Genomic DNA, 230686 nt, shown 5'->3' with positions numbered 1-230686 from the left:
GCTCGCCCGCGAGCCGGATGTCCGGGAGGGTGTCCGCGATGGCCTGGAAGATCAGCCGGATCTCCAGCTCCGCCAGGCTCTTGCCGAGGCAGAAGTGCGGTCCGCCACCGCCGAAGCCCAGATGGGGGTTGGGGTCGCGGGTGATGTCGAAGCCTTCGGGGCGGTCGAAGACCTCGGGGTCGTTGTTGGCGGAGGAGTAGAAGACACCGACCCGCGCGCCCGCCTCGATGCGCTGTCCGCCCAGTTCGGTGTCCTGGGTGGTGGTGCGCTGGAAGGACATCACGGGGGTGGCCCAGCGCACGATCTCGTCGGCGGCGGTGGCGGGGCGCTCGGCCTTGAACAGCTCCCACTGGTCGGGGTGGGTGAGGAAGGCGTGCATTCCGTGGCTGATGGCGTTGCGGGTGGTCTCGTTGCCGGCGACGGCGAGCAGCAGCACGAAGAAGCCGAACTCGTCCGAGCCCAGATTGCCCTCGTCCTCGGCGGCCACCAGCCGGCTGACGATGTCCTTGGCCGGGCACGCCTTGCGGTCGGCGGCGAGGTTCATGGCGTACGAGATCAGCTCCATGGCCGACTCGGCGCCGATCTCCTCGGTGATGGCCAGTTCCGGATCGTCGTACGCGACCATCTTGTTGGACCAGTCGAAGATCTTGGACCGGTCCTGCTGGGGGACGCCGATCAGCTCGGCGATCGCCTGCAGCGGCAGTTCGCAGGCGACATCGGTGACGAAGTCCCCGCTGCCGCTCTCCCGGGCCCCTGCCACAATGCGTTCCGCGCGGTCGCGCAGGGCGTCCTCGAGGGCGCGGATGGCGCGCGGGGTGAAGCCGCGCTGCACGATCTGGCGGACCCGGGTGTGCTCGGGCGGGTCCATATTGAGCATGATCAGCTTCTGGACGTCGATCTGGTCCCGCTGGATGTGCTCGTTGAAGCGGATGATGGCGGTGTTGGCGCGGGAGGAGAAGATCTCCGGCCGGGTGGAGACCTCCTTGACGTCGGTATGGCGGGTGACGGCCCAGTAGCCGTCGTCGCCGAAGCCGGCGATGCCGTGGGGCTGGGGGATCCAGCACACCGGGGCGGTCTGCCGCAGCCGGGCGAGCTCCGGGAGTGGCACGCGGTGCTGATGGAGGTCGGGGTCGGTGAGGTCAAAGCCTTCGGGGAGCGCTGGACAGGACATGGCCACTCCAGAGATCTGACGGGAGATCTGACGGCCTATCAGAAGTGTCCGCAACGTAGTAACGGGTTCTACAAGTCGCAAGAGAGAACGCGGCCATTGTTTCGGGGGATCGGCGCCGCCCCTGGTCCGCTCAACCCCTGCACAACCCTTGCGCCGCCGGGCCGGGCCTCAGCAGACTGAGCTGAAGAACTAGAACGCGTACTAGTTCTGGCGCGGGCGCTGCCGGGAGCCCCGCGGATGCGATGAGAGGACGAGACAGCCATGGCCGCGGAACCCGTCATCGTCGAAGCCGTACGCACCCCCATTGGCAAGCGCGGAGGCGCGCTCGCCAACCTCCACCCCGCCTATCTGCTCGGCGAGACCTACCGCGAACTCCTCGCCCGTACCGGCATTCAGCCCGACTGCGTCGAGCAGATCGTCGGCGGTACGGTCACCCACGCGGGGGAGCAGTCGATGAACCCCGCGCGCACCGCCTGGCTGACGATGGGCCTGCCGTACGAGACCGCGGCGACGACCGTGGACTGCCAGTGCGGCTCGTCGCAGCAAGCCAACCATATGGTGGCCAACATGATCGCCACCGGTGTCATCGACATCGGCATCGGCTGCGGGGTCGAGGCCATGTCGCGGGTGCCGCTGGGCAGCGGCTCCAAACACGGACCGGGCAAACCGTTCCCGGAGGAGTGGAACGTCGATCTGCCCAACCAGTTCCAGGCGGCCGAGCGGATCGCCCGCCACCGCGGCCTGACCCGCGAGAACGTGGACGCCCTCGGGCTCATCTCCCAGGAACGGGCGGCGCGGGCCTGGGCGGAGGAACGGTTCAAGCGCGAGACCTTCGCGGTGCAGGTGCCCACGACGGAGGAGGAGCAGACGTCCGGAGAGGGCATGTGGCGGGCGGTCGACCGGGACGAGGGGCTGCGCGACACCAGCATGGAGGCGCTGAGCGGACTCAAGCCCATCATGCCGACCGCCGTGCACACCGCGGGCAACTCCTCCCAGATCTCCGACGGCGCGTGTGCGGTGCTGTGGGCCTCCAAGCGCATGGCCCGGGCACTGAAGCTGCGCCCGCGCGCCCGCATCGTGGCCCAGGCCCTGGTCGGCACCGATCCGCACTTCCATCTGGACGGGCCGATCGACGCGACGAAGGCGGTGCTCGGCAAGGCCGGGATGACGCTGAAGGACATCGACCTGGTCGAGATCAACGAGGCGTTCGCCTCGGTGGTGCTGTCCTGGGCACGGGTCTTCGGACAGGACCTGGCGAAGGTGAACGTGAACGGCGGCGCGATTGCCTTGGGGCATCCGGTGGGGGCCACGGGGGCGCGGCTGATCACGACGGCGCTGCATGAACTGGAGCGCGCGGACAAGGAATTCGCGCTGATCACGATGTGCGCGGGTGGGGCGCTGGCCACGGGGACGATTATTCAGCGGTTGTAGGGCTGGGGCGGTGGGGCTGTGGGGGCGTCGGGTCCCCGGAGGCCGCCGGGGCCTTGGATGTGGTCGGGTCCCCGGAGGCCGCCGGGGCCTTGGGCGTGGCCGGTTCCTCCGGGGCGGCTGGTTCTTCCGGGGTGGCCGGTTCCTCCGGGGTGGCGGGGGCCTCGAAGGTGGCCGGGGCTTCGAAGGTGGCCGGGGCTTCGAAGGCCGCGCGGCGGGTCGCTCGGCGCAGGGCCTTGAGGATGGCGCCGCCGAGGGTGAGGGTGAGCAGCATCGTGACCACGGCGCGCGGCAGATCCCAGCCCAGCGAGGTGGCCAGGCAGTACGCCACGAAGCGGGCGAGGTTGTCGCCGAGCGGATCGCCGGGGACGTAGGAGATCCCCGAGGCCATGCCCTGCATCAGGGTCCAGCCCTGCAGGTTCATGGCCGTTCCGTAGGCCACGGACGCCACCGCCCCGTACCCGGCGAGCAGCAGCGACTCCGCCCGGCCGCGCAGCCGGGCGGCGCCCGGCAGCAGTCCCGCGCCCATCGCCACCCAGCCCATGGCCAGCATCTGGAACGGCATCCACGGCCCCACGCCACCGGTGAGCAGCGCGGACGCGAACATCGACACCGCGCCGAGGACGAAGCCGAAACCGGGGCCCAGCACCCGCCCCGACAGCACCATCAGAAAGAACATCGGCTCGATCCCGGCCGTCCCCGCGCCCAGCGGGCGCAAAGCCGCCCCCGCCGCCGCCAGGACCCCGAGCATCGCGATGGCCTTGGCGTCCAGACCGGTGTCCGCGATGGTCGCCACGACCACGGCCAGCAGGAGCGGAAGCAGCGCGGCGAACAGCCAGGGCGCGTCGGCGGCATGGGTGGTGATCCCGGAGTCGCCCGGTGCGAACAGCGGCCAGCCGAAGGCGACGACACCGATCGCGGAGACGAGGGCGAGCGCCGCCACGGAGCGGGGGCCGAGGCGTACGGCCCGGATGCGGCCGTTGGAGGTCGGGGTCGGCTTCGTGTCGTGCGTCCCGGTCGGCTTCGTGTTGTGCGTCTCGGTCGGCTCGGCGCCGTGCGTCTCGGTCGGCTCTGTGCCGTATGCCGTGGTCGGTTGTGCGCCGTACACCGTGGTCGGCTTCGTGCCGTATGCCTCGGTCGGCTGGGTGTCGTACGCGGCGGTCGGCTCGGTGTCGTACGCGGCGGTCGGCTCGGTGCCGTACCCAGGGGTCGGCTGGGTGTCGTACGCCTCGGCCCGGCGTGGCTCGCCGCTCAGGGGGCGCTGCCCGCTCACGGTGTTCCCTCCAGTGCCTCGCGCACCTGTGGCACCGTCAGCCACGGCAGCGGCGCCAGGACCTTGGCCACCTGCGGGGCGAACGCGGGGGAGGACACCACCACCTCCGCCGTAGGCCCGTCCGCGACCACCTCGCCCTCGGCCAGGATGACGACGCGGTGGGCGAGTTCGGCCGCCAGCTCCACATCGTGGGTGGCCAGAACGATCGCATGGCCGTCCGCCGCCAGCCCCCGCACCACCTCCACCAGCCGCGCCTTCGCCGCGTAGTCGAGCCCGCGCGTCGGCTCGTCGAGCAGCAGCAGGGGCGGACGGGCGGTGAGGATGACGGCCAGGGCCAGCGCGAGTCGCTGTCCTTCCGACAGATCGCGGGGATGGGCGGCGTCCGCCACCTCCGGCAGCAGGCGGCCGACCAGCTCACGGCAGGTGCCGGGCGCCGCGCCCGCGTCCTGGTCGGCCGCCGCGCATTCGGCGGCGACCGTGTCCGCGTAGAGCAGATCGCGTGGCTCCTGCGGTACGAGGCCCACCTGGCGCAGCAGTTCGGCGGGGCGGGTGCGATGCGGTACGACCCGGCCCGGGCCGACCCGTACCGACCCCGAGGTGGGTTCGTGCAGCCCGACCAGGCCGGCCAGAAGCGTGGACTTGCCCGCCCCGTTGCGTCCCATCAGCGCCACCGTCTCGCCCGGCCGCACCGACAGGTCCACTCCGCGCAGCGCCTCGACCCGGCCATGGCGCACGGACAGCCGCGCCACCTCGCCCACCGGCGCGCCCGGCGGCGGATCGGCCACCGTCCGCGGGGTGAGCGACGCCAGCCGCTCCCGCAGCGGCCCCGCCTTGCGGCGCGCGTCCCGTACGGACAGCGGCATCGGCGACGGCCACCCGGCGAGTCCGCCCAGCGCCACCACGGGCGGCTGGACGGGCGACAGCGGCAGCAGCTCGGCCGGTGGCCCGGCCAGCGGGGCGGCGCCGGGGGAGGGCAGCAGGATCATCTGGTCCGCGTACTGCACCACCCGCTCCAGGCGGTGCTCGGCCATCAGCACGGTGGTGCCCAGGTCGTGCACGAGCCGCTGGAGGACCGCCAGCACCTCCTCGGCCGCGGCCGGGTCGAGCGCGGAGGTCGGTTCGTCGAGGACGAGGACACGGGGGTGGGTGGTGAGCACCGAGCCGATCGCCACGCGCTGCCGCTGCCCACCGGAGAGCGTGGCGATGGGACGGTCACGCAACTCGGCGAGGCCCAGCAGATCGAGGGTCTCCTCGACCCGGCGGCGCATGGTGTCCGGCGCGATGCCGAGGGACTCCATGCCGTAGGCCAGCTCGTCCTCGACGGTGTCGGTGACGAAGTGCGCGAGCGGGTCCTGGCCCACGGTGCCGACGACGTCGGCCAGTTCACGGGGCTTGTGGGTACGGGTGTCCCGGCCCGCGACGGTGACGCGGCCGCGCAGGGTGCCACCGGTGAAATGCGGTACGAGACCGGAGACGGCACCCAGGAGTGTCGACTTACCGACCCCGGACGGGCCGACAAGCAGACACAGCTCCCCCTCGGGGACGGTCAGCTCCACCCCGGAGAGGGCAGGCCGCGCCGCCCCGTCGTACTGGACCGACACCTGCTCGAACCGAATCACGGGCTGGCCTCCTCGGGCCCCGCCCCGGCTCGCTCGTCCTCTCGCTCGCCGGGCGGGGTTTGTGCGGTGGGGGTGGGGTGGTTTTCGGGGGCCGGGTGCGGATCCGCTGTCGCGTCGCCGGGCCCTGGGTATGGCTCGGTGCCGGGGTACGGGGGTTTGGGGCGTCGCCGGTCCCGGGCTTGGGCGGGCTTGGTGGGGACGTCGTCCGGCGGGGTCGGTTCGCGGCTCGTGGCTGGGGGCGGTTCCGTGGCCGCGTCGTCGGGCTGCGGGTGCCGCTCGGCTGCGGGCTGGGTGTGGGGGCCGGGGAGGTCCGGTCGCGTTCGGTCCCGGGCTCGGGCCGGGTTGGTGGGGGCGTCGTCCGGCGGGGTCGGTTCGCGGCTCGTGTCCGGGGTCGGTTCCGTGGCCGCGTCGTCGGGCCGCTGGTGCCGCCCGGCTGCGGGCCGGGTACCGGTGCCCAGGGGTTCGGGGCGTCCCCGGTCCCGGGCTTGGGGCGGTCCGGTGGGGGCCTCGTCCGGCGGGGCCGGATCGCTGGCCCGTGTCGGGGCCGGGGCGGCGAAGGCCGGGAGCAGGCCCAGGAGTACGGCCGCCGCAGGCCACAGTGGCAGGGTCGGGGCGGTGAGCGGGACGACGGATGGCTGGAGGGCCCCCGGGGCGTACGAGGCGGCCCGGATCATCAGTGCCGCGACCGCCGCACCCGATCCCGCCACCAGCCACGCCCGGACGCCCCAGCGGTCCGGGCGGTAGCGGCTGCGCACCGAGCGGCGGCCGCCCAGCCACAGTCCGCCGAGCGCGGCGGCGAGACCCGCGAGCAGCAGTGGCAGACCGTAGCCCGCGCCCTCGGCCGCGAGCAGGCCGTACGTACCGCAGCAGACGCCGAGCAGCCCACCCAGCGTCAGCGCGGTGGTGGTGCGGGCGACAGCGGGCGGGACCTTCGCGGTACGGCCGTAGCCGCGCGCGTCCATCGCCGCCGCCAGGGCCACCGACCGTTCCAACGCGCCCTCCAGCACCGGCAGTCCGACCTGCAGCAGCGCCTTCACCCCGCGGTCTGGGCGGCCGCGCAGCCGACGGGCGGAGCGCAGCCGCTGGACGTCCGCCACCAGATGCGGTGCGAAGGTCATCGCCACCACGACCGCCACCCCGGCCTCGTACAGCGCGCCGGGCAGCGACTTGAGCAGCCGCGCCGGGCTGGCCAGCGCGTTCGCGGCGCCGACGCAGATCAGCAGGGTGGCCAGCCGCAGCCCGTCGTACAGCGCGAACACCAGCCCCTCGGCCGACACCCGGCCGCCGATGCGTACCCCCTGCGCCCAGTGGGGCAGCGGGACTTCGGGGAGCGTGAAGAGCACCTGCGTCCCGGGGATCGGCGAACCGAAGAAGACCGCGAAGAACAGCCGGATGGCCAGCACCACGAGGCCCAGCTTGAGGAACGCGGTGTACGAGCGGGCCCACGGGGCGTCCGTGCGGCGTACGGCCACCACGTAGCCCGCGACCGCGATGAGCAGCCCCAGCAGCAGCGGGTTGGTGGTCCGGGACGCGGCCGTGGCCAGCCCGAGCGCCCACAGCCACCAGGCCCCCGCGTGCAGCGCGCTTCCGCTGCGCGGGGCACTGCCGCGCGGGGCCCCGGCGCGCGGCCGGGTGCGGAACCGGGTGCGGAACCGGGTGCGGAACCCGATGCGGGGGTGGCGGCGCGGACGCCGGGCGGCGGCGTCGGGAGTGGCACGCGGTGGCATGGCGGTCATCCGCGCGCTCATCCGCGACGGCGGCGCGCCTGCCACACCGCCGCGGCGCCGAGCAGGACCACGGCGGCGAGCCCGCCGATCAGCTCGGCGGAGGGGCCACCTGAGCCGCCGCCGCCGCCGCTGTCGCTCGCCTCGCCGCCGTCGCCCTTGGGGGCGGCGTGGACGTTCCCGGAGGTGGTCACCTTGTCTCCGCAGCCCGACTCCGGATATCCGGCGATGGCGCAGAGCAGCGCGGCGGAGTTGTAGCGCAACGGCTTCGCGACCGCGGCGAGCGCCTCCCCGGCGGTCGCGTCCTCGCCGACCTGTGCGCACTCCGTACGGGGCGCGGGCGGCGTCCGGTGGTCGGGCGCGTCGGCGGCGGTGCCGAAGTCGAGGACCACCGCGACCCGTTTGGTGCCGCCCTTGGCCGGGGTGTCGGCGCAGACGGCGGTGAAACCGGCCGTGCCGCGCGGCCGGGTGGCGTCGGCGGAGTCCTCGCTGACCGCGAACCGGAAACCGATCACGTCACCATCACCGGGCCGCGCCGACGAGGGCCCCTGAACGGCATAGGTCCAGCCCCCGCCGCCCCCGCCCCGCTGCCAGAACGACCAGTAGCGATACCCGTCGGCAGCCTGCGCGGGCGCCGCGCCGAACATCGCGAACAGGACGAGAACGGGCAACAGCAGGGCGACGACGGGCAACAGCAGCCGGGCGGCGCGGGTGCGCGAGGCGAAGGGCGCGTGCGTGCGTGGCGTCGAGGCCGCGTAGGCGCACCGGACCCGCCCCGCGCCGGTGCGCGGGGCCGAAGCCGCGTGCGTGCGTATGGTCGAGGCCGCGTAGGCGCGCGGGGCCCAGGCCACGCGGCCGCGTAGGACCCGAGCCGCGCGCCTGCACGGCACCCATGCCGCGTACAGGGCCCGAGCCGGGCGGCTGCACAGGGCCCATGCCGCGTACGCGTACCGCACCCAAGCCGCGCGAGCGCGCCGCGCCCAAGCCGCGTCGGTGCGCGGGGCCGAGGCCGCCTGGGTGTGCGGGGCCGAGGCCGTGTGCGTGTGCGGGGGCGACTTCACGTCCGTGCGCAAGCTCAAAGCTGCCGCCTCTTTCGGCCGCTGAGGAGGAAGCCGATGCCCACGCCCGCGATCGCGCAGACTCCGACGGTCCACCAGACGCCGCCGACCCCGTCGTCGTCGTTCTTCTTCTCGCTCTTCTCGGTCTTGCCGTCCGACTCCGCGCCCGGGGCCGCCGCCTCGGGCTTCGGGCCGGTGGCGTTCAGTTGCTGTACGAGGTCCGTGCCGCCGAAGTCGCGCGGGTTGGCGCCGGCCGCGTGGGCCGCGAGGATCAGCTTGGCGAGTGCGCCCGGGTCGCCCTTGGCCCAGGCCGCCGCGCCGCTGTCCTTGCCCTGCAGCCACTGCAGCGGCTTGCCCGCGGTCGCGCTGTGCTCCCCGGCGGCGAGTGCCACCACCGCGTCGGCGGTGCTGCCGAAGTCGGGCTGGTCCTTGGCGCCGGGCATCGCGGACTTCAGGTGCATATCGGTGTCGGACATGACACGGAACAGATGGGCCAGCGCGGCCTCGGCGGCGTCCTTCGGCGTACCGGCCCCGTCTGCCTCGTTGGCTTTCCCGTCCGCGCACCGCAGCGGCTTCGGGGCGGCGCCGCGGTCCTTGCCGACCGTCTCGAAGACGAAGCCCTTGCCCTGGGCGGCCAGCGCGGCGCTCGCCGTGGCCAGTTCATTGGCGACGGGCTTGCCCTTGTCCGCGGTGTACGCGAACGCCCCGCGCTCCTCCGCCTTCGCCGAGCAGCCGAGCTGCAGTCCGAGCAGCGCGTCGTACGGGCTCTTGCCGCCCTTGGCGTTCAGCTTCGCCGGGTCCTGACCCGTGGCGGCGAGGGCGCCGATGGCCGCCGAGGTGGAGTTGGCGTCGCTCGGTCCGCCCGGGTTCATGCCCCAGCCTCCGTCCTCGTTCTGGTGGCTCTTCAGCCAGCCGATGCCCTTCTCCACGGTGTCGGCGCGGCCGCCCACCGATGCCAGCGCCTGGATCGCCGCCGCCGTCGCGTCGGTGAACTCGCCCTTCTTCGGGTCGCACGCCTTCGAGGTGTCCGCGCGATACGCCGCGAAGCCGCCGTCCGCGCAGCTCTGCCCGGTCAGCCAGTCGATGGCCGACTTCGCCGGGGCGACGCCCACCGCGTCCTGGGCGAGCAGCGCCAGCGACTGCCGCCACACCCCGTCGAACTTCGGGTCCTTGGCGCCGTAGAGCCCCTCGGGACGCCCGGCCGGGCTGTCATCGGCGACAGCGGCAGGCGCGGCGGCCGCGCCCAGAGCGCCGCACAGAGCGGCGCACAGGGCGGCGCCCAGGGCGGCGCGCAGGGGAAGAGCCGCCACGCTGCGGCGAGTGTTCATGGCTGTGGTGCCTCTCGGTCGGTGGACGGGCGCACGCAGCCGCGCACGGCCGTCCATCCGCGCGCGGAACGCTCCGCGACACGTCCGGCACCCGGCTCAGCTCAGCTCCGCATACCTCGACGGTGCCGCCACCGGTTATCCGGCAGCGGGAGCCTGCGTCGTCGCGCCCGCCCGGGTGTTCCGGCTCGTACGCCCCGCGGGGCGCGCTCACGGTTGCGGGTCAGCGCCGGAATCGCACCGGCTTCCCCCGATCGGACGCGTATGAAGTTTACGGACAGCTTATCCGCCGACTTATCGGGCGACCTCGGCCGCCCTCCGTCGCCCTCAGCCCCCACGGACGGGGGGCCGGACGAGCGTGAGACAGCGCGTCGTGGTGCCGTCGTCCTCCTCGATGTCGCGGCGGTGCGCGAAGCCGAGCCGGGTGAGCAGGGCCAGCGACGCGTCGTTGGCCGCCGTGACCGTGGCGTGCACCGCGCTCAGGCCGAGCGCGTCGAAGCCGTGGCCGACGACCGCCTCGGCCAGCTCCGTCCCCAGACCGCGCCCCCACACCTCCGGCGCCAGCGCGTAGACGATCTCGTGGCCGCCGGTGACCTCGGTCGGCTTGATCTCGGCGTGGCCGACGTACCGGCCGTCCTCGCGGACGGCCCAGACGTCGAACAGCCGCCGGGCGTAGACGTTGGTGAAGATCCGCCCGAACAGCGCCCGGTCCTCCGCCTCCGGAGCGGGCTTCCCGTCCCCCATCCAGCGGGACACCCGGCGGTCCTGGAACAGCGCTACGAAGGCGTCCTCGTCCTCGGGCCGGTACGGCTCGAGCAGCAGGCGCGCGGTGCGCAGCGTCGCGGTCATGCGCCGCGACGCTACGCGGCCGGGCACCACCCGGCAATCCGATGACGCGGAGGGCCGGGGGATAGCGCGCTCTCCGCTACCCGCGGCGCCACCACTGGGCCAGGGACTTCCACCAGCGGCGGCGGGCCTCGTGCTCGGAGCCGGATTGCGGCGCCGTGGCGGTGGACGTCGTGGCGCTGGAATCCGTGTCGTCCGCCGACGGCGCGGTCCCGGCGGGACCGTCGTGCGACGAGGTCTCCCCGGCCTGCCCGGTGTTCTTCCCGGCGACCGGCGGCGTGCTGCCCACCGCTCCCGCGCCGGTCGCCGTCGCCGCGGCGACCATCTCGGCCAGCGCCTCATCGGACTTGGCGGCCGTCCGCGGGTAGCGCACCGGCAGCGCGGCCAGGGCCCGGTGGAAGGGGCCGGGCCGCCACTCCAACTCCTCAGCGGGCACGGCCAGTTCGAGATCGGGGAGCCGGTCGAGGAGCTTCTCGATGGCGACGGCGGCGATGACCTGGGCCGGGTCCTTCGCGGGGCAGGTGTGCGGGCCCGCGCTCCACGCCAGATGTGCCCGGTTGCCGCGCCGGTTCGACAGCAGATACGGGTCGTTGTTGGCGGCGGCGAGGCTGATGACGACGGGCTCGCCCTTGGGCAGCCGGTGTCCGTCGACCGTCACGTCATGGCGCGGGTAGTGGATGCAGAAGTTGGCCAGCGGCGGGTCCTTCCACAGCACCTCGTTGAGCGCGTCCTCGATCAGCATGGTGCCGCCCGCGAGAGCGCCCGCGAACCGTTCGTCGGACAGCAGGAGCAGCAGCCCGTTGCAGATGAGGTTCTGCTGGGGCTGGGTGCCCGCGCCGACGAGGACGACGATCTGGTGGACCAGCTCTTCGTCGGTCAGCTCGGAGGGGTGGGCGATCAGCCAGGACGTCATGTCCGGACCCGGAGTGGCCCGCTTGAGGGCGATGAGCTCGAAGAGGGTCTCCGCGAGGAGCACATTGGCCTGCTCGGAGTCCTCGGTGATCTCGAAGAGCGCCGAGAGCGCCCTGACGAGCTTGTCGCTCAGTTCGGGCGGGCAGCCGAAGAGCTGTTGGAAGACGAGCAGGGGAAGCCGGGCGGAGTACTCCTTGAGCAGGTCCGCCTCGCCCTTGGGGCCGAAGAGGTCGATGAGGAAGTCGGCGCTGCGCTCCACGTAGCGGCGCAGCGCGTGGATGTCCAGCCGGTCGAGGGTGTCGGAGATCGCCGCGCGCAGCCGGTGATGTGCCTCGCCGTCGCTGCACAGCGCGTTCGGCCGGTACATCATCATCGGTACGACGGGGTTGTCCAGGGGGATGGTGCCGTCGGCGAGAGCCTGCCAGTGGCGCGCGTCCTTGGAGAACGTCTCGGGGCTGCGCAGGATGTCCAGCGCGGTCTGATAGCTGGTGACGAGCGAGACGGGGACGCCGGGCGACAGTTCCACGGGCGCGATATGCCCGTGATCCCGCAGCCGTGCGTAGGTGGCGGCCGGGTCGGCGGCGAACTCGGGGCCGTGCAGCGACTCCAGCCGTTCTCCGGCCGGGGCCCGACCGGAGTGTGCGGGGCAGCCCGGGGGCGGTGTCGGACCGGCTGCCGGATCGGGTATCGGGGCGGAATCCGGACCTGCCGCCGGGGCGGAATCCGGGCCCGGTGTCGCGCCGGAATCCGGACCGGGCGTCGGCCCGGAATCCGGGCCTGGAGTGGGGGCGGAATCGCGGGTGGGGCTCGTCACGCATGCTCCTGCTGATACGGGGGTGAGTGCGCCGGAGCGGGTAAGGCTAGCTTCCGGTCAGGGCGACCCGCACCCCCCATCCGTCACTCAAATCGCTTGGTACATCACGGGATCGCTACCCGGCACCGCTTCCGCCCTGCCCAGCTTCACCAGCCGCCGCAGATGCGCCTCGGCCTCCGAGACCGCGATATTGCGGGAGCCGTAGGGGATCTGCTCCCAGGGGCGGTTCCACTCCATGGATTCGGCGAGCTGCCACGGGGTGAGCGGGGTGGTGAGCAGGGCCCGCAGTCCGGTCAGCCGCTCATCGTGGTGGTTCAGCAGCGCGCGCACGCGGGCGGGGGCGTCGGTGAAGGCGTACTGATGGGCGGGGAGCACCTCGGCCGGGGCGAGGGCGGCGACGCGTTCGAGGGAGTCGAGGTAGTCGCCGAGGGGGTCGATGACGGTCGTGTCGTCGGGGTCCTCGTAGAGCCCGATATGGGGGGTGATCCCGGGCAGCAGATGGTCACCGGAGAAGAGGCGGCCATGGCCGGGCATGCCCTCGCCGGCCGCCGGGTGGGCCTCTTCGAGGTGGAGGCAGACATGGCCGGGGGTGTGGCCGGGGGTCCAGACGGCGCGCAGCCGGCGGCCGGGCAGATCGAGAAGTTCACCGGGGACGATCTCGCGGTCGGGGAGGGCGGCCCGCTGCCCGGGAAGGCCCGTGCGGCCGGCCGCGCGGCCGGCGCGCAGCGGGGCCAGATGCTCCTCGGGCGCCCCGGCCGCGCTGAGCTTCTCCTCCAGGTAGACGAGCCAGCGGGAGGGCTCGGCCTCGCGGGTGCGCCGGACGACCTGGGCGTCGGCGGCGTGCATCGCGATCCACGCCCCGGACGCCTCCCGCACCTGGCCGGACAGCCCGTGGTGGTCGGGGTGGTGATGGGTGACGAGGACACCGTGGACCTCAGAGACGGAGGTGCCGCAGGCGGCGAGCCCGGCGGTGAGGGTGTCCCAGGCCGTGGGGTCGTCCCAGCCGGTGTCGATCAGGACCGGGCCGCGGTCGGTGTCGAGAAGGTGGACCAAGGTGTGGCCGAGCGGATTGTCGGGGATCGGGACCGGGATGCTCCACACTCCGCCGCCGTGCTCGGTCACCCGCGTCACCTGCGCCATCGGCTCCCCCTCTCCTCGACACAAGCATTGCCCACTATAGCTGGAACTGGTATCAGTTCTGATGCAGCGTCAGATATTGGCGGCCCCGGGTTCGGGCGAGCTGTTCGGCCCCGGATCGGGCGAGCCAGTGGCGGTCCCGCGATCGGGCGAGCTGTCGGCGGCCCCGAGAGCGGGCCGGCTGTCGGCGGCCCCGGGCGCGGGCCAGCCGGACGTACCCCTCAGTCATCGGCCGGAGGCAAACGATGGGCGATCTCATCGAGCACGGGCAGCTCTTCATCGGCGGCACGCTGACCGACCCGGCGGGCAAGGACACCATCGAGGTCGTCTCGCCCCACACCGAGGAGGTCATCGGCCGGGTGCCACATGCCGCGCGCGGCGATGTGGACCGGGCGGTCGCGGCGGCGCGGACGGCGTTCGACGAGGGCCCCTGGCCCCGGATGAGCGTGGCCGAGCGGATCGCGGTGGTCACCCGGATCAAGGACGCCATCGCCGTACGCCATGAGGAGATCGCCCGGGTCATCAGCGCGCAGAACGGCTCCCCGTACTCCTGGAGCGTCCTCGCCCAGGCGCTCGGCGCGATGATGGTGTGGGACGCGGCCATCACCGTGGCCCGCGACTTCGGCTACGAGGAGCGGCGGGCCGGGGTGCTCGGCCCGCTGCTGGTGCGGCGGGAGCCGGTCGGGGTGGTCGCGGCCGTGGTGCCGTGGAACGTGCCGCAGTTCGTGGCCGCCGCGAAGCTGGCGCCCGCGCTGCTCGCGGGGTGCTCGGTGGTCCTCAAACCGTCCCCCGAGACGCCGCTGGACTCCTACATCCTGGCGGAGATCGCGGCCGAGGCGGGGCTGCCCGAGGGGGCGCTGTCGATCCTTCCGGCCGACCGCGAGATCAGCGAGTATCTGGTCGGCCACCCGGGCGTGGACAAGGTGTCGTTCACCGGGTCGGTCGCGGCCGGCAAGCGGGTGATGGAGGTCGCCTCGCGCCATCTCACCCGGGTCACACTGGAGTTGGGCGGCAAGTCGGCCGCGGTGATCCTGCCGGACGCGGACCTGGAGGCGGCCGTCGCCGGGATCGTGCCCAACGCCTGGATGAACAACGGCCAGGCATGTGTGGCCCAGACCCGGATCCTCGCCCCGCGTAGCCACTACGACGAGATCGCCGAACGCTTCGCGGCCGCCGCCTCCGCCCTGGTCGTCGGCGACCCGCTGGATCCGGCCACCCAGGTCGGGCCGCTGGTGGCGCGGCGGCAGCAGAAGCGGTCGCTGGACTACATCGCACTGGGGCAGCGGGAGGGCGCCAAGGTGCTGACGGGCGGCGGCCGTCCCAAGGCCCTGGACACCGGCTGGTACGTGGAGCCCACGCTCTTCGGCGATGTCGGCAACGGCATGCGGATCGCCCGTGAGGAGATCTTCGGCCCGGTGATCTGTCTGCTGCCGTACGGGGACGAGGAGGAGGCGGCCCGGATCGCCGATGACTCCGACTACGGGCTGTCCGGCTCCGTCTGGACGGCGGACGTCGGGCACGGCATCGACTTCGCGCGGCGCATCCGCACCGGCACCTACTCGGTCAACACCTTCAGCCTCGACATGCTCGGGCCGTTCGGCGGCTACAAGAACTCCGGTCTGGGCCGGGAGTTCGGCCCGGAGGGGTTCTCCGCGTATCTGGAGCACAAGATGATCCACCTGCCCCAGGGCTGGGACGGGGAGACGCACTGATGGGGGACCGCTGGCGGATCGAGGTGGACCGGGGCGTGTGCATCGGCTCGGGGATGTGCGTGAGCACCGCGCCGGGCGGCTTCCGGCTCGACGGGGCGCGGCAGTCGCATCCCGTCGAGCCGGAGGCCGATGCTTCCGAGGCGGTGCTCGCGGCGGCCGAGGGCTGCCCGGTCGAGGCAATTGCCCTGCGCCTGTCGGACACCGGTGAACAGGTCTTTCCCCCTGACGAGTAGCGGCTCCCCCAGCCGCCGTCGGCAGAGGTCAGACCCAGCCCTCGCACTGGGATATCCGTATGGCGTCCACGCGGTTGCGCGCCCCGGTCTTCCGGGTGATCGCGGCCAGGTAGTTGCGGATCGTCCCGGTGGACAGATGGAGCGTACGGGCGATCTCCGGGATGGAGGCGCCGTCGGCGGCCAGCGACAGCACGCCCAGCTCGCGCTCGGTCAGCGGGATCTTGGCCGCCTGGAGGAAGCCGTAGCCCAGCGCGTCGTCGACATAGCGCTCCTTCCGTGCCACCCGCCGGATGGCCTCGATCAGCCGCTGCGGCGGGGCGTCCTTGTCGACGTATCCCAGTGCCCGGGCCTCATGGGCGCGGCGCAGTGGGCCCGGCCGCTCCGAGTTGACCAGCACCAGAAGCCCGCAGTCCCCGCCCTCCCCAGAGGCGGAGGCGACGAACTTCCCCCACTCGCCCTTGCGTGCCGCCTTGTCGGCCGCTGGGCTGTCCGTGTCCACCACGCACACCTGCGGCTCCAAAGAACGGGCTCTGCTACGCGCGTCACGCCAGGCACACGCGGCTGCCTCGATGTCTGGTTCGGCCCCTATCACCGATGCCAGGGCCGATCTCAAGAGCCCTGACTCGTGTACCAGAAGTAACCTGATCACGAACTTCTCCACCCCCCACGATGCGTTCTCTCGTCGCGCGCCGTTGTCGCTCTGTCGCGCGCCGTTCATGAATACCGGGATTGGGCAGAGCGCGAACGCGGAATTTGAGCCAAGAGGGGGCGCAAGGGCGCACAAACCAAGTCCAGAAGCTCGAAGGGGCGCAAGAAGTGGCCCATGCGCCCCTGTTGTACGGTACGCCGCTCGGCTATCGGACGACCCGGCCCGGTACGCCGCCCGGCTGTCGGACGACCCGGCCGTGTACGCCGCCCGGCTACCCGGCCGGGGCGGGCGCCGTGAGGTCGATCAGACGGCAGACCGTCTCGATGTCGATCTTGACCTGGGCGATCGAGGCGCGCCCCGAAAGCCAGGTGATCAGCGCCGAATGCCAGGTGTGCTCGATGACGCGGACCGCGGAGAGCTGCTCGGGCGTCGGGGAGTCGTCCAGGCCCATGGCGTCCAGGATGATCGCGGTGGTGAGCCGGGAGACCGTGTCCACCTCCGGGCTGACCGACCGGTCGGCGAAGGTGAGGGCGCGCACCATCGCGTCGGCCAGATGGGGTTCGCGCTGCAGGGCGCGGAAGGCGCGCATCAGGGTCTGGGCGACGCGGGCGGCCGGCTCCTCCTCGGTCGGCGGCCGCTTGCGCAGCGTCTCGTGCATATGCTGCAACTGGTCCTGCATCGTGGCGACCAGCAGATGGACCTTGGAGGGGAAGTAGCGGTAGAGGGTGCCGAGCGCCACCCCGGAGTTCTCCGCGACCTCGCGCATCTGGACCGCGTCGAAGCCGCCTCGGCTGGCCAACCGGGCGCTGGCGTGCAGGATGCGCCGGCGGCGCGCTTCCTGTCGCTCGGTCAGCCGCAGGGCGGCTGGCTTGACTTCTGCGGTCATTTGTCCCACTTCGAATGTGTTGCGTGTGCGGGTCGGCAGCAGGCGGACATCGTGCATGATGGCAGGACCGGACCGGGCCTGCGAGTCACTGGAACTCGTTCTAGGCTAGCGCGGGTCCTCCCCGAAGCGCCCGTGTCCGCGCAGTTGGGGCAGGTTGCTGTCGCGGCAGTTGGGGCGGGCTGTCGCCGCGCGGCGCTCGCGGGCGGGTCGGCCGGTGGCCCGCCCGGTGCACACGCCCATTGCCAACGTCTCCCCGGCGTCCTGGCTACCGAGTGGTAGGGATCACCTGCCCCGGCCCTGGAGCGGCCACCCGGGGCAGGTATCTTCGTGACTCCTCAGGGGATGCGCCAGTGGAACTTGTTCTAGATAAACGGAAGCGGATACGCTCCCGCTGAACTGCACCAAGGAGGGGGCGCGAGTGACCGCAGAGGCCGCGCAGGAGACCGGGGCCGACCCGCTTCGAGCAGCGCCCCCCACCGCCCCCGACGAACGGCCGCTGCGCATCGCCCTGCTCAGCTACAAGGGGAATCCATTCTGCGGGGGCCAGGGCGTCTATGTGCGCCATCTCTCCCGGGAGCTGGCCCGGCTCGGCCACACCGTCGAGGTCATCGGCGCCCAGCCGTATCCGGTGCTGGACGCCGGGGAGGGCGTCACCCTCACCGAGCTGCCCAGCCTCGACCTCTACCGCCAGCCCGACCCGTTCCGTACGCCCCGGCGCGAGGAGTACCGGGACTGGGTCGACGCCCTGGAGGTCTCCACCATGTGGACCGGCGGCTTCCCCGAGCCGCTCACCTTCAGCCTCCGCGCCCGCCGCCATCTCGCCGCGCGCCCCGGCCAGTTCGACGTCGTCCACGACAACCAGACCCTGGGATACGGGCTGCTGGGCCTGGAGCGGCTCGGCTTCCCGCTGGTGACCACCATCCACCACCCCATCACCGTCGACCGGCAGCTCGAGCTGGAGGCCGCCGACGGCTGGAAGCGCCGGTTCTCCGTGCGCCGCTGGTACGGCTTCACCCGGATGCAGAAGCGGGTGGCCCGGCGGCTGCCCTCGGTGCTCACCGTCTCCGGCTCCTCCTGCCGGGAGATCGTGGAGGACCTCGGGGTGCGGCCGGACCGGATCCACGTGGTGCACATCGGCGCGGACACCGGGCTGTTCTCGCCCGACCCCGCCGTCCCCGTGACCCCCGGGCGCATCGTCACCACATCGAGCGCGGATGTGCCGCTCAAGGGCCTGGTGTATCTGATCGAGGCGCTCGCCAAGGTCCGCGCCGAGAACCCCGAGGCCCATCTGGTCGTCGTCGGCAAGCGGCCGCAGGAGGGACCGGTGGCCACCACCATGGCGCGCCACGGACTCGAGGACGCCGTCGAGTTCGTCAAGGGCATCAGCGACGCCGAACTGGTGGACCTGGTGCGCGGCGCCCAGATCGCCTGTGTGCCCTCGCTGTACGAGGGGTTCTCGCTGCCCGCCGCCGAGGCCATGGCCACCGGCACCCCGCTGGTCGCCACCACCGGCGGCGCGATCCCCGAGGTCGCCGGACCCGACGGCGAGACCTGCCTGGCCGTACCGCCCGGCGACGCCGACGCCCTCGCCGCGGCCCTGATCCGGCTGCTGGGCGACGCCGACCTCAGACGGCGGCTCGGCGCCGCGGGCCGTGAACGGGTGCTGCGCCGCTTCACCTGGGAACAGGCCGCCCGCGGCACCGTCGAGCAGTACCGCCGGGCCATCGGCGTATCCGCGCCGGCCGCCCGCCGCTGAGCCCCGCCCCCGCCCCGCCCCCTGCCCCCTCCCGCCCCACGAACCCGCCGGACGAAAGCAGATCCCCGTGCTGACCGTCGATTTCTCCCGCTTCCCCCTCGCCGCCGGCGATCGCGTCCTCGACCTCGGCTGCGGCGCCGGCCGGCACGCCTTCGAGTGCTACCGGCGCGGCGCCCAGGTCGTCGCGCTCGACCAGAACGGCGAGGAGATACGCGAGGTCGCCAAGTGGTTCGCCGCCATGAAGGAGGCCGGTGAGGCCCCGGCGGGCGCCACGGCCACCGCCATGGAGGGCGACGCCCTCGCCCTGCCCTTCCCCGACGACAGCTTCGACGTGGTCATCATCTCCGAGGTGATGGAGCACATACCCGACGACAAGGGCGTGCTCGCCGAGATGGTGCGGGTGCTCAAGGCCGGCGGCCGGATCGCCGTCACCGTGCCGCGCTACGGCCCCGAGAAGGTCTGCTGGGCGCTGTCGGACGCCTACCACGAGGTCGAGGGCGGCCATATCCGCATCTACCGCGCCGATGAGCTGCTGGAGAAGATGCGCGAGGCCGGGCTGCGGCCGTACGGCACCCATCACGCCCACGCGCTGCACAGCCCGTACTGGTGGCTCAAGTGCGCGTTCGGGGTCGACAAGGACGGTGATGAGGCGCCGCTGCCGGTGCGCGCGTACCACAAGCTGCTGGTGTGGGACATCATGAAGAAGCCGCTGGCCACCCGGGTCGCCGAGCGCGCGCTGAACCCGATCGTCGGCAAGAGCTTCGTGGCCTACGCGACCAAGCCCCACACCCCGCGTGAGGACCAGGCGTGACGGCGCTCGGACCGCGCCCCGGCCCCCGCACCGAACGGCTCGCGCTGCCCGGCGTGCTCAGCCCCGAGCAGGTGCTGCACACGGTCGAGTCCATCGCCGCCGTCCAGCACGCGGACGGCGCCATACCGTGGTTCCGCGGCCACCACCTCGACCCCTGGGACCACATCGAGGCCGCGATGGCGCTGGACGCGGCGGGCGAGCACGAGCGCGCCACGGCCGCCTACCGCTGGCTGGTCCGGCACCAGAACCCCGACGGCTCCTGGTACGCGGCCTACCCCGACACCCCGGACGGCGTGGCCGCCGCCGACCCCACCGACCGCGGCCGGGAGAGCAACTTCTGCGCCTACGTCGCGGTCGGCGCCTGGCACCACTACCTCTCCACCGGCGACGACGCCTTCCTCGACGGCATCTGGCCCACCGTCTTCGCCGCCGTCGAGTTCGTCCTCGGGATGCAGCAGAGCGGCGGCCAGATCGGCTGGCGGCGCGCCGCCGACGGCACCATCGACCCCGACGCCCTGCTGACCGGCTCCTCCTCCGTCTACCAGGCGCTGCGCTGCGCCCTGGCCATCGCGGAGCACCGCGAGGAGCCCCAGCCCGACTGGGAGCTGTCGGCGGGGCTGCTCGGCCACGCCATCCGCCACCACCCCGAGCGGTTCCTCGACAAGCACCGCTACTCGATGGACTGGTACTACCCGGTCCTCGGCGGCGCCCTGACCGGCGCCGCCGCCAAGGAACGCATCGAGGAGGGCTGGGACCGCTTCGTGGTCCCGGGGCTCGGGGTGCGCTGCGTCTCGCCCAACCCCTGGGTCACCGGTGGCGAGAGCTGTGAACTGGCGCTCGCGCTCTGGGCGATGGGGGAGTCCGACCACGCGGTGGACATCCTGCGCTGGATCCAGTCACCGCTGCGGGCCGAGGACGGGATGTACTGGACGGGCTACGTCTTCGAGGACGACGCGGTCTGGCCGGAGGAGCGCACCACCTGGACCGCCGGGTCGCTGCTGCTCGCCGTGGCGGCGCTGGGCGGCGACGAGGCGACCACGGCCGTCTTCGGCGGCGAGGGCCTGCCGCGCGGCCTGGACTCGGACTGCTGCGGCTAGGTCGTGGCCGGGCGTTCGTCCGTAGGGACTCACCGGCGAGCGTTCGCGTCCTGGCCAACGGCGCCGTCGGCTCGGCGGCGGAACGGCCCGGGGCGTCGCCCCGGGCCGTCTTGTTGCTCAGGTCCCCGAGATCCCTTGAGATCTCTTCAGGTCCCCCAGAACCCCTCAGAACCCCTCGGGGACGGATCCGTCCTGGTCGATGACGTTGTCGCCGGGGCCGCCGTCGATGTCGTCCTGGTCGGGGCCGCCGAAGAGGTAGTCGTTGCCCGGTCCGCCCTTGATGGTGTCGTGGCCCTCTTCACCGTAGATCGAGTCATCGTTGCCGGCGCCGTCGAGGTAGTCGTCGCCGGGGCCGCCGTAGATCTCGTTGGCCACGTCATCGCCGATGACGGTGTCGTCGCCGTCCCCGGCCCACACCGCGAACGAGTCGGTGATGGTGTCGTTGCCGGCGTTGCCGTTCGCGTTCGTGGTGTTGCTGATGGTGTCGTCGCCGTCGCCGCCCACCGCGACGGAAGCGCCGTTGATGGTGTCGTCCCCGGCCCCGCCGTAGACGCTCACATCGCCGCCGGAGATCTTGATGCTGTCATTTCCGTCGCCGAGTTCGACGGTGCCCTGGTCGCCGCCGTGGTCCGGGTCGGGGACGGGCACGGTGCAGGTCACATACGTCAGGTCGGTGGCGGTGGGGTGGGTGCAGTCGGTGCCGGCGGTGATCTCGACAACGTCGTCGACGCCGAAGGTCAGCGTGGTGTCGGTCGCGCTGACCCGCTTGATGGTGAGCTTGTTGGTCTGGCCGTCGGCCGCCGTGTAGGCCATCCGTCCGTCGGCGGCGGTCACGGTGGCCGGCGACGCGGCCGAGGACACCGGCGACGACGACGCGGGCGAGGTGGCGGCCTGGGCGTTCCAGGCGAAGAGTCCGGTGCTGGCCGCGACGGCCAGTAAGGCGGCGACGCCGACCGGGCGGACGCGGCGGGAACGCGGGCCAAGGGTGGACACGAAAGACTTCCGTGGGGAGTGGATCTGATTTCCGATCACCCGTTTCGACGTGGAAAATCCACGCGGGGTTGTGCCATTCCCCTGCCCTCTTCACCGATCTTTTCGAATTCCCATTTCGCGTTCAGCCGTACGACACCGGGAATTTCCCTCGCGTTGTCGGAATGTGCGTTCTACGAGCGGGAATACCACACTCTGAGCGGCCTCGTCCCAGGCCAGCGATATCCGTTGTTTTCGCGGCCGTTATTACGGCGATCCCCAGACGGTTGACGGCGGTTCAGGGCACCCTCCAGCGGAGCGCTTACGGGGTGTCCGGCGGGTTGCTCCCCTCCCCGCCCCTTCCCGCATATCGGTGCTGTGGGAAGGGGCGAGGAGGGGAACAGCCCCGCCGGACAGCGCGCCCCGCCGGACCAGTGCCTAGCCCCGCCGGAGCCGCCCGGCGATGGCATGGCCGATGAAGAGGTACACCACGGCCGGCAGGCCGTAGTTGAGGACGGTCCGGAGCCAGTCCGTGTCCATGGTGAACAGGTCATGGGACCAGCTCGCGAGCCAGCTCGCCGCGTCATGGACCACCGTGACGAGGTCGTTGGCGCGGTTGGCGTCGAGAAGGGCGAACAGAATCCAGAGGCCGAGGATGACGGCCATGACGTCCGCGACGACCGCCACGACGGTCGCCGCCTGGTTGCTTCCGTGGCGATAACTTCGTGACATGCCTCACGTGTTGCCCGACTCCGCAGAGCCAAACTACGGCGTGGCCGCACACCCGTACGACGCGCTCAGCCCGCCAGCTCCGCCAGCACCCGCAGCGTCTGCGGATCCGGCGCCAGCGCCAGCAGATCCGTGATCGGGCCCTTGCGCCACAACTCCAGCCGCTCCGCGATCCGTTCACGCGGCCCGACCAGCGAGATCTCGTCGGCGAAGGCGTCCGGCACCGCGTCGATCGCCTCCGCGCGCCGGCCCGCCAGGAACAGCTCCTGCACGCGGCGCGCCTCGGCCTCGTAGCCGAAGCGGGCCATCAGATCGGCGTGGAAATTGCGGGCCGCGTGGCCCATACCGCCGATGTAGAAGCCGAGCATCGCCTTCACCGGCTTCAGCCCCTCTGCCACATCGGTGCACACCCGCACCTGTGTCATCGGCGCCACCATGAAGCCGTCCCGGGCGTCGGCCAGCGTCTCCTGATAGAGCTCCGTCCGCGACGGCGACCAGTACAGCGGCAGCCAGCCGTCCGCGATGCGCACGGTCTGCGCGATGTTCTTCGGCCCCTCCGCCCCGAGCAGCACCGGCAGATCGGCGCGGAGCGGATGGACGATGGGCTTCAGCGGTTTGCCGAGACCGGTGGCGTCCGGACCGGCGTACGGATGCGGGTGGTAGCGCCCGTCGAGCCGCACCGGCGCCGCACGGCCCAGCACCTGCCGGATGACCTCGACATACTCACGGGTCGCCGTCAGCGGGCTCTTGGGGAACGGGCGTCCGTACCAGCCCTCGACCACCTGCGGTCCGGACAGCCCCAGGCCCAGCATCATCCGGCCGCCGGAGAGATGGTCCAGGGTGAGCGCCTGCATCGCGGTGGCGGTGGGCGTGCGGGCGGCCATCTGCGCGACCGCCGTGCCCAGCGCGATCCGGGTGGTGTGCGCGGCGAGCCAGGTGAGCGGGGTGAAGGCGTCCGAGCCCCAGGACTCGGCGGTCCACACCGAGTGGTAGCCCAGCCGCTCCGCCTCCTGGGCGAGTTCCAGATGGCGGGGGTCGGGGCCACGGCCCCAGTAGCCGAGCGCCAGACCGAGCCGCATGGAGGCCCCCTCGTTCCGCCGGACAGGGTGGAGCGGCGACTGACGGCAGGTCAGCCGCACCGGCCGGACTGTACGGGCCGGGGGCGCACATGGCAACGGCCCCTCGCCCGAGCGTTACGGGCGAGGGGCCGATGGCCGCGTAGGCGACGCGCGCGGGCGCGTCTACGGAACGCGTGCGGGCGCGTCTACGGAACGCGCGCGGCGGGTGTCAGCCGCGCTGGATCCCCGTGGTGTCCTGCAGCACACCGCGACGGCCGTCCTGCGTCTGGGCGACCAGCGCCTGACCGCGCTGCTCCACCGCGAGGTACCAGGTGCCGGGGGCCAGTTCGGCGATGGTGCTCGACGAACCGTCCTCCGCGTACAGCGGGCGGGCCACCGGCACCGCGAACCAGAACGGGGCGAAGTCCCCGCCGCCCGAGGGCGCCGGAGCCGGGCCCGGCTGGCCGCCGAAGGACTGGCCGGGCTGCGGCTGCCCCGGCTGCCCCGGCTGCGGCTGACCGGGCTGGGCGCCGTACGGCGCGGGCGCGCCGGGCTGGGCACCGCCCGGGTAGCCGTACCCCGGCTGCGGGCCCTGGGCACCGTACGGGGCCGGGGCCGGGCCGGAGGCGTTCACCAGCGGGGCCTTCAGGGCCGGGATGCGCTGGGTGAGCAGCGCGACCGCCGCCATCGCCAGCGTGCCGATCAGGCCGAGGATCTGTCCGACGCCCTTGTCGACCCCCTCCGGGCCACCGATGATCGTCCACAGCGAGCTCCAGGCCGCGAAGACCGCGAGCGCCGTGCCCCACTGGTCGAGCGAGAGCCCGAAGAGGTTGCGGCCCGCGGGCTGGAAACGAGCGGAGACGATGAGCACCGCGGCGATCACACCGGCAAGGAAGATCGACGGCAGTACGGGGAAGAAGTCGGACTTCCATCCGTTCTCACCGGCGTCCTTGCAGAAGCTGCTGCTGCCGCAGTCGATGGTGTAGAAGTCGAGGAAGGAGGCGATGAACAGCAGCACCGCTGCTCCGATCACCACGCCGTCGCCTCGAGTGAGCGAGCGGATGTTCAACGTGAGGTCCTTTGTCGGGTTCGTCTTAACGTAGCGCTGCCGCCAGGCGCGTGGCGCGAAGGCGTCGGGGGTGGGCCCCATCGTACGGGTGAATCGCCCTGCGGAGACCGGGGGTGTCCCATCGGTATCCCGCTCGTGACCTCCCGTTCGGTTGTGGGAGCGCTACTCGTTCAAGAAGTCCGTAATGCCCTGTGCGACACCGTCCGCCGCCCGCTCGCGCCAGGCCGCGTCGGTCAGTTCGGCGGTGTCCCGGGAGTCGCGCATATTGCCGCACTCGATGAACACCTTGGGGACGGTGGAGAGGTTGAGCCCGCCCAGATCGCCCCGTACGTTCAGCCCGCTGCCGTCGCCGATGTACTGCGCGGGCTCGCTGCCGGTGGCCTTCGCGAACCGGCTGCGCAGTCGCTCGCCGAGCCGGCGGGAGGGGGCGGTGATGGCGGAGGTGTCCGCGCCCCCGCCCCGTACGGACTTGGGCAGGATCACATGGAAACCGCGCTCCCCGGCGGCCGCGCCGTCCGCGTGCACGGAGACCACGGCGTCGGCGTGGGCCTTGTTCCCGATCTCCGCGCGCTCGTCCACACACGGCCCGTACGGCCGGTCGCCGTCCTGGGTGAACCGCACCGTGGCGCCGCGCGCTTCGAGCAGGGTGCGGGCCCGGCGCGCCACATCGAGGGTGAAGGACGCCTCGGCGTAGCCGGAGTTGGTGGCCGTGCCCGTGGTGTCGCACTCCTTCTCGTCGGTGCCGATGTCCACGAGCCGGGCTATCTGCGAGGGGTGGTCGCGGTTGTGCGGATTGTGGCCGGGGTCGATGACCACGACCTTGCCCTCGAGGGGCTTTCCGGACGGCCCCCCGGACCGCTTTCCGGACGCGTTTCCGGACGGGGTCGGCGGTGAGGGCACGGCGGGCACGCCGGACGACGGGGGCGACGGAGAGGACGTCGAGGAGGTCGTGGGCGCGCCCACCCCGTCCGCGCCGTCGTCCTTCGCATCTCCCAGCGAACTCCACAGCAGCCAGCCGGCGAAGCAGGCGGGTATCAGCGCCGCCAGAACGATGGCGAGGGTGCCGCCGCGGCGACCGGGCTCAGGAGGAAAGCTGCCGTTGGACACGCGGGCGATGGTAGTCGTGCCGCCGCCGTACCTCAGGCGCGGGACGACGACGGCCGCGCCTTCCGGTTCTCCCCGGGGCGTGGGGCGGGTTCGCCACGGATGCCCTCCGGCGCGAGGACGGGGAGGCCGGGCCGCCCCGTCCGGGGTGCCGTCGCGCGCCACCCCGGGGCGCGGCGGCTGCCGGGCCTTCCAGCAGGGCCCGGGGGCGGCGGCGCGGCGAGCTGCGGCGTACGAAGCGGACGCCCTCAGGCGCGAGGGCGGAGAGGCGTCGTCCGCCAACTGCCGCCGGGCCGGGCACCCCGGTCGCGCGCTCGGGCGGGGTATACGACGAGGCGGGCGCAGAAAGCCTAGGCAGGCGGGGCGGTCGCGGTGCGGCGCAGTACGCGCAGCGAGCGGGTCGCGGAGACCTCGGCGAACGCGCCGGAGGCGAGCGCGCGACGGTAGATCCGGTATGGCGCCTGGCCACCATCGGCCGGGTCCGGGAAGACGTCGTGGATCACCAGCAGCCCACCCGCCGCGACATGCGGCGCCCAGCCCTCGTAGTCGGCGCTCGCGTGCTCGTCGGTGTGCCCGCCGTCGATGAACACCAGCCCGACCGGCCGCCCCCACACCGCCGCTACCCGCGGCGACCGCCCGACCACCGCGATGACATGGTCCTCCAGGCCCGCCTGGTGGAGGGTGCGCCGGAAGACGGGCAGCGTGTCCATCCGCCCCACCTCGGGGTCGACCACCTCCGGGTCGTGGTACTCCCACCCCGGCTGCTGCTCCTCGGAGCCCCGGTGGTGGTCCACGGTCACGACGACCGTCCCCGCCGCGCGGGCGGCGTCGGCCAGCAGAATGGTGGAGCGCCCGCAGTACGTGCCGACTTCGAGCAGCGGCAGCCCCGGCGCCGCAACCTCAGCGGCCGCGGCATACAGCGCCAGCCCCTCGTCCAGCGGCATGAACCCCTTCGCCCCCTCGAAGGCGTCGAGCACGGTGCGATCGGGAACCGCGGACGCGGCGGCGGCGGCAGCAGACTGAGTCACCGGCCCATCCTCCCGCACCCCCTCCCCAGCAGGGCGGGGAGGGGTCGGTGTGCGGCGCTCACAGCCAGCCGTTCTGGCGGGCGGCGCGGACGGCTTCCATGCGGTTGCGGGTCTGGGTCTTGCCGATGGCCGAGGAGAGGTAGTTGCGCACGGTGGCGGGGGACAGGTGGACCTTGGCCGCGATGTCCGCGACCGTCGCCCCGTCCACCGCCGCCGAGAGCACATCGCGCTCGCGCTGGGTCAGCGGGTTGGGGCCCGCGCTGAGGGCGGCGGCGGCCAGGCCCGGGTCGATGACGCGTTCACCGGCCAGGACCCGGCGGATCGCCACGGCCAGCTCCTCGACCGGGCCGTCCTTGACCAGGAACCCGGCCGCGCCCGCCTCCATCGCGCGGCGCAGATAGCCGGGGCGGCCGAAGGTGGTGAGGATCAGCACCTGGCACTCCGGCAGCGCCTCGCGCAGCGCGGCGGCGGCGTCCAGACCGCTGCGGCCGGGGAGTTCGATGTCCAGCAGCGCCACATCGGGCCGGGTCTCCAGGGCCCGGGGCACGATCTCGTCGCCGTTCCCGAGCTGCGCGACGATCTCGAAGTCCTCCTCCAGCCCGAGCAGCAGGGCGAGCGCGCCCCGCATCATCCCCTGGTCCTCGGCCAGCAGGAGCTTGATCAGGCCCTTCGCGCCCTTCGCGTCGTTCACGCCCTGTGCACCCTGCGCGCCCTGCGGGTCGCTCACACCGTCCGCGTCGTTCACGCCGTCCGGGCCTCCTTGACCTCGGGCTCCATCGGATCCTCCATGTCCACCGGCAGTTCGGCGACGAGCCGGAAGCCACGGCGCCCGCCGGGGCCGGACTCCAGCGAGCCGCCCGCCGCGGACAGGCGCTCGGCCAGGCCCTTGAGCCCCGTACCGCCGATCGCGCCGTCTGCCGCTCCGCCGTCTGCCGCTCCACCGCCCGCCGCTCCGCCGCCCGCCGTGCTCGTCGCGCTCGTACCGGTGGCAGGGGAGCCTACGCCGCCCCCGTCGTCCGTGATCTCCAGCCGTACCCGGTCCATGCCGCCGCGGACCTCGATCTCGCACCGGGCCGCCCCGCTGTGCCGCACCACATTGGTGACGCCCTCGCGGACCACCCACCCCAGCAGCGCCTCGGTCTGCGGGGCCAGTGGCGGCCCGGAGCGGCGGACGGCGGCCTCGATACCGGCGGCGTCCAGCGCCGAGTGGGCCCGGTCCAGCTCGGTGGCCAGGCTGCCCTCGCGATAGCCGCTGACGGCCTCGCGGATCTCGGTGAGCGCCTGCCGTCCGACCGCCTCGATGTCCGCGGCCTGCCCCAGCGCGGCCTCCAGGTCCTTCGGGGCGAGCCGGCGCACCGCCTCCGCCTTGACCACGACGACCGACATGGTGTGGCCCAGCAGATCGTGCAGATCGCGGGAGAACCGCAGCCGCTCCTTCTCCACCGCCGTACGGGCCAGCTCCTGGCGGGTGGCGCGGAGCTGGGCGACGGTCTCGAAGAGCGACAGGATGGCCGCCGTCACCAGGCCGGACAGGATCGTCCCGTACGAGACGGTGAGCGAGTCCGAGGCGCCGCCGCGGATCCCGGCGATGATCCCGGCGGAGCCGGACAGGACGAGGATGACCGGTCCCAGCAGCCGCCTCCCCCCGCGCAGCACGATCCCGGAGGCCAGTGACAGCAGCGGGAAGCACAGCAGCCAGTCCCCGGCGTAGCCGACACCCAGCGCGTAGGTGACCACCGCCAGCCCGGCGAGCGCCAGAATCGGGGTCCGGGTGTGGCGGCGGCGCTCGTCCAGGCTGGTGTAGACAGCGGTCACGTAGAGCGCGACGAAGGCCGCCGCCCCGGCGCCGCCGAGCCAGGGCAGGGGGGTCTTCCCCTTGAAGAGCGCCTGCACATCCCCCGAGAGCATGAAGAGCCACGGCAGGAAGGCGCGGCGGCCCGGCGGCTTGAGGCGCTCGATATGCGCGGCGGTGGCAAACATGCGTCTGACCTTACGGAAGCCCCTATGAGCTGGGCAGATGCGGATGTCGGGGGATGGCCGTGACATTTGTCCCGGGGCCTTCGTCACCCCGGACAGCGGTCATCCGAAGGTCATGCGACGGCGGTCCGAATGTCTGTCTGATGGGCCGTCAGCACTCTTCCCCCTTCGGAGCGATTGGGCTATACAGGGTGCCATCGGCTAGAACGCGTTCTACATATCCATGCGAGCGACGCGACCCGGCCGACCAGCGACGACCCCGGCACGGCCGACGGTGCGGACGGGCGGGCCGGGGTCTTCGGACCGTGGCCGAGCGAGCGGACCAAGGAGTGCTGTCGCCCTATGCCCATCGATGCCGCCAAGGCCATCTCGGCCGAACCCCGCAGCACCGCTCTCACCTGGGGGCACAAGGACATCCAGCTCTACCACCTGGGCATCGGCGCAGGTATCCCCGCCACCGACCCCGAAGAGCTCCGCTACACCCTGGAGAGCAGGCTCCACGTGCTCCCCAGCTTCGCGACCGTCGCGGGCGGCGGTATGGCGGTCGCCGGGGGCATGAGCGCACCCGGGATCGACGTCGACCTCGCCGCCGTGCTGCACGGCGGCCAGACCGTCCAACTCCACCGGCCGATCCCGGTCAGCGGGGACGCCACCCAGACCTCGCAGGTCGCCGCGGTATACGACAAGGGCAAGGCAGCCGTCATCGTGCTGCGCTCCGACGTCGCCGACGCGGACGGCCCGCTGTGGACCTGCGACACCCGGATCTTCGCCCGGGGGGAGGGCGGCTTCGGCGGCGAGCGCGGCCCCTCCGACCGCGTGGAGCCGCCCGCCCGGGAGCCGGACCACACCGTGGAGCGGGCCATCCGCGAGGACCAGGCGCTGCTCTACCGGCTCTCCGGGGACTGGAACCCGCTTCACGCCGATCCCGCGTTCGCCGAGGTCGCGGGGTTCGACAGGCCCATCCTGCACGGGCTGTGCTCGTACGGAATGGTGCTCAAGGCGGTCGTGGACACGGCGCTGGACGGGGACGTCGCCCGGGTGCGCTCGTACACCACCCGCTTCGCCGGGGTGGTCTACCCGGGCGAGACCTTGCGCGTGCGGATGTGGCGGGACGAGGGGCGCGTCCAGGTGACGGCGACCGCCGTCGAGCGGGACGACGCGCCGGTTCTCACCGACACCGTCGTCGACCACGTTTGATCCGGCTCGAGCGGGCCCGATCCGGCGTGCGCAGCGTTCCGGCTCGAGCGGGCTCGATCCAGCGTGAACGGGCTCGATCCGGCGTGAACAGGCTCGATCCGGCTTGAGCCAGCGTGATCCCAGTGTGATCCCCAAGGAGGCGTCGTGCGCGCGGCCGTACTGCATGAGACGGGACAGGACAAGCTCGAAGTCCTCGACGACATCGAGGCGGTGGGCTTCGGCCCCGGGAAGGTCCGGCTGCGGCTGAGGGCCACCGGGCTGTGCCACTCCGACCTCTCCGCGATGGCCGGGGTGCTGCCGCAGCCCGCGCCGTTCATCCCCGGCCACGAGGGCGCGGGCGAGGTCCTCGACGTGGGCGACGGGGTGACCGGGCTGAGCGCCGGGGACCGGGTGCTGGTGTGCTGGCTGCCCGCGTGCGGCGACTGTCCGGCCTGCCGACGCGGTCAGACCGAGCTGTGCCTGGCCGGGTTCATGAACGCCGGAACCCCCAACTTCCGCCGCTCCGGCGGCAGTCCGCAGGAGCTCTTCGGCATGTCCGGGACCGGCACCTTCGCCGAGCAGATCGTCCTCCCCGCCGCGTGTGCCGTGCCGATCCCCGACGACGTCCCGTACGACATCGCGGCCCTCATCGGCTGCGGGGTGACCACCGGGCTCGGGGCCGTCTTCAACACCGCCCGGGTGGAGGCCGGTTCGTCGGTCGCGGTCATCGGCTGCGGCGGGGTGGGCATCAGCGTCATCCAGGGGGCCAGGGCGTCGGGCGCCGCGCAGATCGTCGCCGTCGACCCGGTGGAGTCGCGGCGCGAGGCCGCGCTGCGCTTCGGGGCCACCGAGGCGGTGGCGCCGGACGGCCTCGACACCGCCAAGAACAGTGTCACGGCGGGCGAGGGCTTCGACTACGTCTTCGAGGTCGTGGGCCGCTCCGCCACCGCCCGCCGGGCCTACGAGATCACCCGGCGCGGCGGCACGCTGTGCGTGGTCGGGGCCGGGGCGCTCGACGACTTCCTGCAGTTCAACATGTTCGAGCTGTTCTTCGACGAGAAGCGCATCCTGCCCTCGCTCTACGGCGGCGGCGATGTGCTCCGCTCCTACCGGCGCACCATCGACCTGTGGCGGGCGGGCCGGATCGACCTCGAAGGACTGATCACCCACCGGGTGCGGCTCGGCGAGATCAACGACGCGATCGGCCAGATGCGGACCGGGGAGGCACTGCGCACATGCATCGAGATCTGACGGGCCCCCTGGAGGGGAGTCCACCGACCAGCAGTCCACTGACCAGCAGTCCACTGACCGGGAACCCGCCGGCCGGGAGCCCGCTGGCAGGGAAGACCGCGATCGTCACCGGCGCCGGGCGCGGCCTCGGCCGCGCCGAGGCCCTGGAACTGGCCCGGCTGGGCGCGAATGTCGTCGTCAACGACTACGGACAGCGCGGACGCGACGGCTCGGGCGAGGCATCGGCCGGCCCCGCCGAGCAGGTCGCCGAGGAGATCCGCGCGGCCGGCGGCCGGGCCACGGCCCACGCGGGCGATGTGGCCGACTTCGCGCAGGCGGGCGAGCTGGTCCAGCTCGCGATCGACACCTACGGCGCGCTGGACATCCTGGTCAACAACGCGGGCATCCTGCGCGACCGGATGGTCTTCTCGATGAGTGAGAACGAGTGGGACTCGGTGATCCGGGTCCATCTCAAGGGCCACTTCAACACCATCCGCTTCGCCGCCGCGCACTGGCGCGAGCGGTCCAAGGCGGCGGACGGCGGCCCGGTCCACGGCCGGATCATCAACACCTCCTCGGAGGCGTTCCTCGCCGGTTCGCCGGGCCAGCCGAACTACGCGGCGGCGAAGGGCGGCATCGTCGGGCTGACCACCTCCACGGCGGTGGCGCTCGCCAAGTACGGGGTGACGGCCAACGTCATCTGTCCGCGCGCCCGCACCCGGATGACCGAGGACGTCTTCGCGGACTTCGAGGTTCCGGAGGACGGCCGGCTCGACGCCCTCGCCCCCGAACACGCGGCCCCGCTGGTCGGCTATCTCGCCTCACCGGCCGCGGCGAAGGTGAACGGCCAGGTGTTCGTGGTGCACGGCGGCATGGTGGCGATCCTGGAGCGGCCGAAGGTGGCGGCGAAGCTGGACGCCAAGGAGGACGCCTTCGGCTTCGAGGAGCTGGACGCGGTGCTGACGCCGTACTTCGCGGAGCGGGGCGCGGAGAGCTTCGCGGCGGTGGAGGTGCTGGGCCTCAAGCGGGGGTGACGGGGGCCCGAGGTGGGGGCCGGGCCGGGGTCCTGGGGCCTGGAGGCCCAGGCCGGGGGCGTCCCACGATCGCCGGACGGGCTGGACTTCCGCGGGAAATCCAGCCCGTCCCGCGATCGGAAACGCGCCCCGGAGGGCCAGGCCGCCCCGTGCAGGACGATCCTGAGGTGTGTCAGGACGAGCCTGAGGTTCTCACGACGATCCTGAGAAGCTCAGATCCTCAAGAATCTCAGGCGGCGTTCTCATTCGGACGTCGGTGGCGGCCGTTGGCCGGTGCCTGGGACTCCTCGGACGCGGCCTGCCCCCGGTGCTTGCCCTGAGAGCCATCGGCCTGGGCAGCGGCGTCCCGCGGGCGCGCCTGGGTCGTGTCGATGTGGGTTTCGGACATGGTGGGTACGTCACCCCGTCAGATCGCTTTGTACTGTGCGAAGGGGGCCGACCACGATGTCGCACACCCTTCCATGCGCATCGCCCGGGGCGCCCCGCGCGTGACGGTACGCCGGGACGCGCAGCCCCCGGCCGAGTCTAACCACGGCGGTGATCCCGGACCCAGCGGGGTGGCCGGGGCTCCGGGGGCCGGGCGAGCGGGGCCTGCTGCAGCGGTACGGGCCGCAGCGCGGGACCCGTACCGGAGCCGGGATCGGAGTCCGGCTCGGGCCCCATCTCCTGCTCGACCCCGGCCCATGAACCGGTCCCGCCCCACGGCTCGACACCCGATCCGCCCTCGGACTCCGGCATCCGTACCGGCACCGACTCCCGCACCGGCATCGGCGACCGCTCCCGCACCGGAACCGGCACCGGCTCGGGTGCGGGTGTCCGCGACGGTGCCAGTCCGGCCGTTCGCGAGGGTCTCAGCTCAGGCGTCGGTCCGGCCGTTCTCGACGGTCTCAGCTCCGGTGCCGGTCCAGGTGGCCGCAGCGGCGTCAGCCCAGGCGTTCGCGCGGGATCCGAGCCGCCGGGGCCGCCGACCCGGGCCCACGGTGTGATCCGGGTCGCGATCTCGGCCGCGGGGGACGTTGTCCGTGGTGTCTGTACGTCCCGCGCCCCGGCCGGACCCGGACCCGGCCCCGGGTGCTCCTCGGCCACCCGGCCGGAGGGCTCGGACAACACCCGTGTCACCCGCGCGATCCGCCGCGCTCCCGTCGCCTCGTCCGGTCGCCACGACCCCGCCGCGTCGCCCCGTGGCCACGCTCCCGTCGCGCTGTCTGTTCGCCACGACCCCGCCGCGTCGCCCCGTGGCCACGCTCCCGTCGCGCTGTCTGTTCGCCACGACCCCGTCGCCTCGTCCCGTGGCCACGCTCCCGTCGCGCTGTCCGGTGGCCACGTTTCCGTCGCGCTGTCTGTTCGCCATGACCCCGTCGAGTCGTCCGGTCGCCACGGCGACTCCGGCGCCCCGGACGGTTCCGCCGCGCGCGGGGCGCTCAGGGCACCGCCCGAGGTGCCGATCGCGGCACCCGCCGCGCCCACCCCGCCCGAGGCGCCGCCCGAGCCACCGCCCGACGCACCACTCGGCCCACCCGACCCCTCCGGAACCTCCGCCACCCACGCCGCACCCGCTCCGCCCGCCGCCGGTACCCAAGAACCCCCCGACAGCCTCGACGCCGCCGCCCCCGGCACCCCCGACGGCCGCACCCGGGCCACCCCGCAAGGCACTTGCGGGGTCGCGTACGGCAGCCGCAGCTCGCCGTCCCGGGTCCACAGACCCGCGCCCGGAAGCCAGCCCTCCGGTGCGGGGAACTCGCGTAGCCGCCGCTCGGCCGGGCGCCATACGCCCACCCACGGCCGTCCGGCCCCGCCCCGTCCGTCGACGCGGAAGGCCACCGCGCACGCCTCCGGCGTCAGCACCTGCCCCGGCTGCACCGCGAACGGCGTGGCCTCCGACCACCCCGCGGGCCGCAGACAGTCCGGGAACCGCACCGGCCGGGTGCTGCCCAGCACCCCCCACCCCAGCCGCTCCTCCCCGGGCGCGTCGGACCGTACGAGCAGCAGACCGCTGTCGGGGTCGGCGAGCAGCAGCCGGTCGTCGCTGCGCTCGGTGATCTGCAGCAGCGGGCTGGTCTCACCGCCGCGCCGCAGATCGACCACCACGGTCTTCGTCCGGCCGTCGAGTTCGCGGTCGAGCGCCAGCAGCCGGCCCGTACGGTCCAGCCAACTGCCGCCCGTACAGCGGCCGGGCACCTCGGCCAGATGCTGGGGGACGAGGACGCCGCCCCCGGCCACCAGCCAGACGGAGGTGGACCGCGGCCCGCGCCCCAGCGCGAACGCGCACAGGCCGCCGGGTGCGGGCGGCAGCAGCGAGACCTCGGCGCGGTCGATGCCGCCGAGCGAGCGCTCGCCGGTGCCGGGGCCGGCCGGGTAGAGCAGCGAGAAGGCGTGGTGCCCGGCCACCCGGCGGTGGATGAGCACCTGCCCGTCGGCCAGGGGCAGCAGTTCGCAGTCCGGCTCCTCGGGCTGGGCGGCGGGCAGCGGCACGGCGTAGGGCTCCGGGCCGTCCAGCGTCCAGCGCTCGGGGTACCAGCAGCACGCCTCCTCGCTGAGCGCGAGCCGCGCGCCGTACGAGCGGTCCGAGGCGATGGTGAAACCCCCTCGTGGCCGGTCGCCGACGCCCCCGGTGAGGGCGGTGTCGAAGGCACAGGCAGTCATCGGTCAGTCACCTCCGGCCACTGAACGTAGTTTTCGCACTCCCTGCCGAAGGCCGTAATGGGTGCGCTCCACCCGTAAGTGTGGCTCTTGCCCGATTCGCCTGAGAGGTCGGGGGTGAATGTGCTGTAAGCGACGGGAGGATCGTCTGTGATTAAAGTAAGGCACACCTAAGTGCGATTGGCGCGCCCGTGAGAACGGCGCGCCCCTGCGATCCCAGGAGCTCCGTCATGTCCCTGCGCGTCCGCGGCAGTGCCGTCCTCGCCCTCGCCCTGACCGGGGCGCTGTCCCTCGCCGCCTGCGGATCGTCGGACGACGGGGACGGCGCCAAGCGCAACGGCGGGGGCGGCAAGTCCGTCGCCCAGGGCGGCAAGGACTTCGGCTCGGCGGCCGAGCAGACCGCGAAGATGGGCACGGACGCGGGGCCCGGCGCGTTCCCCCGCACCATCACCCACGCGATGGGCAAGACCGAGATTCAGAGCAAGCCGAAGCGGGTCGTGGTGCTCGACGTCGGCGAGCTGGACAACGTCGTCTCGCTGGGGCTGAAGCCGGTCGGCTACGCCCCCTCCGAGGGCGACCAGGCCATACCCGACTACCTCAAGAAGGACGCCGGGAACCCGAAGAACGTCGGCACCATCAACAACCTCAACCTCGAGGCCATCAACGCCCTCCACCCCGATCTGATCCTCGGCAGCAAGCTGCGCGCCGAGCCGCTCTACGACGAGCTGAAGCAGATCGCCCCGACCGTCTTCGCCATCCGCCCCGGCTTCACCTGGAAGGAGAACTACCTCCTCAACGCCGCGGCGCTGGACCGGACCGCCGACGCCCAGCGCGCACTCGACGCGTACGAGCGGAAGGCGAAGAAGCTCGGCGAGGACATCGGCCCCGACAAGCCGACCATCACCATGCTCCGCTTCATGCCGCAGGCCACCCGGCTCTACGCCAAGGCGTCCTTCATCGGCACCATCCTCGAGGACGTCGGCCTGCCGCGCCCGAAGAACCAGCGGATCAACGACCTCGCCGCCGAGATCGGCCCGGAGCGGATCGGCGACGCCGACGCCGACTGGATCTTCACCGGTGTCTACGGCGACCCCAAGGCCACCAAGCGCGACCAGGCGCAGTCCAACCCGCTGTGGAAGAAGCTGAAGGCGGTCAAGGCGGGCCGGGCCGAGAACGTCGACGAGGAGACCTGGTATCTGGGCCTCGGCGTCACCGCCGCGGACCGGGTCCTCGACGACCTCCGCGGCTACCTCGTCCACGGATGAGCGTGTCCGCTCGGGAACTCGCGGTGCCGCCCGGGAGCGAGCCCCGCTCCCGGGCGGCGTCGAGCGGGGTGAGCATGACGTCCAGAACGTGCCGGGCAGGCTCGGCGGAGGGCCGGTGCGGGCGGCCCTCCGCCGACGCCCGCGCCAGGTCGGCCAAGCCCGTTGTCCCGGGCGGAGCCCGCGTGGCGACCGTCGTCGCGCTGCGTGAAGGCTGGGGCAGGGCTCAGCCGTGATCCGGGAGGTAGCCTTGCCCCGTGCCCGCACTCAACGACGTCATCGCCGCACTCGACGCCCTCTGGCCGCCCGAGCGGGCGGAGCAGTGGGACGCCGTCGGCACGGTGTGCGGTGACCCCGAGGCCGAGGTCACCCGCGTGCTGTTCGCCGTCGACCCGGTCCAGGAGGTGGCCGACGAGGCGGTGGACCTCGGCGCCGATCTGCTGATCACTCACCATCCGCTCTATCTGCGGGGGACGACCACGGTCGCCGCCTCCAGCTTCAAGGGCCGGGTGGTGCACACGCTGATCAAGAGCGACATCGCCCTCCACGTGGCGCACACCAACGCCGACACCGCCGACCCCGGCGTCTCCGACGCCCTCGCCGGCGCGCTCGACCTGCGGATCGTCGGCCCGCTGGTGCCCGACGCCACCGACCCCGAGGGCCGCCGCGGTCTGGGCCGGGTCTGCGAGCTCGACCGCCCCGAGACGCTGCGGGAGTTCACCGAGCGCGCCGCCGCCCGGCTGCCCGCCACCGCGCAGGGCATCCGCGCCGCGGGCGACCCGGACCGTACGATCCGCCGGGTCGCCGTCAGCGGCGGCTCCGGCGACAGCCTCTTCGACGCGGTGCGCGCGGCCGGGGTCGACGCGTTCCTCACCGCCGATCTGCGCCACCACCCGTCCTCGGAGGCACGGGAGCACAGCGATCTCGCCCTGGTGGACGCCGCGCACTGGGCCACCGAATGGCCCTGGACCGAACAGGCCGCGGCGCAGTTGGACGAGATCTCCGACCGGCACGGCTGGGGCCTGCGTACGCATGTCTCCCGTATCGTCACCGATCCCTGGACGGCCCACGCCACGGCCCCCGCCGTCCGCGCGGCCGCTCCGTCCTTCTCCGCATGACCCCGCGCCGCTCGAACGCCCGCTCGCCGTTTCCGCCCCTCGACCCGTTGACCCGTTTGACCTCGTTTTCCGTTCCACTCGACTCCCCTGGAGCCCCACGCTGAATGCCGCGCCCGCCGATCAGATCCGCCTCCTCGACGTCCAGGCGCTCGACGTCCGGCTGTCGCAACTCGCGCACAAGCGCAGGACGCTGCCCGAGCACGCCGAGATCGAGACGCTGAACGCCGATCACATCCAGCTCCGCGACCTGCTCATCGCCGCGCAGACCGAGGAGAGCGACACCACCCGCGAGCAGACCAAGGCGGAGCAGGACGTGGACCAGGTGCGCCAGCGCGCCGCCCGCGACCAGAAGCGCCTGGACTCCGGTGCCGTCACCTCGCCGAAGGATCTGGAGAACCTCCAGCACGAGATCGTCTCCCTCGCCAAGCGCCAGGGCAACCTGGAGGACGTCGTCCTGGAGGTCATGGAGCGCCGGGAGTCCGTCCAGGAGCGGATCGCCGAGCTGACCGAGCGGGTGGAGTCCCTCCAGTCCAAGATCGGCGACGCCCAGACGCGCCGGGACGCGGCGGCCGAGGGGATCGACGCCGAGATCGCGACCGCCACCAAGGAGCGCGAGGTGATCGCCGGGACCATCCCCGCCGATCTGCTGAAGCTCTACGACAAGCTGCGCGGGCAGCAGGGCGGTGTCGGCGCGGCCCGGCTCTACCAGCGGAGCTGTGACGGCTGCCGCCAGGAGCTCGCCATCACCGAGCTCAACGAGGTGCGCTCGGCGGCCCCCGACACGGTGCTGCGCTGCGAGAACTGCCGCCGAATCCTGATCCGTACGCCCGAGTCGGGGCTGTAGGGCGATGGCGCGGCGCTTCGTCGTCGAGGCGGACGGCGGGTCCCGGGGCAACCCGGGGCCGGCCGGTTACGGCGCGGTCGTGCTCGACGCGGAGACCGGTGAGCCGCTCGCCGAGGTGGCCGAGTACATCGGCACGGCGACCAACAACGTCGCCGAGTACAAGGGCCTGATCGCCGGGTTGCGGGCGGCGTACGCCCTGGATCCGGAGGCCGAGGTCCGGGTGCGGATGGACTCCAAGCTGGTCATCGAGCAGATGTCCGGCCGCTGGAAGATCAAGCACCCCGATATGCGGCCGCTCGCAGCCGAGGCCAAGGCGATCATGCCGCCCGGTCAGTTGGCGTACGAGTGGATCCCGCGGGAGAAGAACAAGCACGCGGACCGGCTCGCCAACGAGGCGATGGACGCGGGCAAGCGGGGCGAGCAGTGGCAGCCGAAGGTGCCGCCCGGCGGCACACTGGCGGCGGGCGCGCCGGAGGCCGCGGCCCCCGCCGACGACGCCCTCGCCGAGCCCGCCGCCACCGGCGCCCCGGCGGTGGGCTGGGGCTCGGCGGATCTGGGCACCCCCGCCACGTTCGTCCTGCTCCGGCACGGGGAGACCCCGCTCACCCCCGAGAAGCGCTTCTCCGGCAGCGGCGGCACCGACCCCGGACTCTCCGACGTGGGCCGCCACCAGGCCGAGCGGGTGGCCGCGGCGCTCGCCGCACGCGGCACCATCCAGGCCATCGTCACCTCACCGCTGCGCCGCTGCCGGGAGACCGCCGACGCGGTGGCCCGACGCCTGGGCCTGGACGTCCGCGTCGAGGAGGGGCTGCGGGAGACGGACTTCGGCGCATGGGAGGGCCTGACCTTCGCGGAGGTCAAGGAGCGCTACCCGGACGACCTGGAGGCATGGCTGGCCTCCAGCAAGGTGGCCCCCACCGGCGGCGGCGAGAGCTTCGCGGCGGTCACGCGCAGGGTCGCGCTCTCCCGCGACAAGCTGATCGCCCGTTACACGGGCCGTACGGTGCTGCTGGTCACCCATGTCACACCGATCAAAACCCTGGTCCGACTGGCCCTGGGCGCCCCGCCGGAGGCCCTGTTCCGCATGGAGCTCTCGGCGGCGTCGCTGTCGGCGGTGGCGTACTACGCGGACGGGAACGCGTCGTTGAGGCTGCTGAACGAGACGGCGCATCTGCGGTAGGGGCGCGGCGCATCTGCGGTGGGGGCGCCGACCGCAGCGGCTGTGGCTCCCGGGGGCACCGCAGCGGCTGTGGCTCCCGGGGGCACCCCGGGAGCCACACCCGAAGGTCACCCCCGCAGTGCCGCCGCCTCCCGGGCCAGGGACTCGACGCGCCCCCAGTCGCCCCCCGCCAGCGCGTCCGAGGGCAGCATCCAAGTGCCGCCCACGCAGCCGACGTTGGCGAGGGCCAGGTACTCGGGGGCGTTCGAGGCGTTGACACCGCCGGTCGGGCAGAAACGGGCCTGGGGGAGTGGCGAGGCGAGCGCCTTCAGATACGGCATGCCCCCGGCCGCCTCCGCCGGGAAGAACTTCATCTCCTCGACCCCGCGCTCCAGCAGCGCCACGACCTCCGAGGTGGTCGAGACCCCCGGCAGATACGGCAGACCGGACGCGTCCAGCGCGCCCAGCAGCCGGTCCGTCCAGCCGGGCGTGACCAGGAAGCGCGAGCCGGCGGCGACGGCCGTCTCCACCTGCTCCGGGCTCAGGACGGTCCCGGCGCCGACGATCGCGTCCGGGACCTCATCGGCGATCGCCCGGATCGCGTCCGCGGCGGCGGGCGTCCGGAAGGTCACCTCGATCACCGGCAGTCCGCCCGCCACCAGCGCACGGGCCAGCGGGACCGCCTGGGCCGCGTCCTGGACGATGACCACGGGGATGACGGGGGCGAGGTCGAGCAGCGAGGATTCCGGGGAACCGGGGGAGGGCGCGGTGCTAGTCACGGCGCCCATCCTGCCCAGGTGCGGCGCACTGCGCAATGGCAGTTGCGCATGCCGCAACGCCAACGCCGCCGGGGCGGCTCCCGGGCGCTACAGCTCACAACGCCGTCGGGGTGGCTCGCCGGTACTGCAGCCCGGAAGGCGGTCGGGGTGGCTCCCCGGCACTACAGCTCGGAACGCCGCCGGGCGGCTCCCGGGCCCTACAGCTCGGAACACCACCGGTGCGGTTCCCGGGCCCTACAGCTCGGTCACCACCACATCCAGCCCCCACGCCTGCCCCGCCCGCTCCGGCGGCGCGGCCTCGACCACGTACCCCAGCCCCCGCAACGCCTCCACCAGCTCACCCGGTCCGCTCGGCGCGACCCCGGCGGTCAGCAGGTCCCGCACCATCCGGCCCTTCGTCGCCTTGTTGAAGTGGCTGACGACGGACCGCTTCTCGACCCGGTTCACGATCTTCGACTGGAGCACCCGCACCGTCGCCGTACGCTCGGCGAGCGCCCCCTTGGGCTTCCACGCCGCCGCGTACGCCGCCGACCTGAGGTCCAGCACCAGCCCCCCGCGCCCGGCGGCCTGCGGGATCACCTCGGCCATCGCGGTCCGGTTCCGCCAGTACGTGCCCAGCGCGCCGAGCCCCGGCAGCTTCACCCCCATCGAGCAGCGGTAGGAGGGGATACGGTCGCCGATCCGCACCGCGCCCCAGAGCCCGGAGAACACCAGCAGCGACCGGCCCGCCCGGCGCCGGGCGGCGGTGGGGAGGGTGGCCAGGCCGAGGGCGTCGTACAGCACCCCGGTGTAGATCTCCCCGGCGGGCCGGGTCCCGGCCTCCCGCAGCGCCGCGTTCTTCGCGACCTCGCCACGCAGTCCCTCACTCAGCCCCAGCACCTCGGCGGCCTTCGTCTCGTCGCCCGAGCACAGCGACACCAGCTCGTCCAGGACCTCCGCCCGCGCCTCGCCCAGTTCGGGCAGCGACAGCGCTCCCAGGTCCAGCGGGGAGCGCGAGCCTCCCGTGGCCTTTCCCTCGGACGGCGGCAGCAGGACGAGCACGGCGGATCTCCTCGAACGGTTCGTTGGCGGCAGGGCGCGGGGCGGACCCTAAGAACCAAGCCCACCCCGCCCGTAGCCTACGACCTCCCGCCAACGCAGCCAGACCGTCGTATACGCGGGCACCCGGTCCCCGACCCGGCCACCGACCCCGACTCCGACCCCGTCCTCGCCGTCGACCGGACCGCTGGCCGGCACCACCTCCAGGCCCTCCGGCAGCGGCACCGGGCCCGCCGAGAGATTGCTCAGGCTGTGCCGGCCGGCGCAGCGCCGGAAGTGCAGCACCCCCCGGCGAGGGCCGGAGGGTGCGGGCCGGGGGCCGAATCAGTGCTCCCGGCCCCGCTCCTGCTCCTCCTCGACCGGGGGCTTCGGAACGTCCCGCAGATACTGAGACTGCCCCGGTCTGCCGCCCCGCCGGGCCTGCTCCCCGCGCTGCCCGGGGCTGTGCCCCAGATCCGAGTCCGGGGGCACCCGCACGGACCGGGCCACCTCCTCGCGGTTCTGGTACTCCTCCGGCGGAATACCGCGCAGCGCCTTGACGACCCCCTCCGGGGCATCCGCGCGCCGCGCCGCGTCCAGTAGTTCGTCCTTGCCCGCGGGGAAATCGACATCCCGCACGGCGTCGAGCACCTTGTTCACATCCGTGTCGCTCATGGGCCCTCCTCGCAACCGCCTCGAACCGTCCGCAGGACGGCCCCCGGGTGCCCGGGGGGACATCGGGGAAACCGCCTGGAACCGGGCAAAGAGGGGCGGAACAACAAGATCAACGACTTGTCGGCGACCCGGAGGCCGCCGACAACCGGCAGCACGTCACGGTCCCCTCCGATAAGCCACTCGACCTGCCCGGGCCGTTCTCCTTCGCATGGGAGACGGCCGACTTCCTCTGAGCCGTCCGGCCGCCTCGCCAGGTATCATGGTCATCACGGCGGACGAGCCGGCCGGGCGGTCGCGTCGGGGTCTTCGGGCCCCGCCGAGGAACGTCCGGGCTCCACACGGCAAGGTGGTGGGTAACGCCCACCCGGGGTGACCCGCGGGACAGTGCCACAGAAAACAGACCGCCGGGGGCTTCGGCCCCCGGTAAGGGTGAAACGGTGGTGTAAGAGACCACCAGCGTCCGAGGTGACTCGGACGGCTTGGTAAACCCCACCTGGAGCAAGGTCAAGAGGAGCCGCCACACGGCGGCTCTGCGCGGACGATCGAGGGCTGCCCGCCCGAGTCCGCGGGTAGACCGCACGAGACCGGCGGCAACGCCGGTCCTAGATGGATGGCCGCCTCCCCGGGGTCCGCAAGGCCCCCGGGAGACAGAACCCGGCGTACAGGCCGACTCGTCCGCCACCACCCACCTGACCTGGGCATACGCCCCGGCCGGGCGCGCCGACTGTACGGCGGCCCGCCCTTGCTCCTCCAGGGTGAAGGCGTCGCGGGCGAAGCTGCTTCGTTTGCGTAGCCCCCCATGGCAGGGAAGCGACTCACGCCGGGGCGCTGACAACTCTCCTGTTTCCGCGGAAGATCTGGCTGGAGTCAAGGCCTCTGAGGTGCCGCTTGCGGAGAGTTGCGAACCACCTATGGTGAGATAGGCATCCAGGTCGCAGAGTTTGCTCCCCGCACCCGCGGGGACTCCTGCCCCTGCAAACCAGCCAAGACGATCAGCCCGCCCAACCGCTCCCCGTGCCTGCGGGGATGGTTTCTTCGGTGCTCGTTGGGTGCGGGTGTCAGTGGCCGGGTGGGCTGCTCGACCGGGTCGGGGATTGGGGAGGGCAGGCTCTTCCACAGTGGCTCGGGCCACCTCGGGATGGCACGGCGCGCCTGTGACGTGAGGTGCTTCACGGAAGCGGGGGACGTAGCGAGGGGCGGGGCTGGGTACGCGCCCGCGTGATCACCGCTTGAGATACCGAGCTGATCGGTACCTATAGGGCGAAAGCACCGTTGGAGAGGAGGCGACATGTCGTCGAAGCGACGTCGCAAGAAGAAGGCCCGTCGTAAGAACGGAGCCAACCACGGCAGCCGTCCCCAGTCCTGATCATCCTGATCTGAGGCGCTCTGCCTGGTGACACCGACGGGGCTCCCCGAGCACGTGGCGCCAACGCGCCCGGGCAAGGGGAGCCCCGTCGTCAGTGCGGCCGGGGCACGTCGGTACGGCGTCCTGAGCTACCGGCTTCCGCAGAGTGCCGTCCGGACGGCGGCCCGCATGTCGTCGTCCTGTGGGTCCGAACCGCCCGGGTCGACGTTCACCATGACCTCGCCTGCCTGCCCTCGACCGTGGCGCCGCCCATCGTCTCGTACCCGAGCACGTCGCCGGTGTGCCCTGCGGAGAGGCCCCGCAGGGCAGGGGCCTGCTCTCCAGGCCGAGGCCGTACGCCCGGCCGTCCGGGTTGCCGGTCGGGCGGGTGTTCATCATCTGCCGCAGTTGGGCCGGGCGCAGCAGCCTGCCGCGTACGAGGGCGGCCAGGAACCGGTTGCGATCGGTGCCGCTGGAGATCATGCTGCCGCTCGGGCCCGCGACCGAGGAGTTGATCTCGGTGATGTCCATGAGCGGGGTGTCCTCGCCGGGCCGCACATAGCCGCGCGGGTGCGGTCCGGCCAGCCACCCGGGCCGCCCTGGGGACAGCCCCACCCCGGGCACGTCAGACCAGTTCGAGCAGGGCGTTGGTGAATTCCTCCGTGGTGGCCGTGCCGCCCAGGTCCGGGGTGCGGACGGCGGTCTTCGCCAGGACGGTCGCGATGGCGTCACGGTGCCGTCGGGACGTCCTGCTTCCGCCCGGCCGTCTGCTCGGCCGGCTCGGCGGCCCCGCGCGTCTCCCGGGCCAGTGCCACCGTGACCACGGTGAGCGCGCTCATCAGGGCGATGAAGACGACCACGCCCGTGACGCTGTGGTCGAACCAGAGCAGCAGGGCGGACGCGAGCAGGGGGGCGAGGCCGCCGGTGAGGACGGTGCCGATGTTGTTGGCGATGCCGACCGCGCTGAACCGGACCGTGGTGTCGAAGAGTTCGGCGAAGAAGGCGGGCTGGGAGCCGAGGACGGCGGACTGACCGATGCCCAGGGTGATGAAGAGCGCGAGCCAGATGCCCCAGGTGTGGCCGCCGTCGATCACCGCGAAGAACGGCCAGGCGGCGGCCAGCAGCACCAGGGCTCCGCCGATCGAGACCGGGCGCCGGCCGATGCGGTCGGAGAGCGCGCCGAAGGCCGGCACCGTCACCAGCTTCACCGCCGCGACCAGCGATATGCCGCTGAGGAGTGCGCTGGTCGACATCCCGCGGTCCTCGGCGTAGGTGACCGAGAAGGTGCCGAAGACGTAGTAGCCCGCGTTCTCGGCGGCGCCCGCGCCGATCACGATGAGCATCTCCTTGGGGTAGCGGCGCCAGGCGGCGACGCAGCGGCTCTCGGCGATCCGCTGCCGCAGCGGGCGCGGCGCCGTCGCGGCGGCGGGGCCTTCCTGCTGGCCCTGCTGCACCTGCTGGAACTCGGCGGTTTCCGGCAGTGAGCGGCGCACCCAGAGGCCGAAGAAGGTCAGCCCCGCGCTGAGCAGGAAGGGAATCCGCCAGCCCCAGTCGAGGAAGGCGTCCTCGGACAGCAGCCCGGTGGTGAGCGCGAAGGCGCCGGTGGACAGGAGGGTGCCGGTGCCGGTGCCGATCGCGGGCAGTGAGGTGAGCAGACCGCGCCACTTGGGCGGTGCGTTCTCGAAGAGGATGATCAGCGCTCCGGTCTTCTCGCCGCCCGCGGCGAAGCCCTGGACGAAGCGGAGCAGGGTCAGGAGCACCGGCGCGGCGACGCCGATCTGTGCATGGGTCGGCAGCAGTCCGATGGCCGTGGTGGCGAGCCCCATCATCAGCAGGGTGGCCACCAGTACGCCCTTACGGCCCTGGGTGTCGCCCCGCTCCCCGAAGTAGGCGCCGCCCAGGGGCCGGGCGAGGAAGCCGATGGCGAAGGTGCCGTAGGCGAGGACCGTGCCGACCAGTGGATCGCTGTCCGGGAAGTAGACCTTGTTGAAGACCAGGGCGGCCGCGGTTCCGTAGAGGGCGAAGTCGTACCACTCCACCGTGGTGCCGAAGACGGCGGCGAGGGCGACTCTGGGCTGGAAGACCGGCCTTCTGGTGGCGGAACTGCCGGTTTGCGTCATGGGGGACTCCCTTGTCACCGTGGATCGAGTGCCACTGTGTGGTTCGCTTGTGCCGCTTGATGGTTCGGTGATGTTATGGAGGCACACACCCCATGGCAAGGGGTCACGCCCTGATTCGCGCTGGAGGTCAGCCCTTGAGCACGCCCGCCCCCGCCGCCCCACCACCCCTGCTCGACGGCATCCGGGTCCTGGATCTGACCAATGTCCTCGCCGGGCCGTTCGCCGGATATCAGCTCGCCCTGCACGGCGCCGACGTCCTCAAGGTCGAGATGCCGGGGGCCGGGGACCTGGCACGCCAACTCGGCGCCGACCGGCAATTGAGCGAGGATCTGCTGGGCGCGTCGTTCCTCGCCCAGAACGCCGGCAAGCGTTCGCTGACCCTGAACCTCAAGGAGGAGAAGGGGCGCGAGGCCCTGCTGCGCGCGGTGCGGGAGTCCGACGTCCTCCTCGAGAACTTCCGCCCCGGGGTGATGGACCGCCTGGGCGTCGGCCGGGAGGTCCTCATGCGGGAGAACCCGCGGCTGGTCTACTGCGCCGTCTCCGGCTTCGGCCAGACCGGACCGCTGCGCGCCCGGCCCGCCTACGACCAGATCGTGCAGGGCCTCTCCGGCATGATGAGCGTGACCGGCACCCCCGAGGTCAGCCCGCTGCGGGCCGGGTTCCCGGTCGCCGACACCCTGGGCGGCATGGCCGCCGCCTTCGCCGTGGCGGCGGCGCTGGTGCGCCGGGAGCGCACCGGGAGCGGCGCGTATCTGGACGTCTCCATGCTGGAGGCCGCGCTCACCGCGATGGGCTGGGTGACCTCCAACTATCTGATCACCGGCCGCCCGCCGCGGCCCATGGGCAACGAGAACTTCACCGCCGCGCCGTCGGGGACGTTCCGTACCGCGGACGGATTTCTCAACATCGCCGCCAACCGCCAGCAGCAGTTCGCCACCCTGTGCCGGCTCATCGGCCGTGCGGAACTGCTGGCGGACGAGCGGTTCGCGCACCCCGCGGACCGCAAGGCCCACCGCGACGAGCTGCGCGCCGAGATCGAGAAGGGGCTGGCCGAGCGGACCGCCGGGGAGTGGGAGGAGATCCTCGCCGACGCCGGGGTGCCGGCCGCGCGGGTGCTGTCCGTACCCGACGCGCTGGGCCTGGAGCAGCTCGCGGAGCGGGACTTCGTCCGCACGCTGCCCTTCCCGGACGGGCGCGAGCGCGATCTGCGCGTCCTGGGCAGCCCGTTCCGGGTCGACGGCGAACCGGCGGCCGCCACCGCCCCGCCACCGCTGCTGGGCCAGCACACCGAACAGGTCCTGGCCGAACTCGGCTACACCCCGGAGGAGATCGACGCGATGAAGGAGCGTGGTGCGATATGACCCGCCGGTCCGCAGACGAGGAGGCCGCGACGGCTCCGCGGGACGTCACGACTCCCCAGGACGTCATGGATCCGCGCGAGGTCACCGACTGGTGGTCCACCGCTGTCAGCCGCATCCGGCCGGGCGAGATCCTGCTGCGTGGCTACCCGGTCGAGCAGTTGATCGGCCAGATGTCCTTCGCCGAGACCATCTGGCTGATGCTGCGCGGTGAGCTGCCCACCCGGACCCAGGGCCGGTTGCTGGAGGCCGCGCTCGTCGCCGCCGTCGACCACGGACCCCAGGCCCCGTCGATCGCCGCCGCCCGGATGGCGGCCACCTGCGGCGTGGGCCTGAACAACGCGGTGGCCACCGGCGTGAACCTTCTGGGGGACGTCCACGGCGGGGCCGGTCAGCAGTGCATGCGGGTGCTGGCCGGGCTGGAGCGGGCCGTGGCCGAGGGGGCGGACGTCGATGGCGCCGCGAAGGACCTGGTGGCGGAGTACCGTGCCACGGGCTCCCATGTGCCCGGATTCGGCCACCGGTTCCACCCGTACGACCCGCGCCGCACCCCCCTGCTCGACCTGGTGGGTGCGGCGGTGGCGGACGGCGAGGCGCCGGGCTGGGCGCTGCGCGCCGGGACGGCCCTGGAGCGGGCGCTGGCGGAGGGCCGCAGCCGTCCCGTGCCGATGAACATCGACGGCGCCACCGCCATCGTCTACAGCGAACTCGGCTTTCCGCCCGAGCTCGGACGCGGGCTGTTCGTGCTCTCCCGCAGCGTCGGCATCCTCTCCCACGCCTGGGAGGAGAAGTCCGGTGGGGCCAGGATCAAGGGCCCCATTCCCCGGCGGCTGCTGCCCTCCTACGAGGGCCCGGCCCCCCGGGACCTCATCCGGCCGGAGAGCGAGAAGAGCCCAGGGAGCCCAGGGAGCCCAGGGAGCCCAGGCAACACAGGGCGCGCGGAGGGCGCGTGAACGTCAGCCGCTCTCGCCGAGGAACCGCAGCTCCGACAGCCGCCTCGCGGCCTCGGTCAGCGCCGGGCGGAACGACTCGACGCGCTCCTCGGTGAAGCGGCTGGTGGGGCCGCCGAGGCCCACCGCGGCGACGACCTGCCCGGCCGCGTCGGTGACGGGGGCGGCCACGGCGGACACCCCGTCCGCGCGCTCACCGTGGCTGACCGCCCAGCCCCGCCGCGCGGCGAGGCGCGCCCGTTCGGTCAGGGCGGAGGTGAAGTCGGGGTCGCGCCCGGCCGCCGAGGCCGCCCGGCTCAGGGTCCGGGGCGAGCCGCCGATGAGCAGGACATGCCCGGAGGCACCGGCCCACAGGGGCATCTCCTCGCCGATGCGCACCACATGGCGGAGCTGCTGGGTGCCCTCGTGCTGGGCCACGCATACCCGGGAGGCCCCCTGGCGGATGTAGATCCGTGAGGACTCGCCGCCGGACCGGACCGAGAGGACGCGCAGACACTCCACCGCCTCCGGGGGCAGCCGCCAGGCGTCCTGCGCGAGCGCCGCCCAGCGCAGCAGCCCCGCGCCGGGGGTGAGCCGGCCGTCCCCCCGGCTCCACAGCAGCCCGCGCTGCTCAAGGGTGGCCACCAGCCGGACCACGGTGGACTTGGCCAGTCCGGTGGCGTCGGTCAACTCCCGTACGCTGCGGGAGCGGTGGGACTCGTCGAACAGGGCGAGCAGATCCAGTGCGCGCAGTACACTCCGTACTCCCTCGCCGCCCTCTCCGGCTGCCGTCCCCATCGCCCGTCCTCCTCGCCGCACCGCGCATAAAACCGTCTAACGGTGCGACAGTACCACCAGGTGGTTCATGCTAGGTCGGGATGACGGTGACCAGGTCGGCGGGCATCCGGGCCCGCAGATCGTCCCACTCGCCCTCGCTGATATGGCGCTGCAGGGTCTCCAGGACGGTGTGGACGAGCTGCTCGGTGTCGCCCTGGATCGAGTACGGGAAGTCGTGCCGGATCCGCCGGTAGAACTCCTCGCTGTGCATTTTCACCGGCGTCTGCGCGGGTCGCCACCCCTCGTAGTAGATGCCGCGCACCAGCATCGGGAGCTGTGCGCCGAACTGGACGGCCTCGTCCACCGTCAGCCGGTCCCGCAACTGGTGCAGGACCGCGCGCAGGGCGGCGTAGGACTGCTTGCGGCGTTCCTTGGGCCAGCCGTACGCGTCCTCGATCTCCCTCAGGAGCCGGTTGGTCTTGTCGACCGTCGTGTCGAAGGAGGCAAAGCCTGTGGCAACCATGGTGTTCGTCCTCCGGTCGGGGGTCAGGTGGAGCGGCTGCGCGGATGACGCGGACGCGCAGGTGAAGCGGACACGTGCGGACCACCGCCCGGCGCGGCGGACCGGCCGGACGGGGCTGGAGCGGCGCCGCTCGGGTGGGTGGGCCCGGCGCCGGTGCGGGCGAGGCGGTCATGGACGTGGTGGATGGCCATCGCCCCTTCGCCGGCCGCCGAGGCCACGCGCTTGACCGAGCCGCTGCGCACATCACCGGCGGCGAAGACCCCCGGCAGCGTGGTCTCCAGGCCCAGACAGCCACGGCCGGGGCCCTCCCGGACGCCGTGGGCCGCCCGGGCCGCCTCGGCCTCGTCGCCGGTGAGCACGAAACCCCCGTCGTCCAGGGCCAGGACGCCGGTGAGCCAGTCGGTGCACGGCTTGGCCCCGATGAAGACGAACAGGGCGCAGGCGTCCAGGGTGCGGCGCTCCCCGGTGCGGCGGTGCTCCACCACGATCGTCCGCAGCGCGTCCTCGCCGCGCACCTCGCGGAGCTCGCTGTCCAGCAGCACGCTCACCCGCGGATGGCGCTCGATCTGGTCGACCAGATAGCGGGACATCCGGGCGCCCAGATACGAGCCCCTGATCAGCAGGTGCACCCGGGGCACCCATTCGGCGAGGAAGAGCGACGCCTGGCCCGCGGAGTTGCCGCCGCCGACCACGGCGACGGGGGCCGCGCCGCACTGCCGCGCCTCGTAGACGGTGGCCGCGTAGTAGACGCTCGTCCGCTCCAGCCGCTCCATGCCGGGGACGTCCAGTCGGCGGTAATGGGCGCCGGTGGCCAGGACGACGGTACGGCAGAGCGTTTCGCTGCCGTCGGCGAAGGTGACGCGGTAGTGGCCGTGGCCCGGTTCGAGGGAGGTCGCCTCCGCCGGGATCCGTATCTGCGTCCCGAATTTGCGCGCCTGGAGCATGCCCCGCTCGGCGAGTTCCAAGCCGGGGATCCCGGCCGGGAAGCCGAAGTAGTTCTCGATCAGGGACGTGGTGCCCGCCTGGCCGCCCGGGGCCACCGTGTCCACGACCGTGGTGGTCAGCCCGTCGGAGGAGCCGTAGACGGCGGCGGCGATCCCGGCCGGGCCGGAGCCGACGACCAGCAGATCGCAGTGGCTGTGGGCGGCCATCGGTGGGGAGAGGCCGATGAGCTGGGCCAGTTCGGCGTTGCCGGGGTTGCGCAGCACATGGTGTTCGCGCCAGATGATGATCGGGGTGTCCTCCGGGCTGACCGAGAGGCGGCGCAGCAGCGCCTCGGCCTCCTGGTCCGCCTCCAGGTCGATCCAGCGGTGCGGCAGCCGGTTGCGGGCCGCGAACTCGCGCAGCCGCCGGGTGTCGGGCGAGTAGCGCGAGCCGAGGATGCGGAAGCCGGCGCCGGCCCCGACCAACTGGGCGCGGCGGCCCAGATAGGCGCGGAGGACGAGGTTGCCGAGGCAGGGGTCACGGGCCAGCAGCGCCCGCAGCCGATCCACCGGGAGGGCCAGCACCTCCCCGGCCTCCTGGGCGTGGGCGGTGTAGAAGGCCACCTGCCCCTGGAGCAGACCCAGTTCGCCGAGGAAGCGCCCCGGGCCGTGCACCCTCAGGAGCTGCTCGTCCGGGGTGCCGCGGTGCGCGGTGATCGCGACCGAGCCGCTGAGGACGACGAAGAAGTCCGGGGGCGGGCCGCCGTCATGGATCAGCACCTGACCGGGCACCACGGGCCGGCGGGTGCCGTGCCCGGAGAGGTAGGCGATCTGCTCGTCCGTGAGCCGCGGATACGCGCCGTAAATATCCGGGGTCTCGTCCGGTATGGCTTCCTCCGGAACGGCGCCCGGTATGGCTTCCTCCGGTACGTCGTCCGGTACGGCTTCCTCCGGTGCGGCGCCGCGGGACCGGTCCTCGTCCGTCATCACATCAGGCCATGGCCTCGTGGGCGTAGCACCACCGCCAGGTCTCGCCCGGTTCCAGGGGCTCGACGATGGGGTGCTGGTCGGCGTACGCGTGCGCACGGGCGTGCTTGAGCGGCGAGGAGTCGCAGCACCCGACGTGTCCGCAGGTCAGACAGAGCCGCAGATGGACCCAGGGGGACCCCAGGCGCAGACACTCCTCGCACCCCTCGGGGCTGCGCGGGGTGACCGGACGCACCATCGCCAGGTGCGGATCGGGCTCGATGGCCATGGCGTTCATCCTTTCTGGCGGTCGCGGCTCCTCGTCACGCTCGACACCCGCTCGACCCACGAACGCAGGGCTTCGCCTTGTCCAGGATGAGCAGGGTCGGCACGGCCTGCACCTCGGACCGCTGGGGGCAGGCATGGACGGTCCGGTTCGGCATGGTTCTCACGCGGCCTTTCCGAGTCCTGCGGTCTCGGGTTGTGGTTCGTAGGTGACGACGAGTTCGCCGTGTTGGGCGTCGACTTTGACGGTGGCGCCTTCGTCGATGTCGCCGCGGAGCAGGGCGCGGCCGATGAGGGTTTCCACTTCGTGGGAGATGAAGCGGCGTAGTGGGCGGGCTCCGTAGACGGGGTCGTAGCCTTCGTGGGCGATGACCTGGCGGCCGGCGGGGGTGAGTTCGACGGCGATGAGGCGTTCGGCCAGGCGTTTGCGCAGTTCGTCGAGTTGGAGTTCCACGATGCGTTCGATCTGGGGTTCGCCCAGGGGTTTGAACAGAACGATGTCATCGACCCGGTTGAGGAATTCGGGGCGGAAGTGGCCGCGCAGTTCGCTCATCACCAGGCCCCGGGCGTCCGGCTTGAGCTCGCCGTCGGTGGTGACGCCGTCCAGGAGGTGCATCGAGCCGATGTTGGAGGTCATGATGATCACGGTGTTGCGGAAGTCGACCAGCCGTCCCTGGGCGTCGGTGATCCGGCCGTCGTCCAGGACCTGCAGCAGGGTGTTGAAGACATCGGTGTGGGCCTTCTCGATCTCGTCGAAGAGGACGACCGAGTACGGTTTGCGCCGCACCGCCTCGGTGAGCTGGCCGCCCTCCTCGTAGCCGATGTATCCGGGCGGGGCGCCGACCAGGCGGCTGACGGTGTGCCGTTCCTGGTATTCGCTCATGTCCAGGCGGATCATGTTCTCCTCGGTGTCGAAGAGGGCTGCGGCCAGTGCCTTGGCCAGCTCGGTCTTCCCGACGCCGGTGGGGCCGAGGAAGATGAACGAGCCGATCGGGCGGCGTGGGTCGCGGATGCCCGAGCGGGCCCGGATGATGGCGTCGGAGACCAGCTTGACGGCCTCGTCCTGGCCGATGACGCGCTCCTGGAGGATCTCGTCCAGGCGCAGCAGTTTCTCCCGTTCGCCTTCCTGCAGGCGGGAGACGGGGATGCCGGTCCAGGCGGAGACGATGTCGGAGATCTCCTCCTCGGTGACCACCTCGCGCAGCAGCCGGTGCGCGCCCTGTTTGGCGGCCAGTTGTTCCTCCTCGGCGGCCAGTTTGCGCTGAAGCTCCTGGAGTCTGCCGTAGCGGAGTTCGGCGGCGCGGTTGAGGTCGTAGGCGCGTTCGGCCTCCTCGGCCTCGCGGCGGACCTCTTCCAGCTCCCGGCGCAGGTCCTGGACCCGGCGGATGGACTGCCGTTCGGCCTCCCACTGGGCGTGTTTGGCATCCGCCTCGGCCCGCAGATCCGCCAGTTCCCGGCGCAGTTCCTCCAGGCGCTGGGCGCTGGCGGGGTCGCTCTCCTTGGAGAGCGCGGCTTCCTCGATCTCCAGCCGGGTGACCCGGCGGGTGATCTCATCCAGTTCGGCGGGCATGGAGTCGATCTCGGTCCGCAGTCTGGCGCATGCCTCATCGACCAGGTCGATGGCCTTGTCGGGCAGGAACCGGTCGCTGATGTAGCGGTGACTGAGGGTGGCGGCGGAGACCAGGGCGGTGTCCTGGATCTTGACGCCGTGGAAGACCTCGAGACGCTCACGCAGGCCCCGCAGGATGGAGATGGTGTCCTCCACACTCGGCTCGTCCACCAGCACCATCTGGAAGCGGCGTTCCAGCGCGGCGTCCTTCTCGATGTGTTTGCGGTACTCGTCCAGGGTGGTGGCGCCGATCATGTGCAGCTCGCCGCGGGCCAGCATCGGCTTGAGCATGTTCCCGGCGTCCATGGCACCCTCGGCGGCCCCGGCGCCGACCACGGTGTGCAGCTCGTCCACGAACAGCAGGATCCGGCCCTGGGCGGAGTTGACCTCGGTGAGCACGGCCTTGAGCCGCTCCTCGAACTCCCCGCGGTACTTCGCGCCGGCCACCAGGGAGCCCATGTCCAGGGCGAAGATCGTCTTGTCCCGCAGCCCCTCGGGGACGTCACCGCGCACGATACGCTGCGCCAGGCCCTCGACGATGGCGGTCTTGCCGACGCCGGGATCGCCGATGAGCACCGGATTGTTCTTCGTCTTGCGGCTGAGGATCTGCGTCACCCGGCGGATCTCCGCATCCCGGCCGATCACCGGGTCCAGCTTGCCCGAACGGGCCTCCAGCACCAGATCCCGCCCGTACTTCTCCAGCGCCTCATACGCCACCTCCGGATTGGCGGACGTCACCCGCTGACTGCCGCGGACCCGGGTCAGAGCACCCAGGAACGCCTCCTTGGTGACGCCGTGCTCCCCCAGCACCCGCCCGGCCGCGGTAGCCGAACCCTCCTCGGCGAGGGCGAGCACCAGGTGCTCCACCGACACGTACTCATCCTTCAGCCGCCGCGCCTCCTGTTCGGCGGTATCCAGCAGTTGGGACAGCCGCTGGGTGACGAAGACCTGCCCCGGCGTGGCTCCGGGGCCGGTGACCTTGGGTTTACGGGCCACCTCCGTCTCCAGCATGGTGCGCACCGCCTCCGGATCGGCGCCCAACTGGCCGATCAGCCGGGGCACCAGCCCCTCGGGCTGGTCCAGGAGAGCCAGCAGCAGATGCTCGCCGTCGACCTCGCTATGGCCGTACCGCTGAGCCCTGGTCTGCGCGTCCTGGAGGGCTTCCTGGGACTTCTGGGTGAGGCGGTTCATGTCCATGACGGTTCTCCACTCCTCACGCCACTACGGCGCAGTGCGGCTTCCAGCAGATCGATACGGTCGAGCAGATCCAGCACCAGACCGATGGAGGCGTAATTCAGGCAGAGCCCCGAACGCAGCCGCTCCACACGGCCCACCGCCGCCGGAGCACCAGGAGCGAACACCAGCCGCCCCGCCGCATCACGCTCCGCCTCCACCAGGCCGAGGACGACAAAACGCCGGATCAGCTCGGGATGGAGCCCGGTACGAGTAGCCACCGTCTCCAGGGAGAGCCTGGGCGCGGGCACCAGGTCGTAATGAACCGACGTCACGGGCGCATACCGGGCCGCCGTGACCATCCCGGGTGTGTGCGTGCTCATCGCTCACTCCCGCGTGTGTGCGTGCTCCCAGGTGTGGGAGTGCTCCCGGGGGTGGGAGTGCTCCCGGGTGTGTGCGTGCTCCCGGGTGTGTGCGTGCTCCCGGGGGTGGGGGTGCTCCCGGGGGTGGGGTGCTCCCGGGGGTGGGGGTGCTCCCGGGGGTGGGCGTGCTCCCGGGTGTGGGGGTGCGCCCGGGGGTGGCCGTGACGGTCCCTCGTGCGTGGGGGCTCATTGCTCGCTCCTGGGGTCGAAGGAGGAGGTGCGGCCGAGTTCCTCGAACAGTTCGCGCTCGCGGTCGCTGAGGCTGGGCGGCACCATGATGCGGATCTCCGCGAACAGATCACCGTCGGGTCCGCGCGGGTTGGGCATGCCCTCACCGCGCAGCCGCAGCCGGCGTCCGCTGGAGGACCCGGGCGGGACCGTCACCTTGGCGGTACCGCCGGGCGTGGGCACCGGGACGGTCGCGCCCAGCGCGGCCTCCCACGGCGCGACCGGGAGCGTCACATGAATGTTCCGGCCCTCCAGCCGGAACCGCGGATGCGGCTGGATCCGCACCCGCAGATACAGATCCCCCGCCGGCGCGTCACCCGTGCCCCGCCCGCCCTGCCCGGCCAGCCGGATCCGCTGCCCATCGACCACACCCGCCGGGACATCCACCTCGAACGTGCGCTGCCCCGACGGCCCGGCCAGGGTCACGACACGGTGACCACCATGGAAGGCGTCCTCCACGGTGAGCGGCAGCTCCGCCTCCTGATCGGCCCCCGGAATATCCACCCGCCCCCCACCCCCGCCCGGGCCCGCACCACCGCCGAAGAACGCGCCGAACAGATCCTCGAAATCCACACCCCCGCCCCCGGCGTCCTCCCCGAAACCACGCGTGAACCGCACCCGCCCCCCGTCCCCGGCAGTCGTCCACCCACGGAAACCACCACCACCGGCACCAGCACCGGCGCCGGCGCCGACACGCTCCTCCCAGTCCTCCGGGATCTTGCGCCAGTCATCACCGAACCGGTCATAACGAGCCCGCGTCTTGGGGTCGGAGAGCACGCTGTAGGCGTCGTTGAGCTCCTTGAACCGCTCCTCCGCGTCCGGATCCTTGTTCACAACGGGGTGAAGGCGACGGGCCCGGGTGCGGAACGCCTGCTGGATCTCATCCTGGCTCGCACCCCGTGAGACACCGAGCACCTCGTAGTAATCCCGTGCCATCGCCGTCTCACTCCCGCTTCGCCACGGCCACCGCCACCGGCCTGAGCTGGTTGCCGGGATCCCCGTAGCCCGGCCGCAGGACCTGGACCACCGTGCCCGGCTCGGCCTCGGGGTCCTCGACCACACCGACCACCTCATGCCGGGCCGGATCGAACGCCTCCCCCGTCTCGCCCCGCCGCTCGTAACCCAACTGGGCCAGAGTGTTCACGGCCTGATCACGGACGGCCCTGACACCCTCCACGATCGAACCCGGGTCCGACTCGGCATGGGACAGAGCGAGTTCCAGATTGTCGATGACGGGCAACAGGGCCGCCGCCGTACGGGCCCGCTCCGCCGCCCGCTCCCGCTCCACCTCCCTGACATGACGCTTACGCAGATTCTCCACATCCGCCAGAGCCCGCCGCCAGCGGTCCTCCAACTCCGCCAGCGCGCCAGCCTGCTCACCAGACGCCGTGTCGGACGCGGTGCCGGCGGGGCCGCCGGCCGCATCCGGACCCAGGCCCTCCCCGCCCGTCCCACGCGCCTCCACGCCACCCGGCGCAGGCAGGCCCTGCTCCTGCTCCTGTCCTGGCTCCGGCTCGGTCACGGCACCCTCCGGCACCGGTTCGGGCTGCTGCGGTTGAGTGGACATAAGCGGCCTCTCCCTCAGCCTTCCTCTGGGCCTACCGGCCGTACCGGTCAGCCCTTGTCGAACTCGGCGTCGATGACATCCTCATCGTCCCCACCCCCGGCCCCGGCCCCGGCTCCGGTGTCCTGAGCACCCCCCGCCCCGGCCCCACCGGCACCCGCGCCCGCATCGGCGCCGGCGGTCTCGTGGGAGGCCAGGCCCGCGTAGACCTGCTGGAGCTCGGAGATCAGCGGCCTGGTCCGGTCGACACCGGCCTCGTTCCTGACCGCCTCCCGGGCATCGTTGACCAGCATCTCGGCACGCGACCGCTCATGCGAGGGCGCCGCGTCACCCAGCTCGGAAAGACGCTTCTCGACCTGGTAGGCGATGGCGTCCAGCTCGTTGCGTGCGTCCACGGCCTCGCGCAGCGCCTGGTCCTCGCCCCGGTTGCGCTCGGCCTCCTGGACCATGCGCTCGATCTCACCGCGGTCCAGGTTGCCGGTCTCGGTGATCTGGATGGACTGCTCCTTGCCGGTGTCCTGGTCGCGCGCGGTGACACTCAAGATGCCATTCGCATCGATATCGAAGGTCACCTCGACCTGCGGCTCGCCGCGTGGCGCCGGACGGATACCAGTGAGCTGGAAACGCCCGAGCACCCGGTTGTCAGCAGCCCGCTCACGCTCCCCCTGCAGGATCACGATGTCCACGGCCTGCTGATTGTCCTCAGCCGTGGAGAACGTCTCCGTACGCCGCACCGGAATCGTGGTGTTCCGCTCAATGATCTTCGTCATCACACCACCACGGGTCTCCACACCCAGCGACAGCGGCGTCACATCCAGCAGCAGCACATCCTTGACCTCGCCCTTGAGCACCCCCGCCTGGATCGCGGCACCCAGGGCCACGACCTCGTCGGGGTTGACGCTCATATTGGGCTCCTTGCCCCCCGTCAGCCGCCGCACCAGAGCCTGCACCGCCGGAATCCGCGTCGACCCACCGACCAGGATCACCTCGTCGATATCGCTCTCACCGGCCTTCGCATCACCCATGGCCTGCTGCACCGGCCCCAGACACCGCTCCACCAGATCGCTGGTGATCTGCTCGAACGTCGACCGCATCACCGTCTCGGTCAGATGCTTCGGCCCAGAGGCATCCGCCGTGATGAACGGCAGACTCACCTGCGTCTGCGTCACCGAACTCAGCTCGGTCTTGGCCTTCTCCGCAGCCTCGAACAACCGCTGCAGCGCCTGCGGATCCTGACGCAGATCAATGCCGTTCTCCTGCTGGAACTTATCCGCCAGATAATCCACCAGCCGCCGGTCGAAATCATCACCCCCCAGATGACTGTCACCCGCGGTGGAACGCACCTCCACCACCCCGTCCCCGACATCCAGGACCGACACATCGAAGGTGCCGCCACCCAGATCGAAGACCAGAACCGTCTCATGACCCTTCTTGTCCAGCCCGTAGGCCAGGGCAGCCGCGGTCGGCTCGTTGATGATCCGCAAAACCTTCAGCCCGGCGATCTCACCGGCATCCTTGGTCGCACTGCGCTGGGCATCGTTGAAATACGCCGGCACCGTGATGACCGCCTCGGTCACCCGCTCGCCCAACTGCTTCCCCGCGTCATCCGCCAGCTTGCGCAGCACCTGCGCACTGATCTCCTCCGGCGAATACAGCTTCTCACGCACCTTGAACCGGGCCAGGCCCTGCTCGTCCGGCACGACGTCATAAGCCACCGCCCGCGCCTCGGCGGACACCTCGTCGTAGTGCCGGCCGATGAACCGCTTGGCCGAGTAGATGGTGCCCTTCGGATTGAGAATCGCCTGGCGCCGGGCCAACTGCCCCACCAGCCGTTCACCGGTATCAGTGAACGCCACCACCGACGGTGTGGTACGGCTCCCCTCGGCGTTCGCAACGACCGAGGACTCACCACCCTCCCACACGGCGATCACCGAGTTGGTGGTGCCCAGATCGATTCCGACTGCCTTGGCCATGGCAACTCCTTCCCAGGCGGCCGCCAGCCACAATCAGCGCCCGGCCGACCGCGGGAGCGGGATCGGTTAACGAGCCTCTACCACAAAGGGTGACAAACCGGGCCATGAACGGTCCAGCGATCCGGGGACGAATATCCACCCCCCGAGTGCACCCACAGGACGAAGACCCGGGCCCGCCGCAGATGGGGCGCCGTGCTGTTGGCGTCGGAGACCTCGCAGATGAGGCCGCGGTCGCGGATCAGCCGCAGCCGGATGCGAGCCGTTCGCCGCTCTCCAGCACCTCCCGCATGGCCCGCTCGACCCGCTCGCTCTCCCCGCGGCCCACCAGCTCCGTCAGCCGCAGCCCGCGCATCTGGTCCTCGCTGCGGGCGGTGGCGGCCTGCATATCGGCGTTGGCCCGCGCCAGCCGCAGCTCGGTGTCGAAGAGCGCCAGGACGCACGGACACTGGGCGAACGCGCGGTCCACCGGTGCGCCAGGCTCCTGGGAGCGCGGCTCGTGCGAGGGCGGCTCGTGCGAGAGCGGCTCCCGGGGGAGCGGCTCATCGGGGAGCGGCGTCCGGGGCGCGGCCGAGACCAGCAGCCGGCCCGCGGATCCGTCGCCCACCGGGCCGCGCTGGGCCAGCAGCTCGACCTCCACCCGATGGCCGTCCCGGTGGCACAGCGCGGCCCGTCCGCTCCACCGGGGCTCGTCCGCCAGGCACGGCCCGGCGCCGCTCGCGGCGTCCCCGAGCGTCTTCTCCGCGCGCAGCTCGCCCGCCGACCGCCCTACGACGTCCTCGGCGCGATAGCCCAGCAGCCGCCAAGCGCCCTCGCTCCACCCGGTCACCACGCCGTGGCCGTCGACCGTGGCCGTGGCCAGGCCGGGGGCGCCGGGCGGGGGGTTCGGCCGGATGCGGCGGGTGGCGGGGTCGGGGGGCGTCATCGGATATCGCCTCGACGGCTCAGGGATCCGGGGGCTGCCACTCGATCATCAAAATCGTGGCGTCGTCGCTGAGTTGGCTGTGCCCGTGGTCGAGGATGGCGTGGATGAGCAGCCGGAGCACCTCGGGGGCGTTCTCCCCGGCGGCTGTCGAGCGGATGATGTGGTCGGCGAAGCGCTCCAGGCCGAACTGCTCACCGCCCTCGTCGCGCGACTCCACGACCCCGTCGGTGTACAACAGGATCCGGTCGCCGGGCTCCAGGGCCGTCTCATGGATCCGGCGGGGCGCCGCCGACAGCCGCGGGGGCAGCCCCAGCGGCGGTTCGGAGGCGCGCTCCAGCTCCTTGTCCAGCAGCCGCTGGCGACGGATGACCAGCGGGGTCGGGTGGCCGCAGTTGGACCAGCGCAGCGCCCCGCTCGGCATGTGCAGCCGGAGGAAGACGCCCGTGCAGAACTGGTCCGGAAGCCATTTGGCCAGCGCCTCGTCCACGGTGGTGACCAGCTCCGCCAGATCGGCGCCGGTGCGCCGGGCGTTGCGGCTGCCCGCCATCGCCACGGAGGTGGTCAGCCCGGAGGCCAGATCGTGGCCCATGGCGTCGAGGATCGTGGCGTGCAGGACGTCCTCGGTGAACGAATGGTCGAAGGCATCGCCGCCCAGCTCGTACGCGGGCTCCAGAACGGCCGTCGAGATCACCCGGCCGGTGCCGATCGAACGCGGCGGGAGGAAGGCCCGCACCATCTCGGTGGGCAGCTCCATGGACCGGGTCCGGGTGCGCCGCGCGATGGTGTCGATGGAGGTGCGCTTGGACGTGATGACCAGGGAGAGGAGCGAGGCCAGCGTCCGGCAGCGCCAGAGCGTGAGCCCGTCCAGGGATTCCATCCGCAACTGCAGCACCCCCAGCCGCTCCGCGCCGTTCATCAGCGGCAGCCAGACGTCGAGCCCGCCCTCGCCGTCCTCCTTGATTCGCACGGTGCTGGTCCGGTAGGCGAATCCGGCCAGGGAGTCGTCGAGGTCCAGGTGCGGCATGTCCTCTTCGAGGGGTATCAGCAGCCGCTGCTGGATGTCGATCAGGTACACGACCGCACGGCCCATGTGCATGGCCGCGGTGTAGCGGTCCAGGGCTCCCGGGAGTTCCGCGGGTGATGCCTCGTGGGACGCCCGGAGCAGCTCGTCCAGCGACTGCTCAGCGGTCTCGGCCGAGGTCGACACACTCGCGTCCACCATGCGGTCCACCTTACGGCGGCGGGCCGCCAGGCGCCGTGACGATCACGGGGGCGTGGGCACCGGCTCCCGCGCTGCCTCTCGCGCCGACTCCCGTACGGGTTCCCGCGCCGGTTCCCGCACGGGTTCCCGGGGGACGGTGGCGGGCTCGCGCAGGATCTCATCGGGTGCGCGGCTCTCTGGTACGGCTGCCCCGCGTGCGGTGGCCCGCCGTACGGTCGCGGCGGCCTCCCGTACGGCCACGGCGTCCCCGCGCACGTCCGCGCTCGTCTGGGGAGCCCGGGAGAGGAGGACCACCCCGCGGGCCGCCGCCGCCGCACCCGCGGCGGCCAGGGCCCAGCCCGCCGGGCCACCCCGGAAGCGCTCGTCCAGCAGGACGATCCCGATGGCGGCCGCCGCCACCGGGTTGGCGAGGGTCAGGGTGGCGAGGGGTGCGCCGAGGCCGCTGCCGTAGGCGCTCTGGGCCAGCAGCAGACCGCTCACCGCGAAGACCGCGACCAGGACGGCCACGATCACGGTCCGCCAGGACACCAGGGCCGCCCCGGGCGCGTGGGAGTCGGCGAGCGCGACGGTGAGGGTCTGGGTGAGCGCCGAGGCGACGCCCGAGGCGACCCCGGACGCGGTGGCGTACCGCAGACCCCGGCCCGATGTCCCGCGGCCGGTGCGCCCCGGCCGGACGCACAGCGCGATGAACACCAGGACGACGCCCGCGAGCCCGACCGCCTGCGGCAGGCTGAGCATGTCGCGCGGGGTCTCCCCGGCGGTGACCGGCAGCAGGGCGCCGAGGCCGAGCAGTGCGAGGGCCACGCCCCGCCACTCGTTCCGGGCCACCCGCCGCCCCGCGAGCCGCGCGCCCAGCGGGACGGCCGCGACCAGGGTCAGCGCGCCGAGCGGCTGGACCAGGGTGAGCGGTCCGTACCGCAGGGCGGCCACATGCAGCAGGGCACCGGTGGAGTTGAGGCCGACCGCACCCCACCAGGCGCCGCGCAGCAGCAGTCCCGGCATACGGCCCGGCCGCCCGCCGGCGGCCAGCCGCTCCTGAGCCACCGCGGCGGTCGCGTAGGCGACGGCCGAGGCGAGCGCGAGCGCGACGGCTATGACGGTCGGGTTCATCCACCGTGCCTTCCTCTGGGCGCCCATCTGCCTGGCGCCATCGGCACACAAACGTATCGATACGAGAGTGTACCGGTTCGGATCCGTATCGGTACATGGCTGTATCGGTACGCGGGTGTGTCGGTACACTGTGTGGTCGGGGGCCGGAGTCCGGTGACCGAGGAGGAGAGCCATGGCGACGCAAGGCCCGGAGACGGCCGCGCCGCAGCGCCGTTCCAAGATCAGCCCCGAGCGGGAGCAGGAGTTCTACCAGGCGGTCCTCGATCTGCTCCAGGAGGGCGGCTACGAGGCCCTCACCATCGAGGCCGTCGCCGCCCGCACCCGCGCCAGCCGCTCCACCCTCTACCGGCAGTGGTGCAGCAAGCCCCAGCTCGTCGTCGCCGCGCTGCGCTCGTGCAAGCGCCCCTTCGCGCTGGAGGGCATCGACACCGGCTCCCTCGCGGGCGATCTGCGCGCCGTCGCGGCGGCGGTGGGGGAGGCGGGCGAGGTGTGCGGCGGTGACACGGCGCTGGTGTACGCCGTTGGGCACGCCGCGCTGCAGGACCCCGATCTGCTGCAGGCGCTGCGCGCCGCACTCATCGAGCACGAGGTGAAGACGATCCAGGCGATGGTCCGCCGGGGCGTGGAGCGCGGCGAGGTGGCCGCGGACAACCCCGCCGTCGAGTTCGTCCCCACCCAGTTGATCGGCGCGATGCGGGTCCGCCATCTGCTGGAGGGCCGGTTCGCCGACCGCGACTATCTGACGCGCTTCCTCGAGGCGTCGGTCTTCCCCGCCCTCGGGCTGGCCCCGTAGGGCCACCGGTCACGCCACCGGGCGCTGTCAGCCCGTCAGCCCGTCAGATCACGGGCGGGCGGCCCAGTTTGGTCATCTGCCATACCGTGCGCCAGCGCATCGGGCGGCGCTTGCCGCAGGAGGTGCGCAGCCCCTCCAGGAAGCCGCCGGCCCAGGCCCGCAGCCCCGGCAGGGAGCGGGTGCGGGCGAGCGTGAGCAGCGTCCAGGTGCCGAGGTAGAGCGGGATCAGCGGCAGCGGCAGGTGGCGGCGGGCCAGCCAGACCCGGTTGCGGGCGGTCATCCGGTGGTAGACGGCGTGCCGGGCGGGGGAGGTCCTGGGGTGCTGGAGCAGCAGCTCGGGGGCGTAGACGACCTTCCAGCGCGCGTCGAGCGCCCGCCAGGCGAGGTCGGTCTCCTCATGGGTGAAGAAGAACGCGTCCGGCCAGCCGCCGGTCTGCTCCAGCATCGCCACCGACAGGGCGTGGCCGCCGCCGAGGAAGGTGGTCACCTCGCCGCCGCGCAGCGGATCGGAGGTGCGCAGCCGGGGTACGTGGCGGCGCTGGGTCTCGCCCGTCTCGTCGGCGATGCGGAAGCTCACGATGCCCAGGCGCGGGTCATCGGCGTACAGATCGCGCACCCTGCGGAAGACGTCGGCGTCCACCAGCAGCCCGTCGTCGTCGAGGTCGATGACGACGTCCACGTCGCCGAAGTCGCGCAGTCGCCGCCAGGCGACGTTACGGCCGCCCGAGACGCCGAGGTTCTCCTCCAGCTCGACCGCGGTCACCTCGGCGGGGAACTCCGGGAGCGGGGAGCCGTTGCCGACGACCACGATGCGAGCCGGGGGCACGTCCTGCTTGGCGACCGACTCCAGCAGGGCGGCCACCTCTCTGGGCCGGTTGCCCATGGTCAGGACGGCGATACCCAGGCGTGGTTCGGAGGCGGCGGCGGACACGATGGGACTCCAGAGCTCGGGTGCGATGCCCGCGATCGTATCCGTTCACCCGGAAGGACACTTCCGTACGGCTGATGTTCATCAAGGGCCGAGCGGCCGACATCAAAGAGCGAGCGGAACAAAAAGACCGAGCAGAACAGAAAGGCAGAACAAGAAGGCAGAGCAAGAAGACCGGGCGGAACGATCAGCCGTCGAGCGCGGCGAGGGCCTTCTTGGCCGCGCTGATGGCGCCCTTACGGATCGCATCGCCGTCGGCGGCCTTGTGGCTCTCGAAGTCGCCGCCGTTGTAGGTCACGGTGATCGTGGCGTTGTCCTGGTGGACGGTCACCACGGCCTCGCCTATGCCCTGGTCGTCGTCCTTGGTGGTCTTCTCGGTCACCGACGCGTCGTCGCCGAGGCCGGGCACCGCGCTGCCGCCCTCGCTCCCGCTCTTCTTCCCGGCGGTGCTCTTGACGTCGTAGGCGATGTCCAGCCAGCGGTACTCGAAGTCGTTCAGAGCGTGCCAGGAGCAGCCCGTGCGGCGGCCCAGGTCGCTGGACTTCAGCTCGTTCCCGGCCGCTTTGGTGCCCGGCACCAAGTCCTTGATCATCGACTCGGGGAGGGTGGTGCACGCCTCCGCGGGCGGCTTGGCGTAGCGCGGCGCGGCGGCGCCGGTGGCCGGGGCCGAGGTCTGCGGGGAGGGGCCCGCCGGGGTGGCGTCCGCGTCCGAGCCGTCCGACGTCGTCATGGCCACCCCCGCGGCGGCGAGGACGGCGACGGGCAGCAGACGGGCGACCAAGGTGAGCGGCAGAGAACGCACGGCGGTCTCTCTTCGTTCGGATGGCGGTCGTGGGGCGGTGGTGAAAGGTGGGGCGCGGTGGGAAACGACCCTGCCATATGGAGCGGGCGTCGAACAGCCCCGGGGGTGGGAGAGGGTGCCGGTCCGGGGGTGGGGAGCGGGTGCGTCGGCGGTGGCGTCGGAGCCGCTGTGCCGATGGAGTGAATTGCCCGCATCCTCACATTATCTCCACAATTGGAGGGTTATCTAGGAGGGTGACGAACCCTCATCCGTCAGCCGCGGCCGATGTACGGCATCGCCGTCGCCATGACCGTCGCGAACTGCACGTTGGCCTCCAGCGGCAGCGACGCCATATGCCGGACCGTACGCGCCACGTCCGCGACGTCCATCACGGGCTCGACCGCCGCCTCCCCGTTCGCCTGCGGTACACCGGCGGACATCCGCTCGGTCATCTCGGTCGCCGCGTTGCCGATGTCGATCTGCCCGCAGGCGATGCGGTACCGCCGCCCGTCCAGCGACAGCGACTTGGTGAGCCCCGTGATGGCGTGCTTGGTGGCGGTGTACGCCACGCTGTCCGGCCTGGGTGCATGCGCCGAGATGGAGCCGTTGTTGATGATCCGCCCGCCTTGTGGCTCCTGATCACGCATCAACCGGAACGCCGCCTGGGCGCACAGGAACGCGCCCGTCAGGTTGGTGTCCACGACCGACCGCCAGTCCTCGTAGGCCAGGTCCGCCAGGGCCACACCGCGCGGGCCGAAGCTCCCCGCGTTGTTGAACAGCAGATCGAGCCGTCCGAACCGCTCCCGCACCGCCGCGAAGAGCGCCTCCACCCGCTCCGGTCCGGCCACATCCGTCGGCACCACGGGGGCCGGGGGGCCGCCACCGGCCAGCCGCGCCGTCTCGGCCAGGGCCTCCTCGCGGCGCCCCGCCAGCACCACCGACCAGCCCGCCTCCAGGAGTTCGAGCGCCACCGCCCGGCCGACCCCGGAGCCCGCGCCCGTCACCACCGCCACTTTCGACACCACCGACACACGACCGTCGCTCATGGCGCCGCAGCGTACGCCACGTCAGTTCGCCGTGTGGACAAGTCGATTCGCCGCAATGGTCCCTTCCGGCAACGGACCTCACCCAGCGGTCATATCGATGTCGGGTGCACGCAAGCGGCCGTCCGTCCCCCGACACTGCAATTCCTCTGACGCCACGAGCCAGGGGAGAGCACATGGCACATGACTCGCACCAGCAGGCCATACGGGACGCTGCCGCACGTCTGGGCCGCCGCCGCTTCCTCACCGTCACCGGGGCCGCCGCCGCGCTCGCGTTCACCACCAATCTGCCCAGCGCCCACGCCGCGCAGGTGTCTCCGCGCGCGCTCGCCGACAACCCCTTCACCCTCGGCGTGGCCTCCGGCGACCCGCTGCCCGGCGCGGTCGTGCTGTGGACCAGGCTGGCGCCCCGCCCGTACGAGCCCGGCAACGGGCTGCCCGAAGAGGGCACCGTCAAGGTCGACTGGGAGATCGCCCGCGACGAGAAGTTCCAGCGCGTCGCCCGCCGGGGGACCACCTCCGCGCACGCCGAGTTCAACTACACGGTGCACGTGGACGCGGCCGGGCTCGAGCCGGACCGCGTCTACTGGTACCGCTTCCGGGCCGGGAACTGGACCAGCCCGGTGGGCCGCACCCGCACCACCCCCGGCGTGGGCGCCAAGGTCCGGGACGTGCGGTTCGGCCTGGTGTCCTGCCAGGCGTACCACGACGGCTACTTCACCGCCTACCGCCACCTGGCGGACGAGGACCTGGACGCCGTCTTCCACGTGGGCGACTACCAGTACGAGTACGCGGTCAACGCGGTGGGCGGCGCCCGGAAGTACACCGACCGCACCCTCCCCGCGGTGTTCAACGCCGAGACGATGACCCTCGAGGATTACCGGCTGCGCTACGCGCTCTACAAGTCCGACGAGGACCTCCAGGCCGCCCACGCCGCCTTCCCCTGGTTCGTCACCTGGGACGACCACGAGACCGAGAACAACTACGCGGACGACATCGACGAGAACGGCGGCCCCTCGGACGAGTTCCTGATCCGCCGGGCCGCCGCCTACCGGGCGTACTGGGAGAACATGCCGCTGCGGATGCCGCAGCAGCCGGACGGCGCCGACATGCGGCTCTACCGCCGCTTCCACTACGGCAAGCTGGCCCAGTTCGACATCCTCGACACCCGGCAGTACCGCTCCAACCAGGCGTACGGCGACGGCTGGCAGTACCCCGGCCCGGAGTCCGAGGACCCCGCGCGCACCCTCACCGGCAGCGCCCAGGAGCGCTGGCTGCTGAGCGGCTTCCAGAGCTCCACCGCCACCTGGAACGTGCTGCCGCAGCAGGTCACCTTCTCCCAGCGGAAGAACACCACGGCCGCGCGCTCCCAGCTCTCCATGGACTCCTGGGACGGCTACCCCGCCTCCCGGGAGCGGATCCTGGCCGGTGTCGAGCAGGCGGGCCTGGAGAACTTCGTGGTGCTCACCGGCGATGTGCACGTGCACTACGCCTTCGACATCAAGAAGGACTTCGACGACCCGGGCTCCCGGACCCTGGGCGTGGAGTTCGTCGGCACATCCGTCAGCAGCGGCAAGGACGGCGCCGACAAGCCCGACAACTGGGCCACCTACATGGCCGCCAACCCGCATATGAAGTTCTACAACGGCCGGCGCGGCTATGTGACGGTCTCGCTGGACGAGGAGCGGGCACAGGCCGACTACAAGACCGTCTCCGCGGTCACCACCCCGGACGCGCCGCTCACCACGGCGGCGTCGTTCGTCAGCGAGGCCGGGAACCCCGGCCTGAAGCAGGTCTGACGAACGGGCGGGGCCCGGCGCGCACCCCAGGCGCCGGGTCCGCCCGGTTCAGCCCCTCGTACCGCGTTCTCACACCTCGTCACCCCATGCCCTCGTCCTCACCGGGATACCGCACCCCGAGCCGCTCCCGCGCCGCGTCCAGGGTCCGCATCACCGCCAGCGTGCCGTCCAGCGGCACCAGCGGGGACTCCGTCTCGCCCGCGCGCAGGCAGCGCATCACCTCCGCCGCCTCCCGCTGGTAGGAGCGCAGCCCGTCCACCGCCGTGATCTCCTGCGGATCCCGGCCGGGCCGGTGCAGCACGAAGCGCTCGGGGTGGAAGAAGCCGCGCGGGAACTCGATCCGCCCCGCCGTGCCCGTCACCGCTGCCGTCATCGGCGTATCCGCGGTGATCGAGCAGGAGAGCAGCGCCACCGCCCCGCTGTCCCAGCCCAGTGCCAGGCCCGTGTTCACATCGACGCCCTCGGGGGAGAGCTGTCCCACCGCCCGCACCTCGTCCGGCTCGCCGAGCAGCAACTGCGCGAAGGACACCGGATAGACGCCGAGGTCCAGCAGGGCGCCGCCGCCCAGCGCCGGATCGCGCAGCCGGTGGTCCGGGTCGATCGGGCCGGGCAGCCCGAAGTCCGCGTGGACCGCCCGGACCTCGCCGATCGCCCCGTCGTGGACCAGCTCGGTCATTCGGCGGACGACCGGATCGCAGTACGTCCACATCGCCTCCATCAGGAAGCGGCCCCGGGCCCGGGCGAGGTCCACCAGCTCCTCGGCCTGCCGGACATTGAGCGTGAACGGCTTCTCGCACAGCACCGCCCGCCCCGCCTCCAGACACAGTCCGGCCGCCTCCCGATGGGCCGAGTGCGGGGTGGCGACATAGATCACATCGATGTCGTCATCGGCGGCCAGCTCCGCCCAGCCGCCGTAGGCGCGGGATATCCCGAACCGCTCCGCGAAATGCTTGGCCGACTCCGGCCGGCGCGAGCCGACCGCGATGACCTGCGCGTCCGCCATCTCCAACAGATCCGTGGTGAACGAGGCGGCGATCGCACCGGTCGCCAGAATCCCCCACCGCACGGCCCTTGCCCCGCTTGTCCCGGCCATCCCGACCCCGTTCCCCCCTGTCCACAGGAGTTCGACCCCATTCGAATTGCTGAGAGCATAGAGACGCATCAACGACTCATGGAAGGTACGCATGCAGCAGCCCGGCCAACCGGCCGCCGCTCCCACCCGGGCCGACCGGCCCGGAACCTCGTCCCCCGACACCTCCCGCACCTCCGCTGCCGCCCTTCCCGGGCTCACCGCGCAGCGCCGTACGAGCCTCCTCGTCACCCTGATCCTCGGCGGGCTCACCGCACTCCCGCCGCTGTCCATGGACATGTACCTCCCGGCCCTGCCGGAGGTCACCGACGGGTTCCACAGCTCGGCCGCCACCGCCCAGCTCACCCTCACCGCCTGTCTGCTGGGCATGGCGCTCGGCCAGCTCGCCGTCGGCCCGATGAGCGACCGGTGGGGGCGCCGCCGTCCGCTGCTCATCGGCATGGTGATCTACGTCATCGCCACCGCCATCTGCGCCTTCGCCCCCACCGCCGGGCTGCTCATCGGCTTCCGGCTGCTCCAGGGCCTCGCGGGCGCCGCCGGCATCGTGATCGCCCGCGCCGTGGTCCGGGACCTCTACGACGGCATCGCGATGGCCCGCTTCTTCTCCACCCTGATGCTGATATCGGGGGTGGCGCCCATCGTGGCCCCGCTCATCGGCGGCCAGCTCCTGCGCTTCACCGACTGGCGCGGCGTCTTCGCGGTGCTCACCGTGATCGGCACCCTGCTCACCCTGGTGGTCTGGCGGTGGCTGGGGGAGACGCTGCCGCCCGAGCGGCGCCAGGACGGAGGGCTCGGCCAGACCCTGCGCACCATGCGCGGGCTGCTCGCCGACCGCGTCTTCACCGGCTACATGCTCGCGGGCAGCTTCGCCTTCGCGGCGCTCTTCGCCTATGTCGCCGGGTCGTCCTTCATCGTCCAGGAGATCTACGGCGCCTCACCGCAGACCTTCAGCCTGCTCTTCGGGCTGAACTCGATCGGCCTGATCGCCACCGGCCAGCTCAACGGCCGGGTGCTGGTCGGCCGGGTCAGCATGGACAAGGTGCTGCTGGTCGGGCTGGTCGTGATCACCGTCGCGGCGGCCGTGCTGCTCGTGCTGGCCTCCGGGGTCTTCGGGAAGGCCGGTCTCGTCCCGGTGGCGGGGAGCCTGTTCGTGCTGATGTCCGCGATGGGCCTGGCCATGCCGAACACCAACGCCCAGGCCCTGAACCGCACCCCGCACGCCGCCGGTTCCGCCTCCGCGCTGCTCGGCACCTCCACCTTCCTGCTGGGCGCCGTCGCCTCCCCGCTGGTGGGGATCGCGGGGGAGACCACGGCGGTGCCGATGGCCGTCGTCCAACTCGTCTGCGCGCTCGCGGCCATTGCCTGCTTCATGGGACTCTGCCGTCCGTGGCAGCGACGTACAAAGCAGAGCGTGACCGTGGTCTGACCCGGCTGCTGGAGATCGTCAGGGCGCTTCCCGAAGGGGAGCGCCCTTGGTGTTCGGGGGTGGCACTGGCCGCCGGGACCACATCGGGCCCGCTGGCCGAGGAGTCCTTCGGCTGGGCGGTGCGCTACACGGCGTACGACGAGCGGGCCGACCGGGGCGTGGAGCTGCCGCGCGAGCGGTGGGCGCCGGTGCGCCGCGACACCCTCTTCGACCTCGCCTCGCTCACCAAGCTGTGCACCACGATCGTGGCGCTGCGGGCCGTGGAGCGCGGGCTGATCACGCTGGACGGGCGGGTCGCCGCGTACGCCCCGGAGTGCACGGCCGCCGCAGAGCACGGCATCACGGTGCGGCACCTGCTCACCCACACCTCGGGGCTGATTCCGGAACTCCCGCTGTACGAGGAGGACGGGGTGGAGCGGCGGCTGGCCCGGCTCGCGGCCGAGCCGCCGGTCACCCCGCCCGGCACCGCCCGCCGCTACTCCGACCTCAACTTCCTGCTGCTGCAGCGGGTGCTGGAGCGGACCGCGGGGCGTGGGCTGGACCGGCTCGTCCAGGAGACGGTCACCGGCCCGCTGGGCATGGCCGACACCCGCTTCAACCCTCCCGCCTCCTGGCTGCCCCGGATCGCGGCCACCGAGGACCAGCGACGGCCCTGGGGCAAGGTGGACCGGGGGATGCTGCGAGGCGTCGTGCACGACGAGAACGCGTGGGCGCTGGGCGGGGTCGCGGGCCATGCCGGGATCTTCTCGACCGCCGGGGACCTGGCGGTGCTGTGCCGGGCGCTGCTGGCCGGTGGCGGGCGCATGCTGTCGCCGGAGTCCACCGAGCTGATGCTGACCGCGCCGGGGCTGGGCTTCGAGGTCGACCAGCCGTGGTTCATGGGCGAGTTGGCGGGGGGCGGCGCCGCGGGGCACACCGGGTTCACCGGGACGAGCCTGGTCGTGGACCGGGCCCGCGGGGTCTATCTGGTGCTGCTCGCCACGACCGTGCATCCGCGGCGCCGCTCTGGGGACAGTGGGCCCCGGGCGGCGGCGGGGACGGCGCTGGCGCGGGCGGTGGGGTGAGAGGGCCCGGGGTCGCTGGGGTTCACGGGCTCCTGGGGTTCACGGGTTCCTGGTCTTCCCGGGCCGTGCGGCGTCTTACGGGGTGTCCGGCGGATCTGTCCCCTCCCCGCCCCTTCCCGCAGCATCGATTTGCGGCTCCGCCGCGTGGGGCGGGGCTCCGCCCCCTCGACCCCCGCCGGGGCTCCGCCCCGGACCCCGCTCCTCAAACGCCGGAGGGGCTTGATTGCGTTACCGGCCGGAGGGGCTGGATTCCTCCGGCGGCCAGACGTCGCCCCAGGACACATCGCGGGCGGCCCGGTACAGCGGCCCCTGACGCTTGGTCACCGTGGTGCGGCCCAGCCCCGCCTCCGGGGCGCACAGGTCCAGCAGCACCTGGCCCTTGCGGATCTGCGGGCGGCGCACCACCCGTGCCCCGGCGGGCGCGGCGTCGAACCGTACGGCCGCGACATAGCTGAACTTCTCGTCCTCGTAGGGCAGCGAGCCGCCCTTGACCTGCCGGTGGAGGGAGGAGCGGCGGACTCGGGTGGCGAAGTGGCACCAGTCGGTGCCGGGCTCGATCGGGCAGGCCGCGCCGTGCGGGCAGGGGGCGACGATGCGCAGCCCGGCCGCCAGCAGCCGGTCCCGCGCCTCGCGGATCCGCAGATAGCCGTCCGGGGTGCCCGGTTCGATCAGCACCACGGCCTGGGCCGCGCGTGCCGCCTCGGCCACCACGGCCTTCCGGTCGGCCTCGGTCAGCTCGCCCAGCACATAACTGACGGTGACCAGGTCGGTCCCGTCCGGCAGTGCGAGCCCGTCGCCGATGGCCCGGCGCTGCCAGCGGGCGGTGCGCAGCGCCTCGGAGGGCGCCTGCCCGGCCAGCTCGCGGCCGAGGGCCAGCGCGGGCTCGGCCCAGTCCAGGACGGTGGTGGTGTGCCCGTCGCGCGGCCAGGTGGCGGCCACCGCCCAGCTCGCCGCGCCCGTACCGCCGCCGATGTCGATATGCGTGGCCGGGGCCCAGGCGGGCGTGCGGGCGCGGAAGGCGGCGAGGGCGGCGCGCGCGGCCTCGAAGGTCGCGGGCATCCGGTACGCGGCGTAGGCGGCGACGTCGGAGCGGTCGCGCAGCACCGGCGCGTCGGTCGGGGTGCGCCCCCGGTAGTGGCCGATCAGCCGATCGACCGCCTGGGCCGCCTGGCGGGGCGGCAGACCGTCGAGCAGGCCGGCGAGCGCGGTCTGCGGGGTCTCGTCGGTAAGGGCGGCGTCGGGGGCGTGCATTCGGCGGATTCTACCGGCGGGAAGGGGCCACCCCCGCCGCTCGGGCGGGGGGCGGGCAAGGGCCGGGCCACGCCCGCCGCCCAGGGCCGGGCCACGCCCGCCGCCCAGGGCCGGGGGCCACGCCCGCCGCCCAGGGCCGGGGGCCACGCCCGCCGCCCAGGGCCGGGGGCCTCTCGCGGGGTCCGTTGCCCAGGAGGGGGCTCCTCGCCGCCTGAGCCGGGTACCTCTCGCGCGGTCCGCTGTCCCCGGGGCCACCCTTGTCGCCCGGGCCGGGCCGCTGGTCGGCCCCGTTCACCCACCGCCGTCGGCTGTCGCTCACCTTCCGCTGGGCGCCCGCGGCGTTCGTACGGGCGTGGAGACCAGCAGGGCCGGTGCGTCCGTGATGATGCCGTCGCACCCCAGCCGCAGCATCCGGTCCCGCTGCGCCGGGGTGTCCACGGTGTGCGCCCAGACCCGCGGTATCCCGGAGGCGACGGCCCGCCGCACATCCTTATCGCGCGCCCGGTAGTCGACGTCCAGCAGGTCGACGACCCCGCGCCAGTCGCGCGGGGTGTCGGTGCGCATCTGCCGGGCGGACCGCCATAGCTGGGTCGTCAGCCCCTTACGGTGCGCCTCGCGGGCCACCTCGGGGCGGTTGCTGTTGACGTAGACGGAGTGGGTCAGACCCCGGTCGCGGATCATCCGCGCCAGCCGCGGCAGGCTCTCGGGGTCCTTGGCCTCCACCATCAAGGTGATCCGGCCGCCGAACCGGTCCAGCGCCTCGGCGACGGTGGGCGGCCGCTCGGGCCGCCAGGTGCCGCGCAGGGAGGGGTCGGGGCGCAGCCGGACGCCCCGCCACTGCGCGGCGGTCAGAGCCCGTACGGGCCCGGTCCGGTCGGTGGTGCGGTCCAGCGTCGCGTCGTGCATCACCACGAGCGTGCCGTCGCGCAGCATGCGGGTGTCGAAGTCGAGGACCTGGGCGTCATGCCGGCTGAAGGCGCTGGCCAGCCCGGACATGCTGTTCTCGGGCACTTCCAGGGCGCCGCCGCGGTGCGCGGTGTAGACGACGGCGGGCTTGCCGGCCGACGGCGCCGTGAGCGCGGGCTGGAGCCGCGCCGGTTCGCCGGCCGGGGGGATGAGACGTCGTACGGACGGACGAGCGATGGGGTGGGCCGCGACGGCCGCCGGTATGGAGAGGCCGAGCACCACGACGGCGGTCAGAAAATGCCTGCTGATCATAGAAGGAACGCTAGGGGCGCGATGACGCGTATGCCCTGATATCGACACCCGGTCGAGGTGGTCTCACCCACCCCGGATGCGGACACCGGCCACTTCCGGAGCAGGATGGTGGCAGCATTGATCGGGTACCGGCCGCACCGCCGGTACCGGCGGTGAAGCGAGGCGGTAGATGGAACGCAAGGGCAGGTTCTCCCAGTGGCTGCGTCGGCCGAGGAGCGGAGCGGGCGGCGACCACGACACGGGAGCGGGCGCCGGCGGCGTTCGCGAGGACCTGCTCATGGCCGCCGCGGCGGCGGGATTCCCGCTCGCGCCGGCCGCCCATCCCTCCGGCTACGGCTGTTCCTGTGACCGCATCGGGTGTCCCACTCCGGGCCGCCACCCCGTCTCGTTCGCCTGGCAGACCCAGGCGACCACCGACCCGGACAAGGTCGCGCAGTGGCTGCGCGCCGATCCGCAGGCCAACTTCATCACCGCCACCGGCATGGTCCACGACGTGCTCGACGTACCCGTGGACGCCGGGCGGCTGGCCTTGGAGCGGCTGGGCGCGGCCGAGGTCGAGGTCGGGCCCGTGGCCACGAGCAGCGGCGATCTCCAGCAGGGGCGGATGCTGTTCTTCACCGCCACCCGGGGCACGCCGGATGACGAGGACGAGTGGTGGCCCTGTGAGCTGGACTGCCACCCGGAGACGATGGACGAGCATCCGGGGCTGCGGTGGCATTGCCGGGGCAGCTATGCGCTGATGCCGCCCGCGAAGTTGCCGGGGGATGGCCATGTGGGGTGGCTGCTCGGGCCGGAGCGGCCGCTGCCGGATCCGCTGACGCTGCTGGAGACGCTCACCGATGCTTGTGCGCAGTTCGTGGGCGAGGATCAGGAGCACGAATCGGCTGCTTGGCCCATAGGGCGGTAGCCCTTGCGGCTTCGTTGTCGGGTGCGGGCCGGTGGCCTGGTTGTGCCCACCCGTCCCGCCGGGCACCTTCCCAGCGGTAGCCCGGGGGAGGGACGAGTGCCCACAACTATGCCTACTCGCCCTTTGCCGCGGTTACGCCTTCCAGGCGGTTGAGGAAGACCACCTTCGGGTCCGCCGCATCCTTGGCGGGGACCCGCACCGCCGACTCCGAGACCCTCGTCAGCGTCACCGCCTTCTTCGCCTCGCCCGTCATCAGCGCCTTGATCTGCGGATCCGGGTTGGGCCGGAAGCCCTTCGCCATCGTCTGCTTCTGCCGGTGGTGCGAGGAGAAGAACACGATGGCCCCGCCGTCCGAGGTGCGCAGCCCCACCGGGGCGTCCTGCGCGCCCTGCGCCGGGCTGTCGATGTACTCCGTCCAGAACTTCGGGGTGCGCAGGAACTTCCTCCGGGTGTCCCGCAGCCCCGAGGTCGACTGGCCGTCGGCGAAGACCGAGCCCTCGCCCGTCATCAGGTAGTCGGTGTACTCCGCGCTCAGCTTGTCCGGCCGGGTCGCCAGCTTCGGGGTCGGCCCCTCCGTCGGGACCGGCTTGGCCCAGCCGTCCTTGTCGGTCGCGAAGTCCGGCACCTCGTCCTGGCTGAGGATCGACAGATACGCGGCCTTCCACGGCTCGTCCGCACCGCCGCGGGTGAAGACGAACAGCCAGCGGTTGTCGTCGCGGTTGCTGTCGGTGTCCGCGACGAAGAACTTCGGCCAGCCCACCTGCTTGGGGATGCGGTAGGTGACGTCGGACAGCTCCAGCGCCGGGTACTTGGGGTTGCCGTTCGGGGAGCTCGCGTGCTGGGCCTTGAGGTCGGCGGTGGTGATGGCCTCCAGCGGGCCCGCCTCCACCTGGCTCGCCACCGCCGGATCCAGCTCCCGGTACGCCTTGTTGTACGCGTCGGTGAACTGCTCGAGCGCCTTGGGTGCCTCAGCCTTGTCCACCGACGGAATGTTCTCCCGCTCGCCGTGGACCGTCATGCACCCCGTCAGCGTCATCCCCAGCGTCAGTACCGCCGCTGCGGTCGGGACTGTCATCTGCCGACGGGGCGGCCTGCGTGTCATGGGGCTCCTGCTCCCGATTCCTGGGGGCTGCTGTGGACGGCGACACCCTACCGGGACGCAGGAACAGCGCGAGCGTGGGGACCAGATAGAGCGCCCACATCGACACCTGAAGCCAGGTCGGGTCCGGCTGGAAGTTGAAGACGCCCTTGAGCAGCGTGCCGTACCAGGAGTCCGGCGCGATGGTGGAGCTGATGTCGAAGGCCAGCGAGTGCAGCCCGGGCAGCCAGTCGGCCTCCTGCAGATCGTGGAAGCCGTACGCGAGCACCCCCGCGGCCACCACGACCAGCATCGCGCCCGTCCAGGTGAAGAACTTCGCCAGGTTGATCCTGAGCGCGCCCCGGTAGAACAGCCAGCCCAGCGCCACCGCGGTGATCAGGCCCAGGACCACACCGATCAGCGGATCCGCCGTACCGTCGTTGCTCGCCCGCACCGCCGTCCACACGAACAGCGCGGTCTCCAGGCCCTCCCGGCCCACCGCGAAGAAGGCCGTGGCCACCAGCGCCCCGGTGCCCATCGCGAGCGCCGCGTCCAGCTTGCTGTGCAGCTCGGACTTCAGATGGCGGGCGGTGCGCCGCATCCAGAACACCATCCAGGTCACCAGGCCCACCGACAGGACCGACAGCGAGCCGCCCAGCGCCTCCTTCGCCTCGAAGGTCAGCTCCTGCGAGCCGAACTCCAGTGCCGCGCCGAAGGACATGCTCAGCAGCACCGCGACGGCGACCCCGAGCCACACCGGGCGCAGCGCGTCCCGGCGCTCGGTCTTGACCAGATAGGCGATCAGGATGCACACCACCAGGCTGGCTTCCAGCCCTTCGCGCAGACCGATCAGGTAATTGCCGAACACGGGGTTCGCCTTCCTTGTCGAGGGATCCTGTGGGTGGAGTCCGTGGGGAGAACAGCCCGTCAGGAGAACAGCGCCCTGCCCCACCAGTCGTCCGCGTCCCGGACGCCCGGCGGGACCGCGAAGAGCGCCGAACCCACGTGCTGGATGTACTCGTTGAGCGCGTCCGTGCGCGCCAGCCGCCGCTGCACCGGCACGAACCCGTCCCGTACGTCGTGCTGGTAGGCGAGGAAGAACAGCCCCGCGTCCAGCCGCCCCAGACCGTCCGTGCCATCGGTGAAGGAGTAGCCGCGGCGCAGGATCCGCACCCCGCCGTTGGAGTCCGGATGCGCGAGCCGGACATGCGCGGTGGGCAGCATCGCCTTCAGATTCGGCTCGTCGCGCTCATGCTGCCTGCCCTGCGGCGCGCCCTCGCCCTTGTCCCGGCCGAAGACGTCCTCCTGCTCCTTGAGCGAGGTGCGGTCCCAGGTCTCGATGTGCATCCGGATGCGGCGCGCCACCAGGTACGAACCGCCGGCCAGCCACGCCGGGCCCGCCTTCCCGCTCACCCACACATGCTTCTCCAGGGCGGCGGTGTCGGTGCCCGCGATGTTCCGGGTGCCGTCCTTGAAGCCCATCATGTTGCGCGGTGTCTGCGCGTCAGGCGTGGTCGAGGACGTCTTGCCGAAGCCAAGCTGCGACCAGCGGATGGCCACCTTGCCCATGCCGATCCGGGCCAGGTTGCGGATGGCGTGCACGGCCACCTGCGGGTCGTCCGCGCACGCCTGCACACACAGATCGCCGTCGCTGCGCGCCGCGTCGAGATTGTCGCCGGGGAAGGCGGGCAGGTCGATCAGCGCCTCGGGGCGGCGGTCGGCGATGCCGAAGCGGTCCTTGCCCTTCTTGTCCTTGAAGAGCGTGGGCCCGAAGCCGATGGTGAGGGTGAGCCGGGACGCCTTGAGGCCCAGCGCCTCGCCGGTGTCGTCCGGCGGGGCCTCCGCCAGATCGCTCACCGCGCCGCCGCCGACCGCATGCCCCTGGGTCATCCGGGCCGCCGCCTTCGTCCACTCCTTCAGCAGCGCGATCAGCGCGGCGCGGTCGTCGGTGGTGACGTCGAACGCCGCGAAGTGCAGCCGGTCCTGCACCGCCGTGGCGATCCCCGCCTGGTGCGCCCCGTAGAAGGGCACCGCGGCGCCGCTGTCGGCGACCGCCTGGGTGTCGTCCGCACCGCCGCTCAGCGCGGCCGCCGCGCCGCCTGCGGCCGCGGCGCCGAGCGCGAGCCCGGCGCCTCCCCAGCCGATCAGCGCCCGGCGCGAGGGAGCGGTGCCGGTCTCGTCGGTCATGCCCGGCTCCCTCACTTGGTGACGACGGCGGCGGCGAGCCGGGAGAGCGGCTCGGCCAGCGCGTTGACCGCGTCGGACAGTTCCTTGCGCTGGGTCTCCGTGACGGTGTCGTACGACACGAAGCCCTCGCCCTCGCGGTACTTGTCCAGCAGCTTCACGACAGCCGCGAACTGCTTGTCCAGCTCCTTGGCCAGCTCCGGGTCGTTGGTGGACGCGACCGGCTTGAGCAGCTTGTACGAGGTCTCGGCGCCCTCGACATTGCCCTCGAAGTCCAGCAGGTCGGTGTGGCTGTAGCGCTCCTCCTCACCGGTGACCTTGCCGGTCTGCACCTCGTCCAGCAGCTCCTTGGCGCCGTTGGCCATGCCGGTGGGGGTGATGTCGGCGGTGCCGACGCGCTTCTGCCAGTCCTTCAGGTCCTTGATGAGCTGGTCGGCGAGGTCGTGGTCGGCCGCGGTGATCTTCTTGGTCTGCCACAGCGACTTCTCCAGCCGGTGCCAGCCGGTCCACTTCTGGCCCTTCTCCAGACCGTCCTCGCGCACATCGACCTTGGGATCGATGTCGCCGAAGGACTCGGCGACCGGTTCGGTGCGCTCCCAGCCGACGCGCGAGGGGGCGTAGAGCTTCTTGGCGCCCTCGAGGTCGTCCTTCTTGACCGCGTCGGCGAACTTCTGCGCCACGGGGAGGGTCTCGTCGGCCTGCTGCTGGACGTAGGCGCGGTACGCGGCCACCGCCTTGTCCAGCCGCGGATCGCGCTTGGCCACCGCGCCCTTGCCGGTGGCGGACACCTTCTGGCGGATGCCGTGGCCCTTCATCCCAGGCTTGCAGGTGATCTCGTACGAACCGGCCTTGATCTCGGCGCTGATCGAGGCGGAGGTGCCGGGCCCGATGTTCTCCCGCTCGGTGACGATCCGGTCCCCCGGGGCGTAGACGTACACCTCGGTCACCTTGGAGCCCTTGTTCTCCACCGCGAGCTTCACATGCCCGGCGGGGAAGGAGGTCTTGGAGACCTCGCACGCGTCGTCGGAGGCGGTGACCTGCACGGCGTCCGAGCCCTTGGCGTCGGACTTCTGGGCGCAGCCGGCGACGGCGGTGATTGTCGCCAGCGCCGATATCGCGGCGACAACGGAGGTGCGAGCGGCTCGCATACGGGCTCCAGACGGAATCAGGACAGGGCGGACAGCGGACGTCGGATAAGGCCGCCCTAACTTAACTGAGGCTTGCCTGTGTGGATCCAGCGCAAGGTCAAGGAGTGACCTGCGAATGGCAAAGGTTTGGCCAAGACGGCTGATTTGATCCGGTTCGGAGGTGAGCGAGGTGCGAGAAGGTGACGCACGCCTCTCATGGGCGCGGCACTTCCGGCGGCACGGGCCGCCCCGCCGACCGGTCGCGCAGCGGCAGCACGATCCGCTCCCCGGTGCGGGGAGGGGGGGCACCTCCACCGGCTGCCGGTGGACCCGGGACGGCGGCGCGGCGTCGAAGACCTCCGAGGGCGCCCCCTCCGCCGCGATCCGGCCCTCGAGCGGAACGGCGGCCCGGTCCGCGTACGCGGCGGCCGGCGGCAGGTCGTCCAGGGCCACTACCACCGCGTCCCCCGCGGCGGACCGCTTCCGGCACACCCTCAGGACCAGCTCCTGGTGGCGCAGATCGCCCGGCGGCACCGGCGGAGGCGACTCGGGCGGTACGGGTGGTACGGGCGGCGCGGGCGATTCAGGCGGCACGGACTCCGGAGGGTCCACCACCGGCGGCGGCGCCGTCACCGGCGGGGACACGGCCGGTGGCACCGGCTCCCTCGCCACCACTGGCGCGGACCTCCGCACCGGGGCGCTGCTGGGCGGGGCCGGAGCCATGGTCGCGGTCGGTACGGCGGCCGCCTTCGTCGCCACCCGCCGGCGCATCGACGCGGCCGCACCCGGCGGGTCCTGACGGATCCGCCGCACCGGTCGCCCGCGCTCACCGATCCCTCCTGCCCGGTGGGCGCGGGCTTCGCGCCTGCGGTGTCTCAGGCTTTGCGCCTGCGGTGTCTCGGGCTTTGCGCCTGCGGTGTCTCAGGCGCTGAGCCGGAACTCCTCGGCCAGCTCCTGGAAGATCCCCGCGTTCAGCGCGTACGCGCGCTTGCACTCCTCCACGACGCGCTGCTTCTCCAGATCGTCCATCGGCAGTGCGTCCAGCAGCGCGCGGTACTCCCGCTTGAAGGCGGCGGGGTTGCTGATCGACTCGAAGACGTAGAACCGCACCCCGTCACCCTTGCGGGCGAAGCCCCAGGTCTTCTCCGCCGTGTCCCGCACGTACTGGCCGCCGGAGAGATCGCCCATATAGCGGGTGTAGTGGTGGGCGACATAGCCCGCCGGCCAGTCACGGGCGCACTCGGCCACCCGCGCCGCGTACGCCGTCGTGGCGGGCAGCGCGGTGAGGCCGGTGCGCCAGTCCGGGCCGCCGAGGTGGGCCAGATCGCGCTCCAGCTCGGCCATCCGGGCCAGCTCCGGCCGGAGGAATGGGCCCGCCACGGGTCCGCCGCGAGCGCGTCGGCCGGGGTCTCCAGGGCGCGGTAGACGAACCAGAGCTGCTCGGAGTAGCGGCGGTAGGCCGCCACGCCCAGCCGCCCGCCGAGCAGATCGGTCATGAACGACGAGCTCCCGACGTCCGTGTGTGCTTCCCGTGAGGCGGTGCGGATCAGGGCGGAGAACTCCACGGTGGACCTCCGGGGGCCGAGGTGTGCAGGTGAGCCTTACCTAAGTAGAGGCCGCTGCCTACGTCAATAGCTTTCCCGACAGGCTGTCGGTAAAACGGCCGCCGAAGAATCGGCCCCCGGCACAGGACATTCGGTGAACCGGCCCGCCCGCTACTGCAGGGTGAGGATCTCCGCCCCGGTCTCCGTCACCACCAGTGTGTGCTCGAACTGCGCCGTCCGCTTACGGTCCTTGGTGACCACGGTCCAGCCGTCCTCCCACATGTCGTACTCATAGGTGCCGAGCGTCAGCATCGGCTCGATGGTGAAGGTCATCCCCGGCTTGATCTCGGTGGTGTGGTGCGGGCTGTCGTAGTGCGGCACGATCAGGCCGGAGTGGAACGAGGAGTTGATCCCGTGGCCCGTGAAGTCGCGGACCACGCCGTAGTCGAAGCGCTTGGCGTACGACTCGATGACCCGGCCGATGATGTTGATCCGGCGGCCCGGCTTGACGGCCTTGATCGCGCGGTTGAGGGACTCCCGGGTGCGCTCGACGAGCAGCCGCGACTCCTCGTCCACCTCACCGCACAGATACGTGGCGTTGTTGTCCCCGTGCACCCCGCCGATGAAGGCGGTGACGTCGAGGTTCACGATGTCGCCGTCCTGGAGGACGGTGGTGTCCGGGATGCCGTGGCAGATGACCTCGTTGACCGAGCTGCACAGCGACTTGGGGAACCCGCGGTAGCCCAGCGTCGAGGGGTACGCGCCGTGGTCGCACATGTACTCATGGGCCACCCGGTCCAGCTCGTCCGTGGTGACCCCCGGCGCGATCAGCTTGGCGGCCTCCTCCATCGCCCGTGCGGCGATACGCCCCGCGATCCGCATGCGCTCGATCGTCTCGGCGTCCTGCACCTCGGGCCCGTCATAAGGCGTCGGACTCGCCTTGCCGACGTACTCCGGACGCGCGATCGAGGCGGGGACGGGGCGGATGGGGGAGAGCGACCCCGGGACTAGAAGCGACTGGCCAGACATGTCAGCGAGTGTATCGGCGGCGCATGGGGCAGCATGGCGGCAAGGGCCCTTCGGGCCAGTGGGGAACGAGCGGAGGCCGGAGGCCGGAATGGCGCTGTTCAAGAGGGGAACCGCCGGCAAGCCCGGTGAGTGGTACTACTGCATCCGGCACCAGAAGGTCGAAGAGGGCCCGGAGTGCCGCGCCGCCGACCGCCTCGGTCCTTACGCCTCCCCGGAGGAGGCCGCCCACGCGATGGAAACCGCCCGCGAGCGCAACGAGGAGTGGCAGAACGACCCCCGCTGGCGGGACGACGAGCCCCCGGCGGCGCGCTGAGGCCCCTGCCCCGAGGCCCCGGCCCGGGGCGCCGGGGGGTCAGCCAGGCGTGGTGCGGAACTCACGGGACTCACGGAACTCAATGGACTCACGCGCCCGGCGGGCGTGTTCGTCCGTCCGGGCGTCGTAGCTCATCAGCCGGGGCAGCGCCAGCGCCAGCAGGCCGACCGAGGCCACGCAGGCCAGCCCGCCGGACCACACCGAGGCCCGTACGCCGGTGAGCCCGGCCATGGTTCCGGCCCGGACCTGGCCCAGTTGGGGGCCGGTCGCGTAGGAGAGCAGCTCGATACCGGTCGGCCGGCCCCGGCCGCCGCGCCCGATCGCACGGCAACCGATTTACGCGGCGGTTCGAGGCTTCGTTCAGCGCGGCGGGGGCCCAGTGGCTCACCATCCCGCCGGTGGCGGGGCCGTGAGGCGGTCGGCCAGCCTGGCCAGCCGGTCCTGGAAGCGGCGGCGGCCGGGGCGCGGCAGGCTGTTCTCTCCGGCGGCCGCGCTGACCAGGTGCTGGAGGGTGTCCAGGTCGAGCTCGCCGGCCTCGGGGGCGGACAGCGCGTCATGGGCCAGGGCGTGCAGCCCGGCGTCGCCGCCGTCGAGGGCGAGCACGGTCGCCCCGCCCCGGCGGGCGTCGTTCACCCGCTCCAGCAGCCCGGCCCCGGGGTCGCCCGGCGCGACCACCAGCAGGGTCTCACCGCGGCCCGCCCGCTCCAGCCGCCCCAGCCCGACCGCCAGATGCGCGGGGACGGCGGCGCCCTCCGGCACCCGGTGGCGGACGAGCGTGGGGGACAGCTCGGGCAGTCCGGACCAGGCCGCCTCGTCGTCGAGATGCGCGGCCAGATGCCACGGTTCGTATCTCTCGCTGCCGACCAGCAGCAGTCCGCCCTCGCGCGGTCCGACCGAGGCCCGTAGCGAGCCCGCGAAGCGGCGGGTGGCCTGGAGCCATTCGGTTCCGGCGAGGACCTCGCGCAGCAGTGCAACCCTTACGGCGTCCATGGCATCCGCATCCTGCCGCGGCCCGCGGCCCCGCGGGCGCGATTCGGGCCCGGCTCACTCGTTCGGGGCATATGCGGGGGGCATGCCGTCGACCGGGTCCGTATCCGTCGTTCGCGGGTGCTCCTCCGCGTCTCCAGCTGTTCATGCGCCGTCTCTTGACGCTCTGTAAGGCAAACCCTAAGGTCGCCGCACACAAGGGACGTCCTACGTCCCATTTAATCTGACTCGGCACTCGATTGCGACGGGGCATCGGGAGGTCTGATGAAAGTCGGCACGGGGGCGGCACGCTCGTACGAGTGGTCCGTTCCGTTCCGGGCGGGCACCGAGGGCTATGCGAGCTACCGGATCCCGGCAGTGGTGCTGACCCACGCCGGAACGCTCCTCGCCTTCGCCGAGGGCCGGGCGGACTCCTCCGCCGACTACGGCCGCATCGACCTCGTGCTCAAGCGGTCGGCCGACGGCGGCCGTACCTGGGGCGCCGTACAGCTCGTCGCCCGCAACGGCGATGGCACGGCGGGCAATCCGGCCCCCGTCGTCCTCGACGGCGGCCCCCATGGCGGCCGCGTCCTGCTGGTGCACATCCGCAGCGCCGCCTCCGCCACCGAGGACCGGATCCGGCGCGGCGAGGTGAGCGCGGCCGACGGGCGGCGGGTGTGGCTGACGTACAGCGATGACGACGGCGCGAGCTGGAGCGAGGCCCGCGAGATCACCGCGAGCACCAAGCGGCCCGAATGGCGGTGGTACGCCACCACCCCCGGCCACGCCCTCCGGCTGCGGTACGGCGCCCACGCGGGCCGGATCGTCGTCGCGGCCAACCACTCCCTGCCCCCGACCGTCCCCGGCGACGACGGCACCGAGGGGCGGTACAACGGCGGGCACGATCTGCTCAGCGACGACGACGGCGCGACCTGGCGGATCGGCTATGTGGACGACAACCCCGATGGCTACGTCAACGTCAACGAGACCACCGCCGCCCAACTCCCCGACGGCCGCGTCTACTTCAACACCCGCACCGACGCGACCGCGCCCGGCACCCGCGCCGACGCCCACTCCGGCGACGGCGGCGCCACCCTGGACCTCCCCTTCCGGCCGCAGGCCGGTCTGGTGGCCCCCGTGGTCGAGGGCAGTGCGCTGCACCTCGGCGAGCCGGACGCGCTGCTCTTCTCCGGCCCCGCCGACCCCGCGTACCGGGCGCTGATGACCGTCCGTACGAGCCATGACGGGGGTGTCACCTGGCGGCCCACGCACACCGTGAACGGCCTGCCCGCCGCCTACTCCGATCTGGTCCGACTCGACGACGCCACGGTCGGACTGCTCTACGAGACCGGCGACTTCAGCGCCTACTCGACCATCACATTCCGGCGCATTCCGATGGAGGAGCTGGTATGAGCGATACCGCAAGAAACCGGAACACCTGGATGTCCGGCGCGCCGCGCCGCGCCGTCCTCGGCGGTGCGGCCGCCGCGGCGGCCGGGTTCGCCCTCGCGGGCTGCGGCTCGAACGACGACGGGGGCGGGGAACCCAAGGGCCGCAAGAAGGGCGAGAAGATCACCCTGACCTTCTGGTCCTGGGTGCCGGGCATCGACAAGCCCGTCGCCCTGTGGAACAGCAAGAACCCCGAGGTGCGGGTCAAGGTCGAGAAGGTCTCGGCCGTCGACGGCGCCCAGTACGCCAAGATGCACGCCGCCATCAAGGCGGGCAATCCGCCGGACGTCGGCCAGATCGAATACCCGGTCGTGCCCAGCTTCCTGGTCGACAACGGGCTGCTGGATCTGACCAAGTACGGGGTCGCCGAGCACAAGGACATGTTCGTCGGCTGGCAGTGGCAGCAGTCCGTCTTCGGCAAGGCCGTCTACGCCGTACCGCAGGCGTCCGGTCCGATGGGCCTGTTCATCCGTCAGGACCTGTTCGACAAGTGGGGCATAGAGCCGCCCACCACGTGGGACGAGTACGAGGCGGCGGCCACGGCGATCCGTAAGAAGGGCGCCTGGATCGAGACCTTCTCGGCCACCAACGGCAACCGCTTCGCGGGGCTGGCCTGGCAGGCCGGGGCGCGCTGGTTCGGCACCGAGGGCGACACCTGGACCGTCTCCATCGACGACGAGCCGACCCGTAAGGTCGCCGACTACTGGTACGAGCTGGCCCGGCGGAAGCTCATCAAGACCATTCCGGACCGGCAGAACGCCTGGTACAAGGACGTCCAGACCGGCTCCATCGCCTCCTGGCTCGGCGCCAGTTGGGGCGACGCCCTGCTGGTCGGCAACGCGCCGGGGACCGCGGGCAAGTGGCGCGTGGTGCCCATGCCGCAGTGGAAGAAGGGCGACGCCTCCTACGCCAACTGGGGCGGCTCCACCACCGCGGTCTTCGCCAAGACCAAGTACCCCAAGGACGCGCTGGCCTTCGCGATCTGGCTCAACACCGACCCGGAGTCGATCAAGCTCCTGATCGAGAACGGCTATGGCACCCCGGGCGCCAAGCAGGGGTACACCACCTCCCAGCTCGATGTGCACAAGGACTTCTTCGGCGGCCAGGCGTACAGCAAGGTCTTCGACGAGGCGAGCAAGGGCGTGGACACGAGCTGGAAGTGGGGCCCCGCCACGGACACCCTCTACCAGCGGCTCGGCGACGCCTTCACCGCCGCCATCGGGGACGGGTCCGACTTCCGTTCCGTGCTGAAGAAGGTGCAGGGCGAGACGATCACCGACCTCAAGGAAAAGGGCCTCAAGGTGAAGGCCGGGTGAGGCGGGTGAGCAAAGCCCCCCGCCGCTTCACCCGGACCGAGGCACGCAGCGCCCGGGCGGCGTCCGGGTTTCTGCTGCCCTTCCTCGCGCTCTTCCTGCTGTGCTTCATCGCCCCCATCGCCTACGCCCTCTACGAGAGCCTGCTGAAGGTCGAGCGCACCGGGCCGCTCGGCCTCGGCGGGGAGACCAAGCAGGTGTGGGCGGGCCTGTCCAACTACGCCCACGCCCTGGAGGACGACCGGTTCACGGCGGGCTTCGGCCGGGTGCTGCTCTTCGGCGCCGTCCAGATCCCGTTGATGATCGCCTTCGCCACCGCCCTCGCGCTGCTGCTGGACGCGGCCTCGGCGCGCTGGGTCGGCTTCTTCCGGACCGCCTTCTTCCTGCCGTACGGCGTGCCCGGGGTGATCGCGTCGATCCTGTGGGGCTTCCTCTACGTCCCCGGGATCAGCCCGCTGGTGGAGATGGCCGATTCGATGGGCTGGAACGTGGACTTCCTGGGCCGCGGGGCGGTCCTGTGGTCCATCGCCAACATCGTCACCTGGCAGTTCACCGGCTACAACATGCTGGTGCTGATCGCCCAGCTCAAGGCCGTACCCGGAGAGCTGTACGAGGCGGCGCGGATCGACGGGGCCAATGCCTGGCAGGTCGCCCGGCACATCAAACTCCCCCTGATCCGGCCCGCGCTCGTGCTCACCACCGTCTTCAGCCTCATCGGCACCCTGCAGCTCTTCGCCGAACCCAAGGTGCTCAAACCGCTGAGCAACTCCATCGACTCCGGCTACACCCCCAATCTGGCGGCCTACAACGAGGCGTTCACCAGCAACAACCAGCACATCGCGGCGGCCGAGGCGGTCCTGCTCGCCCTCGTCGCCTGCGTGCTGTCCTTCGGATTCCTGAGACTCGTGGGCCAGCGGGGGAAGGACGGCGACAACGGATGAACGAGGCGAACGACCTGGCGGGCGCGGTCGCGAGCGAGCCCGCGGACGAGGCCGCACCCGGGAAGGGGCGGCCCGAGGCGGTCCCGCCCGATGACCGGCCCGGTGCGGGCCGCCGCGCGGCGAGGGGCCGGGAGGGGACGGCACCCCCCTTGCGGCACCGGATCATCACCGTCTCGCTGCTGACCGTCGCCGCCATCTACTTCCTGACCCCCGTCTACTGGCTCGTCGTCTCCTCCACCAAGTCCAGCAGCGATCTCTTCGGCACCTTCGGCTTCTGGTTCCACGACCCGCACCCGCTCGACTATCTGCACCGGGTGCTCACCTACGACGACGGCATCTACGTCCGGTGGTTCGCCAACAGCCTGATGTACGCGGGCGTCGGCGCGCTCGCCGCCACCCTGCTGGCGGCCGCCGCCGGCTACGCCCTGGCCAAGTTCCGCTTCCCCGGCCGGGAGGGCATCTTCAACGTCATCCTGGCCGGAGTGCTGATCCCGGGCACGGCGCTCGCCCTCCCGCTCTATCTCCTCTTCAGCGAGATCGGCCTGGCCAACACCTACTGGGCCGTGCTGATCCCCAGCATCGTCAGCCCCTTCGGGGTCTATCTGTGCCGGATCTACGCGGCCGCCGCCGTCCCGGACTCCCTCCTGGAGGCGGCGCGGATCGACGGCGCGGGGGAGGCCCGGATCTTTTCCACGCTGGGGCTGCGGCTGATGACCCCGGCGCTGGTCACCGTCTTCCTGTTCCAGTTCGTGCACATCTGGAACAACTTCTTTCTGCCGCTGGTCATGCTCTCCGACTCCGATCTCTACCCGATCCAGCTCGGTCTGACGTCCTGGCAGGGGTACGCGGACCGGCAGCCGGAGCTGTACCAGTACACGGTCGGCGGGGCGTTCCTGTCCGTCCTGCCGCTGATGGTGCTGATGGGCGTACTCCAGCGGTACTGGCGCACAGGGCTGACGGAGGGGAGTGTCAAAGCGTAAGAGACGTCACCATGAAGGTGGCCGCGGTGCGTGACAGGATCACTGTCATGACTACTCCTGACGCCCCGAACTCCGCGTCCGACGCCCCCGCGAAGAAGGCACCCGCCAAGGACCCCTGGGACCTCCCCGATGTGTCCGGCCTGACCGTCGGCGTCCTGGGCGGCACCGGCGACCAGGGCCGCGGCCTCGCCTACCGGCTGGCCAGGGCCGGCCAGAAGGTGATCATCGGCTCGCGCGCCGCCGAGCGCGCGCAGACCGCGGCGCGGGAGCTGGGCGGCGCGGAGCTCGGCATCGAGGGCGCGGACAACGCCGAGTGCTCGCGCCGCAGCGACATCGTCATCGTCGCGGTCCCATGGGACGGCCACGCCAAGACGCTGGACTCGCTGCGCGAGGAGCTCAGCGGCAAGCTGGTCATCGACTGCGTCAACCCGCTGGGCTTCGACAAGAAGGGCGCGTACGCCCTGACGCCGGAGGAGGGCAGCGCCGCCGAGCAGGCCGCCGCCCTGCTGCCGGACTCCCGGGTCACCGCGGCCTTCCACCACCTCTCGGCCGTGCTGCTGCAGGACCCCGACGTCGAGCAGATCGACACCGATGTGATGGTCCTGGGCGAGTCGCGCGCCGACACCGACCTGGTCCAGGCGCTCGCGGCCCGCATCCCCGGCATGCGCGGCGTCTTCGCGGGCCGGCTGCGCAACGCCCACCAGGTGGAGTCCCTGGTGGCCAACCTGATCTCGGTCAACCGCCGCTACAAGGCCCATGCGGGCCTGCGCGTCACCGACGTCTGAGGGTGCCGCCGCCCGACCGGCACATCCGGGGCGCCCCGCCCCTCCGGCGGTGCATGGGGGACAATGTGGGGGAGTGCCACGCCCCCCGACAGGAGCCGACCCCATGCCCCGCCTCGCCCTCTGCACCCTGGCCGTCTGCGTCCTCGCGATCGCCGCGGCGGTCGTGTCCTTCGCGCGGGGGAGCTGGCTCGGGATCATCTGGATCCTGATCGCCGGTCTCTCGTCCAATATGGCCTGGTACTACGTCCGCAAGGCCCGGGCCGACCGCGCGGCCGACCGGGAGAGCACGGGCGCCACGAACTGAGGCCACCGGACAGACCCTAGTAGCCGAGGCGGGGGATATCGGGCTCGCCCTGCCAGAAGCGGAAGAACTCCTGGCCCCAGTAGGTGTCCCACTCCGATACGCCCAGGGCCCGCATCACCGCGTCGATCGCGCCGAAGAACGCCTGGTTGACCTCGGGTATCCACAGGATCCCGAAGACCGCGAGCAGCCCGAACGGCGCGTACGGCTCGACCTGGCGCCGGATGCGGTGCGACAGCCAGGGCTCGATCACCCCGTATCCGTCCAGGCCCGGGACCGGCAGGAAGTTCAGGATCGCCGCCGTGACCTGCAGCAACGCCAGGAAGGCGAGTGCGAAGCGGAAGAGCTCCGGCACCTGGTCCGTGGCGTCGAGCCAGAACGGGGCGGTCAGCGCGGCCGCGAACAGCACGTTCGTCAGCGGGCCCGCGGCCGAGATCAGGCTGTGCTTCCAGCGGCCCTGGATCCGGTGCCGCTCGATGAACACCGCCCCGCCCGGCAGCCCGATCCCGCCCATGATCACGAAGACCACGGGCAGCACGATGCTCAGCGCCACATGCGTGTACTTCAGCGGGTTGAGGGTCAGATAGCCCTTCGCGCCGATCGACAGATCCCCGCCGTGCAGCGCGGTGCGCGCATGGGCGTACTCATGCAGGCACAGCGAGACGACCCAGCCGGAGACGACGAACAGGAAGACGGCGAAGCCGGGGCTCGCGGAGTACTCCGTCCACACCGCCCACGCGGACACGACCATGATCGCGAACAGTCCGAGGAAGACGGGGCTGATGCGCCGCTCGCGGCGGCTGATGGCGGTGGTCATCGAGTGGGGTCTCCATACGGGCTGGTGAGCGCTGAGGGGGAAACGTCGAACAGGGGGCGCGGAGTTCCGGGCCAGGGTAAACGGGAGAACCGCCGGGCCAGGGTAACCAGGAGAACCGCCGGGCCAAGGAAAACGGGGGGAACGGCCGGGCCCCGGAAACGGGAGAATGGCCGGGCCGGGGTCAACGGGAGAACGGCCGGGGCAGGCGCGGTCGGCGGGGTGACCGGCATCCATCAGAATGGGGCCGTGCGCTACGGCATCCTCGGCACCACCCAGGCCCGCCACGACGACGGAACCCCCGTGGACGTCGGCGGGGCGCGGCTGCGTGCGCTGCTGGCGGCGCTCGCGCTGGCGCCCGGGCAGGCGCGGACCACCGGGGCGCTGATCGGGGAGATCTGGGTCACCGATCTGCCCGCCGACGGGCACGGCGCGCTGCAGGCGCTGGTCGGACGGCTGCGGCGGGCGCTCGGCAAGGACGCCGTGGAGTCCGTGCCAGGCGGGTACCGGCTGACCGCCGACCCCGACGACGTCGATCTGCACCGCTTCGAACGGCTGGCGGAGGAGGGCGCCCACGCCCTCGCCGACGGCGATCCGGCCAAGGCCGTCGATCTGCTCGACGCCGCCCTCGCGCTGTGGCGCGGGCCTGCGCTCAGCGATCTGCCCGACGCCACCGCGCCCGCCGCCCGCGCCGGGGCGCGACGGCTGGACGCACGGCGCGCCCGGCTCGCCGCCGACCTCGCCCTCGGCCGCCCCGCCCAGGCCCTCCCCGCGCTCACCGGGCTCTGCGACGGCCACCCGCTGGACGAGCCGCTGCACGCGCTGCGCATCAGGGCGCTGCGGGACGTGGGCCGGGTGGCGGAGGCGCTGGCCGCGTACGAGGTGATCCGTACGGAGATCGCCGAGCGGCTGGGCGCCGATCCGGGGCCGGAGCTGCGGGGGCTGTACGCCGAGCTGCTGGCGGCGGCCGATGAGGGCTCTCCCGTACCGCCCGGCCCCGTTCCGCCGCGCCCCGCGCCCGCCCCCGCTCGTGGCGGCGGTGGCAATCTGCGGGCCCGGCTGACCAGCTTCGTCGGCCGCGAGGCCGATCTGGCGACCTTGCGCGGCGATCTGGCCGGTCACCGGCTGATCACCCTCCTCGGGCCCGGCGGCGCCGGGAAGACGCGGCTGTCGCAGGAGGCCGCCGAATCGTTCGCGCCCGACTGGCCGGACGGAGTGTGGATGGCCGAGCTCGCGCCCGTCGACGACCCCGAGACCGTTCCGGAGACGGTGCTCAGCGCGGTCGGGGGGCGCGAGACGGTCCTCCTCGGCACGTCGCCCGAGGGGCTGCGCGCCGCGACCGACCCGGCCGTGCGCGATCCGCGCGCCCGGCTCATCGAGCACTGCGCCCCGCGCCGGATGCTGATCGTGCTCGACAACTGCGAACACCTCGTCGCGGCCGCGGCCCACCTCGCCGAGTCCCTGCTCGCCCAGTGCCCCGGGGTCACCATCCTGGCCACCAGCCGCGAACCCCTCGCCGTCCCGGGCGAGTTGGTGCGTCCCGTGGAGCCGCTGCCCGACCCCGTCGCGCTGCGGCTGCTCCAGGACCGGGGCGCGACGGCCTTGCCCGGTTTCCGTACGGAGGACGACCCGGCCGCGTGCGCCGAGATCTGCCGGCGCCTCGACGGACTGCCTCTGGCGATCGAACTGGCCGCCGCGCGGCTGCGGCTGCTCACCCCACGGCAGCTCGCCGACCGCCTCGACGACCGCTTCCGTCTCCTGACCAGCGGCAGCCGTACGGCGCTGCCCCGCCAGCAGACCCTGCGAGCGGTCGTCGACTGGTCCTGGGACCTGCTCGATGCCCCCGAACGCACCGTGCTCGCCCGGCTGTCCGTCTTCGCGGGAGGCTGCGGTCTGACCGAGGCGGAGGCGGTGTGCGCGGACGCGGCCGAGCCGGTGCGCGGCGACGACGAGAAAATCGCGGAAAACGAACACCACACCGGGACCGTGGAGCCCCGGGACGTGGCCGCGCTGCTCGGCTCCCTTGTCGATAAATCGCTGGTCGTCACCGCGCCCGGACCGGAGCCCGGGGCGGACGGGGAGATGCGGTACCGGCTGCTGGAGACCGTCGCCGAGTACGCGGCGGAGCGGCTGGACGAGTCCGGCGAGCGGGCCGCGGTCGAACAGCGCCATCTGGTCGCCTACCGGGAGTTGGCACGTACCGCCGATCCGCTGCTGCGCGGCCCCGCACAGCGTCACTGGCTGGTCCGGCTGGAGACGGAGCACGAGAATCTGCGCACCGCGCTGCGCCGGGCCGTGGCCGCCCGCGAGGAGCAGGAGGCGCTGTGCCTGGTGCTCTCGCTCGGCTGGTTCTGGCATCTGCGCGGCCACCGCGGCGAGGCCCGCCAGTGGGCGAACGCCGCGGCCGGCCTCGGGCCGAGCCCCTTCGCATCGCCCGTGGTCCCCGCGCCGCCGCTGTACGTCAGTTGCACGGCCGCCCCGCCGCCGTTGGAGCCCGAGCTGCTGGCGGAGGCGCGGCGGGGAGTGCGGCTGTACGCGCTGGCCAACATCGACGGCGACCTCCAGGCCATGGCGGACGACGAAACCCAGCGCGAGCTGGAGGGCATCGTCGCCGCCTACCGGCCGGGGCTGCCCCAGACCTGCCGTCTCCCGGGCATCCTGTGGTTCTTCGCGGTGATCCTCAAGGCGGACTTCGTCCTGCTGCGGGAGATGGCCGACGAGGCGGTGCGCGCCTGCCGGGAGCTGGACTACGCATGGGAGCTGGCGTTCACCCTCCAGCTACGGGCCAAGTTCCACCGGGAGCCGAGCGGCGAGCACCAGGGCGCGACCCGCGACGCCGACGAAAGCCTGGAGATCTTCCGCAGGCTCGGTGACGTATGGGGCGAGGCGGAGGCGCTGGCCGGGCGCGGCGAGACCTGGGAGAAGCGCGGCGAGGGCGCGGCCGCGGCCGCGGACTACCGCGCGGCGATCCGCTGCGCCCAGGAGCTCGGGGCCCATGATCAGGTGCTGTTCCTCCGGTCCCGGCTGGCCGGGCTGTTCGTGGAGTTCGGGGACGAGGAGAAGGCCACCGAGGGCGAGCGGATGCTGCGCGAGGTGGTCGAGCAGGGGCAGCACGCGGGCGCCGAGGCGCTGTCGTACGCCCGGATCCATCTGGCGCAGCGCTACGGAACCACCGGCCGCCTCGCGGAGGCGCGGACCCTTCTGGTCACCATGCACGGGGAGTTCGAGCACCGGGCGCTGCGGATGTTCGAGGGCATGGTGGAGGGGCTGCTGGCCTGGCTGGACCTGCTGGAGGGACGGCCGGGCGACGCCCTGGCGACCGTGCGCGGCGCGCTGGCGAAGACCACCGGCCGGATGACGGAGATGGTCGCGCCGTTCATCCCGGTGACCCATCTGCTGACCGCCGCCGAGGCGCTGAGCGGCCTCGGCGGCCCGGAGCGGGCCGTGGCCGCGGCGCGGCTGCTGGGGGCGTACGACACGCTGCGCAAGCCCCAGCAGTACCGGATCTCCGCCGGTGAGCGGACGCGCCGGGAGTGGACGGAGGCCGCGGCGCGGGCCGAGCTCGGGGACGCCGCGTACGAGCGGACCCACGCCGAGGGCGGCGGCCTCACCCTGGGCGAGGCCATCGCACTGGTCTGAGCGGGTCGGTGAGCGGGTCGGTGAGCAGGTCGGTGAGCAGGTCGGGAAGCACCGGGAGGGGCGGGACGACGACCGGCCGGGCGCCCCCCCGTAGGGCGCGCCCGGCCGGTGGCTCGAGACCGTGGACCGTCAGGTCGTCTTGTTGCGGAACTTGCGCACCGCGAGCGGCGCCATGAGCACCGTGATGCCCACCGCCCAGATCATGGTCACCGTCACCGGCTCGGCTATCGCGCCATGGCCGCTGGTCAGCGCCCGTGCGGCGTCGGCGAGCCGGGACAGCGGGTTGTACTCGGTGAAGGACCGCAGCCAGCCCGGCATGGTGGCGGTCGGCGCGAAGATGGACGAGCCGAACTGCAGGGGCATTATCACCAGGAAACCCATGCCGCTGACCGCCTGCGGGTTGGGCAGCGACATGCCCAGCAGCATGAAGATCCAGGTCAGCGAGGATCCGAAGAGCACGGCCAGGGCCACCGCGGCCAGCAGCTCCAGCGGGCCGGTCTTGAGCTCGAAGCCCATGATGAAGCCCATGATCAGCAGGATGAGCGTGGACACCAGCATCCGGCCGCTCTCCACGACCAGCTTGGCGATCAGCACCGAGGAGCGGGCGATCGGCAGCGTCCGGAAGCGGTCCATGACGCCCTTGTTGAAGTCGTCATTGACGCCGGTGCCGATCGACATCGCGATGTTGAGCCCGCCCATCGCCATGAGGCCGGGGATGAAGTAGTTGACGTACTCGGAGCGGTTGCCGCCCGTCATCGCGCCGCCGAAGACATAGGTGAACAGCAGCGCGAAGACGATCGGCATCGCCAGGGCGTCGAACATCGCGAACGGTTCGTACCTGATCTGCAGGGCGTTCCGCCGCACCAGGGCGCCGATGTGGCGCAGATTGGCGCGGGGGCCGATCCGGCCGTCGCTCTTTCCCCGCACGGGCGCGGTCATCGTGGCCGTACTCACGCGGTGACCTCTTCCAGCGTCTTGTTGCCCTGCGGTGCGGACGCCTTGTGGCCGGTGATGGCCAGGAAGACCTCGTCCAGGCTGGGCATAGTGGTGTCGATCCCGGCGATCGCGAAACCGCGCTCACTGAGCAGACCGATCAGGGCGGTGAGCTGCTCGTCGCTGGCGATGGGCACACTGACCTGGCCATCCTGCACGTCGGCGGTCGCGCCGCCGATACCGTCGAGACCCGCCTGGGTGATGGCGCCGACCATGCGGTGCACCTCGCCGGGGTCGGACGGGCGGATCTGCAGGGTGCGGCCGCCGATCTTGGCCTTGAGCTCGTGCACCCGGCCCTCGGCGATGACCCTGCCCCGGTCGATCACCGTCAGGTTGTCGGCGAGCTGCTCGGCCTCCTCCATGTACTGGGTGGTGAGCAGCACGGTGGCCCCTTCAGTGACCATCCGCCTGACCTCGTCCCACACCTCGTTACGGGAGTGTGGGTCCAGACCGGTGGTCGGCTCGTCCAGATAGAGCACCGAGGGCCGGCCGATCATGGACGCGGCCAGGTCGAGCCGGCGGCGCATACCGCCGGAGTAGGTGCGCACGCGCCGCTTGCCGGCCTCGGTGAGCGAGAACCGCTCGAGCAGGGCGTCCGCCCGCGCACGGGCCTCCTTGCGGGAGAGATCGAGCAGCCGCCCGATCATGTAGAGGTTCTCCCAGCCGGGGAGCTTCTCGTCGACCGAGGCGTACTGCCCGGTCAGCCCGATGGTGCGGCGCAACTGCCGGGGCTGGCGCACCACGTCGTACCCGGCCACCACCGCGGTGCCGGCGTCCGGCACCAGCAGGGTGGACAGACAGCGGACAAGTGTCGTCTTACCGGCGCCATTGGGGCCCAGCACACCCAGGACGGTGCCCTCCGGCACGTCCAGATCCACTCCGTCGACGGCCTTGGTGTCACCGAAGTGCTTGACCAGCCCCCGAACTTCGACGGCGTTGCCGTCCCTGATCCTCTGTTCCCGCGTCATGCGCCCAGGATGACAGCCGTCACCGACAGACCGCCGACAGGCGGCAGACAGCCCGCCGACGGGGGAAGATCGGCGGGCTGTCGTTGTACCGCAGTGGCTCGTGGTGGCTGGTGGCCAGTGACTCGTCGTGCCTGGTGGCCCGTGGTGCCTAGTGGAAGGAGTGCTCCTCGGCCGGGTAGGCCCCGCCGACGACGTCCTCCGCGAAGGCCCGTGCCGCGTCGCCCAGGCCCTGGCGCAACTGTGCGTACTGCTTGACGAAGCGCGGCACCCGGCCGTCCGTCATGCCCGCCATGTCCGTCCACACCAGGACCTGGGCGTCGCACTCGGACCCGGCGCCGATGCCGATGGTGGGGATGTGCAGCGAGCGGGTCACCTCGGCGGCCAGTTCGGCCGGAACCAGCTCCAGGACGACCGCGAAGGCGCCCGCGTCCTGGACCGCCTTGGCGTCCCGCAGCAGTTGCTGGGCCGCCTCCTCGCCGCGCCCCTGGACCGGGTAGCCGCCGTAGGCGTTGACGGACTGCGGGGTCAGGCCCACATGCGCCATGACCGGGATGCCGGACTGGACCAGCAGCTCGATCTGCTGGGCGGAGCGCTCCCCGCCCTCCAGCTTCACGGCGCCCACGCCCGCCTCCTTGACCAGGCGGGTGGCGTTGCGCAGCGCCTGCACCGGGCCCTCCTGGTACGAGCCGAAGGGCAGATCGCCGACGACGAGGGCACGCCGGGTGCCGCGGACCACGGCGGCGGAGAGCAGCGCGATCTCGTCCATGGTGACGGGGACGGTGGACTCATAGCCCAGGTGGCAGTTGCCCATCGAGTCGCCGACCAGCAGCACCGGGATGCCCGCCTGGTCGAAGACGGACGCGGTCATCGCGTCGTAGGCGGTGAGCATCGGCCACTTCTCGGCGCGCTCCTTGGCGGCCGCGATGTCACGGACGGTGATGCGGCGGGAGCTCGTGCCCCCGTAGAGGGCCTTCTCGGACTGCTTCTGCGCAGGACTGACGTGCGTCATCGCTACGGCTCCTGTTCATCATCTCGAGGCGCCCTGACGGCGTCCCCGGACCAACCCCATGCTGGCACGGCTCCTGCCGGGGCGAAAGTGGGCCCGGATCCCCCGGGCGGTGGCCTTGACCACCTTTCCGCGGGGCCTGCTTTTCGCGGGGCCTGCTCCGGGCCGTCGGCCAAAAGCCTCGCAAAGTTCTTCCAATACGATACGGTCTCGTATCGTAAGTCGCCTAGCCTGGGCGGCATGGCCTCCTCATCCAGCACCCAGGGCGCCCCGGACGGGTCCGGCGTCCCCGAGGCGATGTACCGCAGACGCTGGGCGATCCTCGTCGTCCTGATGTTCAGCGTCCTGGTCGTCGTCCTCGACAACTCGATACTCAACGTGGCGATGAAGACGATCGCCTCGCCCAAGCCCACCGGGCTCGGGGCCACCCAGAGCCAGCTCGAGTGGGCGATCAACTCCTACACGCTGGTCTTCGCCGGGCTGCTGTTCACCGCGGGGATCCTCGGTGACCGGATCGGCCGTAAGAAGGTCCTGCTCGGCGGGATGGTGGTGTTCGGCGCGGGCTCGGTGCTCGCCGCCTTCTCCGGTTCGCCCGGTGAACTCATCGGCTTCCGGGCGCTCATGGGTCTTGGCGCCGCCTTCGTGATGCCCGCGACCCTCGCCATCCTGGTCAATGTCTTCGAACGCGAGGAGCAGGCGAAGGCGATCGGCATCTGGGTCGCCGCGGTGGGGCTGGCCATCGCCATCGGCCCGATCACCGGCGGACTGCTGCTGGAGCACTTCTGGTGGGGCTCGGTCTTCTTCGTCAATGTGCCGATCGTGATCGTCGGACTGATCGCGATGGTGGTGCTCGTCCCCGACTCCAGGGACCCGGCGCCCGGCCGGGTCGACCCGCCGGGCGTGCTGCTGTCCGTCGTCGGGCTCGTGCTGCTGGTCTACGGCATCATCAAGGGCGGCCAGCTCGCCGACTTCACCGATGCCCAGGTGCTGGGCTGCATCGGCGCCGGGCTCGCCGTCCTGGTCCTGTTCGTGCTGCACGAGAAGCGCAGCCACCACCCGGCCATCGACATCGGCTACTTCCGCAACCCGGCCTTCTCCGCCGCCATCTCCGCCGTCGCCCTGGTCTTCTTCGCCCTCATGGGCGTGACCTTCTTCATGGTCTTCTACACCCAGAGCGTGCGGGGCTACAGCGCGCTCGAATCCGGGCTGCTGATCCTGCCGCTGGCGGTGGCGCAGTTGATCTTCGCCCCGCGCGCCCGGCTGGTCGTCGAGCGGTTCGGCGCCCGCGCGGTGTGCACCGGCGGCATGCTGCTGGTGGCCGCCACCATGTCGGGGTTCCTGCTGCTGGGCGTGGACACCCCGATCGTCGTGCTGGAGGTGCTGTTCTTCGCCCAGGGCGCCGGAATGGCGCATATCATGCCGCCGGTGACCACCGCGATCATGCAGGCGCTGCCGCGCCAGAAGGCCGGCTCCGGCTCGGCGCTCAACAACACCTTCCGGCAGGTCGGCGGCGCGCTCGGGGTCGCCGTGCTCGGCTCGGTGCTCTCCTCCACCTACCGCGAGGGCATCCGGGACACCCTGGCCGCCGTGCCCGGACTGCCCGACTCCGTACGGCACTCGGCGGGCGAGTCCGTCGAGGCCACCCTGGGGGTCGCCGAGAAGCTGGGGCCCAGGGGCCAGGAGCTGGTGGGCCCCGCGCAGGACGCCTTCGTCCACGCCATGCATGTCACCGCCCTCGGCTCGGCGGGCGTCGCCCTCTTCGGCGCGCTGGTCGTGCTGGCCTTCCTGCCCGGCAAGGGCGCCTCCGGCGAGGCCCCCGACGGCGGGCGGCCGCACCCGCGGAAGGAGGCGTCGGCCGACCGATGACCGCACCGGAGAGCTCCGCGCCCAAACTCCGCGGCCGCCCCCGCAGCCCCGCCACCGACGCCGCGATCATCGAGGCCGCGCTGCGGCTGCTGGAGGAGGGCGCCTCGGTCGGCGGGCTGTCGATCGAGGGGATCGCCCGCGAGGCGGGCGTCGGTAAGGCCACCGTGTACCGCCGCTGGCCCGGTAAGGACGCGCTGATGCTCGATGTGCTGCGCTCCCTGGAGGAGCCCAGCCCCGAGCCGGTCGGGGTCTCGGTGCGCGACGACCTCGTCACCGTCCTGGAGTTCATGCGCCGCCGCGGGCTCGCCAAGCGCCATTCCGCGCTGCTGCGCAGCGTCATCACGCAGATGCACGCGCACAAGGAGCTGTGGCGGGCCTACGACGAGAACGTCATAGCGGCCCGCCGCGCGACCCTGCGCGCCGTGCTGCGGCGGGGGCGGGAGAGCGGTGAGATCCGCGCCGATGTGGATCTGGAGCTGCTCGCCGACCTCTTCACCGGCCCGATGCTCGCCCGCGCCATGCTCCACGAGTGGAAGGAACTCCCCGACGGGCTGGCCGAGCGGATCGTCGACACGGTCCTGGGCGGGGTCTCCCCGCGCCGCTGAGCGGTTTGTGCCTGTTGTGTCACAACACCCCCTCTCGGGCCGGGAGGCGGAACTCCCGGCCGCCGAGCCGTCGTCCTGGGACGGGAGGCGCCCCCGGGGGCGTCGGGAAAAGCCCTGGTCATCACCTAGGGTCGTAGCCCAGGGCGCGCGGCAGTTGAGGCAGTGAGGGACGGCGAATGACGCAGGCGTACACACAGGAGACACGACAGCTCGGGGACGCGCCCCGGCGATCGGGTTCCCGGATCGGCCGCCTGCTCGACCGGCTCCGGAACGATCGCGGCATCTGGCGGCGCGGACTGGTGCTGGCGGCGATCGCGGTCCTGCTCACCCTGGTCATGATCTTCCACGCCGACATCCCCAACCGGGTGGGCAACCTCGGCTCCCTGCTGGAGACCTTCCTGCCGTGGCTGGGCCTGGCCCTTCCGGTGCTGCTGGTGCTCGGCCTGGTGCGGCGGTCGGCGAGCGCCGTGCTCGCGCTGGTGCTGCCCGTCGCCGTCTGGCTGAACCTCTTCGGCGGGCTGATGTTCTCCGACAAGTCCGGCAGCGGCGGCGAGCTGACCGTCGTCACCCACAACGTCAACGCGGAGAACGCCGACCCGGCGGGCACCGCCGAGGACGTGGCCGGTTCGGGCGCCGATGTGGTGGCGCTGGAGGAGCTGACGGGCGCGGCCGTGCCCACGTACGAGCGGGCCCTGGCGGGCACCTACCGCTACCACACCGTGCAGGGGACGGTGGGGCTGTGGAGCAAGTACCCGCTGTCCGGCACCAAGCCGGTGGACATCAAGCTGGGCTGGACCCGGGCGCTGCGCACCACCGTCGCCACACCGCGCGGTGAGGTCGGCGTCTATGTGGCCCATCTGCCCTCGGTGCGGGTGAAGTTCAACGCGGGCTTCACCGCCGGGCAGCGCGACGCCAGCGCCGAGGCGCTGGGCCAGGCCATCTCCCGGGAGCGGCTCCGCAAGGTGATCCTGCTCGGCGATCTGAACGGCACCATGAACGACCGGGCGCTGGCCCCCGTCACCGCGCAGATGCGGTCCGCCCAGGGCGCGGCGGGCGACGGCTTCGGCTTCAGTTGGCCCGCCTCGTTCCCGATGGCGCGGATCGACCAGATCATGGTGCGCGGCGTGGATCCGGTCGCGGCGTGGGCGCTGCCCAAGACCGGTAGCGATCACCTTCCGCTGGCGGCGTCGGTCGACTACTGAGCCCGCGGATGAATCCGGGCGGATCAACCCCGGCGGATAAACCTCAGCGGATGAACCTCAGCGGATGAACCCCGGCGGATGAACTCCGCCTGGTGAACCTTGGCGGGTGACTCAACTCACGGTCCATCCGGCGAGACCTTACGTCCTGTTCATCTTGGGGATCTCCCCGGGAACATCCGGCGTGAGAGACTTTGTTCAGCTAGAGAACATACGCATCCTCTGCACGTTTCTCCTTCGTTTGAAAGGTCTCTCATGCCCCTGGCCCTGCTCGCCCTTGCTGTGAGCGCCTTCGGCATTGGTACTACCGAGTTCGTGATGATGGGCTTGCTGCCCAATGTCGCCGGTGATCTGGACACTTCGGTGCCCACGGCCGGATACCTCGTCTCCGCCTATGCCATCGGGGTCGTGGTGGGCGCTCCGCTGCTGACCGCCCTCGGTTCCCGGATCCCGCGCAAGCGGATGCTCGTGTTGCTCATGGCGCTCTTCACGGTGGGCAACCTCGCCTCCGCCCTCGCCCCCACCTTCGGGCTGCTGATCGCGGGCCGGGTGCTCGCCGGGCTGCCCCACGGCGCGTTCTTCGGCGTCGGCGCGGTCGTCGCCTCGCGGCTGGTGTCCGAGGACCGGCGGGCCCGCGCGGTCGCCACCATGTTCCTCGGGCTGACCATCGCCAATATCGTCGGCGTCCCCGTGGCCACCCTGCTCGGCCAGAACCTCGGCTGGCGCGCGACCTTCCTGGTCGTCTCCGCGATCGGTGTGGTCGCCATGGGCGCGCTCGCCCGCCTCATCCCGCAGGTCTCCCACGAGGAGCACGGCGGCCTCCGCCAGGAGCTCGGCGCGCTGCGCGACCGGCAGGTCATCCTCGGACTGCTCACCGCCGTCTTCGGCTTCGCCGGTGTCTTCGCCGTCTACAGCTACCTCGCCTCGATGATGACCGAGGTCACCGGGTTCGGTGAGTCGACGGTCACCCTGGTGCTGGCGCTGTTCGGCATCGGCATGACGCTGGGCGCCCTGATCGCCGGTCCGCTGACCGACCGGGCGCTGCGGCCGACGCTCTACGGCTCGCTGGCGGCGCTGGCGGTCACGCTCGTGGCCTTCGACTTCACGGTGCATGTGAAGTGGGCGGCGCTGCTGTCGGTCGTGGTGCTGGGCGCGGTCGGCTTCATGACCACCACCCCGCTGCAGATGCTGGTGATGAACAAGGCCCAGCACGCCCCGACGCTGGCCTCCGCCTCCAACCACTCCGCGTTCAACCTGGCCAACGCCGGTGGCGCGTGGCTCGGCGGCGTCGCCATCGCGGCGGGCTGGGGCTGGACCTCCCCGACGCTGGTCGGCGCGGTGCTCGCGGTGATCGGTCTGGCGATAGCGCTGATCGCGGGGCGGGCCGACCGGGCCCCGGCGAGTGGCTCGCGGGTGGTCGCGAGCAGTGAGTCGATGCCGCAAATGTCCGAGGTGCGCTGAGCTTGAGCTGAGTTCGGGCTGAGCTGAGCGTTCTGCTGGGGCGTGACGCCTGCGGCGGGCTGTTCCCCTACCCGCCCCTTCCCGAAACTGGGGCTCTGCCCCAGCCCCCGGCCGGGGGTTCTGCCCCGGGCTCGACTGGGGTTCCGTCCTGGGCCCCGGAACGGGGTTCCGTCCTGGGCCCCGGAACCGGGGTTCCGTCCCAGGCCCCGGCTGGGGTTCCGTCCCAGACCCCGACGGGGGCTCCGTCCCAGACCCCGACGGGGGCTCCGTGCCAGACTCCGGAACTGCGGCTCCGCCCCGGACCCGGAACTGCGGCTCCGCCCCAAACCTCGCTACCGGGGCTCCGCCCCGGACCCCCCGGGCCCCGGGGAAGCCCCTGCCACGCGGCGTAGCCAATCCAGCCCCTCCGGCGCTTGAGGAGCAGGGTCCAGGGGCGGAGCCCCGGTCGGGGGCTGGGGCGGAGCCCCAGTTTCGGGAAGGGGCGGGTAGGGGAACAGCCCGCCGCAGGCGTCAAGCCCGGCGCGATCGACCAGGTCGAACTGGTCGGCCGGGTCGACGTCCGTGAGGACCTGGGCCGGATCCGGGTGCCCACCCTGGTGATCTCCACGACCCTGGACACGATGGCGACGCCGTACCACCACCGTCAGGTCGCGGACGCGATCCCCGGCGCGCGCTTCGCCGAGCTGGAGTCAGGTCACCTGCCGTTCGTGGAGGCGCCCGATGAGTGGCTGGGGCTGATCAGGACGTTCCTGGACGCGCAGTACGCGCAGTACGCGCAGTACGCGCAGGCGTAGGCCACAGGGCCCCGCCCACCGGCTCAGGTGCGCTCGCGCCAGCGGTTGGTGATGGGCAGCCGGCGGTCCTTGCCGAAGCCCTTCGCGGAGATCTTCGTGCCCGGCGGGTACTGCCGGCGCTTGTACTCGGCCGTGTCCACGAGCCGCAGGATCCGGGTCACCAGCGGATCGTCGTATCCCGCCGCCACGATGTCCTTACGCCCCTGGTCACGGTCGACGTACAGCTCCAGGATCCGGTCCAGGACCTCGTAGTCGGGGAGCGAGTCGGTGTCGACCTGGCCGGGGCGCAGCTCGGCGCTCGGCGGCTTGCTGATCGAGTTCTCGGGGATGGGCGGGGTCTGGCCCCGCTCTTCCGCCGCGCGGTTACGCCATTTCGCCAGGCGGAAGACGGAGGTCTTGTAGACGTCCTTGATCGGGCCGTATGCGCCGACCGAGTCCCCGTACAGCGTGGAGTAGCCGCAGGCCAGCTCGGACTTGTTGCCCGGGGCGAGGACGATATGGCCCTCCTGGTTGGAGATCGCCATCAGCGTCGTGCCGCGCAGCCGCGACTGCAGGTTCTCCTCGGCCAGCCCGGTGAGCTGCAGGGAGTCCATATAGGCGTCGAACATCGGGGCGATGGAGACCGTGCGGAAGTTGAGCCCGGTGCGCCGCGCCAGCTCGGTGGCGTCGGCGACGGAGTGCTCGGAGGAGTAGCGCGAGGGCATCGCGACGCCGTACACGTTCTGCGCGCCGACCGCGTCACAGGCGAGGGCGGCCACCAGCGCGGAGTCGATCCCGCCGGAGAGCCCGATCAGCACACTGCGGAAGCCGTTCTTCGCCGCGTAGGCCCGCAGCCCCACGACCAGCGCCGTGTAGACCTCCTCGTCGTCCCCGAGCCGCTCGGCCTCGCCGCCCGCGAGCTCCGGCTCGTAACCGGGCAGCGGGTCGGCGGAGAGGGTGACATGGTCGATGCGCAGCCCGTCGTCCACGACCCCCTCGGGGACGGAGTCCGGGTCGGCGGCGGGCAGCTCGAGGTCGAGCAGCACACAGCCCTCGGCGAACTGCGGGGCGCGCGCGATGACTTCGCCGTCCCGGTCCACGACGATCGAGTCGCCGTCGAAGACCAGCTCGTCCTGGCCGCCGATCATCGCCAGATACGCGGTGGTGCAGCCCGCCTCCTGGGCCCGCTTGCGCACCAGGTCGAGCCGGGTGTCGTCCTTCTCCCGCTCGTACGGCGAGGCGTTGATCGACAGCAGCAGCCCGGCCCCCGCCGAGCAGCTCGCCGGCACCCGGCCGCCGTCCTGCCACAGGTCCTCGCAGATGGCGAGCGCGATGTCGATGCCGTGGACGCGCACCATGGGCAGCGTGTCCCCGGGCACGAAGTAGCGGAACTCGTCGAAGACGCCGTAGTTCGGCAGATGGTGCTTGGCGAAGGTCAGGGCGACCGTGCCGCGGTGCAGCACCGCGCCCGCGTTCTGCGGTGAGCCGGCGGGCTGGCCGTAGCGCCGGGCGCGCTCGCTGCGGTCGAGATAGCCGACGACCACCGGCAGCTCGCCCAGCCCCTCGGCGTTCAGCCGCTCGGCGAGTGAGTGCAGGGCCGCGCGCGACGCCTCGACGAAGGACGAGCGCAGCGCCAGGTCCTCGACGGGGTAGCCGGTCAGCACCATCTCGGGGAACGCCACCAGATGGGCGCCCTGCTCGGCGGAGTGCCGGGTCCAGTGGAGTATCGACTCGGTGTTGCCGTCGAGGTCTCCGACGGTCGAGTCGATCTGGTTCAGAGCGAGGCGAAGTTGAGGCACGCGCCCAGTGTAATCGTCTGTCTGACGCGATAGCCGGGGGTGTCTCCCTTCTCACGCCTTCTCACGCCGGGCGGCGCCTTCTCACGCCGGGCGGCGCCTTCTCGCGCCGGGCGGCGGCCTTCTCGCGCCGGACGGCGTGCTTCTCGCGCCGGGCGGCGGCGCCGGGGCGGACCCCGCCCGGCCCCTTCGCCTCCGGGGCCGGGCCTTCCCGGACGCCGCGGCTACTTCTGGTAGCCGAGGATGGTCATCAGCCCGGACTCCGAGTGGTAGACGTTGTGGCAGTGGACCATCCACAGCCCCGGATTGTCGGCGTCGAGGTCCACGTTCACCTTGTGGTGCGGCCGCAGGATCGTGGTGTCCTTACGGGGCCCGCCGTCCGGCAGCCCGAAGGTGTGGCCGTGCAGATGCATCGGATGCCACATGTCGGTGCCGTTGACGAAGGAGATCCGCACCCGCTCACCGGCCCGCACCGGATAGCGCTGCGACGGGTCGTACGGCCGGCCGTTGATCGCCCAGTCGTAGCGCCGCATCGAGCCGGTGAGCCGCATCCGGATGATCCGGTCGGGCTCCTTGGGCGTCAGGCGTACGTCCTCCGCCGCCTTCAGCCGGTCCGCGGTGAGCAGCTCGCCGTCCAGCTCCTTGGGGCGCGGGAACTTCACGGGGCTCTTGCCGCGGGTGCGCAGCACCGCCATCGCCGAACGCCCCTTGCCCTCGGCGAGGACGGCGAGCGGGAAGACCCCGTCCTTGACGGTGACCAGCACGTCGTAGCGCTCGCCCATGCCCAGCAGCAGCGCGTCCGTCTTGGCCGGTACGACGGGGTAGCCGTCGGTGTGGGTGACGGTCATCCGGTGGCCGCCGAGGGCGACGCGGAAGGCGGTGTCGCCGCCCGCGTTGATGAGGCGGATGCGGATCCGGTCGCCGCGCTTGGCGCGGAAGACCTGCGGGGACTCCGGGCTGCGCCCGTTGACCAGGTAGTAGGGGTAGGTGACATCGCCCGCGTGGCCGCCCAGCAGCTCGCTCTCCATGGGCGCGGCGGGTGCGGCGGGTGCGGCCTTCTTCGGCGCCGCGGGCCGGGCCGCGCCGAGCTTCGCGGCGCCCGCGGCCGTGCCTTTGGCCGTGCCTTTGGCCGCGCCCTTGGCGGCTCGTTTGCCCTCGTCCCCCATGGAATGGCCGCCCCTGCCGCCGCCCAGTCGCTCGAGCTCCGTGTCCGGGGTGCGGCCGCCCACCCCGTCGAGCCAGTCGTCGAGGACGACGACCCACTCCTTGTCGTACTTCAGCGGCTCCTTCGGATCCTCCACGATCAGCGGTGCGTACAGCCCCCGGTCGAGCTGGACGCCCGAGTGCGGATGGATCCAGTACGTGCCCGGGTAGAACGCGGTGAAGCGGTAGTCGAAGGCGGCGCCGGTCTTGACCGGCCGCTGGGTCACCCCCGGGACGCCGTCCATGTCGTTGCGCAGCCGGATGCCGTGCCAGTGCAGCGTGGTGGGCTGCGGCAGGTTGTTGGCGAGGGTGAGGGCGATCGTGTCGCCCGCGGTCACCCGGATCTCCCGGCCCGGCACCTGGTCCTCGTACGCCCAGGACGCCACCTTGCGGGCGCCGATGTCCAGGGTGGTCGCGGTGGCGGTGAGCCGGAACGTCCGCACCGGGCCGGGGCCCCGCCGCTGCTCGGTCGCGGCGACCTCCGGGCCGTGGGGGGAGACATACTCCGGCGGGACGTCCTCCGCGGGCGCGCCGGCCCGGGCGGGGGCGCCCATCGCGCTGCTGTCCAAACCGTCTTGGCCCGCGGCCCGGGGGTGGGGGCCGGGGGAGCCACAGGCCGCGAGCAGACCGCTGCCCGCGGCGGCGATGCCCGTGCCGAGCACGGCACGGCGAGTCTTTTCGTGCATGAGTCGGTACCCCAATGCTGATGTGTGCCGGATGCGTGAGGGTCGGCGCGTCCGGCGCCCCGCCGGAAGGGCGGGCGGCCGACGCGCCGCTCTATGCGACGCATCAGCGGTCGGCTGTGGGGTGAGGGGCTCTGGTACACCGCCGCCTCCATCTGACCGTTCAGATCATCTGACCGTTTGATCATCGTGATAATCGGCACCCTACCCCCAAGGGGTATGGAGCTCCCGCAGGCGCCACGGTGGGCGCGGAATGCCCGGGGCGGGGACCGGCCGGGTGAAAGTACGATGCACACATCGTGGTGAGCTGAGGGGAGACCGGAGAGCCCGGACGAAACCTCCGTGTAATCCCACCGCGTGATACTGGGCTGCGGAAGGTGCCCCGCGCCCACGAAAAGAGCCGTTTGACCTGCAAGGATAGGGGACCATGGATAAGCAGCAGGAGTTCGTGCTCCGCACGCTCGAAGAGCGCGACATCCGGTTCGTGCGGCTCTGGTTCACCGACGTGCTCGGCTTCCTGAAGTCCGTGGCCGTCGCGCCGGCCGAACTCGAAGGTGCCTTCGACGAAGGCATCGGCTTCGACGGCTCCGCGATCGAGGGCTTCGCCCGGGTCTACGAATCCGACATGATCGCCAAGCCGGACCCCGGAACGTTCCAGATCCTGCCCTGGCGCGCCGAGGCCCCCGGGACCGCCCGGATGTTCTGCGACATCCTGATGCCGGACGGCTCACCGTCCTTCGCCGACCCCCGCTTCGTCCTCAAGCGCATCCTCGCCAAGACCTCCGACCTCGGCTTCACCTTCTACACCCACCCCGAGATCGAGTTCTTCCTGCTCAACCAGAAGCCGGTGGACGGCAGCCGCCCGGTGCCCGCCGACTCCTCCGGCTACTTCGACCACACCCCGCAGAACATCGGCATGGACTTCCGCCGCCAGGCGATCACCATGCTCGAATCGATGGGCATCTCGGTCGAGTTCTCCCACCACGAGGGTGCCCCCGGCCAGCAGGAGATCGATCTGCGCTACGCCGACGCGCTCTCCACCGCCGACAACATCATGACCTTCCGCCTGGTCATGAAGCAGGTCGCGCTGGAGCAGGGCGTGCAGGCCACGTTCATGCCCAAGCCGTTCTCCGAATTCCCCGGCTCGGGCATGCACACCCACCTCTCCCTCTTCGAGGGCGACCGCAACGCCTTCTACGAGTCCGGCTCCGAGTTCCAGCTCTCCAAGGTGGGCCGCTCCTTCATCGCGGGGCTGCTCCGCCACGCCGGGGAGATCTCCGCCGTGACCAACCAGTGGGTCAACTCCTACAAGCGCATCTGGGGCGGCTCCAAGCGCACCGCCGGCGCGGGCGGCGAGGCCCCCTCCTACATCTGCTGGGGCCACAACAACCGCTCAGCGCTCGTCCGCGTCCCCCTCTACAAGCCCGGCAAGACCGGCTCGACCCGCATCGAGGTCCGCTCCCTGGACTCCGGAGCCAACCCCTACCTGGCCTACGCGGTGCTGCTCGCGGCCGGGCTCAAGGGCATCGAGGGCGGCTATCAACTCCCGGCCGGCGCCGACGACGACGTCTGGGCCCTCTCCGACGCCGAGCGCCGCTCCCTCGGCATCGAGCCGCTGCCGCAGAACCTGGGCGAGGCGATCGACCTGATGGAGCGCAGCGAACTGGTCGCGGAGACGCTCGGAGAGCATGTCTTCGACTTCTTCCTCCGCAACAAGAAGCAGGAGTGGGAGGAGTACCGCTCCGAGGTGACCCCGTTCGAGCTGCGCAAGAACCTGCCGGTGCTGTAAGCGCAGATCAGCGGGTGTGCCCCGCTGGACCGACGATCCGGGCCGGCGTCGTCACGACGCCGGCCCGGATCGTCTCATTCCGCCCGCGCGTCCCATAACCGTCGCTTCTGGCTGCGAGAACCACGGGCTCTTGGACTTATGGCAGCACTGCCGAAACCCTTGAGCTCATGGATCTCGTGAGCATCAGAAGAGCGATCGCGGCCGAACGCCGGGAGCTGGCGGACCTGTTGGACACTCTGACGGCCGAGCAATGGGACGCGCCCAGCCTGTGTGCGGGGTGGCGGGTGCGGGAGGTCGCGGCGCATATGTCCATGGGGTTCCGGTATCCGCTCCCTGCGGTGCTGTGGGAGCTGGCCAAGGCGCGCGGCGGCCTTCACCGGATGACCGACCGGCTCGCCCGTAAGGACGCGGCCACCGCCTCGACCGGCGAACTGGCCGCGTTCCTCCGGGACCACGCCGACCACCCTTGGAAGCCGCCGGTCGGCGGGATCGAGGCGGCGCTGGGCCACGATGTGATCCACGGCCTGGACATCACCGCCGCGCTCGGGATCGACCGCCGGGTCCCCGAGGAGCGGCTTCGCGTCCTGCTGGGGACGGTCAGCCCCAAGAGCCTGAAGTTCTTCGGAGCCGACCTCGACGGGGTCCGGCTCCGCGCCGACGACCTCGACTGGTCCTACGGCACCGGCGCCGAGCTGGCCGGAGCCGCCCAGGACCTCCTCCTGGTCGCCTACGGCCGCAGGCTCCCGCCGGGCCGTCTCCACGGTGAGCCGCGGGCCCGTTTCGTCGTCGCCTGACCCCGCTCGGACCTGCCGCTTAGCCCTTGGGGTCGCTTAGGCTCGTCAGCGGCGCCTTCGATCACCGGTGTGCGCGTGGTCGAACGGCGCGGAGTCGACCAGGGACGGGAGGCGGCGGGATGTCCGTACCGCAGGGACGCAGGAGCAGCAATGTGACCCGGCTGCTGCGGCACGGTTTCACCGACGCCTCGGCCGCCCAACGGCTGCTGGACGCGCCCGAGCTGGCCGCGGTGCGCAGCGATTCGGTGCTGTTGGAGGCGCTCGGCGCGACGGCCGACCCGGATCTGGCGCTGCTCGGGCTCGTACGGCTCGTCGAGGCGCTGCCCGAGGACGAGGGGGAGGCGGGCGAGCCGAACGGCGGGCAGCGGGCCGGTTCGCGGCAGGCGCTGCTGGACACCCTCGTCACCGCCAAACCGCTGCGCGACCGGCTGCTCGGGGTGCTCGGCGCGTCCGAGGCGCTGGGCGACCACCTCGCCCGCCATCCGGGGGACTGGCACGCCCTGGTGACGTACGAGTCGGCCGATCTGCATCCGGCCACCCCCGAGTTCGAGCGGGCCCTGGCCGAGGGGGTCTGGGGCGCGCCCGGGGCGGGGCTGCCCCGGGCCGACGCGTTGCGCGTGGCCTACCGCCGGGCGCTGCTGGCCATCGCGGCCCGCGATGTGTGCGGCACCATCGACATCACCCAGACGGCCGCCGAACTCGCCGACCTGGCGACCGCGACGCTGCGGGCCGCGCTGGAGATCGCGGCCGAGGAGGAGCCGCAGGACGCCGCCGCCTGCAAGCTGGCCGTGATCGGCATGGGCAAATGCGGCGGCCGCGAGCTCAATTACGTCTCCGATGTGGACGTGATCTTCGTGGCGGAGGCGGTCGAGGGGGTCCAGGAGGACGAGGCGGTGCGGGCCGCCACCCGGCTCGCCTCCCGGCTGATGCGCGTCTGCTCCGATGTCACCGTCGAGGGCACCATCTGGCCCGTCGACGCCAACCTCCGCCCCGAGGGGCGCAACGGCCCGCTGGTGCGGACCCTCTCCAGCCATCTGGCGTACTACCAGCGCTGGGCCAAGACCTGGGAGTTCCAGGCGCTGCTGAAGGCCCGTCCGATGGCGGGCGACGCCGCGCTCGGACAGGCGTATGTGGACGCCCTCGCGCCGATGGTCTGGCAGGCCGTCGAGCGCGAGAACTTCATCCCCGATGTGCAGCAGATGCGCCGCCGGGTGGTCGAGAACATCCCCGTCTCCGAGGTCGACCGCGAGCTCAAGCTGGGCCCCGGGGGGCTGCGCGACGTCGAGTTCGCCGTCCAACTGCTGCAGTTGGTGCACGGGCGGTCCGACGAGTCGCTGCGCAGCGGTACGACGCTGGACGCGCTCGCGGCGCTGGCCGCGGGCGGCTATGTGGGGCGCACCGACGCCGCCGCGCTGGACGCCGCGTACCGCTTTCTGCGCACCATGGAGCACCGCCTCCAGCTCTACCGGCTGCGCCGCACCCATCTGATGCCCGAGGGCGAGGCCGATCAGCGCCGCCTCGGCCGGTCGCTGGGGTTCCGCACCGAGCCGGTGACCGAACTGGGCACCGCCTGGCGGCGGCACGCCCGCGAAGTGCGGCGGCTGCACGAGAAGCTCTTCTACCGGCCGCTGCTGGACGCCGTCGCCCAGCTCCAGCCCGGCGAGATCCGGCTCAGCCCCAAGGCGGCCGGTCAGCGCCTCACGGCCCTGGGCTACGCGGACCCGGCCGGTGCGCTACGCCATCTGGAGGCCCTGGCATCCGGTGTGACCAGAAAAGCAGCGATCCAGCGTACGTTGCTGCCTGTGCTGCTGGGCTGGTTCGCCGATTCCGCCGACCCGGATGCCGGGCTGCTGGGCTTCCGCAAGGTCTCGGACGCGCTCGGCAAGACGCCCTGGTATCTGCGGCTGCTGCGCGACGAGGGCGCCGCCGCCGAGAACCTGGCCCGGGTGCTCTCCGCCGGGCGGCTCGCCCCCGATCTGCTGCTGCGCGCCCCCGAGGCGGTCGCCCTGCTCGGCGACCCGGAGGGGCTGCGCCCGCGCGGCCGGGCCCATCTGGAGCAGGAGGTGCTGGCCGCCGTCGGCCGCGCCGACGGCGCCGAACAGGCGGTCGCGGTGGCGCGCGGGGTGCGGCGGCGCGAGATGTTCCGTACGGCGGCCGTGGACGTCATCGAAAGCGCCCGGCTGGCCAACGGCGAGGTGCGCCCGACCGTGAGCTGGCCGCTGTCGGACGAGCGGACGCCGGGCCGGGCCACGGGACCGGCGGCGACGGCGCCCGCCCCCTCGCCGGGCAGGGCCCCCGACGTTCCCAGCGCCCTGCGGGAATCCGAACCACACATGCCGGCCCGGCCCGCCGTCCCCGCCGCCGAACCGCCCGTGGACGCCGCCGCGCTGATCGACATGGTCGGCGACGCCCTCTCCGATCTGAACGCCGCGACCCTCGCCGGCGCCCTGCGCGCCGCCGTCCGCGACACCTGGGGCGATGAGCTGCCCACCCGCTTCGCCGTCATCGGACTCGGCCGCTTCGGCGGCCATGAGCTCAGCTACGGCTCCGACGCGGATGTGCTCTTCGTCCACGAGCCGCGCGAGGGGGCCGACGAACAGGAGGCCGCCCGCGCCGCCTTCGCCGTGGCCAACGAGATGCGCCGGCTGCTCCAGCTCCCCACCGCCGACCCGCCCCTGCTCATCGACGCCGATCTGCGCCCCGAGGGCAAGTCCGGGCCACTGGTGCGCACGCTGGGCTCGTACGCCGCCTACTACCGCCGCTGGGCCCTGGTGTGGGAGAGCCAGGCGCTGCTGCGCGCCGAGCCGGTGGCGGGCGACCCCGGGCTCGGCCGGCGGTTCATCGAGCTGATCGATCCGCTGCGGTATCCGGCCGAGGGGCTGGGCGAGGACGCGATCCGCGAGATCCGGCGGCTCAAGGCCCGGATGGAGTCCGAGCGGCTGCCGCGCGGGGCCGACCCCACTACCCACGCCAAGCTGGGCCGGGGCGGTCTCAGCGATGTCGAGTGGACCGTCCAACTGCTCCAGATGCGCCACGGCTGGGCCGAGCCCGGGCTGCGCACCACCCGCACCCGCGAGGCCCTGGCCGCCGCCCACGCCGCCGAGCTGATCTCCACCGAGGACGCCCAGACCCTGGACGAGGCATGGGTCCTCGCCAGCCGCGTCCGCAACGCCGTCATGCTGGTCCGCGGCCGCGCGGGCGACACCTTCCCGACGGACGTCCGCGAACTGGCCGCCGTGGGCCGCTACTTGGGCTACGGCCCCGGCCACGTCGGCGAGATGCTGGACGACTACCGCCGCACCACCCGCCGGGCGCGGGCGGTGGTGGAGCGGCTCTTCTACGACTACGAGAGCTGATACGGGGCCGGGGACGGGGCGGGTCCGGGCGGACCCGCCCCCGCCTCCGGCGCCCCGGCTCACCCCTTCGCGGGCAGCGTGATGTGCAGGGGCCCGCAGCCGAGGCGATCCGCCTCCGCGGCCACATAGCGGGGGAGGAGTGTACGGATGTCGCCGGGGCGGTCGCCGTCCTCCGCCCGCACCAGGAAGGTGACCTGGCCGGTCTGGCACTCGGCCTGGAACAACCCCATGTCGTCGCGGACGAAGCCGTAGCCGTCCTGATCACCGGCCTTGACCGCGTCCTTGGCGCCGTCCCGGGACAGCCGGTCGTAGAGCACCGCCAGCCGGGGGTCCTCGACCGTCATCATCCGCAGCCCGGGGTGGTCGAAGAGCACACTGCGGTCGCAGGTGCGCACCGGGCCGTCGCCCCGGGTCACCAGGGGACGGCCCATTCCGTGGCGCTCGTACGCACCGGGCAGCTTCAGCCCCTTGACGTCGCACATGGCGTCCTTCTTCTCGTCCAGGAACCGCGGCGGCTCCGGCATCCGGCCGGTCGGATCGGCGATGGTGCCCGTGCACCCCTTCTCGGTCATGTAGTGGTTGACCAGCTTGACCACGGCGCGGGCGAGCGCGTCGCGGCCCTCGGTGTCGACCTCGTCGTCGTAGACGGTCCAGCCGGTCTCCAGGTCGATCACGGTGGGGCCGCCGGTGATGTCCAGCGGGTTCGGCCGGCCGACGCAGCCGTCGGGCAGCGCGAGCCAGGCCCGGGTGTCCGAGGCCATGCCCAGCAGCCCGCCGCCCAGCGGGGTGAGCCGCGCGGAGAGGAACTCATCGGCCCACTGGTCGCCCGCGCCGCCGAACCCGGCGGCCAACTGGTGCGTCTGGACGGTGATCCGCCGCCCGCGCGGAGACGTCAGACGGCATTCGCCGGACGGGCCCTCGGCGCCGATGCGATCGGAGGTGATGGGCACATCGGACGTCCTGATGTCCCTCTTCCCGTCGAACAGCGCGGCGACATCGTCCCGGCTGAACGCCCCCCAGCAGGCCCGGTCGTCCGCGAACGGACCCGCCTCGGCCTGCCAGGCCACGCCCGCGCCGCCGAGGAGCGCTCCCACGACTGCCGCGGCCACGCCCGTGGTCACGGCCAGCCGCAGCCGACTGCCGGTCAGGCGCTGCCAGTGCCACCAGGGGCGGCGCCGTTCGTGGAGGGGTATGGCCCGCTCGCTGCGGGGCTTGCTCTCGCCGCTCTCGCCGCTCTCGCCGCTCTCGCCGCTCTCGCCGGTCTCGGTGTTCTCGTTCTTCTCGGTGGTCTCTGTGTTCTCGGAGTCGGTCATCGGCTCGATCCCCCAGGTGCGACGGGCGCGCAACCGACGCGTCGCGCAACGGCGTTGGCGAACGCGGCGAAGTACGGTGTCGTCTCGTGCAGCGACGGGGCGAGCATCAGCACGGTGAGCGGGCGCCCCGCGCAGTCGGCCCGTACGACCTTGTAGTCGTCGGCGAAGACCCCCGTACCGCGCCAGCCGCGCGCCGGCGCCTTGCTGCCCGTGGCTCCGTCGAACAGCGCGGAGAGCCGCGGCTCGGCGACCATCAGGGCGTCGAAGTACCGGCCTGCACCGCGCTCCGTCCGTACCGAACAGGATTGGAGACCCCGGGTGACCGCGCCGACCTGATACTCCAGGTCGCGGGCCTCCTTCTCGCCGAACTCCAGGCCCCTGATCCGGCAGGCGCGGGTGAAGAAGGACTCCTCCTCCTCGGGCAGGGTGGGCATCGGCGAGACGGCCTCGAGCGGCTTCGCCGGGGCGCAACCCGCCTTCTCCATCGCCCGGTTGGCGACCGCGACGAGCAACTGGGCCACGGACTGGGAGCCGCCGAGCCCCGCGTCGGCCGACAAAGTGGAGTCGCTGTAGACCGTCCGCGCCATCGAGTCGAGCGTTACCGTGGTCGGCCGCCCGTCGCGGGTGTCGCACCCCTCGGGCAGCACCAGCAGCGCCTGCCTCCCGTCGGTGGCGCCCGGCAGCCCATCGGGCAGCGGCATCGCCCGGTCGCCGAGGTATCCGTCGATCCACTGCAGGCGCTGTCCGGCGCCCTCGGGCGCGGGGCCGTAGGTGACCGTGATCTCGGTCTCCTCCACGACCTGGTCGCCGTCGCTGCCGACGCGCTCGGAGTGGAGCGCCACGGTGCACTGCCCGCGCTGCCGCCGCGGTGTCGGCGCGGTCTCCTTGGACGTACGGCTGGCGTTGTCCTCGTCGAGGGCGTCGCCGCTCAGGAAGCCCGGTCCGCTGTCTTCTTTCCATGCACCCCAGCAGTAGGTGTCTTTGCCGTCGAACGGCCAGGTGTCCGTGGCCCAGGTCCCGACCCCGGCCGCCACCAGCACCACGACGGCGCCGCCGACCAGAGCCGTCCGACGGCGCGCGCCGCCCAACAACTGTTTCATTTATGCCCTTCCCCCGTGTGGCCGTCGATCTTACTCAGCGGCTCCGCGCGCGGGGTGAAGGGGCCCATGGCAATTCCGCAGGCGTCAGCGGCTCTTCGGCGCAGGCGACTCGTCGAGCCGCACCGTGATGGTGACGCGCCCCTTCCCATCGACCCGAGCGACCCCGTGCCCGGCCCGCTCGCTCCCGTCCAGATGCAGCGCCATCGGCCCGCCCTCACCGGTGAAATTCCGCCACCACAGCTTCCGTTGGGGCATGGCGACGCGAATCGTGACGACATCGGCGGCGCGCTCATAGGCGACCGGCGTACTGAAACTGCGCCCCGACCGCCGCCCCGTATACGTCACCACTGTCAGCCGCCCACTCACCCACCGCCCCCACCGCGGAGAGGACCGCAGCCCGACCATCCAGGCATTGAACCGGCCGGTGACCCGCTTCGGAAGCGGCCCTTTGTACCGCACACAAACCTCCAGATGCCGAGCGACAAGCAAACGTGGCGTCACGGTAGCTCCGCGGTGGCGCACACCCGTCCCGTTGCCCGGAAGTGAGAGAGGCCGGCCCCGAGCCCTCTCGTATGGCGTGCGCGCCGGGCGTCGTCTACCGTCCCGGACAGGGCAGTTCGGGCCCGCTGACCTGGAACCACACCGACTTTCCCGGGCCCGGCCCGTGGTGGCAGACACCCCAGTCGGTGGCGGAGCTGCCGATGATGAGCAGTCCCCGACCGCTCTCGGCGTCGGCCGCGTCTCCGGCGAGGGTGCGCTGCGCGGGGAGACCGGGGGCGTCGTCGCTCACGAGAACGCGCAGCGTGCCGTACGGTCCCCACTCGGCGTAGAGAGTGACGGGTGCCGAACAGCCGCTGCTTCGGCAGGCGTTGACGGCATTGGTGACTGCTTCGGAGGTCAGCAGCAGAGCGGTGTCCGTTAAGTCGGCGCGCTTCGCGGTGTGCAGGGCGGTGCGGACGGCCTCCCGGGCGGTACGGACCCATCCGGGGTCGGGCGGGAAGACGAGGGAGAAATCGGCGCGGGCGAGCGCGTGGCTCATGGTGTGTTGCCTCCTTCGGCCAACGGCCGTTGGGCGGACGCCGGTTGGGCGATTGGTCTTCGACGGTAGAGACGTCGGTTTAGCTAGCGCAACCTAATGTCGGAAATTCCCCCTCCCGAGTGGACCGGTTGCCCCAAAGGCGGGCAGACTGCGCGTGATCCACGAAGGGAGTCGCGCGATGGGGCTGCGGGTCAACCCGACCCAACGGCAACTACGGTTGGGTGAGGAGCTGCGGAAGCTGCGCGAGTCGAGTGGCTTGTCCGCGACGGAGGCGGGAGCCCACGCAGGGCTCGGGCGAGCGCATATGAGTCACATCGAGACGGGCCGCACAGCCATCCCGGAAGAGAAGCTGCGGGCCCTTGTGGCGGCGTACGGTTGCACAAGCCATCCCTTGGTCGAGGGGTTGTGTGAGCTGAGCCGGGCCACGGGTCGGGGGTGGTGGTCGCCCTACAAAGTCAGCCACAATGCCCGAGCCCTCGATCTCGCGGAGCTGGAGGCGAGTGCCTTGGCGCACCGCTCGTTCCAGTGGATGTACGTGCCAGGTCTACTCCAGACGGCGGACTACATGCGCTGCCTCTTCGAGAGCGGGCAGCGGGACAGCCCGCAAGTGATCGATGCGGGCGTCGAGTTCCGGCAGCGGCGACAGCATGTGCTGGCCGACGGATCGCAGCTCTTCCATGCGGTCATCCATGAAGCCGCGCTCCTGATGAAGTTCGTGCCCGGCGACGTCATGCGCCGCCAGATCGAGCACCTCGTCACCATGGCCGAGTTGCCTCACGTGCGGATTCAGTTGCTGGCGTTCAAGTCGGACGTCAACTCGACGACGCCGGGAGCACCTTTCAGCATCTTGGACAGTCGGGTCCCCGAACTGAGCACGGTCTATGTCGAGCACCCGGTCTCGTCCGTGTTCCTGGGGGACCGCGAGCATCTGACCCAGTACAACTCGGCCTTCGAGCACCTCAGCGCGGTGGCTCTCCCGCCCATTGCCCTCCAGGGCGAACGCAAGTGCTATACCGAGAGGGATTCACTCCAGCTCATCCAGCACTTGCTGTACACCTTGTGAAGGGGAGCCCTGGACATGTCCTTCTGGCGGAAGTCGACTTTCAGTAGCGGTCAAGTCAGTGCGGAGTGCGTCGAGGTCGCGACGCCGTCTCCCGGTCTCATACTTATCCGGGAGAGCGATGACCCGGCGGCCGTCATCACCACGGATCCGGCCCCGTGGGCTGCCTTTATCCGGGGGCTTAAGCGGGGCGATTTCGACCATCTGCCGGGAAGTGCGTGACCGTCGTGGCCGCTTGCTGGTGATGGGGCCGGTGGTGCGGTGCGGGTTTCGTCTCGCGCCTTCGGCGCCATTGAGCAGGGGGCGGGGGGATGGGGGCGCGGGCCTCGCGGCCGACCGACGGGCCGGTGGGGCTGGAGCCCGGTGGCGGCTCCGGCCGGCCTTGGCTGAGACCCGGCCGGACTGACGGCCCCTCCGGGTACCCCTTCCGAAAACACTTGATCTGAAGCAACTAATTTGTCAAACGTTTTCCAGAGGTACCCCCACCCCCCGGCGGTCCGGCATCGGCGCAAGCCCCTGAGCACGGGAGCCGCCACCGGCCCTGCCACCCACGGCCCGCCGCCCGGCGACGCCGCCCGCGCCCCCACCCGCCGGACCCATGCTCAAAGGCGCCGAAGGCGCGAGACGAGACCGTCAGTCGCTCGACGGCTCGTCGAGGCGGCGCACCGAGATGTCGTTGGCCATTCCGCCATGGTCGCGCAGTGCGGGGCGGGTCCGCTCGGCGCTCTGCCGGGGGCAGAGCGGCCAAGGGGTCGTTTCTCATGGCGGCGCTGCTGAGGCGGCACCGCGCGGGGCCTCCGCTCATGGGCAGCCGGGTGGTTTCCCGAGCCAGTGGACGGCCGCGTCCAGGGCGCGGTCGCGGCTGGTGCCGATGTCCTTGGGCTCGACGAGGAACTCCTCATCCGGCGGGATCGGTCCGTCGTAGGTGCGCCCGGTTCGGTCCGCTTCCTTCACCTCGGTGAGCAGTAGCTCCGCACCGTCGGAAAGACGGTGGGGGGTGTTGCCGGTGGGAACCCCAGCCGTCTTCATTCCGAAGCTCCGGGTCGCGGGGCGGCCCCGGAAGGCCACGGTCACCGCTTCTCCGGCACTTGCGGTCCCGCTGTCGGTGAGAACGGCCACGGCCGGGTGGGTACGCGACAGTGGCCTGGCCGCCGCCCACGGGGACGAGTTGGCGCCGACCTCGAGGGTCCCGTCCTTCACCGTCCACACGGTGCGCTTGCCGTTGGCCCCCACGAACGCGCCCACCTTCCCGTCGCCCAGGATCGCCGCTGTGACGGCGAACATGGGATACACGCTCCCGCCTCTGTTCCCGCGCAGATCCACCACCCAGCCGCAGGCACCCTTCCGGTCCGCCGCCGCCACCGCGCCCCGGCCCTGACGCACATAGGTGTCATACGTGTGCGTCGAGCCCTGCACACCCGGCAGGGCCACGTACCCCGGGCCGTCCCGCAGCCGCTTGGCGACCAGGCCGGGGATCCTTTCCAAGGATGTCCCCAAGGCCTGCTCGGCGGCGGCCGGAGTGATGAAGCGGCTGTGGCCGTCGCCGAGGGCACGGAGGACCCCCTCGATCGCGGGGTAGGTGTCGCTCGGCTTCCGGGCGCCCGCTGCCTGGGCAAACGCCGTGCGGCGCATCTCGGGCCAGTCGACCTCGCCCCGCTTCAGCGCCCGCTTCTGGACGAGGTCCAGGGCCGCCGTGAGATACGTCCGTGCTTTCGGTGAGATCCGGTGGTCAGGCGCTGTCTCCTCATGCCGCGAGCACGCGGTCGCAAGCGCGAGGAGCAGGGTCAGGGCCAGCGCGCCCCACCGTGGTAACCGACTGCTGTGATTCATGAGTTCTCAGCCTAGAGGCCGATTCATCGGGTGAGGGGGGGGCGAAAAGACGACGTCTAGGGCGTGCGCAGGTAGTTGTAGACCGTGGCCCGTGAGACGCCGAGCAGTTCGGTGACCACCTGGACGGAGTGCTTCACCTGGAGGTAGCCGCTGGTCTTGAGGCTGCGGACGAGTTCCTTCTTGGCGGGGGTGCCCAGGCTGCGCGGGGTCTGGCCGCGGGCGGCGGCGAATTCCTCGATGACCGTGCGCAGCTCCGCGGCGGTACGGGCGCGGAGGGTCTCGGTGAGCGGCTGCTGCTGCTCATCGGTCCGGATGAGGTTGTTGAGGCTGCGGGCGACGCTTCCGAAGAGGGAGACGTCCAAGTTGAGGCAGATGGCGGCGACGTACTGGCCCGCGCCGTTCTTGATGCCGATCGAGGTGCTCTTCGCCGGGCGGCCGTCCGGGAAGCGGTTGGCGTAGTTCTGCACGATGTCGGGGAAGCCGGGGTCCTGGATCCGGGCCAGGCCCAGCTCGGTGGTGGGCTGGCCCACCTCGCGGCCGGAGAGATTGCTCTCGATGGCGCGGATGGACTGGTCGGGGTTGCGCAGATCGTGGAGGACCACCTCGCACAGCCCGGGGAACATCCGGCCGATGGCGACCACGATCTTCTCGGCCTCGCGCAGCAGCAGCTCGTCCTCGGCTGTCCCCCCTGCTGCTGCCCCGGCCGTTCCCGCTGACCCCGTCGACCCGGCCGTCCCGTCCCGTTCCTCCTCGGTCAACGCGGCCCACCGCCCTCCGGTGCGAAGAGCTCCGTCATCGTCGGCGTCGCCTTCAGGCCCGACCCGGTCAGCAGCACCACCGTCGTCTCACCGGGGCGGATCGCGCCCCGGGCCCGGAAGACCTCGATCGCCGCTGCGGCCGTCGCGCTGGTCGGCTCCGCGTACAGCCCCATCGCGGTCAGCCGGCGGACCGCCGCGGCGATCGCGTCCTCCGGGATGGCCGCCATGTCGCCGTCCGAGCGGCGGATGGCGCGCAGCACCTCCGGGAAGCGGACGGGCTCCCGGATGGCCGTGCCCTCGGCGATGGTCGGGGCGTGGTCGAACGGCACCGGGGCCTCCGTGCCCGCGTGGAACGCGGCGTGGAGCGGTGCGCAGTGGGCGGGCTGGGCCACGAGCAGCCGGGGGCGGTGGGCGATCTGGCCCGCGGCGAGCAGCTCGGAGAAGCCGAGGTCGCAGCCGAGCACGGTGCTGCCCGCGCCCGCCACGGTCACCACGGCGTCCGGCGCGGTGAAGCCCAGGTCCTCCCACAGCTCGTACGCCAGGGTCTTGGTGCCCTGGAGGAAGAAGGGGTGCCAGTTGTGGCTGGCGTAGTACGTATGGGCCGACTGGCGCAGCGCCTCCGCCGCCGTGGCGTCCCGGTCGCCGGGCACCAGCTCGACCTCGGCGCCGTACGCCCGGCTCTGGAGGATCTTCGCGGGGGAGGTGGTGGCGGGGGCGAGGATCCTGGCCCGGATGCCGGCCGCGGCGCAGTACGCCGAGACGGAGGCCCCGCCGTTGCCGGAGCTGTCCTCGATGACCTCCCGTACGCCCCGCTGGGCGAGGAGCGAGATCATCACGCTGGTGCCGCGGTCCTTGAAGCTGCCGGTGGGGCTGAACCACTCCAGCTTGAAGAGAATCCGATCCTCCCCCCAGTCTTTCTCGACCAGCGGGGTGCACCCTTCACCCAGTGACACCGGGGCGTCGATGCGCACCGGGAGGGCCGCTCGGTAGCGCCAGAGTGACCGGGCCCCGGTGTCCACCTGCTCGCGGGTGATGCCGGGCAGCGCGGAGACGGTGAGGGGAGCCCCGTCGTCACCGCACCAGCGGGGGTCGTCGATGGAGTACGTGGCTCCGGAGCGCTCGTCGACGTAGCGGGGTTCAGCTCGTGGTTCAGCTCGCACCTTGGATATTTTGTTTAGTTGTGTATGTCTAGTCAAGGGCGTGGCGGGCGGCTCCAACCGGTCGCGAGTGTGATGCGAGAGCCGCTCAAGGGTGGGCGAACAGCCGTTCAAGCACCACCGCGACCCCGTCCTCTTCATGGGACGGCGCCACCTCATCGGCTATCGCCATCAGATCCTGATGCGCGTTGCCCATCGCGACCCCGTATCCGGCCCAGCCCAGCAGCGGGAGGTCATTGGGCATGTCGCCGAACGCGATCGTCTCCGCGGGCGTGAACCCCATGCGGTCGGCGGCCAGTTGCAGCCCCACCGCCTTGTCCGTCCCGGCGGGGAGCACCTCGATCATGCCCTTCTCGGAGTGGGTCACCGCCACCTCGCCCGCGCCCACCCGCTCCGCTGCCTCGGCGACCAGCCCGTCCGCCACCGTCCGATGGCGCATCAGCACCTTCTCGATCGGCGCCGCCCACAGCTCCTCCCGCTCGGCCAGCCCCCACTCCGGGCGCCTCCGGTCGGTGAAGTGAGCGGTGACGACGAAGCGGTTCTCGGGCGCCGCCGTCACCACGGCGAGCTCCAGCGGCCCCGCGCTCAGCGCCTCCTCCGTGCGCTCCACCACCGACCGGGCCAGCTCCCGGTCCAGTGACGCCGAGACCAGCAGCCGGTCCGCGGAGGCGTCGTACAACTGCGCGCCCTGTCCGCACACCGCGAGCCCCCGGTAGCCGATCGCGACCAGGAACTCCCGGCAGGACGCGGCCGGGCGCCCGGTGACCACCAGATGCCGCGCCCCGGCGGCCCGGACGAGGGCGAGCGCCTCACGGGTGCGGGGCGAGACCGTCAGATCCTTGCGCAGCAGCGTGCCGTCGAGGTCGGTGGCCACCAGCGGGAAGCGCGGCCGCCCGGCGGTACGGGGCCGGGGGAGCAGCACGCCAGGAGCGGCGACGGCGCCGGTGGATACGGAGGACGCGGATACGGAGGACGCGGATACGGAGGACGCGGATACGGACGCGGATACAGACGCGTCAGCGGTGTCGGCGGTGTGCACGGTGGCCGGTGGTCCCTTTCGTCACGCTCATCGTGCTCATTCCGCGTCGATCAGCGCGACACATGGAGCCCCTGAACTCATGTCGGACATGCCGAACAGAGAATGGCGGCTCCGCCGGGGACGATCAAGCCGTGCAGATCACGGCCACCTGCTTCGGCAGCCGGTACGGCAGCGAGCCGTACCACGCGCACGACAGCACGAAACCGAAGGAGAGACAGACGACCCCGCCGACCGCGTCCATCCAGAAGTGGTTGGCGGTGGCGACGATCACCAGCAGCGTGGCCGAGGGGTAGAGCAGCCCCAGCACCTTCACCCACACCGGACGGGCCAGCGTGGCGATGGTCAGACCACACCACAGCGACCAGCCGATGTGCATCGAGGGCATCGCCGCGTACTGGTTCGACATATCGGCGAGGTTCCCCGAGGCCATCGAGCCCCAGGTGTGGTGCGCCACGACGGTGTCGATGAAATGTCCGCCGCTCATCAGCCGGGGCGGGGCCAGCGGAAAGAAGTAGTAGCCGAGCAGGGCCACGCCCGTGGTCGCGAAGAGCGCGAGCCGGGTGGCGGCGTAGCGGCCCGGATGCCAGTGGTAGAGCCACACCAGCACGCCGAGCGTCACGATGAAGTGGAGCGTCGCGTAGTAGTAGTTCATGCCCACGATGAGCCAGCTCACCGAGTCGATCGCATGGTTGACGCCCCGTTCGAAGGCCATGCCGAGCCGGTGCTCCCACTCCCAGATCCAGCCCGCGTTGCGCAGCGCCTCCGGCCGCTGCTCCGGAACGGCGTTGCGAATCAGCGAATATGTCCAGTAACTGACGGCGATGAGGACGATCTCGAACCAGAGCCGGGGCCTTCTGGGCGTACGCAACCGGTCCCTCATGGTGTGGTGCGGCGCCCGTGCCGCATCGGTGTCCGCGAGAAGTGCCGGGGTGGCCATTCGGCCCGCCGTCGTCCTGATAGTCGCTCCACCCATAGGGCAACAGTCTGCCAGACGACGTCCACCCGCAGATCATCCGCGGCATCGGGTCTTGATTGCTTATGTCCTGGTCCGGGGGTCCTCTATAGGGCGTATGTACACCTACGTCCGCAGGCCAGGGCCTAAGCCGCGCCCCCGGTCGCCCGGCCCCGCGCCTCCACCCCGTGGGCCGATGCCGTCGAGCCGCGCACCACCAGTTCGGGAAGGAAGACGAACTCGCTGGGCGGGGTCGGAGTGCCGCCGATCTCCTCCAGCAGCGCCCGCACCGCCGCCTGCCCCATCGACTGCACCGGCTTACGGATGGTGGTCAGCGGCGGATCGGTGAAGGCGATCAGCGGGGAGTCGTCGAAGCCGACCACCGAGACGTTCTGAGGGACCCCCAGACCCCGCTGCCGGGCCGCCCGGATGGCGCCCAGCGCCATCATGTCGCTCGCGCACACCACCGCCGTACAGCCCCGGTCGATCAGCGCGGTCGCCGCCGCCTGGCCGCCCTCCAGGGTGTACAGCGAATGCTGGATCAGCTCCTCGGACTCCTCCGGGGAGAGCCCCAGCCGGTCCCGCATCGCCTGCTGGAAGCCTTCGATCTTGCGCAGTACGGGAACGAACCGCTTCGGCCCGAGCGCGAGACCGATCCGGGTGTGCCCGAGCGAGACCAGATGGGTGACCGCCAGCCCCATCGCCGCCCGGTCGTCGGGGGAGATGAACGGCGCCCGCACCTTCGGCGAGAAGCCGTCCACCAGCACGAACGGAACACCCTGGCCGCGCAACTGGTCATAGCGCTGCATATCGGCCGAGGTGTCCGCGTGCAGCCCGGAGACGAAGATGATCCCGGCCACGCCCCGGTCCACCAGCATCTCGGTCAGCTCGTCCTCCGTCGAGCCGCCGGGGGTCTGGGTGGCCAGCACCGGGGTGTAGCCCTGCCGGGTGAGCGCTTGCCCGATGACCTGGGCGAGCGCGGGGAAGATCGGGTTCTCCAGCTCGGGGGTGATCAGTCCCACCAGCCCGGCGCTGCGCTGCCGCAACCGCACGGGCCGCTCATAGCCGAGGACGTCCAGGGCGGCGAGGACGGACTCGCGGGTGGCCGTGGCCACCCCCGGCCTGCCGTTGAGGACGCGGCTGACGGTGGCTTCGCTGACCCCCGCCTGGGCTGCGATGTCAGCAAGCCGTGCGGTCATGGAGTGGGACTGTACCGGTCGCGTGTCAGATTGCCCACCACGCGCATGAATCAGGCGGAATGCGTACGGTTCCGGCCCCGTACGAAAGCGGCGCCGACGACAGCAGCGCACGCCCCGGGACCGGCAGTTCGACCTCTTCTGCGAGGGTGTTGAGCGTGCACACCAGGCCCGGCCGGGACAGCGCGAGCACCCCCGCCGGGGCCTGAAGCCAGCTCATCGGCCCGTCCCCCAGGCCCGGCAGCTCACGGCGGAGCGCGAGCGCGCCGCGGTACAGCTCCAGCGTGGAGCCGGGGTCGCCGGTCTGCGCCTCCACCGACAGCCCGGACCAGGCGTCCGGCTGGGGCAGCCAGCTCCCGCCGGGGCCGAAGCCGTAACTGTCGCCGGAGCGGGTCCAGGGCAGGGGCACCCGGCAGCCGTCGCGGAAGCCGTCCTGACCGTCCTGGCCGTCCTGCCCGTCGGCGGAGGTGCGGAAGAAGGCCGGGTCCTGGCGCAGCTCGTCCGGCAGGTCGGTCACCTCGGGAAGGCCCAGCTCCTCGCCCTGGTAGAGATAGGACGAGCCGGGCAGCGCGAGGGTGAGCAGGGCCGCGGCGCGGGCGCGGGCGAGCCCCCGCCCCGGGCCGCCGTCGGCGTAACGGGTGGTGTGCCGGACCACGTCGTGGTTGGAGAGCACCCAGGTGGTGGGGGCGCCGACGGAGCCGGTCGCGGCCAGCGACTCGTCGATCACCTGGCGCATCGCGGCCGCGTCCCACGGGCACTTGAGGAACTGGAAGTTGAACGCCTGGTGCAGCTCGTCCGGGCGTACGTAGAGGGCCAGCCGCTCGGAGGTGGGCGCCCATGCCTCGGCGACGCCGATCCGGTCACCGGGGTAGGAGTCCAGCAGCCGGCGCCAGGAGCGGTGGATCTCGTGCACCCCGTCCTGGTCGAAGAACGGCAGCACCTGGGAGCCGATCAGCTTGGCCTGTTCGGTGCGGCCGATGTCGGGCAGCCCGGCGGCCTTGACCATGCCGTGCGCGACATCGATCCGGAAGCCGTCCACGCCCAGGTCCAGCCAGAAGCGCAGCACCGAGTCGAATTCGGCACGCACCTCGGAGGAGTCCCAGTTGAGGTCGGGCTGCTCAGGGGCGAAGAGGTGCAGATACCACTCGCCGGGGGTGCCGTCCGGATCGGTGGTACGGGTCCAGGCGGGGCCGCCGAAGACCGACTCCCAGTCGTTCGGCGGCAGTTCGCCGTGCACGCCGCGGCCGCGGCGGAAGTGGTACCGGGTGCGGGCCGCGCCGCCGGGCCGGTCGGCGAGCGCCTCGCGGAACCAGGGGTGCTGGTCCGAGCTGTGGTTCGGGACGACGTCCACGATCACCCTCAGCCCCAGCTCATGGGCGGTGCGCACCAGGTCGTCGGCGTCGCCGAGGGTGCCGAAGAGCGGGTCCACGGTGCGGTAGTCGGCCACGTCGTAGCCGCCGTCGGCCTGCGGGGAGGCGTAGAAGGGGGTCAGCCAGACGGCGTCCACACCCAGCCCGGCGAGGTGCGGCAGCCGCTCCCGCACCCCGCGCAGATCGCCGATCCCGTCGCCGTCGCTGTCGGCGAAGGACCGTACGTACACCTGGTAGATGACGGCGTCGCGCCACCATCCGGGGCTCTCGGACGGTCGCACCGGCTCGGTGGGAAGGGAGGTCGTGAGCTCCTGGGTCATGGCGCGAACGTAACAGCTCTGCAATGCCTTGCGGAAGAGCTTGCAGGGCGCGCTGGTGGGCTTGGAGGGGGCTCCGGTCGTGCTGTGGGCGCATGTCAAGCGCCCGAAGGGGAGCGGAGCGGCTACCGCGGGGACACGCGGACGTAACGATGCCGAGCGTCTTGCAGAAATTTGCCGCAAGCTCTTTCGGCGGGCTTGCGGCCCTGTTACGTTCCTCCGCAACCCGGGGCCGCGACGGAGCGGCCGGCTTTGGAGGAGTTCAGATGCGACGTGGCATAGCGGCCACCGCACTCGTCGCGGCCATGGCGCTCGCGGCGACGGCATGCGGCGGTGACGACGGCGGCAGCGGCGGCGACAAGAAGTCCGGCGGCAAGCTCTCCGGCACCGTGACCTACTGGGACACGTCGAACGAGGCGGAGAAGGGCACCTACAAGGAGCTCGCCCTCGGCTTCGCGAAGAAGCACCCCGACGTCAAGGTCAACTACGTCAATGTGCCCTTCGGCGATGCGCTGGCCAAGTTCAAGAACGCGGCGGGCTCCGGCGGCTCCGGCGCGCCCGATGTGCTGCGCACCGAGGTCGCCTGGACCCAGGACCTCGCCAACATCGGCTATCTCGCCCCGCTGGACGGCACCCCCGCCCTCGCGGACCAGTCCGACTATCTGCCCAAGGCCCTGGCGGGTGCCGAGTTCAAGGGCAAGACCTACGCCGTACCGCAGGTCATCGACACCCTCGGCCTCTTCTACAACAAGAAGATGCTGAAGGACGCCGGGGTCCAGCCGCCCAAGGACTGGACCGAGCTCAAGGCCGCCGCCAAGAAGATCAAGGAGAAGACCGGCAAGACCGGTCTGTATCTGCGCGGCGACGACGCCTACTGGTACCTGCCCTTCATCTACGGCGAGGGCGGCGACCTCCTCGACACCGGCGCCAAGCAGGTCACCATCGACGACGAGCCCGGCGTCAAGGCGTTCGCGGCCGCCCGGGACCTGGTCACCTCCAAGGCGGCGGAGACCGACGCCACCGACGGCTGGGACAACATGCAGAACGCCATCAAGAACGGCGACGTCGCGATGACGATCAACGGGCCGTGGGCGATCGAGGACACCCTGGCGGGCAAGGCGTTCAAGGACAAGTCCAACCTCGGAGTGGTCCCCGTCCCGGCCGGCAGCAAGGGCCAGGGCGCCCCGCAGGGCGGCCAGAACCTCACCGTCTACGCCGGTTCGAAGAACCTGGACGCCTCCTACGCCTTCGCCCAGTACATGAGCTCGGCCGAGGTCCAGGCCAAGACCACCGAGAAGCTCTCCCTGCTGCCCACCCGCACCTCCGTCTACTCCGACAAGTCGGTGGCCGCGAACCCCAATGTGAAGTTCTTCAAGGCCGCCGTGGACAAGGCCGTCGAGCGCCCCTGGATCCCCGAGGGCAACAGCCTCTTCCAGGCGATCCTGGTGCAGTTCCCGAACGTCCTCACCGGCAAGACCTCACCGGAGAAGGCCGCGAAGTCGGCCGGTGACGCGTACCGCAAGCTCCTCAAGGGCGACTGGAAGTAGGGCCGGCGACGATGGCTGTCGACACCAGCCGGCCGCTGGACCCGGCCGCGGGCGCGAAGGGCGCCCGCGGCCGGGGCGGCCGGGTTCACAAAGATGGAACTCCGCCACGGGGCCGCATCCGCCACGCGCTGGCCCGCCACTGGTACGCCTGGGCCATGGTCGCGCCCGTCGTGGTCGTCGTCGGGCTGATCATCGGCTATCCGCTGGTCCGCGGCCTGTATCTGTCGCTGACCGACGCCAACGAGGCCAACGTCGAGCGCACCATCGGGATCAACCACATCCCCGCCACCTACAAGACGGTCGGCCTCGACAACTTCAAGGCCATCCTGCAGGACCAGGTCTTCTGGGACCGGCTCGGCTGGACCGTCACCTGGACCGTCTGCTGTGTGGCGCTCACCTTCTCGATCGGCCTGGGCCTGGCCGTGCTGCTCAACCGGCGGTTCGCCGGACGCACCCTCTACCGGTCGCTGCTGATCCTGCCCTGGGCCGTCCCCGCCTTCGTCTCCGTCTTCGCCTGGCGGCTGCTCTACAACGAGAAGAACGGCATCCTCAACAAGGTGCTGGACGGCGGCGGGATCGACGCGGTGCCCTGGCTCAACGACCCCACCATGGCCAAGGCGTCGGTGATCGCCGTGAACATCTGGCTCGGGGTGCCGTTCATGCTGGTCGCGCTGCTCGGCGGGCTGCAGTCCATCCCCGGTGAGCTCTACGAGGCCGCCGAGATGGACGGGGCGAGCCCCTGGCAGCGGTTCCGCCACATCACCCTGCCCGGGCTGCGCTCGGTCAGCTCCACCGTGATCCTGCTGTCCACCATCTGGACGTTCAACATGTTCCCGGTGATCTTCCTGCTGACCCGCGGCGGACCCGGCGACGCCACCGAGATCCTGGTGACGTACGCCTACCGGCTCTCCTTCGTCAACAGCCCGCGCGACTTCGCCGGCGCCTCGGCCTGGGGTGTGCTGATCCTGCTCATCCTCATGCTCTTCGCGGTGGTCTACCGCCGTTCGCTCCGCAAGCAGGGAGAGGTGTGGTAGCCATGCGCGACCAACGACGCGGCCCGCTCGCCTCCGTCGGGCTGCACACGACGCTCGTCATCGCCTCCGCCGTCGCGGTCTTCCCGCCGCTGTGGCTGGTGGTGACCTCGTTCAAGCCCAAGAGCGAGGCGTTCAGCACCGATGTGGTGAAGAACCCGACGCTGCGGAACTATCAACACGTCCTGGGCGACACCGAGTTCCTGACCTGGTTCGGCAACTCGCTGTTCATCGTGGTCATCACCACGATCCTGGGCGTCTTCATCGCGGCCACCACCGGCTACGCCGTCAGCCGCTTCCGCTTTCCCGGGATGCGCCCGCTGATGTGGCTGCTGCTGATCACCCAGATGTTCCCGGTGGCCATCCTCATCGTGCCGCTGTACAACATCATGTCGACGCTGGGCTGGCTCAACCAGCCGATCTCGCTCATCGTCACCTACCTCACCGTCGCCGTGCCGTTCTGCGCCTGGATGATGAAGGGCTTCTTCGACACCATCCCGGTGGAGATCGACGAATCGGGCCGGGTCGACGGCCTCAACCCGTTCGGGACCTTCTGGCGTCTGGTCGTCCCGCTGGCCAAGCCGGGGCTCGCGGTGACCGCGTTCTACACCTTCATCACCGCCTGGGCCGAGGTGGCCTACGCCTCCGCCTTCATGACGGGCGAGGACAACCTCACGCTCGCCGCCGGGCTGCAGACCTTCGTCAACCAGTACACCTCCGACTGGGGCTCCATGACGGCCGCGGCCGTCATGATCGCCATCCCGGCGGCGCTGGTGTTCTCCTGGGCCCAGCGCCACCTCGTGGCGGGGCTCACGGCCGGAGCGACCAAGTCGTGACGAGCCCACCCGCGGCGGGGCCGCGGCTCGCCGATATCGCCGCACAGGCCAAGGTCAGCGAGGCCACCGTCAGCCGGGTGCTCAACGGCAAGGCGGGGGTGGCGGACACCACCCGGCAGCGGGTGCTCGCCGCCCTCGACGTCCTCGGCTACGAACGGCCGGTGCGGCTGCGGCGGCGCAGCGCCGGGCTGGTCGGCCTGGTGATCCCGGAGCTGACCAACCCGGTCTTCCCCGCCTTCGCGCAGATCATCGAGCAGGTACTGGCCGGCCACGGCTACACCCCGATCCTGTGCACCCAGATGCCCGGCGGCGCCACCGAGGACGAACTGGTGGAGCAGTTGGAGGAGCGCGATGTGGCCGGCATCGTCTTCATGTCCGGACTGCACGCCGACACCACGGCCGACCCCGCCCGCTACGCCCGGCTGGCCGGCCGCAAGGTGCCGTTCGTGCTGATCAACGGCTACAACGAGCACATCCAGGCCACCTTCGTCTCACCCGATGACCGGGCGGCGGCGCGGATGGCCGTCCGCCATCTGTCCGCGCTCGGCCACCACCGGATCGGCCTCGCGGTGGGGCCCGCCCGCTACGTCCCGGCGCAGCGCAAGGTCGAGGGGTTCCTCGCGGCCAGCACCGAGCTGCTCGGCCGATCGCCCGGCGAGGCGGGGGAGTTGGTGCGGCATACGCTCTTCAGCGTCGAGGGCGGGCAGGTGGCGGCGGCCACCCTGCTGGACCGGGGCTGTACGGGCATCGTGTGCGGCAGCGATCTGATGGCGCTCGGGGTGATCCGGGAGGCGGCCCGGCGCGGGCTGCGGGTGCCGCACCAGGTGTCGGTGGTCGGCTTCGACGACTCCCCGCTGATCGCCTTCACCGATCCGCCGCTGACCACCGTCCGGCAGCCGGTGCAGTCGATGGCGACGGCGGCGGTGGGGGCGCTGCTGGAGGAGATGGCCGGAAACCCGGTGCAGCACACGGAGTTCGTCTTCCAGCCGGACCTGGTCGTCCGCGGCTCCACCGCTCAGGCGCCGCCTACCGTTCAGGACCCGGTACCTCTCCGCCCGCCCGGCACCTGCCCGCCCGGCACCTGGATGCCGTAGCGGGCCATCTCGCGGTAGACGGTGGCGCGGCCCATGCCCAGCTTGGCCGCGGCCCGTGCCACCGTCGTGTCGACCGAACCGGTGAACACCGGTCGCAACTCCTCCGGCGACGGGCCGGCACTGGAACAACTGCGATCCTGGAACACTGCCGACCCTGGAACACCGCCGGTCCATGCCAACGGGCCGGCCGACCTGAAACAACGTGAGGAACCCCCCATGATCTTCATCACCGCGAAGTTCCGTGTTCTGCCCGAGCATGCGGACCGGTGGCCCGAGATCGCCGGCGATTTCACCCGGGACACCCGCGCCGAGGCGGGCTGTCTGTGGTTCGACTGGTCCCGCAGTGTCGAGGACCCGGACGAGTACATCCTGATCGAGGCGTTCCGTGACGAGGAGGCCGGTGCGGCCCACGTCAACTCGCCGCACTTCAAGGCCGCGCAGCGGATCCTGCCGCCGCATCTCGCCGCGACCCCGCGGATCGTCAACATGAATGTCCCGCAGGAGGACTGGTCCCTCCTCGGGGAAATGGCCGTCGAGGACCGCGACTGATCCACTGATCCGCGGCCGTCGAACCGGTCCGGCCGGCCGGGCGCGTGGGGCCCTTGACCGGACCCCCGACCGGCCGGACCGGAGAACGGGGTCGAACTTAACACCGCCGCAATAGCTTGCGAAAGGTCTTGCAACGAGGAGAACCCGCGAGTACGGTCCGGTCACCACCGCAGGACTGACGTCTTGCAGCAAGAACCTTCAACTGGCCTTACGGGCATGGCGCGTTGCCACATGAGGCTCAATGGTCACCCCCAGCTCTTCCCCCCACGGAGGAACGATGGCCGGCAACCGCATTCCCCTTGCCACCGCACTCGCCCTCGCGGCGGGCTCGGTGGCCCTTTTCGCACTGCCCCCGCAGACGGCTCAGGCGACACCGCCCGGTACCAAGGACGTCACCGCCGAACTCTTCGAGTGGCGTTACGACTCCGTCGCCAAGGAGTGCACCAGCACCCTCGGCCCCGCCGGATACGGCTATGTCGAGGTGTCGCCCGCCACCGAGCACATCCAGGGCGGCCAGTGGTGGACCTCCTACCAGCCCGTCAGCTACAAGATCGCCGGGCGGCTCGGCGACCGCACCGCCTTCAAGAACATGATCGACACCTGTCACTCGGCGGGCGTCAAGGTGGTCGCCGACGCCGTCATCAACCACATGTCCGCCGGATCCGGCACCGGCACCGGCGGCTCCTCGTACACCAAGTACGACTATCCCGGGATCTACCAGGCCCAGGACATGGACGACTGCACCTCGCAGATCAGCAACTACCAGGACCGCTGGAACGTGCAGCACTGCGAACTGGTGGGCCTCGCCGACCTGGACACCGGTGAGAGTTACGTCCGCACCCGGATAGCGCAGTACCTGAACGACCTGCTCTCGCTCGGCGTGGACGGCTTCCGCGTCGACGGCGCCAAGCACATCCCGACCGAGGACCTGGCCGCCATCAAGAGCCAGTTGAGCGACCCCGGCGTCTACTGGAAGCAGGAGGTCATCTACGGCGAGGGCGAGGCGGTCTCCCCGACGGAGTATCTGCGCAACGGCGATGTGCAGGAGTTCCGCTACGGCCGCGACCTCAAGCGGGTGTTCCAGGGCGAGAAGCTGGCGAATCTGAAGAACTTCGGCGAGGGCTGGGGCTATATGGCGAGCGGCCAGTCCGGTGTCTTCGTCGACAACTGGGACACCGAGCGCAACGGCTCCACGCTGACGTACAAGAACGGCGCCGACTACACCCTCGCCAACGTCTTCATGCTGGCCTGGCCCTACGGCTCCCCGGACGTCCACTCCGGCTACGAGTTCGGCGACAACGACGCGGGCCCGCCGAACGGCGGTACGGTGGGCGCCTGTTACCAGGACGGCTGGAAGTGCCAGCACAAGTGGCCCGAGATCATGAGCATGGTCGCCCTCCGCAACACGGCCCGGGGCGCATCGGTGACCAACTGGTGGGACAACGGCAACAACGCCATCGCCTTCGGACGCGGCGACAAGGCGTACGTGGCCATCAACCACGAAAGCGGCTCCCTCACCCAGACCTTCCAGACCTCGCTCCCGGCCGGCGGCTACTGCGATGTGCAGAGCGGCAAGGCCGTGACGGTCGACTCCGCGGGGAAGTTCACCGCCACGCTGGGCGCGAATACGGCGGTGGCACTGCATGTGGGCGCCCGTAACTGCGGCTGACCCACTTCGCCCACCAGCCTCTCAAGGAGCCACCAGCCCCGTGAAACCCCCGAGAGCCACCCTCTTTCGCACCGCCGCCGCGCTCGCCGCCCTGGCCCTGGGCGCGGCGGCCGTGCCCGCCGTATCGCAGACCGCCCGGGCCGCGACGCCCGCCACCGAGGCGCAGGCGCCCGCCGAGGCGCAGGCGCCCGCCGAGGCGCAGTGGATCGACCGCGCCACCGTCGTCTGGCAGGCCGAGCACACCGCCGGGACCGTCGAGGAGCTGAGCTACGCCGACGGTGGCACCCTGCGGCTGACCCCGGCCGTCCTGACCGACGCCCAGAAGGCCGCCTACCCCCATCTGGCCGGGCGCCCCGCCTATCGCCTCGACCCGGGCGACCGCGACAAAGCCGCCACCGCGCTGCGCGGCCCCCTCGCCGCCGTTCAGCGCGCGGCCGACGACCACGACCACGTACTGCACCGTACCGGGGTGCAGATCCCCGGCGTCCTGGACGACCTCTACGCGGACCGGGCGCGCTCGGCCCGCCTCGGCCCGGTCTTCCACGGGGCCCGCCCCACCCTCTCGGTGTGGGCGCCGACCGCCCGGAGCGTGTCGCTCGACCTCGACGGGCGCACCGTCGCCATGCGGCGGGACCCCGCCAGCGGGGTGTGGAGCGTGACCGGCGGCCCCGACTGGCGGGACAAGCCCTACCGCTACCGGGTCCGGGTCTGGGCGCCGAGCGTCGGGGAGACCGTCACCAACGAGGTCACCGACCCCTATGCGACCGCCCTGACCGCCGACTCCGCCCGCAGCCTGCTCACCGACCTGGCCGATCCCCGGCTCGCCCCCGCCGGCTGGGCGTCGCTGAAGAAGCCCGCGGCCGTCCCGCTGCGCGACGCCCGTATCCAGGAGCTGCAGATCCGCGACTTCTCCATCGCGGACCGCACCAGCGCCCACCCCGGCCAGTACCTCGCCTTCACCGACCGCGACTCGGACGGGATGCGGCACCTCGGGCGGCTGGCCCGGTCCGGCACCTCGTACGTCCACCTGCTGCCCGCCTTCGACTTCGGCACCGTCCCGGAGCGGCGGTCCGACCAGGCCCGGCCCGGCTGCGAGCCGGCCGCCCTGCCCGCCGACTCCGACCGGCAGCAGAAGTGCGTGGCCGAGACGGCCGCGAAGGACGGCTTCAACTGGGGCTACGACCCGCTGCACTACACCGTGCCGGAGGGCTCTTACGCGAGCGACCCGGACGGTCCGGCCCGCACCCGCGAGTTCCGGCAGATGGTGCAGGGCCTGGCCCACGCCGGGCTGCGCACCGTCATGGACGTGGTCTACAACCACACCGTGGCCGCCGGACAGGACGAGAAGTCGGTGCTCGACCGGATCGTGCCCGGCTACTACCAGCGGCTGCTGGACGACGGCAGCGTGGCCACCTCCACCTGCTGCCCCGGCACCGCGCCCGAGCACGCGATGATGGGCAAGCTGGTAGTGGACTCGATCGTCACCTGGGCCAGGCAGTACAAGGTCGACGGCTTCCGCTTCGACCTCATGGGCCACCACCCCAAGGCCAACATCCTGGCCGTACGCAAGGCCCTCGACGCCCTCACTCCCGCCAAGGACGGGGTGGACGGCAAGTCGATCATCCTCTACGGCGAGGGCTGGAACTTCGGCGAAGTGGCCGACGACGCCCGCTTCGTCCAGGCCACCCAGCGCAATATGGCCGGCACCGGCATCGCCACCTTCAGCGACCGGGCGCGGGACGCGGTGCGCGGCGGCGGGCCGTTCGACGAGGACCCCCGCGTCCAGGGCTTCGCCTCAGGGCTCTTCACCGACCCCAACGGGTCGCCCGCCAACGGGAGCCCGGACGAGCAGCGGGCCCGGCTGCTGCACGCCCAGGACCTGATCAAGGTCGGGCTCTCCGGCAACCTCGCCGACTACGCCTTCACCGACACCGGCGGACGCCGGGTCAAGGGCTCCGAAGTCGACTACAACGGCTCCCCGGCCGGTTACGCCGCCGCCCCCGGCGACGCGCTCGCCTACGCCGACGCCCATGACAACGAGACCCTCTACGACGCGCTCGCCTACAAGCTGCCCGCCGCCACCCCGGCCGCCGACCGGGCCCGGGCGCAGGTGCTGGCCCTGGCCACCGCGACCCTCTCCCAGGGCCCGGCGCTCAGCCAGGCCGGCACCGACCTGCTGCGCTCGAAGTCCCTGGACCGCAACTCCTTCGACAGCGGCGACTGGTTCAACGCCATCCACTGGGATTGCGCATCCGGCAACGGCTTCGGCCGGGGACTGCCCCCGGCGGCGGACAACGAGCCCAAGTGGCCGTACGCCAAGCCCCTGTTGACCAATGCGGCCGCGCGGCCCGGCTGCCGCGAGATCACGGGCGCCTCGGCGGCCTACCGGGACCTGCTGCGGATCCGCACCACGGAGGCGGCGTTCAGCCAGGGCACGGCGGAGGGGGTGCAGAAGGCACTGTCCTTCCCGCTGTCCGGGGCCGGGGAGACGCCGGGCGTCATCACCATGCGACTCGGCGGGTTGGTCGTGGTCTTCAACGCCACCCCGTCCCGCCAGTCGCAGACCGTCCCCGCCCTCGCCGGGAGCCCGTACGCCCTCCACCCGATCCAGGCGCATGGCGCCGACGCGACGGTGAGGACGTCCCGGTACGAGCGTGCGACCGGCACCTTCACGGTCCCCGGCCGTACGGTGGCCGTCTACACGGCCGGGGGCTAGGCAGGGGGCCGCCGGGCGGACCGAGCGGCGAGCCGCATATCGATGCTTTCCCCTCCCCGCCCCTTCCCGCGGTATCGATATGCGGCTCCGCCGCGTGGCAGGGGCTCCGCCCTGGACCCCCGCCGGGGCTCCGCCCCTGGACCCCGCTCCTCAAACGCCGGAGAGGCTGTGGCAGGGGCTCCGCCCCTGGATCCCGGGGTCTGGGGCGGGGCCGTGCCACGCGGCGGAGCCGCATATCGACGCTGCGGGAAGGGGCGGGGCGGGGCGGGGAACAGTTTGCCCGTCTGCGCCCGTTGCCAAAGGGGCTCTGCCCCTGGGGCGCGGGGCTGTGCCGATGTGCGGCTCCGCCGGGTGGCAGGCTCCGCCCCCGGACCTCGGGGTCCAGGGGCGAAGCCCTTGGTAACGGGAAGGGGCGGGGCGGGGAGCAGCTTGCCCGCCTGTGCCCGTTGCCGGGGGCTTCGCTCCTGGCCCGGGGTCTGGGGCGGGGCCCCACCACGCGGCGGAGCCGCATATCGATGCTGCGGGAAGGGGCGGGGCGGGGAGCAGCCCGCCGCAGGCGTCAAGACCCGCCGGGCACCCCCTAGCGCAACGGGCTCAGTCGGCCACCGTCCGCCAGCCGGGCCCTGAGGTCGGCGCGGGCACCCGCCTTCGCGGGGAGGGTCAGGCCGCGGCCGTAAGTGCGGCCCCGGACGCCGCCGGTGGCGACGATCCCGGTGACCTGACGGCTCCCGGCGGCCAGCAGATACCACCGGCCGGACCGCGCCTTCCACAGCACCCCCGCCAGCACCCGCGGCTCGCGCGGGCCGCAGGCGGGAGAGTTGTCGGCGCTGGAGACGACCGCACCCGCCGCGCCCCGGCGGGTGTCCCACGGCTGGAACTGGGCCAGGACTTTGCTGCCCGTGTCCCGCCAGGTGTCGGCGCGGGTGCACAGCCAGGCCGCGTGGCCGCCCGCCTCCGGCAGGGCCTGGGCGGCGAACCGCCAGGAGTTGACCGAGCGCACCCCCCGCCCGCGCATCATCGCCAGCCGGCATCCGGTCCTGGCCCAGCTCGCACGGGCCGCCCGCCCCGCCACATCGCGCACACCGGCGCCGGGGGTGCCGTAGGTGAGCCGGGCCGGGGCCAGTTCGCCCAGGTCGGCCACGAGCCGGGAGCCGAACTGCAGCGCGGGCCAGCCACGGCAGGGCCGTAGCTGCGGAATGGTGCGCACCGGATCGGTCACCCCGTGCCCGGTGCGGTGCAGCGGACGCGACGCCCCGTCCGGGTGGAGCAGATCCCGCACCCAGGCATGGCGCACCCAAGGAGCGGTCAGATAGCGGACGTTGCCGTCCGTGCGGCTGAGGACCAGCGCGGTCGAGGTGGCCGCGTCGGCGGCGTCCAGCCGGGCGAAGTCCAACGCGGCCGCACCGCCCTCGCCCGCCTCCGCGTACCGCGCCACCCGCAGCCCGTCGTACAGCAGCACCACCGTGGCCTGGTCCACCTCGCCCGCGAACAGCAACTGCGGCGGCCCCGAGGGCGGCCCGGACTGCGTGCCCATGGTGGCCGACATCCGCACCGAACGGCCCGGCCGCGCCCAGACGGCCAGCGCGCGGCGCAGCAGCGCGGTGTCCCGGACGCGGTCGCCGCGCGCGGGCCAGGAGGAGAACCCGGCGCGGGACGCGGTGCGCCAGGCGTCGGGCGCGGCCCGCGTCAACCGCGCGGGGTCCAGGGCCCGTTCGGAGGACGGATTGCGGGCGTACGAGGGCGCGGCCGCACCGGTCGGCCCCCAGCCCCGCCCCGGCACGCCCAGCAGCGTCCCGCACACCACCAGCGCCACCACGGCCACCAGCACCGCGCGCACATGCTGACGGCGGCGCATCAGATCGGTGGGCCGCGCCTGGAGCGAACACGGGTCGAACTCCGGGGACTCCAGCAGTGATTCGTCCCGGCTGCCGGCCTGCTCCGGCACCGACTCCGCCTCGTCCAGCGCGGCCCGCGGGTCGGCGACCCCCGCGGTGCCCAGCAGTGCGCGCGTCTCGTGCTCGTCGAGTTGCTCCAGCTCCAGCAGTACGTACGCGGCGCGGCCGGGCCCGGACAGCTCCGACAGGGCCCGCTCCAGGGCGAGTTCATCGGCCCCGCCGGAGCGCGGGAACAGCCGCAGCCCGAACACCTGCGGCAGCGCCGGGGGCCGCTGCCACCAGCGCCGCGGCCGGGCGGCGCGCAGCGCCAGGCGCAGCACCCGCAGCCGCACATAGGCATAGCCGGTGTCGGCCCCGGGGCCCTTCGTCCCGCGCTGCCAGGGCAGTTCGACATCGGGGTGCGGGTCCGGGCCCGTGCCGTAGCCGCGATTGCGGGGCAGCGCGCGCTGGGCGAGGGCGTGCGCCGCGAGCACCCGGCGGGTGCGCCCGATGCCCGGCGGCAGGATGAGATACGCGAGCCGCACCAGCCGCGGATAGTGCTCGACGATGGCGGCCTCGGCCTGCTCGACGTCGATCAGGCCGGTGGTTTCGTCGTCGGGGGCGACTGTCGCCCGGTGCTGGTCCACGTGTCGTGAACGAGTGGCGGGCCGGGTTGGTCACCTACGGGTGTCCGGCGGGACTTGGCGCCTGCGGCGGGCCGTTCCCCTCCCCGCCCCTTCCCGACACCCGACGATATGCGGCTCCGCCGCGTGGGGGGCTCCGCCCCAGACCCCGGGGGTCAGGGGTGCAGCCCCCTGCCGAGCCCCTGCCATGCGACGGAGTCCCCACCACGCGGCAGAGCAGCGTATCGGTGCTTTCCCCTCCCGGCCCCTTCTCGCAGCATCGGTATGCGCTCCGGCGCGTGGCAGGGGCTTCGACCTGGACCCCGGGCGTCGACGCCCCGACCGTCGCCGCCGTGAACACCCGCACCGGCGGGCTGAACGCGTCGGCGCGCGGCGCGGCGGAGGACCGGGCCGATGCCCACGCCCATGCGGGTCCGTGCGGCCGGGGTCCGGGGCGGAGCCCCACCACGCGGCGGAGCCGCACATCGATACCGTGGGAAGGGGCGGGGTGGGGAAAGATCCGCCACTGACGCCGACCCGCTACGGCGTACCGGTCTTCCAGCCGCTGAACTCGACCGTCCCCCGGGCCCCCGTGCCCCCGTTCGCCGCGGTCATGAAGATCCCGGCGTCCTGCGCGGCCGTCGCGCCCGGTGCCGTCACGGTGGCCACCTTCCGCCAGGTCGCGCCGTCGTCGGTGGACAGCTCGCCGGTGTAGGAGGTGGCCGCGGTGCGGGTCAGCCGCAGCAGGACGGGCGCCTTGACGCCGGTGATCCGCTGGTAGGTGTCCAGCGTGCCGTCGCCGCCCGAGTCGTAGGACAGGACGACCCCGTTGGCCGGGGTGACGGAGAGGTTCACGAAGCCGGGGGAGCCCGCCGTGGCGAGGTCGTTGCGGACGATGATCCCGGCCCGCGCCCAGGGCCCGGTGGCCGCCTGGGCGGTCACCTTCACGGTGCTGGCCGTGCCCACCGTAAGGACGCCGTCGCGGTAGACGGAGCCGAATTCGGCGGTGCCCTTCCACAGGTCCTGGCCCGCGCCGTCGATCGCGAACCGCTCCTCGAGCTGACCGAAGGCCGCACCGGTGTTGGTGACCGTCCGCAAGCCGTCCGCCGGCGGTCCGGCGATCCACAGCGTCCCGGTGCGTACGGCCCGCACCCGGTCCTCGCCGCGTGGCCCGTAGGTGACGCCCAGCTCGTACGGCAGCGGCTTGAGCGGGTGCTCCAGCGGCTCGTCGGGCGCGGTCGCGCGCCAGCGGACCTCGCCCGTGCCGCCCGCGGGGACGCCGGGCAGCCGGGTCGGCCCGTCCGGGTCCGGGTCGAGCCCGGTCACGGTGAGGTCGAAGTCGACGCGGCCGGTGGCGCGCAGCCCGTTGACGTTGCGCAGGGCGGCGGTGAGGGTCGCGGTGCCGCCGGGCGGCAGGGCGGCGGGCTCGGCGGTGACGGTCAGCGTGCCTTGGTACGGGGCCTTGGCCAGCGCCTCGTACACCCGCTGGGCGGTGCGGTGGGCGTCCGTCGTCGGCCGCACCGGATAGCTTGTGCGCTCCCGGGTCCACGGCTCCTCGACGGCGAACCAGTCGAAGGCGCGCGGGGGGCGGTTCTCCGCCAGCGCGTCCTCCAGCTCGTCCAGATAGGACTGCCACTGGGGGAGGTGGAAGTCGGCGATGAGGCCGCTCCAGTCGCGGTTGGCGTAGTTGGCCAGCTTGCCGCCGTCCGCCGTGGCGCGGTCCGCCCAAGTGGTGATGAGGGTGCGCGCGGCCCGCTCGAGCCGGGCCGACTCCTCATCGCCCGACGCCATCCGTTTGGCGTCCTCGAGCCACGGGCCCAGCAGGAACCGCCGGTGGGCGCCGGTCATGTCGTCGCTGAGCCGCATCAGCTTGAGCCACAGCCGGGCCAGCGTCCGGAAGGCCGTGCGGTCCTTACGGTCGTAGGCGTCCTGGAGCTGGGGGATGAGCTGCCAGGAGCGGTTGGCGAGGGCCTGCCGCGCGATGTCGGTGAGGTCGTGGCGGTAGGCGTCGCTGTCGCGCAGCCCGGCGCGTACGCCCAGCAGCGCCGCGAAGGCCACGTCGAAACCGGCCGGGTCGAAGGCGGGGGTGTGGGTCGCGTAGTTGGTGCCCGAACGGGCGGTCAGGGAGGGGCGGGCGGCGAAGACCGAGTCATGCGGGCGGCCGTCCTTGCTGCTGATCTCGTACGCGGTGTCGCGCAGCGCGGCGAACGCCTCCCGGGCCTTGGCGTCCCGCCCGCCGTAGCGCATCTCGGCGTACGAGCGGAACCACTCGGCCCGGTCCACCGCCTCCTCCCGCCACGCCAACTCGCTGAACAGCTCGAACGCGGCCGGATCCCGCTCGGCCGCCTCCGGCATATAGGCCGTGCCGACCAGCTTGCTGCCCGGCTTGTCCCGCCATACGGTGAACCGCTTCGTCCACATATGGGTCTTGGCGCCGATCGTGGTGCGGCCGCCGAAGTTGGGGATGGTGCCGAACGCGTACGGCACCGCACCCCAGTCCTTCTCCCGGTCGGTGACGGTGTCCAGGTCCGACAGCCCGTCCACCACGAGCATCCGGTCGTGGTCGACGGCGTCCAGCAGATCGCGGCGGGGGTTCTCCTGCCAGCCGAGGATCACCCAGATGGCGCCGGGGCGGGCGGTCCGCAGCGCGGTCTCCACGGCGCGGGCGGCGTCGGGCACCGGGACGTCGCCGGGGTCGCCGCCCTCGTGCAGCAGATCCATCTTGAACAGCCCGGCCTCGCCGAACAGTTCGCGCTGATGGCGGTAGAAGGCGGCGGCCACCTTCCGGAAGGACTCGGTGCGCGGATCGAGCCAGTCGGGCCGCCTGAGCCCGTTCCAGTCGCCCTGCGGCACCGTACGGGCCTCCGGGTTGCGGTCCGCGAAGCCGTCGGGGACGGTGCCGAAGTAGCCGGGGAACACCGGCCGCATGCCCAGCTCCCGCAGCCGGTCGGCGATCCGCCGCCCCAGCTCGGTGCGCTTGTCCAGGAGCGCGGTGGAGACCGGGCCGCCGTATTCGCTCATGTTCTGCAGCAGCCACCACGGCTGGTGGGAGGGGGCGGGGAGCCAGGTGCGCGCCTCGGTCTCGGTGTAGCCGAACTCCTGGAGCAGCCGGTGGTAGACGGCCTCCTGACCGGCGGTGACCAGCAGTTCGTTGCAGCCGTGCAGGGCCGCGACGTCGATCAGGTGCTCCCAGCGGTCCCAGTCGGCGAACGGCGCGGTGTAGCCGTCATGGGTGTCGTTGAACGCGAAGCGGTGCGGCAGCGCGGTCGAGTGCGTGAGGCGCCGCGCGGGCGCGGGCAGCTTCTTCGGCAGGTTGAGCTGATCGCCGGACCAGGTGAGCTGGGCGTGGCAGGTGTACTTGAGATACCAGTGCACGCCCGTGAGCAGCACCGCCGGGCTGGTGCCGGAGACCGTCACCCGCCCCGCGGACCCGTCGACCTCGAACCGTTCCTCATCGCCCCGCTTCGCCAGCGCCACCAGCCGGAACTGCTCGGCGTGGGCCGGCAGCAGCCGCCGCAGGGCGGCGCGTGCGGGGGCGGTGTCGAATGCGGTCACGGCGGGGTCCTGTGTGTCGTGCGGCTCATCGGCCACCGCGGGGATGCGGCTCCCCAGCGTGGCCCCGGCCCCGAGTGCTCCGGCGGTTCCGATCAGCGTGCGTCTGCTCAGGTCGCTCATGCGCCCCCCCATCGGACAACGGCCAATGCGTCGTATGGAGAAGGCACTTAACCAGCGTTATGGGGTGGGAGCAATGGGGCGCACGGAGAGGTGCCGGCCCCCGGGGCCATGGACCGTCAGCCCCGGTCGAGGTAGGCCAGCACCGCCAGCACCCGGCGGTTGTTGTCGTCCGACGGCGGCAGGCCGAGCTTTCCGAAGATATTGGAGGTGTGCTTGGCCACCGCCCGCTCGGTGACGAAGAGCTGCGCCGCGATCGCCGTATTCGACCGCCCCTCCGCCATCAGCTCCATCACCTCCAGCTCCCGCGGCGTCAGCCGCCCCAGCGGCTTGTCCTGGGCACGCCGGTCCAGCAACTGCGAGATCACCTGCGGATCCATCGCCGTGCCCCCGGCGGCGACCCGCCGCACCGCGTCGATGAACTGATCGGCGTCGAAGACCCGGTCCTTGAGCAGATACCCGATGCCCCCGCTGCCGTCCGCGAGCAGCTCTCGCGCGTACAACTGCTCCACATGCTGCGACAGCACCAGCACCGGCAACCCCGGCCGCGCCCGCCGGGCCTGCAGCGCACACTGCAGCCCCTCGTCGCTGAACGAAGGCGGCAGCCGCACATCCACCACCGCGACGTCCGGCTCCAGCTCCGCCAGCGCCTTGCTCAGCTCGGGCCCGCTCTCCACGGCCGCCACGACCTCGAAGTCGTACGCCTCCAGCATCCGGACCAGACCGTCCCGCAGGAGGAAGAGGTCTTCGGCGAGGACAACGCGCACGGTGGCTCCAAGACTTCGTCGGGCCCCTGGGGTGGGGGACGTGACCGAATCCGACGAATGTACCGCTGTGCGGTGAGCGGGAGGGGATCAGCGGCGCGGGGCGGCCCTGCGGGTTGGGCGCCTCGCGCGGGGAACCGTTCTGCCGGATTCTGCGTAATGTCCTCTTGCCGTGCTGCTGGCTGGTGGCGGGCGAACGAAGGGGGAGCCGGTGCTGGGTCGGATGCGGGTGATGGTGGGCGTGGCGGTGTCGCTTTCGGTGGCGCTGGTGGGGTGCGGGCCGGAGAAGGAGAAGGAGTGGACGGGGGCGGAGCCTTCGAAGGGGTCCGCGGCCGAGGCCGCGCGGTTCGCGCCGTTGGTGCGGCTGGCCAAGGGGGAGTCGCTGTTGCCGATGGACGCGACGCGGTTCATCGGGCGGTCCGCGCTGCGCTTCGACCACGAGGGCTTCTGCCGTGACGAGGGGCCGGTGGCCGATCCGATCGACCCGCGGCGGTTGGGGAGTAAGGACAATTCCTACCAGCACGCGGAGGTGCAGCCGGGGAAGTCGTCGTCCAAGCCGGTGTCCTGCCCCGGACACGGGGATAAGTGGCACACCTCGACCGAGGCCGACGGCGGTTTCTATCTCGACCCGCCGAAGGAGGTGCGGAAGGGCGAGGGCACTGACGCGCCGGTCTACTGGGAGTACCACAACCACAAGACCGACCCGAAGCGCGCGGCGTACGTCTACTGGTTCTTCTACGCCTACAACAACCTGACCCCGGGCAACCGGCACGAGGGCGACTGGGAGCGCGTCGCGGTCCAGTTGCGCGACGGTAAGCCGGAGGCGGTGACGTTCGCGAAGCACGGCAAGGATACGTGCGGCGTGAAGTGGTCGGAACTCGATCCGCAGGACGGGCATCCGACGGTGTACTCGGCGCGTGGTTCACACGGCTCCTATCCGACCGATAAGAACCAGTGGGTGAACGGCACGCTCGATCGGCCCTCGAAGGGCGGCGCCGAGTGGCGAACTTGGGAGCACGCCCGCCCTGTCAACCGCGAGCCCTGGTGGGGGTACGCCGGGTGGTGGGGGTCGCAGCAGCATGTGAGCGGATTCAACGGGCCGATGGGCCCGCGCCCGGGGCGTCTGCTGTCGGGCGTCTTCACCAACGACAGCTGCGGGCCCGCCGACAAGCCGCCGACGGATCCGCCCAAGGACCAGCCCACGGACCAGCCCACGGACCAGCCCACAGAACAGCCCACGGACCAGGCCGCGCCCAGGACGAAGGAAGGGGCGATCCGGCGGTACGAGGAGTATCTGCACGCCGTGGGCCGGGAGGACATCAAGACGGTCTGCGAGGTGGCCGGGCCCGCGGCGAAGCAGGCGGAGGACCAGGGGTTCGGTCCGTGCACGTCCACGTTCCTCGTCACGTTCCAGATGATCTCGCCTACGCAGAAGAAGGCTCTGCAGACCGCGACGGTCGACGCGCAGAAGGTCGTCGTACGAAGCCCCGCCAAGATCGACATTCCGGCCGATGCGGTCAAGGCCTCCGTCACCTTCTCCGAAAACGAGATCGGGACCAGCACCCTGGAGTACATGAAGGACGACTGGTACATCACTGACTGAGCGCGCGCGGCGCGGTGGAGTGTCAGCGGTGGCCCAGGACGTTGTCCACGCGGCCGCCCGGGTTGCGGACGAAGAAGCGGCGGACGCCCCACTCCTCGTCCTGGAGAGGGTGGACGATCTCCGCGCCGGCCTCGCGCATCGCCGCCGGATTTTCCCCGGCGGTGGGTCATCGGGCGGCGTCGGGCGCCGAGAGCGCGCAGGGGATCTCCATCGTCACCATGGTCGGCCCGCCGCTCGGGCTGCTGACGGCGAGGACCCCGTCGAAGGTGCCCAGCCGCCGCTCGACCCCGCTCAGCCCGCCCTCCGGGGTGATCTCCGCGCCGCCGCGGCCGTCGTCGGTCACGGTGATGCGCAGCATGCCCTCCGTGTGGTGCACGTCCAGCCACATCCGCGAGGCGCCCGCGTGCTTCGCCGCGTTGGTCAGCACCTCGCTGACCGCGAAGTACGCGGCCGACTCGACCGGTTCATCGGCCCGGCCCGCCAGGTCCACGTCCACCTCCACGGGCACCGCCATCCGCAGCGCCAGCGCGCGCACCGCGTCTCCCAGGCCGCGCTCGGCCAGTACCGGCGGATGGATGCCGCGGACCAGGTCGCGCAGCTCGGACAGAGCCTCGGCGGAGTTCGTACGGGCCGCGGCGAGCAGTTCCCTGGCCTGGGCCGGGTCCTTCTCGATCAGGGCTTCCACGGTGCCCAGGCTCATGCCCATGGCGACGAGCCGGGCCTGGGCGCCGTCGTGCAGATCGCGCTCGATGCGGCGCAGTTCGGCGGCGGAGGTGTCCACGGCGTCATGCCGGGTCTCGGTGAGCCGCTGCACCCGCTGCTCGAGCGCCATCTGCGGGGTCGGGTCCAGGAAGGCTCGCGCCAGCAGGAAGTGGCCGCGGAGCAGGAAGGGGGAGACGGTCGCCCCGAGTGCCATGAAGCCGATGCCGACCGGGACGGCCAGCAGGGCGGTCCACAGCGAGTCGATGGGGAGGAACCCATACCAGTAGGTGCCGCTCGCGTCCACGATCGGCTTCCACACCCCGGCGGCCAGGACGAACCCCTCGATCCCGTACGGCACGAAGACGAAGGCCAGCAGCGCGGTGGCAAAGCCGGCGATCATGTCGACGGCCAGCCACAGCAGATCCCGCCAGGTGGCCGGGTCCTTCAGCAGGAAGGTGCACAGCTCCACCTGCCCGGTGACCCCGGAACGCCGGTCGGCGGGCAGCGGGCGGTACGGCATCTTGATCCGCACATCGGACCAGGTGGCGGCCAGCAGCCGGCGCTGATTGGCGTGCGCCCGCACCGTGCGGACCAGGAGCGGGGTGGTGAACACCCCCACGCCCAGCGGAATCAGACACACGGACACGACCAACAGCGTGAACAGCGTGATGGAGCCCGCGAGCGTGAGCGGGGCCAGGGCAAGCCCCCGCACACAGGCCAACAGCGCTTTGCGTACCTTCATCCTGCGTCCCTCTCGGCGGTCCGTCCCGTCGGTCCCGGTGATCCGGCACCGTCAGTCAACTCCCTCAGTCTGACCGCGCGCCCCTGGCCGGTCACGGGGGGTGCGGACCGTCCGGGGGTGTACCTGGCACCACCTCCCCACCTCGCCCTATGGCTCGGCGACCGGGTGGCTGTCCGGCTGGGACGCGGACCTGCGGTTTTCTAGCGTCGTGGCATGACCTGTTCCGTCCGTACCTCACGGGGAGAAACGCCATGAGCGCAACGAGGAAGGGCCTGGCCGTGCGGCTGGGTGGGTGGAGCACTCGCCACCGCAAGACCGCGATCATCGGATGGCTGCTGTTCGTCGTGGCCGTCGCCGTGGTCGGCGGAATGTCGGGGTCCCGGCAGATGACCAATTCCGAGAACGGTACGGGCGACTCCGCGCGTGCGGAGAAGATCCTGGAGGACGCGGGCCTCCAGACCCCGGCCGGGGAGATGGTGATGCTGCGCGGCGACCGCCCGGACGGCTGGCGGGGCGCGGCCCGCGACCTTACGGCGCGACTGGAGCGGACGGGTGAGGCGGTGCGCATCCAGCCCCCGGTGCGCTCGGAGAGCGGACGGGAGGCCCTGATCAGCTTTGAGATGAAGGGCGACCCGGACACCGCCGGGAAGCGGGTGGAGCCGGTCGTCGAGGCGGTGAAGAAGACCGAGTCGGCCCATCGGGGCATCGTGGTCTACGAGTTCGGCGACGCCACCGCCCAGCACCGGCTCGACGACATGCTCACCAACGACTTCAAGAAGGCCGAGCTGACCGCCGTACCGCTGGCGCTGGGCATTCTGCTGGTGGTCTTCGGGGCGCTGGTGGCCGCGCTGCTGCCGGTGCTGCTCGCGGTGACCGCCTGCGTCGGAACCTTCGGACTGCTCGCCCTCGTCAGCCACAAGCTGCCCATGTTCGACTCCACCGTCTCGGTGATGTTCCTGGTGGGCCTGGCCGTCGGCGTCGACTACTCGCTGTTCTATCTGCGGCGGGAGCGCGATGAGCGGGCCGCGGGCCGGGACGCGGAGACCGCGCTGCGGATCGCGGCCGCCACCAGCGGCCGGGCGGTGCTGATCTCCGGGGTCACGGTCATGCTGGCGATGTCCGGGATGTTCCTGTCCGGACTGCTGCTGTTCCACGGCTTCGCGGTCGCCACCATCCTGGTCGTCCTGATGTCGATGCTCGGCTCGGTGACCGTGCTGCCCGCGATGCTGTCCTGGCTGGGCGACCGGATCGACGCCGGGCGGGTGCCGCTGCTGAACCGCCGCCGGAAGAAGGGCGTGCACACCAGCGGTGGCGTCACCGTCAAGCTGATGCGGCCCGTCCTGGCCAAGCCGAAGCTGTTCGCCGTCGTATCGGGCGCGCTGCTGCTGGCGCTGTCCGCGCCCGCCCTCGGGATGAAGACCGAACAGCTCGGCATGGACAAGCAGTTCGGCTCCGACGCCCCGATCACCGTGGCCTACCAGGAGATCACCGGCGCCTTCCCCGGCGGCCCCGCCCCTGCCGAGGTCGTGCTGCGCTCCGACGACATCGCCTCGCCCCGCTTCGAGGCGGCCATCGCGGACTTCAAGAAGGAGCTCGCCGCGTCCGGGCGGTTCGGCAGGACGGTCGACGTCGAGGCACACCGTACGAAGGGGGTGGCCCGGATCGAGGTGCCGCTGGCCGGGGACGGCGAGGACGCCACCTCCCGGCGCGCCCTGGACACCCTCCGGGACGATCTGGTGCCGAAGATCCTCGGACCGGTCTCCGACCAGGTGTATGTGAGCGGTGAACTCGCCGGAAGCCGTGACTTCAACGACCAGTTGAAGACCGACATCGCACCGGTCTTCCTCTTCATCGCCGCCGTGACCTTCGTTCTGATGCTGCTCTGCTTCCGGTCGTTGCCGATCGCCATCGTCTCGATCCTGCTCAACCTGCTGTCGGTGGGCGCCGCGTACGGCACGATGACCGCCGTCTTCCAGCACGGCTGGGGTGCGGATCTGCTGGGGATGGAGCCGGCCGGGGCGATCGAGTCGTGGATGCCTCTGTTCGTCCTCGTCATCCTCTTCGGGCTGTCGATGGACTACCACGTCTTCGTGGTCTCGCGGATCCGGGAGGCCCATGAACGGGGCCTCGCCACCCGGGACGCGATCCGCGAGGGCATCCGGACGACGGCGGGCTCGGTCACCGGGGCGGCCACCATCATGGTCGCCGTGTTCGCGGTCTTCGCACTGCTGCGGATGCAGGACATGCAGCAGATGGGCGTCGGGCTCGCGGTCGCGGTGCTGGTGGACGCCACGCTGGTGCGGATGGTGCTGCTGCCCTCGGTGATGGCGCTGCTGGGGGAGCGCAACTGGTATCTGCCGCGCGCCCTGCGGTGGCTGCCGAGCATCGGCCACGGCGAGGAGCCGGTGGAGCGGCCGCGGCCGCCGCTGGTGGGGGCGGGCCGCTGAGCAAGGGTCCGCATCCGGGTACGCGCCCGCCGTGCCGGACAGGCTCCTGGCCTGCCCGGCACGGCGGGCGTCATGGGTGCACGGCTGCGGTCAGACGGTGGGCACGTACTTGTACCCCACCCGCCGCACCGTCACGATCGTCCCCCGGTGCTCGGGGCCCATCTTGCGGCGCAGCCGGGCCACATGGACATCGACGGTCCGGCCGTCGCCGACATGGCCGTACCCCCACACCGTGGTCACGAGCTGATCGCGGGAGTGCACCCGGTGCGGATGGGCGACGAGATGGCTCAGCAGCTCGAACTCGAGGTACGTCAGGTCCAGCGGCCGCCCCGCGACCTCGGCGGTCCGATGGTCGGGATCGATCCGGATGAGCTCGTCACCCGTCTCGCCGGTTTCGCCCGTCACCGCCGGTATCCCCTCCGGGGGCGGCCCCGCCGCCGCGGGCCGCTGCCGGTCGGCCGGGACCAGCACCAGATAGCCGACCATCGGCGGGTGGCCGGGGAGCGTGGGCAGGGTGTGCGGGGGAGCGGGCAGCCAGGTGGCGCCGGGGTGCAGCAGATCGGCGACCGGCGGCACCTCGTCCGGTGCGACGGCCCGCAGCCGCTGGCGGTTCGCCGGGACGGACGTTGCGGACGCGGCGGACGTTGCCGATGGGGCGGCGGGAGCGGAGGCGGACGACAGGCTACGGAGGTTCGTCATGAGGTCAGCTCTTTCGCGCGAGAAGGCGTCAGTGGACGTCGTGCGCGCGGGCTGGGCGGCCGGGCGGAGAGGTCAGCGGCCGAGCGAGCGGGCCCGCGCATCGGATGCGCGGCAACACTCGCGGTCGAAGTGGTGCGCCTGCCGGGACGGCCAGAACGGCTCGAGGTCGTAACGACCCGTCGCGATGTCATGGAGGCTGGCCATGGGCCTATTGAAGCAGATACCGGGGTCAGGGCTGAAGCGGATATGAAGCCGGAACTGAAGCTGATGGCGGGCCCGGGGCGCTCGGCCGTGGAGCGGGGAGAGGTGCGACGATGCCCGCATAAGAGGCCCCGCGCGGCAGCGCCACCGGCCGCCGCGTACCCCTGGAGGAGCGCAAGCCCATGCCGCACATCGTCGTCGAATACTCCGACACCCTGACCGACGCGTTCGACCGCCCCGGCTTCGGTGCCGCCCTGCACCCGGTGGTCGCCAAGACCGTCGACACGGCGGTGGCGGGCTGCAAGACCCGCTTCCGGCGGATGGAGGAGGCCCATCTCGCGGACGGCGCCCCGGACCTCGCCATGATCCATATCGAGGTGTCCATCCTGTCCGGGCGCGACGCCGGGACCAAGCGGGAGCTGTCCGCCGCCGTGCTGGAGGTGGCCCGCGCCCATGTGTCGCCCGTGCCGGGGCTGACCGTGCAGACCACCGTCGATGTCCGCGATCTCGACCGGGACTGCTACGAGAAGCACGAGGCGGTCCATCCGGCCTGACGCTCCCCCTGCCTCCCGTGCGCATGTCGTACGGCGGCCGGCCGCGAACTATACGTCATTTCATGCGAATCCGACATCTACCTATATATCAAGGCGAGGCGCACAATGGGGGTGCGGTGTTTTTACCGCACTGCGCGGTCAGACTTGCATGGATCGAAGGAGGCGAGTCGCATGGCCGACGTCTCACGTGCGAAAGGTGATCTTACGGGCCACCCCGACGTGTCCGAGATGCGGGAGCGCTACGCGCGCATGATGGACGCTCGGGATGTTGTCTTCCTCGACGGACCGGTGCTTCTCGCCGGTTTGTACTTCGCCATCTCCCCCTGGGTGGTGCACTTCTCGGGCACCAGCCCCAACCTCATGGTCAACAACCTCGTCCTCGGTATCGCGATCGCCCTGCTGGGCATCGGCCTCACCACGGCGCCGAGGAGGATGTACAGCCTGTGCTGGGCCATGTCCGCGATCGGTGTATGGATGATCATCTCCCCCTGGGTGGTTGCCCGGGGTCCCGATATCGGGATGATCGTGAACAATGTCGTCGTGGGTGCCATCACCTGCCTGTTCGGCCTGATCGCAGCCGGCATGGTGATGCGGAAGGGCAGGGAGACCTGACCGGACGCTGCATCACTGAACCGTCTGCGCATCGGCGAAGGCCGTCCACCGCACGCCCTCGGGGGTCGTGCGGTGGACGGCCTTCGTGTGCTACCGGTGCTCTTCGTGGTGTGCTACCGGTGCTTTTCGTGCCTTGCCGGTGCCCGGGTGTGCCGTCTCAGCCGATCGGCTCGGGCAGCGGGACCACGTCGTAGGAGCAGTCGATGGTCCGGCCGGTGGCCGGGTCGCCCAGCTCCACCCGCCAGCGCCCGGCGAATTGGTCCACGTCCTCGGCCATCGGGATGGTGCCGGAGATCAGCACGGTGCCGGGCACCAGGTCACCGCGTTCGCGCAGCACCTCGACCCAGTAGGAAGGCGGCAGCAGCTCGGCCAGGGTGCCGCTCTGCACCTCGATCTCCTCACCGTCGTGAGTGACCCAGGCGCGGAGCGTCAGGTCGTCCAGGCGGGACTCCACATCGGACAGCCGCCAGGCGCGGGTGGCCAGCACATCGGGGGCCGCGTTCTTGCTCCAGGCCACGCCGTGCACCTCCAGCGCCCGGTCGGTGTGGTCGCAGGCCGCCGTCAGCAGCAGCTCCCCGTCCGCGGCCACGACCAGAGCCCACTCGGCCTCGCCCGAGGTGCGGGCGTGCTGGACGCTGACCTGGCCGGTCTGCTGGGCGAGGTAGGGGGAGACGGGGTAGAGGGCGGGCGTCACGGAGGGCGCGGGCACGCCCAGCTCGGCGAGCTCGGCGACATGGGCGGCCACATCGTCCTGGCTGCGTCCCGCGTAGCCCGCGTTGAGCACCTGGACGACCTCCACCTGGTGGAGGGAGCCATCGGGGAGTTCGAAGATGAGCGAGGACCGGGCGGGCTGGTTGGGCTGCGTCGTCATGGGCTGAGCTCTCCAAGGCACGGTGGGGCGATGTGCTGTTTCTGCGATTTCGAAGCGGTTAACTTCCCCCGGAGGGGTTGCGCATACGCTTGGTATACAACAAGTATGCCGGAAGGTCGACCCACGCACACCCCCCGACCATCTCATCGCACCACCGCGCAAACGCCACGTACCATCACGTAAGCCTCACGCACCACCTCGAGGACGGAACATGCAGCCCACCGCATCGAGCGCACCGCCCCGGGCCGACCGGTCCGGGGTCCGCCGCGCCTTTGTCGCCAGCCTTACCGGCACCGCCCTGGAGTGGTACGACTTCGCCGTCTACTCCGCCGCCGCGGCCCTGGTCTTCGGCGACCTCTTCTTCCCCTCCAAGGACCCCTTCACCGGCACCCTGCTGGCGTTCTCCACCTACGCCGTCGGCTATATCTCCCGGCCGCTGGGCGGCTTCATCTTCGGCCGGCTCGGCGATGTCATCGGCCGCAAAAAGGTGCTCATCGCGACGCTCGTGCTCATCGGCAGCGCCACGCTGCTGATCGGGCTGCTGCCCACCTATGCCACGGTCGGCGTCGCGGCCCCCGCCGCGCTGGTGCTGCTGCGCTTCGCGCAGGGCGTCGGCGTCGGCGGCGAGTGGGGCGGTGCGGTGCTGCTGTCCAGCGAGTTCGGAGATCCGCGGCGACGCGGCTTCTACGCCTCCGCCGCGCAGGTCGGCCCTCCGGCGGGCAATCTGCTGGCCAACGGCGTCCTGGCCGCGCTGGGCGCGGCGCTGACGGAGGACCAGTTCCTGAGCTGGGGCTGGCGGGTGGCGTTCCTGCTCTCCGGCGTCCTGGTGGGCTTCGGCCTGTGGGTCCGCGCCAAGCTGGAGGAAACCCCGGTCTTCAAGGCGATGGAGGCCGCGCAGGACCGCCCGGAGGCACCGGTGCGCGAGGTGTTCACCACCCAGCCGAGGGCGCTGATCGCCGCGATCCTCTGCCGGGTCGCCCCCGATGTGCTGTACGCGATGTTCACCGTCTTCGTGCTCACCTACGCCACCGAGGAACTCGACATGTCACGCGGCTCGGCGCTCACCGCCGTGCTGATCGGCTCCTCGCTGCAGATCGTGCTCATCCCGCTGGCCGGGGCGCTCTCGGACCGCGTCAACCGGCGGTGGCTGTACGCGGGCGCCGCCGTCGCCGCCGGTGTCTGGCCGTTTCTGTTCTTCCCGCTGGTCGCGGACGGCAGTTGGGCGCTGCTCACCCTCGGGGTCGTCGGCGCGCTGGTGATCCACTCGCTGATGTACGGGCCGCAGGCGGCCTTCGTCGCCGAGCAGTTCTCCCCGCGGCTGCGCTACACCGGCTCCTCGCTCGCCTACACCCTCGCCGGGATCATCGGTGGCGCGATCGCGCCGCTGCTCTTCACCACGCTGCTCGGGGTCTATCACGCCTGGGTGCCGCTGGCCATCTACATTGCGATCACCGCCGCGGTCACGGTGGCGGGCCTCTGGCTGGGCCGGGACCCCTCCTCCGCCGAAGAGGAGGAGCCGGAGCCGCTTCCCGTCGGCCGCACCACCTCCACCACCGTGTCCTGACCCGTTCCGCACCGTCCCGTCCCGTCCCGCCCTGGCCCCGGCTCCCGGCTCCCGGCTCCTGGCTCCTGGCTCCGCGGAGCTGTAAAGCGGGCCGCGCCGGGGAAGGGGCGGGATGGGATCACGTACCCGGGACGGGACCGCGTACCCCGGCACCCGCCTACACTCCGACCCTCCCGACCAGGAAATGAGGCAGCACCCGCCATGCCCCTCCGCATCGCACTGAGCCAGCTCACCACGGGCCCGGACCCGGCCTCGAACCTTGCCCTGCTGCGCCAGGAGACACAGCGGGCGGCGGAGGCCGGGGCGCGGCTGGTCGTCTTCCCGGAGGCGGCCATGGCCTGCTTCGGCACCCGGCTCGGCCCGATCGCCGAACCGCTGGACGGGCCCTGGGCCACCGAGGTCCGGCAGCTCGCGAAGGATGCCGGGCTGGTGGTCGTGGCCGGGATGTTCACCCCGGCGCCCGACGGCCGGGTGACCAACACCCTGCTGGCCACCGGCCCGGGGGTGGAGACCTCCTACGACAAGATCCACCTCTATGACGCCTTCGGCTTTGCCGAGTCCAAGACCGTGGCCCCGGGCTCCGAGGTGGTGACCTTCGACCTCGACGGCGTCCGGATCGGTCTGGCCACCTGCTACGACGTACGGTTCCCCGAGCTCTTCCGGGCCCACGCCGACGCGGACGCGGTGCTCTCCGTGCTGCCCGCCTCCTGGGGCGCGGGGCCCGGCAAGCGCGAGCAGTGGGAGCTGCTGACCCGGGCACGGGCGCTCGACGCCACCATTTGGCTGGCGGCCGTGGGCCAGGCCGATCCGGCGGCGTCCGGCGTGACCCCTGCGGCCTCCGCCCCCACCGGGATCGGCCACAGCGCCCTGATCGGCCCCGACGGCACCGTACGGGAGCGGCTGGACGCGGGCCCCGGGCTGCTGGTGGGGGACGTCGACACCGACGAGGTCGCGGCGGTGCGCCGCACGGTCTCCGTCCTGGCCAACCGCAGGCTGGGGGTAAACCCGTGAACGGCGCCCGCGAGGCCGAAGGGGCCAAACCGGAGCTCGAGTTCCATCTGCCTTCCGGGCCCTGGCAACGGCCACCGGGTGCGGGCGAGGGGGTCAGCGAACAGATCCTGGCCGTGGACGGAAGCGGCTCCCACACCACCGCCCTGGTGCGCTGGGAGCCGGGGACGGACACCTCCCCGTCCGGGGTCGCTCGCCACGACGGCTGGGAGGAGGTCTATCTCCTGGAGGGCAGCATGCGCGATCTGACCCTGGGGAGGACCTTCTCGCGCGGCTTCTACGCCTGCCGGCCCCCGGGGATGCCGCATGGCCCGTGGGTCTCCGAGGAGGGCGTCACCATGCTGGTGATCACCTATCCGGAGGCGCCCGCCGGGCGGTGACTCATCGGTCCGGGCGCCGGGCGGTGACCCACCCGTCCGGCGGCCGGGCTCTGACTCACCCGGTGAGCAGTACCTTCAGCGTCGACTCCAGATGGGCGCTGATCGCCGTGCGGGCCGCTTCCCTGTCCCCCGAGGCCACCGCGTCCAGGATCGCCCGGTGCTCGCCGAGCACCTCCTCCTGGCGGCCGGTGTGGTTGTACAGGGCCACCACCCCGGCGCGGATCTGGCGGCTGCGCAGTCCCTCGTAGTGCCGGTTGAGGAGTTCATTGCCGACCGCGGCGACCATGGTCGCGTGGAAGAGATGGTCGATGGCGATGAACTCCTTGGCCTGGTCCGGCCCCATCAGCTCGCGCTGCCGGTCCAGCAGCTCCATCAGCTTCGCGACCGGCACCGTGCCCGCCTCGATGGTGTGCTCGGCGGCGTAGCGCTCGACGATCCCGCGCAGCTCCATCAGTTCGGTGATCTCCCGGCCGGAGAGCGGGGCGATATGCGCACCCCGCTTGGGGACGAGCTGGACCAGGTCCTCGGCCGCCAGCAGGAGCAGGGCCTCACGGATCGGGGTCCGGGAGATGCCGATCCGGTCGGCGATCTCCTGCTCGGTGAGGAACCGGCCCTGCATGTCGGGATCGGTCAGCACGGTTTCCTTGAGGAACGCGTACGCCTTTTCTCGTCCGGACTGCGCTGGCACTGGGCCCCCATGCTACTTCGCATACAACTCGTATACGAAAATTATCACGGACCGGTGGCCGGGGCGGGGATCCAGGAGCCGTGGATCCCCGCGGGGACGCGGTGGGGCAGCTCCACAGTGGCGACGGAGGCGGCCGTGATGTCGCGGGCGTCCAGGACGATATGGCGCTGTGGAGGGCCGGTGTCCGCACCCAGCGGTTGCGGTACCACTCCGCTCTTCCGGCGCGCAGCCGCGGCCCGTGGACCATGCCGCTGCCCTTGAACCAGTGCGACGGCACCACCCCGGGCGGAGGGTTGTGGCCGTTGCGCAGATAGCGGCCGGTCAGCTCGGGAGGCAGGGAGCCGTGCACGGCGAGGCCCCAGACGGTCGACTCCACCGCCGTGGGGGCGTAGCGGCCGCTGACATAGGGCTTGCGGGGCTTGTCGTACTCGTCGTGCTTCTCGGGCTCGCCGAAGGGCTTGCCGCTCATCGCGCGCTCTCCTCGCCGTCCTGGCCGGCGCTCTGGTCCGCGACCAGGACGACCTTTCCGGTGACGGTGCCGGACTCGGCCAGCCGCATCGCCTCCGCGGCATCGGAGAGCGGAATCCGCGCCGCCACCTGTGCGGTGAACTCGCCGCTCGCCAGCAGCGCCAGCACCTGCCCCAGATCGGCGCGGATCCGCGCCTGGTAGGCGGCCAGGCGCCGCCGTCCGGCCCAGAGGTTGTAGAAGTGCGCTCCCCGCCCGTTGGGCAGCAGATTCCACAGGGTCAGCCGGGCGAGCAGCTTGAGCACCGGGGTCCGGGACGATCCGGGGATGTCCCGGGTGGCCGCCGTGCCGTAGGAGACCAGCGTGCCGCCGCGGGCGAGCAGCCGGTAGGAGTCGACGATGCCCTCGCCGCCGATGTGGTCGAAGACCGCGTCGACCCCGCCGGGCGCCAGCGCCCGCACCCGGCCGGGCAGATCCGGATCGCGGTAGTCGAGGGGGGTGGCGCCGAGAGCGCGCACCGCGTCGTGATGGCGGGGCGAGGCGGTGCCTATGACCTTGACGCCCGCATGGCGGGCGAGCTGGACCAGTGTGGTGCCCACTCCGCCGTTGGCCCCGTGCACCAGCACGGTCGTCCCGGGGCGCACCTTGGCCACGCGGTGGAGCATCTGCCAGGCCGTGATCCCGTTGACCACCACCGTCTCGGCCTCCGCCGGGTCCACCCCCTCGGGGACCTCCACCAGATCGCCCGCGTGGACGAGGGTGTGGCTGGCCCAGCCGCCGATCTTCGTGAGCGCCGCGAACCGGCGCCCCCGCAGGGCCGGATCCACCCCGGGGCCGGTCGAGACCACCCTGCCCACCAGGTCATAGCCGGGCACGAAGGGGAACGGCGGCTGGTCGTAGTACTTCCCGCGGCGCATCTGCTGCTCGGCGAAGGAGACCCCCGACGCCTCGACGGCCACCAGCGCCTGCCCGGGCCCGGGCTCGGGCAGCGGACGGGTGCGGAGCTGGAGCCCCTCCGGCTCCACCTGGCCCGGCAGAACGACTTCGGTGATCATGGCGGATCTCGCTTCCCTGTGAGGAGCTCTCGTTGTTGTGAGAACTTCTAACCAAACAATGAACCTGTTACTCTCGAAGTGTCAAGTCCGAAATCGACGACCCGTACGAGAGGCCCGTCCATGGCGACACCACGGCGAGAGCGCTACCGCAAACAGACCCGGGAGGAGGCCAAGGCCGTGGCCCTGGCCCAGCTCTCCGAGTCGGGCACCGCCGGCATCTCGGTGAACGCGATCGCGAAGTCGATGGGCATGACCGGCCCCGCGCTCTACCGCTATTTCGCGAGCCGGGACGAGCTGCTGACCGAGCTGATCATCGACGCCTACCGCGATCTGGCCGAGGCCCTCGCCCGGGCCGTCGCCGACGCCGTTCCCGCCGACCGCTTCCGCGCCCTGGCCCTCGCCCTGCGCGACTGGGCGAAGCGGCAGCCCGACCGCTATCTGCTCATCTACGGCACCCCGGTGCCCGGTTACCACGCGCCGCCGGAGACCATCGAGATCTCGGCCGGGCTGATGCGGACCATCGTCGACGCCTGCGCCACCGTCGGCGGTGACGGCGCCGAGGGGAGTGGCGCCGCCATGAGCGGCGGGCAGCCCCTCACCGAGCTCGAGGCCGCGCTGGCGCGCCATCTGGAGGGCGCGGGCCCCTGGGTGGCCGGGGAGGAGCCCGGCGGCGAGCTGAAGGGCCGTGCGCTGCGCACCTGGACCCGGCTCCACGGCGTGATCAGCCTTGATGTGCAAGGCCAGTTCACGGGCATGGGCTTCGATCCCTCGGTCCTCTTCGAGGCCGAGATCGACGCCCTCGTGCGGGGTGGCTGAGGTGCCCAGGTCCGGGCTGCCCGCCCTGCCGGCCGGGCGCACACTGGAAGGACAGCGGAGCGCACGGGTGACCGGAGGCCGCGATGGAGCACGGTGAGTTCGATGTGGTCGTGGAGATCCCGGAGGGGTCCCGCAACAAGTACGAGATGGACCATGACACCGGCCGGATCCGGCTGGACCGGATGCTCTTCACCTCGACGAAGTACCCGGCCGACTACGGCTTCGTCGACCTCACCCTCGGCCGGGACGGCGATCCGCTGGACGCCCTCGTCACCGTCGCCGAGCCCACCTTCCCCGGCTGTGTCATCCTCTGCCGCGCCATCGGCATGTACTGCATGCGCGACGAGCAGGGCCCGGACGAGAAGATCCTCTGCGTCCCGGCCCATGACCCGCGCTATGCCGGCGTCCAGGACCTCGAGGACGTCCCCGAATTCGACCGGCAGGAGATCACCCACTTCTTCGAGGTCTACAAGGACCTCGAGCCCGGCAAGTCCGTCGAGGGCTCCCACTGGGAGGGCCGTGACCGGGCCTACGCCGAGATAGCCGCCTCCCGCGTCCGCGCCGCCGAAACCGGCTGGTTCCCGAGCCCCTGACCGCCAGGACCGGCGTTCAGACCGCCCGCCCGCCCAGCGCCTGCGTTCAGGCCTTCTCCCCGCGCGGCGCCGGCACCCCGCGGTCGTTCTGCAGCTCCCACAACTCCCGGAACAGCCCGCGGCACCCCGTCAGCTCCGCGAACGTGCCCTGCTGGATCACCCGCCCCCGCTCCAGCACGACGATCCGGTCCGCCACGGCGACGTTCGCCAGCCGGTGGGTGACCAGGACGACGGCGCGGTCCTCCGCCATCCGCCGCAGCCCCGCGAAGATCCGGTGCTCGGCACGGGCGTCCAGCGCGCTGGTGGGCTCGTCCATCACCAGCAGCCCGGCGGGCCGGTGGAACGCGCGGGCCAGCGCGATGCGCTGCCACTGCCCGCCGGACAGCTCCACCCCGCCCCACCACTGCCGGGCGAGCAGAGTGTCCAGCCCGCTGCGCAGCCCGTCCACCACCTCATGCGCCCCGGAGTGGACCGCCGCCTCCCGGACCGCCTCGTCCCCGCCGTGCGGCTGGCCCAGGGTGATGTTGTCGCGGGCGGACAGCGGCCAGTGCGCGTAGTCCTGTGGCACGACCGCCGTATGCCGCCACATCGCCTGCGGATCCAGCCCCGCCACATCCGCGCCGTCCCAGGTCACCGCGCCCTTGGTGGGCAGATAGAGCCCGGTCAGCAGCTTGCTCAGGGTGGTCTTGCCCGAGCCGTTCTCCCCGACCAGCGCGAGCACCTCGCCCCGCCGCACCTCGAGCGTGACATCGTCCAGGGCCGGGGCGTCGGATTCCGGATAGGCGTACGTCAGCCCCTCGGCCCTGATCACCCGTGGCGCCGCCGGGACCCGGGGGCCGCGCCGCATCCGGTGTCCGCCCGCCTCCTCGATGAACTCCGCCCAGTCGTCCAGATACAGCCCCGTACGGAACAGCCGGGTCCCGTAACCGACCATCCCCTGCAGCGAGGCGCCCACCGTGCGCAGCGCGAACACCGCCGTACCCGCCGACGCCACCGACATCTGCCCCGCGCCCAGCAGCAGCGCCAGCGACACCCACACCAGCCCGGACGCCAGCCCGCCCGCCAGCGCCCCCAGCACCGCGTATCGCGCGCCCCGGTGGACCGCCGTGTCGGTGGCCGCGTCCACCCGCGCCCCGATGGCCCGGTACCGCTTCAGCAGAAACTCCGCCATGGTGCCGGAACGGAGCTGATCGGCGATGTCCTTGTCCACCATGTACCAGCGCAGCAGCCCGAGCGTGCGCCGGTCGGCGCTCATCGCACGACTGGTCTCGTAGTGCACCCGGGCCGCCTTCATCCCCGCGATCCCCTGCGGCAACGCGGTCAGCAGCAACAGCGGCAGCAGTGCCGGATGCAGCACGGTGACCACGCCCGCCGCCGCGATCAGCGACGAGAGACACCCCATGAGTTGCTGCGACTCGGTGATCAGATCCTGCGCCACCTCGGCGCCCCGGTCCGCCGCGTCCCACTTGTCGTTGAACCCGGGGTTGTCGTACGCCGCCAGCTCGGCGTTGATCGCCGCGTCCAGCATCTGCGTCTCGGCCTCCCGGGAGATCCGCGGGGAGAGCCTGCTGGAGATGTTGCTGACCGCGATCCCCAGCAGCGCCCGCAGCCCGGCCGCCCCCGCCAGCACCGCGATCGAGGGCAGCGCGTCCCGGAGCCGGTCGGCGATGTGGCCGGAGGAGATGAGCGCCGTGATCGTGCCCGTGGTGGCCAGCAGCCCGAACGCCTCGAAGAAGCCCGACAGCGCCTGGCACACCAGCAGCGCCGCCACCGCCGTCCGGTCCACCTTCCAGGCCAACGCCATGGAGCGGCGGACCAGTTGGGGCAGTCTGCGGGCCATGGCCCGGGTGGTGACGGGGTTCTTCTCCAGGGCCGTCAGCGCGGGCGGCCGAAAGCGTAACTCCTCGCTGGGCCGCTCGGCCGGTTGTTCCGGTGATTGTTCCGACGGCTGCTTCGATGGCTGTTCCGGTGGTTGTTCCGCCTGCTCGGTGGTTCGGGACGTCACAAATCCCCCCTGAGGGCGTGTTTTCCGTTCGGTATGCCTCAGATTGCCGCAGACCGAGACTCGGGCGCCGTGGTTTACGGCAAGGTCCACCGATCGTGGAGCGGCCGCATCGCACCAGGCGGCCCTCGCGCCTCAGGCGACCTCAGCCAACCTCAGGTGGCCTCGGATGACCCGAAAAAGGGCTGGAGCCGCGCCCCGTGCGCGTGCTTCGATGCGCCCCATGGTGTCCACCGACCGGCTGCTCGCCTTCGCGGCCATGTCCTTTCTGCTGATCGTGATCCCCGGCCCCAGCGTGCTCTTCGTGGTCGGCCGGGCACTGGCCCAGGGCCGCCGCGCGGCCCTGACCACGGTCATCGGCAATACGCTCGGCGCGTATGTGCTGGTCGTGGCCGTGGCGCTGGGCGTCGGGTCCGTGGTGGAGCGCTCGGCCGTCGTCTTCACCACGCTGAAGCTGGTGGGCGCCGCGTATCTGGTCCACCTGGGCGTCAAGGCGGTGCGGCAGCGCCGCTCGCTGCCCGCTGCCTTCACCGGCGACGGCCCCGCCCGCGGGGGCCTGCGCACCCTGTGGGAGGGGTTCGCGGTCGGTGTGGCCAACCCCAAGACGATCGTCTTCCTGGCCGCCGTACTGCCCCAGTTCGTCGACCGCGACCAGGGGCATGTCGCGCTGCAGATGCTGCTGCTCGGCCTGATCTACAACGCCATCGCGGTGGTCTCCGACAGCGTCTGGGGCCTGGCCGCGGCCACCGCCCGCACCTGGGTCGCCCGCTCACCGCGACGCCTCGCCCTGGTCGGCGGCGTCGGCGGACTCTCCATGATCGGCCTCGGCGTCACCGTCGCCGCGACGGGCCGCACGGACTAGCCGCGCATGGACTCCTCCGTCTCCCGGCGGCGGATCGACCGGATGCGCCACTTCCGCACCGAGGACCAACAGACGGGACGGCTTGTCAGACCGTGCCGCCGAAGAAGACCTGCACCTCCCGGATGAGTCCGCCCCGGACAGTGATCGCCTCGACGTTGTGGTGCCTCTCGCCCGTCTTGAGCTCGTACGCGTAATAGGCGAAGACGAGTTCTTCGTCCGCGGGGGTGATGTGCAGCAACCGCTGCTCCTTCAACCGGCCGGCAGTCGGGAAGCACCGCTCGAAGAACGCTGCTTTGTCGATGTGATCGTCCTGCGGACTGGTGAACGAGAAGTCATCGGCGTAGAGCGGGAAGGCCGCGTCGCGGTCCTGCGCCATGTAGTGCTGGAACGCCGCTTCGACGACGCCTGCCGGGCTGTCGACCATTCGGACTCCCTGGAGTCGGACGGCTGGCTCTGTCCCGCCACCGTATAACTCCGCGGTCTCCGGGCAGTCGGTCACGCTCACCGCCACCGTCATACCGCTCGGCGCCGGAACCCCCACGGGCCCGGTCACCTTCACCCTCACCAACGGTGTGGGCACGATCACCAGCAGCCCCACCCTGGACACCAATGGATTCGCCTTCCTCGAAGTGGCGCTGTCGGCAGGCAACTGGGACGTCGGTGCCGTCTACGAGGGGGACGCCAATTTCGGCGCCTCCGGCGTCTCCGAGTACACCCAGGTCGTCACCGCTCCGGACAACGGCACGGTGACCAGCACCACGAGCTGATCGCACAGCACTGAGCCCCGCCACCGCGGAGAGGGGCAGTGGCGGGGCCCAGCCACGCACGTCGGACCCGCGCCGAAAGACGGATTCACGCATAGTCGAACCCTTATGCGGGTAAATGTGAGGCGTGTCCGTCAAGACATCGCGATGGGGCACGCTGCTGCTGGCCGTCCTCGTCGCTCTGACGGCGGTGCTGCTCACCGCCGGGGGAGCGCGCGCCGAAACGGATGTGAACAAGATCGGCAAGGCGCTGCGGAACAGCCCCGTGTATGTCGATCCCGGCGCCTCCGACGCACTGAGCGCCGGGCAGGCGCGCCGCCTGGTGGCCCATATCCGTGACGCGGGCGTGCCCGTCTACGTCGCCGTCCTGCCGGACAATCCCGCGTACGGAGGCGAGCGCGTCTTCGGGCGGCTGCGGGCCGCCGTCGACCGTCCCGGCATCTACGCGGTGGCGCTCGGCTCCTCCTTCGGGGCGGCCTCCGACACCTCGGTGCTGCCGGGACGCACCTCGCAGGCGCTGGCGGCGCAGAACCTGCGGCAGCACCCCCGCGACCTCGCGGCGGTCCTGAACGGCTTCGTGACCGACGCGGCCAAGGCGACCCACGACCGGGGCGGCCAGGGGACCGGCGGCGACCAGGGCGCGCGGGACTCCACCGGTATGTCGGTGGGGGAGACCGTGGTGGTGCTGATCATTCTGGCCGCCGTCGGCGGAGGCGGTCTCTACCTGCTGCGGCGCACCCGCAAGCAGCGCCGCGAGCGCGAGCGGGCCGAGCTGGAGCAGGTGCGCGGCGCGGTCGAGGAGGACATCACCGCGTACGGCGAGAAGCTCAGCCGGACCGGCTTCGACCCGGCCGACCCGGCGTCCACCCCCGAGATGGCGGACGACTACGGCCGCGCCCTGGACGCCTACGAGGAGGCGAAGGCCAAGTCGGCCGCCGCCCGGCGCCCCTTGGACGTACGGCCGGTGACCGAGGCGCTGGAGGAGGGCCGCTTCGCGCTGGCGGTGCTCGACGCCCGCCGCGAGGGCGGGCCGCTGCCCGAGCGGCGCCCGCCGTGCTTCTTCGACCCGCGGCACGGCCCCTCGGTCCGGGACGTCCAGTGGGCGCCCTCTGGCGGCACCCAGCGCTCCGTACCCGCCTGCGCCGCGGACGCCACCCGCATCGACGACGGCCTCGATCCGGACTCCCGCACCGTCCCGGTCGGCGGCGACCGGCGACGCCCGTACTGGGAGGCCGGTCCGGCCTACGGGCCCTGGGCCAGCGGGTACTTCGGCGGATACGGCTCGATGCTGCTGCCCGGGCTGCTGATCGGCACGCTGCTGGGCGGATCCCTCGACCCCGGCTACGACACCGGCGACTTCGGCGGTGGCTTCGGCGACGGCGGGGGTGGCGGTGACGCCGGGGGCGGCGACTTCGGCGGCGGTTTCGGCGACGGCGGCGGTTTCGGCGGTGGCTTCGGGGGCGACTTCGGCGGCGGCTGACCCCGGCCCGGCGCGCCCGCGGCAGGCCCCCGGCACGGCTGCCCCCAGCACGGCTGCCCCCAGCACACGCGTGTGCGCGGTGCGTACGCGGTGCCCCGACCGCACGGAACGCGCGCCGCACGAGGCGGATGGTGTGCGCGGGGAGAGCCGTCGAGCGCTGCGCTATCCGGGGTAATTAGGCGGCAACTCTCTGGCGGTGGCGGCGAGTCGCGCGCCTACTGGTGCTACAGACCGGTGGGTTCCACATCTGCCGGGGGACGGCGACGCGGGGATGTCCCCGCGTGGATCGCCGTAAGTGCGCACCCCCTCGCCTCCGATGCACCGCCGCGCTGTGTTCCCGCATGCGTGGCGAGCAACGGCCCACCACCCCACACCATTTGGAGGGCCACTATGGCTACGCCCACGATCACCCTGGTCACGGTCTCACCCCAACCCGCGTCATCCGGACAGTCGGTGACGCTCACCGCCACCGTCATCCCGCTCGGTGTCGGGACTCCCACCGGCGACGTCACTTTCGTCGTCACCGGCGGCCCCACCCTGACCGGGACGCTGTCGGGCGGGACCACCTCGGTCACCGTCCCCAGCCTGAGCGTCGGTGCCCACGCCGTCCTCGCCAACTACAACGGTGACGCCAACTTCTCCCCCTCCACCGGCGCCAACGTCATCCTCGTCGTCCAGTCGGCGACCACTACCTCGGTGTCCTCGGCGCCGGACCCGTCGACGCTGGGTGCCTCGGTGACGTTCACCGCCACCGTCACCCCGGTCGCGCCCGGCACGGGCGTCCCGACCGGAACGGTCACCTTCATCATCGGCGCCTCCGGCGGCGGGGCGTTCGTCCAGCCGCTGTCGGGGGGCGTCGCGACGCTGTCCCTCAACACCCTGGGCGTCGGCACCCACCCCGTGGTCGCCCTCTACAACGGCGACACCGGCTTCCTGCCGTCCTCCGGCACCGACACCCAGACGGTCAACGCCGCCGCGTGACCCCTCCGCACAAACGCCGAGCCCCCACCCCCGCCCATCGGGGCGGCGGCGGGGGCTCGGCCGGAGCCGGTACGGATCACACGTCGAAGTAGAGCTCGAACTCGTGCGGGTGCGGACGGAGCTGCAGCGGCGCGATCTCGTTGGTGCGCTTGTAGTCGATCCAGGTCTCGATCAGGTCGGAGGTGAAGACCCCGCCCTGGAGGAGGAACTCGTGGTCGGCCTCGAGGGAGTCGAGGACGGCCGGGAGGGAGGTCGGGACCTGCGGGACGCCCGCGTGCTCGTCGGGGGCGAGCTCGTAGAGGTCCTTGTCGATCGGCTCGGCCGGCTCGATCTTGTTCTTGATGCCGTCCAGACCCGCGAGGAGCAGGGCGGAGAAGGCCAGGTACGGGTTGCCGGAGGAGTCCGGGGCGCGGAACTCGACGCGCTTGGCCTTCGGGTTGGAGCCGGTGATCGGGATACGCATCGCGGCGGAGCGGTTACGCTGCGAGTACACCAGGTTGACCGGTGCCTCGAAGCCCGGGACCAGGCGGTGGTAGGAGTTCACCGTCGGGTTGGTGAACGCGAGCAGCGACGGGGCGTGCCGGAGGATGCCGCCGATGTAGTAGCGGGCGGTGTCCGACAGGCCCGCGTAGCCCTGCTCGTCGTAGAAGAGCGGGGAGCCGCCCTGCCACAGCGACTGGTGGACGTGCATGCCCGAGCCGTTGTCACCGAAGATCGGCTTCGGCATGAAGGTCGCGGTCTTGCCGTTCTTCCACGCCACGTTCTTGACGATGTACTTGAACAGCATCAGATCGTCGGCCGCGGCCAGCAGCGTGTTGAACTTGTAGTTGATCTCGGCCTGGCCGGCGGTGCCCACCTCGTGGTGCTGGCGCTCGACCTGGAGACCGGCCTTGTTCAGCTCGAGGCTGATCTCGGCGCGCAGGTCGGCGAAGTGGTCGACCGGCGGGGTCGGGAAGTAGCCGCCCTTGTAGCGGACCTTGTAGCCACGGTTGTCCTGGAGCGCGCCGGTGTTCCAGGCGCCCGCCTCGGAATCGATGTGGTAGAAGGACTCGTTCGCCTTGGTGTCGAAGCGCACGCTGTCGAAGACGTAGAACTCCGCCTCCGGACCGAAGTACGCGGTGTCCGCGATGCCGGTGGAGGCGAGGTAGGCCTCGGCCTTCTTGGCGATGTTCCGCGGGTCGCGGCTGTACTGCTCACCCGTGATCGGGTCGTGGATGAAGAAGTTGATGTTGAGGGTCTTGTCCCGGCGGAACGGGTCGACACGCGCCGTGGAGAGGTCCGCGCGCAGGGCCATGTCCGACTCGTGGATGGCCTGGAAGCCGCGGATCGACGAGCCGTCGAAGGCCAGCTCCTCGTCCGGGTCGAACGCCTCCGCCGGTACGGTGAAGTGCTGCATGACGCCGGGAAGGTCGCAGAAGCGGACGTCGACGAACTTGACGTCCTCGTCCGAGATGTACTTCCGAGCGTCGTCGGCGTTCTGGAACATCCAACTCCTCCTAGCCCGGCCGCGGTGGGACGGGGATTTGTCCGGTCGCGCGGTCCATGTGCGGTGGCGCGCTGTCGCCGACCATAGGCAGACGGGATTTCCCGGGCATGACCCATTTGTTTCACCCAGGTTAACCGGCCCGAGGGGGATTGCGGGGACCTCGCGGCCTCGGAAAAGGCAGCGAACGGCCGCCCCGGAACCAGCGGGCGGGGGCCAGGCCCGGGGAACGTATGCGGTCGCAGTAACGTAGACGGGTGGACAAGAGGCAAGCAATCGGATCGTGGCTTTCCGGGCCCCGCGCGGCCGCCGAGGACATGGGCGTCGACTTCGGCTACCGGGGCCAGGGGCTCGGGCTCCCCGAGAGCGGACCGGGCGCCATTGCGCCGCTGGGACGCCGTTTCGGGGCGCTCTTCATCGACTGGGCCCTGTGCCTGCTCGTCTCCTACGCGCTGCTGTCCGGCCGCGACGCCCAGGCCGCCGGGAACTGGGCGCTGCTGGTCTTCCTGGTGCTGAGCCTGATCACCGTGGGCACCGTCGGCGCCACCCCCGGCAAGCTGCTGCTGAAGCTGCGGGTCATCGGCGAGGGCGGGGTGCGGCTGAGCCTGCCGAAGGCCGTGCTGCGCAGCGTGCTGGTGGTGCTGGTCATCCCGGCGGTGGTCTGGGACCGCGACACCCGCGGGCTGCACGACCGGCTCTCCCGCGCGGTGCAGATCAGGGTCTGAGCCCCGGGATCACACCCCCCGGATGATGAACGGCGGATCGCGTACGGATTGCGTACAACGGCGTTACGTACGAAACGGCGGCCCGGACTCCAGGTCCGGGCCGCCGTCTCGTATCCGTTTCGGTGCGGGGAGCGCTCAGCGCCCCTTCGGCATCCGCATCCCCTTGGGCATCGGACCCTTCGGAATCGGCATGTTGCTCATCAGGTCGCCCAGCGCGCGCAGCCGGTCGTTGACCACCGTGACCTGTGCGCCCGGCAGCACTCGCGGAAGCTTCAGCAGCGTGGTGCGGAGCTTCTTGATCTCGACCTGGTCCTCGCCGGAGCCCACGATCACGTCGTGGACCGGGACCTCCGCGACGATGCGCGCCATCTTCTTCTTCTCGGCGGCCAGCATGCTCTTGAGCCGGTTCGGGTTGCCCTCGGCGACCAGCACGACGCCCGCCTTGCCCACCGCGCGGTGGATGACGTCCTGGTTCCGGTTCATGGCCACCGCGGGGGTCACCGACCAGCCGCGGCCCACGTTCTCCAGCACCGCCGCCGCCGCGCCCGGCTGGCCCTCCATCTGTCCGAAGGCGGCCCGCTCGGCACGGCGGCCGAAAATGATCGCCATCGCGAGGAACGCCAGGACGAAGCCCAGGATGCCAGCGAAGATCGGGTGACCGATCAGGAAGCCGATCGCGAGAAGGACACCGAAGGTGACAATCCCCACGCCGGCGACGACAAGAGTGACCTTCGGGTCGACCCGCTTGGTCATCTTGTAGGTCAGGGCGATCTGCTTCAGCCGCCCGGGGTTCTCGGATGTTTCCTTCCTCGCCATACAGCGAAGTTTACGTGGCCTGGGAGGTACTGGTGGACACGGCCTCCAGCACGTGTTCGGCCTCGTCCCGGTCCTTGGCCCGACGGCGGTCCTCGAGCACGGCCGTCCAGGCGTTGCGGCGGGCGGTGCGCTGCCCGCCCCGCAGCAGCAGACCCTCCAGGACGAGGAGCGCGTCGGTGACGGACGGGCGTACGGGCGCAGCCGGCATGGATACCCCTCGGAAGCGGTGGATGATCGCTACGCACACCGTATAAGCAGTGCGTGGCTCAATCGTTACCCAATGGTGTTACCAGTGCGTGACTGGCCGGTCAAACACCGATGAAGCCCTGCTGCGGCCCGTATCCCGCCCTTGACCTGCGGCGTTTTCCGAGCCTTCGGATATGTGTGTGCTCGCAATCACACAGCGTGTTGCTCACACGGCCGATTGGCGCACGGTACGTGACGGAGTGTGACTCAGACTGCCGGGGAGGCCGCGGCGACATTGCGCCGCTCGATGGCCTGCTGGTACAGACGGCCGGCCCGGTACGAGGAGCGGACCAGCGGGCCGGACATGACGCCCGCGTAGCCGATCTCCTCGGCCTCCTCCTCGAGCTCCACGAACTCCTGGGGCTTGACCCAGCGCTCCACCGGATGGTGCCGGGCGGACGGCCGCAGGTACTGGGTGATGGTGATCAGCTCGCAGCCCGCGTCATGGAGGTCCTGCAGCGCCTGGCTGATCTCCTCGCGCTCCTCGCCCATGCCCAGGATCAGGTTGGACTTGGTGACCAGACCCGCCTCGCGCGCCTTGGTGATCACCTCGAGCGAGCGCTCGTAGCGGAAGCCGGGACGGATGCGCTTGAAGATCCGCGGCACCGTCTCGACGTTGTGCGCGAGCACCTCGGGGCGGGCCGAGAAGACCTCGGCGAGCTGCTCGGGGACCGCGTTGAAGTCCGGGATCAGCAGCTCCACACCGGTGTCCGGCATCAGGGCGTGGATCTGGCGGACGGTCTCCGCGTAGAGCCACGCGCCCCCGTCCTCCAGGTCGTCACGGGCCACACCGGTGATGGTCGCGTACTTCAGCTCCATCGTGCGTACGGATTCGGCCACCCGGCGCGGCTCGTCGCGGTCCAGCTCCTGCGGCTTGCCGGTGTCGATCTGGCAGAAGTCGCAGCGCCGGGTGCACTGGTCGCCGCCGATGAGGAACGTCGCCTCGCGGTCCTCCCAGCACTCGTAGATGTTCGGACAGCCCGCCTCCTGGCACACGGTGTGCAGGCCCTCGCGCTTCACCAGGCCGTGCAGTTCGGTGTACTCGGGGCCCATTTTCGCCCGGGTCTTGATCCACTCGGGCTTGCGCTCGATGGGGGTCTGGCTGTTCCGGACCTCCAGGCGCAGCATCTTGCGTCCGTCGGGTGCGACTGCGGACACGTCCGGCACTCCTCTTTGCTTGGCTCTGCTTGGCGGCTCGGCGTGGCGAGTTTGCCGGCGGGCTTTCGAATCGTCGGCGGTCACCAGAGTACGCCCGTGGTTCGTACGCATTTACGTCCAGGGCAACCGATAGCGGCGAGGGCGCATTCCCGGCAGGGCCGGCCCCGGAAGGGCCGCCTTCCGGGGCGCCGGACCCGGAAGGGCCGGGCCGGCAGGGCCCGATCGGTGGGCCCGATCGGTGGGCCCGATCGGTGGGCCCGATCGGTGGGCCCGGCCCGGGAGGGTCAGACCGCCCGGGGCAGCGGGACGGTGGACTCCAGGACCTCCCGCAGATGCCGCTCGACGACCGGCAGCACCTCGGAGATCGGCACATCCCGGCCCAGCTCCTCCGAGAGCGAGGTCACACCCGCGTCCCGGATCCCGCACGGCACGATCCGGTCGAACCAGGTGTTGTCCGGATTGCAGTTGAGCGAGAAGCCGTGCATCGTCACGCCCTTGGCGATCCGCACCCCGATGGCGGCCAGCTTGCGGTCCTCACGGCGCTGCCCGGCGTTGGAGGGGGCGTACTCCGGCCCGTTCAGCCGTGCGTCGAACTCCTCGTCCTCCAGCCGCGGGTCGAAGTCCAGCTTCAGCCCGCCGAGCGCGGGGCGCTGGTCCACCGGGTCGCCCAGCACCCACACCCCGCTGCGGCCCTCCACCCGGGTCGTCTCCACGCCGAACTCCGCGCAGGTGCGCAGCAGCGCCTCCTCCAGGCGGCGGACATGCGCGATGACGTCCACCGGGCGCGGCAGCTTGAGGATCGGATAGCCGACCAACTGACCGGGGCCATGCCAGGTGATCTTGCCGCCGCGGTCCACGTCCACCACCGGGGTGCCGTCCAGGGGGCGCTCGCTGTCGGCCGTGCGCCGGCCCGCCGTGTAGACCGGGGGGTGCTCCAGCAGCAGGCAGGTGTCGGGGATCTCGTCCGCGAAGCGGGCGGCGTGCACCCGGCGCTGCTCCTGCCAGGCCTCCTCGTAGTCCACGGCGTCCGCGCCGAAGCCCAGGTGGACGTGGCGCAGCGCCGGTGAACCGGGGACCGACCCCGGCGAAGCAGTGGTCACGGCGGTCACGGCAAGCTCCTTCTCGGCCCACGTGCGATTGGGGGCGGAGCCTCGCGGCGGCGCCCCCGCCACTGTACGACCGTGTCCCCTTACGTCCTCACCCGGCCCGTTCTCACACGATCGGATGAATGCCGCCCGACGGCCGCGATCAGCCCTCGAGCGGCAGTTACATTCGCGCCGTTCCACAGAGCGATCAGGGAGACCGGCAAGCTGATGACGGAACGACCCCCACAGCGCATTCCCAATCGTCAGCTCGCCGCGCTTATCGCCGAGGCTGGCTTCTCCAACGCTGGGCTCGCCCGGCGGGTGGACCAGCTCGGGCTGGAGCACGGTCTGGACTTGCGGTACGACAAGACCTCCGTGACGCGGTGGCTGCGCGGACAGCAGCCACGCGGCACCACCCCGGCGCTGATCGCCGAGGTGTTCACCCGGCGGTTGGGGCGTCGGCTGACCGCCCAGGACCTGGGGCTGGACGCCTGTGCGCCCGTCTACGCGGGGCTGGAGTTCGCCGCCACCCCGCAGGAGGCGGTGGACATCGTCAGCGGGCTGTGGCGGAAGGATTCCGGAAGCCATGCGGAGCTGCGGAAGATCGCCTTCACCCCGGCGGGTCTGGTCGTCCCCAGCCGCGACTGGCTGATCGGGCGGCCCGACGACCGCGTGGCGCGCGGCGAGCCACCGGCGGGCGGCGTCCCGGCGGGGGCGGGCGTGGGAGCCGGGACGGGGCTCGGGGGCGGGGTCGGCACCGGGGCCGGGGCCGCGGCCGGGCGGCTGCCCGCGCAGGGCGGCCGGGCGGGTGGCCCGGCGGGGGTGGCAGGGGTGGCCGGGGTGGCACCGGGGCGTGCGGCCATCCAGGGCGCTCAGGGCGCTCAGGGCGCTCAGGGAGCCCATGGAGCCCATGGAGCAGCCCACGGCGCTCACGGCGCCCACGGCGCCCAGGGCCGGGCGCCGCTGCCCCGTCAGCGTCGGCACGACCGCGACCGGCGCGCACCGGGCTACCGGGTGACCTCCGGCGACATCGCGGCCCTGCGCTCGGTCGGCGAGCTGTTCGCGGCGCTGGACCAGACGTACGGCGGCGGACACGCCCGACAGGCCCTGGTGCGCTATCTCGAGCACGAGGGCGAGCCGATGCTGCGCGGCTCGTACAACGAGGCGACCGGGCGGCGGCTGTTCGGCGCGGTCGCCGATCTGACCCGGCTGGCCGGATGGACCTCGTTCGACATCGCCGCCCACGGTCTGGCACAGCGCTACTTCGTCCAGGCGCTACGGCTGGCACAGGCGGCCGGGGACCGCACGTACGGCAGCTATGTGCTGGTGACGATGAGCCGCCAGGCCGTCTATCTCGGCCATGGGCGGGAGGCCGTGCAACTGGCCCGGGTGGCCCAGCAGGGGGTCGGCGGCGGCGCCCCGCCGGTGCTGCAGTCGCTGCTGCACGCGATCGAGGCGCGCGGCCATGGCGTCCTGGGCGAGGTGCGCGCGTGCACCGCCTCGCTCGCCCGCGCCGAGCGGGCACTGGAGACGGCCCGGCCGGGGGACGAGGTCCCGCACTGGGCGCGGCTCTTCGACGAGGCGCAACTGGCCGACGAGTTCGGCCACTGCCACCGAGATCTGCAGCAGTACCGGGCCGCCGCCCAGCACGCGGAGCGCTCCCTGCAACTGCACGGCGCCGGGTTCGCGCGCAGCCGGCTGTTCTGCCGGGTGGTCCTGGCGAGCGCGCGGCTCGGCCTGGGCGAGCTGGAACAGGCGTGCCAGCTCGCGGCGGAGGCGGCGCAACAGGCTTCGGAGATGCGGTCGGTGCGGGCGGTGGAGTACGTACGCGACTTCGAGCGCCGCCTGGAGCCCTACCGAGACGCGGCCCCGGCCCGGGGCTACCGGGAGCGGGTGGCGGCGCTGGGGTAGGGGCGGGGTGTGGGGGGTGTGGGGCGCGGGGGCGGGACGGTGGCTGCTCGGGTGGCGGGGGCGACGTCGGCAGGGCGGGGCGGTCGCTGATCAGGTGGCTGGGTGCGGGGCGGGCGGTCGCTGATCGGGTGGCGGCGGTGCGCGTCCAGGCGTCCAGGACGGTGCCCGTGCCGGGCGTGGTCGGGCGTCCACGATGGTTGTGCCCAGGGCCGGGTGGGTCGGGCATCTTCGACGGTTGTGCCCAGGGGCGGGCGTGGTCGGGCGTCCACGATGGTTGTGCCCAGGGCCGGGTGGGTCGGGCATCTTCGACGGTTGTGCCCAGGGGCGGGCGTGGTCGGGCGTCCACGACGGGTGTGTCCAGTGTCGGGTGGTGCCCAGGGCGGTCAGGGCACCGGGCGTGGTCAGGCGTCCACGACGACGCCGAAGGTGCGCTCCAGGCCGGTGCGGCCCGCGTCGGTCAGGTGGATCACGCGGCGGCGGCTGCCACGGCGGATCCATTCCAGCGCGAACAGCCGGTCCGTCAGGGCGGCCCCCAGCGCTCCGGCCAGATGGTGACGCTGCTCGGTCCAGTCCACGCAGTAGCGGATCAGCGGGCGGCGCGCGGGGAGCCCGTCCGCGTCCACGCCGAACGCCGCCAGCTCCGCGCGCCCCGGGTCCGTCAGCCGGTAGGTGGTGTCGTTGCCCGGGGCGGACAGCCGGTCGCTCTCCGTCGCCTCGGGGTGGAAGCGTCCGTCGCCGCCCTCCAGGACCCCGCGTTCCAGCAGCGCCGCCATCAGGGCCACTCCGAGGGTGCCCGCGACATGGTCGTAGCAGGTACGCGCCCGACGCAGGGCGTGTGCGTGGGTGCTCTGGCGCAGCGAGGTGACCGGCAGCGGCGGGGCGATCCGGGCCAGCGCCTCGAGGGCCTCGCCGACGGCGGGGCCGGTCAGCCGGTAGTAGCGGTGCCGCCCGTGCGGCTCGACCCGCACCACCCCGGCCTCCAGCAACTTGGCCAGATGCCCACTGACCGTGGAGGCGCTGACCCCGGCCTCGGTGGCCAGCACGCTCGCGGGCAGGGCGCGGCCCTCCAACAGCGCCTGCAGGACGCGGGCGCGAGACGGATCGGCGATCGCGGCGGCTGGGCGGGCGATGTCGGCGTCACGGGCGTCCGTGGTGGTGGCCATGCGTCCAGCGTAGGTCGGGGTCGCTTCGGCAACGGACGAAGTGTGGGCGGGCGCCCGCGCCAGCCTTCGGCGATACGTCCGCGCGATGTGGTCCGTGGCCTCCGCCCGTGCTCGGCGTGCCTTGCGCCGTTCCCCGCGCACCCTACGCGCGCCGCGCCTCGGCCCGGGCGTGCCCGTTGTCCCGGGCTGCCGGCCGTGACCGGAGCCTGAGCCTCAGCCCCTGTGCACCGCAGGATGTCGCGCGTCAGGTCGCCGCAGCCGCGGGGGCCGGTTGCCCCGGGCCGTGGGCCGCAGGCCGCGTGACCGGAGCCTGAGCCTCAGCAGCGCCCTGCCCCGACACGCATGCCGCCGGTCAGGCCGCCGCCGCGGGGAAGGACCCCGTACCGGTGTTGCGGGCGTTCGTGCCGGAGCCGGCGTCCGGTGGGGCGCCGAAGTCGCTGAGGACCGCTCGGGCGGCCCGGCGGCCGGAGGCCAGGGCGCCCTGGACCGTGCTGGAGTCCCGGTGGTCGCCGCAGACGTACAGCCCCGACAGCAGCCGCACCGGGCGGCGCGGGTCGTGGGGGGCGGGCATGGCCGGGACCGCGTACGGGTCGTGGTGCGTGGCCAGCAGTTCCCAGCCCGCGGTCGACGTGCCGTACACCGCCGCCAGTTGGGCCCGGACGGCCCGGTCGAGCTCGGTGGCGGGCAGTGCGGCGGAGGCGCCCAGCACCGTGGAGGTGATCAGCACCCGGCCGGGCGGGGTGCGCGAGGGGTCGACCTCGCTGGCCACCATGGTGTGGGCGACCGGGCCCCGGCCGCCCGCGGCGAGTATCAGCGCGGGCTCGCGCAGCGGCGGCCGGCCGGCGGTGTGGTGCGTCACCGTGACCGGGTGGAAGGCCGGTACCCGCAGCCCGGGCAGGAGTTCGGCCGCGTCGTGCGCACCGGTGGCCACCAGCACCGCACGGCAGCCGATCTCGCCGTGTTCGGCGGTGGCGACGGCGGTGGTGGAGGCCGATACGGCCCGGACGCCCGTACGGACCGTCCCCGGCGGCAGCGCGGCCGCGAGCAGCTCGGGGACGGTGGACGCGCCGCCCGCCGGAAGGCAGAGGCGGCCGCGTGCGTAGCCGCGCAGCGCGAGGTCGGCGCAGCGGCTGGAGGTGGTGAGGTCCGGGTCGCTCAGCAGCGAGACGAGCAGCGGACGCAGCACCCCCTCGACCGTACGAGCAGGTAGGCCCCGCCCCCCCAGGGTCTCGGAGACCGGCCGGTCGGGGCGGGCGAGCAGGCGGTCCGCGGGCAGGGCGGCGAGCCTGCCGAGCGCGGCACCGAGTCGGGCCTGGTCGAGCCCGCTGCCGAGCGGCGCGCGGGCGGCGTTGGCGAGGGCGCGTGCCGTGGTGAATGCGCCCCTCATGCTCCGGGGGGTGTCCACCCGGTGCGTACGCCCCTCGTTGTGGACCAGCACCCCCTGGGCGAAGGGGCGCAGGGCGAGGGCGCCGAGCCCCGGAGTGCGCCGCAACTCCGGGAAGGAGGTGTTCATCAAGTGACCGGTACGGTCCAGCCGGAAGCCGTCGACGGTGTCGGTCGTCATCCGGCCGCCCACGCGGGGCGCGGCCTCGAGCACCGTGACCGCCACTCCCGCGTCGGTCAGCCGATGAGCCGCGGCCAGTCCCGCGAGCCCGGCGCCGACGATGACGACGTCCGTGCGGTGCGCGCGCTTGAGCACGTGTCCTCCCCGAGGTCGGTGCGTCCGTCACGGGGGCTGCTGCCCCGGTCGGCGGCCCGGATACGTGGGTCCCGCGTGACGGCTCGCGAGACGGTCTTGACAGTACGGACAAAAACGGTCGATGCCAGACGCGCATCGACCGGGCACGGGCGCACACCGGTCGCACACGTCATCGAGCGATGCGCGACCGGGGGAGTGCGAGGGGCGCCAAGGGGGCGCCAACCCTCTTACGGCAGCGCCGCCTTGATGGCCTCGTCCACATGCGGGTGGGTGAAGGTGAAGCCGGAGTCCAGGAGACGGCGGGGGATGGCCCGGACGCTGCCGAGGACGTCGCCGGACATCCCGCCCAGGGCGATCCGGAGCGCGGGGGCGGGGACCGTGAAGAGCGTGGGGCGGCGCAGCACACGGCCCATGGCCGCCGTGATCTCGCGGTTGGTGGCCGGCGCCGGTGCGGTGAGGTTGACCGGGCCGGTGAGCTCGGGCGTGTCGAGGATATGGCGCAGCGCGGCGATATGGTCCCGCAGCGCGATAAAGCTCCAGTACTGCCGGCCGCTGCCCATCCGCCCGCCGAGGCCCAGCTTGAACAACGGGAAGAGCCGCCCCCACGCCCCGCCCTCGGAGGAGATCACCAGCCCGGTCCGGGTGAAGACCGTACGGACGCCCGCCTCCTGCGCCGCGGCCGCCGCCTCCTCCCAGTCCTGGCAGAGATCCGGAAGAAAACCGTGGCCGGGGGGCGCACTCTCATCGACCGCGCGCTCCCCGGTGTCACCGTAGAACCCGACCGCGCTTCCGCTCACCAGCACCCGCGGCGGGGTGTCCAGCGAGGCGATCGCCTCGGCGAGGGCGGCGGTGCCCAGCACCCGGCTGTCCCGGATCTCCTTCTTGTACGCGTCGGTCCAGCGCCGGTCGCCGACGCCCGCGCCCGCGAGATGGACCACGGCCTCACAGCCCATCAGCCCCTTCGTGTCCACCCACTCCCGCCGCGGGTCCCACTCCACCTCGTCCTCCACACGCGGCGGACGCCGCACCAGGCGCACCACCTGGTGGCCGTCCTCGCGCAGCGAGCGGACGAGTGCCGTGCCGATGAGCCCTGAGGAGCCGGTGACCGCGATACGCATGGCCCCCATCCTGCCCTCGATCAGGGGAGGGATGTCGGACAACAGGCGGGCGTGGCACAGTGACTCGCATGTCCCAGCCCTCCGGCCCGCCCCAGCCCTCCGGCCCGCCCCGGGCTTCCGGTCTTCCTCAGCCTTCCGGCCTGCCCCAGCCTTCCGGTCTGCCCCGCGCGTCCCGGCAGCCCGAGCTGATCATCCGCCCCGCCGTGCTCGACGACGAGACGGCACTGGCCGAGCTGGACCGCAGCACCTGGTCGGTGCTGCATTCCGTACAGCCGAAGCCGCAGCCGCCGTACGACCCCTTCTTCACCCAGCGCAACCGCGTCGAGCACATCCTCGTGGCCGAGCTCGGCGGATGCCCCGTCGGCTATATACGGCTTGTGCCGTCGTCCCCGCTGGCCTGCAACACGCATGTCCGCCAGATCCAGGGGCTCGCGGTGGACGAGCGGACGCGGGGGAAGGGCGTGGCGCGGGCGCTGCTCGGCGCCGCGTTCGAGGAGGCACGGAGGCAGGGCGCGACCCGCATCACGCTGCGGGTGCTGGGCCACAACACCCCGGCACGGCGGCTGTACGCGTCGGAGGGGTTCGCGGTGGAAGGCGTGCTGCCGGGGGAGTTTCTGCTGGCGGGGGAGTACGTGGACGATGTGCTGATGGGGCGCTCGCTGGACCGCTGAGGCGCTGGTGGGGCGTTGCCGAGGCGCTGCTGAGCGTCAGAGGGTCAGCCCTTGAAGCGCTCCCACAGCCGGGGATACCGCTCCGCCAGCACCGCCTCGCTCTCGAAGTCCAGGGGCGCCCCGATCGGTTCCCGGGGTGCGGGGGCGAGCCCCAGCTCCGGCAGGGGCGCCCCGGTCAGCCGCTCGTACGCCTCGTCCGCCGCGTACCCCAGGTCCTCGCAGTCGCCGTCCACCTGCTCATCGAAGTCCTCGAGCAGGTCGGCGAGCGCGTCCGGATCGTGCAGCGCGCCCTCGAAGATCTCCCGGCCCTGGCCGATCAGCCAGAAGCGGAACGCCTCGAAGGCATCGTCGCTGACCCCGCCGAGCAGCACCCAGGCGGCGCCCCACACGTCCCAGCGGTACGCCCGGTTGGAACGGGCCTCGAAGTGCCGGGCGAAGTCCAGCACCGCGTCGGGGTCGAGTTGTGACAACTGATCGACGAGCAGGTCGGACTGGTCCTCGGGGTCGCCGTCCGCGACCTCCCGGGCGCTGTCGACCAGCCCCCAGAACTCCGTTTCGTCCATCATCACGGGACCTCGTCCATCATCACGGGACCAGGATCGGCCCTCCCGCGCACCCCCGCACGCGGAACGCGCCGGATGCGACCGCTTCGTAATACCAGACAGCAGGTGTCGGATTTCCCTGTGAAGGTCGACCTGGGCGGACCGGGATCGACCCGGGTCGACCCAGGTCACCCACATGGCATCCGCACCGAGAGGACATATGGACGTGAGCACACAGGGCGCACTGGCGGGCAGGGTCGCGCTCGTCGCGGGGGCGACGCGCGGCGCGGGCCGGGCGATGGCCGTCGAGCTGGGGACGGCCGGGGCCACCGTCTACGCGACGGGGCGCACCACACGGGAGCGCGTCAGCGAGGTGGGGCGGGCCACGGAGACCATCGAGGAGACGGCGGAACTGATCACGGCCGCGGGCGGCACGGGCATCGCGGTGCCGACCGACCACCTGGAGCCCGAGCAGGTCCGGGCGCTGGTGGAGCGGATCGACCGGGAGCAGGGCCGGCTGGACGTCCTGGTCAACGACGTATGGGGCGGTGAGGCGCTGATCGAGTTCGGCAAGAAGACGTGGGAGACGGATCTGGCGGGCGGGCTGCGGATGCTCCGGCTCGGCGTCGAGACCCACCTCATCACCAGCTACTACGCGCTGCCGCTGCTGATCCGGCACCCGGGCGGGCTGGTGGTCGAGGTGACCGACGGCAACGAGGAGTTCAACAAGACCTACCGCGAGAACCTCTTCTTCGACCTCACCAAGAACGCCCCGATCCGGACGGCCTTCGGGCTCGCGGAGGAGCTGAAGGAGTTCGACGGCACGGCGGTGAGCATCTCGCCGGGCTTTCTGCGCTCCGAGCAGATGCTGGACCACTTCGGGGTGACGGAGGAGAACTGGCTCGACGCGGTGGAGAAGGAGCCGCACTTCGCCATCGCCGAGTCGCCGTACTTCGTCGGACGGGCGGTCGCCGCCCTCGCCGCCGACCCGGACCGGGCGCGGTGGAGCGGGAAGTCCGTCTTCAGCGGCGATCTGGCCAAGGTCTACGGCTTCACCGACCGGGACGGCTCCCGGCCGGATGTCCTCGGCTACTTCCAGGACGTCGTCTTCGGCGGCAAGGCGGGCACGGCCGCGGACTACCGGTAACCGGTAGGGCGAGGACACGGAGCCTTGCCGGGGCCGGCCCCGGCGTCCCGGGCAACGGCTCGGCGCCGTACCGAGGCCGCGCTCGGCGGCTTACGGAGGCTGGGCTCGGCGGTGTCCCGGGGCGACGGCTTGGCGCCGTACGGAGGCCGTGCTCGGCGGCGTCCCGGAGAATGGCTCGGCGTCTTACCGGGGCCGTGCTCGGCGGCGTCCGGGGCAACGGCTCGGCGCTCTACGGACGCTGCGCTCGGCGGCGTCCGGGGCGACGGCTCGGCGGGGTCTGGGGCGACGGCTTGGCGCCGTACGGAGGCCGTGCTCGGCGGCGTCCGGGGGAACGGCTCGGCGCTCTACGGAGGCCGCGCTCGGCGGCGTCCCGGACAACGGCTCGGCGTCTTACCGAGGCCGTGCTCGGCGGCTTCCGGGGCGACGGCTGGGCGCTCTACGGGCGGGGCGTTGCGGGCAGGAGCGCGCGGTGGCCACCGGTAGAGCGCGCCGCGGTCACCGGCGTGCTCCGCAGCCGCCGGACCCGCAGTCCTGGGGAGGGCGCCGCAGGCATCCGCAGCGCACTGTGGTCATTCGTAGCGCTCCGCCGTGCGGCGCGCCGCCTCGGCGAAGAGCGCTCGCAGCTCCGGCGGCCCCAGCACCTCCGCCTCCGGGCCGAGCGCGAGCAACTGGGCGAGGGCGACCTCGTGCGACTCGATGGGCAGGGTGACGGTGAGCCGCCCCTGCTCGTCGGGCTCCCCGGCCTCGCGTACGGCCTCCTCGGCCGCCGTCCGGTCCGTGACGTGCGGCAGCCCCCGGGCACCGGCCGGGGTCAGCCGTACGACGGCCATCTCCCGCAGGATCGAGCGGGCGAACTGATCGGCCCGCTCCCCCCAGAAGCCGGGCAGGTCGAAGTCCTCGTCCCGGGTGAAGTGGGTGCCGTCCGGTTCGACGGCGGTGAAGCGATCCACCCGGTAGACCCGGAAGCCGCCCTCCGCGCGGGCCGCGAGATACCAGATGCCCGCCTTGAGGACGAGCCCGTACGGTTCGAGCTCGCGCCGGACCTCCGCGTCCCGGCGCCGGTAGCGGACGGTGATCCGCAGATCGTCCCAGACCGCGTCGGCGATCCTCGGCAGCAGCTCCGGCGTCTCCGGCTCCCGCCACCAGCCCGGGGCGTCGAGATGGAACCGCTGGGCCACCGTGTGGGAGGCGTCCCGCAGCTCCGGGAGCAGCGCGGCGGACACCTTCAGCCGGGCGGCGGAGGCGGCGTCCGCGAGCCCCATCTCGCGCAGCGCGGAGGGGACGCCGGACAGGAACAGCGCCTCGGCCTCGGTACGCCCGAGGCCGGTCAGCCGGGTGCGGTAGCCGCCGATGAGCCGGTAGCCCCCGGCCCGGCCCCGGTCCGCGTAGACCGGGATCCCCGCCTCGGAGAGCGCGGCGGCGTCCCGGGTCACGGTGCGCTCCGAGACCTCCAGCTCCCGCGCCAGCTCGGCCCCCGTGATCGAGGGCCGAGCCTGGAGCAGAAGCACCATCTTGATGAGCCGGGCAGCACGCACGCCCTCATGATGCCGCGTGCCGCGAGGGCGCGCCGGGCTCCGGCCCCGCCGTCGCCGGAGCCCCGGGGCCAAGCCCCAGGACGACCGGTGTGCCTCAGATGCCGTACCGCTCCGCGGCCTCCTTGGGCGCGGTGGCCCGTACCGCGCCCTGCCGGGCCAGCCGGGACAGCGCGGCCACCACGATGGCCGGGGCGTCCACGCCGAAGTGGCGGCGGGCCGCCTCGCGGGTGTCGGAGAGGCCGAAGCCGTCCGTGCCCAGCGAGTACCAGTCCTGCTCGACCCACTGGCTGATCTGGTCGGGGACGGCCCGCATCCAGTCGCTGACGGCGAGGACCGGGCCCGGTGCGCCTGCCAGGGCATGGGTGACGTACGGGACCCGGTCTTCGCCACTGAGCTGCGCCGCGTCACAGGACAGGGCGTCACGGCGCAGCTCGCTCCAGGAGGTGGCGGACCACACGTCGGCGGCCACGCCCCAGTCGTCGGCGAGGAGTTTCTGGGCCTCCAGCACCCAGTGGATGGCGGTGCCGGAGGCGAGGAGCTGGATACGGGGGGAGTCCTCGGCCGGGGCCGTGGCCTCCTGGTAGCGGTACAGGCCCTTGAGGATGCCCTCCTCGACGCCTTCGCCCTCAGGCATCGGCGGCTGGACCTTGGTCTCGTTGTAGACGGTCAGGTAGTAGAAGACGTCCTCGGCCTCGGGGCCGTACATCCGCCGCAGACCGTCCCGTACGATCACGCCGATCTCGTACGCGAACGCCGGGTCGTAGGCGAGCGCCGCCGGGTTGGTGGAGGCGATCAGCGGGGAGTGGCCGTCGGCGTGCTGCAGGCCCTCGCCGGTCATCGTCGTACGGCCGGCGGTGGCGCCGATGAGGAAGCCGCGGCCGAGCTGGTCGGCGAGCGCCCACATCTGGTCGGCGGTGCGCTGCCAGCCGAACATCGAGTAGAAGATGTAGAAGGGGATCATCGGCTCGCCGTGGGTCGCGTACGACGTCGCGGCGGCGGTGAAGTCGGCCATCGAACCGGCCTCGGTGATCCCCTCGTTGAGGATCTGACCGTTCTGCGCTTCCTTGTAGTACAGGAGCTGATCGCGGTCGACCGGGTCGTAGGTCTGGCCGAGCGGGGAGTAGATCCCGGCGGTGGGGAAGAGCGACTCCATGCCGAAGGTCCGCGCCTCGTCCGGCACGATCGGCACCCAGCGCCGCCCGGTCTCCTTGTCCCGCATCAGGTCCTTGACCAGCCGGACGAAGGCCATGGTGGTGGCGATCTCCTGGCTGCCGGAGCCCTTGGCGAGCGCCTCGAACGGCTTCGCGGACGGCTCGGGCAGGGCCACCGCGTGGACCTTGCGGGCCGGGGCGGGGCCGCCGAGGGCCGCGCGGCGCTCCTGGAGGTAGCGGACCTCGGGGGAGTCGGGGCCGGGGTGGACGTAGGGGACGAGGCCGTCGCCCAGCTTGCTGTCCGGGATGGGGAGTTCGAGGAGGTCCCGCATGGCGCGGAACTCCTTGCCGGTCAGCTTCTTCATCTGGTGGTTGGCGTTGCGCGACTCGAAGCCGGGGCCCAGCGTCCAGCCCTTGACGGTCTGGGCGAGCACGACGGTCGGGGCGCCCTTGTGCTCCACGGCCGTGCGGTAGGCCGCGTACACCTTGCGCGGCTCATGGCCCGCGCGCGAGGTGTGGAAACACTCGGTGAGCTTGGCGTCCGTGAGCTGCTGGGCCAGCCGGGCCAGCTCCGGCTCGGCGCCGAAGAAGTGCTCGCGGAGGTAGGCCGCGTCGCGGGTCGCGTACGTCTGGAACTGGCCGTCCGGGACCTCGCGCAGCCGGCGGACCAGCGCACCCGAGGTGTCCAGCGCGAACAGCTCGTCCCAGGCGGAGCCCCACAGCGACTTGACCACGTTCCAGCCCGCCGCGCGGAACTGGGCCTCCAGCTCCTGCACGATCTTGAAGTTGGCGCGCACCGGGCCGTCGAGCCGCTGCAGATTGCAGTTGATGACGAAGGTGAGGTTGTCCAGGCCCTCGCGCCCGGCCAGCGCCAGTGCGGCCGTCGACTCCGGCTCGTCCATCTCGCCGTCGCCGAGGAAGGCCCAGACGTGGGAGCCCGCGGTGTCCTTGATGCCGCGCGCCGCCAGATAGCGGTTGAAGCGGGCCTGGTAGATCGCGGAGATCGGGCCGAGCCCCATCGAGACGGTGGGGAACTCCCAGAGCCACGGCATCCGCCGCGGATGCGGATAGGACGGCAGACCCGCGCCGCCCGCCTCGCGGCGGAAGTGGTCCAGGTGGTGCTCGGTCAGCCGCCCGTCGAGGAAGGCGCGGGCGTAGATGCCGGGGGAGGCGTGGCCCTGGATGTAGAGCTGGTCGCCGGAGCTGTCCGCCTCCTTGCCGCGGAAGAAGTGCTGAAAGCCCGTCTCGTAGAGCCAGGCGGCGGAGGCGAAGGTGGCGATGTGGCCGCCGAGGCCGTCACGGCTGCCGCGGGTGACCATCGCCGCCGCGTTCCACCGGTTCCAGGCGGTGATGCGGCTCTCCATGGCCTCGTCGCCCGGGAACGCGGGCTCGGCGGCGGTCGGGATGGTGTTGACGTAGTCCGACTCCAGCAGGGGCGGCAGGGCGAGCCCGGTGCTCTCGGCGCGCTCCAGGGTGCGGCGCATGAGGTACGAGGCGCGGTGGGACCCGGCCGCCTGCGCGACGGCGTCCAGGGAGGCGCCCCATTCGGCGGTCTCCTCGGGGTCACGGTCCGGAAGCTGGTCGAGCGCACTCGGCCGCGTGCGTGCGAGATCGGTCATGAGAGCGACTGTAGGTCTGATCGATGATCGATCAAAGCTCTGCCAGGGAAAAAGTGCTCCGCAAGCCGAAATTGGCATTCCGTGCCGCGAAACTAGGCACGCGGTGCACAGCCGAGGACATGTTCCTTGACCAGTTGGCCGACCCTCGGATCCCGCCGCTTGAAGGCGTCCACCACCGACTGGTGCTCCTCGGCGTACGACTCCTGGACGGTGCCCAGCCAGCGGATCGACAGCGTCGTCCAGATCTCGATGCCCAGCGACTCCCAGGTGTGCAGCAGCACGCTGTTCCCCGACGCCCGCACCAGCTCCCGGTGGAACGCCACGGTGTGCCGCACCTGCGCCTCCGCGTCGGCCTTACGGTCCGCCTCGTACAGCCCCCGCACCTCGGGCTCCAGGGCGGAGGTGTCCTCGGCCAGTACGGGCGCGGCCAGCTCCGCCGCGATCTGCTCCAGCCCGGCCCGTACCGGATAGATCTCCTCCAGGTCGGAGGCGGTCAGATTCCGCACCCGGACGCCCTTGTTGGGAGCCGATTCGATCAGCCGCAGCGACTCCAGCTCCCGCAGCGCCTCCCGTACGGGCGTCTGGCTGACCTCCAGCTCCGTGGCGATCCTGCGCTCCACGATCCGCTCGCCCGGCTTCCAGCGGCCGCTGACGATGCCCTCCACGATGTGCTCGCGGATCTGCTCGCGCAGCGAGTGGACGACGGGCGCGGCCATGGGGAACTCCTTAGAACCAGCGGCGAACAGTAGCCATTATCCCGGTACTGCGGTAACGAAAACCGCGCCCCGCACGGAAAGCCCGTGCGGGGCGCGGCAATGCCTCGAAGGGATCCTCGGAAGGCTCAGAGACCGAGGTCCACCTCGAACTCACCGGTCTCCAGGATCTCCTTGACGGCCGTCAGGTAGCGGGCCGCGTCGGCACCGTCCACCAGGCGGTGGTCGTAGGAGAGCGCCAGGTACGTCATGTTGCGCACCGCGATGGTCTCGCCCAGCTCCGGGTGGTCGATGACCACCGGGCGCTTGACGGTCGCGCCGATGCCCAGGATGGCGACCTGGTTCGGGGGCACGATGATCGTGTCGAACAGCGCACCGCGCGAGCCGGTGTTGCTGATCGTGAAGGTGGCGCCGGACACCTCGTCCGGGGTGATCTTGCTGGAGCGGACCTTGCCGGCCAGCTCCGCCGTCTTCCTGGCGATACCGGCGATGTTGAGGTCGCCCGCGTTCTTGATGACCGGGGTCATCAGGCCCTTCTCGGCGTCCACCGCGATCCCGACGTTCTCCACGTCGAAGTACGTGATGGTGCCGTCGTCGTTGATCCGGGCGTTGACGGCCGGGTGGGCCTTCAGCGCCTGGACGGCGGCCTTCACGAAGAACGGCATCGGCGAGAGCTTGACGCCCTCGCGCTGCGCGAACGCCTCCTTGGCCTGCGCGCGCAGCCGCATGACCTTGGTGACATCCACCTCGACCACGCTGGTGAGCTGCGCCTGCTCGTGCAGGGCCCGCATCATGTTGTCGCCGATGACCTTGCGCATCCGCGGCATCTTGACGGTCTGGCCACGCAGCGGGGACGCCGCCTGGGGGGCGGCCTTCGGCGCGGCGGCGGCCGGGGCGGCCTGGGCCTGGGCGGCGGCCTTGGCGGCCTCGGCGGCGGCGATGACGTCCTGCTTGCGGACGCGGCCACCGACGCCGGTGCCCTTGACGGTGGACAGGTCCACGTTGTTCTCGGCGGCCAGCTTGCGCACCAGCGGGGTGACGTAGGCGCCCTCGGCCTCGGGGGCCGCGGGAGCAGGGATCGACGGGGCTGTCGCGGCCGGGGCCGGGGCGGGCGCCGGAGCGGCCGGGGCCGGCTCGGGGGCGACCGGCTCCGGGGTGACGGCCTGCGGCGCGGGGGCGCTCGGGGCCTGCGGGGCCGGGGCGGGCGCCGGGGCCTCCTGGACCGGTGCGGGGGCCGGGGCGGCCGGGGCGGGCGCGGCGGCCGGAGCGGCACCGGCGACACCGATCACGGCCAGCTTGGCGCCGACCTCGGCGGTCTCGTCCTCGCCGACCAGGATCTCCAGCAGGGTGCCCGCGACCGGGGCCGGGATCTCGGTGTCGACCTTGTCGGTGGAGACCTCGAGCAGCGGCTCATCGGCCTCGACGGACTCGCCGACCTCCTTGAGCCAGCGGGTCACGGTGCCCTCGGTCACCGACTCGCCCAGCGCGGGCAGGACCACATCGGTGCCCTGGGCGCCACCGGCCGGAGCGGCGGCGGCAGGGGCAGGGGCCTCGGCGGCGGGCGCCGGGGCGGGCTCGGGCTGAGCCGCCGGAGCGGGCTCGGCCGCGGGGGCGGGGGCCTCGGCCGGAGCCGCGCCGCCGTCGTCGATAACGGCCAGCTCGGCGCCGACCTCGACCGTCTCGTCCTCGGCCACCTTGATGGACGTCAGCACACCGGCCGAAGGGGCCGGGATCTCGGTGTCGACCTTGTCGGTCGACACCTCGAGCAGGGGCTCGTCGGCCTCGACGCGCTCACCTTCGGCCTTGAGCCAGCGGGTGACGGTGCCCTCGGTCACGCTCTCGCCGAGCGCCGGCAGGGTTACGGAAACCGCCATGGTGTTCGGTTGCTCCTTAACGATCTTTGCGGATGGTTCGCGCTCGGGATGATCAGTCGTGGGAGTGCAGCGGCTTGCCGGCCAGGGCCAGGTGGGCCTCGCCGAGCGCCTCGTTCTGAGTGGGGTGGGCGTGGACGAGCTGGGCGACCTCGGCAGGCAGCGCCTCCCAGTTGTAGATCAGCTGAGCCTCGCCGACCTGCTCGCCCATCCGGTCACCGACCATGTGGACGCCGACGACGGCACCGTCCCGTACCTGCACGAGCTTGATCTCGCCCGCGGTCTTGAGGATCTTGCTCTTGCCGTTGCCCGCGAGGTTGTACTTCAGGGCGACGACCTTGTCCGCACCGTACAGCTCCTTGGCCTTGGCCTCGGTGATGCCGACGGAGGCGACCTCGGGGTGGCAGTACGTCACCCGCGGCACGCCGTCGTAGTCGATCGGAACGGGGTTCTGGCCCGCCAGCCGCTCGGCCACCAGCATGCCCTCGGCGAAGCCGACGTGGGCGAGCTGGAGGGTGGGGACCAGGTCGCCGACGGCGGAGATGGTCGGAACGTTGGTCCGCATGTACTCGTCGACGAGGACATAGCCGCGGTCCATGGCGACCCCGGCCTCCTCGTAGCCGAGGCCCTGCGAGACCGGGCCACGGCCGACGGCCACCAGCAGCAGCTCGGCCTCGAAGGTCTTGCCGTTCTCCAGCGAGACCTTGACGCCGTCGGCGGTGTACTCGACGCCGGAGAAGCGGGAGCCGAGGGAGAAGTTGATGCCGCGCTTGCGGAAGGCGCGCTCCAGCAGCTTGGAGCTGCTCTCGTCCTCGACCGGGACGAGGTGGGGAAGCGCCTCGACGATGGTGATGTCGGCCCCGAAGGACTTCCACGCGGAGGCGAACTCGACGCCGATGACGCCGCCGCCCAGCACGACCGCGGACTTCGGCACGCGGTCCAGCACCAGCGCGTGATCGGAGGAGATGACGCGGTTGCCGTCGATCTCCAGGCCGGGAAGGGACTTGGGCACCGAACCGGTGGCCAGCAGGATGTGGCGGCCGGTGTAACGCTCGCCGTTCACATCGACAGAGGTCGGGGAGGACAGCCGGCCCTCACCCGTCACATAGGTGACCTTGCGGGAGGCGATCAGGCCCTGCAGACCCTTGTACAGGCCCGAGACCACGCCGTCCTTGTACTTGTGTACACCCTCGATGTCGATGCCCTCGAAGGTGGTCTTCACACCGAACTCCGAGCCCTCGCGGGCCTGGTCGGCGAGCTCACCGGCGTGCAGCAGAGCCTTGGTGGGGATACAGCCACGGTGCAGACAGGTGCCGCCCAGCTTGTCCTTCTCGATCAGGGCGACGTCCAGACCCAGCTGCGCCGCGCGCAGGGCAGCGGCGTAACCGCCGCTACCGCCTCCGAGGATCACTAGGTCGAAAACGGTGCTGGCGTCGTTCGCCACGTCACGTCCTCCATGCATGGTGCGCCGGGTCCGGCCTTGGTCGGCCGGGCGGCGGCGTGTGTTCGGCCGCTTCTTACGTCGGCGGCCCTGGTGTCGGGGGCCCTGTCCTGCCGGGACAACATCTTCGCACTTGTTGGGAGGAGAGGGGACGCGGGGCCGCTGTGTGAGAAATCTCCAGACCCCAGTTCAGGGGTTACTCCTGCGTATCCGGAACGCGGAGCCCCGTCGATTTCGTTGAGGGCGAAATCGACGGGACTTTCGGCTCTATGGGCCGACGGTCGCGATGCGTTGTCGCGGGGCGTCGCTGCGTTGCGGGCCGCTGCGTTGCGGTGCTGCGTTGCGGTGCTGCGTTGCGCTCGGCTCAGCCGAGATCGCCGTCGGCGGCGCGCTCGGCCAGCCGCACCAGGGTGCGGACCGCGGCACCGGTGCCGCCCTTGGGCGTGTAGCCGAACGGACCGGCCTCGTTGAAGGCCGGACCCGCGATGTCCAGGTGGCCCCAGGTGATCCCGTCCGCCACGAACTCCTTCAGGAAGATGCCGGCCACCAGACCGCCGCCCATGCGCTCGCCCATGTTCGCCAGATCGGCGACCGGGGAGTCGATGCCCTTGCGGAGGTGGGTGGGCAGCGGCATCGGCCAGGACTGCTCACCGGCCTCCTCCGCGATCTCGTGGAGCGAGGTGCGGAACGCCTCGTCGTTCGTCATGATCCCGAACGTGCGGTTGCCCAGCGCGAGAACCATCGCACCGGTCAGCGTCGCCACGTCCACGATCGCGTCCGGCTTCTCCTCACCGGCGCGGGTGATCGCGTCGGCGAGCACCAGCCGGCCCTCGGCGTCGGTGTTCAGCACCTCGACGGTCTTGCCGCCGTACATCGACAGCACATCGCCGGGGCGGGTGGCCGAACCCGACGGCATGTTCTCGGCGAGCGCCAGCCAGCCCGTGAGGTTGACCCGCAGGCCCAGCCTGGCGGCGGCGACGACGGTGGCGAACACGGCGGCGGCACCGCTCATGTCGCACTTCATCGTCTCGTTGTGACCGGGCGGCTTGAGGGAGATGCCGCCCGAGTCGTAGGTGATGCCCTTGCCGACCAGGGCGAGCGTCTTCTCCGCCTTGGGGTGGGTGTACGCGATCCGCACCAGCCGCGGCGGGGCCTCCGAACCCTGGCCCACGCCGAGGATGCCGCCGTACCCGCCCTTCTTGAGCGCCTTCTCGTCCAGCACCTCGGTCTTGAGACCGTGCTCCTTGGCGGCCGCGACCGCCTCGGCCGCGAAGTCGGCCGGGTTGAGGAGGTTGGACGGGGTGTTGATCAGGTCACGGGCGCGGTTGATCTCCTCGACCAGGGCGGTGGCGCGCTCGGCGGCCGCCTTGTACGCCTTGTCGCGCGGCTTGCCGCCGACCAGGGCGACCTCGGCGAGCGGCCCGTTGTTCTTCTTGTCCGCGTCCGCGGCGTTCTTGGCGCTCTTGGCGTTCTTGCCGTCCTTGGCGCTGCCGCCGTTGCCGTTGCTCTTGTCGTACGTGTACGCCCCGAGCAGCGCGCCCTCGGCGACGGCGGCGGCGGCCGCCACGTCCTCGATCGGCAGCGCGAACGCGCCCTTCTTCGAACCGGACAGCGCACGGGAGGCCGCCCCCGCGGCCCGGCGCAGCGTCTCGGCGTCATAGCCGTCGTCCTTGGCCGGGACGTCGCCCAGCCCGACCGCCAGCACGACCGGGGCCTTGAGGCCGGACGCGGCGGGCAGCTTGGTCACCTCGCCATCGGCGCCGGTCGCGCCGAGCGTCTCCAGAACGGCGGCCAGCTTTCCGCCGAACGCCTTGTCCACGGCCTCGGCGCCGGCGGCGAGGACAGGGCCCTTGGCCCCCTTCGCCACGCCGACGACGACGGCGTCCGCGCGCAGTGCCGCGGCGGACGAGGTGCTGAGAGTCAGAGCAGTCACAGTGGTCGGGTCCCTCTTCCGATAGTTCGTCGGCCGATATGGGTTGTAGGCCGCGCCCCTCCGCATCGTATGCCTAGGCCCTATTTGGGGCTCGGCTCTCCCCCGGCTACCGCTGGGGGTGCCCCTCAGGCCGACCGGAAGACCCAAGCACCCGGATGCGCTACGGCGCCCTGCGGCTCGGCCCAACAGGGGTGTGCCCCTCGGGCTTACCGGATGGAGGTGGCCGGGATAGCCTTCCGCGCGATGGACACCACGCCGGAGCCGCCGCAGTCACAATCGGAGCCGTCCGCACGCCCGCCGGAGGCCGAACCCGGCCCCTCGGAGAGCACGGAAAACACCGAGCCCTCCGAGCCCTCCGAGGGGGCGGAGCGCCCGGAACGGCCCGGGCATCCGCCGCGCCCCGCCTACGATCCGCCGCCCGCGCACGCTCCGCGTGCCCCCTGGGCCGACGGGATCCGCTTCGCCTTCGGCACGCTCACGGTGCTGCCCGTACGGGGCACGCGCTGGGATCGGGAGGCTGCGCACGCCGGGATGCTGTGCGCGCCGTTGGCCGGGCTGACGGTGGGGCTGTGCGCGGCGGCGGTGGGTGGGGTGTTGCTGTTCCTGGGCGGTGGGGCGCTGTTGGCGGCCGTCGCCACCGCCGCGATACCCGCCGTACTGACCCGCGGCCTCCATCTCGACGGGCTCGCCGACACCGCGGACGGGCTCGGCAGCGGCAAACCCGCCGAGGACGCGCTGCGCATCATGAAGCGGTCGGACATCGGGCCGTTCGGCGTGATCACGCTGCTGTTCGTCCTGCTCGGCCAAGTGGCGGCCCTGGCCCAGCTTTACGGGCAGAGCTGGGCGCACGGCGCGGTCGGGGCGGCCGTGGCCGGTGTCGCCGCGCGCTGCGCCCTGACGCTCGCGGCCCGCGTGGACGTTCCGGCGGCCCGGCCGGAGGGGCTGGGCGCGGCGGTCGCGGGCACGGTGCCGTGGCGTTCCGCCGGTGTGGTGGCGGCGGTGGTGGTGGTCGGCTGCGCGGTGGTGGCCATCCCCTTCGGCCCGTACGCCGTCGTCCGTCACGCCTTCGCCGCGCTGGCCGCGCTGGCAGCCGCCGAACTCCTGCTGCACCACTGCCGCCGCCGCCTCGGCGGGGTGACCGGCGATGTCTTCGGCGCGCTCGCGGAGACGGCCGCCACGATGGCTCTGGTGGTCCTGACCTTCGGGTAGGCCCCGGCATGTAGGGGATGCCCGACGGTTCGTGATGTCTGCGGCGGGCTGTCCCCCTCCCCGCCCCTTCCCGCAGTCTCGGTGTGCGGCCCCGCCGCGTGGTGGGGCTCCGCCCAGGCCCTGGGTCCGGGGGCGAGCCCCTGGCAACGGGCGCGGGCGGGTGGGCTGTTCCCCTCTCCGCCCCTTCCCGCAACTGGGGCTCCGCCCCAGACCCCGGTCCGGGGGCGAAGCCTCTGGCGACGGGCGGGCAGGTTGCCCGCTTCCCCGCGCGTTCGCGCGGCATCGGTATGCGGCTTCGCCGCGTGGCAGGGCTCTGCCCCAGAGGCCGGGTTCCGGAGGCGAAGCTCCTGGTAAAGGGCATGGGCAGGCCGGGCTGCTCGCTTCCCCCGCCTTCTCGCAGCATCGGGTATGCGGCTTCGCCGCGTGGTGGGGTTCTGCCCCAGACCCCGGTCCGGGGGCGAAGCCTCTGGCGACGGGCGGGCAGGTTGCCCGCTTCCCCGCGCGTTCGCGCGGCATCGGTATGCGGCTTCGCCGCGTGGCGGGGCTCTGCCCCAGGCCCCGGGTCCGGGGGCGAAGCCACTGGCAACGGGCCGAGTGGGCGGGCTGCTCGTTTCCGCGTGCCTTTTCGCGGTATCGGTGTGCGGCTTCGCCGCGTGGCGGGGCGGGGTCCAGGGGCGGAGCCCCTGGTATCGGGAAGGGGCGGGGTGGGGAAGGATCCGCCGGACGCCCCTAGCCGGTGGTCTCCGGGGCCTCGTCGTTCGCCGGGTGCTCCGAGGGCCCCGAGCCCTCGGAGCCTTCCGCGCGCTCCGGGAGCTCCGCGTGCAGCGCCGCCGCCGCCTGTACCAGCGGCAGGGCGAGCAGCGCGCCCGTGCCCTCGCCGACCGTGACGCCGTGGTCGAGCAGCGGCGTGAGGGCGATGCGGTCGAGGGCCTTCTCCTGGCCGGGCTCGCCGCTGGCCTGACCGGCCAGCCACCAGTCCGGGGCGCGGAACGCCACCCGCTGGGCGACCAGTGCGCAGGCCGCCGAGACGACGCCGTCGAGGATGACAGGGGTGCGGCGTACGGCGCTCTGCAGCAGGAAGCCGGTGATCGCGGCGAGGTCGGCACCGCCGACCGTGGCCAGCAGTTGGAGCTGATCGCCGAGCACCGGGCGGGCCCGGCGCAGCCCGTCGCGGATCGCGGCGCATTTGCGCATCCAGGCGAGGTCGTCGATGGCGGCCCCGCCGCGGCCGGTGACCACGGACGCGTCCGTACCGCACAGCGCGGCGATCAGCGTGGCAGCCGCGGTCGTGCCGCCGACGCTGAGGTCACCGAGGACGAGAAGGTCGGTGCCGGAGTCCGCCTCCTCGTCGGCGATGGCCATCCCGGTGCGGAAGGCCCGCTCGGCCTCGTCCAGGGTGAGCGCGTCCTCGACGTCGAGCCGGCCGGAGCCGCGGCGTACGCGGTGGCGGGTGACCTCCGCCGGGAGGTCCTCGGGGTCGCAGTCCAGCGCCATGTCGATGACCTGGACGGACGCGCCGAGGCGGGCGGCGAGGATGGCGGCCGGGCTCTCGCCGTCGAGCACGGCGCGGACCAGGCGGTGGGCGCTCCTGGCGGGGCGGGCGGAGACGCCGAGGTCGGAGATGCCGTGGTCGCCGGCGAAGAGGATGACGCGGGGCCGCTCGACGGGCTTGACGGGCACCCGCTGCTGCGCGGCGGCGAGCCATTCGCCCAGTTCGTCCAGCCGCCCTAGCGCGCCCGGCGGCACCGCGAGCCGCTCGCGGCGCTCCTCGGCGTCACGCCGGATGCCCCCGTCGGGGCGTTCGATCAGGTCGACGAAGTCATCGAGATTCAGGCCGCTCACGGGCGGAACCCTACCGGGCGAAGGCGCATCTGGATGATCGAGGTCATGATCGAGGCCATGATCGGGGTCATGGGAATGCCGTGGCCGGGCGACGCTTCGTTGCTGAACTCTTAGGGTCCGCTCGCTGAAGTCCGCCCGATCTTGGCTGAAAACGGATGGGTGCCGCTTAGCGTCCCACCTTATGAAAAACATACGTGCGGTGATCGGGCTCTGTCTCGCACTGCTCTTCCTTGTGCTGGGCATCGGTGCCCAGCCTGCTGCGGCGCATGTTTCGCGCCAGCATGCCGAACTGGTCGTCGCCACAAGCGACAAGGCCACCAGTGGTCGTCTGATAGTCCATCGCGACCTGGTGTCCCCGGAGCGGGCCGGAGCCTGGGCCACCGGGCTGCTGCCGGCCGGCTGCCCGGCGACCGGCTCCGGCGTGCCCGGTGACGACGGCGGGGTGCCCGGCGGAGTCGTGATCGAGCTGGCGTGGAGCTGCCACGTCAACGCGCTCGACCTGAGCCGCCTGCTCCAGCAGGGCGGACTGACCCAGGTCGTCGTCGAGTTCGACGGCACCGCGGTCGACGCCTCCGCCGATGCGCCGCTCGTCGACGCCGAGGGCGCGCACGCCCTGCCCAGCTTCCCCTGGCTCACCGTCGCCTTCGCCTCGGCGGCCGGTCTGGTGCTCGTACTCGCCGCGCTGCGACTGCCCACCCTGCTGCGGGTGTCGCGGCGGTTGCTGCGCACCGGCCGCCGGTGGCGGATCGCCGCCGCGAGCGCGGTCGCGCTGTCCTTCCTCGTGCCCCAGGCCGCCCTCGCCGACGACCCGGCGCCGGACACCGCGACCGTCGAGGGCACCGTCTTCAAGGACGGCAACGGCAACGGCAAGCGGGACAAGGGGGAGCGGGCCATGGCCGGCGTCGACGTCACCGACGGCGCCGTGTGGACCACGACCGGCGCGGACGGTGCGTACTCCCTCACCATCGATCCGAACCGGCGTGAGACCGACATCGTCAGCATCGTCTCGCCCGACGGCTATACGCCGGTGCTGCGCAAGGACTACATCCCCGAGTTCTTCCACAAGGTCCCCGAGACCGGCGGCAGCGGCGTCGACTTCGCGCTGGTGCCGGACCGCCACGCCGCCGATCCGACCGAGACCTGGGTCATGAACTCCGACCCCGAGATCAGCAACGTCACCGACGGCGCGGCGGGTACGACACTGCCCCAATGGACCGGGCAGGTCCAGGCGATGTCCGAGGTCGACGGTGCCACGATGCAGATCGCGACCGGCGACCTGACGGTCACCGACTACGGGATGAGCCGCGCAGGCAGGGCGCGTACGACCTCTTCAGCAAGGGGTTGGAGCAGGGGCGGCTCGGCCACGCCTTCTACCCGGTCATGGGCAACCACGACTTCGGCGGCACGGCCACCTCGCAGGGCTACGCCGGCAGCATGGAGTACTACCGCCGCAACATGGCTCCCGAGTGGTACAGCTTCGACCGCAACGGCCGCCACGTCGTCGTCCTCGAGGACAACTATGACGCGAGCGGGCTGAAGCCGCAGTTGGACTGGCTGCGCAGGGACCTGGCCCAGCACGCGGTCGGCAAGCAGGTGCTCGTCTTCGCGCATCGCTCGCTGTTCACCCAGTGGGGCCCCGGCGCGGGCATGCAGCCGACCATCGACGAGCTGGCCAAGTACGACGTGCGGATGGTCGCCGCGGGCCACAACCAGCAGGCGGAATACCGCCGTGGCGCGTTCAAGCGCTCCGTCGAGATCAACAACCAGGGCACCTACGGAATCGACGGCGCCCACCCCGACTACAAGGTGCTCGACTTCAGCGGCATCACGGATGATCCGCACACCGGCCGCAACGAGGACACCGGCCAGGTGACCGGTATCCACCGGCAGTTCGACATCGACGACGACAGCGCGCTGGTCAGCCCCGCGCAGGGCAGCGTGCACGGCTCGACCGCCGGAGTCCCCGTCGAGGTGTACGCCGAGGACGACGGCCGCGCCCCCGGCCGGGCCTCGCTGACCGTACGGGACAGTCGCGGACATGTGGTGCGGCGCACGGGCTTGCGCTTCGCAGACGGAGCCGCCAAACCCGGCATCGAGAACTGCTACACCCCGCCGGGCGGCAAGCCCGAACCCTGCCCCGACGCACGCGGGGCGTGGACCCGGGCGAGCGGCACGCTGAACGGGCTGCGGCCCGGCACCTACACCGCCGAGACGAAGGTGGACGACACCCGGGGCAAGGCGTTCCCCGCGCTTCCCGCGCTGAAGAGCACCTTCAAGGTCGCACCGGATTCCGGGCTCCCCCAGCCGGAGGCCGGGCACAACTGGCCGCGGCAGGGCGGCGACGAGGCCGGGCGGTCCGCGAGCCCCCGACGAGCCGGGCGCCCAGCTCGACCTGAAGTGGGCCCGGCACACCGGCGAGCAGTTCAACCTGAACGGCTCGGTGGTCGCGGACGGCAAGCTGATCGTCTCGTCCCGCGCCTTCGACTCGCCGTACAGCATGATGCTCGCCTACGACATCGCCTCCGGGCGGGAGATCTGGCGCACCTACCTGGACGGCGACGCCGAATCGGTGCCGACGCTGCACGACGGACGGGTGTATCTGACCACCGGCGTCGGCCGGATGTCGATCGACCGCGAGGAGAAGCACGGCGACACGGTGCGCCGCTACGGCCGCGCCGGCGGACCGGTCAGTGTCTTCGCGCTCACCGGACAGGACCGCGACGTGGCCGTCTACCAGGACTGGGACACGATCCGCTGCCGTGACGCGAAGACCGGCACCCCGCTGCCCGGCGGCTTCGGCGCCGCGGCCTCCTGGGGGCAGTCCCACAGCACGGCGGTGCGCGAGCCCGGCTCCAACACCGCCTATCTGCACTCCTCGTCGAGCAACACGGTCATCGCCATGGACCTGGCGAGCTGCAAGCAGCTCTGGGTGAAGGACACCGGGGGCGGCATCGACAGCCACTCCTCGCCCGTGCTCACCGACCCCGCGTCGGGCCCGGCTGAGCTGGTGACCTTCACCGCCGCCGGAGCCCGCGGGCACGACCCGAAGACGGGCGAGGTGACCTGGGATTCCAAGCTGGGCGGCAGCAGCGCCTGCGAGCCGGGGCCGGCCCCGCTCACCAGCCCGGCCGTCTGGGGCGACATCGCCTATGTCGCGGGACGCGACGGTGTCGTCCGCGCCTACGACACGGGCGCGGCCGATCCCTCGAAGCCGGTGTGGGAGTCGAAGTCCGGCTATCTGCCGGGGGAGAGCCCGCTGGACGACAAGTGGCGGGTCGCCATGGGATGCAAGGCCGGTGCGGGCTCGCCGTGGCGGGGGTGGGGGTGAGCCTGCTGTGGCGGCATCTGCGTCACCGCGGGCACCATCACCCACACCACCACGATCACGCGCACCACGATCACGCGCACCACGATCACGCGCACCACGGTCACTCGCATCACGATCACGGTCACGCACATCGCCACGATCAACGGCACGGGCACAGCCACCACATCCCCGACGCCCCCTCGCTGCTCACCTGGCGAGGTCTGGTCGTGCTCGGCACCTCCGGCGGTCTGCTGCCGTCACCGTCCGCCTTCCTGGTCCTGCTCACCGGGCTGCTCACCGGCAGAACCGGCATCGCCCTGGCGATGGTGGCCGCCTTCGGAGCCGGCATGGCGCTCACCCTCATGAGCGTCGGCCTGATCGTGTTGCGCGGGCGTGACGCGCTGCTGGACCGGGCCTCCCGGTCCGCGGTGCTGCGCATCTGGGTGCCGAGGATCCCGCTGTTCGCCGCCTCGGCGGTGGCGGCCGGAGGCGCGGTGGCGGCGGCGCTCGCCGCGGGACAGCTCCTGGCACCGTAGAGGTCTCAGCGGCCCCGGATCCGGGCGGGCGGCTCCCCGTGCTCAGCCCCGGAGGGGGAGCGCCTGCCCGGCCACCACCAGCAGCACCTGCTCGCACTCCTCGGCGAACATCGCGTTCAACCGGCCCAGTTCATCGCGGAAGCGGCGGCCGGAGGCGGTCGCGGGGACGACGCCGGAGCCGACCTCGTTGCTCACCGCGACCACCGTACGGCTGGTGGCGCGGACCCCGGCGACGAGGGCGGACACCCGCTCGCGGAGGGCGCGTTCGCCGCCGTTCGCCCACTTCTCGTCGTCCCAGGCGTTCACGGAGTCCATCGCGTCGGTGAGCCACAGCGCCAGGCAGTCGATGAGCAGCGGTGGGCCGTCCTCGGCGAGCAGCGGTCTCAGATCGCAGGTCTCGGCGGTGCGCCAGGAGCCGGGGCGGCGCTCGCGGTGGGCGGCGACGCGGGCGGCCCATTCGGGGTCGCCTTCGCGGGTGCCGCCCGTGGCGACGTACAGGACGTCGGGGAAGGCGGCCAGCCGCCGTTCCGCCTCCAGGGACTTACCGGACCGGGCGCCGCCCAGCACCAGCGTGCGGCGCGGCAGATCCGGTACCGCGGAGTACTCGCCGACGATCAGCGTCCGCCCGTCCGGCACCGCCCGCGCGCCCGCCGTGGCCAAACGGCGGTGCAGCTCCCGGCCGGGCGGGGTGGTGTGGTCGAGATGGACGGCCAGGACGTCGGTGGTGGCGCCGACGGCGCCCGAGGCGCGCAGGGCGGCCAGGGCGTCGGGGCGGCCCAGGACGTCGAGCAGCACCATGTCGTACGGCTCGGCCGGGTCGGGGAGGCCCGCGGCGGCGCCGCCCGGCGGGAGGTACAGCAGCCGGGTGCCGTCGGGGCCGGTGACCTCGTAGCCGGTACCGGGGGAGTCCAGCGCGACCGCCCGCACCCGGTGGCCGCTGATCAGGGACAGCGTGCGGCCGTCCGGCACCCGCCCCGGCGCCGGCAGCCCGGCCGGGAACTCGACGGCCGGGCCCGCGTGCGGATGGGAGAGCAGCACCTGCCGGACGCCGGCCAGCGAGTGGCCGGCCCGCGCGGCGGCGAACGCGACCCCCGGGGTCAGGTCGATCAGCAGCGCGCCGTCGATCAGCAGCGAGGTGGCGGCCCCCGCCTCCTCGCCGACGGCGGCGGCACAGGAGGCGCAGGGACAGCCGTGGCGCGGCAGCCCGTCGGGGGCTCCGGTGCCCAGAAGAGTGAGTTCCACGCCCCGATCGTCTCGCGTCCGATCCCACGGGTCGCGCGGGGCCACCCCGTACGGAGTGATCAGTCACCTAGGCTGCGGGCAGACATCACCTGTGGACCGGCGGGTATCACCTGTGGGCCGGCGGGATGGAGGAGGCTGGAATGGCGTGGACATGGCGGTTCGAGAAGTCCGACGGGGCGGAGACGAAGCCCGCGGTGCAGCCGGAGGAGTTCCCGACCCAGGGGGACGCGGAGTCGTGGATCGGTGAGGAGTGGCGGGCGCTCCTCGAAGGGGGCGCGGAGCAGGTGACGCTCTTCGAGGACGGTACGAAGATCTACGGCCCGATGAGCCTGCACGGCGAGTAGACAAAGCGCCTGACGGACAAGCGCGCAGAGTAGGCAACGCGCAGAGTAGGCAAACGCACCGAGTAGGGCAGGCGTGCCGAAGTGCGGGCGGGCGCGCCGGGCAGGACCCGCGCGGGGTGGCGGTGCACACACCGCCACCCCGTCGCCGGATCAGCCGCGTACCCCGCACAGATGCAGCAGCGCCGCCACCGCGCGGTACGGATCCGTGCGGCCGGCCCGCTCCTCGGCGGCCAGCAGCCGCTCCCACTCCGGGGAGCCGGGCGGCTCGGCGTCGTCCGGGGCGAGGTCGGTGAAGACCCGCACGCCGTACCAGGCACGCAGCGGCGCGCCGATCGCGGTCAGGGTCTCGGTCAGCTCCTCACGCCGGTCGGCGCGCACCGGCAGCCCGATCCGGTTGGTGTACGAGGGGGAGTCGAAGGCGGTCAGCGCCGTGTCCCAGTCCCCGGCCAGCCCCGGCCGCATCGCCAGCGCGTCACCGTTGCGCACCAGCAGGGAGAGCAGACCGCCGGGGGCCAGCACCCGGGCCAGCCCGGCGAGCAGCGGATCCGGTTCGGGCAGGTACATCAGCACCCCGTGGCACAGCACCACGTCGAAGGCGCCCGGCAGGAAGTGTGCCCCGGTCTCCCGGCCGTCGCCCATGAGGAGCCGTACGCGTCTTCGGATGCCCTCGGGCTCGTCGGCGAGCGCGGTGCGGGCCGTCTGCAGCATGGTGGGGTCGGACTCCAGCCCGGTGACCTCATGGCCCGCGCGGGCCAGCCGCAGGGCCTGGGTGCCCTGGCCGACGCCCACGTCGAGCACCCGCAGCCGCTGTCCCACCGGGAAGCGGGCGGTGATCTGCTCATCGAGCTGGCGGGCGACCAGCGCCTGCCGGACGGTGTTCCGCAGGCCCCCGAGGTGGCTCAGCCAGCCGGGCGCCCCGCCGGTGAAGCCGGAGGGTCTGCCGCTCAGGGCCGCTCTCCGCGCTTGACCTGCGGCTTGGGCAGCCGCAGTCGGCGCATCTGGAGGGTGCGCATCAGGGCGTACGCCACCGCGCCGCGCAGATTCTCGTCGGGGAAGCGCTGGCGGAGCTGCCGCTTGAGCTGGAAGCCGAAGAAGATGGAGTTGATCACGATCAGGACGATGACCACCATCCACAGCAGCAGCACATAGCTCTGCATGGCCCCGGCCTGGATCATGCTCAGGATCAGGATGACCACGGCGAGCGGCAGGAAGTACTCGGCGACGGAGAACCGCGAGTCCACGAAGTCGCGGGCGAAGCGCCGCACCGGACCCTTGTCGCGGGCCGGCAGATACCGCTCGTCGCCCCCGGCCAGCGCCTCGCGCTGCTTGGCCAGGTCGGCGCGGCGGGCTTCGCGCGCACGCTTGGAGGCGTCCTTGCGGTTGGCCGGCGTCTTCGCCAGGCTGCGGCGCTGCGTCTGGGCCTCGCTCCGCTTGGGAGTGGGGCGGCCCTTCGGCGCCTGCGGGTCACGGGTCTGCTGCGGCTGGTCCGCGGTCACCTTGGTGGTTGCGGCCTGCTCATCCTTGGAACGGCTTCGGAACACAGGGCCAAGGGTACGGGTTGCGGAGTGCGCGCCCCAGCCTCAGGGGGAACGATCAGGCAACGGAGTCCCGCCGTATCGGGACACAGGGGACACACTCCTCCTTGCGCCGGAGGCTCCGGCTGTCTGATCGTCCTGCAGGAGGAGCGCGAGCGGGCTCGAACAGTGCGGTAATGGAAGCAGGCCCCGTAGGCTGGGTCTGTTGGAGTGCCGGAGTCACACGTCCGTCAGAAGGGGGCGCGCGAGGCCCATGAGCGGTGTCATGAAGCGTATGGGGATGATCTTCCGCGCGAAGGCCAACAAGGCCCTGGACCGGGCCGAGGACCCGCGCGAGACCCTTGACTACTCGTACCAGAAACAGCTTGAGCTGCTCCAGAAGGTGCGGCGTGGCGTTGCCGACGTGGCGACCTCGCGCAAGCGTCTCGAGCTGCAGCTCAACCAGTTGCAGGGGCAGTCCACCAAGCTGGAGGACCAGGGGCGCAAGGCGCTCGCGCTCGGCCGGGAGGACCTGGCCCGCGAGGCGCTCTCCCGCCGCGCCTCGCTGCAGCAGCAGGTCACCGATCTGGAGACCCAGCACCAGACGCTGCAGGGCGAGGAGGAGAAGCTGACCCTGGCCGCCCAGCGGCTGCAGGCCAAGGTCGACGCCTTCCGCACGCGTAAGGAGACCATCAAGGCCACCTACACCGCGGCCCAGGCGCAGACCCGTATCGGCGAGGCGTTCTCCGGCATCTCCGAGGAGATGGGCGACGTCGGTATGGCGATCCAGCGTGCCGAGGACAAGACGGCGCAGTTGCAGGCCCGCGCGGGCGCGATCGACGAGCTGTTGGCCTCCGGCGCCCTGGACGACCAGTCCGGTATGGCCAAGGACGACATCGCGGCCGAGCTCGACCGGATCTCCGGCGGTACGGACGTGGAGCTGGAGCTGCAGCGGATGAAGGCCGAGCTGGCCGGCGGCAGCCCGCAGCAGGCGATCGAGGGCGGCAAGACGGACGAGGGCCAGCAGTCCCAGGCCTCGCACAAGTTCGACAAGCAGTAGCCCGCGTCCCGCCTGGGCGAGGTCTCCAAGGAGGTCGTCATGATCGTACGGATCATGGGGGAGGGCCAGGTGCGGGTGGCCGAAAGCCATCTGCCCGGACTGAACAGGCTGGACGACGAGCTGCTCGCCGAGATCGAGGGCGGCGATCACGAGGGCTTCCGGAAGACCCTGGGCGCGCTGCTGGACGCGGTGCGCTCGGCCGGTGAGCCCCTGCCCGACGACGCGCTCCAGCCGTCCGAGCTGATCCTCCCCGCGGCGGAGGCGACCCTCGAGGAAGTCAAGGCGATGCTCAAGGACGACGGCCTCATTCCGGGCTAGTGCGGCGGACCCCCGGACCACACTCCAGCACAGGTCGTGCCTCCCTTCACCGGCCGGGTACGGGCCGCCCAGCAAGCCGGGCGGCCCGCGGTGGCCCCTTACCGTTGGATTCCGTGACTCCCCTCGCCGTCGGGCCGGGTCTGGCCCGTCCGCACCGCTGGCTGTGTGCCCACCCCCGCGCCCTGGACACCCTGGTGGCGATCGGGGTCCTCGCGCTGATCCTGATCGGCGCGGTGGCCGGTCCGCGCATGCGCCACCAGCCGCTGGGCCCCTTCTTCGTCCTGCTGGCAGTCCTTGCCGCCGCCTCGCTGGTGTTCCGCCGCGATCTGCCCCGCGGGGTGCTCGCCTTCACCGTCGCCCTGACCCTCGTCGAGATCGTCACCAACGACGAGGGCCCGCCGCGCACCTCGATCGTGTTCGGGGTCGTGGTGGCGCTCTACACCGCCGCGACCCGCACCGACCGCCCCACCACGTGGCGGCTCGGCGCCGCCACGGCCGTGCTGCTCACCGGGGCCGGGATGCTCTTCGCGCTCAACCCCTGGTACTCGCAGGAGAACTGGGGCCTGTTCGCCTGGGCCGGACTGGCCGCGGCCACCGGCGACGCGGTGCGCAGCCGGCGCGCGTATATCGCCGCCATCGAGGAGCGGGCGGTCCGCGCCGAGCGCACCCGTGAGGAGGAGGCGCGCCGCCGGGTCGCCGAGGAGCGGCTGCGGATCGCCCGTGAGCTGCACGATGTCGTGGCCCATCACATCGCGCTGGTCAATGTCCAGGCCGGGGTCGCCTCCCACGTCATGGACAACCGCCCGGACCAGGCCAAGGAGGCGCTCGCCCACGTACGGCAGGCGAGCCGCTCGGCGCTGGAGGAGCTGCGCGCCACGGTCGGCCTGCTGCGGCAGTACGGCGACCCCGCCGCCCCCACCGAACCGGCACCCGGCCTCGCCGTCCTGGACCAGCTCGTGGACGGCTTCGTACGGGCCGGGATGCGGGTCCGGGTCCGGGCGCAGCCGCCGGAGGCGCTGGGCCCGCTGCCGGGCTCGGTGGATCTGACCGCCTACCGGGTCGTCCAGGAGGCGCTGACCAACGTGCACAAGCACGCCGGGCCCGGGGCCACGGCCGAGATCCGCATCGTCCGTGTCGGCGGCGCTGCCGGGAGCGCCCTGGAGGTCACGGTCGAGGACGACGGGGCCGGGACGCGGCCCGAGGGACCGGAGGGGGAGCCCCCGGCGCCCGGGGAGGAGACCGGCGGCGGCGGACACGGCCTGCTGGGCATGCGCGAGCGGGTGGCCGCGCTGCGCGGAAGCTGCGAGGCGGCACCCCTGCCCGAGGGCGGTTTCCGCGTGCGGGTGAGACTTCCTCTGCAGCCGCGTAGGGGAGGGGACTGATGACGATCAAGGTACTGCTCGCGGACGATCAGGCGCTGCTGCGCAGCGCGTTCCGCGTCCTGGTGGACTCCGAGGCGGACATGGAGGTGGTGGGGGAGGCGTCCGACGGCGCGCAGGCGGTGGAGATCGCCCGTACCCGGGGCGCCGATGTCGTCCTGATGGACATCCGCATGCCCGGTACGGACGGGCTGGCCGCGACCCGCATGATCACCGAGGATCCGCGGTTGGCGGACGTCCGGGTGGTCATGCTGACGACCTTCGAGGTCGACGAGTACGTGGTGGACTCGCTGCGGGCGGGGGCCAGCGGCTTCCTCGGCAAGGGCGCCGAACCCGATGAGCTGCTCGCGGCGATCCGCATCGCGGCCGCGGGCGAGGCGCTGCTGTCCCCGGTGGCGACCAAGGGGCTGATCGCCCGCTTCCTGGCCCAGGGCGACGGGAGCGGCGACGAGGGCGCCTACGACGCCGCACGGCTGGACGCCCTCACCGTCCGCGAGCGGGAGGTCCTGGTCCAGGTCGGGGGCGGGCTGTCCAACGACGAGATCGCCGCCCGGCTGGAGGTCAGCCCGCTCACGGTCAAGACGCATGTCAACCGCGCGATGGCCAAGCTGGGCGCCCGCGATCGCGCCCAGCTCGTGGTGATCGCCTACGAGACGGGGCTGGTCCGCGCGGGCGCCTAGGGGGGCGCCCGGCGGGCCTCTCCCCTCCCCGCCCCTTCCCGAAACTGGGGCTCCGCCCCAGGCCCCGGTCCGAGGCTCTGCCCCGGGCCCCGGACGGGGCTCCGCCCCAGGCCCCGGTCCGAGGCTCTGCCCCGGGCCCCGGACGGGGCTCCGCCCCAGGCCCCGGACGGGGCTCTGCCCCGGGCCCCGGACGGGAGTCTGGCCCGGGCCTCGGACGGGGTCTGCCCCAGGCTCCGGACAGGGGCTCTGCCCCAGCCCCCGAAACCGGGGCTCTGCCCCAGACTCCGGGGTCCGGGGCAGAGCCCCAGTTTCGGGAAGGGGCGGTGAGGGGGAAGCAGCCCGCCGCAGGCGCCACGATCGTGCGCCCCGCCCCCATCGCCGAACAACGCTGCCTACGGCAGCGCCAGCATCCGCTCCAGGGCCAGCTTGGCGAAGTGCTCCGTCTCCTGGTCGACCTGGATGCGGTTGACCACCTTGCCGGCCACCAGCGACTCCAGCGCCCAGACCAGATGCGGCAGATCGATCCGGTTCATGGTCGAGCAGAAGCAGACCGTCTTGTCGAGGAAGACGATCTCCTTGCCCTGGTCGGCGAAACGATTGGCCAGGCGCCGTACGAGATTCAGCTCGGTGCCGATCGCCCACTTCGAACCGGCGGGGGCGGCTTCCAGGGCCTTGATGATGTATTCGGTCGAGCCCACGTAGTCGGCCGCCGCCACGACCTCGTGCTTGCACTCGGGGTGCACCAGCACGTTCACACCCGGTATCCGCTCGCGCACATCGTTGACCGAGTCCAGCGAGAAGCGGCCGTGCACCGAGCAGTGGCCGCGCCACAGGATCATCGTCGCGGCGCGCAGTTGCTCGGGGGTGAGTCCGCCGTTCGGCTTGTGGGGGTTGTAGACGACGCAGTCCTCCAGCGACATGCCCATGTCGCGGACCGCCGTATTGCGCCCGAGATGCTGATCGGGCAGGAACAGCACCTTCTGGCCCTGCTGGAACGCCCACTCCAGCGCCCGCTCGGCATTGGAGGAGGTGCAGATCGTGCCGCCGTGCTTGCCGGTGAACGCCTTGATGTCGGCCGAGGAGTTCATGTACGAGACGGGCACCGTCGCCTCCGCGACGCCCGCGTCGGTCAGCACCTCCCAGCACTCGGCGACCTGCTCGGCCGTGGCCATGTCGGCCATCGAGCAGCCGGCCGCCAGATCGGGGAGGACGACCTGCTGGGCCTCGGTGGTGAGGATGTCGGCGGACTCGGCCATGAAGTGCACACCGCAGAAGACGATGTACTCGGCGTCCGGCCGCGCGGCCGCGTCCCGGGCGAGCTTGAAGGAGTCACCGGTGACATCAGCGAACTCGATGACCTCGTCGCGCTGGTAGTGGTGACCGAGGACGAAGACCTTGTCCCCGAGCTTCTCCTTGGCCGTGCGGGCGCGTGCCACCAGATCCGGGTCGGAGGGCGCCGGAAGGTCTCCCGGGCACTCCACGCCGCGCTCACTGCGGGGGTCGGCCTCCCGGCCGAGAAGCAGCAGAGCGAGCGGGGTCGGCTGCACATCGAGGGGCTGGGCGGTGGTCACGTCACGCACCCTTCTTTCTTCGCTGGGAACCCTAATCGTCAGAATGACGCTATCTATCATAGCCGCTTCACGTCACTTTGACGAGAGGCATTGTGTCGATGTGACGCATTCCGGTGCGCCCACCCGTATGCGAGCATGAAGGGCAACAGGAGATAAGCGCTGGGCCCGGAATGAATCCGGGGCGCCATTGGTTGGTTCCAACGGCAAGTAGTCCGTACGACCCGGGAGAGAAGCAGATGACCGTTCAGGACGAGACCACCGCGAGCGAGGGCATCATCCTGTCCGACACCGCCGCGTCGAAGGTCAAGAGCCTGCTGGAGCAGGAGGGCCGCGACGACCTCGCGCTGCGCGTCGCCGTCCAGCCCGGCGGCTGCTCCGGCCTGCGCTACCAGCTCTTCTTCGACGAGCGCTCGCTCGACGGCGACGTCGTCAAGGACTTCGGCGGCGTCAAGGTCGTGACCGACCGCATGAGCGCCCCGTACCTGGGCGGTGCCTCGATCGACTTCGTCGACACCATCGAGAAGCAGGGCTTCACCATCGACAACCCGAACGCCACGGGCTCCTGCGCCTGCGGCGACTCCTTCAGCTGAGCCCCCGGCACGGCGGAAAACAGCGAAACGGAAGGGGGCGGGCCCACCGGGCCCGCCCCCTTCCGCCTGTCCTGCCGCAGCTCTCGCGGCCTGCTCACTTCCGCAGCGGCACCGTCTCACCGGTGGCCCCGTCCACGACCTTCCGGCCGTCCAGCGGCTCCTTCAGCGTCACCTTCCGGTCCAGTTGCTTGGCGATGAGGATGCAGGCCCGCCCCGGATGGGTCGGCTTGCTCTTGAGCTCCAGCGTCACCTGCTTCGAGGTCTCCTTCGCGGAGACCGAGTAGGTGTTGCAGACACCGCCCCAGAAGCGCAGCGCCAGGGTCTTGTCGTCCACGCTGTACGAGGTGATGTCATCCGGCTTGGAGGTCCGCTCGCCCTTGCCCGGCCGGGTCGACGGGGAGTGGCCCGGCTCCTTGGCCTTCTTGATGAACTCCGGCTTCACCGCGGGGTAGGGCAGGGTGACCGCCACCCGGTTGGTCCCGGTCGGCTTGGTCTCGAAGATCCACGACGGCACCAGCGCCCGCCGGCCGTCCACCATGTGCGAGGCGAGGCCGAACGTCACCTTGCGCACGTTCACCTTGCCCGACGGGCCATCGCCCTTGGCCGACGTCGAGTTGAGCCGCTCCAGCGCCTGTTCCGCGCTGAGCACCGGATAGGTGTCGTCCTCCTTGGGCTTCGCCAGCGTGCCGCTGCCGCCGACCAACTGGCCGTCGGCGCCGACCTGCAGACTGGTCCCCCAGCCGTAGGTGGGCAGATCGCCCACCTTCGGATCGGCGTTCACCATCCGCACGGCGCCGTAGAGGCCACTCGCGTCCAGCTTCGCGTCCGACAGCCCGAGCGACTTCAGCACCGGCTCGGCGGCGCGCTCGGCCTTCTCCTCGGACACGGCCGCCTCGCGGCCCTCGGCGGCGCCGTTGTCACCGCGCTTGTCGCCGTCGCGGTAGGACGGGCAGCTCTTGTCGGGCTTGTCCGCCCCGTCGCCCTTGTCGGTCCGGTCGGCCTTCTCCGCGTCCGGCTTCCCGTCCGGGTGGACGCAGGACGTACCGCCCGGCGACCCATAGCGCGAGTACGACCAGCTACCCGGTCCGGTCTGGCTCACCCGCAGCGTCGGGCCGCTCGCGTCCGGGGTGCCGCCGACCTTCCAGTACCCGTGGTCGGCGCGCGGGCTGCCGGAGACGTCCAGCGCCTTCGCCAGCCGCGCCACATCGGCCTTGGTGACCTTCGGGTCGGTCAGATAGACCGGGGCCTCCTTCGGCCCGTCCGGCAGCTTGCCCATGACGACGTAGCGGCCGCCGTGTGGATCGGGCTCACCGGGCGCGATGCCCTCATTCCCGCCTCGCTCACCGCCCGGGGTGGCGTAGGCGTCCAGTGCGAGTGGCTTGGGCGCTCCGTCCTCGCCCGCCGCGCCCGGACCACGGGTGCCGCCGTCCGCCGCGGTGGAGGCCCAGTAGGCGCCGCCACCTCCGGCGACCAGCACCGCGGCCGCCACCGAAACGACGGCCAGCGGCGAGCGCCGGCGCGGCCGGGGGGTGTCGTCGGGGGTCTGCGGGGTGTCGGTGTCCTCGGTGCTCACCGTTTCGCTCCTTTGGCTCCGCTCACGTTCTACGGTCCCATCCCTCGCGAGGAGATGCCGATGAGACGGAGCCGGGGCGCGCCCGGTTCCTTCAGTCGCCGTAGTCCGACATGCCGGCCAGCAGATCGGCCGATGCCGCGGGCACGCTGATCCCCCGGATACGGGAGGCGGCGACCGGTGAGACATGCCTGGCGGGAGGCGATACGGTGACCGCCCAGTGCGGCGCCATCCGGGCACCGTCGCCGCGCAGCTCCTCCAGATACTCGGGCTCGATGGCTCCGGTGGCGGGAAGGGCGGGGCCGAGGTGCTGGGGCATGATGCCTCCTGGTCCATGGGGGTCGCCGACGCGTACCCCCGTCCACGCACCGTATTCAGCGGGTGTCGGTGAAGAAAGCCCTACTATTGGGTAGTTTCTTCCGTTCGTATGGACGGGGCTGAGCAGATAGCGTGAAGCGTCCGATCTCTCCGCCCCCGCAGGAGCGACTCCGTGCGTATTGCCGTAACCGGCTCCATCGCCACCGACCATCTGATGTCCTTCCCCGGCCGATTCGCCGATCAGCTGGTCGCCGATCAGCTGCATACGGTCTCCCTCTCCTTCCTGGTGGACACCCTCGATGTCCGCCGTGGAGGAGTCGGCCCCAACATCTGTTTCGGCATGGGCGTGCTCGGCCTGAGCCCGATCCTGGTCGGCGCGGCAGGTGAGGACTTCGCCGACTACCGCGCCTGGCTGGACCGGCACGGTGTGGACACCGCATCCGTCCATATCTCCGAGGTCAAGCACACCGCGCGCTTCGTCTGCACCACGGACGCCGATCACAACCAGATCGCGTCCTTCTACACCGGTGCCATGAGCGAGGCCCGCCAGATCGAGCTGCAGCCGGTCGCGGAGCGCGCCGGCGGCCTCGACCTCGTGCTGATCAGCGCGGACGACCCGGAGGCCATGGTCCGCCACACCGAGGAGTGCCGCTCGCGCGGCATCCCCTTCGCCGCCGACCCCTCCCAGCAGCTCGCCCGTATGGAGGGGGAGGACATCCGGCTGCTGATCGGCGGCGCGGAGTACCTCTTCACCAATGAGTACGAGGCCGCGCTGATCGAGACCAAGACCGGCTGGACCGCGGAGCAGATCCTCTCCAAGGTCGGCACCCGGGTCACCACGCTGGGCGCGCAGGGCGTGCGCATCGACCGCGAGGGCGAGGAGCCCGTCGTCGTCGGCTGCCCGGAGGAGGACCAGAAGGCCGACCCGACCGGCGTCGGCGACGCCTTCCGCGCGGGCTTCCTCTCCGGTCTGTCCTGGAACCTCTCGATCGAGCGCGCCGCCCAGGTGGGCTGCATGCTGGCGACGCTGGTCATCGAGACGGTCGGCACCCAGGAGTACGAGCTGCGCCGGGGCCACTTCATGGAGCGCCTCACCAAGGCGTACGGCGATGAGGCGGCGGGCGAGATCGCGCCCCACCTCCCCTGAACCCCGCTGGGCGCCCAGGGGGCTGTCGCCCCCTGGGCCCCGCCGCGGCCGTGGCTCCTACGGATCCGCCGTAGCCCTTGGGCCCTGCCGCGGCTCCGCGCGGCTCCGTTGCAGTCGCCCGCGCCCTGCCGAAGCTCCCCGCGACTTCGTCGTAGCTGCCCGCGGTTCCGCTGTGGTCCCCTGGGTTCCGCCTGGCTGCCCGCGGCTTCGCTGTAGTCCCTGGATTCCGCCCGGTGCCCCGCGGGTTCGTCGTAGCTCCCCGTGGCTCCGCTGTGGTCCCCTGGGTTCCGCCTGGCTGCCCGCGGCTTCGCTGTAGTCCCTGGATTCCGCCCGGTGCCCCGCGGGTTCGTCGTAGCTGCCCGCGGTTCCGCTGCAGTCCTCTGGGCCCCGCCTGGCTGCCCGCGGCTTCGCTGTAGTCCCTGGATTCCGCCCGGTGCCCCGCGGGTTCGTCGTAGCTCCCCGCGGTTCCGCTGCAGTCCCCTGGGCCCCGCCTGGCTGCCCGCCGGTTCCGCTGCGGTCGCCTGGGCCCGCCAGCGCCCAATAGGCCCCGCCGGGGCCTAGGCGCGGCGGCGGACCCGGTAGGCCACGCCCCGGTCGGCCGTCCGCTCGCCCTCGTAGGTCTGGCCCCGCATCTCGCACCAGGCCGGGATGTCCAGCCGGGCCGCCTCGTCGTCGGACAGCACCACCACCACACCGCCCACCGGCACCTCGCCGATCACCTTGGCCAGTTCGATCACCGGGATCGGGCACCGCTTGCCGAGCGAGTCGACCACCAGCGCGACCTCGGGCTCGGGCACGGGGTCCGGGGCGACGGCGGCCTGGGCAAGGTTCGGCGCACCCAGGTGCTCCCGCACCTGTGCCACCACCCCCGGCAGCACCTCCAGGAACCGGTCCACCTCCGCCTCGGCCGTACCGCGCGGAAGCGAGACCCGGACATTGCCCTCGGACAGCACCCCCATGGCCCGCAGCACATGGCTCGGGGTCAGCGTGGACGAGGTGCAGGAGGAGCCGGACGAGACCGAGAACTCCGCGCGGTCCAGCTCATGGAGGAGCGCCTCTCCATCGACATAGAGACAAGAGAAGGTCACCAGATGCGGCAGCCGCCGCTCCGGATCGCCGACCACCTCGACGTCTGGGACCAGCTCCGGCACCCGCGCCCGGATCCGGTCCACCAGCCCGCGCAGCCGCTCCGCCTCCGCGGTGGCCTCCGCCCGTACGGCCCGCAGCGAGGCGGCCGCGGCGACGATGGCGGGGAGGTTCTCGAACCCGGGGGAGCGGCCCGACTCGCGCTCGTCGGTGGGCGGGACCGTACGGAAGCGCACCCCCTTGCGCACCGCGAGCAGCCCCACCCCCGCAGGACCGCCCCATTTGTGGGCACTTGCCGTCAAGAGCGACCAATTGCCCTCCGTAGGGCCCCAGCCGAGCGACTGCGCCGCGTCCACCAGCAGCGGTACGCCCGCCGCCGCGCACTCCTCGCCCGCCTCGGCCACCGGCTGCAGGGTGCCGACCTCATGGTTGGCGGACTGCAGACAGGCCAGCGCCACCCCGCCCGGGGCCTCCCGCAGGGCCGCCGCGTACGCACCGGGCGCGACCCGCCCCGTACGGTCCACCGGGACCTCGGTGACCGTGCAGCCGTCCGGCTCATGCGCGGCCGCCGCGTGCAGCACCGAGGAGTGCTCCACGGCGGAGACGACCAGATGGCGGCCCGCGCGCCGCCGGCCCGCGAGCGCCCCCGCGATACCGTCGTACACCGCGCGTGTCCCCGAAGGAGTGAAGACGAGCTCGTCCGGGCGACACCCGACGGCCTCGGCCGCCGCCTCCCGCGCGGCGTCCAGCAGCAGCCGGGCCCGCCGCCCCTCCCGATAGAGGCGCGAGGGGTCGGCCCACCCCTCGTCGAGTGCGGCGAGGAGCGCCTGCCGGGCGACGGGGTGCAGGGGAGCGGACGAGGCCGTGTCGAAGTAGGGCACATGCGGAACGCTAGTCGCCGGGGCAGGCAAACGGACGGGCACGGCCCGCGAGGGGCACCTCCGGCGCCGCAGCCGGGAACGTGCAGGTACCGGAGCCAGGTCCACACCGCGACCGGAGCGGGGGCCGCACCGCGGCCGGAGGCGAGGTCGTGCCGGAGTCGGAGCGGGGGCCACGCCAGGTCCTGAGGCGAGGCTGCACCGCGACCGGAGCGGGGCCGCACCGTGACCGGAGCCAGGTCCGCACCGCGACCGGAGCGGGGTCCGCACCGCGACCGGAGGCGAGGTCGTGCCGGGGTCGGAGCGGGGGCCACGCCGGGACCTGAGCCGGGGCTGCACCGCGACCGGAGCGGGGCCGCACCGTGAACGGAGCCAGGTCCGCGCCGGGGCGGGAGCCGGGGTCGCACCGAGGCCGACGCCGACGCCGGGGCCGAGGTCGTACCGGGGCCGATGCCGGGGCGGGGGCCGAGGGCCGTGCCGGGCCGATGCCGGGGCCGGGGTCGCACCGAGGCCGACGCCGACGCCGGGGCCGGAGCCGGGGTCGTACCGGGGCCGATGCCGGGGCGGGGGGCGAGGGTCGTACCGGGGCCGTTGCCGGGGCGGGGGCAGGGGTTGCACTTGGCGGCAGCCGGGCCCGCGCCGGGGCCGGAGCCGGGGTCGTACCGGGGCCGATGCCGGGGCCGGAGTCGAGGGCCGTACCGGGGCCGATGCCGGGGCCGGGGCAGGGGTCGCACCCGGCGGTGGCCGGGCCCGTGGCCGGGCCCGTGGCCGGGCCCGTGGCCGGGCCCGTGGCCGGGCCCGTGGCCGGGCCCGTGGCCGGGCCCGTGGCCGGGGTGGGACCGGCCCGGAAAACGCGGCCGGAGCCCGGGATTCCACCCCTTCGTGGAGCGCCCCGGCGCGTTGGGCACCCTCCCCGCGCGACCCCAAATGGCGTCCAGTAGGGTTTGGTCCGCATAAACATCCAAACCCCTGCCCGCACTGGGCCGGCGACCGACCAGAAGACGGCCGCGGCCGACCGCGCGGGCGAGACTCTCGGGAAGGCGCTACGTGAGTCCCAACGGCTCCGACCGCTCGTCGCGGCGCCCGGTGCGGCGGAAGCTGCTGCAGGCGCTGGCCGCGGGCTTGGTCCTGGTGACCGCCACCGGTTGCACATCAAAGGACTTCCCCCGCCTTGGAATGCCTACCCCCGTCACGGAGGAGGCGCCGCGGATCCTCTCCCTGTGGCAGGGCTCGTGGGCGGCAGCGCTCGCCACGGGCGTCCTGGTCTGGGGCCTGATCATCTGGGCGGTTATCTTCCACCGTCGCAGCAGGACCAAGATCGAGGTTCCCGCGCAGACCCGGTACAACATGCCGATCGAGGCGCTGTACACCGTGGTCCCGATCATCATCGTCTCGGTGTTGTTCTACTTCACCGCACGCGATGAGAACGCGCTCCTCAAGACCTCCAAGAAGCCCGACCACGTGGTCAACGTGGTGGGCTATCAGTGGAGCTGGGGCTTCAACTACATGGAGAACGTGGACGGGAGCACCGCCAGTCCGAAGCAGGAAGCCAAGGAGATCTCCTCGATCCCCCAGCGCATGCTCAACGCCGTCCCCAAGGGCGCCGAGGGGGTCTACGACGCCGGCACCCCCGGTGAGCGGAACCCGCAGACCGGCAACCCGGGTCCGACCCTGTGGCTGCCGAAGGGCGAGTCGGTCCAGTTCATCCTGACCTCCCGCGATGTCATCCACTCGTTCTGGGTGATCCCCTTCCTGATGAAGATGGACGTCATCCCGGGTCACACCAACCGTTTCGAGGTCACCCCGAACCGCGAGGGCACCTTCAGGGGCAAGTGCGCCGAGCTGTGCGGCGTCGACCACTCCCGGATGCTCTTCAACGTCAAGGTCGTGTCGCCGGAGCGCTACCAGCAGCACCTCAAGGACCTGGCGAAGAAGGGCCAGACCGGCTACATCCCGGCGGGCATTGAGCAGACGGACGCCGCCAAGAACGCGGAGACCAAGATCCAGTGAGCATCCTCAACGAACCCCAGGGTGCCGGTACGACCGCTTCGCAAGAGCGGGAGATTCCGGTGCGTCGGAAGCAGCCGGGCAATGTCGTCGTCAAGTGGCTGACCACCACCGACCACAAGACGATCGGCACGCTCTACCTCGTCACGTCGTTCGCGTTCTTCTGCATCGGCGGCCTGATGGCGCTCCTCATGCGCGCCGAGCTGGCCCGTCCGGGCACGCAGATCATGTCGAACGAGCAGTTCAACCAGGCGTTCACCATGCATGGCACGATCATGCTGCTGATGTTCGCCACCCCGCTGTTCGCGGGCTTCACGAACTGGATCATGCCGCTGCAGATCGGTGCGCCCGATGTGGCGTTCCCGCGGCTGAACATGTTCGCGTACTGGCTGTATCTCTTCGGCTCGCTGATCGCGGTGGGCGGGTTCCTGACCCCGCAGGGCGCGGCCGACTTCGGCTGGTTCGCCTACTCCCCGCTGTCGGACGCGGTCCGTTCGCCGGGTGTCGGCGCGGACATGTGGATCATGGGTCTGGCCCTCTCCGGCTTCGGCACGATCCTCGGTGCGGTCAACTTCATCACCACGATCATCTGCATGCGCGCTCCGGGCATGACGATGTTCCGCATGCCGATCTTCACCTGGAACGTGCTGCTGACCGCGGTGCTGGTGCTGCTCGCCTTCCCGGTGCTGGCCGCCGCGCTGTTCGCCCTGGAGGCGGACCGAAAATTCGGGGCACATGTCTTCGACGCGGCCAATGGCGGCGCGTTGCTCTGGCAACACCTCTTCTGGTTCTTCGGCCATCCAGAGGTGTACATCATCGCGTTGCCGTTCTTCGGCATCATTTCCGAGGTCATTCCGGTCTTCTCCCGGAAGCCGATGTTCGGTTACATCTCCCTGATCGCCGCGACGATTTCGATCGCCGGTCTCTCGGTGACGGTGTGGGCGCACCACATGTATGTCACCGGCGGAGTGTTGTTGCCGTTCTTCTCGTTCATGACGTTCCTCATCGCGGTGCCGACCGGTATCAAGTTCTTCAACTGGATCGGCACGATGTGGAAGGGGTCGCTGAGCTTCGAGACCCCGATGCTCTGGGCGATCGGCTTCCTGATCACCTTCACCTTCGGTGGTCTGACCGGTGTGATCCTGGCGTCGCCGCCGATGGACTTCCACGTCTCCGACTCGTACTTCGTGGTGGCCCACTTCCACTACGTGGTGTTCGGCACCGTGGTCTTCGCGATGTTCGCCGGATTCCACTTCTGGTGGCCCAAGTTCACCGGCAAGATGCTGGACGAGCGGCTCGGCAAGATCACCTTCTGGACGCTGTTCGTGGGCTTCCACGGCACGTTCCTGGTGCAGCACTGGCTGGGCGCCGAGGGCATGCCCCGCCGGTACGCCGACTACCTGGCGGCCGACGGCATCACCACGCTGAACACCATCTCGACCATCAGCTCCTTCCTGCTGGGCCTGTCGATCCTGCCGTTCCTCTACAACGTCTGGAAGACCGCCAAGTACGGCAAGAAGGTCGAGGTCGACGACCCCTGGGGCTACGGACGTTCGCTGGAGTGGGCGACCTCCTGCCCGCCGCCGCGGCACAACTTCCTCACCCTGCCGCGGATCCGCTCCGAATCCCCGGCGTTCGACCTGCACCACCCGGAGATCGCGGCGCTCGACCAGCTCCAGAACCACGGTGCGCCCGACGAGGACAAGGCCCTCGCGGGTGGTAAGGAGGCCGGCAAGTGAAGGTCCAAGGCCGGATGTTCATCTGGCTGGCCGTCTTCGTCCTCGTCATGGCGATCGTCTATGGCGTGTGGTCGAAGGAGCCGGCCGGTACCACCGCGCTCTTCCTGGCCTTCGGGCTGAGCATCATGATCGGCTTCTACCTGGCCTTCACGGCGCGCCGGGTGGACGTCGGGGCGCAGGACAACAAGGACGCGGATGTCGCGGACGACGCCGGTGAGCTGGGATTCTTCTCCCCGCATAGCTGGCAGCCGCTCTCCCTGGCCGTCGGTGGTGCCCTGGCCTTCCTGGGCGTGATCTTCGGCTGGTGGCTGCTCTTCTTCTCGGCCCCGATCGTCATGATCGGTCTCTTCGGCTGGGTCTTCGAGTACTACCGCGGCGAGAACGCCAACCAGTAACCGGCCAGTCGGCCGACGCGACCGGCGAAACGAGCGGGGCCCGGACACCTCCCCAGGTGTCCGGGCCCCGCTCGGTGTTGCCGGCCGGGCGCCGGGCCATGGTCCCGGTGGGCCGCCGGTTCACCCTGCTGCCTCACTCCGCGCGCCGTTCACGGACGCCGTTCTTACGTTGAGTCCATGAGCCACACACCTCGATCACTCCGAAGCCGGGCGGTGCTGACCTGCGCCCTGCTGGTGGCGCCGCTGATAGCGGGTGTGAGCGGATGCGCGGGATCTCCCGACCCCCTGTCCGCCAAGCCGTACGACGCCGCCGACCAGATCTCGTTCAGCGGTGACGGCGACGGCCGCAAGGCCGATCCGGACAAGCCGCTCGAAGTCACCGCCAAGGGCGACGACAGCCGGATCACGGATGTCACGGCCACCGACGCCGCGGGCCGCTACGTCCGCGGCGAGCTGGCCGACGACGGCAAGCACTGGCGCAGCACCGTGCCGCTGGCCGCCGGCGCCCACTACACGCTGAAGGTGTCCACGGAGGACTCCAACGGCGCTCCTGGCCGCCGTACCGTCGACTTCACCACCAGTTCCGCCCGTCGGCTGCTGAAGGTCACCTTCGGCCCCAAGGCGGGGGAGTACGGGGTGGGGCAGCCCGTCACGGCCAAGCTGAGCCGGCCCGTCAAGGACCCCTCGGCCCGCGCCGTGATCGAGCGCGCCCTGAAGGTGGACTCACGGCCCGCGGTGGAGGGCGTCTGGCACTGGGTGGACAGCCGCAACCTGCACTACCGCCCGCAGGAGTACTGGCCCGCCCACGCCTCCATCACGGCGCACTCCAACCTCAAGGGCATCAGGATCGGCGGCGGGCTCTACGGCGGCGATGCCAAGTCGCTGCGGGTGACCACCGGCGACCGCCTGGAGGCCCTCACCGACTCCGGCACCCACCAGATGACGGTGAAGCGGAACGGGGTGCCGATCCGGACCATCCCGATCACCACCGGTATGCCCGGATTCGACACCCGGAACGGCATCAAGGTCGTCCTGGCCAAGGAATCCGCCGTACGGATGACGGGCGCCAGCATCGGGCTCGGCGCCGGCTCCTACGACCTGATGGTCTACTGGGCCGCCCGGGTGACAAAGAGCGGTGAATACGTCCATGCCGCGCCCTGGTCCACCGGTTCGCAGGGCTACGCCAACGTCAGCCACGGCTGCACGGGCATGAGTACGGCGAACGCCCAGTGGTTCTACAACACCGTGCGCCTGGGTGACATCGTCCAGGTCGTCCACAGCAACGGAGACGACATGGCCACGTTCAGCAACGGGTACGGCGACTGGAACATGGCCTGGGCGGACTGGCGCAAGGGCAGCGCCGTCTCCGGCGGCCGGTCCGACGCCACGCCCGCCGACTCCGCCCGGCTCCGTCCCCAGGTCTGAGCAGGGGTGCGGACGGTGAGGTCAGGCGCCCACGGAGAGCCGCCTGCGGAGCAGCCCGGCCAGCGCGTCCGCCAGGGCCACCGGGTCCACCGGATGCGTGACCGCGGCCTCCGCGCGGCTCCAGGTGGCCAGCCAGGCGTCCTGCGGGCGGCCGATGAGCAGCAGTACCGGCGGGCACTGGAAGATCTCGTCCTTGATCTGCCGGCAGACGCCCATCCCGCCCGCGGGCGCCGTCTCACCGTCCAGCACACAGGCGTCGATGCCGCCCTCCTCCAGCGCCGAGAGAACGGCCGGGAGGGTGGCGCACTCCAGAAATTCCACCGGTGGCACATCGGCGGCGGGCCGCCGGCCGGCCGCGAGGCGCACCTGTTCGCGGGTGCTCGCGTCATCGCTGTAGACCAGCACCGTTGCGATCGGCCGCATCATGACCTCCGGGCGAAGTAAGTGATCTGCCGGGCTCCTGTGGCGGATGCTACTCCCGTACAGCCGTCCGGAGGAGGGGGCGTACGGATCTCTCCCTCCTTCGGGGGACTGTCCCGAACAACCCCGACGAGCAGGGTCGATGCCCTCGCCACGGTCCTTGACACTCCGAACGGGACCCCCGGGAGTGAGTGCTGGATAAGCGACCGACATAATGTCGGTCGTGGCGACAGCAACAGCAGTAGAAACCGGGCACGCGCACCCGTCGGTCAACCGGCCGAACCTCACCAGCGTCGGAACCATCATCTGGCTGAGTTCCGAGCTGATGTTCTTCGCGGCCCTCTTCGCGATGTACTTCACCCTGCGATCGGTGACCGGAGCCGAGCACTGGAAGGAAATGGCGTCCTCGCTGAACTTCCCGTTCTCCGCGACCAACACCACGATCCTGGTGCTCTCCTCCCTCACCTGCCAGCTCGGCGTCTTCGCCGCCGAGCGCGGCGACGTGAAGAAGCTGCGCACCTGGTTCGTGATCACCTTCATCATGGGCGCGATCTTCATCGGCGGTCAGATCTTCGAATACACCGAGCTGGTCAAGAAGGATGGGCTCTCGCTCTCCTCCGACCCGTACGGCTCGGTGTTCTACCTGACCACCGGCTTCCACGGCATGCATGTGACGGGCGGCCTGTTCGCCTTCCTGTTTGTCCTGGGCAGGACGTACGCGGCCAAGAGGTTCACCCACCAGCAGGCGACGGCGGCCATCGTCGTGTCCTACTACTGGCACTTCGTCGATGTCGTCTGGATCGGCCTCTTCGCCACGATCTACATGATCAAGTAAGCCGGTCACCGCACCGGAACCACGTCCTTAACAGCATCGACGCAGAAGATCCTGACACCGGGGTAATCCGTGAAAAAGCTCTCCGCACGACGGCGCCATCCGCTGGCTGCGCTCGTCGTCCTACTCTTCGCGCTGGCGGTCACTGGGGGGCTGTACGCCGCGTTTTCGCCGAGCGAGGCGAAGGCCGACGACAGCTCCGCCCAGTCCCTCGCCATCGAGGAGGGCAAGAAGCTCTATGCCGTCGGCTGCGCAAGCTGCCATGGCACGGGCGGTCAGGGGACCTCTGACGGCCCGAGCCTGGTCGGCGTCGGCTCCGCCGCCGTGGACTTCCAGGTCGGCACCGGCCGTATGCCCGCGCAGCAGCCGGGCGCCCAGGTGCCGAAGAAGAAGAAGATCTACTCGGACGCCGATATCGAGCAGCTCGCCGCCTACATCGCCTCGCTCGGTGCGGGTCCGGTGACGCCCGCCAAGAGCGAGTACAGCCCGGACGGCGCGGACGTGGCGAAGGGCGGGGAGCTCTTCCGTACGAACTGCGCGCAGTGCCACAACTTCGCCGGCAAGGGTGGTGCCCTGACCAACGGCAAGTACGCACCGGGCCTCGACGGGGTCAGCGCCAAGCATCTCTACGAGGCCATGCAGACCGGCCCGCAGAACATGCCGAACTTCCCCGACACCGTGATGCCGGCGAAGAACAAGCAGGACATCATCGCCTACCTCGACACGGTCAACAGCGACAAGAGCAAGACCCCCGGTGGCCTCGAGCTCGGCGGGCTCGGCCCGGTGAGCGAGGGTCTGTTCGGCTGGGTCTTCGGCATGGGCGCGATGATCGTCCTCACCATCTGGGTCGCCGCCCGGACCGCAAAGGCCAAGAAGTCATGAGTAGCCACGAGATTTCAGAAGCAGAAGACAAGCTGCCGGAAGAGCGAGGGGCCGAGAGCGCCGTAAGGCCGGTCGAGGACCCGTTCGCCGACCCGGGGCTGCCCCCGCACGAGCACCGTGTGCAGGACATCGACGAGCGGGCCGCGCGGCGCTCCGAGCGCACCGTCGCCCTGCTCTTCACGGTCTCGATGGTGGCCACGATCGCCTTCATCGCCGCGTATGTGGCGCTGCCGGTCGACAAGTACATCTACGTCTTCCCGATCGGGCACATCAGCGCGCTCAACTTCGCGCTCGGTGTGACGCTCGGCATCGCGCTGTTCGCCATCGGCGCGGGCGCGGTCCACTGGGCCCGCACCCTGATGTCCGATGAGGAGATCGCCGACGAGCGGCACCCCATCGAGGCCAGCCCCGAGGTGAAGGCCAAGGTCCTCGAGGATTTCGCGGCCGGCGCCAAGGAGTCCGGCTTCGGCCGGCGCAAGCTGGCCCGCAACACCCTCTTCGGCGCGCTCGCGCTGGTGCCGCTCTCCGGCGTCGTGCTGCTGCGCGACCTCGGTCCGCTGCCGGGCACCAAGCTGCGGCACACCAAGTGGGCCAAGGGCAAGCGGCTGATGAACTACAACACCATGCAGCCGCTGCGCCCCGAGGACATCACCGTCGGTTCGCTCACCTTCGCCATGCCCGAGGGCATGAGCGAGGACCAGCACGACTTCCAGACGGAGATCGCCAAGGCGGCCCTGATGCTGGTCCGGCTGCAGCCGGAGAACATCAAGGACAAGCACGAGCTCGACTGGTCGCACGAGGGCATCGTCGCGTTCTCCAAGATCTGCACCCACGTCGGCTGCCCGATCAACCTCTATGAGCAGCAGACGCACCACGTCCTGTGCCCCTGCCACCAGTCGACCTTCGACCTCTCCGACGGTGGCCGAGTGATCTTCGGTCCGGCCGGTCACGCGCTGCCGCAGCTACGGATCCGGGCCAACGACCAGGGGTACCTCGAAGCCATGGGCGACTTCCCGGAGCCCGTCGGTCCTGCTTACTGGGAGCGCGGATGAGTACTACAAGCGACAGCGGTGCGCAGCAGCGCCGCGGCAAAGCGCCCGCGGGCGAGCGGGTCGCCGACTGGGCCGATGGCCGGCTGGGCATCTACGGCCTGGCCAAGGCCAATATGCGCAAGATCTTCCCGGACCACTGGTCCTTCATGCTGGGCGAGGTCTGCCTCTACAGCTTCATCATCATCATCCTCACGGGTGTGTACCTGACGCTGTTCTTCCACCCCAGCATGGAAGAGGTCACGTACCACGGCCCGTACGTCCCGATGCAGGGCGTCAAGATGTCCGAGGCGTTCGCCTCGACGCTCGACATCAGCTTCGAGGTGCGGGGCGGTCTGCTGATCCGGCAGATCCACCACTGGGCCGCGCTGGTCTTCCTGTGCGGCATGTTCACGCACATGATGCGCGTGTTCTTCACCGGTGCGTTCCGCAAGCCGCGTGAGATCAACTGGCTCTTCGGCTTCCTGCTGTTCTTCCTCGGCATGCTGACCGGCTTCACCGGCTACTCGCTCCCCGACGACCTGCTCTCCGGCACCGGTCTGCGGTTCATCGAGGGTGTGTTCCTGTCGATCCCGGTGGTCGGCACCTACATCTCGATGTTCATCTTCGGCGGCGAGTTCCCCGGGATGGACCTCATCCCGAGGCTCTACCCGGTCCACGTCCTGCTGTTGCCGGGCATCATGCTCGGCCTGCTGGTGGCGCACCTGATCCTGGTCTTCTACCACAAGCACACGCAGTACCCCGGGGCCGGAAAGACCGAGAAGAACGTCGTCGGCATGCCCCTGCTGCCGGTCTACATGGCCAAGGCGGGCGGCTTCTTCTTCCTGGTCTTCGGTGTGATCGCGGTCCTCTCCGCGGTCGCGACCATCAACCCGGTCTGGACCATCGGTCCCTACCGGCCCGACCAGGTGTCCACCGGCGCCCAGCCCGACTGGTACATGGGCTTCGCCGAGGGTCTGGTCCGCGTGATGCCCGGCTGGGAGATCACCGCCTGGGGTCATACGCTCGTCCTGGGCGTGTTCATCCCGATCGTGCTCTTCCCGCTGGTCCTCTTCGCGATCGGGCTCTACCCGTTCATCGAGACCTGGATCACCGGCGACAAGCGTGAGCACCACATCCTGGACCGCCCGCGCAACGCCCCGACCCGTACGGCCTTCGGTGTCGCCTGGCTGACCGCGTACTTCGTGATGCTGATCGGTGGCGGTAACGACCTGTGGGCCACCCACTTCCACCTGTCGATCAACTCGATCACGTGGTTCGTGCGGATCGGCTTCTTCGCCGGCCCGGTCCTGGCGTTCATCGCCACCAAGCGGATCTGCCTCGGCCTCCAGCGGCGCGACCGCGACAAGGTGCTGCACGGCCGCGAGACCGGCATCATCAAGCGGCTGCCGCACGGTGAGTTCGTCGAGGTCCACGAGCCGCTCGCGCAGGAGCAGTTGCATGTGCTGACCCAGCACGAGCAGCCCGAGCCCTACGAGATCGGCCCCGAGACCGACGAGAACGGGGTCAAGCGGAAGGTGACGCCCGCGCAGCGGGTCCGTTCGAAGCTCTCCAAGGGCTACTACGGCGAGGACAACGTCATTCCGAAGCCGACCCGCGAGGAGTACCACGAGATCACCAGCGGCCACGGCCACCACTGATCTCCGCCGTACCGCTCTCGCACGTCTCTGACGCCACAGACCAGGGCCCCGGCCCGGACCACACGGTCCGGCCGGGGCCCTGGTCGTGCTGCCGATAGGCTGGCCGCGGGCCGCGGGCCGCTGACGTGCGCGGCCCCTTCCCTGCCCACCCCCACGGATCCAGGAGCGGACCATGGACGTTGTGACCCCCGCCGGAGGCGACAGCACCGCGACGGCCCGCACCTGGCCGGACGTACTGAGCTCGCTCATCGCCGGCCTGGACCTCGATGCCGACGACACCGCCTGGGCCATGGACCGGATCATGCGGGGCGAGGCCACCGACGCGCAGATCGCCGGTTTCGCGATCGCGCTGCGCGCCAAGGGCGAGACGGTCTCCGAGGTGGCCGGTCTGGTGCGGGCCATGTACGAGCACGCCAAGGTGATCGAGGTGCCCGGGGCGACCGTGGACATCGTCGGCACCGGCGGCGACCGCGCCAGGACCGTCAATATCTCCACCATGTCCGCGCTGGTCGTCGCCGGTACCGGCGCGCGGGTCGTCAAGCACGGCAACCGCGCCTCGTCCTCCGCCAGCGGCGCCTCCGACGTACTGGAGAAGCTCGGCGTCAACCTGGACATCACCCCGGAGCGGGTGGTCGAGGTCGCGGAGGAGGCGGGGATCACCTTCTGCTTCGCGGTGAAGTTCCACCCGTCGCTGCGGCATGTCGCCTCGGCCCGCCGCGAGCTGGGCGTCGCCACCCCGTTCAACCTGCTCGGCCCGCTGACCAACCCGGCGCGGGTGAAGTGCCAGGCGACCGGGGTCGCCGATGCCCGGATGGCGCCCATCATCGCCGGGGTGCTGGCCGAGCGGGGCTCCTCCGCGCTGGTCGTCCGCGGCGACGACGGGCTGGACGAGCTCACCGTGACCACGACCTCCCAGGTGTGGGAGGTCCGGGGCGGCGCCGTGCGCCAGGAGACCCTCGACCCCCGGGACGTGGGCATCGAGCGGGCCCCCATGGAGGCCCTGCGCGGCGCGGATGCCTCGTACAACGCCGATGTGGCCCGCCGGCTGCTGGCGGGCGAGCGGGGCCCGGTGCGGGACGCGGTGCTGCTGAACTCGGCGTCGGCGCTGGTGGCGCTCGAGCCGGAGCCGGGGGACAAGCCCCTGGCGGAGCGGATCGCGGCGGGTGTCGCGCGGGCCGCCGAGTCGATCGACTCGGGCGCGGCGCGCGACGTCCTGGAGCGGTGGGTACGGGCCACCCACGCCTAGGCGTTGCCCTTACGGTTGGGCGTTGCCCTTACGGTGCCCATGTTCCGTCCGTGCCCTGTCCGGGATGCGGACAGGGCATGGGCGCTGCCGTATGGCATGGCATACTCCTGACCAGGTCACGAGTGACAGCGACTACGGCCCCGGCCCGCTGTCCGGCAACCCTCCGTCCGTGGCGGGGTGCCCCGGGTGATGACCAGGCCGCCAGGCAGCGAGGCCGGCGGCAAGCGCGGACCCCTCGCACTAGGGGTCCTGGTGGTCGAGGGAGTTCTTCCGTGATGCAGCGAATGCGCTAGGGCCGAGCGGCCCGTTTCCCCCTGTGCTCCGTGCGGTGTGGCCGTGCGTCGAGCGACTTTCCGCGCCCTGACGGCCGGCTCACCGCCGTCTTTGTGCGCGTCACGCATTCTCACGCCTTCGACCCCCGGGAGACTTCGCCATGTCCGCGCGCCCTTCTGTCATCGCTTCCGCCGCCTCCGCCGCTTCGTCCGTCGCCGCCTGTGAGCCGCTGCCCGTGCTGGGCGGCGATGTCCTGGTGCCCCTGGTCACCGGGGGCGAGGTGACCTACGCGGCGCTCGACTACGCCGCCAGCGCCCCCGCGCTGCGGCGGGTCTGGGACGACATCGCCGCCTACGCGCCCTACTACGGCAGCGTGCACCGCGGGGCGGGCTACCTCTCGCAGCTCTCCACCGACCTCTTCGAGAACAGCCGTAAGGACGTCGCCGCCTTCCTCGGCTGCCGCGAGGACGACCAGGTCGTCTTCACCCGCTCCACCACCGATTCGCTCAACCTCCTGGCCGCCGTGGCGCCGCGGGGCACCGAGGTCTTCGTCTTCGAGACCGAGCACCACGCCTCGCTGCTGCCGTGGGAGCAGCGGGAGGACGTCACCGTCCGCTACCTCAGCGCCCCGCGCTCCCCGCGGCAGGCGGTGGAGACGCTGGAGAAGGCGCTCGCGGGGCGCGCCGAGGGCCCGGCGCTGGTCTGCGTGACCGGCGCGTCCAATGTGACCGGTGAGCTGTGGCCGGTGCGGGAGCTGGCCGCGGCCGCGCACGCCCACGGCGCCCGTATCGTCCTGGACGCCGCGCAGCTCGCCCCGCACCACCCCGTGGACATCGCGGCGGCCGACGTCGACTGGGTGGCCTTCTCCGGGCACAAGCTGTACGCCCCCTTCGGCGCCGGTGTGCTGGCCGGGCGCGCGGACTGGCTGCGGGCGGCCCGGCCGTATCTGGCGGGCGGTGGCGCCAGCCGTAAGGTGACGCGCAGGGACGACGGCGGTGTCGACGTCGAGTGGCACACCACCGCCGCCCGGCACGAGGCGGGCTCGCCGAACGTCATCGGCGTCTACGCGATCGCGTCGGCGTGCAGGGCGCTGACCGAGGCCGGTTTCGAGGGCCTGGTCGCCCGTGAGCGGGAGCTGATCGAGAAGGTGCGGGCGGGGCTGGCCGAGGTGCCCGAGGTGCGGGTGCTCTCGCTGTTCGGCGACGACGCCCCCCGGGTCGGCGTGCTGTCGTTCGTGGTGGAGGGCTGGAACAGTTCCCACTTCGCGGCGGCGCTCTCCGCGGAGTACGGCATCGGCGTACGGGACGGGCTTTTCTGCGCGCATCCGCTGGTCCGCACCCTGCTGGACAGCGAGCCCGACGAGCCGGGCGAATGCGGTGCGCCCGAGGCCGCGCCGGGGGAGCGCTCGCTGAACGCGATCCGGGTCAGCTTCGGGGCGGGCACCCCGGACGAGCATGTGGAGCGGTTCGTCGGCGCCGTGAAGGAGCTGGTGCGCGAGGGTGCCCGGTGGAGCTACCGCACCGAGGACGGCCGCTGCGTCCCGGACCGCGGCTGAGCCCCTGGGCCCGGGGGCGGCGCGGCTGAGGGAGCCGCTGGGCCCGGGGTGCCGGGGCTGAGGGAGCCGCTGGGCCCGGGGGATGCCGGGGCCCGGGGCGCTGGGAGGGGGTGGCGCTAGCCGTCCAGGCCGATGGCGAACGCCGCCTCGAGGTCGTGCTGGGAGTACGTCCGGAAGGCGATGTGCGTCTCGGTGGAGGCCACCCCCGGCAGCTTGCTGATCTGGCCGGTGATGATGTCCGCGAGGTCGTCGTGCCGGGCCACCCGCACCATCGCGATCAGATCGTGCGCGCCGGTGACCGAGTAGACCTCGCTCACGTTCTCCAGCGCGGCGATCTTCTCGGCGGTCTCCGGAATCCGGTCCACGCTGGTCTTGATGAGCACGATCGAAGTGATCACGGCTGGCTTTCTCCCTCACTGGCCCTGGCTGCGCCGCCCACTCTAGCCCTCCGCCCGAACCGCCCCCACGCGTAGAGAAAGCCGAGCGTGAAGCCCACGAGATGGGCGAGATAGGCGACGCCGGGGCGGTCGTCGGCCTGCCGGGCGGCCAGCCACTGGAGGGCCACCCAGAAGATCAGCACCGCCCAGGCCGGAAAGCGCAGCGGCAGAAAGAACAGAAACGGAAAGAGACTGGTCACCCGGGCCCGGGGAAACAGCCACAGGAAGGCGCCGAGTACCCCGGAAATGGACCCGGAGGCGCCCACCAGGGTCTGGGCGGAGTCGGCGTGCGCGGCGGCGTAGCCGAGCAGCGCCAGATAGCCCGTGACGAGGTAGAAGACGGCGAACTGGACTCGTCCCATCCGCTCCTCGGTCATCGCCCCGAAGACGTAGAGAAACAGCATGTTGCCGAGCAGATGCAGCCAGTTCCCGTGCACGAACAGCGCGGTCAGCGGGGCGAGCGGCTGATCCGGGGCGCCGCTCCACAGGGCGCTGGGCACCACTCCCCAGCGCTCGAAGTACGTGGACTGGGCCTCCACCAGCCGCCCGCCCGTGCCATAGCCGGGGTTGAGCCCCGAGGCCGGTCCGATGACGAAGAGCAGGCAGCAGCTCACGATCAGGCCGTATGTCACCCACGGGCGGCCGTGCCCCGCCATCCAGGGGCGGTCGCGCCCCGACGACGTCTCGATCATGGTCAGATCATTCCGTACCGGGCGCAACCTCCACAGAGCGCCTCGCCGCGCTCTCGCCCGGGACGCGGGCGGGACGGGCCCGGCGCGGGGCAAGGCTCAGGCCGTAGGGTTACAGGACGCCGCCGACGAGCCGAGAAGCGAGGACCCCGCAATCATGGCCGTGCCCCTGCCGACCGACCAGACCCGCTGGCGTTGCACACTGTGCGGCAATCTCACCCGGTTCGATGTGACCCGCTCGACCAGAGCCGTGGAGTATGTGCATCTCGACTTGGCCGGGGAACCCAGTGTCGAGGAACGCGAGGTGCTCAGTGAGACCATTGAGTCAGTGCGCTGTCGTTGGTGCAACGCGGTCGACCAGGTAGAACTCGTGGACCGTCCGAGCACCGGCCTGAGCGCCTGAGAACGGAGCGATGACAGGTGGTGGAGCGGACCGGTGACCCCGGGGCGGCCGGTGACGCCGAGGGCGTCACCGAGGCGCTGGACCGCCCGCTGCCGGAAGGGGTGCGGCGGCGGGTGGTGGCGCTGGTCGCGGACGCCTTCGGCGGCCTGACGGTCACCGAGCTGCCCACCCAGCTTCGGCAGTACGCCCGCTTCACCCCGACCCGCCGCGCCAAGTTCGCGGGCAACGCGATGGCCGCCGCGGTGGAGAGCGACCCCGTCTTCCGGCAGCGGATCGCGGGGCGGCTGCGGGAGACCCAGCGGGAGCTGGCCGAGGCCATCGAGGGCGGATCGCCGCCCGCCGCGGCCGATCCGGTGGATGTGGCGGCGGTGGCGTATGTGCTGCGGCCGGTGGGCTGGGTCAAGCTGGTCGAGGCGGCGGGCGAGGAGGCCCAGCGGGCCTCCGCCGAGCGGGCCGGTGAGGAGGCGGCGCGCGAGCTGCAGCGGCTGCGCGACGAACTCGCCGAGGCCAAGGCGGCCACCCGGCATGAGACGGAGCGGACGCGCAGCGAGTTGGAGGCCGCCCGTAAGGAGAACGACGGGCTGCAGCGCAAGCTGCGCAGCGCGCAGAGCGATGTGCGGCGGGGCGCGGCCGCGGTGCGCAAGGCCGAGGCGGAGCTGGAGTCCGTACGGGCGGAGGCGGCGGCCCGTCAGGCCACCGCGGACAGCGAGGCGCGGCGGCTGCGGGCCCGGCTCGCGGAGGCGGAGTCGGCGCTGGAGGCCAGCCGGCGGGCGGTGCGCGAGGGGCGCAGCGTGGAGGACATGCGGCTGCGGCTGCTGCTGGACACGGTGCTGGACGCGGCGCAGGGGCTGCGGCGCGAACTGGCCCTGCCGCCCGCGTCGGTGCGCCCGGCGGACACGGTGGACGCCGTGGAGCCGGGGAAGATGACGCCGAAGGACATAGCGACCAGGGCGCTGTCGGAGATGGACCCGGCCCTGCTGGACCAGTTGCTCGCGCTGCCGCAGGCGCATCTGGTGGTGGACGGCTACAACGTCACCAAGACCGGCTATCCCACGATGCCGTTGGAGAAGCAGCGGCTGCGGCTGCTGGGCGGTCTCGCGGTGCTCGCGGCCCAGACGGGCGCGGAGATGACCTGTGTCTTCGACGGGGCCGAGCTGCTCGCGCCGGTGCTGCTCGCGCCGCCGCGCGGGGTGCGGGTGCTGTTCAGCAAGCCCGGGGTGACGGCGGACGAGTTGATCCGCCAGATCGTGCGCGCGGAGCCGCCGGGCCGGCCGGTGGTGGTGGTGTCGACCGACCGCGAGGTGGCCGACGGGGTGGCGCGCGCCGGAGCGCGCCCCGTGGCATCCGCGCTGCTGCTGAAGCGACTTGCCCGTACCTGAGGCGTCGTAGCCCGTATCTCCGTTATTCCCGTATTCCCGGATTCCGCGTTCCTGTGGCTCCATGCCCGAACTCTCTTCAGAGGTCGACCTCGCACTACTTCTGATGTCAGCGGAGCGTCGATCGACCATCACTGCCCGTGTGACATTCGTAAAAGATGCGCTTCCGGGGCGACTTTTTTGCCGTTGGGATTTGAACGGATCACGGCGGGGTCACTAAGGTCGGCTCGAACCTTCGCGCGGTTGATCACCCATCCGGGGTGACAGCGGAGGTACCGCCGAGTCCGCGCCCTGTCGCGGAGCCGGGGCTTCACAACCCCACCAACTCCCGGTAGGCGGCTGGAGGAAGAAGGAGCTCGCCTTCGTGGCGTCCCACCGTCGACCCAAGCAGCCGAGCCGCACTCGGGTAACCGTCCTTACCGCGACCGCGGCCGCCGCCGTCGCTCTCACCTCCCAGGCCGCCCAGGCCGCTCCGAAGCAGGACAAGAAGGACGTCAAGGAGCAGGTCGACAAGCTCTACGGAGAGGCGGAGCAGGCGACCGAGAAGTACAACGGCGCCAAGGACAAGCAGCAGAAGCTGGAGAAGCAGGTCGGCGATCTGCAGGACAAGGTGGCGCGCGGCCAGGAGGACCTGAACAAGCTGCGCAACGGCCTGGGTTCGATGGCCACCGCCCAGTACCGCTCCGGCGGCATCGACCCGTCGGTGCAGCTTCTCCTCTCCTCCGACCCGGACACCTACCTCGAGAAGGCGTCCACCCTCAGCCAGCTGAGCGGCAAGCAGGCCGAGTCCCTGCGGAAGATCGCCGACAAGCAGCGCACCCTCAAGCAGCAGCGCGAGGAGGCGTCCACCAAGCTGCAGGACCTGGCGGACACCCGTAAGGCGCTCGGCAAGAAGAAGGACGAGATCCAGGGCAAGCTGTCCAAGGCCCGGAACCTCCTCAACACCCTCACCGCCAAGGAGCGGGCCAAGATGGCCGCCCAGGACGCGGAGCGTGCCAACCGCTCCAGCAGCCGGGTCGACCTGGGCAACGAGGTGCCGGAGTCGGGGCGTGCCGCCGCCGCGCTCGCCGCCGCCAAGACGAAGATCGGCCTCCCGTACGTCTGGGGCGCGACCGGTCCGTCCTCCTTCGACTGCTCCGGACTCACCGGCTGGGCCTACCAGCAGGCCGGGGTGCAGCTCCCGCGCATCTCCCAGGACCAGGCGAACGCCGGCAGCCGCATCGGCCGCGGTGAGCTCAAGCCGGGCGACCTGGTGCTCTTCTACGGCGACCTGCACCACATAGGTCTCTACGCGGGCAACGGCCAGGTGCTGCACGCGCCCAAGCCCGGTGCCGGTGTGCGCTACGAGTCGATGGACAACATGCCGTTCCAGTTCGGCGTCCGGGTCTGATCCGGAAGGTCTGATCAGGAACTGGAAAACGGGTCTCAAACCGCCCCAAGAGCCATCCTTTAGGGCGAATCTCCAGCGCGCTCGCTGATCCTCCGCCCCGCCGGTGACCTGCGTCACTCGGCGGGGTGTCAGTTTCTCCGCACACCACGGCCGTTGGACCGTGGTTAGCCCCACGGCTACTGTCTGCCCGCAGTCCTCAGCCCGACACTGCGGAAGGGAGTGCGGCTACCCATGGCGTTCTGTCGTCGCGTCGCGAAACCCGGGTCCGGCCGGGCCGCCGTCTGGACCGCCGCCTCGGCGGCCGCGGTGGCCTCCGCCGCCGCGCTGTCCGCCGTGGCGGCCGGTGCCGAACCGCACGACCCGGCGGGCCGTCCGGCCGCCCGGTCCGCCGGCGACCGCATCGCCACGCTCTACGCCCAGGCGGAGCGGGCCACCGAGCGCTACAACGCGGCGCAGACGCGCACCCAGGCCCTGCGCCGCGAGGTCGACCGGATCCAGGACCGGGTCGCCAGGGGCCAGGGGCGGGTCAACCGGATGCGGGTGGCGCTCGGCGCCCTCGCGGGCGGGCAGTACCGCACCGGCGGGATCGATCCGGGCCTCGCCCTGCTCCTCTCCGGTGACCCGGCCCAGTACCTCGACCGGGCCGCCACCCTGGAGCGGATCACCAGCCGCCAGGCCGCACGGCTACGGGTGGTCCAGAGCGCCCAGCGCACACTGCGGCAGGAGCGCGCGGAGGCCGCGGCCAAGCTGGTGAAGCTGGAGCACAGCCGCCGGGCCGTGGCCCGCCACAAGCGGGCGGTCCAGCACCGGTTGGCCACGGCGCGGCGGCTGGTGAACGCGCTGCCGCCCAGGGAGCGGGAGACCCATGGGCAGCACCGCGCCTCGCGGGCGGGCGGACGGGAGCCCGGCGCCCTCGCCGGGCTGCCGCCGGGCACCCTGTCCTCCGGTACGGGAACCGGCCCCGGTGAGCTCCCCGGTGGCCGCATCGGCGGGCGGCATGCGGCGCCGTTCTCGGGGCGGGCCGCCGCGGCGTTCGGCGCCGCACGGGCGGCCCTCGGGCTGCCGTACGCATGGGGCCACGCCGGTCCCACCGCCTTCGACTGCTCCGGGCTGACCCAATGGGCCTACGCCCACGCCGGAGTGGCCATTCCGCGCACCTCACAGGCCCAGGCGCACGCCGGGCAGCCGGTGCCGCTGTCCCAGGCCCGCCCCGGCGATCTGGTGGTCTACCGCTCCGACGCCAGCCATGTCGCCATGTACGCGGGCAACGGACAGGTGATCCACGCCCCCTACCCAGGGGCGCGGGTCCGCTACGACGCCGTGGACATGTTGCCGATCTCTTCCATCACTCGCGTCTGAAGCCGGCGCGCGGGCTCGTACGATCTAAGACGTGGCGGGTCGGTGGAGATCGGGCGGATGGCGGGCGCTGTTGTGCCTGCCGCTGGTGGGCACGTTCACCCTGACCGCGCTGGGCGGCTGTGCCCCCGCCCCCGCGCCCGACGACCCCGAGGGGCGCGACGGCCGGGCCGTGCAGCGCCTGCTGGACCAGCGGGCCGCGGCGGTCCGGGAGCGGGACGCGGACGCCTTCCTGGACACCGTGGACCGCGGCTCCGCCCGGTATGTGGCCGAGCAGCGGCGGGTGTTCCGGCAGATGTCCGCCGTACCGCTGCGCTCCTGGACCTACCGGCTGGTGCGCACCGGCGGTTTCACCCCCGCGCCGGTCGGCGGCCGCAGCCTCGCCGCACAGGTCGAACTCCGGTACCGGCTGACGGGATACGACACCGCGCCGGTCGTCTCCGCCCAGTACCTGACCCTCGCCCGGCGCGACGGGCGGTGGTACGTGGCCTCCGACGACGGCGTGGTGGACGGCAAGCGCGGTACGGAACAGCTCTGGGACCAGGGCACGGTCGACGTCGTCCGCGGCGCCCACAGCCTCGTCCTGGGCGTCGGCCAGGACCGGCGGGTGCTGCGCGCGGTCGCCGGCATCGCGGATCGGGCGGTGCCCGTCCTCGGCCGGGTCTGGCCCCATGAGTGGGCCGGACGCGTCGTGGTCGAGGTCCCCGCCTCCCTGGGCCGGATGGCCGCCCTGCTCGGCGCCTCCGCGGACGGCTACCGCGGGATCGCCGCCGTCACCACGGGCGAGGTCGGCGGGGCCGGTGACGAGGCGCCCGCCGACCGCGTGATCGTCAACCCCGAGGCGTACCGGGTCCTCGGCGACTTCGGCCGGCGCGTCGTGATCACCCATGAGACGGCCCATGTCGCCACCCGCACCGCCACCAGCGCCTCCACCCCGCTCTGGCTCTCCGAGGGCTTCGCCGACTGGGTGGGCTACCGCACCCCCGGCCGCACCCCCCGCCAGGTCGCCCCCGAACTCACCGACGGCGTCGTCGCCGGGCACCCGCCCACCTCACTGCCGCGCGACGACGACTTCCGCTTCGGCAGCGACCCCGACCGCCTCTCCCGCGCCTATGAACAGGGCTGGCTCGCCTGCCGCCTGATCGCGGACCGGTGGGGCGAGCGGAAGCTGGTCGACTTCTACCGCGCGGTGGGCCGGGCCCCCGAGCGCTCGGGGGCTGTGGAGTCGGCGCTGCGGAAGGTGCTGGGGGTGAGCCTGGCGGAGTTCACGGCGCTGTGGCGGAAGTACGTGGCGACCGAGCTGGGCTGAGGGCCGTCCTGGTCCCGGCCCGGGTGGGTCGGAGCGGGTGGGTGGCGATCGAGTTGGGCTGAGGGCCGTCCTGGTCCCGGCCCGGGTGGGTCGGAGCGGGTGGGTGGCGATCGAGTTGGGCTGAGGGCCGTCCTGGTCCCGGCCCGGGTGGGTCGGAGCGGGTGGGTGGCGATCGAGCTGGGCTGAGGGCCGTCCTGGTCCCCGCCCGGGTGGGTCGGAGCGGGTGGGCGGCGATCGAGCTGGGCTGAGCGCCGTCCTGGTCCCCGCCCGGGTGGGCCGGAGCGGGTGGGCGGCGATCGAGCTGGGCTGAGCGCCGTCCTGGTCCCGGCCCGGGTGGGCCGGAGCGGGCTGGTGGCGATCGAGCTGGGCTGAGGGCCGCCCGGGTACGCCGGAGCGGGCGGGTGGTGATCGAGCTGGGCTGAGGCCCGGCCCGGTTACGCCGCAGCGGGTGGGTGGCGACCGAGCTGAGCGCCGCCCTGGTCCCCGGCCCGGGTACGCCCGAGCGGGTGCGCCGTGGCACCCGGTACTGTCGGCCACGATGGACAAGACCCTGCTCGTGACCAACGACTTTCCGCCCCGCCCCGGCGGCATCCAGGCGTTTCTGCACAACATCGCGCTGCGCCTCGACCCGGACCGGATCGTCGTCTACGCCTCCACCTGGAAGCGCGGCCAGGAGGGCGCCGAGGCCACCGCCCGCTTCGACGCCGAGCAGCCGTACCAGGTCGTCCGGGACCGGACGACCATGCTGCTGCCCACCCCGAGGGTCACCCGCCGCGCGGCCGCGCTGCTGCGGGAGCACGGCTGCACCGCGGTGTGGTTCGGCGCCGCCGCGCCGCTCGGGCTGATGGCCCCCGCGCTGCGCGCGGCGGGGGCGCGGCGACTGGTGGCCACGACGCACGGCCACGAGGCGGCCTGGGCGCAGCTACCCGCCGCACGGCGGCTGCTGCGGCGGATCGGCGGGTCCACGGACACCATCACCTATCTGGGTGAGTACACCCGCTCCCGTATCGCCGCCGCGCTCGACCCCCGGGACGCCGCCCGGATGGTCCAACTGCCCCCCGGTGTGGACGAGAAGACCTTCCACCCCGGCTCGGGCGGCGACGAGATCCGGGCCCGCCTCGGCCTCGCCGAGCGGCCCGTCGTGGTGTGTGTCTCCCGGCTGGTGCCGCGCAAGGGGCAGGACACGCTGATCCGGGCCATGCCGCGGATCCTGAAGCGGGTGCCGGACGCCGTGCTGCTGATCGTCGGCGGCGGGCCGTACGCGAAGGACCTGCGCCGGCTCGCGGAGACCGAGGGCGTGGCCGACTCCGTACGGTTCACCGGCCCCGTGCCCTGGGAGGAGCTGCCCGCCCACTACGGCGCGGGCGACGTCTTCGCCATGCCCTGCCGCACCCGCCGTGGCGGGCTGGACGTCGAGGGCCTCGGCATCGTCTATCTGGAGGCGTCCGCGACCGGGCTGCCGGTCGTCGCCGGGGACTCGGGCGGGGCGCCGGACGCGGTGCTGGACGGGGAGACCGGGTGGGTCGTCCGGGGCGACTCCGCCGAGCAGAGCGCCGAGCGCGTCGTGACCCTGCTGGAGGACGCCGAACTGCGCCGTCGCATGGGCGAGCGGGGCCGCGCCTGGGTGGAGGAGCGCTGGCGCTGGGATCTGCTGGCCGACCGCCTGAAGTCGCTGCTGTGACGGGCCCCGACATCGCGGCGTGACGGTCCCCGGCGTCGGGCTGTGGCGGTCCTCGACGTCGGGCTGTGGCGGTCCCTGAGGTCGGGCTGTGGCGGTCCTTGACGTCGGGCTGTGGCGGTCCCTGAGGTCGGGCTGTGGCGGTCCTTGACGTCGGGCCGTGGCGGTCCCTGAGGTCGTTGCTGTGACGGTCCGGGCCCGGGGGCATCGCCCCGGGCCCCGCCGTCGTCAGCCGCGGTAGATGGCCTCGATCTCGGACGCGAAGTCCTTCGCCACCACGTTCCGCTTCAGCTTCAGCGAGGGCGTCACATGCCCGGAGTCCTCGGTGAACTGCGTCGCCAGGACGCGGAACTTGCGCACCGACTCCGCCTTGGACACCGCCGCGTTGCCGTCCTCCACCGCCTGCTGGATCTCGGCCAGCAGCTCGGGGTCCTCCCGCAGCTCGGCCACCGTCACACCCTCGGGCTTGCCGTGCTCGGCCGCCCAGCTCGGCAGGAACTCCTCGTCGACCGTGATCAGCGCGCCCACGAAGGGACGGCCGTCGCCGACGACCATGCACTCGGCGACCAGGGCATGGGCGCGGATCCGGTCCTCGATCACCGCCGGGGCGACGTTCTTGCCGCCCGCGGTGACGATGATCTCCTTCTTGCGGCCGGTGATGGTGAGGTAGCCGTCCTCGTCGAGCGTGCCCACGTCCCCGGTGTGGAACCAGCCGTCCGACAGCGCGTCCGCGGTGGCCGTCTCGTTGTTCCAGTACTCGGTGAAGAGGTGCTCACCGTGCAGCAGCACCTCGCCGTCGTCGGCGATGCGCACCACCGTGCCCGGCATCGGCTGCCCGACCGAGCCGATCTTCTGCCGGTTCCAGGGGTTGAAGGTGGTCGCCGCGCAGGACTCCGTCAGGCCGTACCCCTCCAGCACCGTGAAGCCGATGCCCCGGTAGAAGTGGCCCAGCCGCGCGCCCAACGGCGCACCGCCGGAGATGGCGTGGGTGGCCCGGCCGCCGAGTACGGCCCGCAGCTTGCTGTAGACCAGCCGGTCGAAGACCTTGTGCTTGAACCGGAGCCCGAAGGACGGCCCGCCCGGGGCGTCCAGCGCCTGGCTGTACTCGATGGCGGTGTCGGCCGCCTTGTCGAAGATTTTGCCCTTGCCCTCGGACTGGGCCTTCGCCCGCGCCGAGTTGTAGACCTTCTCGAAGACGCGCGGCACGCCCAGCACCAAGGTGGGCCGGAACGCGGCGAGTTCGTCGGTCAGGGACTTCACATCCGGCACATGGCCGAGCTTGATCGGCGCCAGCACCGCCGCGATCTCCACCAGCCGCCCGAAGACATGGGCCTCGGGGAGGAACAGCAGCACCGACGACTCACCGGTGTTGAAGATCGGCTTCAGCCGCGCCACCGCGTTGCCGCATTCGGCGAAGAAGCTGCGGTGCGAGAGCACACAGCCCTTGGGGCGGCCCGTGGTGCCGGAGGTGTAGACGATGGTGGCGGGGGAGTCGGCGTTGGCGATCGAGGAGCGCTCGTCCACCTTCTCCTCGGGCACGTCCGCGCCCAGCTTCCGCAGCGTCTCGATGGCATCGCCCTCGATCCGCCAGACATGCTTCAGGGTGGGCAGGCTGTCCCGGATGGCCTCGACGGCGGCCTCGTGGACCCCGGTCTCGACCAGCGCGGCCACGGCGCCCGAATCGCTGAGGATCCACTGGACCTGCTCCGGTGAACTCGTCTCGTACACCGGCACGGTGACCCCGCCGGCGCTCCAGATGGCGAAGTCCAGCAGTGTCCATTCGTAGCGGGTCCGCGACATCAGGCCGACCCGGTCGCCCGGCTCGACCCCGGCCGCGATCAGGCCCTTGGCGGCGGCCCGCACTTCGGCCAGGAACGCGGTCGCGGTCACGTCCTCCCATTGGCCGTCGACCTTGCGGCCGACCACGGCGACATCGGGATGCTGTGCGGCATTGCGGCGGATGAGATCCGTCAGATTGCCGTCGGCCGGAACCTCGTACAGGGCCGGAAGGCTGAACTCGCGCAAGACTGCTGCTCCTCATGGGGCGCCGGCGCCGCTACAGGGCATGGGGGGTGGTGGACGGCCCGGACGTTACCCATCGGTACGCTTCCGGGATAGGGGTTCCTGCCCAGATGTTTGATGCGTCACACACCGCCTTCATGCTGCCCGCAGACTAGTCGACGGACGCCGCGGCCGCTGAGGAACCGCAGGTGGACGCGGGTCGCTGCAGGCAGAACACCTTACGGGCACGGGCCCTTACGTCTTAGGGTGACATGCATGCGAGTCCACGTGGTGAGTGACGTGCACGGCAACAGTGAGGACCTCGAGAAGGCCGGTGACGGGGCGGACGCCCTGATCTGCCTCGGCGACCTCGTGCTCTTCCTCGACTACGCGGATCACACCCGTGGCATCTTCCCCGATCTCTTCGGGGTCGAGAACGCCGACCGCCTCGTCGAGCTGCGCACCGCCCGCCGGTTCGAGGAGGCCCGGGTGTTCGGCGACCGGCTGTGGGAGGGGATCGACCGCCACACGGCGATAGAGTCCGCGATCCGCCGCCAGTACGCCGCGCTCTTCGCCGCGTTCCCCACTCCGACGTACGCCACCTACGGAAATGTCGACCTGCCGGCACTGTGGCCGGAGTACGCCCAGTCCGGTACCACCGTCCTCGACGGCGAGCGCGCCGAGATCGGCGGGCTGGTCTTCGGCTTCGTGGGCGGCGGGCTGCGCACCCCGATGCGCACCCCCTACGAGGTCGACGACGAGACCTACGCGGCGAAGATCGCGGCGCTCGGCGAGGTGGACGTGCTCTGTACCCACATCCCGCCGGAGGTGCCCGACCTCTGCTACGACACCGTGGCCCGCCGCTTCGAGCGCGGCAGCACCGCCCTTCTGGAGGCGATCCACACCGTCCGTCCCAAGTACGCCCTCTTCGGCCATGTCCATCAGCCGCTCGTCCGCCGTATGCGGATCGGCGCCACCGAGTGCGTCAATGTCGGACACTTCGCCTCTTCCGGTACCCCCTGGGCCCTGGAGTGGTGACGCGCGCGCGGTAGCCTTCAGCGGCAGAGAGCTCATGCGGCGGACCGGTACGGAGGAGCCACGGCGATGGCGGAACACACCAGCTCGAGCATCACGATCGAGGCGGCCCCGGCCGACGTGATGGAGGTGATCGCCGACTTCGACCGCTACCCGGAGTGGTCCGGTGAGGTGAAGGAGGCCGACATCCTCACCAAGGACGACCGGGGGCGTGCCGAGCAGGTGCGGATGCTGCTCGACGCCGGGGCGATCAAGGACGACTACACCCTCCAGTACAGCTGGACCGGAGACGACCAGGTCAACTGGTCCCTG

The 230686-nt window shown here is 71.9% G+C and carries 198 protein-coding genes, 1 other RNA gene, 8 pseudogenes and 2 riboswitches (2 of these 209 running past the window's edge); of the genes and pseudogenes, 95 read left to right on the top strand and 112 right to left on the bottom strand.

Annotated elements, in window-relative coordinates; all coding sequences use genetic code 11:
• On the bottom strand, window positions 1–1171 hold the 5' portion of the coding sequence (locus STRVI_RS34720) for a cytochrome P450 (RefSeq protein ID WP_014060244.1). Its footprint begins 62 nt before the window's first position; only the first 1171 of its 1233 coding nucleotides appear in the window; it begins with the start codon at window positions 1169–1171; the stop codon falls past the left edge of the window.
• A gap of 261 nt (window positions 1172–1432) precedes the next feature.
• Between STRVI_RS34720 and STRVI_RS34715 the strand changes: the two genes are divergently transcribed.
• Window positions 1433–2602, top strand: coding sequence for a steroid 3-ketoacyl-CoA thiolase (locus STRVI_RS34715; protein WP_014060243.1), 1170 nt, complete (start codon window positions 1433–1435; stop codon window positions 2600–2602).
• Here STRVI_RS34715 and STRVI_RS34710 read toward each other — a convergent pair.
• The 8 genes and pseudogenes from STRVI_RS34710 to STRVI_RS34675 form a co-directional block, all read right to left on the bottom strand.
• On the bottom strand, window positions 2586–3572 hold the full coding sequence (locus STRVI_RS34710; protein ID WP_050994059.1) for an ECF transporter S component: 987 nt from the start codon (window positions 3570–3572) through the stop codon (window positions 2586–2588). The two genes, STRVI_RS34715 and STRVI_RS34710, sit on opposite strands and share 17 nt — an antisense overlap.
• Window positions 3573–3868: 296 nt before the next feature.
• Window positions 3869–5491, bottom strand: coding sequence for an ABC transporter ATP-binding protein (locus STRVI_RS34705; protein WP_014060241.1), 1623 nt, complete (start codon window positions 5489–5491; stop codon window positions 3869–3871).
• A 523-nt stretch (window positions 5492–6014) separates the two neighbouring features.
• Window positions 6015–7218 (bottom strand): annotated as a pseudogene (locus STRVI_RS51295) (energy-coupling factor transporter transmembrane component T); the annotation flags it as partial.
• A 17-nt stretch (window positions 7219–7235) separates the two neighbouring features.
• Entirely contained in the window at window positions 7236–7862 is a 627-nt protein-coding gene (locus tag STRVI_RS34695; protein ID WP_251982982.1) for an SCO2322 family protein, read from the bottom strand.
• 428 nt (window positions 7863–8290) lie between these two features.
• Window positions 8291–9601: a prenyltransferase/squalene oxidase repeat-containing protein gene (locus STRVI_RS34690; protein WP_014060238.1), complete on the bottom strand. Its 1311-nt coding sequence runs from the start codon at window positions 9599–9601 to the stop codon at window positions 8291–8293.
• A gap of 173 nt (window positions 9602–9774) precedes the next feature.
• A riboswitch (cobalamin riboswitch) is annotated at window positions 9775–9849 on the bottom strand.
• Window positions 9850–9925: 76 nt separating this feature from the next.
• Window positions 9926–10447: a GNAT family N-acetyltransferase gene (locus STRVI_RS34685; protein ID WP_014060237.1), complete on the bottom strand. Its 522-nt coding sequence runs from the start codon at window positions 10445–10447 to the stop codon at window positions 9926–9928.
• A 76-nt stretch (window positions 10448–10523) separates the two neighbouring features.
• Window positions 10524–12170 (bottom strand): cytochrome P450, encoded by a 1647-nt coding sequence (locus STRVI_RS34680; protein WP_014060236.1) that lies wholly within the window; start codon window positions 12168–12170, stop codon window positions 10524–10526.
• Between the two features lie 87 nt (window positions 12171–12257).
• Complete coding sequence (locus STRVI_RS34675) at window positions 12258–13310, bottom strand: MBL fold metallo-hydrolase (RefSeq protein WP_014060235.1); 1053 nt, start codon at window positions 13308–13310, stop codon at window positions 12258–12260.
• A 242-nt stretch (window positions 13311–13552) separates the two neighbouring features.
• Here STRVI_RS34675 and STRVI_RS34670 point away from each other — a divergent pair, with 242 nt between their 5' ends.
• Together STRVI_RS34670 and STRVI_RS34665 are read left to right on the top strand one after the other, a co-directional pair.
• Entirely contained in the window at window positions 13553–15019 is a 1467-nt protein-coding gene (locus STRVI_RS34670; protein ID WP_014060234.1) for an aldehyde dehydrogenase, read from the top strand.
• Window positions 15019–15252, top strand: a complete 234-nt coding sequence (locus tag STRVI_RS34665; protein ID WP_014060233.1) for a ferredoxin — start codon at window positions 15019–15021, stop codon at window positions 15250–15252. Before STRVI_RS34670 ends, STRVI_RS34665 begins: the two co-directional genes overlap by 1 nt.
• Window positions 15253–15280: 28 nt before the next feature.
• Here STRVI_RS34665 and STRVI_RS34660 read toward each other — a convergent pair whose 3' ends face one another.
• The 3 genes from STRVI_RS34660 to STRVI_RS55730 all read right to left on the bottom strand — a co-directional run bounded on the left by STRVI_RS34660 (window position 15281) and on the right by STRVI_RS55730 (window position 17027).
• Window positions 15281–15901, bottom strand: a complete 621-nt coding sequence (locus STRVI_RS34660) for a response regulator transcription factor (protein WP_014060232.1) — start codon at window positions 15899–15901, stop codon at window positions 15281–15283.
• A 271-nt stretch (window positions 15902–16172) separates the two neighbouring features.
• The gene (locus tag STRVI_RS34655) at window positions 16173–16787 is read right to left on the bottom strand and encodes a TetR family transcriptional regulator (protein ID WP_043237007.1); all 615 of its coding nucleotides are present in this window, start codon (window positions 16785–16787) and stop codon (window positions 16173–16175) included.
• Window positions 16788–16892: 105 nt separating this feature from the next.
• Window positions 16893–17027, bottom strand: a complete 135-nt coding sequence (locus STRVI_RS55730) for a hypothetical protein (protein ID WP_014060230.1) — start codon at window positions 17025–17027, stop codon at window positions 16893–16895.
• Window positions 17028–17205: 178 nt separating this feature from the next.
• Between STRVI_RS55730 and STRVI_RS34650 the strand changes: the two genes are divergently transcribed.
• The 3 genes from STRVI_RS34650 to STRVI_RS34640 all read left to right on the top strand — a co-directional run bounded on the left by STRVI_RS34650 (window position 17206) and on the right by STRVI_RS34640 (window position 20451).
• Window positions 17206–18543, top strand: coding sequence for a glycosyltransferase family 4 protein (locus STRVI_RS34650; RefSeq protein WP_014060229.1), 1338 nt, complete (start codon window positions 17206–17208; stop codon window positions 18541–18543).
• A 67-nt stretch (window positions 18544–18610) separates the two neighbouring features.
• Complete coding sequence (locus STRVI_RS34645) at window positions 18611–19354, top strand: class I SAM-dependent methyltransferase (protein ID WP_014060228.1); 744 nt, start codon at window positions 18611–18613, stop codon at window positions 19352–19354.
• Window positions 19351–20451: a prenyltransferase gene (locus STRVI_RS34640; RefSeq protein ID WP_014060227.1), complete on the top strand. Its 1101-nt coding sequence runs from the start codon at window positions 19351–19353 to the stop codon at window positions 20449–20451. Before STRVI_RS34645 ends, STRVI_RS34640 begins: the two co-directional genes overlap by 4 nt.
• Before the next feature lie 165 nt (window positions 20452–20616).
• Here the strand turns inward: STRVI_RS34640 and STRVI_RS34635 are convergent, their stop codons facing one another.
• The 8 genes from STRVI_RS34635 to STRVI_RS34600 all read right to left on the bottom strand — a co-directional run bounded on the left by STRVI_RS34635 (window position 20617) and on the right by STRVI_RS34600 (window position 28388).
• Complete coding sequence (locus tag STRVI_RS34635) at window positions 20617–21444, bottom strand: calcium-binding protein (RefSeq protein WP_014060226.1); 828 nt, start codon at window positions 21442–21444, stop codon at window positions 20617–20619.
• Between the two features lie 414 nt (window positions 21445–21858).
• Window positions 21859–22152 (bottom strand): hypothetical protein, encoded by a 294-nt coding sequence (locus STRVI_RS34630; protein ID WP_043237004.1) that lies wholly within the window; start codon window positions 22150–22152, stop codon window positions 21859–21861.
• Between the two features lie 65 nt (window positions 22153–22217).
• Window positions 22218–23228 (bottom strand): LLM class F420-dependent oxidoreductase, encoded by a 1011-nt coding sequence (locus tag STRVI_RS34625; protein ID WP_014060224.1) that lies wholly within the window; start codon window positions 23226–23228, stop codon window positions 22218–22220.
• A gap of 208 nt (window positions 23229–23436) precedes the next feature.
• Window positions 23437–24276, bottom strand: coding sequence for a DUF5336 domain-containing protein (locus STRVI_RS34620; RefSeq protein WP_050993821.1), 840 nt, complete (start codon window positions 24274–24276; stop codon window positions 23437–23439).
• Between the two features lie 162 nt (window positions 24277–24438).
• Window positions 24439–25383 (bottom strand): N-acetylmuramoyl-L-alanine amidase, encoded by a 945-nt coding sequence (locus tag STRVI_RS34615; RefSeq protein ID WP_014060222.1) that lies wholly within the window; start codon window positions 25381–25383, stop codon window positions 24439–24441.
• A gap of 347 nt (window positions 25384–25730) precedes the next feature.
• Window positions 25731–26408, bottom strand: a complete 678-nt coding sequence (locus STRVI_RS34610; protein ID WP_014060221.1) for a class I SAM-dependent methyltransferase — start codon at window positions 26406–26408, stop codon at window positions 25731–25733.
• A gap of 58 nt (window positions 26409–26466) precedes the next feature.
• Window positions 26467–27072: a response regulator transcription factor gene (locus STRVI_RS34605; protein WP_043240772.1), complete on the bottom strand. Its 606-nt coding sequence runs from the start codon at window positions 27070–27072 to the stop codon at window positions 26467–26469.
• A gap of 77 nt (window positions 27073–27149) precedes the next feature.
• On the bottom strand, window positions 27150–28388 hold the full coding sequence (locus STRVI_RS34600; protein ID WP_014060219.1) for a sensor histidine kinase: 1239 nt from the start codon (window positions 28386–28388) through the stop codon (window positions 27150–27152).
• Between the two features lie 339 nt (window positions 28389–28727).
• Between STRVI_RS34600 and STRVI_RS34595 the strand changes: the two genes are divergently transcribed.
• The 3 genes from STRVI_RS34595 (at window position 28728) to STRVI_RS34585 (ending at window position 31825) form a co-directional block, all read left to right on the top strand.
• A complete protein-coding gene (locus tag STRVI_RS34595; protein ID WP_014060218.1) occupies window positions 28728–29582 on the top strand; it encodes a MaoC/PaaZ C-terminal domain-containing protein in 855 nt (284 codons plus the stop codon).
• Between the two features lie 144 nt (window positions 29583–29726).
• A complete protein-coding gene (locus tag STRVI_RS34590) occupies window positions 29727–30812 on the top strand; it encodes a Zn-dependent alcohol dehydrogenase (protein ID WP_014060217.1) in 1086 nt (361 codons plus the stop codon).
• Window positions 30797–31825 carry a 3-oxoacyl-ACP reductase gene (locus tag STRVI_RS34585; RefSeq protein ID WP_014060216.1) on the top strand — a complete coding sequence of 343 codons (1029 nt, stop codon included), beginning with the start codon at window positions 30797–30799 and terminating at the stop codon, window positions 31823–31825. The genes STRVI_RS34590 and STRVI_RS34585 overlap by 16 nt, the downstream gene beginning before the upstream one ends.
• A gap of 229 nt (window positions 31826–32054) precedes the next feature.
• Here STRVI_RS34585 and STRVI_RS53085 read toward each other — a convergent pair whose 3' ends face one another.
• Both STRVI_RS53085 and STRVI_RS56535 read right to left on the bottom strand, forming a co-directional pair.
• The gene (locus tag STRVI_RS53085) at window positions 32055–32213 is read right to left on the bottom strand and encodes a hypothetical protein (RefSeq protein WP_014060215.1); all 159 of its coding nucleotides are present in this window, start codon (window positions 32211–32213) and stop codon (window positions 32055–32057) included.
• Between the two features lie 137 nt (window positions 32214–32350).
• Window positions 32351–34468, bottom strand: coding sequence for a hypothetical protein (locus STRVI_RS56535; protein WP_014060214.1), 2118 nt, complete (start codon window positions 34466–34468; stop codon window positions 32351–32353).
• Window positions 34469–34695: 227 nt separating this feature from the next.
• Between STRVI_RS56535 and STRVI_RS34575 the strand changes: the two genes are divergently transcribed.
• The 4 genes from STRVI_RS34575 to STRVI_RS34560 all read left to right on the top strand — a co-directional run bounded on the left by STRVI_RS34575 (window position 34696) and on the right by STRVI_RS34560 (window position 38869).
• Complete coding sequence (locus tag STRVI_RS34575; protein WP_014060213.1) at window positions 34696–35730, top strand: ABC transporter substrate-binding protein; 1035 nt, start codon at window positions 34696–34698, stop codon at window positions 35728–35730.
• 254 nt (window positions 35731–35984) lie between these two features.
• Entirely contained in the window at window positions 35985–36845 is an 861-nt protein-coding gene (locus STRVI_RS34570; RefSeq protein ID WP_014060212.1) for a Nif3-like dinuclear metal center hexameric protein, read from the top strand.
• 100 nt (window positions 36846–36945) lie between these two features.
• Window positions 36946–37689 carry a zinc ribbon domain-containing protein gene (locus tag STRVI_RS34565; protein WP_043240761.1) on the top strand — a complete coding sequence of 248 codons (744 nt, stop codon included), beginning with the start codon at window positions 36946–36948 and terminating at the stop codon, window positions 37687–37689.
• 4 nt (window positions 37690–37693) lie between these two features.
• Window positions 37694–38869, top strand: coding sequence for a bifunctional RNase H/acid phosphatase (locus tag STRVI_RS34560; RefSeq protein WP_014060211.1), 1176 nt, complete (start codon window positions 37694–37696; stop codon window positions 38867–38869).
• Between the two features lie 107 nt (window positions 38870–38976).
• Here STRVI_RS34560 and eda read toward each other — a convergent pair whose 3' ends face one another.
• From eda to STRVI_RS34540, 3 genes are all read right to left on the bottom strand, one after another.
• Window positions 38977–39636, bottom strand: a complete 660-nt coding sequence (gene eda / locus STRVI_RS34555; RefSeq protein ID WP_043237002.1) for a bifunctional 4-hydroxy-2-oxoglutarate aldolase/2-dehydro-3-deoxy-phosphogluconate aldolase — start codon at window positions 39634–39636, stop codon at window positions 38977–38979.
• A 225-nt stretch (window positions 39637–39861) separates the two neighbouring features.
• The gene (gene yaaA / locus STRVI_RS34550; protein ID WP_014060209.1) at window positions 39862–40668 is read right to left on the bottom strand and encodes a peroxide stress protein YaaA; all 807 of its coding nucleotides are present in this window, start codon (window positions 40666–40668) and stop codon (window positions 39862–39864) included.
• 321 nt (window positions 40669–40989) lie between these two features.
• The gene (locus tag STRVI_RS34540; protein ID WP_014060207.1) at window positions 40990–41319 is read right to left on the bottom strand and encodes a DUF2795 domain-containing protein; all 330 of its coding nucleotides are present in this window, start codon (window positions 41317–41319) and stop codon (window positions 40990–40992) included.
• Between the two features lie 276 nt (window positions 41320–41595).
• Between STRVI_RS34540 and rnpB the strand changes: the two genes are divergently transcribed.
• The 3 genes from rnpB to STRVI_RS53080 all read left to right on the top strand — a co-directional run bounded on the left by rnpB (window position 41596) and on the right by STRVI_RS53080 (window position 43226).
• Window positions 41596–41997, top strand: an RNA gene (gene rnpB, locus STRVI_RS46865) — RNase P RNA component class A.
• A 610-nt stretch (window positions 41998–42607) separates the two neighbouring features.
• A complete protein-coding gene (locus tag STRVI_RS56530; protein WP_370443954.1) occupies window positions 42608–42685 on the top strand; it encodes a 50S ribosomal protein bL37 in 78 nt (25 codons plus the stop codon).
• A gap of 280 nt (window positions 42686–42965) precedes the next feature.
• Window positions 42966–43226 (top strand): hypothetical protein, encoded by a 261-nt coding sequence (locus STRVI_RS53080; protein WP_167543246.1) that lies wholly within the window; start codon window positions 42966–42968, stop codon window positions 43224–43226.
• 166 nt (window positions 43227–43392) lie between these two features.
• Here the strand turns inward: STRVI_RS53080 and STRVI_RS34535 are convergent, their stop codons facing one another.
• Window positions 43393–44784, bottom strand: coding sequence for an MFS transporter (locus STRVI_RS34535; RefSeq protein WP_014060206.1), 1392 nt, complete (start codon window positions 44782–44784; stop codon window positions 43393–43395).
• 134 nt (window positions 44785–44918) lie between these two features.
• On the opposite strand from STRVI_RS34535, the gene STRVI_RS34530 reads away from it, so the two are divergent.
• Together STRVI_RS34530 and STRVI_RS34525 are read left to right on the top strand one after the other, a co-directional pair.
• On the top strand, window positions 44919–46145 hold the full coding sequence (locus tag STRVI_RS34530) for a CaiB/BaiF CoA transferase family protein (RefSeq protein WP_043237000.1): 1227 nt from the start codon (window positions 44919–44921) through the stop codon (window positions 46143–46145).
• On the top strand, window positions 46142–47095 hold the full coding sequence (locus STRVI_RS34525) for a citryl-CoA lyase (RefSeq protein WP_014060204.1): 954 nt from the start codon (window positions 46142–46144) through the stop codon (window positions 47093–47095). The genes STRVI_RS34530 and STRVI_RS34525 overlap by 4 nt, the downstream gene beginning before the upstream one ends.
• Window positions 47096–47098: 3 nt before the next feature.
• Here STRVI_RS34525 and STRVI_RS34520 read toward each other — a convergent pair whose 3' ends face one another.
• The 12 genes from STRVI_RS34520 to STRVI_RS34465 all read right to left on the bottom strand — a co-directional run bounded on the left by STRVI_RS34520 (window position 47099) and on the right by STRVI_RS34465 (window position 60768).
• Window positions 47099–47869, bottom strand: coding sequence for an IclR family transcriptional regulator (locus STRVI_RS34520; protein ID WP_014060203.1), 771 nt, complete (start codon window positions 47867–47869; stop codon window positions 47099–47101).
• 70 nt (window positions 47870–47939) lie between these two features.
• A complete protein-coding gene (locus tag STRVI_RS34515) occupies window positions 47940–48371 on the bottom strand; it encodes a DUF2267 domain-containing protein (protein ID WP_014060202.1) in 432 nt (143 codons plus the stop codon).
• Window positions 48372–48394: 23 nt separating this feature from the next.
• Complete coding sequence (locus STRVI_RS34510; RefSeq protein ID WP_014060201.1) at window positions 48395–50281, bottom strand: FAD-dependent oxidoreductase; 1887 nt, start codon at window positions 50279–50281, stop codon at window positions 48395–48397.
• A 4-nt stretch (window positions 50282–50285) separates the two neighbouring features.
• The gene (locus STRVI_RS34505; RefSeq protein WP_014056603.1) at window positions 50286–50549 is read right to left on the bottom strand and encodes a UBP-type zinc finger domain-containing protein; all 264 of its coding nucleotides are present in this window, start codon (window positions 50547–50549) and stop codon (window positions 50286–50288) included.
• A gap of 159 nt (window positions 50550–50708) precedes the next feature.
• The gene (gene clpB / locus STRVI_RS34500) at window positions 50709–53351 is read right to left on the bottom strand and encodes an ATP-dependent chaperone ClpB (protein ID WP_014056601.1); all 2643 of its coding nucleotides are present in this window, start codon (window positions 53349–53351) and stop codon (window positions 50709–50711) included.
• Window positions 53342–53710 carry a chaperone modulator CbpM gene (locus STRVI_RS34495; RefSeq protein WP_014056600.1) on the bottom strand — a complete coding sequence of 123 codons (369 nt, stop codon included), beginning with the start codon at window positions 53708–53710 and terminating at the stop codon, window positions 53342–53344. The genes clpB and STRVI_RS34495 overlap by 10 nt, the downstream gene beginning before the upstream one ends.
• Before the next feature lie 225 nt (window positions 53711–53935).
• Window positions 53936–54913 (bottom strand): DnaJ C-terminal domain-containing protein, encoded by a 978-nt coding sequence (locus tag STRVI_RS34490; protein ID WP_014056599.1) that lies wholly within the window; start codon window positions 54911–54913, stop codon window positions 53936–53938.
• A 7-nt stretch (window positions 54914–54920) separates the two neighbouring features.
• A complete protein-coding gene (locus STRVI_RS34485) occupies window positions 54921–55544 on the bottom strand; it encodes a nucleotide exchange factor GrpE (protein ID WP_014060200.1) in 624 nt (207 codons plus the stop codon).
• Window positions 55545–55591: 47 nt separating this feature from the next.
• A complete protein-coding gene (gene dnaK, locus STRVI_RS34480) occupies window positions 55592–57514 on the bottom strand; it encodes a molecular chaperone DnaK (RefSeq protein ID WP_014060199.1) in 1923 nt (640 codons plus the stop codon).
• A gap of 238 nt (window positions 57515–57752) precedes the next feature.
• Window positions 57753–58436 (bottom strand): PAS domain-containing protein, encoded by a 684-nt coding sequence (locus tag STRVI_RS34475; RefSeq protein WP_014060198.1) that lies wholly within the window; start codon window positions 58434–58436, stop codon window positions 57753–57755.
• A gap of 19 nt (window positions 58437–58455) precedes the next feature.
• Complete coding sequence (locus STRVI_RS34470) at window positions 58456–59658, bottom strand: PP2C family protein-serine/threonine phosphatase (protein WP_014060197.1); 1203 nt, start codon at window positions 59656–59658, stop codon at window positions 58456–58458.
• Between the two features lie 42 nt (window positions 59659–59700).
• A complete protein-coding gene (locus STRVI_RS34465; protein WP_014060196.1) occupies window positions 59701–60768 on the bottom strand; it encodes a DMT family transporter in 1068 nt (355 codons plus the stop codon).
• A gap of 172 nt (window positions 60769–60940) precedes the next feature.
• Between STRVI_RS34465 and STRVI_RS34460 the strand changes: the two genes are divergently transcribed.
• Window positions 60941–61561, top strand: a complete 621-nt coding sequence (locus STRVI_RS34460) for a TetR/AcrR family transcriptional regulator (protein ID WP_014060195.1) — start codon at window positions 60941–60943, stop codon at window positions 61559–61561.
• A gap of 43 nt (window positions 61562–61604) precedes the next feature.
• Here the strand turns inward: STRVI_RS34460 and STRVI_RS34455 are convergent, their stop codons facing one another.
• The 3 genes from STRVI_RS34455 to STRVI_RS34445 form a co-directional block, all read right to left on the bottom strand.
• On the bottom strand, window positions 61605–62444 hold the full coding sequence (locus tag STRVI_RS34455; protein WP_050994055.1) for a glycosyltransferase family 2 protein: 840 nt from the start codon (window positions 62442–62444) through the stop codon (window positions 61605–61607).
• A gap of 232 nt (window positions 62445–62676) precedes the next feature.
• Window positions 62677–63291 carry a hypothetical protein gene (locus tag STRVI_RS53075; protein ID WP_014060193.1) on the bottom strand — a complete coding sequence of 205 codons (615 nt, stop codon included), beginning with the start codon at window positions 63289–63291 and terminating at the stop codon, window positions 62677–62679.
• 251 nt (window positions 63292–63542) lie between these two features.
• The gene (locus STRVI_RS34445) at window positions 63543–64316 is read right to left on the bottom strand and encodes an SDR family oxidoreductase (protein WP_014060192.1); all 774 of its coding nucleotides are present in this window, start codon (window positions 64314–64316) and stop codon (window positions 63543–63545) included.
• A gap of 173 nt (window positions 64317–64489) precedes the next feature.
• On the opposite strand from STRVI_RS34445, the gene STRVI_RS34440 reads away from it, so the two are divergent.
• Window positions 64490–66112: an alkaline phosphatase D family protein gene (locus STRVI_RS34440; protein WP_014060191.1), complete on the top strand. Its 1623-nt coding sequence runs from the start codon at window positions 64490–64492 to the stop codon at window positions 66110–66112.
• A gap of 79 nt (window positions 66113–66191) precedes the next feature.
• Here the strand turns inward: STRVI_RS34440 and STRVI_RS34435 are convergent, their stop codons facing one another.
• Window positions 66192–67205: a Gfo/Idh/MocA family protein gene (locus tag STRVI_RS34435; protein WP_043236996.1), complete on the bottom strand. Its 1014-nt coding sequence runs from the start codon at window positions 67203–67205 to the stop codon at window positions 66192–66194.
• A gap of 91 nt (window positions 67206–67296) precedes the next feature.
• On the opposite strand from STRVI_RS34435, the gene STRVI_RS34430 reads away from it, so the two are divergent.
• Window positions 67297–68628, top strand: a complete 1332-nt coding sequence (locus STRVI_RS34430; protein WP_014060189.1) for a Bcr/CflA family multidrug efflux MFS transporter — start codon at window positions 67297–67299, stop codon at window positions 68626–68628.
• A 59-nt stretch (window positions 68629–68687) separates the two neighbouring features.
• Window positions 68688–69692, top strand: a complete 1005-nt coding sequence (locus STRVI_RS34425) for a serine hydrolase domain-containing protein (RefSeq protein ID WP_014060188.1) — start codon at window positions 68688–68690, stop codon at window positions 69690–69692.
• Between the two features lie 228 nt (window positions 69693–69920).
• Here STRVI_RS34425 and STRVI_RS34420 read toward each other — a convergent pair whose 3' ends face one another.
• Together STRVI_RS34420 and STRVI_RS34415 are read right to left on the bottom strand one after the other, a co-directional pair.
• Window positions 69921–70943: a small ribosomal subunit Rsm22 family protein gene (locus tag STRVI_RS34420; protein ID WP_014060187.1), complete on the bottom strand. Its 1023-nt coding sequence runs from the start codon at window positions 70941–70943 to the stop codon at window positions 69921–69923.
• A gap of 315 nt (window positions 70944–71258) precedes the next feature.
• The gene (locus STRVI_RS34415; RefSeq protein ID WP_014060186.1) at window positions 71259–72161 is read right to left on the bottom strand and encodes a glycerophosphodiester phosphodiesterase; all 903 of its coding nucleotides are present in this window, start codon (window positions 72159–72161) and stop codon (window positions 71259–71261) included.
• Window positions 72162–72330: 169 nt separating this feature from the next.
• Here STRVI_RS34415 and STRVI_RS34410 point away from each other — a divergent pair, with 169 nt between their 5' ends.
• The gene (locus tag STRVI_RS34410; RefSeq protein WP_014060185.1) at window positions 72331–73068 is read left to right on the top strand and encodes a bifunctional DNA primase/polymerase; all 738 of its coding nucleotides are present in this window, start codon (window positions 72331–72333) and stop codon (window positions 73066–73068) included.
• A gap of 112 nt (window positions 73069–73180) precedes the next feature.
• On the opposite strand, the gene STRVI_RS34405 is transcribed toward STRVI_RS34410, so the two are convergent.
• From STRVI_RS34405 to map, 7 genes and pseudogenes are all read right to left on the bottom strand, one after another.
• Window positions 73181–74086 (bottom strand): hypothetical protein, encoded by a 906-nt coding sequence (locus STRVI_RS34405; RefSeq protein WP_014060184.1) that lies wholly within the window; start codon window positions 74084–74086, stop codon window positions 73181–73183.
• Window positions 74037–75014, bottom strand: a complete 978-nt coding sequence (gene efeU / locus STRVI_RS34400) for an iron uptake transporter permease EfeU (RefSeq protein ID WP_014060183.1) — start codon at window positions 75012–75014, stop codon at window positions 74037–74039. Before efeU ends, STRVI_RS34405 begins: the two co-directional genes overlap by 50 nt.
• Window positions 75015–75073: 59 nt before the next feature.
• A complete protein-coding gene (gene efeB, locus STRVI_RS34395; protein WP_014060182.1) occupies window positions 75074–76333 on the bottom strand; it encodes an iron uptake transporter deferrochelatase/peroxidase subunit in 1260 nt (419 codons plus the stop codon).
• Between the two features lie 11 nt (window positions 76334–76344).
• A complete protein-coding gene (gene efeO / locus STRVI_RS34390; RefSeq protein WP_014060181.1) occupies window positions 76345–77478 on the bottom strand; it encodes an iron uptake system protein EfeO in 1134 nt (377 codons plus the stop codon).
• A 193-nt stretch (window positions 77479–77671) separates the two neighbouring features.
• A pseudogene (locus tag STRVI_RS56525) lies at window positions 77672–77994 on the bottom strand (hemin ABC transporter ATP-binding protein); the annotation flags it as partial.
• 384 nt (window positions 77995–78378) lie between these two features.
• A pseudogene (locus tag STRVI_RS34380) lies at window positions 78379–79022 on the bottom strand (heme oxygenase (biliverdin-producing)).
• Window positions 79023–79172: 150 nt separating this feature from the next.
• A complete protein-coding gene (map, locus tag STRVI_RS34375; RefSeq protein ID WP_014060180.1) occupies window positions 79173–80030 on the bottom strand; it encodes a type I methionyl aminopeptidase in 858 nt (285 codons plus the stop codon).
• Between the two features lie 88 nt (window positions 80031–80118).
• Between map and STRVI_RS34370 the strand changes: the two genes are divergently transcribed.
• On the top strand, window positions 80119–80343 hold the full coding sequence (locus STRVI_RS34370) for a hypothetical protein (RefSeq protein ID WP_014060179.1): 225 nt from the start codon (window positions 80119–80121) through the stop codon (window positions 80341–80343).
• A 39-nt stretch (window positions 80344–80382) separates the two neighbouring features.
• Here STRVI_RS34370 and STRVI_RS34365 read toward each other — a convergent pair.
• Window positions 80383–80649 (bottom strand): annotated as a pseudogene (locus STRVI_RS34365) (MFS transporter); the annotation flags it as partial.
• Window positions 80650–80727: 78 nt separating this feature from the next.
• Window positions 80728–81333: a hypothetical protein gene (locus tag STRVI_RS34360; RefSeq protein ID WP_014060178.1), complete on the bottom strand. Its 606-nt coding sequence runs from the start codon at window positions 81331–81333 to the stop codon at window positions 80728–80730.
• 261 nt (window positions 81334–81594) lie between these two features.
• Here STRVI_RS34360 and STRVI_RS34355 point away from each other — a divergent pair, with 261 nt between their 5' ends.
• From STRVI_RS34355 to STRVI_RS34330, 6 genes are all read left to right on the top strand, one after another.
• Entirely contained in the window at window positions 81595–82722 is a 1128-nt protein-coding gene (locus STRVI_RS34355; RefSeq protein ID WP_014060177.1) for a sialidase family protein, read from the top strand.
• Window positions 82719–84074: an ABC transporter substrate-binding protein gene (locus STRVI_RS34350; protein WP_014060176.1), complete on the top strand. Its 1356-nt coding sequence runs from the start codon at window positions 82719–82721 to the stop codon at window positions 84072–84074. The genes STRVI_RS34355 and STRVI_RS34350 overlap by 4 nt, the downstream gene beginning before the upstream one ends.
• The gene (locus STRVI_RS34345) at window positions 84071–85012 is read left to right on the top strand and encodes a carbohydrate ABC transporter permease (RefSeq protein ID WP_014060175.1); all 942 of its coding nucleotides are present in this window, start codon (window positions 84071–84073) and stop codon (window positions 85010–85012) included. Before STRVI_RS34350 ends, STRVI_RS34345 begins: the two co-directional genes overlap by 4 nt.
• Window positions 85009–85992: a carbohydrate ABC transporter permease gene (locus STRVI_RS34340; protein WP_014060174.1), complete on the top strand. Its 984-nt coding sequence runs from the start codon at window positions 85009–85011 to the stop codon at window positions 85990–85992. The genes STRVI_RS34345 and STRVI_RS34340 overlap by 4 nt, the downstream gene beginning before the upstream one ends.
• Before the next feature lie 47 nt (window positions 85993–86039).
• Window positions 86040–86777 (top strand): NADPH-dependent F420 reductase, encoded by a 738-nt coding sequence (gene npdG, locus STRVI_RS34335; protein WP_043240735.1) that lies wholly within the window; start codon window positions 86040–86042, stop codon window positions 86775–86777.
• Window positions 86778–86880: 103 nt separating this feature from the next.
• Window positions 86881–87081 (top strand): hypothetical protein, encoded by a 201-nt coding sequence (locus STRVI_RS34330; RefSeq protein ID WP_014060172.1) that lies wholly within the window; start codon window positions 86881–86883, stop codon window positions 87079–87081.
• Window positions 87082–87097: 16 nt separating this feature from the next.
• Here STRVI_RS34330 and STRVI_RS34325 read toward each other — a convergent pair whose 3' ends face one another.
• Entirely contained in the window at window positions 87098–87895 is a 798-nt protein-coding gene (locus tag STRVI_RS34325; RefSeq protein WP_014060171.1) for a site-2 protease family protein, read from the bottom strand.
• Between the two features lie 246 nt (window positions 87896–88141).
• On the opposite strand from STRVI_RS34325, the gene STRVI_RS34320 reads away from it, so the two are divergent.
• Window positions 88142–91531: an ATP-binding protein gene (locus STRVI_RS34320; RefSeq protein WP_043240730.1), complete on the top strand. Its 3390-nt coding sequence runs from the start codon at window positions 88142–88144 to the stop codon at window positions 91529–91531.
• A 129-nt stretch (window positions 91532–91660) separates the two neighbouring features.
• On the opposite strand, the gene STRVI_RS34315 is transcribed toward STRVI_RS34320, so the two are convergent.
• From STRVI_RS34315 to panB, 3 genes are all read right to left on the bottom strand, one after another.
• Window positions 91661–92485 (bottom strand): ABC transporter permease, encoded by an 825-nt coding sequence (locus STRVI_RS34315; protein ID WP_043236986.1) that lies wholly within the window; start codon window positions 92483–92485, stop codon window positions 91661–91663.
• The gene (locus STRVI_RS34310; RefSeq protein ID WP_014060168.1) at window positions 92482–93492 is read right to left on the bottom strand and encodes an ATP-binding cassette domain-containing protein; all 1011 of its coding nucleotides are present in this window, start codon (window positions 93490–93492) and stop codon (window positions 92482–92484) included. The genes STRVI_RS34315 and STRVI_RS34310 overlap by 4 nt, the downstream gene beginning before the upstream one ends.
• 148 nt (window positions 93493–93640) lie before the next feature.
• Complete coding sequence (panB, locus tag STRVI_RS34305) at window positions 93641–94501, bottom strand: 3-methyl-2-oxobutanoate hydroxymethyltransferase (RefSeq protein ID WP_014060167.1); 861 nt, start codon at window positions 94499–94501, stop codon at window positions 93641–93643.
• A 237-nt stretch (window positions 94502–94738) separates the two neighbouring features.
• Here panB and STRVI_RS34300 point away from each other — a divergent pair, with 237 nt between their 5' ends.
• The 5 genes from STRVI_RS34300 (at window position 94739) to STRVI_RS34280 (ending at window position 100423) form a co-directional block, all read left to right on the top strand.
• Entirely contained in the window at window positions 94739–96364 is a 1626-nt protein-coding gene (locus STRVI_RS34300) for an MFS transporter (RefSeq protein WP_014060166.1), read from the top strand.
• Window positions 96361–96969, top strand: coding sequence for a TetR/AcrR family transcriptional regulator (locus STRVI_RS34295; protein WP_014060165.1), 609 nt, complete (start codon window positions 96361–96363; stop codon window positions 96967–96969). Before STRVI_RS34300 ends, STRVI_RS34295 begins: the two co-directional genes overlap by 4 nt.
• 176 nt (window positions 96970–97145) lie before the next feature.
• Window positions 97146–98171: an endonuclease/exonuclease/phosphatase family protein gene (locus STRVI_RS34290; protein WP_014060164.1), complete on the top strand. Its 1026-nt coding sequence runs from the start codon at window positions 97146–97148 to the stop codon at window positions 98169–98171.
• Window positions 98172–98423: 252 nt separating this feature from the next.
• Complete coding sequence (locus tag STRVI_RS34285) at window positions 98424–99629, top strand: MFS transporter (protein WP_014060163.1); 1206 nt, start codon at window positions 98424–98426, stop codon at window positions 99627–99629.
• Window positions 99630–100042: 413 nt separating this feature from the next.
• Window positions 100043–100423 carry an alpha/beta fold hydrolase gene (locus tag STRVI_RS34280; RefSeq protein WP_050993819.1) on the top strand — a complete coding sequence of 127 codons (381 nt, stop codon included), beginning with the start codon at window positions 100043–100045 and terminating at the stop codon, window positions 100421–100423.
• Window positions 100424–100446: 23 nt separating this feature from the next.
• On the opposite strand, the gene STRVI_RS34275 is transcribed toward STRVI_RS34280, so the two are convergent.
• Both STRVI_RS34275 and STRVI_RS34270 read right to left on the bottom strand, forming a co-directional pair.
• Entirely contained in the window at window positions 100447–102201 is a 1755-nt protein-coding gene (locus STRVI_RS34275; protein ID WP_014060162.1) for an NAD+ synthase, read from the bottom strand.
• 221 nt (window positions 102202–102422) lie between these two features.
• A complete protein-coding gene (locus tag STRVI_RS34270) occupies window positions 102423–104087 on the bottom strand; it encodes a multicopper oxidase family protein (RefSeq protein ID WP_014060161.1) in 1665 nt (554 codons plus the stop codon).
• A 424-nt stretch (window positions 104088–104511) separates the two neighbouring features.
• Between STRVI_RS34270 and glnA (STRVI_RS34265) the strand changes: the two genes are divergently transcribed.
• The 3 genes from glnA (STRVI_RS34265) (at window position 104512) to STRVI_RS49135 (ending at window position 110023) form a co-directional block, all read left to right on the top strand.
• Window positions 104512–105873 (top strand): type I glutamate--ammonia ligase, encoded by a 1362-nt coding sequence (glnA, locus tag STRVI_RS34265; protein ID WP_014060160.1) that lies wholly within the window; start codon window positions 104512–104514, stop codon window positions 105871–105873.
• Window positions 105874–106040: 167 nt separating this feature from the next.
• A complete protein-coding gene (locus STRVI_RS34260; protein ID WP_014060159.1) occupies window positions 106041–106667 on the top strand; it encodes a maleylpyruvate isomerase family mycothiol-dependent enzyme in 627 nt (208 codons plus the stop codon).
• 119 nt (window positions 106668–106786) lie between these two features.
• On the top strand, window positions 106787–110023 hold the full coding sequence (locus STRVI_RS49135) for a bifunctional [glutamine synthetase] adenylyltransferase/[glutamine synthetase]-adenylyl-L-tyrosine phosphorylase (RefSeq protein WP_014060158.1): 3237 nt from the start codon (window positions 106787–106789) through the stop codon (window positions 110021–110023).
• Window positions 110024–110082: 59 nt separating this feature from the next.
• On the opposite strand, the gene STRVI_RS53065 is transcribed toward STRVI_RS49135, so the two are convergent.
• From STRVI_RS53065 to STRVI_RS34235, 4 genes are all read right to left on the bottom strand, one after another.
• Complete coding sequence (locus STRVI_RS53065) at window positions 110083–111336, bottom strand: hypothetical protein (protein ID WP_014060157.1); 1254 nt, start codon at window positions 111334–111336, stop codon at window positions 110083–110085.
• Window positions 111333–112436 (bottom strand): hypothetical protein, encoded by a 1104-nt coding sequence (locus tag STRVI_RS34245; protein ID WP_014060156.1) that lies wholly within the window; start codon window positions 112434–112436, stop codon window positions 111333–111335. Before STRVI_RS34245 ends, STRVI_RS53065 begins: the two co-directional genes overlap by 4 nt.
• Before the next feature lie 84 nt (window positions 112437–112520).
• Entirely contained in the window at window positions 112521–112895 is a 375-nt protein-coding gene (locus STRVI_RS34240; protein ID WP_014060155.1) for a hypothetical protein, read from the bottom strand.
• A 136-nt stretch (window positions 112896–113031) separates the two neighbouring features.
• Window positions 113032–113475: an ATP-binding protein gene (locus STRVI_RS34235; RefSeq protein WP_014060154.1), complete on the bottom strand. Its 444-nt coding sequence runs from the start codon at window positions 113473–113475 to the stop codon at window positions 113032–113034.
• A gap of 178 nt (window positions 113476–113653) precedes the next feature.
• Between STRVI_RS34235 and STRVI_RS34230 the strand changes: the two genes are divergently transcribed.
• Together STRVI_RS34230 and STRVI_RS34225 are read left to right on the top strand one after the other, a co-directional pair.
• On the top strand, window positions 113654–114538 hold the full coding sequence (locus STRVI_RS34230) for a helix-turn-helix domain-containing protein (protein ID WP_014060153.1): 885 nt from the start codon (window positions 113654–113656) through the stop codon (window positions 114536–114538).
• A gap of 15 nt (window positions 114539–114553) precedes the next feature.
• Window positions 114554–114757, top strand: coding sequence for a DUF397 domain-containing protein (locus STRVI_RS34225; RefSeq protein WP_014060152.1), 204 nt, complete (start codon window positions 114554–114556; stop codon window positions 114755–114757).
• Window positions 114758–115336: 579 nt separating this feature from the next.
• On the opposite strand, the gene STRVI_RS34220 is transcribed toward STRVI_RS34225, so the two are convergent.
• From STRVI_RS34220 to STRVI_RS34190, 7 genes are all read right to left on the bottom strand, one after another.
• Window positions 115337–116365, bottom strand: a complete 1029-nt coding sequence (locus STRVI_RS34220) for a S41 family peptidase (protein WP_014060151.1) — start codon at window positions 116363–116365, stop codon at window positions 115337–115339.
• Window positions 116366–116421: 56 nt separating this feature from the next.
• Window positions 116422–117033, bottom strand: a complete 612-nt coding sequence (locus STRVI_RS34215; RefSeq protein ID WP_043240715.1) for a helix-turn-helix transcriptional regulator — start codon at window positions 117031–117033, stop codon at window positions 116422–116424.
• An 86-nt stretch (window positions 117034–117119) separates the two neighbouring features.
• Window positions 117120–118421, bottom strand: coding sequence for a threonine synthase (locus tag STRVI_RS34210; protein ID WP_014060149.1), 1302 nt, complete (start codon window positions 118419–118421; stop codon window positions 117120–117122).
• Window positions 118369–119319: an HAD family hydrolase gene (locus STRVI_RS34205; protein ID WP_014060148.1), complete on the bottom strand. Its 951-nt coding sequence runs from the start codon at window positions 119317–119319 to the stop codon at window positions 118369–118371. The genes STRVI_RS34210 and STRVI_RS34205 overlap by 53 nt, the downstream gene beginning before the upstream one ends.
• A gap of 124 nt (window positions 119320–119443) precedes the next feature.
• Window positions 119444–120256: a phosphatase PAP2 family protein gene (locus tag STRVI_RS34200; protein ID WP_014060147.1), complete on the bottom strand. Its 813-nt coding sequence runs from the start codon at window positions 120254–120256 to the stop codon at window positions 119444–119446.
• Between the two features lie 161 nt (window positions 120257–120417).
• Window positions 120418–121470 (bottom strand): LacI family DNA-binding transcriptional regulator, encoded by a 1053-nt coding sequence (locus STRVI_RS34195; RefSeq protein ID WP_014060146.1) that lies wholly within the window; start codon window positions 121468–121470, stop codon window positions 120418–120420.
• 25 nt (window positions 121471–121495) lie between these two features.
• Window positions 121496–123157 (bottom strand): glycoside hydrolase family 13 protein, encoded by a 1662-nt coding sequence (locus STRVI_RS34190; protein ID WP_043236982.1) that lies wholly within the window; start codon window positions 123155–123157, stop codon window positions 121496–121498.
• Between the two features lie 263 nt (window positions 123158–123420).
• On the opposite strand from STRVI_RS34190, the gene STRVI_RS34185 reads away from it, so the two are divergent.
• The 7 genes and pseudogenes from STRVI_RS34185 (at window position 123421) to pulA (ending at window position 132596) form a co-directional block, all read left to right on the top strand.
• The gene (locus STRVI_RS34185) at window positions 123421–124701 is read left to right on the top strand and encodes an extracellular solute-binding protein (RefSeq protein WP_014060144.1); all 1281 of its coding nucleotides are present in this window, start codon (window positions 123421–123423) and stop codon (window positions 124699–124701) included.
• A gap of 11 nt (window positions 124702–124712) precedes the next feature.
• Window positions 124713–125735 (top strand): carbohydrate ABC transporter permease, encoded by a 1023-nt coding sequence (locus STRVI_RS34180; RefSeq protein ID WP_014060143.1) that lies wholly within the window; start codon window positions 124713–124715, stop codon window positions 125733–125735.
• 2 nt (window positions 125736–125737) lie between these two features.
• On the top strand, window positions 125738–126568 hold the full coding sequence (locus STRVI_RS34175) for a sugar ABC transporter permease (protein WP_014060142.1): 831 nt from the start codon (window positions 125738–125740) through the stop codon (window positions 126566–126568).
• Entirely contained in the window at window positions 126565–127662 is a 1098-nt protein-coding gene (locus STRVI_RS34170; protein WP_014060141.1) for a LacI family DNA-binding transcriptional regulator, read from the top strand. The genes STRVI_RS34175 and STRVI_RS34170 overlap by 4 nt, the downstream gene beginning before the upstream one ends.
• Window positions 127663–127878: 216 nt before the next feature.
• Window positions 127879–128211, top strand: a complete 333-nt coding sequence (locus STRVI_RS34165; protein ID WP_014060140.1) for a putative quinol monooxygenase — start codon at window positions 127879–127881, stop codon at window positions 128209–128211.
• 277 nt (window positions 128212–128488) lie between these two features.
• Window positions 128489–129877, top strand: a pseudogene (locus tag STRVI_RS34160) (alpha-amylase); the annotation flags it as partial.
• A 43-nt stretch (window positions 129878–129920) separates the two neighbouring features.
• A complete protein-coding gene (pulA, locus tag STRVI_RS34155; protein ID WP_014060138.1) occupies window positions 129921–132596 on the top strand; it encodes a pullulanase-type alpha-1,6-glucosidase in 2676 nt (891 codons plus the stop codon).
• Window positions 132597–133176: 580 nt separating this feature from the next.
• On the opposite strand, the gene STRVI_RS34150 is transcribed toward pulA, so the two are convergent.
• The 3 genes from STRVI_RS34150 to STRVI_RS34140 form a co-directional block, all read right to left on the bottom strand.
• On the bottom strand, window positions 133177–135117 hold the full coding sequence (locus STRVI_RS34150) for a hypothetical protein (RefSeq protein ID WP_014060137.1): 1941 nt from the start codon (window positions 135115–135117) through the stop codon (window positions 133177–133179).
• A gap of 516 nt (window positions 135118–135633) precedes the next feature.
• Window positions 135634–138768 (bottom strand): alpha-N-acetylglucosaminidase, encoded by a 3135-nt coding sequence (locus STRVI_RS34145; RefSeq protein WP_014060136.1) that lies wholly within the window; start codon window positions 138766–138768, stop codon window positions 135634–135636.
• Between the two features lie 116 nt (window positions 138769–138884).
• A complete protein-coding gene (locus STRVI_RS34140; RefSeq protein WP_014060135.1) occupies window positions 138885–139532 on the bottom strand; it encodes a LuxR C-terminal-related transcriptional regulator in 648 nt (215 codons plus the stop codon).
• Between the two features lie 208 nt (window positions 139533–139740).
• On the opposite strand from STRVI_RS34140, the gene STRVI_RS34135 reads away from it, so the two are divergent.
• The gene (locus STRVI_RS34135; protein WP_014060134.1) at window positions 139741–141132 is read left to right on the top strand and encodes a PT domain-containing protein; all 1392 of its coding nucleotides are present in this window, start codon (window positions 139741–139743) and stop codon (window positions 141130–141132) included.
• 22 nt (window positions 141133–141154) lie between these two features.
• On the opposite strand, the pseudogene STRVI_RS34130 reads toward STRVI_RS34135, so the two are convergent.
• Together STRVI_RS34130 and STRVI_RS34125 are read right to left on the bottom strand one after the other, a co-directional pair.
• Window positions 141155–141277, bottom strand: a pseudogene (locus STRVI_RS34130) (VOC family protein); the annotation flags it as partial.
• Between the two features lie 21 nt (window positions 141278–141298).
• Entirely contained in the window at window positions 141299–142576 is a 1278-nt protein-coding gene (locus STRVI_RS34125) for a sensor histidine kinase (RefSeq protein WP_014060133.1), read from the bottom strand.
• 251 nt (window positions 142577–142827) lie between these two features.
• Between STRVI_RS34125 and STRVI_RS34120 the strand changes: the two genes are divergently transcribed.
• Window positions 142828–145023 (top strand): MMPL family transporter, encoded by a 2196-nt coding sequence (locus STRVI_RS34120; protein ID WP_014060132.1) that lies wholly within the window; start codon window positions 142828–142830, stop codon window positions 145021–145023.
• Between the two features lie 90 nt (window positions 145024–145113).
• On the opposite strand, the gene STRVI_RS34115 is transcribed toward STRVI_RS34120, so the two are convergent.
• Window positions 145114–145722: a winged helix-turn-helix domain-containing protein gene (locus STRVI_RS34115; RefSeq protein WP_014060131.1), complete on the bottom strand. Its 609-nt coding sequence runs from the start codon at window positions 145720–145722 to the stop codon at window positions 145114–145116.
• A 72-nt stretch (window positions 145723–145794) separates the two neighbouring features.
• The gene (locus tag STRVI_RS55725; RefSeq protein ID WP_256649896.1) at window positions 145795–145926 is read right to left on the bottom strand and encodes a hypothetical protein; all 132 of its coding nucleotides are present in this window, start codon (window positions 145924–145926) and stop codon (window positions 145795–145797) included.
• 179 nt (window positions 145927–146105) lie between these two features.
• On the opposite strand from STRVI_RS55725, the gene STRVI_RS34110 reads away from it, so the two are divergent.
• The gene (locus tag STRVI_RS34110) at window positions 146106–146477 is read left to right on the top strand and encodes a 5-carboxymethyl-2-hydroxymuconate Delta-isomerase (RefSeq protein ID WP_014060130.1); all 372 of its coding nucleotides are present in this window, start codon (window positions 146106–146108) and stop codon (window positions 146475–146477) included.
• Between the two features lie 171 nt (window positions 146478–146648).
• Complete coding sequence (locus STRVI_RS34105; RefSeq protein ID WP_014060129.1) at window positions 146649–147089, top strand: SPW repeat protein; 441 nt, start codon at window positions 146649–146651, stop codon at window positions 147087–147089.
• Window positions 147090–147246: 157 nt separating this feature from the next.
• On the opposite strand, the gene STRVI_RS34100 is transcribed toward STRVI_RS34105, so the two are convergent.
• A complete protein-coding gene (locus STRVI_RS34100) occupies window positions 147247–147960 on the bottom strand; it encodes a DUF2848 domain-containing protein (protein WP_014060128.1) in 714 nt (237 codons plus the stop codon).
• Between the two features lie 211 nt (window positions 147961–148171).
• On the opposite strand from STRVI_RS34100, the gene STRVI_RS34095 reads away from it, so the two are divergent.
• From STRVI_RS34095 to STRVI_RS34085, 3 genes are all read left to right on the top strand, one after another.
• Entirely contained in the window at window positions 148172–149524 is a 1353-nt protein-coding gene (locus STRVI_RS34095; protein WP_014060127.1) for an MFS transporter, read from the top strand.
• Window positions 149525–149725: 201 nt separating this feature from the next.
• Entirely contained in the window at window positions 149726–150535 is an 810-nt protein-coding gene (locus STRVI_RS34090) for a carbon-nitrogen hydrolase family protein (RefSeq protein ID WP_014060126.1), read from the top strand.
• Window positions 150532–150912, top strand: a complete 381-nt coding sequence (locus tag STRVI_RS34085; RefSeq protein ID WP_014060125.1) for a cupin domain-containing protein — start codon at window positions 150532–150534, stop codon at window positions 150910–150912. The genes STRVI_RS34090 and STRVI_RS34085 overlap by 4 nt, the downstream gene beginning before the upstream one ends.
• Before the next feature lie 55 nt (window positions 150913–150967).
• Here STRVI_RS34085 and STRVI_RS34080 read toward each other — a convergent pair whose 3' ends face one another.
• The 4 genes and pseudogenes from STRVI_RS34080 to STRVI_RS34075 all read right to left on the bottom strand — a co-directional run bounded on the left by STRVI_RS34080 (window position 150968) and on the right by STRVI_RS34075 (window position 153121).
• Complete coding sequence (locus tag STRVI_RS34080) at window positions 150968–151600, bottom strand: GntR family transcriptional regulator (protein WP_014060124.1); 633 nt, start codon at window positions 151598–151600, stop codon at window positions 150968–150970.
• A 44-nt stretch (window positions 151601–151644) separates the two neighbouring features.
• Window positions 151645–151809, bottom strand: coding sequence for a carotenoid oxygenase family protein (locus tag STRVI_RS51870; protein ID WP_208949197.1), 165 nt, complete (start codon window positions 151807–151809; stop codon window positions 151645–151647).
• A gap of 15 nt (window positions 151810–151824) precedes the next feature.
• Window positions 151825–152069: pseudogene (locus tag STRVI_RS49130) on the bottom strand (carotenoid oxygenase family protein); the annotation flags it as partial.
• Entirely contained in the window at window positions 152066–153121 is a 1056-nt protein-coding gene (locus STRVI_RS34075; protein WP_014060123.1) for a medium chain dehydrogenase/reductase family protein, read from the bottom strand. The gene STRVI_RS34075 and the pseudogene STRVI_RS49130, both read right to left, overlap by 4 nt.
• Window positions 153122–153241: 120 nt before the next feature.
• Here STRVI_RS34075 and STRVI_RS34070 point away from each other — a divergent pair, with 120 nt between their 5' ends.
• Complete coding sequence (locus tag STRVI_RS34070; protein WP_014060122.1) at window positions 153242–153937, top strand: TetR/AcrR family transcriptional regulator; 696 nt, start codon at window positions 153242–153244, stop codon at window positions 153935–153937.
• 83 nt (window positions 153938–154020) lie between these two features.
• Entirely contained in the window at window positions 154021–154530 is a 510-nt protein-coding gene (locus STRVI_RS34065; protein WP_014060121.1) for an inorganic diphosphatase, read from the top strand.
• A gap of 46 nt (window positions 154531–154576) precedes the next feature.
• Here the strand turns inward: STRVI_RS34065 and STRVI_RS34060 are convergent, their stop codons facing one another.
• Entirely contained in the window at window positions 154577–156535 is a 1959-nt protein-coding gene (locus tag STRVI_RS34060; RefSeq protein WP_014060120.1) for an ABC transporter ATP-binding protein, read from the bottom strand.
• A gap of 220 nt (window positions 156536–156755) precedes the next feature.
• Between STRVI_RS34060 and STRVI_RS34055 the strand changes: the two genes are divergently transcribed.
• Window positions 156756–157394: a LysE family translocator gene (locus tag STRVI_RS34055; protein ID WP_043236973.1), complete on the top strand. Its 639-nt coding sequence runs from the start codon at window positions 156756–156758 to the stop codon at window positions 157392–157394.
• An 85-nt stretch (window positions 157395–157479) separates the two neighbouring features.
• On the opposite strand, the gene STRVI_RS34050 is transcribed toward STRVI_RS34055, so the two are convergent.
• A complete protein-coding gene (locus STRVI_RS34050; RefSeq protein ID WP_014060118.1) occupies window positions 157480–157818 on the bottom strand; it encodes a nuclear transport factor 2 family protein in 339 nt (112 codons plus the stop codon).
• Here STRVI_RS34050 and STRVI_RS49125 point away from each other — a divergent pair.
• From STRVI_RS49125 to STRVI_RS34035, 3 genes are all read left to right on the top strand, one after another.
• Complete coding sequence (locus STRVI_RS49125) at window positions 157808–158161, top strand: Ig-like domain-containing protein (RefSeq protein ID WP_078505494.1); 354 nt, start codon at window positions 157808–157810, stop codon at window positions 158159–158161. The genes STRVI_RS34050 and STRVI_RS49125 overlap by 11 nt on opposite strands.
• Before the next feature lie 124 nt (window positions 158162–158285).
• Window positions 158286–159638 (top strand): hypothetical protein, encoded by a 1353-nt coding sequence (locus STRVI_RS53060; RefSeq protein ID WP_014060116.1) that lies wholly within the window; start codon window positions 158286–158288, stop codon window positions 159636–159638.
• 390 nt (window positions 159639–160028) lie between these two features.
• The gene (locus STRVI_RS34035; protein WP_014060115.1) at window positions 160029–160619 is read left to right on the top strand and encodes an Ig-like domain-containing protein; all 591 of its coding nucleotides are present in this window, start codon (window positions 160029–160031) and stop codon (window positions 160617–160619) included.
• Window positions 160620–160695: 76 nt separating this feature from the next.
• Here the strand turns inward: STRVI_RS34035 and glnA (STRVI_RS34030) are convergent, their stop codons facing one another.
• The gene (glnA, locus tag STRVI_RS34030) at window positions 160696–162105 is read right to left on the bottom strand and encodes a type I glutamate--ammonia ligase (RefSeq protein WP_014060114.1); all 1410 of its coding nucleotides are present in this window, start codon (window positions 162103–162105) and stop codon (window positions 160696–160698) included.
• A gap of 254 nt (window positions 162106–162359) precedes the next feature.
• Here glnA (STRVI_RS34030) and STRVI_RS34025 point away from each other — a divergent pair, with 254 nt between their 5' ends.
• Window positions 162360–162827: an RDD family protein gene (locus STRVI_RS34025; RefSeq protein ID WP_043236970.1), complete on the top strand. Its 468-nt coding sequence runs from the start codon at window positions 162360–162362 to the stop codon at window positions 162825–162827.
• Window positions 162828–162962: 135 nt separating this feature from the next.
• On the opposite strand, the gene STRVI_RS34020 is transcribed toward STRVI_RS34025, so the two are convergent.
• From STRVI_RS34020 to lipB, 4 genes are all read right to left on the bottom strand, one after another.
• Window positions 162963–163643 (bottom strand): DUF4191 domain-containing protein, encoded by a 681-nt coding sequence (locus STRVI_RS34020; RefSeq protein ID WP_014060112.1) that lies wholly within the window; start codon window positions 163641–163643, stop codon window positions 162963–162965.
• Window positions 163644–163653: 10 nt separating this feature from the next.
• A complete protein-coding gene (locus tag STRVI_RS34015; RefSeq protein WP_014060111.1) occupies window positions 163654–163851 on the bottom strand; it encodes an SCO2195 family GlnR-regulated protein in 198 nt (65 codons plus the stop codon).
• A gap of 245 nt (window positions 163852–164096) precedes the next feature.
• A complete protein-coding gene (lipA, locus tag STRVI_RS34010; protein ID WP_014060110.1) occupies window positions 164097–165047 on the bottom strand; it encodes a lipoyl synthase in 951 nt (316 codons plus the stop codon).
• Window positions 165048–165331: 284 nt separating this feature from the next.
• Window positions 165332–166156: a lipoyl(octanoyl) transferase LipB gene (lipB, locus tag STRVI_RS34005; RefSeq protein ID WP_014060109.1), complete on the bottom strand. Its 825-nt coding sequence runs from the start codon at window positions 166154–166156 to the stop codon at window positions 165332–165334.
• Window positions 166157–166360: 204 nt separating this feature from the next.
• Here lipB and STRVI_RS34000 point away from each other — a divergent pair, with 204 nt between their 5' ends.
• The gene (locus STRVI_RS34000) at window positions 166361–168043 is read left to right on the top strand and encodes a hypothetical protein (protein WP_014060108.1); all 1683 of its coding nucleotides are present in this window, start codon (window positions 166361–166363) and stop codon (window positions 168041–168043) included.
• A 401-nt stretch (window positions 168044–168444) separates the two neighbouring features.
• On the opposite strand, the gene STRVI_RS33995 is transcribed toward STRVI_RS34000, so the two are convergent.
• The 3 genes from STRVI_RS33995 to STRVI_RS33985 all read right to left on the bottom strand — a co-directional run bounded on the left by STRVI_RS33995 (window position 168445) and on the right by STRVI_RS33985 (window position 172032).
• On the bottom strand, window positions 168445–169206 hold the full coding sequence (locus STRVI_RS33995; RefSeq protein ID WP_014060107.1) for an ArsR/SmtB family transcription factor: 762 nt from the start codon (window positions 169204–169206) through the stop codon (window positions 168445–168447).
• 352 nt (window positions 169207–169558) lie between these two features.
• Window positions 169559–170905 (bottom strand): NAD(P)/FAD-dependent oxidoreductase, encoded by a 1347-nt coding sequence (locus tag STRVI_RS33990; RefSeq protein WP_014060106.1) that lies wholly within the window; start codon window positions 170903–170905, stop codon window positions 169559–169561.
• A 227-nt stretch (window positions 170906–171132) separates the two neighbouring features.
• Window positions 171133–172032, bottom strand: a complete 900-nt coding sequence (locus STRVI_RS33985) for a TIGR01777 family oxidoreductase (protein ID WP_043236967.1) — start codon at window positions 172030–172032, stop codon at window positions 171133–171135.
• Between the two features lie 50 nt (window positions 172033–172082).
• Here STRVI_RS33985 and STRVI_RS33980 point away from each other — a divergent pair, with 50 nt between their 5' ends.
• Window positions 172083–172694: a GNAT family N-acetyltransferase gene (locus tag STRVI_RS33980; RefSeq protein WP_014060104.1), complete on the top strand. Its 612-nt coding sequence runs from the start codon at window positions 172083–172085 to the stop codon at window positions 172692–172694.
• A 44-nt stretch (window positions 172695–172738) separates the two neighbouring features.
• On the opposite strand, the gene STRVI_RS33975 is transcribed toward STRVI_RS33980, so the two are convergent.
• Window positions 172739–173257: a DUF4240 domain-containing protein gene (locus tag STRVI_RS33975; protein ID WP_043240695.1), complete on the bottom strand. Its 519-nt coding sequence runs from the start codon at window positions 173255–173257 to the stop codon at window positions 172739–172741.
• 199 nt (window positions 173258–173456) lie between these two features.
• Between STRVI_RS33975 and STRVI_RS33970 the strand changes: the two genes are divergently transcribed.
• Window positions 173457–174383: an SDR family oxidoreductase gene (locus tag STRVI_RS33970; protein ID WP_014060102.1), complete on the top strand. Its 927-nt coding sequence runs from the start codon at window positions 173457–173459 to the stop codon at window positions 174381–174383.
• 569 nt (window positions 174384–174952) lie between these two features.
• Here the strand turns inward: STRVI_RS33970 and STRVI_RS33965 are convergent.
• The 6 genes from STRVI_RS33965 to STRVI_RS33940 form a co-directional block, all read right to left on the bottom strand.
• On the bottom strand, window positions 174953–175918 hold the full coding sequence (locus tag STRVI_RS33965) for a helix-turn-helix transcriptional regulator (protein WP_043236965.1): 966 nt from the start codon (window positions 175916–175918) through the stop codon (window positions 174953–174955).
• A 94-nt stretch (window positions 175919–176012) separates the two neighbouring features.
• Window positions 176013–178688 (bottom strand): pyruvate dehydrogenase (acetyl-transferring), homodimeric type, encoded by a 2676-nt coding sequence (gene aceE / locus STRVI_RS33960; RefSeq protein ID WP_014060100.1) that lies wholly within the window; start codon window positions 178686–178688, stop codon window positions 176013–176015.
• 92 nt (window positions 178689–178780) lie between these two features.
• Window positions 178781–179404: a GntR family transcriptional regulator gene (locus STRVI_RS33955; RefSeq protein WP_014060099.1), complete on the bottom strand. Its 624-nt coding sequence runs from the start codon at window positions 179402–179404 to the stop codon at window positions 178781–178783.
• Between the two features lie 125 nt (window positions 179405–179529).
• Window positions 179530–181275: a 2-oxoglutarate dehydrogenase, E2 component, dihydrolipoamide succinyltransferase gene (gene sucB / locus STRVI_RS33950; protein ID WP_014060098.1), complete on the bottom strand. Its 1746-nt coding sequence runs from the start codon at window positions 181273–181275 to the stop codon at window positions 179530–179532.
• 52 nt (window positions 181276–181327) lie between these two features.
• A complete protein-coding gene (gene lpdA, locus STRVI_RS33945) occupies window positions 181328–182716 on the bottom strand; it encodes a dihydrolipoyl dehydrogenase (protein ID WP_014060097.1) in 1389 nt (462 codons plus the stop codon).
• 361 nt (window positions 182717–183077) lie between these two features.
• Window positions 183078–184646 carry a leucyl aminopeptidase gene (locus tag STRVI_RS33940; RefSeq protein ID WP_043236962.1) on the bottom strand — a complete coding sequence of 523 codons (1569 nt, stop codon included), beginning with the start codon at window positions 184644–184646 and terminating at the stop codon, window positions 183078–183080.
• A gap of 243 nt (window positions 184647–184889) precedes the next feature.
• Between STRVI_RS33940 and STRVI_RS33935 the strand changes: the two genes are divergently transcribed.
• Window positions 184890–185855: an adenosylcobinamide-GDP ribazoletransferase gene (locus STRVI_RS33935; protein WP_106685767.1), complete on the top strand. Its 966-nt coding sequence runs from the start codon at window positions 184890–184892 to the stop codon at window positions 185853–185855.
• 729 nt (window positions 185856–186584) lie between these two features.
• Here STRVI_RS33935 and cobT read toward each other — a convergent pair.
• The gene (cobT, locus tag STRVI_RS33930; RefSeq protein ID WP_014060093.1) at window positions 186585–187697 is read right to left on the bottom strand and encodes a nicotinate-nucleotide--dimethylbenzimidazole phosphoribosyltransferase; all 1113 of its coding nucleotides are present in this window, start codon (window positions 187695–187697) and stop codon (window positions 186585–186587) included.
• A 181-nt stretch (window positions 187698–187878) separates the two neighbouring features.
• Here cobT and STRVI_RS55720 point away from each other — a divergent pair, with 181 nt between their 5' ends.
• Window positions 187879–189234, top strand: coding sequence for a metallophosphoesterase N-terminal domain-containing protein (locus STRVI_RS55720; RefSeq protein ID WP_043236961.1), 1356 nt, complete (start codon window positions 187879–187881; stop codon window positions 189232–189234).
• 262 nt (window positions 189235–189496) lie between these two features.
• Here STRVI_RS55720 and STRVI_RS56210 read toward each other — a convergent pair whose 3' ends face one another.
• On the bottom strand, window positions 189497–189751 hold the full coding sequence (locus tag STRVI_RS56210) for a hypothetical protein (protein WP_353477060.1): 255 nt from the start codon (window positions 189749–189751) through the stop codon (window positions 189497–189499).
• Between the two features lie 386 nt (window positions 189752–190137).
• Here STRVI_RS56210 and STRVI_RS56205 point away from each other — a divergent pair.
• The 3 genes and pseudogenes from STRVI_RS56205 to STRVI_RS50230 all read left to right on the top strand — a co-directional run.
• Window positions 190138–190275 (top strand): annotated as a pseudogene (locus tag STRVI_RS56205) (hypothetical protein); the annotation flags it as partial.
• Window positions 190276–190419: 144 nt separating this feature from the next.
• Window positions 190420–191025: a PQQ-binding-like beta-propeller repeat protein gene (locus STRVI_RS53815; RefSeq protein ID WP_208949195.1), complete on the top strand. Its 606-nt coding sequence runs from the start codon at window positions 190420–190422 to the stop codon at window positions 191023–191025.
• A gap of 206 nt (window positions 191026–191231) precedes the next feature.
• Window positions 191232–191540 (top strand): hypothetical protein, encoded by a 309-nt coding sequence (locus STRVI_RS50230; RefSeq protein WP_208949194.1) that lies wholly within the window; start codon window positions 191232–191234, stop codon window positions 191538–191540.
• A gap of 42 nt (window positions 191541–191582) precedes the next feature.
• Here the strand turns inward: STRVI_RS50230 and STRVI_RS33910 are convergent, their stop codons facing one another.
• Complete coding sequence (locus STRVI_RS33910) at window positions 191583–192782, bottom strand: bifunctional adenosylcobinamide kinase/adenosylcobinamide-phosphate guanylyltransferase (protein WP_014060092.1); 1200 nt, start codon at window positions 192780–192782, stop codon at window positions 191583–191585.
• 140 nt (window positions 192783–192922) lie between these two features.
• Between STRVI_RS33910 and STRVI_RS33905 the strand changes: the two genes are divergently transcribed.
• On the top strand, window positions 192923–193126 hold the full coding sequence (locus STRVI_RS33905) for a hypothetical protein (RefSeq protein WP_014060091.1): 204 nt from the start codon (window positions 192923–192925) through the stop codon (window positions 193124–193126).
• Window positions 193127–193276: 150 nt separating this feature from the next.
• On the opposite strand, the gene STRVI_RS33900 is transcribed toward STRVI_RS33905, so the two are convergent.
• Window positions 193277–194029 (bottom strand): class I SAM-dependent methyltransferase, encoded by a 753-nt coding sequence (locus tag STRVI_RS33900; RefSeq protein ID WP_078505858.1) that lies wholly within the window; start codon window positions 194027–194029, stop codon window positions 193277–193279.
• Window positions 194030–194070: 41 nt separating this feature from the next.
• Window positions 194071–194667: a DUF3043 domain-containing protein gene (locus tag STRVI_RS33895; protein ID WP_014060089.1), complete on the bottom strand. Its 597-nt coding sequence runs from the start codon at window positions 194665–194667 to the stop codon at window positions 194071–194073.
• 259 nt (window positions 194668–194926) lie between these two features.
• Between STRVI_RS33895 and STRVI_RS33890 the strand changes: the two genes are divergently transcribed.
• The 4 genes from STRVI_RS33890 (at window position 194927) to STRVI_RS33875 (ending at window position 198077) form a co-directional block, all read left to right on the top strand.
• Entirely contained in the window at window positions 194927–195700 is a 774-nt protein-coding gene (locus STRVI_RS33890) for a PspA/IM30 family protein (RefSeq protein WP_014060088.1), read from the top strand.
• A 39-nt stretch (window positions 195701–195739) separates the two neighbouring features.
• Window positions 195740–196018 carry a PspA-associated protein PspAA gene (gene pspAA, locus STRVI_RS33885; protein WP_014060087.1) on the top strand — a complete coding sequence of 93 codons (279 nt, stop codon included), beginning with the start codon at window positions 195740–195742 and terminating at the stop codon, window positions 196016–196018.
• A gap of 104 nt (window positions 196019–196122) precedes the next feature.
• Complete coding sequence (locus STRVI_RS33880) at window positions 196123–197400, top strand: sensor histidine kinase (protein ID WP_014060086.1); 1278 nt, start codon at window positions 196123–196125, stop codon at window positions 197398–197400.
• A complete protein-coding gene (locus STRVI_RS33875) occupies window positions 197400–198077 on the top strand; it encodes a response regulator transcription factor (protein ID WP_014060085.1) in 678 nt (225 codons plus the stop codon). The genes STRVI_RS33880 and STRVI_RS33875 overlap by 1 nt, the downstream gene beginning before the upstream one ends.
• Window positions 198078–198469: 392 nt before the next feature.
• Here STRVI_RS33875 and nadA read toward each other — a convergent pair whose 3' ends face one another.
• Entirely contained in the window at window positions 198470–199648 is a 1179-nt protein-coding gene (nadA, locus tag STRVI_RS33870; RefSeq protein ID WP_014060084.1) for a quinolinate synthase NadA, read from the bottom strand.
• Between the two features lie 236 nt (window positions 199649–199884).
• On the opposite strand from nadA, the gene STRVI_RS33865 reads away from it, so the two are divergent.
• A complete protein-coding gene (locus STRVI_RS33865; protein WP_014060083.1) occupies window positions 199885–200238 on the top strand; it encodes a HesB/IscA family protein in 354 nt (117 codons plus the stop codon).
• A gap of 94 nt (window positions 200239–200332) precedes the next feature.
• On the opposite strand, the gene STRVI_RS33860 is transcribed toward STRVI_RS33865, so the two are convergent.
• Together STRVI_RS33860 and STRVI_RS33855 are read right to left on the bottom strand one after the other, a co-directional pair.
• Window positions 200333–201811, bottom strand: coding sequence for a hypothetical protein (locus STRVI_RS33860; RefSeq protein ID WP_014060082.1), 1479 nt, complete (start codon window positions 201809–201811; stop codon window positions 200333–200335).
• A 91-nt stretch (window positions 201812–201902) separates the two neighbouring features.
• Window positions 201903–202127 carry a hypothetical protein gene (locus STRVI_RS33855; protein ID WP_014060081.1) on the bottom strand — a complete coding sequence of 75 codons (225 nt, stop codon included), beginning with the start codon at window positions 202125–202127 and terminating at the stop codon, window positions 201903–201905.
• Between the two features lie 171 nt (window positions 202128–202298).
• Here STRVI_RS33855 and STRVI_RS33850 point away from each other — a divergent pair, with 171 nt between their 5' ends.
• Window positions 202299–203273: a carbohydrate kinase family protein gene (locus STRVI_RS33850; protein WP_014060080.1), complete on the top strand. Its 975-nt coding sequence runs from the start codon at window positions 202299–202301 to the stop codon at window positions 203271–203273.
• A 557-nt stretch (window positions 203274–203830) separates the two neighbouring features.
• Here STRVI_RS33850 and STRVI_RS33845 read toward each other — a convergent pair.
• Window positions 203831–205240: a cysteine desulfurase/sulfurtransferase TusA family protein gene (locus STRVI_RS33845; RefSeq protein ID WP_043236957.1), complete on the bottom strand. Its 1410-nt coding sequence runs from the start codon at window positions 205238–205240 to the stop codon at window positions 203831–203833.
• Window positions 205241–206284: 1044 nt separating this feature from the next.
• Here STRVI_RS33845 and ctaC point away from each other — a divergent pair.
• The 4 genes from ctaC (at window position 206285) to STRVI_RS33825 (ending at window position 210803) form a co-directional block, all read left to right on the top strand.
• Window positions 206285–207247, top strand: coding sequence for an aa3-type cytochrome oxidase subunit II (gene ctaC, locus STRVI_RS33840; RefSeq protein WP_014060077.1), 963 nt, complete (start codon window positions 206285–206287; stop codon window positions 207245–207247).
• The gene (ctaD, locus tag STRVI_RS33835; protein ID WP_014060076.1) at window positions 207244–208983 is read left to right on the top strand and encodes an aa3-type cytochrome oxidase subunit I; all 1740 of its coding nucleotides are present in this window, start codon (window positions 207244–207246) and stop codon (window positions 208981–208983) included. The genes ctaC and ctaD overlap by 4 nt, the downstream gene beginning before the upstream one ends.
• On the top strand, window positions 208980–209378 hold the full coding sequence (locus tag STRVI_RS33830; RefSeq protein WP_014060075.1) for a cytochrome c oxidase subunit 4: 399 nt from the start codon (window positions 208980–208982) through the stop codon (window positions 209376–209378). The genes ctaD and STRVI_RS33830 overlap by 4 nt, the downstream gene beginning before the upstream one ends.
• Window positions 209379–209555: 177 nt before the next feature.
• Window positions 209556–210803 (top strand): L,D-transpeptidase, encoded by a 1248-nt coding sequence (locus STRVI_RS33825; protein ID WP_043236955.1) that lies wholly within the window; start codon window positions 209556–209558, stop codon window positions 210801–210803.
• Window positions 210804–210824: 21 nt separating this feature from the next.
• Here the strand turns inward: STRVI_RS33825 and STRVI_RS33820 are convergent, their stop codons facing one another.
• Window positions 210825–211226 carry a hypothetical protein gene (locus tag STRVI_RS33820; RefSeq protein WP_014060073.1) on the bottom strand — a complete coding sequence of 134 codons (402 nt, stop codon included), beginning with the start codon at window positions 211224–211226 and terminating at the stop codon, window positions 210825–210827.
• Window positions 211227–211437: 211 nt separating this feature from the next.
• Between STRVI_RS33820 and ctaE the strand changes: the two genes are divergently transcribed.
• The 6 genes from ctaE to STRVI_RS33790 all read left to right on the top strand — a co-directional run bounded on the left by ctaE (window position 211438) and on the right by STRVI_RS33790 (window position 218700).
• Window positions 211438–212058, top strand: a complete 621-nt coding sequence (gene ctaE / locus STRVI_RS33815; protein ID WP_014060072.1) for an aa3-type cytochrome oxidase subunit III — start codon at window positions 211438–211440, stop codon at window positions 212056–212058.
• A 69-nt stretch (window positions 212059–212127) separates the two neighbouring features.
• Window positions 212128–212937, top strand: coding sequence for a cytochrome bc1 complex diheme cytochrome c subunit (gene qcrC / locus STRVI_RS33810; RefSeq protein ID WP_014060071.1), 810 nt, complete (start codon window positions 212128–212130; stop codon window positions 212935–212937).
• The gene (gene qcrA / locus STRVI_RS33805) at window positions 212934–213989 is read left to right on the top strand and encodes a cytochrome bc1 complex Rieske iron-sulfur subunit (RefSeq protein WP_014060070.1); all 1056 of its coding nucleotides are present in this window, start codon (window positions 212934–212936) and stop codon (window positions 213987–213989) included. The genes qcrC and qcrA overlap by 4 nt, the downstream gene beginning before the upstream one ends.
• Window positions 213986–215626 (top strand): cytochrome bc1 complex cytochrome b subunit, encoded by a 1641-nt coding sequence (gene qcrB, locus STRVI_RS33800; RefSeq protein WP_014060069.1) that lies wholly within the window; start codon window positions 213986–213988, stop codon window positions 215624–215626. The genes qcrA and qcrB overlap by 4 nt, the downstream gene beginning before the upstream one ends.
• 172 nt (window positions 215627–215798) lie before the next feature.
• The gene (trpD, locus tag STRVI_RS33795) at window positions 215799–216872 is read left to right on the top strand and encodes an anthranilate phosphoribosyltransferase (protein ID WP_014060068.1); all 1074 of its coding nucleotides are present in this window, start codon (window positions 215799–215801) and stop codon (window positions 216870–216872) included.
• Between the two features lie 114 nt (window positions 216873–216986).
• Window positions 216987–217105, top strand: a riboswitch (SAM riboswitch).
• A 200-nt stretch (window positions 217106–217305) separates the two neighbouring features.
• Window positions 217306–218700, top strand: a complete 1395-nt coding sequence (locus tag STRVI_RS33790) for an aminotransferase class V-fold PLP-dependent enzyme (protein WP_014060066.1) — start codon at window positions 217306–217308, stop codon at window positions 218698–218700.
• A 116-nt stretch (window positions 218701–218816) separates the two neighbouring features.
• Here STRVI_RS33790 and STRVI_RS33785 read toward each other — a convergent pair whose 3' ends face one another.
• Window positions 218817–219098 carry an Lrp/AsnC family transcriptional regulator gene (locus STRVI_RS33785; protein WP_014060065.1) on the bottom strand — a complete coding sequence of 94 codons (282 nt, stop codon included), beginning with the start codon at window positions 219096–219098 and terminating at the stop codon, window positions 218817–218819.
• On the bottom strand, window positions 219095–219829 hold the full coding sequence (locus STRVI_RS33780) for a rhomboid family intramembrane serine protease (RefSeq protein WP_014060064.1): 735 nt from the start codon (window positions 219827–219829) through the stop codon (window positions 219095–219097). The genes STRVI_RS33785 and STRVI_RS33780 overlap by 4 nt, the downstream gene beginning before the upstream one ends.
• A gap of 154 nt (window positions 219830–219983) precedes the next feature.
• Here STRVI_RS33780 and STRVI_RS33775 point away from each other — a divergent pair, with 154 nt between their 5' ends.
• The 6 genes from STRVI_RS33775 (at window position 219984) to STRVI_RS33750 (ending at window position 227341) form a co-directional block, all read left to right on the top strand.
• The gene (locus tag STRVI_RS33775) at window positions 219984–220229 is read left to right on the top strand and encodes a hypothetical protein (RefSeq protein WP_014060063.1); all 246 of its coding nucleotides are present in this window, start codon (window positions 219984–219986) and stop codon (window positions 220227–220229) included.
• A gap of 17 nt (window positions 220230–220246) precedes the next feature.
• Window positions 220247–221608, top strand: a complete 1362-nt coding sequence (locus STRVI_RS33770) for an NYN domain-containing protein (RefSeq protein ID WP_014060062.1) — start codon at window positions 220247–220249, stop codon at window positions 221606–221608.
• Between the two features lie 361 nt (window positions 221609–221969).
• Complete coding sequence (locus tag STRVI_RS33765; protein WP_014060061.1) at window positions 221970–222995, top strand: NlpC/P60 family protein; 1026 nt, start codon at window positions 221970–221972, stop codon at window positions 222993–222995.
• 231 nt (window positions 222996–223226) lie between these two features.
• Window positions 223227–224354 carry an NlpC/P60 family protein gene (locus tag STRVI_RS33760; protein ID WP_014060060.1) on the top strand — a complete coding sequence of 376 codons (1128 nt, stop codon included), beginning with the start codon at window positions 223227–223229 and terminating at the stop codon, window positions 224352–224354.
• Window positions 224355–224424: 70 nt separating this feature from the next.
• Window positions 224425–225660, top strand: coding sequence for a hypothetical protein (locus STRVI_RS33755; protein WP_014060059.1), 1236 nt, complete (start codon window positions 224425–224427; stop codon window positions 225658–225660).
• A 538-nt stretch (window positions 225661–226198) separates the two neighbouring features.
• On the top strand, window positions 226199–227341 hold the full coding sequence (locus tag STRVI_RS33750) for a glycosyltransferase family 4 protein (RefSeq protein ID WP_014060058.1): 1143 nt from the start codon (window positions 226199–226201) through the stop codon (window positions 227339–227341).
• Between the two features lie 225 nt (window positions 227342–227566).
• Here STRVI_RS33750 and STRVI_RS33745 read toward each other — a convergent pair whose 3' ends face one another.
• Entirely contained in the window at window positions 227567–229363 is a 1797-nt protein-coding gene (locus STRVI_RS33745) for an AMP-dependent synthetase/ligase (RefSeq protein ID WP_014060057.1), read from the bottom strand.
• A 252-nt stretch (window positions 229364–229615) separates the two neighbouring features.
• On the opposite strand from STRVI_RS33745, the gene STRVI_RS33740 reads away from it, so the two are divergent.
• Both STRVI_RS33740 and STRVI_RS33735 read left to right on the top strand, forming a co-directional pair.
• Window positions 229616–230377 (top strand): metallophosphoesterase family protein, encoded by a 762-nt coding sequence (locus tag STRVI_RS33740; protein WP_014060056.1) that lies wholly within the window; start codon window positions 229616–229618, stop codon window positions 230375–230377.
• A 66-nt stretch (window positions 230378–230443) separates the two neighbouring features.
• Window positions 230444–230686, top strand: partial view of an SRPBCC family protein gene (locus tag STRVI_RS33735; protein WP_014060055.1) — the 5' portion only. It continues 198 nt past the right edge of the window; 243 of the gene's 441 nt are visible here — the first part of the coding sequence; the start codon lies at window positions 230444–230446; its stop codon lies off the right edge, out of view.

The organism is Streptomyces violaceusniger Tu 4113 (assembly GCF_000147815.2).
In the GTDB taxonomy this organism is placed as follows: Bacteria; Actinomycetota; Actinomycetes; order Streptomycetales; family Streptomycetaceae; genus Streptomyces; species Streptomyces violaceusniger_A.
Note: the sequence above shows the minus strand (reverse complement) of the source record. Positions and strands in the feature narration are given on the sequence as shown.

Bases quoted from the DNA above. Each gene is read 5' to 3' on its own strand.
- STRVI_RS53085 (WP_014060215.1), bottom strand. From the start codon at position 32,213: ATGTCCGAAACCCACATCGACACGACCCAGGCGCGCCCGCGGGACGCC.
- STRVI_RS34290 (WP_014060164.1), top strand. From the start codon at position 97,146: ATGACGCAGGCGTACACACAGGAGACACGACAGCTCGGGGACGCGCCC.
- STRVI_RS55725 (WP_256649896.1), bottom strand. From the start codon at position 145,926: ATGGCCAGCCTCCATGACATCGCGACGGGTCGTTACGACCTCGAGCCG.
- STRVI_RS34050 (WP_014060118.1), bottom strand. From the start codon at position 157,818: ATGGTCGACAGCCCGGCAGGCGTCGTCGAAGCGGCGTTCCAGCACTAC.
- STRVI_RS33970 (WP_014060102.1), top strand. From the start codon at position 173,457: ATGGACGTGAGCACACAGGGCGCACTGGCGGGCAGGGTCGCGCTCGTC.
- STRVI_RS34190 (WP_043236982.1), bottom strand. From the start codon at position 123,157: ATGACCCAGGAGCTCACGACCTCCCTTCCCACCGAGCCGGTGCGACCG.
- STRVI_RS33740 (WP_014060056.1), top strand. From the start codon at position 229,616: ATGCGAGTCCACGTGGTGAGTGACGTGCACGGCAACAGTGAGGACCTC.
- STRVI_RS34300 (WP_014060166.1), top strand. From the start codon at position 94,739: ATGGCCTCCTCATCCAGCACCCAGGGCGCCCCGGACGGGTCCGGCGTC.
- STRVI_RS34090 (WP_014060126.1), top strand. From the start codon at position 149,726: ATGCCCCTCCGCATCGCACTGAGCCAGCTCACCACGGGCCCGGACCCG.
- STRVI_RS34430 (WP_014060189.1), top strand. From the start codon at position 67,297: ATGCAGCAGCCCGGCCAACCGGCCGCCGCTCCCACCCGGGCCGACCGG.
- STRVI_RS34455 (WP_050994055.1), bottom strand. From the start codon at position 62,444: ATGGGCAACCGGCCCAGAGAGGTGGCCGCCCTGCTGGAGTCGGTCGCC.
- STRVI_RS34525 (WP_014060204.1), top strand. From the start codon at position 46,142: ATGACCCGCCGGTCCGCAGACGAGGAGGCCGCGACGGCTCCGCGGGAC.
- STRVI_RS34145 (WP_014060136.1), bottom strand. From the start codon at position 138,768: ATGAGCGACCTGAGCAGACGCACGCTGATCGGAACCGCCGGAGCACTC.
- STRVI_RS34220 (WP_014060151.1), bottom strand. From the start codon at position 116,365: ATGAATCACAGCAGTCGGTTACCACGGTGGGGCGCGCTGGCCCTGACC.
- STRVI_RS34665 (WP_014060233.1), top strand. From the start codon at position 15,019: ATGGGGGACCGCTGGCGGATCGAGGTGGACCGGGGCGTGTGCATCGGC.
- clpB (WP_014056601.1), bottom strand. From the start codon at position 53,351: ATGGACATGAACCGCCTCACCCAGAAGTCCCAGGAAGCCCTCCAGGAC.
- STRVI_RS34495 (WP_014056600.1), bottom strand. From the start codon at position 53,710: ATGAGCACGCACACACCCGGGATGGTCACGGCGGCCCGGTATGCGCCC.
- efeB (WP_014060182.1), bottom strand. From the start codon at position 76,333: ATGACCGACGAGACCGGCACCGCTCCCTCGCGCCGGGCGCTGATCGGC.
- STRVI_RS34510 (WP_014060201.1), bottom strand. From the start codon at position 50,281: ATGACGGACGAGGACCGGTCCCGCGGCGCCGCACCGGAGGAAGCCGTA.
- STRVI_RS33825 (WP_043236955.1), top strand. From the start codon at position 209,556: ATGAGCCACACACCTCGATCACTCCGAAGCCGGGCGGTGCTGACCTGC.
- STRVI_RS34185 (WP_014060144.1), top strand. From the start codon at position 123,421: ATGCGACGTGGCATAGCGGCCACCGCACTCGTCGCGGCCATGGCGCTC.
- sucB (WP_014060098.1), bottom strand. From the start codon at position 181,275: ATGGCGGTTTCCGTAACCCTGCCGGCGCTCGGCGAGAGCGTGACCGAG.
- STRVI_RS34415 (WP_014060186.1), bottom strand. From the start codon at position 72,161: ATGATCAGCAGGCATTTTCTGACCGCCGTCGTGGTGCTCGGCCTCTCC.
- map (WP_014060180.1), bottom strand. From the start codon at position 80,030: ATGTCTGGCCAGTCGCTTCTAGTCCCGGGGTCGCTCTCCCCCATCCGC.
- STRVI_RS33775 (WP_014060063.1), top strand. From the start codon at position 219,984: ATGGCCGTGCCCCTGCCGACCGACCAGACCCGCTGGCGTTGCACACTG.
- STRVI_RS34105 (WP_014060129.1), top strand. From the start codon at position 146,649: ATGGCCGACGTCTCACGTGCGAAAGGTGATCTTACGGGCCACCCCGAC.
- STRVI_RS34165 (WP_014060140.1), top strand. From the start codon at position 127,879: ATGATCTTCATCACCGCGAAGTTCCGTGTTCTGCCCGAGCATGCGGAC.
- STRVI_RS34070 (WP_014060122.1), top strand. From the start codon at position 153,242: ATGGCGACACCACGGCGAGAGCGCTACCGCAAACAGACCCGGGAGGAG.
- STRVI_RS49135 (WP_014060158.1), top strand. From the start codon at position 106,787: ATGTCCGTACCGCAGGGACGCAGGAGCAGCAATGTGACCCGGCTGCTG.
- dnaK (WP_014060199.1), bottom strand. From the start codon at position 57,514: ATGGCCAAGGCAGTCGGAATCGATCTGGGCACCACCAACTCGGTGATC.
- STRVI_RS33975 (WP_043240695.1), bottom strand. From the start codon at position 173,257: ATGGACGAAACGGAGTTCTGGGGGCTGGTCGACAGCGCCCGGGAGGTC.
- STRVI_RS34600 (WP_014060219.1), bottom strand. From the start codon at position 28,388: ATGTTTGCCACCGCCGCGCATATCGAGCGCCTCAAGCCGCCGGGCCGC.
- STRVI_RS33995 (WP_014060107.1), bottom strand. From the start codon at position 169,206: ATGGCCACCACCACGGACGCCCGTGACGCCGACATCGCCCGCCCAGCC.
- STRVI_RS33985 (WP_043236967.1), bottom strand. From the start codon at position 172,032: ATGGGGGCCATGCGTATCGCGGTCACCGGCTCCTCAGGGCTCATCGGC.
- STRVI_RS34670 (WP_014060234.1), top strand. From the start codon at position 13,553: ATGGGCGATCTCATCGAGCACGGGCAGCTCTTCATCGGCGGCACGCTG.
- STRVI_RS34630 (WP_043237004.1), bottom strand. From the start codon at position 22,152: ATGTCACGAAGTTATCGCCACGGAAGCAACCAGGCGGCGACCGTCGTG.
- STRVI_RS34595 (WP_014060218.1), top strand. From the start codon at position 28,728: ATGCCCATCGATGCCGCCAAGGCCATCTCGGCCGAACCCCGCAGCACC.
- STRVI_RS34485 (WP_014060200.1), bottom strand. From the start codon at position 55,544: ATGTCCACTCAACCGCAGCAGCCCGAACCGGTGCCGGAGGGTGCCGTG.
- STRVI_RS55730 (WP_014060230.1), bottom strand. From the start codon at position 17,027: ATGGGCGTGTGCACCGGGCGGGCCACCGGCCGACCCGCCCGCGAGCGC.
- glnA (WP_014060114.1), bottom strand. From the start codon at position 162,105: ATGTTCCAGAACGCCGACGACGCTCGGAAGTACATCTCGGACGAGGAC.
- STRVI_RS34585 (WP_014060216.1), top strand. From the start codon at position 30,797: ATGCATCGAGATCTGACGGGCCCCCTGGAGGGGAGTCCACCGACCAGC.
- STRVI_RS33790 (WP_014060066.1), top strand. From the start codon at position 217,306: ATGTCCGCGCGCCCTTCTGTCATCGCTTCCGCCGCCTCCGCCGCTTCG.
- STRVI_RS34350 (WP_014060176.1), top strand. From the start codon at position 82,719: ATGAGCGATACCGCAAGAAACCGGAACACCTGGATGTCCGGCGCGCCG.
- aceE (WP_014060100.1), bottom strand. From the start codon at position 178,688: ATGACCGATCTCGCACGCACGCGGCCGAGTGCGCTCGACCAGCTTCCG.
- STRVI_RS34115 (WP_014060131.1), bottom strand. From the start codon at position 145,722: ATGACGAACCTCCGTAGCCTGTCGTCCGCCTCCGCTCCCGCCGCCCCA.
- STRVI_RS33750 (WP_014060058.1), top strand. From the start codon at position 226,199: ATGGACAAGACCCTGCTCGTGACCAACGACTTTCCGCCCCGCCCCGGC.
- STRVI_RS34330 (WP_014060172.1), top strand. From the start codon at position 86,881: ATGCCCCGCCTCGCCCTCTGCACCCTGGCCGTCTGCGTCCTCGCGATC.
- STRVI_RS34515 (WP_014060202.1), bottom strand. From the start codon at position 48,371: ATGGTTGCCACAGGCTTTGCCTCCTTCGACACGACGGTCGACAAGACC.
- STRVI_RS34055 (WP_043236973.1), top strand. From the start codon at position 156,756: ATGGTGTCCACCGACCGGCTGCTCGCCTTCGCGGCCATGTCCTTTCTG.
- STRVI_RS33865 (WP_014060083.1), top strand. From the start codon at position 199,885: ATGACCGTTCAGGACGAGACCACCGCGAGCGAGGGCATCATCCTGTCC.
- STRVI_RS34540 (WP_014060207.1), bottom strand. From the start codon at position 41,319: ATGAGCGACACGGATGTGAACAAGGTGCTCGACGCCGTGCGGGATGTC.
- efeO (WP_014060181.1), bottom strand. From the start codon at position 77,478: ATGCGAGCCGCTCGCACCTCCGTTGTCGCCGCGATATCGGCGCTGGCG.
- STRVI_RS34490 (WP_014056599.1), bottom strand. From the start codon at position 54,913: ATGGCACGGGATTACTACGAGGTGCTCGGTGTCTCACGGGGTGCGAGC.
- STRVI_RS55720 (WP_043236961.1), top strand. From the start codon at position 187,879: ATGAAAAACATACGTGCGGTGATCGGGCTCTGTCTCGCACTGCTCTTC.
- STRVI_RS34125 (WP_014060133.1), bottom strand. From the start codon at position 142,576: ATGAAGGTACGCAAAGCGCTGTTGGCCTGTGTGCGGGGGCTTGCCCTG.
- trpD (WP_014060068.1), top strand. From the start codon at position 215,799: ATGGACGTTGTGACCCCCGCCGGAGGCGACAGCACCGCGACGGCCCGC.
- STRVI_RS34560 (WP_014060211.1), top strand. From the start codon at position 37,694: ATGGCGCGGCGCTTCGTCGTCGAGGCGGACGGCGGGTCCCGGGGCAAC.
- STRVI_RS34020 (WP_014060112.1), bottom strand. From the start codon at position 163,643: ATGGCGAGGAAGGAAACATCCGAGAACCCCGGGCGGCTGAAGCAGATC.
- STRVI_RS34095 (WP_014060127.1), top strand. From the start codon at position 148,172: ATGCAGCCCACCGCATCGAGCGCACCGCCCCGGGCCGACCGGTCCGGG.
- STRVI_RS34000 (WP_014060108.1), top strand. From the start codon at position 166,361: ATGACGGAACGACCCCCACAGCGCATTCCCAATCGTCAGCTCGCCGCG.
- STRVI_RS34015 (WP_014060111.1), bottom strand. From the start codon at position 163,851: ATGCCGGCTGCGCCCGTACGCCCGTCCGTCACCGACGCGCTCCTCGTC.
- STRVI_RS34535 (WP_014060206.1), bottom strand. From the start codon at position 44,784: ATGACGCAAACCGGCAGTTCCGCCACCAGAAGGCCGGTCTTCCAGCCC.
- STRVI_RS34360 (WP_014060178.1), bottom strand. From the start codon at position 81,333: ATGGACGCCGTAAGGGTTGCACTGCTGCGCGAGGTCCTCGCCGGAACC.
- STRVI_RS33820 (WP_014060073.1), bottom strand. From the start codon at position 211,226: ATGCGGCCGATCGCAACGGTGCTGGTCTACAGCGATGACGCGAGCACC.
- STRVI_RS34175 (WP_014060142.1), top strand. From the start codon at position 125,738: ATGCGCGACCAACGACGCGGCCCGCTCGCCTCCGTCGGGCTGCACACG.
- panB (WP_014060167.1), bottom strand. From the start codon at position 94,501: ATGACGCACGTCAGTCCTGCGCAGAAGCAGTCCGAGAAGGCCCTCTAC.
- STRVI_RS34405 (WP_014060184.1), bottom strand. From the start codon at position 74,086: ATGACGGTCCACGGCGAGCGGGAGAACATTCCGTCGGTGGACAAGGCT.
- STRVI_RS34715 (WP_014060243.1), top strand. From the start codon at position 1,433: ATGGCCGCGGAACCCGTCATCGTCGAAGCCGTACGCACCCCCATTGGC.
- STRVI_RS34685 (WP_014060237.1), bottom strand. From the start codon at position 10,447: ATGACCGCGACGCTGCGCACCGCGCGCCTGCTGCTCGAGCCGTACCGG.
- STRVI_RS34520 (WP_014060203.1), bottom strand. From the start codon at position 47,869: ATGGGGACGGCAGCCGGAGAGGGCGGCGAGGGAGTACGGAGTGTACTG.
- eda (WP_043237002.1), bottom strand. From the start codon at position 39,636: ATGGGCGCCGTGACTAGCACCGCGCCCTCCCCCGGTTCCCCGGAATCC.
- STRVI_RS34230 (WP_014060153.1), top strand. From the start codon at position 113,654: ATGGGGCTGCGGGTCAACCCGACCCAACGGCAACTACGGTTGGGTGAG.
- STRVI_RS34690 (WP_014060238.1), bottom strand. From the start codon at position 9,601: ATGAACACTCGCCGCAGCGTGGCGGCTCTTCCCCTGCGCGCCGCCCTG.
- STRVI_RS33955 (WP_014060099.1), bottom strand. From the start codon at position 179,404: ATGGCCGCGCCCGTCGTCCACTCGCTGCGCGAGCAGATCCGCGAGCAC.
- STRVI_RS34420 (WP_014060187.1), bottom strand. From the start codon at position 70,943: ATGCACGCCCCCGACGCCGCCCTTACCGACGAGACCCCGCAGACCGCG.
- STRVI_RS34200 (WP_014060147.1), bottom strand. From the start codon at position 120,256: ATGGCCACCCCGGCACTTCTCGCGGACACCGATGCGGCACGGGCGCCG.
- STRVI_RS34625 (WP_014060224.1), bottom strand. From the start codon at position 23,228: ATGCGGCTCGGTCTGGCGCTCGGCTACTGGGGCCGTGGCCCCGACCCC.
- STRVI_RS34235 (WP_014060154.1), bottom strand. From the start codon at position 113,475: ATGAGCCACGCGCTCGCCCGCGCCGATTTCTCCCTCGTCTTCCCGCCC.
- STRVI_RS34675 (WP_014060235.1), bottom strand. From the start codon at position 13,310: ATGGCGCAGGTGACGCGGGTGACCGAGCACGGCGGCGGAGTGTGGAGC.
- STRVI_RS34325 (WP_014060171.1), bottom strand. From the start codon at position 87,895: ATGACCACCGCCATCAGCCGCCGCGAGCGGCGCATCAGCCCCGTCTTC.
- STRVI_RS34355 (WP_014060177.1), top strand. From the start codon at position 81,595: ATGAAAGTCGGCACGGGGGCGGCACGCTCGTACGAGTGGTCCGTTCCG.
- STRVI_RS34285 (WP_014060163.1), top strand. From the start codon at position 98,424: ATGCCCCTGGCCCTGCTCGCCCTTGCTGTGAGCGCCTTCGGCATTGGT.
- STRVI_RS33905 (WP_014060091.1), top strand. From the start codon at position 192,923: ATGGCGTGGACATGGCGGTTCGAGAAGTCCGACGGGGCGGAGACGAAG.
- npdG (WP_043240735.1), top strand. From the start codon at position 86,040: ATGACTACTCCTGACGCCCCGAACTCCGCGTCCGACGCCCCCGCGAAG.
- STRVI_RS34655 (WP_043237007.1), bottom strand. From the start codon at position 16,787: ATGACCGCAGAAGTCAAGCCAGCCGCCCTGCGGCTGACCGAGCGACAG.
- STRVI_RS34225 (WP_014060152.1), top strand. From the start codon at position 114,554: ATGTCCTTCTGGCGGAAGTCGACTTTCAGTAGCGGTCAAGTCAGTGCG.
- STRVI_RS34120 (WP_014060132.1), top strand. From the start codon at position 142,828: ATGAGCGCAACGAGGAAGGGCCTGGCCGTGCGGCTGGGTGGGTGGAGC.
- STRVI_RS34340 (WP_014060174.1), top strand. From the start codon at position 85,009: ATGAACGAGGCGAACGACCTGGCGGGCGCGGTCGCGAGCGAGCCCGCG.
- STRVI_RS56530 (WP_370443954.1), top strand. From the start codon at position 42,608: ATGTCGTCGAAGCGACGTCGCAAGAAGAAGGCCCGTCGTAAGAACGGA.
- STRVI_RS34460 (WP_014060195.1), top strand. From the start codon at position 60,941: ATGGCGACGCAAGGCCCGGAGACGGCCGCGCCGCAGCGCCGTTCCAAG.
- STRVI_RS34465 (WP_014060196.1), bottom strand. From the start codon at position 60,768: ATGAACCCGACCGTCATAGCCGTCGCGCTCGCGCTCGCCTCGGCCGTC.
- qcrA (WP_014060070.1), top strand. From the start codon at position 212,934: ATGAGTAGCCACGAGATTTCAGAAGCAGAAGACAAGCTGCCGGAAGAG.
- STRVI_RS53065 (WP_014060157.1), bottom strand. From the start codon at position 111,336: ATGACCGACTCCGAGAACACAGAGACCACCGAGAAGAACGAGAACACC.
- STRVI_RS34195 (WP_014060146.1), bottom strand. From the start codon at position 121,470: ATGACCGCACGGCTTGCTGACATCGCAGCCCAGGCGGGGGTCAGCGAA.
- STRVI_RS33760 (WP_014060060.1), top strand. From the start codon at position 223,227: ATGGCGTTCTGTCGTCGCGTCGCGAAACCCGGGTCCGGCCGGGCCGCC.
- STRVI_RS34260 (WP_014060159.1), top strand. From the start codon at position 106,041: ATGGATCTCGTGAGCATCAGAAGAGCGATCGCGGCCGAACGCCGGGAG.
- glnA (WP_014060160.1), top strand. From the start codon at position 104,512: ATGGATAAGCAGCAGGAGTTCGTGCTCCGCACGCTCGAAGAGCGCGAC.
- STRVI_RS34695 (WP_251982982.1), bottom strand. From the start codon at position 7,862: ATGTTCGGCGCGGCGCCCGCGCAGGCTGCCGACGGGTATCGCTACTGG.
- STRVI_RS34470 (WP_014060197.1), bottom strand. From the start codon at position 59,658: ATGGTGGACGCGAGTGTGTCGACCTCGGCCGAGACCGCTGAGCAGTCG.
- STRVI_RS34370 (WP_014060179.1), top strand. From the start codon at position 80,119: ATGGCGCTGTTCAAGAGGGGAACCGCCGGCAAGCCCGGTGAGTGGTAC.
- STRVI_RS34245 (WP_014060156.1), bottom strand. From the start codon at position 112,436: ATGAAACAGTTGTTGGGCGGCGCGCGCCGTCGGACGGCTCTGGTCGGC.
- STRVI_RS34295 (WP_014060165.1), top strand. From the start codon at position 96,361: ATGACCGCACCGGAGAGCTCCGCGCCCAAACTCCGCGGCCGCCCCCGC.
- STRVI_RS34270 (WP_014060161.1), bottom strand. From the start codon at position 104,087: ATGCACGAAAAGACTCGCCGTGCCGTGCTCGGCACGGGCATCGCCGCC.
- STRVI_RS34075 (WP_014060123.1), bottom strand. From the start codon at position 153,121: ATGATCACCGAAGTCGTTCTGCCGGGCCAGGTGGAGCCGGAGGGGCTC.
- pspAA (WP_014060087.1), top strand. From the start codon at position 195,740: ATGATCGTACGGATCATGGGGGAGGGCCAGGTGCGGGTGGCCGAAAGC.
- STRVI_RS34065 (WP_014060121.1), top strand. From the start codon at position 154,021: ATGGAGCACGGTGAGTTCGATGTGGTCGTGGAGATCCCGGAGGGGTCC.
- STRVI_RS34440 (WP_014060191.1), top strand. From the start codon at position 64,490: ATGGCACATGACTCGCACCAGCAGGCCATACGGGACGCTGCCGCACGT.
- STRVI_RS34035 (WP_014060115.1), top strand. From the start codon at position 160,029: ATGGCTACGCCCACGATCACCCTGGTCACGGTCTCACCCCAACCCGCG.
- STRVI_RS34180 (WP_014060143.1), top strand. From the start codon at position 124,713: ATGGCTGTCGACACCAGCCGGCCGCTGGACCCGGCCGCGGGCGCGAAG.
- STRVI_RS34110 (WP_014060130.1), top strand. From the start codon at position 146,106: ATGCCGCACATCGTCGTCGAATACTCCGACACCCTGACCGACGCGTTC.
- STRVI_RS34505 (WP_014056603.1), bottom strand. From the start codon at position 50,549: ATGGCCATCGAGCCCGATCCGCACCTGGCGATGGTGCGTCCGGTCACC.
- STRVI_RS34310 (WP_014060168.1), bottom strand. From the start codon at position 93,492: ATGACGCGGGAACAGAGGATCAGGGACGGCAACGCCGTCGAAGTTCGG.
- STRVI_RS56535 (WP_014060214.1), bottom strand. From the start codon at position 34,468: ATGACTGCCTGTGCCTTCGACACCGCCCTCACCGGGGGCGTCGGCGAC.
- STRVI_RS34410 (WP_014060185.1), top strand. From the start codon at position 72,331: ATGGAACGCAAGGGCAGGTTCTCCCAGTGGCTGCGTCGGCCGAGGAGC.
- STRVI_RS33875 (WP_014060085.1), top strand. From the start codon at position 197,400: ATGACGATCAAGGTACTGCTCGCGGACGATCAGGCGCTGCTGCGCAGC.
- qcrB (WP_014060069.1), top strand. From the start codon at position 213,986: ATGAGTACTACAAGCGACAGCGGTGCGCAGCAGCGCCGCGGCAAAGCG.
- STRVI_RS34575 (WP_014060213.1), top strand. From the start codon at position 34,696: ATGTCCCTGCGCGTCCGCGGCAGTGCCGTCCTCGCCCTCGCCCTGACC.
- STRVI_RS33890 (WP_014060088.1), top strand. From the start codon at position 194,927: ATGAAGCGTATGGGGATGATCTTCCGCGCGAAGGCCAACAAGGCCCTG.
- STRVI_RS34445 (WP_014060192.1), bottom strand. From the start codon at position 64,316: ATGAGCGACGGTCGTGTGTCGGTGGTGTCGAAAGTGGCGGTGGTGACG.
- STRVI_RS34435 (WP_043236996.1), bottom strand. From the start codon at position 67,205: ATGGCCGGGACAAGCGGGGCAAGGGCCGTGCGGTGGGGGATTCTGGCG.
- STRVI_RS34100 (WP_014060128.1), bottom strand. From the start codon at position 147,960: ATGACGACGCAGCCCAACCAGCCCGCCCGGTCCTCGCTCATCTTCGAA.
- STRVI_RS34210 (WP_014060149.1), bottom strand. From the start codon at position 118,421: ATGAAGAGGACGGGGTCGCGGTGGTGCTTGAACGGCTGTTCGCCCACC.
- STRVI_RS33855 (WP_014060081.1), bottom strand. From the start codon at position 202,127: ATGCCCCAGCACCTCGGCCCCGCCCTTCCCGCCACCGGAGCCATCGAG.
- STRVI_RS34475 (WP_014060198.1), bottom strand. From the start codon at position 58,436: ATGACGCCCCCCGACCCCGCCACCCGCCGCATCCGGCCGAACCCCCCG.
- STRVI_RS33935 (WP_106685767.1), top strand. From the start codon at position 184,890: ATGGACACCACGCCGGAGCCGCCGCAGTCACAATCGGAGCCGTCCGCA.
- ctaE (WP_014060072.1), top strand. From the start codon at position 211,438: ATGTCGGTCGTGGCGACAGCAACAGCAGTAGAAACCGGGCACGCGCAC.
- STRVI_RS33780 (WP_014060064.1), bottom strand. From the start codon at position 219,829: ATGATCGAGACGTCGTCGGGGCGCGACCGCCCCTGGATGGCGGGGCAC.